Source organism: Actinomadura sp. K4S16, assembly GCF_008327685.1.
Taxonomy (GTDB): Bacteria; Actinomycetota; Actinomycetes; order Streptosporangiales; family Streptosporangiaceae; genus Spirillospora.
Window position 1 is genome coordinate 276,333 of sequence record NZ_BDDE01000014.1, and the last position, 227,183, is coordinate 503,515.

Below are 227,183 nucleotides of genomic sequence, written 5' to 3' on the forward strand. Positions count from 1 at the left end.
CCGCAGCGACCAGCCCGAATTCGACTGGTGCGCCGGCATCCGCGACCTCCTGGACCGGGAGCTCATGGCCCTGGACGCCCGCATCGAGGGCCTCCAGCGCAACCAGGAGGCCCTCACCGGCTTCCTCGCCCTGCGTCCCCCGGACGAGTGACCACCGCTCAGGAGCGCGGTGTCACGAGGCTGACGTGCGCACGAGCAGACGGCGTCCCCTCCGGCGGGCGCCTTCCTTGGCGACGTCGGTCTGGGCGCCCGGCGGCGGCACCCTGACCTCGATGCGGCCGTTCTGGATCCGCGCCTCGTAGGACGGTTGCGGCGTGCTGGCCGGGCCGCGCTCGATACCGCCGTCCTCCAGCCGGAACGTGCTGCCGTGCCACGGGCAGGTGACGCAGCCGTTCTCGATCGTCCCCTCGCCCAGCGGGCCGCCCATGTGGGTGCAGGTCGAGGCCACGGCGTGCACCTTCGCGGCCGTCCGGTAGAGCAGGACCCGCACGCCGTCCGCGTCGGCCGTCCGGTGCTCGCCCTCGCCCAGTTCGGACGCCGCCAGCACCGGCGTCCACTCCTCCGGGCCCTCCTGCCACGCGGTGCGGTTGACGTTGACGCCCTTGACGAAGCTCAGGTGACCGCCGAGGTAGGCGCCGGCCCCCATCACCGCGAACCCGGCGAACCGCAGGGCCTTGACCTTGCGGCGGTTCCCGCCGGCCCGCGCGACGAGAGACCCCGCGTACAGCGCCAGCGCCACGGTGTTGAGGCCCGCGTGGACGAGCCCCACCCGGCGCTCCGGCCCGATCGTGTCGGCCCAGTCGTTGAACCCGCTGAGGGCGGTGGGCACGGCGGCGGCCACTCCGGCCGCCGTCAGCAGGTCCGCGGCCGGTTCGGCGTCGGACCCTCCGGCGACGTCCAGCAGCCCCGCGCTGAGCCACGCGCCGATCGCGGCGTCGGTCAGCGACGGATGCAGCGGATGCCCCAGATTCGTCCCGCTGAGCAGATCGCGGACGAACTTCGGCTGGACCGCTCGTTGCACCACGGAACTGACAGGTTCCGCGACCTTGTCCAAGGCCTCGGCGTTCTCCACCCGGTGAACCGCCCTGTGCGGCATGCTCATAAAACCCTCCCCCAGACACGACTACACCTTCGCTCCCTATCCCCCGAACACCCCCTGAAACCGTCCACCCGGCCGCCGAGGCGCGGTTGCCGGGCACCGAGTCCCTATGGACAGCGACTCCGGCACTTCTCTCAGAAGCCGGCGAGTCGGGCGCGGAGCGCGGCGGCGCCGCTCTCATTGAGCCAGTCGGTGAAGGTCCGCAGCCCGGGATGGATGACGCGCAGGGCCTCGATGTCCGCGTGCCAGCGGTCACCGTCCTGCCAGCGCTTCCTGGTGGCGGCGATCTCGGGGTTGATCGCGGCCGCCTCGCCGTCGGTCAGCTGCCGGTACCGGACCGGGACTCCGGTCGCCTCGCTGATCGCGGCGGCGGCCTCGACCGGCGTCGGTTCGTCGCCTGCCAGTTCCAGCGTCCGTCCGGCGAACCGGGCCGGGTCGGCGAACGCGAGCGCGGCGAACTCGGCGACGTCCTCCAGCGCGATGACCTGCATGGGCCGGTGCGGAGCGAAGATGTGCCGGTGCACGCCGTCCGAGATGCCGTCGATGCCCCATCCGACGCCGAGGTAGTTGGTCATGAACCGGACAGGGCGCAGCACGGTGGGCTGGGCGATGTGGTCGCGCAGGTACTTCTCGATCAGCGCCTTCCCCCTCGAATGCGGTGATTCGCTGGATGCCGAGGCGACGGTGCTGAACACGACCTGCCCGACTCCCGCCGCCGCGGCGGCGTCGATCAGCGTCCGGCCGCGGGCCGCTTCGCGATCCGCCTCGGTTCCGGCCGGGCCGTAGGCCACGGGCGGTATGCCGAACACCGCGGCGGCGCCGTCGAGCGCGGGACGCAGGCTCGCCGGGTCATCGAAGTCGCCGCGCGCGAGTTCGGCGCCCGCCTCTGCCAGCGCGGCCGCGGCAGGCGCCTCCAGGTCGCGCACCAGGGCGCGGACCGGCCGTCCTTCGGCAAGCAGCCGGCGGACGGTGGCGCCGCCCTGCTTGCCGGTGGCACCGGTGACGAGGACGGGGGAGTCTGGGCCGGCCGTGGTGGCGGTGGTCATGGGTGCCCTTTCCAGAGAAGACGGGGAGGGAGATACTGAGCTGATCCGGAATGCTCCACCCGCTTCTGCGCCGCAGACAAGGATTTCGTGACATGACAGCAGCCCCGAACCCGGCGCCCGCCGGACGCGCTGACGCGCTTCGCAACCGGGAGATCGTGCTCCGCACGGCGACGCGCGTGCTCGCCGAAGAGGGCTTGGGAGTGTCACTCGGCCGGATCGCGCAGCGCGCGGGGGTCGGCGCCGGCACCGTCTACCGGCATTTCCCGAGCAAGGACGTCCTGGTGGAGGCGGTGCTCGCCCGCCACGTCGAGGGACTGGTGACCGCCGCCGACCGGTGGGCCGCCCGCGCGGCGCCCGGTGAGGCCCTGTTCGGCTTCCTGCTCGAAGTGATCGAGAAGTCGGCGGGACGTCGGCACTTCTGCGATGTGCTGACCGCCGATCGAAGCTGGCCGCGCGCCGTGCTGGCCACCGCGGCGCAGCGGTTCGGCAAGGCGCTGGAGCGCCTGTTGCGCGATGCGAAGCAGGCCGGTGCGGTACGTGCGGACGTCCGGGCCGACGATCTGTCGGCCTTGATCCTCGGCGGAGCCGCACTGCGTTCGGCGCACCGGGACCTGGCACGCGGTACGCGACTGGTGCGGCTCATGCTGGACGGCCTGCGTCCCGCGGCTGTCACGAAAGGCGACAATTTCCGTGACTCCGCTACCCCTCCCGGTCACGAAACGACCGGCCCGAGGTACTGCGCGGAGTGCGGCACGCAGTTGCATGTGCGTGCCACCGGGCGTCCGGCTCGCTACTGCGGCCCTACCTGCCGCCAGCGCGCACACCGGCGCCGCCTCGTCCACTAGCGAGGACGTGCGCCGGTGAACCGAGCCGAGCCGAGCCGCCGCCTCGCCGATCGGCTCGCTGTCGGTACCAGGTTGCACAATGAGAGCCATGTCCGCATTGCTCAGCGCCCTCGACGCGTTCGACGACCGCCCTAAGGCTCGTGAACTGCGGGAACGCACGTACGAAGGGCTGGGCGACAGCGTTGTCGACGTCGGCTGCGGGAGCGGGCGCGCCGTCGGCGAGCTGGCCGCTCGCGGGAAGAGGGCCATCGGCGTCGATCTGGACCCCGCCATGATCGAGGTCGCGGCGGAGCGCTGGCCCGCAGGCGAGTTCCATGTCGCCGAGGCCACCGCGCTGCCCGTCGATGACGGCTCGGTCACCGGCTACCGCGCCGACAAGATCCTGCACGCGCTCCCCGAGCCCGAGCAGGCGGTCGTCGAGGCCCGGCGCGTCCTGGCCGCCAACGGCCGCGCGGTGCTCATCGGCCAGGACTGGGACACGTTCGTGATCGACTCCGACGACCCCGGACTCACTCGCAGGCTCGTCCACGCCCGCGCGGACGGCGTGCCGAACCCGCGGGTCGCCCGCCGGTACCGGAACCTGCTGCTGGACAACGGGTTCGTCGACGTCACCGTCGAGGTCCACACGATCGTGTGGACGGACGCCGCGTGCCTGCCGACGCTCGCCGCCATGGGAGGAGAGGGCGCCTGGCTGGACGAGCAGACCGCCAGGGCGAGCAACGATCGCCTGTTCCTCGCCGTCCCGATCTTCGTCGCCTCCGGGACCCGGGCGGGTTGAGTACCGGGTGCGCCTTCGGCGGCCGTTCCGAGCCGCGCGTGCGGCGATCAGCCCACGTGAGTCCCGTCCCGGCCAGGTGCGGCCGCCGACCGAGCTGAATTGATTCTCATAGTGGAAGTAATGTCCACTATATTAGAGGTCAGTGAACGTGAGCCGCACCGTGCGGGGGACGCGGGAGACCTGAATGATGTTGCGCTTCCAGCTCGGTGACCTGGCCCGGCCGGAGATCCGTCGGCTGCTGGAGGAACACCTGGCCGACATGCACGCCACCTCTCCGCCCGAATCGATCCACGCGCTGGACCTCGAGGAGCTGCGCGACCCGGCGGTCGCGTTCTGGTCGGCCTGGGAAGGGCCGGAGCTGCGCGGCTGCGGCGCGCTCAAGGACCTGGGCGACGGCGATGTCGAACTCAAGTCCATGCGAACGGCGCGCACCGCGCGGGGACTGGGGATCGGATCGGCCATACTGCGCCACCTGCTGACCGTCGCCGCCGAGCGCGGTCACCGGCGGGTCCTGCTGGAGACCGGGAGCCAGGAGTTCTTCGCCCCGGCCCGGCGGCTCTACGAGCGCCACGGATTCAGCTTGTGCGAGCCGTTCGCCGACTACGTCCACGACCCCAACAGCGTCTTCATGGAACTGCGGCTCGACGGGGAGCCGGCTCCGAGGTGAGGGCATGTCCACTTTGATGGAGGGCGAGAACGTCCTGGGGCGGCGGGTCAAGGCGGAACGCAACCGGCGCGGCTGGTCTTTGGCACGGCTCGCCGATGCCTCGGGAGTGTCCCGGGCGATGATCAGCAAGATCGAGCGCGGTCAGAGCAGCCCGACCGCCGTCCTCCTCGGCAAGCTCTCGGCGGCCCTGGAGCTGAGCATGACCGAGCTGCTGTCACCGGCGGACGGCGCCGCCCCCGACCAGGTGCGGCGCGCGGCCGACACCCCCGACTGGACGGACCCCGACACCGGCTACCTGCGACGGCAGATATCGACGCCCGGTTTCCCCGTCGACGTCACCGAGATCGTGCTGCCCGCCGGCGCCCGGGTGCCGATGCCGGCGGCGTCCTACGCGTTCATCGCCCAGCTCATCTGGATGCTCGACGGCAGGCTGACCCTGGTCGAGGGGCCGACCACGCACGTCCTCACGGCTGGGGACACGTTCGAGCTCGGAAAGCCCCAGGCGCGCGAGTTCGTCAACGACGGCACCGAAGAATGCCGTTACGTCGTGGTCGTGACCCGGAAGCCCACGGCCTGACCCGGCCCCCTCGCCTGGTCGAGCGCGACGCACTCGGCGCAGGCCCAGATGGGCCGGCCGCCTCCCGCTCAGCCGGCTGGGGCGCCATTGCAGGACCAGGCGAAACAGGGGTGATGTCCCATCCGCGCGGACATAGGATCGGCGGCATGGCGACACGGCTCGTTCAGATTGCGATGAAGGCCCGGGACGATTCCATGGTCGGCCGGTTCTGGGCGGAGGCACTCGGCTGGGGTCTCTCCAGCGAGGAGCCCGGAGTGACCAATGTGGAACCCCGGGACTTGGTCTATCCCGACCCCGCGGCCATTTATATCGACGTCCTCCGTGTCCCAGAGCCCAAAACGGTGAAGAACCGGGTGCACGTCGACCTCGCCACCACTTCTCCGGCCCATCAGGCGGAGCTGGTCGCGCGCCTCCAGGATCTCGGCGCGACGCCCGCCGACGTGGGCCAGGGCGACGTCCCGTGGACGGTCCTCGCCGACCCGGAGGGCAACGAGTTCTGCGTGCTGGAGCCTCGGGACGTCTACCGGGACACCGGCCCGATCGCCACGGTCGTGGTCGACTGCGTGGACCCGCGGGCCATGGCCCGGTTCTGGAGCCAGGCGACGGACTGGACGCTGCACGAAGTGACCGACGACCACGCGAGACTGCGCTCCGCCAAGGGCGTCGGGCCGTATCTCGAGTTCCTCCGCACGCCCGACGTGAAGACCGTTCGGAACCGCGTCCATCTGGACCTCCGGCCGTACCCCGGTGACGATCGAGCGGAGGAGGCGGACCGGTTGCGAGCTCTCGGCGCCACCGACATGGACATCGGCCAGGGCGACGTCCCGTGGACGGTCCTCGCCGACCCGGAGGGCAACGAGTTCTGCGTCCTCGCACCGCGCTGACACGACCCGGCACCTTGAGAGGCGGGCCACCCGTGCAGAGCTCAGCCCTCCGCCGGCGCGTCCTCGAAGCCCTTCCACGACGCTCTCGCGCTCAGGGGAGCTGGGAGCGTTCGTCTATTCGGCGGGTCGGTGGGTGAATGAAGACTTCGGCCGAGTTCTTGCCGTAGGAGACGTTGAGGGTGTCGAGCCGGTAGTACCAGCCCTGCTCGGCTCTGAACCGGTGATTGATCTGCCAGCGCAGCGTCTGCCGGGGCCGCAAGGCCACCGCCGCCGGACGCCAGGCGAGGTCGAGTCCGCTACTCGCCCATTCGGGAACGCGCTGGACGACGAGAAGCACCTTCAGCATCCCGTCGACCTCGGTCAGCTCCACTTCGGTGCGAGGTGGAAGGCCATCGACCACGGTCGAGCGAGGAACGAACCCGTCGCGTTCGGACATCCGGACTTCGTGCACGAAAGGCGGGACGGCCTCCGGAAGGGGAAAGGCTTCGGGCAACCTGCTGCGCCGGACGGCACCTCTCGCTCCGCGCGACCGGCTCGTCCAGTAGGTGCGCACCCACTGCACGGCCACGTCCACCGGCTCATGGTCACACGTCGTCGCGGACACGGCGACTTGTTTCTCTGCGCTCCACAAACTCCACGCCCAGTTCAGAATCGCCTTCCGGCCTGGGAGGCGGCGACGTGGTCGGGACAGATACGTGCTGGTGGGCGAGGCTGGGGGCCTCGCCCACCTTGTTCTCGGCTAGGTGGGCCCCGGGTCAGGGCTTGAGGCCGTAGGCGTGGACGAGGGTCTGGTCGACGGTGCGTCCGGCGGTGTCCTCGGCGTAGGCGCGCAGGGAAACGTATTTCCCGTTTGAGCCGGAAGGGTTGCGCACGGTGGCCTCCCAGCCGTGCTGCGTGTAACTGACCGGGGCGCCTTCCCAGGTGGTGCCGTCGTCGTAGGAGATCTGGAGGGTGAGTCGGCGGATCGTGGGGGCCGGTTCGTCCTGGTTGGTCCGCGGGCTGAGTGCGATGTGCTGTGTCGTGGTGGGCGCGCGATTGTCGTCGTCGAGGCGGGTGCGGTACAGGACGGTGAGCAGGGGAAGCCCCGTCCAGTCGCCGCTGGGACGCGTCGCGGAGAACGTCCAGTCGATGTGCTGGCGGGTGGCCAGGTCCGACCAGGGGGCCTGTCGGTAGGCGTCGGTGGTGACCTTGTAGGCGGCTTCCCCGGATCCACGGCCGGGCTCGGGCAGGGTGAAATCGCCGTAGCCCGGCTGGTCGCTTGTGGCGATGACCTTGCCGTCTGCGGTCTGGAGCGTCGTCCGGCCGGTGACGCGGTCGTAGGGAGCGAGGCCGGAGGCGGCGCTCCAGGAACTGAACATCGGCACCCAGAACTGGACGGTGCCGTCGTTCAGCAAGGTGTTGAAGTCGGCGCCTGCGCCGAGCGGACCGGTCGTCCGCTCGCGGTCGTAAGTGCCCGCGCTCGGGAACAGTTCAGAGGTGCCGGTAACGCCGGCCTCCTCGAGGCGGCAGTCCGCGCCGAGAACGGTGTCGGTGTCCCAGTCGGCGCCGGGGCTGAAGTACTCGGTGCGGGTGGCGGGTAGTGACCCGATACCCACGTAGAACCCCGTGGTGTAACCGCCGCCTGGCCAGTGGGCCCCGGCGTGGGTGCCGGCGCAGGCGGGCCGGCCCTGGCGGCGGTAGCGGGTGTTCACGGTGGCCAGTTCGGCCGTGCGGACTCGGAGGGCGGGCTCGGCCGGGATGATGTCCTGGTCCGAAACGCTGCCGGCGACGTTGTAGATGTAGGGGCTGCCGGTCGCGGCGCCATCTTTGGTCAGTCGGCCTTGCAGCAGCAGCGAGAGCCCCGGGGCCGGCCCGCTGGGAGTGATGTAGGCGGGCTGACCGTCCAGGAAGATGCTCGCGGTGGTGGTGGTCTGGCCACCGATGGTCTGGACGACGCGCGCGTATCCCCCGCCCCCCTCTCCGCCGGTCAGCCGGGCATCGGGACGATCGACGCCGATGGACATGGGGCGGCCCTTGCGGGCGTCCAGCACCACGGTGCGGTCCTTGTCGAGCACGAACCGCGAGACGTAGACGAGGGTGAAGGACTTCCCGCCGCTGGGCTTCGGCGTGTGCACGCCGGTCTCGACCACGTACTCGCCGGGCGCCAACCGGCCGGTGACATGCCCGTTGTCCAGCTGCCCGTATTCGCTGGCCGCCCCGTCCAGCGACCGGAAGAGCACGTACTCGGCGTTCGCGGTCTGCGGGGCTTTTCCGTCGCGGTCCAGCACGTCGACCGTGACCGCGTGCGTTCCCGCCACAGCCGTTCGAGTGCTCGAAACCGGAAGACGCTTGGCGCCCTTGAGACCTCCCAGAACATCCCCGGGTCGGCTCTGGACGCCTGCTGAACCGCCATGGACGGCGATTCCGCGGAAACCCTGCGGAAAGGCGGTTCGGCTCGGTGCCGGGCGCGGCTTTTCGGCCGCGTGCGGGGCCGGCGTGGGGCCCGCGGTGACCAGCGCCGCAGCCACCAGCGTGGCAGCGAGCATGGTGGTCTGCTTCTTCACGAAAGTCCTTTCTCGGCCGCAGCGGAGCGGCGGCTGCGCGGCGCGAAATCGCGGGCGGCCGAGGTCCGACGGCACGTGCCTGACGGCGGTGGTGGGGCCGATTCGGAGGTCAGGACTTCGACGGGACCGGCTTGGGCAGCTGGTTCACCGCCTTGGTTTCGAGCACGGTCCACACCTTGTCGACGACCGCCCCCTCCGGAATCGTCCGCCAGTCCGTGATGTGGGGCTTGGGGCCGTAGTAGATCTGCCTCATACCGAGGTGCCGATAGGTCTTGGGGTCGAAGATGATTTCTTCTCGGACGTTGTCCTCCGTCTTGGACACCGCGACCCCGGAGCGGCCGAGGCCGTCGGTGACGTGCTCCGTCACCGTGGTACCGGGAATCTCGGCCACGAAGTCGAAAACCTCGGCACGCAGTTCGGGCGGAAGGTAGTTCTCGCCCAGCAGGTCGGTGACGCCGGCCCACGCCTCACTACCGGCAGGAGCCGACGGATCCTTCGGATGGGCGATACTGGCCCGCCATTCGCGAAGCTCCTTCGGCACCATCGCCAGCTCCTGCTTGTAGCCGGAATTCCTTCCGGAAGGCGGGGCGTCCTCGTTGACCAGCGGGATGTCACAGGTGCGGGCGGGATCGTCCGAGCACGGCTCACGGAGCAGCCCGGGCTTCCGTCCGTCGGCCGACTCCCACACCTCGCGCGTCTGCCTCCCCATCGGCTTCCCGGGATGGAGGACTCCCGGCCCCCAAGCCAGCGTCGACCTGACGTAGAGGTACTGGTCGTCGCGCAGTCGGAGATCCTGTTCGGACCGGGCCGCCGCGGCCGCCCGGTGCAGGATCTCAACGGTGCTGACGTTCTTCACCTGGTGCGGACCGGCTGGAGCGCCGTCACTCGTCTGCTGGACCGCGACGACACCGACGGCCAGGGCCCCGGCGAGCCCGGCCGGAGCCACGACCTGCCATCCCCGTCCCATCTGCGGGCGGCGCCGCTTTCGCGCGGCAGCCGGATCGGCGCGGTGCGCGACTGCGAGCAGGCGAAGGCGCCCCTCGGCCACGGCCTTCTCGTCCGGCGGCGCGACTTCCGCGCACATGCGCTCAAGCTCGTTCATGAAGGTACTCCTCACGTATCTCCCGCGGGTCGGCCCCGCCCAGCGCGTCGCCCGTCTTCTTCCGGGCCCGGCTCAGCCGCGAATGCACGGTCCCCTTGGCGATGCCGAGAGCCGACGCGATCTCCTCGGTGCTCAGTCCGCCGGCGGCGGTGAGCAGCAGCACGTCCCGCTGGCCGCGCGGCAGCCTGGCGATCACGGCCGCCAGCTCCCCGCGCAGGCCCTGCGCGCTCACCCGGTCGGCGACCTGGTCGCCGGGGAACTCCACGACGTGATCGACGCCGGTACGTGCGATGTGCCGCCAGAACCGGCTCTCCGTGCGGTGGTGCTGGCCGACCAGGTTCGTCGCTATGCCGTACAGCCACGGCCGGGCGTCCGGACGCGTCAGGTCGAAGCGCTCCCGCCGCTGGAAGGCCACCAGGAACGTCTCGGCCATCAGGTCATCGGCCAAATCCCGGCCCAGCCGCCGCGCGATGTACCGATGCACCACCTCGTGATGCCGGTCGTAGAGAACGGCGAACCGCTCCGGCTCGCGCAACGAGCGTCTTATGAGCTCTGCGTCGCTCTCACTGGGTGTCCCGTCCCTCACGGACGGCTCGTCTCTGTCATGCGACCCTCTCAAGTACGGGCGATGTCACCTGTTATCCGCATGCCGAGCCGACCCGCTTCCCCCGTTTTCCCGATTGTCCGCTGAAGTGCGCGGGCCCATGGCCGGGACCTGCACGTCCATGCCGTCCGGCCGCGCCCGCTGAACGGGCCGCCCGCTGCCTCGCCCCCGCTGGGTCAGTAACATCGGCACCACCGATTGCTGGGGAAGCATGAGTGCACGTCCTCGATGACCTCGCCGAATTCTCCGACCGGGCACAGGGTCTGCTGAGCCGCGCGGGACGGCGGGCGCCGAGCGATCCGGCCAGGACGCCGACCGACTTTCTGAACGTTCGTGACCGGGCTGGACGTGTGGTCCCCGCGCCAGCGGAGTTGGTGGTCAGGCGAGAGGGCTTCGAGGCCAGATACGGCGGCCTGCGCTATGAGGTGCGGCGCTCGGCGCTCATCGGGCGAGAACGTTTCGACGTGTCCCGCCGCTGGGACTTCTCATTGGACGAGGAGATATGGGCGGACGAGCGCGGCTGGTTCTTCTCGTGGACCGGTGAACGGGTGTCGAGCCCGGTCCGTTTCCTGATTCACACGGACGGAAGGGTCGGAGTCAGCGACGGCGGACCGTTCATCGAGGTCGCGGACTCCGTTCCCCACCTGATCGAAGGTCACGCCGTCATGGACATGGTGTCGTCATGGGACCCGTGGCCCGGCTCACTCGAAACGTGGGTGCCTGCGCAACTCGGAGCCGCAATGGCCGAACATGTCGATGGCCTCGCGCCGGTGGCCGAGGCCAGTGGACGTTACGACAGGTGGCATCTGTCCGAAGGCGTTGCCGTGCGCATCTTCTGGAGCTGGACCAGCCAAGGGCCGCGGACCCGGGGAGTTCAGATGTGGACATGCGGCGAGGAAGGGCGCAGACAACTGGAGTCAGCCGCCGGCAAGCGCTGAACCTTCGCCCTCTCCCGTGGGCCTCCTCGACCTCCTGTTACGAGCGGGATCGGCGGCGTTCGACGGCGTGTGGATCTAGCGTTCTGGGAGCGTGGGGTGGGGAGGTGTCGGGGCGATGTCGATCATGGTGTTGGTGATCGCCCATCGTTCGTGGTCTCGCCAGGCTCCATCGATGTACAGCAGTTCGGGCGAGTAGCCCTCCTGGCGGAAGCCCGCTCGTCGGACCAGCTTGAGGGAGGCGTGGTTCTCGGGCTGTATCTGGGCTTCGAGCCGGTGAAGCTGCAACTGCTCGAAGGCGTAGCGCACCACCGACGCGAGCCCTTCGGTCATGTAGCCCTGGCCGGCGGTAGGGGCGAAGGCGGCGTAGGCGACCGACCCGGACTGGAACCGTCCCCGAATGATGCTGTTGATATTGACCAGCCCGGCGATGGCTCCACTGCCGCGCACGCAGATCAGCACCGACTCTTCGTCGGGCTGCGAGTAGCGCGCGAGGTAAGCCTGGAACTGCTCCGGCGTGGACGGCAGCGACATCCATGGGTGGTGCAGTTCCCTACTGGCGTTCACCAGGTCGAGAAACTCGTCTTGGTCACGGCTGGCGAGATGACGCAGAACCACCCGCCGGGAGGCGTCCGCTTGGCCGGCCCGGAAGACATCGATCGCCGCATCGTCCACGGACCTGACCGTACCCGGCGCATTGGAGATGCCACCGGGCGGCGACCGCAAGGCCACCGGCTCACGTTCGTCGACCTCGCCATCATCAGGAGAGCTATGCCCCGTGGAGGTGACCGTAGGTCAGATCGGCCCCCAGGGCCCTCCGTCATCATGCGGGACCTGGAGGTACTGAACGTCGATCGAGATCGCCATGACGTGGGAGTGCTCGCGCAGAATCCATGTCGACAGGTCCGCGATGTCGACACCGCGCAATTCGAGCTCTGCACCGCCGGGCCGGTGCGGTCGGGTGAACCGCTCCTCTTGCCGGCCCGTGGGGGCGAGCGGGTGAAGGCTGAAACGAATGTCGAGTCCCGCATACTCCGACGTGCCTCGTACCGAGCGAGACGACCACGGGAACTTCTCCGCGGCCCAGGCCTGGCAACTTCGGGGAAGCGGGCTCCAGCCCCGGCTCTGGAGCATGCGCAGCATGTCCGCGCACGACTTGCCGTCCGCGCCGTAGTAATGGATGACGGTACGGACACACCTAGTCGAGTCGTAGGCGGGGAGGATGAAACCCTCGTCCCGCGTGTGGCAACCGTCGCTGAGGGACGTGGCGAGTGCTGGGCCGACTTCCCTTTCGATGCGTTCGAATTCCGCGTCGATGGCCGGGACGGCCCGTGCCCGCGCGGCACCGGCCTGCCGCGAGGTGACGATCGCGGCGAGATCGGGGGCGTCGGGGATGACGGCCTCGCACCCCGCCACGATCCCGACCACCCCCATCAGCACGCCAAAGCAGCCCAGTTCGCCCCGCGTGAGTCGGAACATGCCCGAATCATCGCAACGGGCGGACGGCCGACGCAGCGCGGCAGCGCGTCCGGTGTCGTCCAAGATCGGCCACCGCGTAGCCACCGGCATCCAGCGCCGCTGTCAGCACTGGCCCACCGGCCCGGGGACGTGCGGGCCGGTCGGTCGTCAACCGAGTGCCAGGGCGAGTGCGAGGGCGAGGAGGAGGGAGTCGAGTCTGTCGAGCAGGCCGCCGGCGCCCGCCAGCCATGAGGCGGAGTCCTTGGCCTCGACTCCCCGCTTGACCATCGACTCCACCAGGTCCCCCAGCGGTGCGCCGACCGCCACCGCGATGGCCCAGGCAGGGGTGAACGCGCCGAGCACGGCCAGTGTGCCCAGGCCCGTGACGGTCCCGGCCAGCAGGCCGCTCCAGTGCTTGTTCGGCGACAGCCGGGAGAGGGGCGGCCCGCCGAGCGACCGGCCGGCGAACGAGGCGGTGATGTCGGCGATCGACACCGCCGCGAACAGCGCCAGGACCTCCGGGCCGAGCAGGACCACGCCGGCCAACGGGGCGAACCAGATCACGCCCAGCACACCGGAACACAGCCTGGAGAGTCCGCCGTCCGCGTCGCCGGCCAGCACCGGCACCATGGCGACGGCTGCGAGGGTGAGAGCGAGAACCTGGGGCAGACGGTCGGGCGCCAGCCAGGCCGTCACAGGAGCCACGGGCACGGCGACGGCGAGCACCGCACGGTCCAGCCGAGGGACGCCGGTCAGGCCTGCGTACTCAAGGGCGCATGCCACTCCCGCCAAGGCGGCGAGGACGGCCGCCCCGCCGGGGCCCATTTTCAGGGCGACGACAACGACGGGCACGCCCACCGCCCAGGCGCACCAACGGAGTATGTACTCCCGTCGCCTGGACAACCCGACCGCGACGCCGCAGACGAGCAGGGCCCCGGCAAGGTAAGGGACCGGATCCGCGAACCCGGTCACGCCATGCCGTGCGGGACGCGCAGGGCCTCGGAGACGGCGGCCGCCACTCTGGCGTTCGCCGCGGCGTCCCGTACTGCGATTCGGACCGTCCGGCCTTCGAACGCCGGAGACATCGGCGACAGGTCTCGCAGGAACACGCCCCGCTGCCGGCACCGCTCGACAAGCCCGGACGCCGTGAGCCCACCCCTGGGCAGCGTGAGCAGGACGAAGTTCGCCACCGACTCGCTGACGCGCAGGTTCTCGCCGGCCCCGGCGAGCGCGGCCGCCAGCTCGGCGCGCAGCGCCGCCGTCTGCGCCCACCGGGAGGCGTAGTACTCCGGATCGCGCAGCGCGCTCACCGCGGCGATCTGGGCGGGCAGGCTCACCGACCACGGCGGGGTCCAGCGGCGCAGATCCGCCACGATCGCCGGAGGCCCGGTGAGGTAGGCCGCGCGCAGGCCCGACAGGGCGTACATCTTCGACAGCGATGTGCAGACGACGACATTGCCGGCCTCCGCCGCGTAGCGTTCCAGCGTCTGCCCGGCGCCGACGTAACCCGCGTACGTCTCATCGATCCAGAACCGGGTCTCGCCGGGCGCGCTCTCCAGCACCTTCCGCAGTCGGGACGTGTCGAGATGGACCCCCGTCGGGTTGTTGGGGTTGACGATGACCACCAGGTCGTAGCGCTTCCGCAGGGCGCGGGCGAGACGGTCAGGGTCTATCCGCCAGCCCTCCGCGCGGCGCAACGGGAACCGGTCGGCACGGCAGCCGATCACTCGCTCGACGACGTGCGCGTACTCGCCGTAAGTCGGGTCGATCAGGAGCACCCGGCTGGAGGCGTCCAGCCAGCTGCGGAACGCGCGGAAGATCAGGTCGGAGGATCCCGCGCCGACGGCGACGGCGTCCTCGGGCAGGCCCCGGCGGCGCGCGATCTCCTCGATGAGGCCGTCCGCCCGCGCCGGCGGAGACGTGCGCGCGATCCAGTCCTGCCCGCGGGCCAGGGCGGCGACCGCGGCGGGAGTCGGCGGAAACCAGGCGTCGAGCACGTCGGCGGGGACCACGTCGCCGTTCGCGTCCAGGGTCTCGAACCCCCGTCCCAGCGCCTCGACGGATGCGCCGCCGTGTGTGCAGGACTCGTCCTCGGGCAGGAAGGGGACCTCCAGCCTCCACCGCACCGTCCGTGCCAGATCGCGCAGCAGCGGCCCGTGCCGTCGCAGCGTCCCGCCGGTGAGTTCGGCGACATCGCCGGTGAGGAGCTCGAACTCGACGGCCCCCGAGCGCACCGCCGTGCCGGTGGACGCGAGCCCCAGCGACAGGTACATCGGCAGCAGCTCGACCCGGCCCAGGGCCACGATGCTCCGGCCCCCGTGCCCCGCCACCCAGCGAAGCGCCGCGTACATCAGCAGCTTGCCGATCATCTCGCCGCGCAGACTCGGATCGACGGTCAGGATCCGGATCTCGAACAGGCCGTCCTCGCTCAGCGCCGGATGCTCGTCCCTCCGCAGGTGCCTGTCGATCGAGTAGCGGCCCGCCCATGGGGGCGTCACACTGATGAACCCGGCCGGTTCGCCTTGACTGACCGCCACGACGTAGACGTTGCTCTCGTCGAGGTCATCGGTGAGCAGACCGGCGGCGTTGGGGACGTGCTGCCCGAGTTCCCGCGCGTAGACGTCGTGCCGGAGCCGCCGGATCCACTCATGGTCCGCCTCGGACGACATCCGAAGCTCCAGCTCGCCGACGGCCGAGGGGACGGGCGAACCGGCGGCGACCGGTCCCGGGGATTGCTGATCTGTTCTCATTCGGATCACCTCGGCCGCCACTCTGCCGAGGCGATCAAGCCACCACCTGAGTCCCCGTACTCAGCCCCCCGGGCACCCCGTACTCAACTCCGCCGCCGAACCTCCCAAGCCCACCCGCGGCCCCCCTTCCGATGGGGGGAAGGCTGGCGCCGATGCCATTCGCGGCAGTGACGGTGGGCCGATCGGGCCTGGCATCCACTGACCCGTCGCAGCCCCAGTCGCTCGAACCGCCGTCGCTTGACCGGCGGGGTCCTATACGGCCGGGGGAAGCGGTGGCAGGGGGAGGGGCAGTCCTGGTAGGCCGTCGATGCTGGTGGCGACGTGCTCCTTCTTCTGGAAGTAGGCGTCGAGGGTCTCGTCGGTCTCGCGCGCGAAGCGCGATGCGTGCAGAGGGCGGTCCTGCTCGTAGGTCATGAACGGGACGGCGTACCCGCAGGTGTCGCGGATCTTCTCGGCGGTCACGACGATGATCGCTCGCAGGCCGTGCGGGGTCGGGTCGATGTCGGGGAAGTGGGCCATCAGCTCGGCCCAGCGCTCGTCGTCGCGGAAGACCGGCTCTCCGCGGCCGTGCACGCGCACGATGTTCGGCGGACCGTCGAAGGCGCACCACATCAGGGTGATGCGGCCGTTCTCGCGCAGATGGGCGATGGTCTCGGCGTTGCTGCCGGCGAAATCGAGGTAGGCCACGGTGAGTTCGTCGATCACGGCGAACGAGCCGTTGAGCCCCTTGGGCGAAAGATTGACGGTGCCGTCGCCGTCCAGCGGCGCGGTCGCGGTGAAGAAGATGTGCTGCGCCTCGATGAACTGGCGCAGCCTGCCGTCTATCCGCTCATAGCTCTTTCCCATGGATCAAGTATGACGACGAAGCGGGCGCTCCCACTCGGCGGCCGTCCGCCGACCTGTATCCGTCGGCATCAGGTGCACGACCGTCGGCTCGTGCACACTGGATGCATGCGGTACGCCGACAGCCGGCCCTATGTCATTCCGGGGAGCCTGGCCGAACTCACCGGCCCGACCTCCGGAATGGTCGAGCTGCCAACGCACCTCGACTGGTCCGAGCAGCACGTCTACGACCTGAACGACCCGGCGCAGACCAGGCTCATGTATGAACGAGTCCTCCGGGAGGCGATTTCCCAGCGGGATCTCGCCCTCTACCTCAACGCAGAGGTACTCCGACGGCTCTGGGGCCGGCTGTTCCTTCCGGTGCGGGTGCGGCTTCTTTGGGAGAGTGCCTTTCCCGCGCTCGTCAGGGCGGTGTGATCCGGCGCATGGACCCCCTTCATGAGCACGCGGCACGCATCGGCCTAGCGGCGACCGCGAAGTACGGCTTCGCACTCGCGGGCAGCTATGCGATCCAAGCGCACGGTTTCCTCGACCGCATCTCCGAAGACGTCGACCTCTTCACTGTGAACGGAGAGCGGCACCAGTTCGGCGATGCCGTGACCGCGGCAATCGAGGCCTACCGTGACGCCGGCTTCGAGGTCGAAGTCCCACTGTCCAACGACGGGTTCGCGCGGCTCCTGCTCAGAGCGCCGGACGGTCGGCCTTTCAAAGTGGAATTGGGCATCAACTGGCGGGCACATCAACCCGTCCCGCTGGCCATAGGACCCGTGCTCCACCCTGACGACGCCGTCGGCGGCAAAGTCACTGCCCTCTATGGTCGAGCCGAAGTACGAGACTTCGTCGATTTGGACGCGGTCCTTCGCAGCGGCCGTTACAACACCGCCGATCTGATGCGACTGGCCTCGACCGCGGACCCGGGCTTCGCACCCGAGATGTTCGTGCATTCGTTGAACGCCCTCAATCGGTTCCCCGACCAGGCGTTCAGCGTCCATGGGCTCTCACCGTCGGCGATCACTATGCTCCGCGATCGATTCGCCAGGTGGGCGGCGGAGATCGACCGCTGATGTAATGGCGGCCTACTTTCGAGCCTTTCTGGCGGATTCGTTGGATGGTCGCGGTTGCCCCACGCCGCGTATCCTTCGCCCGTGGAACTGCGCTTCGAGACGCGCCGGTCCGACTCGCCGTGGGTCGACACCGTCTGGACCTGCACGAGCGAGCAGGTCACGGCGATGACGTCCGTCGCAGGGACGTGCTGGGGCCTGGTCTTCTGGGAGCAGGACGGCCGGGCGTACACCACGATCACCGGTCCCGAGACCCGGACCGGCACGGCGCCCGTGCCGGAAGGCGCGGCCTTCACGGGCATCGACTTCGCCGTGGGCACCTCGTTGCGGGCCATGCCGACGCCGGCTCTGGTCGACAACGGCATCGTGCTCCCCGACACCACGCGCCGGACGTTCCGGCTGGACGGCGAACGCTGGGAGACGCCCGGGCCCGACGACGCGGAGGCCCTCGTCGAGCACCTCGTCCGGACCGGGACCGTGGTCCGTGACCCGCTCGTCGCCGACGTCCTGCGAGGGCACCGTCCGACCGTCTCGGGACGTACGGTCGAACGCCGCTTCCGCGCCGCGACCGGGCTGACGCGGGGCGGCGTCCGGCAGATCGAGCGGGCCCGCAGGGCGGCGGAACTGCTGGCGCTCGGCGAACCGGCCGCCGACGTCGTCACCAAGCTCGACTACTTCGACGAGTCGCACCTGGCCCGGGCGCTGCGTTCCTACATCGGACGCACGGCCGGGCAGTTGCGCGAGGGCTCCGGCGGCGCTATCGGCCTTGCCCTCGATCAGCGCCGCACGTCGTAGACGAGCTTCAGGATCCCGTTCGAGTAGCTCTCCGACTCCCGGAGCGCCAGCATCTGCTTGTCGCGGTCGGCCCGGCCGAACAGGCTCTTCCCGGCGCCGAGGAGCACGGGGAAGACGAGCAGGTTGTACTGGTCGATCAGGCCCTCGTCGGCCAGCCGCCGGGCCAGCTCCGCGCTCCCGTGAATGAAGATCGCGCCGCCGTCGCCCTCCTTGAGCGCGGCGACGTCCTCGGTCGAGCGCAGGATCGTCGTCGGCCCCCACCCGTCGACGAGGGCGTCCTCCGACAGCGTCGTCGACACCACGTACTTGGGCAGCTCCTTGTAGTCGGCGTGGTCCTCCGAACTGGGCCAGAGCGGCGAGAACGCCTCGTAGCTGCGGCGGCCGAACATCAGCGCCGTCGTGTCGGCGAGCTCCTCGCCCTTCAGGGACCAGGCCTCCGGGACGAACTCAAGGTCCTTGAACACCCAGCCGCCGCTGCGGTGCTCCTCCCCCGGCCCGCCCCCGGGCGAGTCCACGACGCCGTCGAGCGACATGAAACCGGTGTAGACCAGCTCACGCATTGTGCTGTCTCCTCATAATCGGACGAACCGCTGGGGCCACGCTAGATCGCAACCGCCCCACTCGTCTTGGACGGAAACGACAGCGGGCAGAGAAAATCTGCCGGGACCCCGCTACGGTCGGCCTCGCTCTCAGCACAGCCACTCCGCGTAGGGCCAGCGGGACGAGACGTAGCCGGGCCGGGCCCGTACCGCTGGATGGCCTGAATAGCGAAGGTCAGAACGAAAAAGAGTTGAGACCGCGGTACACGGCCACGGCATAAGAGATCGCAGCGATCACTACCAGGCCGAGCGCTCCGGAAAGGAAGCCCGCCGCGGTAGACGAGACCGGACGCCTGGCGGGGGTCCGCAACGGCCCCCATACCCAACCGAGCACAGCGCCGAACGGGGGGATCCCGAACACTGCGACGGCCCCCGACAGGATGCGCGACTTGGTTCTGTGGTTGCCGCGCCAGTCGGTGCCGCTGAGATGATGCGCGGCCGATGAGGCGAACTCGTACCACCCGATGATGACCACGACCCAGATGACCAGGCCGAGGACCAGAATCCCGATCACGTCCTTGCGCGGAGTGTCCATGGTCGACCCCTGATGTAGCGCGAAGTCGGCCACACCGTGCTCTGGTGGCGCGGCACACTGACCCACCTCGCCGCGAACCTCTCGCGCAATCCACGTCAACAATAGGAGATTCCGGACAGCAGCGGCACTGGCCGCGTCCAGCGATCGGGGCGGCCGAGCGATATCGAGGCAGTAGAGCACCCGGCCGGAAATGGGCGGGGCATGAGGCCCCGTGTGTCAGCGGGCCTGGATCGCGCGCGGGGGTCGCGTCGGGTGTCACAGATGGTGGGGTCGCTCTGTCCTTCCTGCAGAGAGTCTCTGTTCGGAGGAGTACATGAGCGCTGAGAACGCACACCTGCCACCCGGCGTCGAGGTGATCACGACCCTGCCCGAGGCGGCGGCCCGGATCCCGGACGGCGCCGAGGCGAGGACCATCCGGGTCACCCTGCCGCCCGGCGACCCCGGCGCGCCTCCGCACCGGCACCCGGGCCCGCTCTTCGGCTACGTGACCCAAGGCGAGATCCTCTTCGAGCTTGAGGGGGAGCCGCCCCGGGTGGTCAAGGCCGGTGAAGCCCTGTTCGAGCCGGGCGGCGACGTGATCCACATTCAGGGGGCCAACAACCTCGCGGACGCGCAGTCGCAGCTGGTGGTGACCATGTTCGCCCCGCCTGGAACCCCGGTCCTGACCCTGGTCGGCGAGGAGGAGCTGGCCGCACGGCGCCACCTCCGGGTTCCCCGGCCATGACGATCATCCGCCCTGGCCGAGCCGCCTGGGCGGATGACGCACCCCTTGGGGGCCGACCGGTTCCTGCCCAGGGCCCCTGGCCGAGGTTTCTCTGACGCGACCGCGGCGCGTCCCGGCCAGAGCGTGCCGATGCGGCGGCGGGCCTCCGCAGGCAGGCCGAACGGAGGGGCGTCATGGCGGTCGGGGAGATGGCATCGAGGCGGTCCGGCGGCGCAAAGGCGCGCCGCCGGACCGCCGGCCGCCGCGGGGGCCGCCGAGCTCGGGGAGGACGACGGCCCCCGCGCGGGCACTGGCCGAATGCCTGGCCAGTCGGCACAGCGCCGCCGCACATGGCGGATCCCCGGCCCCCTTCGGGCCGCTGCCGGATGCGCTTAGAGGTCATAACAAAATGCGTATGTGATGCGACATCGCGTGATGTCCGGGTGTGGTGTGGGCGGGTGCGTAAGGGTGAGCAACCTCCATGGATCGTGGCCGACAGTTTGTGGGAGCGGGTCGAGCCGCTGCTGCCGAAGGTGGAGCGCCGCAAGCGCCATACCGGACGGAAGCGGTTGGACGACCGCAAGGTGTTGTGCGGGATCTTGTTCGTGCTGCACACCGGGATCCGGTGGGAGTTCCTGCCTCAGGAGCTGGGGTTCGGGTCGGGGATGACGTGCTGGCGGCGGCTGGCCGAGTGGCATCAGGCGGGCGTGTGGGAGCGGCTGCACCGGCTGCTGCTGGAGGAGCTGCACGCTGCCGGGCAGCTGGACTGGTCCAGGGCGGTGATCGACAGCTCGCACGTCCGCGCGCTCAAGGGCGGCCCAAAACCGGTCCGAGCCCGGTCGACCGCGGCCGGCCGGGCTCCAAACACCACGTGCTGACCGACGGGCACGGCACCCCGCTCGTGGTGTCGTTGACCGGCGGAAACCGCAACGACGTCACCCAGTTGATGCCGCTGCTGGACAAGGTGCCGCCCGTCCGAGGCCGGGTCGGACGGCCCCGCCGCCGACCCGAGCGGCTGCTGGCCGACCGCGGCTACGACCACGACAAGTACCGCCGCCTGGTCTGGAGCAAGGGCGTCAAACCGGTCATCGCCCGCCGCGGCAGCCCGCACGGCTCGGGACTGGGCGTCCACCGCTACGTCGTCGAGCGCACTATCGCCCTGCTGCACTGGTTCCGCCGCTTACGCATCCGCTGGAAGACCCGCGACGACATCCACGAGGCGTTCATGACCCTCGCCGCAGCCATCATCTGCTGGCGACGCCTCGTCCGCTGATTCTGTTACGACCTCTTAGGCACGCCCCGACACCGCTGCCGGACGCCACGGCCGTGCGCGCGGACGGCCTGCGGCCCTGGGCGCTGGAAAAGGTCAGGGATGGCCTGGCATGGCGCGCGGCGCAGGGGTCGCCGGCCATGCGCCTCAACGGCGTCCAGTGATGCGATCCGGTGACGCCGGCGATGCTGCTGGACGGCCTTGCGGGCTCCCCGCCCTTGTGGTGCCGGCGGTGGGGCCGGAGATCACCCGCGTTCCGCGGCCGCCCGACGGCGCGGAGGAGGTGCCCGGCACGCTCTCGCGGTTGCTGGAGGCTCACGAGGTGGTCCTGATCGAAGCGCGCGACGCGGCCGGCCTCGTCGTCATGCCCCAGGTGAGCGGCGGCGGAGCCCAGACGATGAACCTCCACCAGGCTGTCGAAGAAACCGCGTCCCTCTTCGCGGGCTTGTTCGATGGAGGCGAAGTCGTCACCGGCGAGAGGGCTGTTCGTCAAGCATTGCTCGGCTTGACGGTGAAGAGTCCGGCTTCGAGGGTGAGTGCCTCGACTGGATCTTGATCGGGTCCTGACTGAAATGGAATCCTGTTGGGGCTCCCGCTAGCCGCCGACTTGGTCGCGCCGACGGATGGGCACCGAACGGGAGAAACAAGAGGCATGGGGACGCTATCTGGGGGCGCGCCGCTGCTGGATCGGCAGCGAGAGCGAGCCGAGCTGAACGGCCTGCTGGGGGATGTGCGCTCCGGACGCGGGCGAGCCCTGGTGCTGCGCGGAGAGGCGGGCGTGGGCAAGTCGGCCCTGCTGCGGCATGCGACAGGGCAGGCGGCCGATATGCGCGTGGTGCGCGCCGTCGGGGCGGAATCGGAGATGGAGCTGGCGTTCGCCGGCCTGCATCTGCTGGTCGCGCCGCTGCTGGACAGGATCGAGAAGCTCCCCGGCCCGCAGCGCGACGCGCTCGCGGTCGCGTTCGGGCTGCGTGAGGGGAACGTGCCCGACCGGTTCATGGTCGGGCTGGCGGTGCTGACTCTGCTGGCGGAGGCGGCGGAGGAACGCGCTCTGCTGTGTGTGATCGATGACGCGCAGTGGCTGGACCAGGCGTCCGCCCAGGTGCTGGCGTTCGTCGCCAGGCGGCTGCTGGCCGAGCCGGTAGGGCTGATCTTCGCGGCGCGCGAGCCGGGCAGGCAGTTCCACGGGCTGGTGGACCTGGAGGTGCGCGGCCTGCCCAAGCAGGAGGCGCAGGCGCTGCTGCGCTCGGTGGTCCGCTTCCCGCTGGACGACCAGATCAGGGACCGGATCCTGGCGGAGACGAACGGCAACCCGCTGGCCCTGCTGGAGCTTCCGCGCGGGCTGAGCCCGGCACAGCTGGCGGGCGGGTTCGGAATGGTGGAGGCCCAGGCGGTCCCGGCGCGGGTGGAAGAGGGCTTTCGTCGGCGGCTGGCGGAGCTGCCGGCCGAGACCCGGTCGCTGATGCTGGTCGCGGCGGCCGAGCCGACCGGCGACCCGGCGCTGATCTGGCGCGCGGCGGGGCATCTGGGGGTTCCGGCTTCGGCGGTGGAGCCCGCGCAGGCCGACGGGTTGCTGGAGATCGGAGCGTGGGCGCGGTTCCGGCATCCGCTGGTGCGGTCGGCGGTGTACTCGGCCGCGTCCCCGTCGGAGCGGCGGGCGGCGCACGGGGCGCTGGCCACGGCGACCGATCCCGCGTCCGACCCCGACCGCCGGGCCTGGCATCGCGCGCACGCGGCACTGGAATCCGACGAGTCCGTGGCCGGCGAGCTGGAGCGGCTGGCCGACCGGGCTCAGGCGCGCGGCGGCATCGCGGCGGCGGCGGCGTTTCTGCGGCGCGCGACCGAGCTGACGCCGGATCCGGCCAGACGCGGAGCAAGGGCGGTGGCCGCGGCGCAGGCCTCCTTCGAGGCCGGCGCTCCGGACATGGCGCTGGAACTGCTCGGCTCCGCGGAGATGGGCCCGTTGACCGAGCTCCAGAGCGGACGGGTGGCCCGGCTGCGCGCCCAGATCCTCTTCGCGCGCAAGCGCGGCGGTGAGGCTCTGCGCCCGCTGCTGGACGCGGCCGGTCAGCTGTCCCGCGTCGACGCGGGGCAGGCACGCGAGGCCTACGTCGAAGCCATCGGATCAGCGGTCTTCGCCGGCAGGCTGGGCGAACCCGACCTCCTGCGGACGGTGGCCGAGACCGCCCGTACCGCGCCTGCGGGACCACTGCCGACACGGCCGATCGACGCACTCCTGGACGGGCTGGTGGCGCGGTTCGCCGAGGGCTACGCCGCGGCGGCACCGCGGTTGAAGCGCGTTCTGCAGGAGTTTCGGCAGGAAGCCCGACGCAACCCGGATGACAGCATGCGCCGGTTGGGGCTGGTCTACCTGGTCGCCGCGGACATGTGGGACGACCAGGCCTTGCAGGACCTGACCGAGTACGCGGTCCAGGCGGCCCGCGAGATCGGCGCGCTCCACTTCCTTCCCCAGGCCCTCACCTACCGCGCCACCGTGCACATCTACGCCGGCCAGTTCGACGCGGCCGCCACGCTGGTCGAGGAATCCGACGCGATCTTGAAGGTGACCGGCCACGCCCACTTCGGCTTCGCCTCCAACCTGCTCATGAGCTGGCGTGGCGGGGTCGAGGCACCGGCGAGGTTCGACGCCGCCGTCGAGCGGACGCTCGCCTGGGGTGAGGGGCGAGCGATCAGCGGGGGCCACTTCGGGAGCGCGTTGGTGTACAACGCCCTCGGCCGGTACCAGGACGCTCGGGCCCGTGCGGAACGGGCGTGCGAGCACGACGATCTGGGGCTCACCGGGTTCGCCCTCATGGAACTGGTCGAGGCGGCCGCCTACGGCAACGCCCCTGAAGCGGCCACAACCGCTTTGCGACAGCTGGAGGAGCGCACCACCGCCGCCGGCACCGACTGGGCCCTCGGCGTGCTCGCCCGCTCGAAGGCCCTGCTCTCCGACGGCGAGGCCGCCGACCTGCTGTACCGCGAGGCCATCGAGCACCTCGAGCGCAGCCGGGCCGCCGCGTACCTCGCCCGTACCCACCTGGTGTTCGGCGAGTGGCTGCGTCGCGAGAACCGGCGCCTCGACGCGCGCGAGCACCTGCGCACCGCCTACGAGATGCTGCAGGATTTCGGCGCCCAGGGCTTCGCCGACCGCGCCCGCCGCGAACTCCTGGCGACCGGCGAGACCGTCCGCAAGCGCACCGCGGGCACGCCCGACGGTCTCACGCCTCAGGAAAGTCAGATCGCCCGACTGGCGCGGAAGGGGCTGTCGAACCCGGAGATCGGCGCCCAGCTGTTCCTCAGCCCGCGCACCGTCGAATACCACCTGAGCAAGGTGTTCTCGAAGCTCGCCATCACCTCTCGCCGCCAGCTCGCACAGGCACTGCCCGACCACGGCCATGACGGTGCGTGAGCCGCCCGGCCCGCCCCGTCCGGTCCTCGCGAAACGGAGTCTCACATGGCCGAACAACAGCCCTGGCATTGGGACGAGCAGACCTGGCGCGGCCACGTGGCGCGGGTCCGCGCCGGCCGCTCCCTGCACCCCGCCTCCTGGCCCGGCGGCGCCCGCGTCGCCGTCGCGCTCTCCTTCGACTCCGACCACGAGACGATCCACCTGCGCGGCGGCGAGACCAGTCCGGGCAGACTCGCCCAGGGGGAGTACGGCTCCCGCGTCGGCGCCCCCCGGGTGCTTCGCCTGCTGGACCGCTTCGGCATCCCGGCCTCGTTCTTCATGCCGGCGGTCTCGGCACTTCTGCACCCAGGAGAGGTCCGTGACTACGTCGCCGCGGGCCACGAGGTCGCCATGCACGGCTGGATCCACGAGAGCAACGCGCTGCTGGACCCCGCCGACGAGCGCGAGCTGGCCCTGCGCGCCGCCGACACCCTGGAGAAGCTCGCGGGCACCCGCCCCGTCGGCATCCGCACTCCGGCGTGGGACTTCTCCGACCACACCCTGGCCATAACGCGTGAGCTGGGCCTGCTCTACGACTCCTCCCTCATGGCCGACGACGAGCCCTACGAACTGCTGGCCGACGGCGAGCCGACCGGAGTCGTGGAGATCCCGGTCGAGTGGATCAGGGACGACGTGCCGTACCTGCTGCTGGAGCACGGCGGCATGCTGCGGGCCTGCCCGCCGCCGCGGGACGTGGCGGGGATCTGGCGCGACGAGTTCGACGCCGCGCTCGAGGAGGGCGGACTGTTCCAGCTCACCATGCACCCGCACGTCATCGGCCACCGCTCCCGCATGGCCGTACTACGCGAACTGCTGGAGCACATCGACGCGCAGCAGGGCGTCTGGTACGCCACCCACGCCCAGGTCGCCCAATACGTCCTGGAGCAGGCTTCATAAGCCCGGCGTGCGTCCGGTCGTGCCGTGCCGTCAGCCCGCCGGGGCGCCATCGGGCAGCGCGTTCCGGAGCTGCTGGCGGGAGGTGATCTCAAGCTTGCTGAACACCTTGCCCAGGTGGTACTCGACGGTCCGCGGGCTGAGGAACAGCTGGGCGGCGATCTCCGGATTGGACAGGCCGCCCCGGGCCAGCTGCGCGATCTGGGCCTCCTGGGGAGTGAGCTGGTCGCGCGTGGCGGCGGCGCGCCTGCGGACGGTCTCGCCGGTGGCCAGCAGCTCGCGGCGGGTCCGCTCGGCGAACGCCTCCATGCCGATCGCGGTGAACATGTCGTGCGCGGTGCGCAACCGCGCCCGCGCGTCGGCCCGCCGCCCCTCGCGCCGCAGCCATTCGCCGTAGAGCAGGTGCGCCCGGGCGAGTTCGGTGCGGAAGCCGGTGCGGCTCAGCCGATCGACCGCCTCGAGATGGCAGCGCTCGGCGTCCTCGCCGTCGCTCACCAGCGCCCGGGACCGCGCGTAGATCCCCTGCGCCCAATCGCCCTGGCTGATGCCGGTCGCCTCGGCGAGCCGGCTGAGCGCCTCCAGCGCCGGCCGGGGCTCCCCGGCCCTGCCGGCCGCCTCGATCAGCTCGACGAGCGCCCACACGGAGACATGCAGATCAGGTTGTCGAGCGGCGGCCTGCGCGTAGGCCATCGCCTTGTCGTAGTGGCCGAGCCCGTTGTACAGGATGGCGGACACCCACTGCGCATGCTGGACGCCCGTCCCCTGCCGCGCGGCCCGGGCCTCCACGATCACGCCTTCGATCAGCGGAACGGCCTCGGCCTCCACACCCCGGTATCCGGCGAGCGACACCGCCCCGTAGGGCACCATCCGGGAGCCCGTCGCCGCCGCGATCGCCTCCCCCTCCGCGATCAGCGCAGCCGCCTCCGTGAGCTCGCCGCTCCAGACCATGACGGAGGTCTGCGCGTTCGCCCAGATCACCAGCTGGCCGAGCAGCCCCGCCTCGCGGGCGCCCCGGAAGCCGCGGCTTATGATCGTCCGCCAGTTCGCCTCGTCCCAGGCCAGTGCCGCGATGGCCGCGGCCATCGGGCTCCACCGCTGGTCCTCCGCGAAGCTGATCTTCTCGTCGCCGAAGGCCCGCAGGGCCCGGCTCAACCGGGGCGCCGCCTGAGCGCGCCCGTCGATGATCAGGGCGGTCACCCCGTCGAGCAGCAGATCGGACGGGCGGGGCTCGGCGGGCGGCGGCACCGACCGCGCGGCCAGGGAGATCCGTTCGAGATCGTCGGCGCCCGCGAACTCCCCGGCGAACATCGCCGCGTACCAAGCGTCCAGGTACGTCTCGCGCGCGAGCGCGGTGTCCAGCGGCTCGAGCCGCTGGGCCGCCTTCGCCAGGAGTGCCGGAGCTTCACCGCCCACATCGGAGGCGAACGCCATGTGCCCGCGCAGCAGGGCGGCCCGGGCCTGCTGGAGTTCGTCCAGCGGGCCCGCCGCCGCCATGGCGAGCAGCTCCGTCGCCGCCTCGAAAGCGCCTGCCTGGAGGTTCGCCTGCGCGGCCGCGAGCGCACGCTCGGACCTCGGCGCGGGCTCGCCCGTCAGCTCGGCCGCGCGCTGCAGGAACGCGGCCGAGGCCGCCATGCCGCCCCGGGCCTCCGCCCGGCCCGCGCAGCGTTCCAGCTCCGCGGCCACCTCGTCGTCGACTCCCGGCACCGCCGCCGCCAGGTGCCACGCGCGCCGGTCCAGGTCGCGGTCGCGATCGGTCACCTCGGCCAGCGCCCGGTGCGCGGCGCGTCGCTCCGACAGCGTCGCCGCCGAGTACACGGCGGACCGCACCAGCGGATGCCGGAACCGCACCCGCATCCCGATCTCGAGCAGGCCGTCGGTCTGCGCGGCCTCCGCGGCGGACGCGGGTAGCCCGAGCCGCTCGGCCGCACGCCACACCAGCGTCGGATCGCCCGCCGGCTCGGCCGCCGCCACCAGCATCAGCGACCGCGTGTCGGCGGGGAGCCGCTCCAGCCGGCGGCGGAAGCCGTCCTCGATCCGCGCCGGGACCGCCCGCACACCGACCAGCCCGAACCCGCCCGCCAGCTGGGCGGGGTCCAGCCCGCGCGGCAACTCGAGCAGCGCCAGCGGATTGCCGTTCGTCTCGGCCAGGATGCGTTCCTGAACCGGCTCGTCGAGACGGAACCGGACCACCGACCGCAGCAGCATGCGGGCCTCCCGGTCGGGCAGTCCCCCAACCTCCAGGTCCGCAAGCCCCCGGAACTGCTCGCCCGGGTCGCGCGCGGCGAAGACCAGACCCACCGGCTCGGCCAGCAGCCGGCGCGCCGCGAACAGCAGCGCCTGCGCCGACGCCCGGTCCAGCCATTGCGCGTCATCGATCACGCAGAGGAGCGGTTGTTCCTCCGCCGCCTCCGACAGGAGGGTCAGCACCGCCAGTGCGACCATGAACCGGTCCGGTACGCCCCCTTCACGCAGCCCGAACGCGACCCCCAGGGCGTCGCGCTGAGGGCCCGGCAGGCCTTCCAGCCGGTCAAGGAGCGGCATGCACAGCTGATGGAGGCCGGCGAAAGCCAGCTCCATCTCCGATTCCACGCCTCCCGCGCGGGCGACCCGCATGTCCGCCGCGGCCTCGACCAGGTATTGCAGCAGCGCCGACTTCCCCACGCCCGCCTCACCGCGCACCACCAGCGCCCGCCCGCGGCCGGACCGCAGATCCTTCACCAGGCCGTCGAGCGCGGCGCGCTCCCGCTGCCGGTTCAACAGCTTGGACGCCCCAAACCCAGTCCTCATGCCCATCTCCGCCGCAATTCAGCACGAGCCACCCGGCCGCGACCACCCCGGACACCGGGCGCCGGCGGCGAGTTCAGAAGCCTGACGCACTGTTTCCTCGGCCGCCGGAAGTGACTCTGAGTGAACGTCGAACATCCATCTGCGATCGTCAATAGAACGTTCCACGAAAGAACGTTACATCGCGATTTATACCACGCCGACCCCGGACTCATTTCGCTAGAACCGCGATCGGATCGAGCACCGCATGGCCCTGCGCAGCGGAGACGGCCCTGCCGCGACCTGCTCCCCCGCTCGCCCGTCCCGCCTCCACAGAAAGTCGAGAAAGGACGCGCCTGATCCAAATAGCGCAGGGACGCCGACCTGGTTGCCGCCCTCCTTCGGGGCAACCCGCGGAAGCCGTGCAGCGGCATCAAACCGCACATCTGCAAAGCGACACTCGCCTCGCAAACAATCACCCGTCCGTAAGCCAAATGGCTTCTGCGCTTTGTCACACGCCGGGTTACCGCGCGCGCACTGCCGAGCTGGTGGTCGGGTGGACGAAGTCGTCCCTTCAGAGCGTGCTCGGAAGTACGACCAGTCCGCCGGATCAGACGGTGGGCGGGCGGTGGGCCCCTTCTGCCAGCCGGTCGGCGAGGCCGAGGACGAGGGCGCGGAGCTCGTCCGGGCGCTCGATGGCGAAGGGGCGGTCGAGCGAAGCGAGGAGCGCGGGCAGCCAGTCGAGCCGTTCGGCCCGCATCTCGACGCGGTGCCAGCGCTCGGCCGCCGGGTCGTCCGCGTCGGCGGGTCCGTCCACGGTCGCGATGGATGCGGGGAAGCGCGCGCGGATCTGCTCGACCGTCCCGTGGATGCGCAAGGTCACCTCGTACCGGTAAGGCGCCGTGGCGAACCCGGACAGGACGCGTTCCGCCGGGTCCGGCCCGGCGGGCGCCTCGAACGAGCCGGGCAGGGTGCGGGCGTCCGTGATGCGGTCGAGGCGGAAGGTGCGGTTCTCGCCGACCCCGGTGTCCTCGCCGGTCACGTACCAGCGGCCCGAATGGCTGACGATTCCGTACGGGCGCAGGGTGCGGTCGGTGCGGCGGCCCTCCCGGTCGCCGTACCGGAACGAGACCGGACGGCGGTGGCGCACGGCGTCGGCGAGCGTGAGCAGGGTTCCGGTGTCCGGCGCGGCGGTCCCGTCGGACGGCCGGGTGAACGCGAGCGACTCCTGGACGGCGTCGAGCCGGCGGGCGAGGGCCGGGGGGAGCACCCGCCGGATCTTCGCCGCCGCCGTCTCGCTCGCGGTTCCGGCCGCGGCGCCGAGGCCCGCGCGCCGTCCGGCGACCAGGCCGAGCAGCACGGCGAGCGCCTCGTCGTCGTTGAGCATCAGCGGCGGCAGCCGGTGCCCGCGGGCGAGGCGGTACCCGCCGTAGCGGCCGCGCACCGCCTCGACGGGCACGCCGAGGTCGAGCAGCTGGTCGACGTACCGCCGGACGGTCCGGCCCTCGACGCCGAGCCGGTCGGCGAGCTCGGCGATAGTCCGGGTGCCGCCGGACTGGAGCAGTTCGAGGAGGGTGAGCACGCGGCCGGTCGGTCGGGACATGGTGCCGAGCCTATGGCGAATAGTGGACCGATTCTGTCCACTATCCCCTCTAACGTGCGAAGCACCACGGCACCGCGAACCCAGGAGGAACCGCCATGGACTTCGTTTCGATCCGCGTCATCACCGAGGACGTCGCCCGCCTCGTCGAGTTCTACGAGAAGGTCACCGGCGTGCGGGCGGACTGGACCACCGAGGACTTCGCCGAGATCCGCACCCGCCACGCGACCCTGGCGATCGCGAGCACCCGCACCGTCCCGCTGTTCGCGCCGGGCTCGTCCCGGCCCGCCGACAACCACAGCGTGATCATCGAGTTCCTCGTCGACGACGTGGACCGGGTGCACGCGAACCTGACCGGGTACGTCGGCGAGTTCGTCACCGAGCCGACCACGATGCCGTGGGGCAACCGGGCGCTGCTGTTCCGCGACCCCGACGGCAACCTCGTCAACTTCTTCACCCCCGTAACCCCGGAAGCGATCGCCAAGTTCGGCCGCTGATCCGGGCCCACCAGGCGCACGGCAGCAGAGCAAACCCGGCAGGGGCCGCAAGCGCTGGACCGTGCGCTGGAAGGCGCCTCTCAACGCCTTCCAGATCGAGTTCGAAGGCCGACTCACCCCGACCGCCAACCGAACACCTCAACAACCAAGATCAGCCGTTAACTTACCCCCCAGGATCGCGCTCGATCATCCCACCCGGGTCACGTCCAGCGGAGTGGTGTATGAGACAGCCTCTGCGTGATCTGTTTCTGCAAATTAAGCGATCAGTTCCCGAACAGGCTTCAAAGAGTTATAAAATGTGTGGTTGCGATGTCGATCAGTACCAGTCGTCCTAGGTTGATCGGCAGAGCCTGTGATTAGCGAAGGGGATGCTTTCGCATGGTGGATGTGGTGGCGATGTCAGAGGCCGTCGCGTTGATGGCGGCCACGGGTGCGGTATCGGGACTGAGCGAGAGCGCTGCGTTGGGGGTGGTCGGGCGAATCCGGGAGCGGGTGCGTGGGGTGTTCGGCTTGGATGAGCGTTCGGTGGAGGCGTTGGAGCGGGCAGTGGATGATCCGGCCGATGAGGGTCGGGTGGCTGAGTTGGCAGCGGCGTTGGTTTGGTACGCGAAGCGTGACGAGGAGTTCGCCGGTGAATTGGCCGGGTGGGCACAGGAGTACGGGGCGGCTGGATCGGTTGTGCAGAGTGTGCGCGCGGGGCGGGACGCGTACGCAGCGGGCCGGGATATGACGGTGAACCAGCGGATCGAGCCGGTGGAGCAGTCGTCGGACAGAGGTCCTTCAGCGGGGACCGGTGAAGCTGGAGGCTATCGGGAATGACAGGAGCAGCCGACGCCGGGAGCGGTGACCTCGGCGGGCAACGTCAAGACGTGTGGGCGCAGCGAGACGCCTTCACCGCAGCCGGTGACATCCACGTCCACTTGGGTCGGGATGACTCTGATCGGAAAGAGCGCCGGCATGAGTCTTTTGCTGCGCCAGCGCTGCTCTTCCCACCGGTCGGGCGGTTGCCGGAGCGAATACGTGGTCGGAACGCGCTGTTGAACCGCCTCGGCAGGCTCGTGGATGCGCCTGACGGTCGGATGCATGTCCTGGCCGGGCTCGGCGGCACAGGGAAATCGGCTGTGGCGCTACGAGTTTCGGAACTGGCCGCACGGCGGGGGCACGATGTTTGGTGGGTGCCCGCACTGGACGCTTCGTCATTGCGATGGTCTCTGCTCCAACTCGCGCAGGAGTTGGGGGCTGGTTCGGCGGAGGTGGATGCGGCATTGACCGGCCGCCGTGATCCGGCGGATCTGCTTTGGCGGCATCTGGGCACACGAACGGGTTGGCTGCTGGTGATCGACAACGCCGATGACATTTCGGTGCTGGAGTGCGGAGGCCGACCGGTGCGTGACGGCAATGGATGGCTGCGGCCGACGACGGCAGGTTTGATCATTACGACTAGCAGGGTCTCTGATCCAAGGAATTGGGGTCGAAATACGCAAATTCACCCAATCGGTTGGCTGAGTAATCAGGACGGCGCCAGAGTCCTGCTTGATCTGGCTCCGCACGCTGGTTCCCGTACGACGGCGCAGATCCTTTCAGAGCGGCTTGGTGGGCTGGCGTTGGCGCTGCACCAGGCAGGCTCGCATCTGGCCTCGCCGTTTGCGCGCGAGGCCACGTTTGAAGGCTACGCACGGGCGCTGGAGTCCCGCTTCGCCGAACTGCTGGGCGCTGGAGGACGCGACCGTGACGTCGTGACCGGCACCTGGGAACTCTCTCTGGATCAGTTGGCGCAGAACGATGTGCCCCAAGCGCGAGACCTCTTGCGGGTACTCGCGTGGTTCATGGGCGCGTTGCCCATCCCGGTCTGGTTGTTGGATCACGAAGTGCTGGCCGGGATATGCGGTGACGCCAGCGCCGAGAAAGCTGGCGTCGGGTTGGAAGCACTGCGGTCGGTAGGGCTGATCGAGACCAGATCGGCTCGTCGATCGGACACCATCGCAGTCGTGCATCCGTTGGTAGCGGAGGCAGTTCGGCTTCAACAGTCAACGGGTGAAAATCCATGGCGCGAGACTGCAGCAACGCTGCTGCGGAGAGCGTTGCCAGAAGACCCGGTACTCAGCCAGAACTGGGCAATTTACAGCACCCTTCTGCCACATGCGCGCATCGTCTTCGCTGAAGATCCCGACGAGCTGGGTAAGTTTGTCCGCTACCTTGAGGCCAGCGGAGGCTATGAGGCGGCACGAGCATTGCAGCGGCAGATATGTGAATGCCTTGAGAGCGAGCATGGCCGAAATGATGCGGCCAGCCTGCTCGCGCGTGCGGTGCTCGCAGACCTCACCGGTCAGGCTGGCGAGGTGACGGAGGCTCTGCACCAGCTTATCGAGTTGGTTCCCGCCAGTGAGGAGGCACTCGGTCCAGAACATCCGCATACCCTTGTAGCACGTGCCAGTTTAGCCCAATGGACAGGTGAAGCAGGTGATGCGGTTTCGGCACGTGACCAGTACGCGGAAATCGTGCCCATTCGAGAAATGGTCCTGGGAGCTGAGCACGATGAGACATTGATCTCACGTGCCAACCTGGCCTATTGCACCGGTCTGGCCGGTGATCCGGCGGAAGCGCGTGATCAATTCGCGAGGCTGGTCCGCATCCGCGAGCGCGTATCGGGTCCCGAGCACCTGCACACCCTCGTCGATGGCCTCAATCTTGCGCGCTGGACCGGGGAATCCGGAGACCCCACAGCCGCACGGGATCAATTCTCGGACCTGCTCCCGTTGCACGAGCGGCTTCTAGGCGCTGAGCACCCCCGTACTCTCATCACCAGGGCCAACTTGGCACGCTGGACGGGAGAGGCTGGAGACCCGGCAGCGGCGCGTGACCAGTACGCCGATCTCCTACCCGTACGACGACGTGTCCTAGGACCCGAGCATCCTCACGTGCTGTCTTCTACTGCCAACTTGGCACGCTGGACGGGAGAGGCCGGAGACCCAACGGCGGCATATGAGCAATATCTGCGGCTGCTGCCGTTGTATGAGCGAGTACTAGGTGCTGATCATCCCAGGACGATGGAGGTTCGAAGTAGTCTGACGCGGTGGTCGGACATCTCGGGATACGGGAGAGAAGACTGGGGCGCATCCGTTTCCCGCGAATTCATAGATCGTGAGCACCCTCTTTGATATGCGCCAAGAACCGCCGGAACTCGCTCCTGTTGACGCGGATCTGGTGACCTTGTCGGTCTTTGCTGTCACGCAGAAGAACCGCGTGCTCGACGCAAGCCAATTCCACGCAGTCGGAACCAGAACCAGACATCTGAGAAATTATGCTCTTGCGCCAGCGCAGGACGTCATCGCCGGTCAATGCATAACGCCGCTGTGGCGATGGTTCGGTCACAGGTACCTCCAAATTCGCGTGCTCGAGCCGGACAGTTCCTGTCAGGATCTGTTAATGTCAGCCAGCAGGTCAACCCTTGAGCTGATTCCATCCTGATCTCGCTGGTCACAGGCTGGTCGCGGGCCGCGCGGCGCGGCGGTAATCGGGAGAGCTCCTGGTAAGTCAAGGTTTGCGACCACCTTGGCCACCAGGAGCTCCTGTTGATGTTCTATCGTGCTGCGCTGGACCTGTCCCCCTCGGCCTGCGGGTTCGTGGCTGATCTGGTCCGCGGGCATCGAGCAACACCACCAACTCCAGGCCACCGTCTCCTCACAAACGTGACCGGAGAGCCAGGGGAAGATCAAGCTGTCCGTGGAACCGGGGGAAGCTGGCGCGGCGGATGCTTGTCCCTCCGGATGCACCGGCCGCGTTGCCTCGGCCGTGGCTGGCGCGGCGGCTGTTGAATCGGCTCGCGCGGGCGTTGCGGAGGCTTGGGTGGCGTGTGGAGCGACGGTACGCCAAGACCCTGCCCATGCTGCGGGTGCACTTCCCCGACGTTGCGGGCGTGGGCGAGAGCGTCACCGTGGTCCGCGGGGATGGCCGGTGGTGGTTCCGCTCCAGTACGGGGGTGCTGCTGGCGCCGTGCTCGGATGTCGGCCTGGCCGTGTCGCGGGTGGCGGTGTCGCTGGATGAGTGGGTGGCTGCGGCGCGCTCGTTGCGGAGGACGGGCGGGGCCTGATGCGATGGGGCGAGATCGGCGTTGCGCCGCTGCGATGTCGACCTCACCGCGCGCACCGTCCGGGTTCGTCACGCCTACGTGGAACGGGCGAACGGTCAGATGCTGCTCGGGCCTCCGAAGTCAAAGGCGGGAGTTCGGACGGTCACCATTCCGGCCGCGATCGTCCCCCACCTGACGGCGCACCTGGACAAGTACACAGGCAAGGAACCTCAAGCCCCGGTCTTCACGGGGCTCAGGGGCGGGTCGCTGCGCCGTAGCGGGTTCAACAAAGTCACCAACTGGCGCCACGTGGTGAACGCACCCGGCGTCCCGAACCTGCATTTCCATGACCTCTGGCACACCGGTAGCCAGCTCGCCGCGGACATGGGCGTCTCGACCAAGAGCCTGATGGCGCGCATGGGCCACGACAATGAGCGGGCGGCGCTGCGCTACCAGCACCGGTCTGCCAAGGGTGACCGCATCATCGCTGACGGCCTCGATGCCCTTGTTCGGGAAGAGCGCGGCGACGACGAGGGCCAGGACGGCGGAGCGGGCGGGCACCGGTGCCGGTTGCCTAATGGCCCGCCAATGGCCTGGCTGTGAAGACAGCCAGAAACGATCAAGGCCCAGGTGCGGGGATGATGTCCCTGGCCTGGGCCTTCGTGGTGGAGCGGGTGACGGGAATCGAACCCGCGCTGTCAGCTTGGGAAGCTGAAGTTCTACCATTGAACTACACCCGCGTCGGGCGGCCTTGACGGTGCCCGTGCCTTGGTTACTGTACCGGATCGCCGGTGGGGGCGTGGCGTGGGATAGCTTTCTGGGGTGCTGCTCTCCGATCGCGATATCAGGGCCGAGCTCGAGTCCGGGCGGGTCAAGATCGACCCGTACGAGCCGGTCATGGTCCAGCCGTCCAGTGTGGACGTTCGACTGGACCGGTACTTCCGGGTGTTCGAGAACCACCGGTATCCGCACATCGATCCCGCTGTGGAGCAGCCGGATCTGACGCGGCTGGTCGAGGTGGACGCCGAGGAGGCGTTCGTGCTGCATCCCGGGGAGTTCGTGCTGGCCTCGACGTACGAGGTGTTCGGGCTGCCCGAGGATCTCGCGGCGCGGCTGGAGGGGAAGAGCTCGCTCGGGCGGCTGGGGCTGCTCACGCACTCGACGGCGGGGTGGATCGATCCGGGGTTCAGCGGGCACGTGACGCTGGAGCTGTCGAACGTGGCGACGCTGCCGATCAAGTTGTGGCCGGGGATGAAGATCGGGCAGATGTGCCTGTTCCGGACGAGCTCGCCGGCGGAGTACCCCTACGGGTCGGCGAAGTACGGGTCGCGGTACCAGGACCAGCGGGGGCCGACGCCCTCGCGGTCGTACCAGAACTTTCACCGGACGAAAGTGTAGTCGCTTCGTTACCCGAACGTGACGCAAGTCACCAAAAGATGAAACATGTTCTCTGGACGGGTAGTTTCGGGCGACGCACAGGCATGGCGTTCGGTTGACACCCTCTTTACCTGAGGGCCGGGTGCCTGCACGGACGAGGCGACCCGTTTCCGCGCACCGGCGTGGGAACCCGGAAGGAGATCGTGTCAGTACTCCGCGCGGAAAGCGTCACCAAGCTCTTCGGCCGCAGGACGGCCGAGGCACAGCGGAAACTCAAGGCGGGCGCTGATCTGTCGGCGATCCGCGACCTCGGGGTCACACCGGCGGTGGTGGACGCCACGTTCGAGGTCCGGCAGGGCGAGATCTTCGTGGTCATGGGCCTGTCGGGGTCGGGGAAGTCGACCCTCATCCGGACGCTGAACGGACTGCTCGGGGTCACGTCCGGAAGTGTCGAGATCGACGGCCAGGACATCGCCGAGCTGCCGCCGAAGGCGCTGCGCGCGCTCCGGCAGCACAAGATCAGCATGGTCTTCCAGCACTTCGCGCTGTTCCCCCATCGGACGGTCCTGGCCAACGCGGCGTACGGGCTCGAGGTCCGCGGCGTTCCCAGGGAGGAACGAGAGAGGACCGCCCGGGAGTTCCTGGCGCTGGTGGGTCTCGAAGGCTGGGAGAACAAGCTCCCCGGTGAGCTGTCGGGCGGGATGAAGCAGCGGGTGGGGCTCGCCCGCGCGCTCGCCTCGGGTACCGACATCATCCTGATGGACGAGGCGTTCAGCGCCCTGGACCCGCTGATCCGCCGGGAGGTCCAGGACCTGCTGCTCGATCTGCAGAGCCGGTTCGGCAAGACGATCGTCTTCATCACCCACGACCTGAACGAGGCCATGCGCATCGGCGACCGCATCGCGGTGATGCGGGAGGGGCGGATCGTGCAGATCGGGACGGCCGAGGAGATCCTCACCGACCCGGCCAACGACTACGTCGCCCAGTTCGTCGCGGATGTGGACCGTACCAGAGTGCTGACGGCGGCCTCGGTGATGGAGAAGCCGCTGGTCACGGTGCCGGCATCGACCGGACCGCGGACGGCCCTCAGGACGATGCGCGAGCACCAGACCTCGGCGGCGTTCGTGGTCGGGCGGGACCGCAAGCTCGTCGGACGGGTGCGGGCGACGGTCATCGCGGACGCGGTGCAGGAGAACGTCCAGACGCTCGACGGCCTGATCGACCCGGAGGACCCGGCGCCGGTCGCGCCGGACACCCCGGTCGCCGACCTGTTCGTGCGGGTCGCCGAGAGCGACCTGCCGGTGCCGGTGGCGGACGAGAAGGGGACGCTTCTCGGCGTGATCCCCCGGGTGACGCTGCTGGCGGCGCTCGGCGCGATCAACTCCCACGTGGAGGAGATGGTCGAGGAGGACGAGCCGGAACTGGCGCTGACGAAGGAGGGTGGCAGCGGTGACGACGACTGACGCGGCGATGAAGCTGCCCCGGGTGCCGGTCGGCGAGTGGTTCGACGGCCTGGTGAGCTGGTGCACCGACAACCTGTCGTGGCTGTTCGACGGGATCGGCTCGGCGATCGAGGCGGCGGTGGACGGGCTGACGAGCGTCCTGACGGTCCTGCCGCCGCTGGGGCTGACGCTGGTGCTGGCACTGATCGCGCTGGTGGTGAGCGGCTGGAGGCTCGCCCTGTTCACGGTCCTCGGGTTCGCGCTGGTCGACAGCATGGAGCTGTGGGAGCCCGCGATGGACTCGCTGGCCCTGGTGCTCGTGTCGGCGCTGGTGTCGACGGTGGTGGCGATCCCGATCGGCATCGCGGCGGCGCGCAGCGACATGGTGAGCCGGATCGTCCGCCCGGTCCTCGACTTCATGCAGACGATGCCGGCGTTCGTGTACCTGATTCCGGCGATCTTCTTCTTCAGCATCGGCTCGGTGCCCGGCGTGGTGGCGACGGTGATCTTCGCGATGCCGCCGGGAGTGCGGCTGACCGAGCTCGGCATCCGCGGCGTGGACCCGGAGATGGTCGAGGCGGGCGAGGCGTTCGGCACGCCGCCGGGCCGGATCCTGACCCGGATCCAGATCCCGCTCGCGATGCCGTCGATCATGGCGGGCGTCAACCAGCTGATCATGCTGTCGCTGTCCATGGTCGTCATCGCGGGCATGGTCGGGGCGGGCGGCCTCGGCGGCGAGGTGCTGGAGGGCATCAACCGGGTGGACGTCGCCAAGGGCTTCGAGGGCGGGATCGCGGTCGTGGTCCTCGCCATCTACCTGGACCGCCTGACCGGGGCGCTGGGCGATGGCCCGAGCATGATGCGCGCGCTGTTCACCCGCCCCCGCGCCGGCGAGGCCGCGATGGCCGGCGTCGGCGGCAACTGACTTCCGCTCCCCCCACATAACCCCCTGTAAGCGAACGAAAGGATGGGCATGCGCTTCAAGTTGAAGGGCCTGACGGTCGCCGCGCTGACGCTGACGCTCGGTCTGAGCGCCACGGCGTGCGGTGATTCCGACTCCGGCGGGGGTGGGAAGGGCAAGGAGATCACCATCGGCATGGTCGCGGGCTGGGCCGAGGGTGAGGCCGCCACGGCCCTGTGGAAGCGGCTCCTCACCGACAAGGGCTACAAGGTGGACGTCAAGACCCTCGACACCGGCCCGCTCTACGCGGGCATGGCGAAGGGCGACGTCGACCTCTTCGTGGACGCCTGGCTCCCGGGCACGCACGAGGACTACTGGAAGCAGTACGGCGACAAGCTGGAGAAGGTCGGCGCCTGGTACGACTCGGCGCCGCTGACGATCGCGGTCCCGAACTACTCCCCGCTGAAGACGCTCGACGACCTGAAGGGCAAGGGCGGCGCGTACGGCGGCAAGATCGTCGGCATCGAGAAGAGCTCCGGCCTGTACCGGGTGTCGCAGGAGAAGATGCTCCCCGCGTACGGCCTGAAGGACGAGTACAAGGTGACGACGTCCTCGACGGCGGCGATGCTGACCGAGCTCAAGAAGGCGATCGACGCGAAGAAGGACATCGTCGTCACGCTGTGGCGCCCGCACTGGGCGTACTCGAAGTACCCCATCCGCGACCTGCAGGACCCGAAGGGCGCGATGGGCAAGCCGGACGGCATCTACACCGTCGCCCGTGGGGACTTCGGCAAGGACCAGCCCGAGGTCACCGGCTGGCTGAAGAAGTTCAAGATGGACGACAAGCAGCTCGGCGCCCTCGAGGACCTGATGGAGAACCAGTACAAGGGCAAGCCGGACCAGGCGGTCGACGAGTGGCTCAAGACGAACCAGAGCTACGCCACCTCGCTGACCGGCTGACGCCGGGAACGTTCCCAGAGAGGGCCGTCCGGGTTTCCGGGCGGCCCTTTCTCAGCTCGCGAGCCCGACGCTGAACAGGACGGCGGCCAGGCCGAGCCCGGTGGCGGCCAGGGTCATGATCCGCGGATGGACGCTGTGCGCCTCGGGCAGGATCTCGGCGGCGGCCAGGTAGAGCAGGACTCCTGCGAAGACGCCGAGGTAGGGGCCGAGGACGGCGTCCGGGACGGTCGCCAGCATGCCGATGGCCGCCCCGGCGACCGGGGCGGCGGCGTCGGCGAGCAGCAGCAGGACGGCGGGGCGCCGGTCGCCGCGGTACAGCGAGGCGGCGGTGAAGGTGTTGAAGCCGTCCGCGAAGTCATGGGTGACGACGGCGAGCGCCACGAAGACCCCCGTCTCGGTCCCGGTCTGGAAGCCGAAGCCGATGCTCAGGCCGTCCACCAGGCTGTGCACGACGAGCGCGAGCGCGGCGAGCAGCCCGCCGGAGCCGGAGCCGTGGACGTGCGCGTGCGGGGCGTACTCCTCCTCGTGGGCGCGGTGGATCGCCACCGCCTGCTCGACGACGTGCAGCAGCACGAACCCCGCCGCGAAGCCGATCATCGGGGCGGGGACGCCGAACGGGCGGTGCCGGGTCAGCTCCAGCGACTCGGGGATCAGGTCGAACGCGACGACGCCGAGCATCAGCCCGCCGGCCAGGCCGAGGACGAGGTGCCGGTGGTCGCGGACCCGCATCGCCGTGAGGCCGCCCGCGAGCGTCATCAGGAACGCGAGGACGGACACGAGCACGGCCATCCCTGGGTTTTACCAGCGCGCCGACCGCCCCAATCCCCCTCCGGGCGGCGGGGGCGGACCCACCGGCGGGATGCCGCCGTCCGCTCGCCGGTCGCGCCCCGCCGCGCGATGCTCCGAGCGGACGGCGGGTCAGTTCAGCGCGTCGGCGTCGACGACGGTCTTCGCCGGCGGCCGCCGGACGTCCACCGGCTGGTCGTAGGCGAGGAAGTCGACCTGGTTCCCCGCGCCGCCGTCGAGCCGCAGCACGTAGGGCTCACCGCGCGTGGCCACGTGGATCTTGTCCCCGGTCGAGGCGACCAGCGCCACGGTGGGGATGCCGCCGACCGTCCCGGTCGTGCCCTTCTTCCAGCCGTCCAGCTCCTTCACGGCCTCGGTGAGCAGGGCCGACCGGTCCGTGAAGAGCGCGATCTCCTTGAACTCGCGGTTCTTGACGGTCGTCCTGAGGTGCTTGCCGGACAGCAGCTGCACCGCGGGCTTCCCGCCGATCGACTTCCAGAACGCGTCGTCGCCCTTGAAGTAGAGGTCCTTGCCGATCCTGGTGATCTGGATGTTCTGGGCCCCCATCCCGAACGATCCGGTCGCCTTCGCCTTCCCCGCGTAGCGGAAGTCGAGCGCGTACTTCTCGCCCTCCTCCTCGACCTGCCCCCGCATCCGCAGTGACTTCGCCGACGCCGTCGCCTTGCGTGCGCGGCTCAGGATCTCGGCCGGGTTCAGCTTCTCCACCCCGTTGGGGATCGCGGAGGCGGGCGTGGGAGCGGCGGAGCGCGCGGCCGGCGTGGATGCCGCCTTCGCCGTCTCCTTGTTCTCGGCCGGGCCGCAGCCCACGGCGAACGCCACCGTGAGCAGGAGCGCGGCCGACAGGCCCGGCGCGCGGCCGGCCCGCAGTCGGTGATGAGACACCCCGTAGTCCTTTCGCTATTTCTTCACGGGGCAATCGCCCCCGTTGTCCGAAAAGAGACTGCTTGATGCCGTTGTCGAACCGCTGTCGTTATGCTGCCGTCACTGCGCCCGGGCTGCGGAACGACTGCGCAGGCGCCGATGACGAGGAGCGGGGGTGGTCGCGCTGCCGGGCGAGGGGTCCGCTATGCGCTTCGAGATCCTGGGCCGGCCGGCCGCGTGGCGGGACGGCCGGGAACTCGACCTGGGCCCGGGCAAGCAGCGTGCGGTGCTCGCCGTCCTGCTGCTGACGCCCAACCGGGCGGTGTCGACGGCTTCGATCGTGGCGGCGGTCTGGGGCGACGAGCCTCCCGACAACGGCGCGAACGTCGTCCAGAAGTACGTGGCCGGTCTGCGCCGCGTGCTGGAGCCCGAGCGCTCGCCCCGTACTCCGGGGCGTCTGCTGAGGCTGACCGGTGCCGGCTACGCGTTGAACGTCCCGCCCGACGGTCTGGACGCCGAGGTGTTCCAGGACCAAGTGAAGGAGGCCCAGGCCGCGCGGGCCGCGGGCGACGCGGGGCGGGCCGAGGCCCTGCTGCACGAGGCGCTGGCCATGTGGCGCGGCCCGGCGCTGGCCGGGCTGAACGGCCAGTTCTTCGACGCGGCGCGGGACCGCCTGGAGGAGGAGCGGGCGGCGGCGCTGGAGGCGAGCGCCGAAGTCGGGCTCGACCTGGGGCGGCACGCGCAGCTGGTGCCCGAGCTGATCCGGCTGGTCGCCGAGTTCCCCCTCCGGGAAGGGCTGCGCTACCTGCTGATGCTCGCCCTCTACCGGTGCGGCAGGCAGGCGGAGGCCCTGGCCGCCTACCGGGACGCCCGCGCCTACTTCGCCGAGGAGTTCGGCGTCGAGCCGGGCGAACGGCTCCAGAGCCTGCATCTGGGCATCCTGCGTTCCGATCCGGCGCTGGCCTCACCGCCCGCGCGCGAGCCGGAGGGGGCGGGCGATCCCCCGCCCGAACCGCCGACCGACGATCTTCCCGCGCGCCCCGGAGACGACGACGTGTCACCGCCGGCCGCGCACGCCGTGCCCTCGTTCGCTCCGCCCGACTCGCCGGCCGTACCCGCCCGGGCCGAGGGGAGCGCCGCGCCGCTCCCGCCCCCCTTCCTCCCGGCGTCCGCCCCGGCCCACCCGCCCGTGTACGGCCCCCCGCCCGTCGGCGTCATACCGGCGGACCACGGTCGCCCCGCGCACGCCGCATGGGCGGCGCCCCGGAGACGGCGCTTCCCGTGGGGGCGGATCATCCTGGTGACCGTCCCGATGCTCAGCTTCGGAGCCGCCACCTGGGCCCTGATCGGGTACTTCGCTGGACGGCGCAGGAGCCTCGCGCTCGGGCTGATGGCGTTCGCCTACCTGGTGATGACGGTGGTCTTCTTCACCGGCGTCGAGATCACCGACCCGGACCACCCCGGATGGTGGGACCTCCCGCTGACCCTCTCGCTGCTGGGCACGACGTTCGGGGGCTCTCTCCAGCTGGCCCTCCTCACGGCCGAACCGGCGTCGTCCGGGCCCCACGGCGCGGGCCCGACCGCGCTCGACGTCGAGCTGATCGAGCGCAGGGTCCGCCGGGAGCAGGCCCGCTCGCTGGCGGCGCACCACCCGGCGGTCGCCCGGATGCTCGGCATCGGACGCCCCGACCTGCCCCGCGCGTTCGACGACGGGGGCCTGGTCGACGTGAACTCGGCGCCGGAGCACCTGCTGGCCACGCTGCCCGGCCTGGACCCCTACCACGCGAAGCTGGTCGTGCTGGCCCGGACGGCGCACGGCCCCCTGAGCACCGTCGACGACCTCGCCACCCGGCACATCCTCCCGTACCAGGCGGTGTACGCCCTGCGCGACGTGCTCGTCGCGCTCCCGCCGGCCGCGGCGGGGGAACCGGACGCGCCGGCGGACGGCGCGGCGCCCCCAGGCCCGCCTCCCGGCACCTGGACCCGGTGACGGAAAGACCCCCGGACCGTGAGGCCCGGGGGTCTGATCCGTTCCGCGCTATTCGGCGGCGACCGCTTCCTTCTCGGGCGCGGTGCCCTCGCCCTTGATGGAGCGGATCAGGAGCTGGGAGACGTCGACGACCTCCAGCGACTCCTTGGCGTCGCCCGCGTTCTTCTTCTCGTTGATGGCGTCGCCCAGCATGACCAGGCAGAACGGGCACGCGGTGGAGACGGTGTCGGGGTTGGTCTCCAGCGCCTCGTCCACGCGCTCGGTGTTGATCCGCTTGCCGATGCGCTCCTCCATCCACATCCGGGCGCCGCCGGCGCCGCAGCAGAAGCCGCGGTCCTTGTGCCGGTGCATCTCCTGCGTCTTGACGCCGGGGACGGTCGCCATGATGTCGCGCGGCTGCTTGTAGACCTTGTTGTGGCGGCCGAGGAAGCAGGGGTCGTGGTAGGTGATGTTCTCCTCGATCGGCGTGACCGGGGTGAGCTTGCCTTCCTCGACGAGGTGCGCGAGCAGCTGGGTGTGGTGGACGACCTCGTAGTTCCCGCCGATCTGCGGGTACTCGTTGGCCAGGGTGTTGAAGCAGTGCGGGCAGGTCGCGACGATCTTCTTGACGCCCGCGTCGTTCAGCGTCTCGACGTTCTGCTGGCCGAGCATCTGGAAGACGAACTCCATGCCGAGGCGGCGGGCCGGGTCACCGGTGCACGCCTCCATGGGGCCGAGGACGGCGAACTTCACGCCCGCGATGTGCAGCAGCTCGGCGACGGCCTTGGTCGTCTTCTTGGCGCGGTCCTCCAGAGCGCCGGCGCAGCCGACCCAGAACAGGTACTCGGTGTCCTCGGAGACCTTGTCGTCGACGACGTCGACCTCGAAGTCGAGCTCCTCGATCCACTCGAGGCGCTTCATCTCGGACATGCCCCACGGGTTGCCCTTGTTCTCGAGGTTCTTCAGCATGACGCCGGCCTCGGACGGGAACGAGGACTCGATCATGACCTGGAAGCGGCGCATGTCCAGGATGTGGTCGATGTGCTCGATGTCGACCGGGCACTGCTCGACGCACGCACCGCAGTTGGTGCAGGACCACAGGACGTCGGGGTGGATGACGCCGTCGTCGCCGACGAGGGCCTTGTCCACCTCCATGGCGAGCTTCTGCTCGTCGGTGAACTTCTGCTGCTGGTCCTCGGACGCCGTGAAGTAGGGCGCCTTGGCCAGCGCGTGGTCGCGCAGCTCCAGGACGAGCATCTTCGGCGACAGCGGCTTGCCGGTGTTCCAGGCGGGGCACTGCGACTGGCAGCGACCGCACTCGGTGCAGGTCGCCATGTCGAGGAAGCCCTTCCAGGTGAAGTCCTCGATCTTGCCGCGGCCGAAGACGTCCTCGTCGGGGTCGGCCTCCTCGAAGTCGAGCGGCTTGCCGCCCGACATCATCGGCTGCGCGGCGCCGAGGCCGTCCGGGCGGCGCTTGAACATGACGTTCAGCGGGGCCAGGAAGATGTGCAGGTGCTTGGAGTGGACGACGAAGACCAGGAAGACCAGCGCGACGCCGATGTGCAGCAGCAGGCCGACCGACTCCAGGACCTCCAGCGTGTGGTCGCTCAGCCCATCGAACAGGTGCCCGACGGCGTAGGAGAAGTAGGCGCCCCTGCCGTAGTCGAGGTTGCCGCTGGCCCACTCCACGCCGCGGAAGAAGAACATCGTCCAGATCACGTTGAAGATCATGAAGAGCGTGATCCAGGCGCCGGACAGGTGCGAGCCCTTGAACCGGGACTTGCGGTCCAGCCGCTTCGGCGAGTTCTTGATCCGGATCGCGGTGAAGACGATCAGGCCGGCGGTGCAGGCGAGCGCGATCGTGTCCTGGACGAAGCCGATCGGCGGCCAGGTCTGCAGGCCCGGGACCTTGGCGTCCAGCCCGAACAGCAGCGCGACGGCCGCCTCCAGGTAGACCGTGATCAGCAGGATGAAGGCCCACATGACCGCGGCGTGCGAGACTCCGGCGAGCGTCCACTTCAGCAGCTTGCGCTGGCCGAGGACCTCGACGGCCTGGCCCTCCACCGCTTTGGCGGGCTCACGCTTGACCTGCAGCGTCCGCTGGGGGTCCGGCTGCCCGCTCTTGGCGATCGCGTACAGGAACAGCACTCGCCTCCCGGCGAGCGCCAGCGCGACCGCCGTTCCGGCGAGCCCGATGACCAACGTGATCCAGAACACTGTTCCGTCCTCCTGGGGTACGGGCGATGGCAGCCAGCGTAGGGCTCGCGTCAGACTGCTCTCCATCCGGGGCCGAATACTACTCGGCAGTAGCTTACGCGTCACATCCCCTGGTCAGCACCATCTGTGCCGATTTCCGGACCGCCAAGGCCTTCGATCTCCGCCGCATACCCTCGCCAATACCCGCGCACCGATGAGTATCCGCCGGATCACGAGTCCATACCACGTGGCGGGACGCGTCCACCCGCGTCCCGTCCAGCGGTATCCGATACGGAGGGACTCCCGATGACCCCGATGCCCGACCTCGGCCCCGCCGCCCGGCGGATGGCAGGGCTGCTCGCCGACGTGCCCGACTCCCGGCTCACCGGGCCGACGCCCTGCGAGGGCATGTCGCTCGGCGCCCTCGTCGACCACGTGAACGGCCTGGCCCTGGCCTTCACCTGGGCGGCGAAGAAGGACTTCCCGGAGGGCCCGTCGCAGCCGCCGTCCGCCGACGCCGCCCGGCTCGACCCCGACTGGCGGGCCCGCGTCCCCGAGCGGCTCGACGCGCTCGCGGCGGCCTGGCGCTCCCCGGACGCGTGGCAGGGCATGACCCAGGCCGGCGGCGTCGACCTCCCCGGCGACCAGGCCGGCAACGTGGCGATGAACGAGCTGATCGTGCACGGCTGGGACGTCTCCCGCGCCACCGGCCGCCCCTACGACGTCGGCAAGGAGGAGATCGAGGCGTGCCTGGCCTTCGTCGCCCCGGCCGTCGAGCAGAGCGGCGGCCAGGGCATCCCGGGCCTGTTCGGACCGGCCGTCGACGCGGGAGCGGACGCGTCCGCGCTGGACCGCCTCATCGCCATGACCGGCCGGGACCCGTCCTGGACGGCGGAGCGGAGCTAGTCCTCCGAGGGCTCCGAGACCTGCACGAGAAGGTCGTGGACGAAGTACGCCTCCATCGGCCGCCCGTCGAGCTGGAACGGCACGACGTGGTAGTAGGCGTAAGGACTCCGCGTGGGCTCCCAGCCGAAGAACGCCTCGGCCTCCGGCCTCAGGACCGACCAGGGGCGCATGCCGTCCGCCGACCGCATCGGCTCACCCGCCCGGCGCACGAACCGCCGGTCGAGGACGTAGTCGCCGGTCTCGGTGTCCAGGCTGGTGTGCTCCAGCCAGAAGTCGGGCCAGAGCGGGAGGGCGAACCGGTGCCGGGAGGGGCCGCCGCCGACCGGATCGCCCAGGACCGCCGCCAGGTCCTTGATCTTCGGCGCCTCCATGGCGGCCCACCGGCCGGCCTCCTCCACCAGGCCGGCCGGCGGGTCGTCATACGGGGCCGGCGGTTCCGGGAGCGCCTCGGGGGCGATGCCGCGCATGTCGCGGAGCACGGAGAGCTGGTAGCCCTCCACGGTCATCGAGCGCGGGGGACGCGGCTCGGGGTCGGCGAACCGCTCGCACGACCAGCACCACCAGGGCTCGGGGCGGCCCATGCAGTCGCCCGTGTAGTAGACCTCACGGCTCTCGTGCCGCCGGTACGGCCCGTCGCCGACGGGCATACCGGCCACCACGGGGACCAGCGGGCCGTCACACCGTTCGCACCTCGGATTCATGGCCCTTCAGACGCCGGCGGCCCCCGCGGTGTTCGGTCAGACCCGCTCGAAGATCGCGGCGAGGCCCTGGCCGCCGCCGATGCACATCGTCTCCAGGCCGTAGCGGGCCTCGCGGCGGTCCATCTCGCGGGCGAGGGTGGCGAGGACGCGGGCGCCGGTCGCGCCGACGGGGTGGCCGAGGGAGATGCCGGAGCCGTGCACGTTGACGCGGTCCCAGTCGGCGTCCTTCAGGCCCCATTCGCGGGTGACGGCGAGGACCTGCGCGGCGAACGCCTCGTTCAGCTCGATGAGGTCGATGTCGGCGAGGGCGAGGCCGGCGGCGTCCAGGGCCTTGGCGGTGGCCGGGACCGGACCGATCCCCATCGTCTCGGGCGGCACCCCGGCGCGGGCCCACGAGACGAGCCGGACGAGGGGCCGCAGGCCCAGCTCGGCGGCGCGTTCGGGGGTGGTGACGACGCAGGCGGCGGCCGCGTCGTTCTGGCCGCTGGCGTTGCCCGCCGTGACGGTGGCCTCGGGGTCCTTCCTGCCGAGGACGGGACGCAGCTTCGCCAGGCCCTCGACCGTCGTGTCGGGACGCGGGTGCTCGTCGGTGTCGACGACCGTGTCCCCCTTCCGCGACCGGACGGTCACCGGGACGATCTCCTCGGCGAACACCCCCGACCGCTGGGCGGCCACCGCGCGCTGGTGGGAGCGGACGGCCAGCTCGTCCTGCTCCTGGCGCCCGATGCCGTACTCGCGGCGCAGGTTCTCGGCGGTCTCCAGCATCCCGCCCGGAACGGGGTGGTTGACGCCCCCGGCGGTCACCCGGCCCTGCGCGAGCGCGTCGTGCAGTTCCAGGGACGGCCCGCGCACGCCCCAGCGCGCCGCCGTCGTGTAGAAGGGCGCGCCGCTCATGCTCTCCGCCCCGCCCGCGATGATCACGTCGCTGACCCCGGTCTGGATCTGCATGGCGGCGTTGACGACGGCCTGGAGCCCGGACCCGCACCGCCGGTCGAGCTGGCTGCCGCCGACCGTGACGGGCAGCCCGGCGTCCAGCGCGGCGACGCGTCCGATGGCGGGGGCGTCGGAGGTGGGGTAGCAGTGCCCGAGGATCACCTCGTCGACCGCGTCCCCCGGCAGGCCGGTGCGCTCGACCAGGGCGCGGACGACGGTGGCGGCGAGCTCGGCGGACGTGACGGTCTTGAGCGCCCCGCCGAACCGGCCGATGGGGGTACGCAGCGGTTCGCAGATCACCGCGTCGCGCATGGTGGGCTCCTCGGGACGGGGGTCGCGGGCACTTCGCAGGGTACGGCCCCCGCCCTGGAGGGCGGCGTCCGGGCTCGCGTCCCGCGGAGGGTTGAATGCTGGTACCCATGGCGGTGGCGAACCGGGACGTGGGCCGGAGGGCCGGACGAGTGCGGGAGGCGACGTGGAGCAGTGGGCGGGCCGGGCGACGACGATCCGGGTGATCGGGGCCGGGGCGATGGGGCGCGGGATCGCGCAACTCGCCGCGGCGGGCGGGCTGACCGTGGAGCTGGCCGACATCCGGACGGAGGCCGTGATGGAGGCGGCCGAGTACGTCTGCGGCATGTTCGACCGGCTCGCCGCGAAGGGGCGCATGACGGCGGACGAGGCGGAGGCGGCGAAGGGGCGGCTCCGGCCGGTCGGCGAGCCGCTCACCCCGTTCCAGGACTGCGACCTCGTCGTGGAGGCCGTCCGGGAGGACATGGAGACCAAGCGGGAGCTGTTCAGGTCGCTGGAGAAGGTCTGCCCGGCGCACACGGTCCTCGCCACCAACACCAGCTCGCTGCCGGTGACGGCGATCGCCGCCGCGCTGGAGGACCCGTCCCGGGTGGCGGGGCTGCACTTCTTCAACCCGGTGCCGCTGATGCGGGTCGTCGAGGTGATCCCGGGGGCGCGCACGGCCGAGTGGATCCCGGACGCGCTCGCCGACCTCGTGAGGCGTCTCGGCCACACGCCCGTCCTCGCACCGGACGCGCCCGGCTTCCTCGTCAACCACGCCGGGCGCGGCCTGGTGACGGAGGCACTGCAGATCCTGTCCGAGGGCGTCGCCGAACCGGTGGACATCGACCGGATCGCCCGCGACGTGCTCGGCCTGAAGATGGGGCCGTGCGAGCTGCTCGACCTGACCGGGATGGACGTGTCGCACCCGGTGATGGAGTCCATCTGGACGGGCTTCTACACCGAGCCGCGGTTCCGCCCGTCCAGGATCGGCCGGGCCCGCATGGAGGCCGGGCTCCTCGGACGCAAGACCGGCGAGGGCTTCTACAAGTACGTGGACGGTGTGAAGCAGGAGCCCGCCGAGGCCGGTGCCCCGGCCACCGACTTCCGGCCCGTCTGGTTCCAGGAACCGCAGCACCGCGAGACGCTGGGCATGCTGCTGTCCGAGGCCGGCGTGGAGGTCGAGGCGGACGAGGAGCCGTCCGAGGAGGCCGTCCTGCTGGTCGAGGCCACGGCGGACATGAGCGTCGCCGAGCAGGTCGCCAACGGCCTCCCCGGAGAGCGGACCCTCGGGATCGACGGGTTCTTCGGGTTCTTCGGCCGGATCACCCTCACCGTGCAGCCCGCGCTCGACCCGGAGGCGGGCCGCGCGGCGCTCGCCGCCCTGCTCGCCACGGGACGGCCGGTGACCGTCGTGCGGGACGCGCCCGTCGCCGTCGCGCCGCGGCTGCTGGCGTCGATCGTCAACGTGGGCTGCGGCATCGCCGAGCAGCGGCTGGCCAGTCCCGCCGACATCGACACCGCCGTCCGGCTCGGGCTCGGCTACCCGCGCGGACCGCTGGAGTGGGGCGACCACGTGGGCGCCGAGCGCGTGTTCGAGGTCCTGGTCCACATGCACGAGTCGACCGGCGACCCGCGCTACCGTCCGAGCGCCTGGCTGGACGAGCGGGTGTCGCTCGGCCTGCCCCTCACCGAGACCGGGACCGCACCGTCCGACCTGCTCGGCTAGCGCCTCAGCCGGTCGGCTCGACGGGGTAGGCGGGGACCTCGTCCGTCCAGCCGTAGGAGACGAGCGCGCTGTAGGAGAAGACCGTGCCGGGCCTGGTGCCGCGCGCCGCCCTGCCCGGCTTCACCATCACGGACTCCTGGGCGAGGAGCCGCCCGCTCGCCGGGTCGATCACCAGCCGCTCCTCCACGACGGTGTCGCCCGTGCGGACCTGCCGGGCGACGCCGTCGCCGCGCCGGCCGAGCGGGTCGGTGACGGGCCCGAGGGTGCGGATGCCCGGCGAATCGGCGAGCAGCCGGTAGACCGCGGCGCGCACCTCCGGCCGCACCGGCGCCGCGCCGATCTTCTGCGCGTTGCTCATCAGCCATTCGGCGGAGTCGACACGGCCCGGGACCTGTTCGAGGGCCCGGTCCAGGAACCGCCGGAGCCGCTGCGGGTCGGCGGGCAGTCTCCGCACGTCGGGTGCCGTGGCGCCCTCCCAGTCGGCGAGCCGGAACGCCTCTCCGCCCTTGACCTTCGACCTCGTCCAGGGGGTGGCGCCGCCCGCCGACGACCCGGTGCGGTGCGGCGACGGCTCGCCGGACGCACCGGGCCCAGGAGACATGACGGGGCCGCCGGAGGGCGCGGGGCCGAGGTCGCGGCTGCTGACCCGGCGCCCGCCGACCCATGCGTGCTTGCCGGGCCCGGCGTCCCAGAGGCCGATCTCCCGGACGGAGTAGTACTCGCGATCGCCGACGATCACGTGGCCGCCCTCCCTGGTGACGGCCGACCAGTACCGTCCGCGACCGGCCGGGGCGCCCTCCGCCTTGGTCGCCGCCGCCAGCAGCACGGTGCGGGCCGACCCCGGGGACGCGGTGCGCTGGTCGGGCGCCCGGGGCGTCGTGCCGGACGACAGCACGACGGCGCCCGCGGCCGCGGCGGCCGCCACGGCGAGCCCGAATCCGCCGAGGGCGAGCCGGGGCGTCCGGAACGTGCGCCGGGGCGCCCGCCGGGGCGAGCGGATCTCGCGCTCCAGCCGGGCCCGGCCGCGCGCCGCCGCGCCCTCCTCCGGCCGCTCGTCCAGCATCGTGGCGATCATCTGGAGTTCGTCCATGGTCAGGTTCCTTCCGTGTCGAGCGCGGCGCGCAGCTTCCCGCGCGCACGGTTGAGACGGGAGCCGACGGTCCCGTAGGGGACGCCGAGCGCCTCGGCGACCTCGGCGTGGGTGAGGCCGCTGAGCGCGACGAGCAGCACCACGTCGCGGTCCTTGCGGGACAGCCCGCCGAGGGCCCGGGCGAGCCGCGGCTGCATCCCCTCGGCGGTCACCCGCGCGGCCACGCGGTCCTCGTGGCCGCCGGGGTCGCGGTCCGCGCCGACCTTGGCGAGCGCCCGGTAGCGGCGGGTCTCGGCGCGGCGGTGCTGGGCGATCAGGTTGGTCGCGATCCCGAACAGCCAGGGCCGGACGGTGCCGCGCGCCGGATCGAAGGCGGCGCGGCGGCGGAACGCGGCGAGGAACGTCTCGGCGACCACGTCGTCGGCGGTCTGCGGGCCGAGCCGTCCGGCGACGTAGCGGTGGACGTCGGCGAAGTGGCGGTCGTAGACGGCGGTGAAGCGGTCGCCGTCGCGGACGGACGAGGCGAGCAGCGCCTCGTCGTCCACCCGTTCGGTCTCGGTCGGGGCGGTCACTCGTCCGCCCCTTGTGCGGGGTCCGGCATGGGCACCTCCGGGGGGATGGTCGTCATCCTTACTCCGCCGTTCCCCGGATCCGCTTTCACGCCGATTCGGGGACCTTCTCCGGCCGGGCGCCTCCGGCGGACGTCGCGGCGCCGCGCAGCACGAGGGCCGCGAAGAGGGCGGTGGCAAGCATGACGCCGGAGGCCGCCAGGGAGCCCACGGAGACGGCGTGGGCGAAGGCGTCCTTCGCGGCGTCCGCGAGGCCGGGGTCGCCGACCCCGAGGGCTTCGCCGAGGGAGCGGCGGGCGGCGGCGGGGGCGGAGTCCGGCAGGCCGCGGGCGTAGGCGGCGGAGACGACGCTGCCGAGGACGGCGACGCCGAGCGCGCTGCCGAGCTCCTGCCCGGCATCGTTCACCGCCGAGCCGACCCCGGCCTCCTCGACCGGGACGGCGGCCATGAGCGTGCTGTAGGCGGGCGGTGCGCCGAGTCCCGCGCCGAAGCCGATGACGACGAGCCCGGTCGCGAGCGCGGCGTAGCCGTCGTCCGGTCCGGTCAGCCCGAGGGCCAGGAACCCTGCCGCGAGGACGGAGAACCCGGCGACGAGCGCGGGGCGGGCGCCGAAACGCGACTCCAGCGACGCGCCGAGGCCGTTGCCCGCGGCGGCGGACACGGCGACGGGCAGCAGCGCGAGCCCGGCCTTGAGGGGCCCGTAGCCGTGCACGAACTGGAGCAGCTGGGTCAGGGCGAACAGCGTCCCGGACAGCGCGAACCCGAACAGCGAAATCATGGCGGCGGCCCCGGAGAAGGCGCGGTCGCGCAGCAGGCGCAGGTCGAGCATCGGTTCCGGGTTGCGGTGCTGCCAGGCGGCGAACAGGGCGAGCGCGGCGGCGCCGACGGCCAGCCCGCCGAGCACGCGGGCGCCGGTCCAGCCGTGCGCGGGGCCGGAGATGACCGCCCACACCAGCGCCGACATGCCGACCGTGGACAGCACGGCGCCGGGCACGTCCGCGCGGCGGCGCGGCCCGCGCGACTCGGGGACGACGGCCAGCAGCCCGGCGACGGCGGCCGCGGCGACGGGCACGTTCACCAGGAAGACCGAGCCCCACCAGAAGTGCTCCAGCAGGACCCCGCCGAGCGTCGGTCCGGCGGCGAGCCCGGCCATGGACGTCGCGCCCCAGATGGCGAACGCCTTGGCACGCTCGTCCGGGCCGAAGACCTGCGCCATGATCGACAACGTCCCCGGCATGAGGAACGCGCCTCCCACTCCCATCAGCGCCCGCATCGCCACGAGCTGGGCGGGGCCCTCCGCGAAGGCGGCCAGCAGGGACCCGGTGCCGAACAGCGCGAAGCCGATCAGCATCGCGCGGCGGCGCCCGTGCCGGTCGCCGAGGCCGCCCGCCGTGATCAGCAGCCCCGCGAAGACCAGCGAGTAGGCGTCGATCACCCATTGGACGTCGGACGTGGTGGCGTCCAGGTCCCGCAGCAGGGACGGGATCGCCACGTTGAGGACCGTGTTGTCGACCACGACGACGAACAGGCTGAGGCACAGCACGCCGAGGATCTGCCAGCGCCGCGGATGCGGGGACGGCGGCTCGCTCATGGTCACTCCCTGGTTTCTCGTACAGCGTTCGAGTTGACTCGCACACTGTATGACTTGCCTCGTACGGTGTTCAAATCCCGGTACTGTGTACGAGAGAGGGAGGATGTGCCGATGGCCGACAAGAGCAGGGCGCCGTCCGTCTGGATGCGGCCGGAGCGCGCGCGACGCGCCCAGCCCGCCCTCAGCCGGGATCAGATCGTCGACGCCGCGCTCGATCTGCTGGACGCCGAGGGGCTGGACGGCCTCAGCATGCGCCGCCTCGGCACCCGGCTGAACTCGGGCGCGACGTCGGTGTACTGGCACGTCGCGAACAAGGACGAGCTGCTGGAGCTCGCCCTCGACCGGGTCATGGCCGAGGTGGCCGTCCCGTCGGGCGGCGGCTGGCGGGCCGCCGCGACCGGCTACGCGCGCGGCCTCCGCGCGATGATCCACCGGCATCCGTGGACGGTGACGCTGTTCGGCAGCCGCCCGATGATCGGCCCGAACTCGACCCGCGTCCTGGACGAGGTCCTCGCCGCGTTCCGCGCCGCCGGGTTCACCGGGTTCGACCTCGAGTACGCCTGGTCCGCGGTGGTCGACTACGTCATCGGCGCGGCCGGCAGCGAGGCGAGCTGGCAGCGCAGCCAGCCCGGCACGTCCGCCGCCGAATGGGTCGAGAACCTCGGGCCCTACCTGAACCGGCTGGACGAGGAGCGCCCCGGCCTCGCGTCCCACATCCGGGAGATCTGGATGAAGGAGACCGGCGACGTCCTGGAGGGCCGCTTCGCCTTCGGGCTCGACTGCGTCCTCGACGGCCTGGAAGCGCGCAGGCCCCCCGCCCGGTAGCGGACGGGAGGCCCGCGGCGGCGGAGGGCGGGTCGGGAGCGGGTCAGAAGGGCAGCTCCGCGGGCGGCTTCGGCCTGGTGTCCGTCCAGCGCGGCGAGCGGTCGGCCTCGTAGGAGATGACGAAGCCCGGCTTCATCTCCGCGTACGGGCCGCCCGGTTCGGTCAGCTGGTCCTCCAGGGCCAGCAGCGCGCCCGTGCGCTCGTCGAAGACGATCACGTTGCGGGAGCGGTACGTCCCCTGCTGGGCCTTCGGCGTACCGAACTCACCGGTCTCCGTGATGGCCCAGTCGGGCGTGGCCAGCGCGACCCCCCGGCGCCCCAGCGGGTCGGTCACGCGGCCGATCGCGCGGATGCCCGGCTGCGCGGCCAGTGCCTTGATCAGACCTGACCGGACCTTCGACGACACCGGGGCGGACAGCAGCGTCGACGTCCGGCGCATCTGCAGGCGGGGGATGACACCCTCCTTGAGCTTCTTGCCCCCCGACCCATTCGGGTTCACCGCCCGCTCCATCTCCGCGGGGCTGAGGATCTCGGCGAGCTCGGCCGGGTCGGTCGGCAGGTTCCGCAGATCTCCCAGCGAGGCCCCGCCGCTGCCCAAGCCGTAGAACCTCCCGCCGCCCTTCGGGTCGACGCCCACGTTGGGACCGTTCACCCGCCACTTCGTCGCCTTGGTGGTGTAGGTGTGGTAGGCGTCGCCCGACCAGACGCGGATGGACGACGGCGAACCGGCCCTGCGCCACAGCGCCTCGTCCCGCGGGGTCTGCGGGCGGGCGGGGAGGTCGCGGTCGTAGTACGCCTCGCCCATCCCCTTCCTGGCACCGGCCCAGTGGAACATCTCGCTGTGCGCGCCGAAGATCGCGTACGTGCCCGTCTTCGCCCGCACGACGTAGGCCTGGCCGCTGATCCTTTCGGCGGACCAGTAGTTGCCGGTCGGCTGCTCGGCGGCCCTGTCCGCCGCCACGAGCACCGCCTGCTTGTTCAGGTCGACGGCCCCGGGAGGCGTGCCGGGCGACGAACCCGGCGAGCCCTGGCCGGTGGCCACGATGGCGACGGCCGCGGCGGCGCCGGCCGCGACCAGCCCCACCCCCAACCGGACCGGCCACCCGAAGCGCCGCAAGCCCGTCCGGGGCGACCGCAGGCGCCCGCCGCCCGATGCCATCGCGTCCTCCAGCATCGCCAGCGCCCGCGCCGAAGCGTCCGCCGACGGGGGCGGCGGCTCGCCCAGCAGCCGCCGGACCCGGGCTTTCTCGTTCATGTCGGTCTCGTTCACGCGGGCTTCTCCTCAACGATCAGCGCGGGATGGGTTCCGCCGAGCGACTCCCTCAGGCGGCGCCGGGCACGGTGCAGCCGGGACGCGACGGTGCCGGTCTTGAGGCCGAGCGCCTGCCCGACCTCCTCGTAGGTCAGGTCGGCCAGCGCCACCAGCAGCAGGACGTCCCGGTCCCCGCGCGGCAGCCGGGCCAGCGCGGCGGCGAGGTCCTCGCCCGCGCCGCCGGCCGTGACGCGCGCGGTGACCAGGTCCTCGTGCCCGTCCTGGACGTGCTCGGCGGGCGTGCGCGCCAGCGCCCGGTAGCGGCGGCCCTCCGCGCGCCGGTGCAGCCCGATCAGCCGGGTCGCGATCCCGTACAGCCACGGGCGGACCGACCCCCGGTCGGGGTCGAACCGGCCGCGCTTGTTGAACGCGGCGAGGAAGGTCTCCGCGGCGATGTCGTCCGCCGCGTCGACGCCGAGGCGCCGCGCCGCGTACCCGTGGATCGCGGCGAAGTGGCGGTGGAAGATCTCCGCGAACGCGGCGGGCTCGCGCCGCGACCGGACGATCGCCGCCGCGTCGGAGGCGTCGGCGCCGGACGCGGCCGGCGCCGCGCCGCGCCGCGCCCCGGGATCCGGCGGGGGGTGAGAGGCCATGAAGGTGATCCTCGTCGTCGGGGGGAGTTCTCGGTCATCCCGCTCTCAACCGATCCCCGGATCCCCCTTCACGCGGAAGCGCCCCCCGCCCGGACGTCGGGCGGGGGGCGCGGGAGGCCTGCGCGGTGCGGCCGCTCAGAAGGGCAGCTTCGCGGGCGGCTTCGGCACGGTGTCCGTCCACCCCGTGTCGCGGACGACCCAGTAGTTGATCACGAACCCGGGGGGCTGCTCCCGGTAGGCGCCGCCGGGCACGGTCAGCACGTCCTGCTCGGCGAGCAGCTCACCGGTCTCCTTGTCGAAGACGAGCTCCGACCGCGACCGGTACTCCCCCCGCTCCTGCGGAGGCGCGCCGAACTCCCCGTCCACCTTCGCCACCGGGTTGTCGACGGCCAGCGCGACGCCGGTCCGCCCGAGCGGGTCGGTCGCGGCGCCGAGCGACCGGACGCCGGGCTGCGCGGCCAGCGCCCGCATCAGCCCCGCGCGGACCCGGGGCGGCAGCGGGACGTCCTCCAGCAGCGACGCGGTCACCCCGAGCCAGCGCGACGCGGGCAACGCGGGCGAGGCCCGCTTGGCCCGCCTGGCGATCAGCCGGTCCCTCGGCGTGTCCAGCGTGAAGAACATCCTGGCCAGCGCGTCAGGATCGTCCGGCAGGTTCTGGATCTCCTCGACGGTCAGCTCCTTGCCGCCGGTCCCCTGGACGTAGAACCTCCCGCCGCCCTCGCCGTCGGGATCGTCCGTCTCCCACTTCGTCGCCTTCTGGGCGTAGGTCCAGTAGTGGTCGTTCGACCAGACCCTGAACTCCTTCGGCGAGCCGGCGCGCCGCCACGCCGCCGCGTCCCGCTCCGTGAACGGCCTGGCGGGCAGGTCCCGGCCGTAGCCCACGTTCCCGCCGCCCCGTTCGGCCGCCGACCAGAAGAACGTCTCGCTGTGCGCGCCGACGATCGCGTACGCGCCGGTCTTCGGCCGCATGATGTACGACTGGCCCTGGATCTGGTCGGAGAACCAGTACTTGCCGGTCGGCTGCGCGGCGGCCTTCTCCGCCGCCGCGAGCACGGCCTGCCGGCCGAGGTCGACGGCGGGCGCGGGCGGCGCGGGCGACCCGGACCCGGTCACCGTCACCGCGACGGCCACGGCCGCGCCGGAGGCGACCACGCCGAGCCCCGCCTTGAACCGCCATCCGAGCCGGACGCGGCGGCGGGACGCCGGCTCCTGGAACATCCGGGCGCGGGCCTCGGTCATCTCCCGCAGCGTCGGCGGGGCGGGCTCCCCGTACGCCTCGCTGATCGCGCGCAGCTCATCCATGGTCGTCCTCCAGATCACGCGTCGGGTCGGTGCCGCCGAGCGCCTCGCGCACCTTCTTCCTGGCCCTGCTGAGCCGCGACCCGACCGTCCCGTACGGGACGTCCAGGGCGGCGGCGACCTCCTCGTGGGTGAGGTCGGCGAGCGCGACGAGCAGCAGCACGTCCCGTTCGCCCGCGGAGAGCCCGGCGATCGCCCCGGCCAGCCGGCCGCGCAGGCCCTGCGCGCTGACCCGGGCGTCCACCCGGTCGGCGTGCCCGGCCTCGTCCTGGACGGGGCCGAGCCGCGCCCGCGCCCGCAGGCCGCGCACCTCGCCGCGCCGGTGCTTGCTGATCACGTTGGTCGCGATGCCGTAGAGCCAGGTCCGGACGGCGGCGCGGGACGCGTCGTAGCGCGCCCGCACGCGGAACGCCTCCAGGAAGGTCTGCGCGGCGACGTCGGACGCGGCGTCCGGCCCGAGCCGCTTGGCCGCGTACCCGTGGATCTCGGCGAAGTAGGCGTCGAAGATCTCGCCGAACCGTTCGGGGTCGCGCAGGGACATCCGCATGACGCCGGAGTGGTCGGCCCGCCCCGGACCCCCGTCCCGGGGCGGGTCTGCGGTGAGGGGTTCCCCTGTCATGTGCTGCCTTTCCGTGGCGCGGGCGGCGGTCACTGACGTATCACCCGGAGCCCCCCACCGCTTTCACGACACGGCTACCGGACGCGGTAGGCGCGGATGACCCGCTGGTCGACGCCGCTGCCGCCCGCGTCCTTCGCGCTGACGCGCAGCGAGACCGCCTGCCCCTCGACCGGCGCCGGGAGCGGGGCGCCGAACCGCCCGCCGCCGAGGGCCTTCACCCGGGCCTCCTGCCAGGTCGCGCCGTCGTCCACCGACGTCCAGAACCGCAGCCCGGTGATCGCGGCCTTGCCGGAGCCCGCCATCCGCGCGGCGGTGAGCACGGCGGGCTTCCCGGACGGCTGGTTGCGCAGGTCGAGGTTCAGGTCGTAGTCGACGAGGAGGAGCGGCAGGTTGGCGCTCTCGTGGCCGCCCGGCGCGCCGGAGCGGAACGTCCAGGACGTCGAGGTGCGGATCGACACCGGGACGACGGCCGACGCGTCGTTCTCGTACGTCAGCCGGTACCCCGCCTCTTCGGCCGGGACGGTGAACTCGCCGAACGGCCCGTTCCTCTCGCCGATCTTCTTGGCCCCCGCGAACAGCGCCATGCGCCCCTTCACCTCGTGCATGGCGCAGTCGAAGCCGTCCGGACGGGTCTGGAGGTCGACGAGCGCGACGCGCATGCTCTGCCCGGTGCGGGCCGCGGGGTAGCGGGCGCAGCCGCTGGGCGTGACGCCGGTCCCCGAGTACGGGCCGGGGCGCAGCGGCTGGCGGCCCCAGCGCTCGGAGACCCGCCCGCCCGGCTTCAGTTCGCCGAACGGCCCCTGGTCCACCCAGAAGTCCTCACCGAACTTGACGAACCCCTCGTCCCCCCACAGCAGGCCGGAGCCGGTCGAGACGTAGTCGGTCCGGGACGTTCCGGGCTTGACGTCCCCGTTCGCCTCGAACATCAGCAGGCCCTCCGGGCTGATGCCGTAGCGCTTCTCGCCCATGGGGATGCCCGCGTCCCCGTCGAACGCGGCGAACCGCTGGTCGACGCGGGCCATCCGCTTGACCTCGGCGGGGGTGACGACGTGCGTCAGGTCGGCGGGGACTCCGTTGCCCAGGGGGTGCAGGACGTCGTAGACCGTGCCGGGCGCGCTCAGCCGGTGGTTGGTGTACGCGCGGAACGTCCCGGTCTCCACGCCGTCCATCCGCTGGGCGTACACGGGCGCCTTCGCGGGATCGAAGGAGTAGGCGCTGAACCACCACAGCCCCTGCCCTGCGTCGCGGACCATGTCCGCCGACAGCATCGACTGCTGGGTCTCGACGCCTTCCACGCGCGCGCCGACCTTGACGGCGGCGGCGCCGTCGAGCGTGACGGTCGTGGGCCCGTCGACCGCCACCTCGGGGTCTCCGGCCAGCGCCGAACGCCAGTCGCCGGTGTCGTCCACGTTGCCGAGGACCGCGTAGCGGCCGTCGGGGACGCGGACCTTCGCCGTCCCGGTGGCGTCGACCCACTGGGAGAACAGCGCCATGTCGGCCAGGTTGACCACGGTGGCGGAGGCGGAGAAGTCCGCCGGGTCGGTGCCCGGCAAGGGGGTGGCCTTGATCGTGAGGTCGTGCGACGGAGGCTCGACGTAGAACGTGACGGGCGTTTCGAGGGTCGCACCGCCGCCCGTCGCCGTCACCACGGCCGTGTACAGGCCGGGACGGCCGGCGAGCTCGGCCGCGTCCACGGTCAGGGCCGCCTGGCCGGTGCCGCCCGCCGGGACGTCCACGCCGGAGGGGACGCTCGCCGCGCCGTTCGCCGCGTGCCCGCGACGGTCGACGACCTTCACGCTCAACCGCATGCGAACGGGGCGGGGGGCCCGGGACGTCCAGCCGAGCTTCGCGGACAGCGCCCTGTGCTCGGGGAACCGCGACGTGCCGAGGTCGACGATGCTCTGCGCGGCGAGGACGGGGCTCTTCGCGGCCTCGCCCGCGTCGAGGCGTCCGGCCCCGCCCTCGAAGGCGTCACCGCCGGTCGCCGGGTCGGCCGTCCCGACGAGGGCGGCCTTGAGGCGGGAGGGGCCCCAGTCCGGGTGCTTCGCGGCGAGCAGCGCGGCGGCGCCGGCGACATGCGGCGTGGCCATCGACGTCCCGGACGCCTTGGTGTAGCGCGCTCCGGTCGGTGTGCCCATGGCGGTGCCCTCGGCGCGGGCCGCGATGATGTCGACGCCCGGCGCGACGATCTCCGGCTTCGCGACGTGCCCGCGCGGTCCCCGGCTGGAGAACTCGGCGAGGCGGTCGCGGGCGTCGACGGCACCGACGGTGAGCGCGGCATCGGCCGTTCCGGGCGTGCCGACCGACCCGACCAGGCCTTCGTTGCCCGCCGCGACGACGAACAGCGTCCCGTGCCGCTTCGTGAGGTCGTTCAGGGCCAGCGAGAGGGGATCGGCGCCGTCGGTGGGGGCGCCGCCGAGGCTCATGTTGACGACGTCGGCGCGCGGCGCGGCCCACTCCATCCCGGCGATCACGCTGGAGTCGGTGCCGGAGCCCTCGTCGTCCAGGACCTTGCCGATCAGCAGGTCCGCCTGCGGCGCGACGCCCCGGCGCTCCCCGTGGGAGGCGGCGCCCGTTCCGGCGACGGTCGAGGCGACGTGCGTGCCGTGCCCGACCCGGTCGGCGGTGTCGGGCGACTCGGAGAAGTTCTTCGTCTGGGTGATGCGCCCCTTGAGGTCGGGGTGCCCGGCGTCCACACCCGTGTCGAGGACGGCGACCTTCGCGCCCTCGCCGGTGTACCCGGCGCTCCAGGCCGCGGGCGCGCCGATCTGCCGCAGGTTGGAGTCCAGCCGGTGGGCGGCGGGGGCCCGGGGCGCGGCGAGCGCACCGGGCGCGGTGGTGAAGCGCGCCTTGACCTTGCCGTCCAGCCAGATGTGCCGGATCCCGCCGGTGGCCTTGACCGACGGCATCCCGGCCAGCGCGCCGCCGAGCCGCGGCGCGTCGCCCTTGGGCTGCCGGACGGCGGTGGCGCCGATGCTCGGGAGCTCCCGCGTCGTGCTGAGCGTCCCACCGAGCGCCTTGCGGGGGCTCGTCCCCGCGGACCGCTGCACGATCAGCGGCAGGTCGCCGCTGCGGGCGTCGTCGTAGCCCTGCGCGATCAGCGCGGTGACGTCGAACAGCTCGGGGTCGATCACCCGGCCGACCAGCCCGGCGACGTCGACCGGGGTGACGACGACGTGCCCGTCCGGGCGGACCTCCTTGCGGAAGGAGTGCTCCTCCCGGCCGGGCGCCGGCGTCACCGACACCAGCGGGGGCCTGCCCTTGATCGTCCGGACGGCGACCACGTCCCCGGTGAGCAAGGTCACCTTCCATGAGCCGCCGGGGTCCAGGCCGCCCGCCGGCGGCGCGGCGTGGGCGGGCGGGGGGACCGCGGCCAGCGTCCCGGCCGCGAGCAGGATGCCGAGCAGGGCCCGGCTCCGGCGTCTGTGCGTCATCGAGTCTCCTCTGCCATGGCCGTCCCGGAACGGACGGTCTCCATTGATCAGCCGAAGCGACTGATCGACTTCACGGCGGAGCCCCGAGCGCCGGGCGGCGCGGCCACCCCTCGCTCCTTCTCGTGGAGGACGAGGGCGCCGCGGTCCCTCCTCCGGCCGGGCGAACTTCTCCTCGGCGAACCGGCGGCGGGAACCGGAATAGGCCGCTCACTCGTCCTGTTGTAGAGGTCGTCAGCAAAGTTGAGTCCGGCCGACTCAAGTCATTTGACAGGAACGAGGATGCCGGGCAACCTTGCGGACAGAAGACTCAACCGGCCGCGCCTCGGGGGCGACCGGGGCTGCGATATCACCGGATACGACGGAGGACGAGAAACATGGCACGTGCGGTCGGCATCGACCTCGGGACGACCAACTCGGTCGTCGCGATCCTGGAGGGCGGCGAGCCCACCGTCATCGCGAACGCGGAGGGGTCGCGGACCACGCCGTCCGTCGTCGCCTTCGCCAAGAACGGCGAGGTCCTGGTCGGCGAGGTCGCCAAGCGCCAGGCGGTGACCAACGTCGACCGAACGATCCGGTCGGTCAAGCGCGAGATGGGCACCGACTGGAAGACCAAGATCGACGACAAGGACTTCAACCCGCAGCAGGTCAGCGCGTTCGTGCTGCAGAAGCTGAAGCGGGACGCCGAGTCCTACCTGGGCGAGACGGTCACCGACGCGGTCATCACCGTCCCCGCCTACTTCTCCGACCACCAGCGGCAGGCCACCAAGGAGGCCGGCCAGATCGCGGGCCTGAACGTCCTGCGCATCATCAACGAGCCGACCTCGGCGGCCCTCGCCTACCACCTGGAGAAGGAGAACGAGGCCACCATCCTGGTCTTCGACCTCGGCGGCGGCACGTTCGACGTGTCCCTGCTGGAGGTCGGCGACGGCGTGGTCGAGGTGAAGGCCACCAGCGGTGACAACCACCTCGGCGGCGACGACTGGGACAACAAGGTCGTCGACTGGCTGGTCGAGCGGTTCAAGAACGCCAACGGCGTCGACCTGTCCAAGGACAAGATGGCGCTGCAGCGGCTCCGCGAGGCCGCGGAGAAGGCCAAGATCGAGCTGTCCAGCTCGTCCGAGACGCAGATCAACCTGCCCTACATCACGGCGTCCTCCGAGGGCCCGCTGCACCTCGACGAGAAGCTCACCCGGGGCGAGTTCCAGCGGATGACCGCCGACCTGCTCGAGCGCACCAAGGCGCCGTTCCAGTCGGTGCTGAAGGACGCGAACATCACCGTCGACAAGATCGACCAGGTCGTGCTGGTCGGCGGCTCCACCCGGATGCCCGCGGTCTCCGAGCTGGTCAAGGAGCTGACCGGCGGCAAGGAGCCGAACAAGGGCGTCAACCCGGACGAGGTCGTCGCGATCGGCGCCAGCCTCCAGGCCGGCGTGCTCAAGGGCGAGGTCAAGGACGTCCTGCTGCTGGACGTGACCCCGCTGAGCCTCGGCATCGAGACCAAGGGCGGCATCTTCACCAAGATCATCGAGCGGAACACCACGATCCCGACCAAGCGGTCGGAGACGTTCACCACCGCCGACGACAACCAGCCGTCCGTGGAGATCCAGGTCTACCAGGGCGAGCGCGAGATCGCCGCGTACAACAAGAAGCTCGGCACCTTCCAGCTCACCGGTCTGCCGCCGGCGCCGCGCGGCGTCCCGCAGATCGAGGTCACCTTCGACATCGACGCCAACGGCATCGTGAACGTCAGCGCGAAGGACCAGGGCACCGGCCGCGAGCAGTCGATGGTCATCACGGGCGGCAGCGCGCTGCCCAAGGACGACATCGAGAAGATGATGCGCGACGCCGAGCAGTACGCCGAGGAGGACCGCAAGCGCAAGGAGGAGGCCGAGGTCCGCAACCAGGCCGACACCCTCGCGTACTCGACCGAGAAGTTCCTGCGGGAGAACGACGAGAAGGTCCCCGCGGAGCTGAAGACCGAGGTGGGCGACGCGGTCGCCGAGGTCAAGAAGGCCCTGGAGGGCACCGACGTCGAGGCGATCAAGGGCAGCGCCGAGAAGCTCGCGCAGGTGAGCCAGAAGATGGGCGCCGCCATGTACGCGCAGAACCCCGAGGGCGCCCAGGCCGGCGCCGAGGACCACGGGCCGACGGCCGGCGCCCAGGGCGGCGAGCCGCAGGACGACGAGGTCGTCGACGCCGAGATTGTGGACGAGGACAAGCCGAAGGGTGATGCATCGTGACGTCCTCTCCCAACGAGGGCGAGGAGAAGGAGGGCCCGGTGATCCGCGACAAGCGGCGCATCGATCCCGAGACGGGGGAGGTCCGGGAGCGGGCGGGGGAGTCCTCGCCGGCCCCGGAGGCCCCGGCGGACGGGGGCGCCAAGGCCACCGATGAGGAGGTCTCCTCTCTGAAGACGCAACTGGCGGAACGGCTCGCCGACCTCCAGCGCCTGAAGGCGGAGTACGACAACTACCGCAAGCGCGTCGAGCGCGACCGGGTCGCGGTCCGCGAGCAGGCCCTCGGGCAGGTGCTGTCCGAGCTGCTCCCGGTGCTGGACGACATCGGCCGCGCCCGTGACCACGAGGAGCTCACCGGCGGGTTCAAGTCCGTCGCGGAGAGCCTGGAGGCGGTCACCGGCAAGCTCGGCCTGGAGCGGTTCGGGGAGAAGGGCGAGCCCTTCGACCCGGTCGTGCACGAGGCGCTGATGCACTCGCACTCGACCGAGGTGACCGAGACGAGCGTCACCGACGTCCTCCAGCCCGGGTACCGGATCGGCGAGCGGGTCCTGCGGCCCGCCCGCGTGGCGGTGGCCGACCCCGCTCCGGACTCCGGAGCCGACGAGCCCGGCGGCGAGCCGGGCGAATCGAACGACGAACCGGGCGAATGATCCTCAGGGGGCCCGCCCGGACGGGCGGGCCCCGCAGGGGCCTGAAGACATGTGGCAAGTGGCGATAGCAGAAGGCGGGGCGCCGTGAGCACCAAGGACTACCTGGAGAAGGACTACTACAAGGTCCTCGGTGTCGCGAAGACGGCCTCCCAGGAGGAGATCAAGAAGTCCTACCGGAAGCTGGCGCGCAAGTACCACCCGGACGCCAACAAGGGCGACACCGAGGCCGAGGACCGCTTCAAGGAGGTCTCGGAGGCCTACGACGTGCTGTCCGACGAGAAGCGCCGCAAGGAGTACGACGCGGTGCGCTCGATGCCGGGCGGCTTCCGCGGCCAGCAGGGCGGCGGCTTCCCGTTCGACCTCGGCGACATCTTCGGCCAGTCGGGCGGGACGCAGACGGGCGGCGCCGGGGAGCGCATCGGCGACCTGTTCGGCGGCCTGTTCGGCGGGCGCGCCGGCGGCGGCGCCCGCACGGCGGGGACGCGGCGCGCGCGGCGCGGCGCGGACGTCGAGACCGAGGTGACCCTGTCGTTCGGCCGCGCGATGAACGGCGTCACCGTCCCGATCAAACTGACCAGCGAGGCGGCCTGCAACAGCTGCCGCGGGACGGGGGCCAAGGCCGGCACCGTGCCGCGGGTGTGCCCGAACTGCGAGGGCACCGGGCACGAGACCCGCAACCTCGGCAACTTCGGCTTCCAGGAGCCGTGCAAGGAGTGCCGCGGCCGGGGACTCGTCGTCGACGACCCGTGCCCGACCTGCCACGGCAGCGGCCGCGCAACCGGCACCCGGACCATCCAGGCCCGCATCCCGGCGGGCGTGGCGGACGGGCAGAAGATCCGGCTGAAGGGCAAGGGCGCGCCCGGCGAGAACGGCGGCCCGGCCGGCGACCTGTACGTGAACATCAAGGTGCTGCCGCACAAGGTGTTCGGCCGCAGCGGCGACAACCTGACGCTGACCGTCCCGGTGACCTTCCCCGAGGCGGCGCTCGGCGGCGAGATCAGGGTGCCGACCTTCCAGGGGCAGCCCGTCACGCTGAAGCTGCCCGAGGGCACGCCGAACGGCCGCAAGTTCCGCGTGAAGGGGCGCGGCGCACCGCGGCGCGACGGCACGAAGGGCGACCTGCTCGTCACCGTCGACGTGCACGTCCCGCAGAAGCTCGACGAGCAGTCGCGCGAGGCGCTCGCCAAGCTCCGGACGGCGGGCGCGGGCGACGACCTGCGCGCCGACCTCCTCCAGCAGGCCAGACAGGAGTGATCTTCATGGATCCCTTCGGCGACGACACTCCGGTCTACGTGATCTCCGTGGCGGCGCAGCTGTCCGGGCTGCACCCGCAGACGCTGCGCACCTACGACCGGATGGGCCTGGTGTCCCCCGGCCGTACGGCGGGCCGGGGACGCCGCTACTCCATGCGGGACATCGTGATGCTCCGCGAGATCCAGCGGCTCTCCCAGGAGGAGGGCATCAACCTGTCCGGCATCAAGCACATCCTGGAGCTGCAGCGCGACAACGCCCGGCTCCGCGAGGAGCTCGCCAAGGCGCACGCCGCGCTGGAGGAGCTCGCGAACGAACTCGAATCGACCCGTGCGGTCGCGGCGCGGCTGGCGCAGCAGCGGCGGCACGGGGAACCGAGCGGCACTCCCGGCGCCGACCTCGTGCCCATCAGGCGGACGAGCGTCGTGGTCTGGCACGAGCGCAACTCGGACTGAATAAGGCAGTTGTCGGGGGTCTGGGGGTTGTCCCCCAGAAGGACAGAGCAGTTGTCGGGGGTCTGGGGGTTGCCCCCCAGAAGGACAGAGCAGTTGTCGGGGGTCTGGGGGTTGCCCCCCAGAAGGAACACGGCTTACGGGGTGGGGCGATGGACTACAAGCTGACGCAGAAGAGCCAGGAGGCGCTGTCGATCGCCGTCCGCAGGGCGGCGGCCGAGGGGCATCCCGAGGTCGAGCCGCAGCACCTGCTGGTGGCGCTGATCGGGCTGCCGGACGGGACGGCCGTGCCGCTGCTGGAGGCGGTCGGCGCCGACTGGCAGGTGATCCGCGGGCGGGCGGAGGAGCAGCTCGCGGCGATGCCGAAGGCGCAGGGGTCGACGGTGGCGACGCCGCGGCTGTCCGGCCAGCTCCAGCGGTCGGTCAACACGGCGGCCAACCGCGCGCAGCAGCTGGAGGACGAGTACGTCTCGACCGAGCACCTGCTCGTCGGGCTGGCGGCCGACGGCGGCCCGGCGGCGGGCCTGCTGAAGGAGTTCGGCGCGACGCCGCAGGCGCTGCTGGACGCGTTCGAGAAGGTGCGCGGGCACGCCCGCGTCACCAGCGAGAACCCCGAGGGCACCTACCAGTCGCTGGAGAAGTACGGCGTCGACCTGACGGCGGCGGCCCGCGACGGCCGGCTCGACCCGGTGATCGGCCGCGACTCGGAGATCCGCCGGGTGATCCAGGTGCTGTCGCGCCGGACGAAGAACAACCCGGTGCTGATCGGCGAGCCCGGCGTCGGCAAGACGGCCGTGGTCGAGGGGCTGGCGCAGCGGATCATCGCGGGCGACGTCCCCGAGTCGCTGCGCGGCAAGAGCCTCATCTCGCTCGACCTCGGCGCGATGGTCGCGGGCGCGAAGTACCGCGGCGAGTTCGAGGAGCGGCTCAAGGCCGTCCTGAACGAGATCAAGGAGAGCGAGGGGCAGGTCGTCACGTTCATCGACGAGCTGCACACCGTCGTCGGGGCGGGCGCGGCCGAGGGCGCGATGGACGCCGGCAACATGCTGAAGCCGATGCTGGCCCGCGGCGAGCTGCGGATGATCGGCGCGACGACGCTGGACGAGTACCGGGAGCGGATCGAGAAGGACGCGGCCCTGGAGCGCCGGTTCCAGCAGGTGTTCGTCGGCGAGCCGTCCGTCGAGGACACGATCGCGATCCTGCGCGGGCTGAAGGGCCGGTACGAGGCGCACCACAAGGTGCAGATCAACGACTCGGCGATGGTGGCGGCGGCGACGCTGTCCGACCGCTACATCACCTCCCGGTACCTGCCGGACAAGGCGATCGACCTGGTGGACGAGGCCGCGTCCCGGCTGCGCATGGAGATCGACTCCCGGCCGGTCGAGATCGACGAGCTGCAGCGCGCCGTCGACCGGCTGAAGATGGAGCAGATGAACCTGGAGAAGGAGACCGACGAGGCGTCCCGGCAGCGCCTCGAACGGCTCCGCGCCGACCTCGCCGACAGGCAGGAGCAGCTGAGCGGCCTGAACGCCCGCTGGGAGCGGGAGAAGGCCGAGCTGAACCGGGTCGGCGAGATCAAGGAGCGGATCGACCAGCTGCGCGGCGAGGCGGAGCGGGCCGAGCGCGACGGCGACCTGGAGACGTCCTCGCGGCTCGTCTACGGCGAGATCCCGGCGCTGGAGAAGCAGCTGGAGGAGGAGGCCGAGGCGACCGAGAACCGCGACACGATGGTCAAGGAGGAGGTCGGCCCGGACGACGTCGCCGACGTGGTCGCGTCCTGGACGGGCATCCCGGCGGGCCGGCTGCTGGAGGGCGAGACCGCCAAGCTGCTGCGCATGGAGGACGAGCTCGGCAGGCGGCTGATCGGCCAGGAGGCCGCGGTCCGCACGGTGTCGGACGCGGTGCGCCGCGCCCGCGCGGGCATCTCCGACCCGGACCGCCCGACCGGCTCGTTCCTGTTCCTCGGCCCGACGGGCGTCGGCAAGACCGAGCTGGCGAAGGCGCTCGCGGAGTTCCTGTTCGACGACGAGCGGGCGATGACCCGCATCGACATGAGCGAGTACTCCGAGAAGCACAGCGTCGCCCGCCTGGTCGGCGCGCCGCCCGGATACGTCGGCTACGAGGAGGGCGGCCAGCTCACCGAGGCCGTCCGGCGCCGCCCCTACTCGGCGGTCCTGCTGGACGAGGTGGAGAAGGCGCACCCCGAGGTCTTCGACATCCTCCTGCAGGTGCTGGACGACGGCCGCCTCACCGACGGCCAGGGCCGCACGGTCGACTTCCGCAACACGATCCTGATCCTGACCTCCAACATCGGGTCGCAGTTCCTGGTCGACCCGACGCTGGAGAACGGGGCCAAGCGGGAGGCGGTGTGGAACGCCGTCCGGAACTCGTTCAAGCCGGAGTTCCTCAACCGCCTGGACGATGTGATCCTGTTCGACGCGCTGTCGACCGACGAGCTGACCCGCATCGTCGACCTCCAGGTGGACCGGCTGGCCGGCCGCCTCGCCGACCGGCAGCTCTCGCTGCGGGTCACGCCCGCGGCCCGCGAGTGGCTGGCGCTGACCGGCTACGACCCGCTGTACGGGGCGCGCCCGCTGCGCCGCCTCGTGCAGACGGCGATCGGCGACCAGCTCGCCCGCGAGCTGCTGTCCGGGGAGGTCCGCGACGGCGACGAGGTGGTCGTCGACCTCGACGAGGCCGCCGACAGCCTGACCGTCAAGCCGTCCGGCGGGCTGACGCTGACGAATTAGCGGAGAGGGGGCGGCCCCGGGACGAGGCCCCGGGGCCGCCTTCGCGGGCCGTTCCGCCGGCGTGGGGTGTGGGCGGCGGAACGGCGGGTCAGATCTCCAGGTTCTCCTCGATGTCGCGGAGGCGGTGGCGGGCCAGGGCCAGGTTGCCGCGGTTCCGGTCGAGGGCCATGTAGAGGAAGAGGCCCTTGCCCTTGCGGCCCGTGACCGGCCGGATGACGTGGTACTGGCTGGAGATGCTGATCAGGATGTCCTCGATCTCCTCCTGGATGCCGAGCTGGTCCATCGTGCGGAGCTTGGCGCGCACCACCTCGGTGTTCCCGGCGGCCGCGACCTGGAGGTCGAGGGCCTTGGAACTGCCGAGGTGGCCGAGCGCCATCCCGCTGTTGTAGTCGACGACGGCGACGCCGATGGCCCCGTCGATCGACATCATGTCCTTGAGGGCGAGGTCGAGGTTGGACATGGTGCTCCCCTTTCGTTCGTTGTCATGAGCGGCGCGTGCCCGTGAGGTGGGCGGCGATGGCTCGGGCGGCGGGGCGCGACTCCAGGTGGAGGCGCCCCACGTTGACGTCCGGGTCCGCGAGGACGGTGAGGGACGCGGTGGGGCCGGCGGCGTAGCTGACCACGTAGCCGTCCACGCCGCGGATCACGACCTCGTGGAAGGCCCCGCCGTGGGCGGTCTCCGCGATCCGGTGCGCGAGGGACAGGCCCGTCGCCGTCACGGCCGCCATGCCGGAGGGTTCGACGGAGTCGGGCAGGTCGTGCGCGATGAGCAGCCCGTCCACCGAGGCGACCAGGCCCCCGTTGAGCTGCGGGACGCGGGCCCGCAGCGCCCTCAGTTCGGCCACCACCGCCTGTTCGGTCGCCCGCGCCGCCTGCTCGGCCGCGCGGGCCGCCGCGGCCGTCGTGCCCGCCGTGACCGCCCCCGCTCGTTTCGCCACCTTCGTCAGCCTTTCGATCAAGTGAGCCACTCGGTCCCCAGCACGGTCAGCGGAGCTCCACCAGCGCCGCGTGGAGCCGGACGAGCAGGTCGTGGTCCGCCGGCGCCCAGTCGGCGGGGATCTCCTCGCGGATCGGCGGGGCGGCCGCTCCGGCCGGCCGGGCGGGCGTTCCGTCCGGCGGGCCGGTCCGCACCAGCGACGCGGCGGCGAGGCCGCGCACGGCGAGCAGGCAGCCGAACACCGTCCGCCCGAGGTCGCGCGCCAGTTCCCCCGGGGTGCGCAGGCCGTCGGCGTTGATCAGGATCTCCGCCTGGACGCCGGTCAGGATGACGCGCTGCCGGCCGACGCGCCGGACCGGCACGACCGGCGCGGTGTCCACGCCCGCGTCGGGCCAGGCGGCGTCGAGGACGGCGCGGCGGCGGCGCCGCTCGTGGACCAGCGTCGCCACGGTGATCCGCCTGGAGCCGCCGCTCGGCGGCCCCTCGGTGAACACCGGCTCGGCCTCCGAGGCGAGCAGGAGGCAGGCGGCGTCGAACGTCGCGAGCAGCGCCGGCAGCTCCGGGTCGGGGCCGTCCGGCCGGGCGGCGGGTTCCGGCGCGTGCCGGCTCTCCGCGCGGGTGACGGCCCCGCGTTCGACGTGGAACGCTCCGTCACCGCCCACCCGCAGCACGCCGGTGGCCTTCTCCCGCTCCAGGGCCGCCAGTGCTCCGCCGACCCGTCCCGCGCTCACGTGCGCCCGGTCATTCGCGTGCGCCCGGTCATTCGTGTGCGCCACGCCGCCCACGTGCGCCATGTCATCCGCCCGTGATCTCGCCGAGGAGGTCGCGCATGCGCAGCCGGGCCAGCGCGATGTTTCCCCTTTCCCGATCGAGCAGCAAATGGACGAATAGATGCCCGTCGAGATTGGCGCCCGCGAGGGCCAATAAGTGATATCCACCCGTACCGCAAACGATGATCTCCTCGACGTCGTCTCCCGCCGCGGTGGCGCTGAGCGCCGGCGACGCCAGCACCGCCCGCACCACGTCGGTCGCCCCGGCCGCGTCCTCGTGCTGGTCGACGACGTCCTCCCGGCCGGCCGCCGCCACGGCGAGCCCGCTGGCGCAGTCGACGAGCGTGACCCGCCGCGCCCCCGGAATGGTCATCATCGACGCGAGGCAGCCGTCAATGCCCAAGCCCATTTCCCCACCGAATGAGAGTTGCAAGGACTCGACCATAGCCAGAACATTGCCGCCAGCAACACTAATCAGTAAATTTCCCGCGACGGCCAAGAATGGGGTATAAATACCGCCCGGTATGACCACCGGTCAGGCTCGTGTGAGGCGCCGCGCCCGGAATCGGCTCCCTCCCCGCCGCCGGTTCGGGGTCGTCCGCAACCGTCAGTCCGCGCGCCGGACCTCGGCGAGGCGGCGGGCCAGGTAGCGGCGGTCGGCCTCGGTGCGGGCCAGCGCGAGGGCCTCCCGGTAGGCCGCGGCGGCCTCGTCCGGACGGCCGAGGCGGCGCAGGAGGTCCGCCCGCGTGGCGTGGAGCAGGTGATAGCCGTCCAGGCCCTCGATGCGGTCGACCAGGGCCAGACCCGCCGAGGGGCCGTCCGCCATCGCCACCGCGACGGCGCGGTTGAGCCGGACGACCGGCCCCGGGCTCATCGCTTCGAGCCGTCCGTACAGGGCGGCGATCTGCGGCCAGTCGGTCTCGGCCGCCGTGCGTGCGGTGGCGTGGCACGCGGCGATGGCCGCCTGCACCTGGTACGGGCCCGGTTCACCGCGGCGCAGCGCCCCGTCGACGAGCGCGGCGCCCTCGGCGATCGCCGCGTGGTCCCAGCGACGCCGGTCCTGGTCCTCCAGCGCGACCAGGTCGCCCGACCCGTCCGTCCGGGTGGCGTGCCGGGAGTGCTGGAGCAGCAGGAGCGCGAGGAGCCCGGCGACCTCCGGGTCCCCGGGCGCGAGGCCGTGCAGGAGCCGGGCGAGGCGGATCGCCTCCGCGCAGAGGCCGGCGCGCACCGGGTCCGCGCCCCCGCTCGCCGCGTAGCCCTCGTTGAACAGCAGGTACACCACGCCGAGGACGGACGCGGTGCGCTCGGGCAGCAGGTGCGCGGGCGGCACCCGGTACGGGATGCCCGCCTGGCGGATCTTCCGCTTGGCCCGGACGAGCCGCTGCGCCATCGCGGGCTCGGCGACCAGGAACGCCCGCGCGATCTCCCCCGTGGTCAGGCCGAGGACGGTGCGCAGCGTGAGCGCCACCCGGGCCTCGACCGGCAGCGCCGGATGGCAGCAGGTGTAGATCAGCCGGAGCCGGTCGTCGGGCAGGCCGCCCGCCTCGGTCGGCTCCTCCGCGCCCGCCGTCGCCCCCAGCTCCCTGAGCTTCGCGTCCTCCGTGGCGCCGCGCCGGATCCGGTTCAGCGCGTGGTTGCGGGCCGTCGTGGTCAGCCACGCGCCCGGCCGGCGCGGCACCCCGTCCCGCGGCCAGCGTTCGAGGGCGCGCGCGAACGCCTCCTGGGCGCACTCCTCGGCGAGGTCCCAGTCGCCCGTCATGCGGATGAGGGTCGCGACGACCCGGCCCCACTCATCGCGGAAGGCCGCCGCGACCGCGTCTCCGGCCTCCGTCAGTCCTCCCCGAACGGCCACAGCGGCCGCACCTCGATCGACCCGTACCGCGCCGACGGGTGCTTGGAGGCGATCTCGACGGCCTCCTCCAGGTCGGCGCAGTCGATCAGGTCGAAGCCGAGGATCTGCTCCTTGGTCTCGGTGAACGGACCGTCCGACAGCAGCGTCTCGCCGTCGCGCACGCGGACGGTCGTCGCGGTGTCGGTGGGGCGCAGCCGGTCGCCGAGCTTCCGGACGCCGCGGCCCTCCATCTCCTTCACCCAGGCCTCCGTGTCGGCGATCATCGCCGTCAGCTCGTCCGGGGACAGCTCGTCCTTCTCGACTCCGCAGATCATCATCAGGTACCGCATGGTTCCTCCTCGTATCAGGTTGTGACCTTCACCGGCTCCGGAACTCGTCGCCGGGCCGGCGTCTTGAGCAGCGCGACCGCGACCACGGCCCCCGCGAGGGCGATCCCGGCCGAGGCGGCGAAGGCCGCGCGGAACCCGGCGGCGGGCTCGGCGACGTCCGCCCAGGACAGGACGGCGGTGGACGCGACCGCCACACCGAACGCGCCGCCGAACTGGAACGCGGCCGTGTTGATCCCGGACGCCAGGCCCGCGTCGCCCTCGGTGGCCCCGGCGAGGGCGGCGACCGACCCGGCGACCCCGGACGCTCCGAGCCCGAACCCGAGCAGCACCAGCCCGGGCAGCAGGACGCTCGCATAGCCGCCCGCCGGCACGCGTGCCAGTGCGAGGCAGCCCGCGGCCATGAACGCCAGCCCGGCCGGCGCGACCGCCCGAACGGTGACCCGCCGGAGTGCCGCCTGCGCGGTGAACGACCCGGCGACCGCCGCCACCGGCAGCACCGCCGTGGCGAAACCGAACACGAGCGGCGAGTAGCCGAGGACGCCCTGCGCGTACAGCGACAGCGCGAGCGACGTCCCGAACACCGTCATCGCGGCCGCCAGCGCGACCGCGTTCCCGCCGGTGAGGCGGCGCGACCGGAACGTGCGCAGCGGGATGAGGGGCGCCGCCGACCGCGATTCGGCGAGCACGAACGCCAGCCCGGCGGCGACCGCGACCGCGAACGACCCGGCCGTCCACGCGCTCGCCCAGCCCTTCTCGGGAATCCGGACGACCCCGTGCACCGCGGCCGACGCCGCCAGCGTCACGGTCAGCGCGCCCACCGGATCGTAGGCGCGGCGCGTCCCGCTGCGGCTCTCGTCGAGCAGCGACGGCCCGAGAGCGAGCAGCACCAGCGCGACCGGCACGTTCAGGAAGAAGATCGACCGCCAGCCCGGCCCGCCGGTGAGCGGGCCGCCGGCCAGCAGCGCCGCCGTCGCGCCGAACCCGCCCACGCCCGCCCACACGGCGATCGCCCGGTTCCGCTCCGGCCCCTCCGCGAACGCCGCCGTCACGATCGACAGCGCGCTCGGCGCCATCAGCGCCGCCGACACCCCCTGCGCCACGCGGGCGCCGATCAGCACCCCGCCGCTCCAGGCGGATCCGCACAGCAGCGACGCCGCGAGGAACAGGCCCGTCCCGGCGAGGAAGGTCCAGCGCCGTCCGGCCAGGTCGGCCATCCGGCCGCCGAGCAGCAGCAGGCCCCCGAACCCGAGCAGGTAGGCGCTCAGCACCCACTGCGCCCCGCCGCCGGTGAACCCGAGGTCGCGCTCGACCGACGGCAGCGCCAGCAGCACGATCTGCGAGTCGAGGATCACCATGAAGTTCGCCGCGCACAGCAGCCCGAGCGCCGCCCACCGGCGCGTGTTCCCATCCATGTCTCCCCCTCCGCCGGATTGCCTCTCCCCCTGTCGACACTCGGCACCGGCCGATTTCGACACCCTGGAGGAGATTTCGCGAGGAAGACCGAACGGCGGCTCTTTACGCTGTGAGCGTGCAGCCGTTCCGTACAGAACGTACAGAAGGCAGAGTGCTCCCCATGAGGCTTCTGATGCTGGGCGGGACGGAGTTCGTCGGACGGGCCGTCACCGAAGAGGCACTCGGCCGCGGCTGGGATGTCACGGTCTTCCACAGAGGGCGCCACGAGCCGCCCCAAGGGGTCGCGTCGCTGCACGGCGACCGCACGGCCGAGGGCGGCCTCAAGGCCTTGGAGGACGGGGAGTGGGACGCCGTCGTCGACACCTGGTCCGGGGCGCCGCTCGCCGTCCGCGACACCGCGCGCCTGCTCGCCGGCCGGGTCGCACGGTACGTCTACATCTCCAGCCGCTCGGTGTACCGGTTCCCTGAGCCGGCCGGGCTCGGCGAAGAAGCCGAGGTGGTGGACGGCTCCCCGGACGACGGCGATGTCGAGGACTACGCGGCGTTGAAGCGCGGCGGGGAACTCGCGGCGCTCGACGCGTTCGGGGACGACGCGCTCCTGGTGCGGGCGGGTCTCATCCTCGGCCCCTACGAGAACATCGGGCGGCTGCCCTGGTGGCTCACGCGCATGGCGCGCGGCGGCGACGTCCTGGCTCCCGGCCCCCGCGACGCCGGCTTGCAGTACATCGACGTCAGGGACCTCGCCATATGGACGCTCAATGCCGTCGAACAAGGGCTCGGCGGGCCCTACGACCTGGTCAGCCCGCCCGGCCACACGACGATGGACGAGTTGCTCCAAGCCTGCGTCGACGTGACGGGCTCGGACGCGAACCTCGTCTGGACGGCCCCCGAAACGATCCTGGAGGCGGGCATCCGGCCGTGGATGGACCTCCCCGTCTGGCTTCCGCCTGGGGAGGACTACGACACCCTCCACAAAGGCAACGTCACCAAGGCCCTTTCGGCAGGGTTGCGTTGCCGGCCCGTCCGGGAGACGGTCGCGGACACCTGGGAGTGGCTCCGGTCGATAGGCGGCACGGCCCCGCAGCGCCCCGACCGTCCAGTGCTCGGCCTGGATCCCGAGAAGGAGAACGAGGTCCTGGGATCGCGCTGACCCGTACCCCTGCGCGAGATCGTCCCTCGCGGCCCGGCGTCGTGCGCGGCTTGTCTCAGGGCCGGGCTGTGGACACATGGGCGCCCGTCCGCTAGAGAGGCGTTCTATGACCGCTTTGGTACTCGGCCCCCACCTCCGGCACGTGAGTCACCACACCGCGACGATCTGGGTGGAGACCGACCGTCCGTGCGAGGTCAGGGTCGTCAACCGGGAGCAGGGGGTGGACGCGTCCGCCCGCACGTTCACGGCGCACGGCCACCACTACGCCGTCGTCGAGATCGACGGGCTCGCGCCGGGGGCCCGGATCCCGTACGAGGTGGTGGCGGACGGCGAGACCGTCTGGCCCGAGGGAGGCGGCGGGCTTCCCCCGTCCCTCATCAGGACGCTGCGCGAGCACGGCGAGCTGCGCATCTCCTTCGGCTCCTGCCGCCGCTCCCCCGGCACCGTGGAGGAGTACGGGCACGACGCCCTCACCGCGTTCGCGGACAGGCTCCGCACGGGCGGGGACGACGTCGCCTGGCCGGACGTCCTGCTCATGGTCGGCGACCAGGTGTACGCCGACGAGCTGACCCCGCAGATGCGCGAGTTCATCAGCGGCCGCCGCGCCCCGGGCTCGCCCCCGGACGGCGAGGTCGCCGACTTCGAGGACTACACGCAGCTCTACAAGCTCGCCTGGCACGACGACCCGGCCGTGCGGTGGCTGCTGTCCACCGTCCCCACCTTCACGATCTTCGACGACCACGACATCCGGGACGACTGGAACACCTCGTACACCTGGCGCCAGGAGATGTGGTCGCAGCCCTGGTGGAAGGCCCGCATCACGGGCGGCATCGGGTCGTACTGGATCTACCAGCACCTCGGGAACATGGCGCCGCAGGACCGGGCGTCCGACCCCGTCCTCGCGGCCGTCCGGGCGGCCTCGGACGAGACCGGCGACGCGGGCGCCGTCCTGGACGAGTTCGCCGAGAAGGCCGACAAGCGCCCCGACAGCACGCGCTGGAGCTACGCCCACGACTGGGGCGGCACGCGCCTGATCGTCGTCGACAGCCGCTGCTCCCGACTGCTCACGGCCGACCGGCGCGGCATGCTCGACGACGACGAGTTCGACTGGCTGGACGGCCAGTGCCAGGGCGGCATGGACCACCTGCTCATCGCCAGCTCGCTCCCCTATCTGCTGCCCATGGCGATCCACCACGCCGAGTCGTGGAACGAGGCCGTCGCGGGCGGGGCGTGGGGGAAGCGGGTCGCGGCGCTCGGCGAGAAGGTCCGCCAGGCCGCCGACCTGGAGCACTGGGCCGCGTTCGAGCGGTCGTTCCGCGCCGTCGCCGCCGACGTGGTCGCCGTCGGGCGCGGGGAACGCGGCCCGGCGCCGGCGAGCATCTCGTTCCTGTCCGGCGACATCCACTACTCCTACCTGGCGCGGATCACCAAGCCCGCCACGCAGTCGAAGATCAGCCAGGTCGTCTGCTCTCCCCTGCGCAACCCGCTGGAGGGCAAGTTCCGGTGGGCGAACCGCCTCGCCTACTCCCGGACCGCCGGGGGACCGTTCCGCGCACTGGCGAAGATGGCGAAGGTCCCCGTCCCGCCGATCCGGTGGCGGATGACGAACGGCCCCTGGTTCGACAACGCCATCGCCACCGTCGAGCTGTCCGGACGCGACTGCCGCGTGCGCTGGGAGACGCCGGGGGACACCGGCACGCTGTCCGAGATGGGGCGCGCCGGCATCACGTGACGCACGGGGTGCGTTCGCTCCGCCCCCTCGACAGAGCGAACGCACCCGCCCGCGTGGAACGGCCCGCCCCTGACGCCTTCCACACACCTCCAACGGCGCGGCGCCTCGGCTATGACGCGACCCGCCGATACATGTGCGACCAAATTGAGCGACAACAAGTGGTCAATCAGTCACAATGAGCAAGCATGGAGCGAGGGGACGACGCGACGGGGCCCGGCGGCGCCGAGGCCGGCGACGCCGTGCTCATCTACCGGGTCCGCCAGGGCGAGGACGCCGCCTTCGGCATCCTGTACGAACGGCACCTGCCGGCCGCGCGCAGGCTCGCGGGGCAGCTGACCGAGCGCGACGCCGCCGAGGACGCCGTCCAGGAGGCCTTCACGAAGGTCCTCGCCGTCCTGAAGCGCGGGGGCGGGCCCGATTCCGGGTTTCGGCCCTACCTGCTCACGGTGGTGCGGAGGACGGTCTACGACCGGCAGCGCGCCGACCAGCGCCTCCACCGCACCGGCGACATCGAGGCGTACGACGTCGAGGAGCCCTTCGACGACCCGGCGGTCGAGGAGCTGGAGCGTTCGCTGATCGCGCGCGCGTTCCTCTCGCTGCCCGACCGCTGGCAGACCGTCCTCTGGTACACCGAGGTCGAGGACGGGAGGCCGGCCGACGTCGCCCCGATCCTCGGCCTGACCGCGAACGGCGCCGCCGCCCTCGCCTACCGGGCCCGCGAAGGGCTGCGGCAGGCCTACCTGCAGATGCATCTGGAAGACCTCGAAGCCGACGACGCGTGCCGTCCCGTCCTGGCCAAGCTCGGCGCCTACGTGCGGGACGCGCTCCCCTACCGCGACTCCCGCAGGGTCAAGCGGCATCTCGACCGCTGCAAGCGCTGCAAGGGCCTGCACGGGGAGCTGGCGCAGGTGAACACGGCCCTGCGCGACATCATCGGCCCGCTCATCCTCGGCTCGGCGAGCGCCGCCTACCTGGCGTCCAGAGGCGGCCTCCTCCTGTGGCTGCGCGACCTGCCCCGGCGCCGGCAGATGATCGCCGCGGCCGTGGCGGTCCTCGCCGGGGCGGTGGCGCTGGGCCTGACGCTCGCGTCGGACGAGCAGGCGGCGCCCGTCCCGGACGGACCGCCGCCCGCCGTCGCCGAGCCGGCCGTCCCACCCGCTCCCAGGCCGCCCGCCTCCAAACCGCACGCCTCCAAACCGCACGCCTCGAAGCCGCCGGTCACCAGACCGCACGCGAAGCGTCCCGCGTTCGTCCGTCCGATGGCGGACACTCCCCGCGGCCGGCCGTCCCGCCCCGCGCCGAAGCCACGACCGCATACCGGCCCGCCGCACGCCGCACCACCCGCGCAGAAGCCCTCCACGCCCCGCCCGACTTCGCCCGTTCCTCCGACCGCACCCCCGGGAGGCCTGCTGGTCGACATCGAACTGCGGGTGCCGCTGCTGTCCGCCGAGGTACGCGTCCGCCTCGGCGTCGACACGCCATGCGGCCAGGCCCGCTTCATATGGCACCGCACCGCGCCTACGGCACCGCGCCCGGCCGCGCCCGCCACGAGGAGATGAAGCGGGGGTCGCGGGCACGTCCGGACTGAACCCGCGACCTGATTCTTCCCGTAAAGATCCTCCGGAAGGGCCGGACGGAGCCTAAAGGGCTGGTAGCGTCCGCCGCGGCTCCCGATTCCTTGTTACCGGGGAGTCGCCAACCGGCGGCTTGCCATGAAAGAGTGGCGAATCGCCGTAACGGCCTACCGGGCAGACGGGCTTCACTACGCTATAAGCGCCCGGGGTCGCTTACGCCGAAGTGGGCACGCTGTGAACTCCCGTGTTGAGGAAGGACGGTGCCGCATGGATCGCTGCGCGCTGTTCGTGGACGCCGGCTACCTGCTGGCTGACGGTGCCATGGCGGTACACGGCACGCGCCATCGCGAGACCGTCTCATGGGATTTCGGCGGCCTCCTGCAGCTGCTCGGCAACCTCGCCAGGGAGCGCACCGGCATGCCGCTGCTGCGCTGCTACTGGTACGAGGCGACGGTCGAGGGGCGCCGCACCCCCGAGCACGACGCGCTGGCAGACCTGCCCGGCCTCAAGCTGCGGCTCGGCCGGATCCGCCCCGGCCGCCGCGAGGGCGTCGACGCCGAGATCCACCGCGACCTGATGGCCCTGGCCCGCAACTCCGCGCTGGCCGACGCCGTCGTGGTGAGCGGCGACGAGGACCTCGCGCAGGTCGTCGCCGACGCCCAGGACCTCGGCGTCCGCGTGACGATCGTGCACGTCGCCGTCGACGGCAACTGGACGATCTCCCGGGTGCTGCGCCAGGAGTGCGACGACCTCATCGAGATCGGCTCCGGCCACCTGCGCCCCTACGTGAACCTGCTCGCCGGCGCGGACAGCGGCTCCTCCTCGCTCGGGACGAGCCCGCTGTCCAACGGGCACGGCGCGACGAACGGGCACGCGAGCTCGCTCGGCCCGCTCCAGACCACCTCGAACAACGGGCCGCCCCCCGCGTCCCCGCTGAGCGTCCCGCCCCCGCCCCCGGCCTCCACCCCGGCCCCGCCCGTCCGCGACCTCGGCCCTGCCATGACCGGCGGGTTCGGCGGCGGATCCGCGGCGACCGGCGGCTCGGGCACCGGGACCGGCCCCATGCCGCTGCCGGGCGGCTCGGGCGGCGGGTACGGCGGATCGCCCTACAGCTCCGGCGGGCAGCCGCTCCCTTCGCAGCCCGCCCCGGCCCCGGCGGCCGGGCCGTCCTCGACGCAGGCCCCGGCTCCGGCCCCCTCCGCCCCGCCGCCGAGCCTCGGCCCGCAGTACACCTCCTCCCCTGTCCCGGCGCCGTCCCCTCCGCCGCCCCCGCAGACCCTCCAGCCGCAGACGATGCAGTCCGGCGGCCAGCAGCACGGCCCCTACACCGGCCCTCAGCAGATGCCCGTCCCGGCACAGCAGACGCCCACGCTCTCGGATGCCGTCAAGGCCGCCCACCAGGAGGGCCAGGACTTCGGCGAGTCCGTCGCCCGGGACGCCCCCGCCCTGTGGCTGGAGGCCGTCCTCGCCCGCAAGCCGCGCATGCCCTCCGACCTGGAGGCCAGGCTGCTGCAGGGCTCCTCCCTGCCCATCGACTTCCTCCTGCACGACGAGGTGCGCCACGCCCTGCGCCGGGGCTTCTGGGACGCGCTCGAACGTTCACGCAGGTGACCTGACGTCCCCTCATTAGCACCGGTATTCCACGATCATCATCGATTCGCCCGCTTCGGCCGGGCGGTGCCGGGTAGCGTTGAACCGTGACGCATGTGACGGAAGACGATCTCGACGATCTGGAGTTCGACACCCTGCGCACCGGCGATCACATCTCGGCGGCCCGCCGGCTGGCCGAGTTGGCCGAGTCGGTGTCCGGCGGAGTGTCCCGCGCCAACGTCCTCCTGCGCGCGGGCGAGCAGTGGCAGCACGCCGGCGACCACGCCAGGGCGGCCGAGCTGTACCGCCGGGCCATGGAGGACGGCGGCGAGACCTACGGCGACGCGCGCGCCTACCTCGCCGACGCGCTCTTCGAACTCGGCCAGGCCGACGAGGCCCGCGCCCTCGTCGAGCAGATCCGCGACGACAAGCCGCGCGACCCCGAGGTGTACCGCGCCGTGGCCGAGGTGCTCTACGCCCAGGGCGACGCGACCGGCGCCCACGAATGGGCCACCAGCGGCGCCGACGTCGTCCTAGCCCTCCGCGACCGCGCGGTAGGCACCGGCATAGGCGGCGGCCCCGACGAGGGCCCGTCCCCGGAAGCCGACACCCTCACCCCGGGCCTGGACGACGTAGCCCTGGCCGAGGACAGCCTGGAAGCCCTCCTCCGCCTCCGCTACCGCGCCCGCATAGACCTGGGCCGCAGCGAAGACGACTACGACGCACTGTTGGACGACCTCCTAAAGAACTCTTAGTTACCCAGGGGGAGCGACCCCCCTGGAACCCCCCGTTGCGACGCGGGCGATCCTCACGCCGCCGTTGCGGCTCTTGTGCCCGTGACGGCGTGTGCGGCGTCGCTGCGGTCGCCCGCGTCGGCGGGCATGCGCGTTGCGCTCGCTGCACTCGCTCCACGCACCTGCCCGCGCTGTGACTTCCCAGGGGGGCGACCCCCTGGGAAGACACAGTCACAACCTCGTTATTAGTTCGCTCAGGGATTGGGCTACTGCGGTGGGGGGGTCGTGTTCGGTTGTCGGCCAGCCTCGTAGGTGGGCCTCTCTGATGGCCTGGTCGTGCTCGGGGGAGGCGGAGCGGTCCGAATGGGTGCGGAGGTAGCCGCAGGGCGCCTCGGGCCAATCTGGGGCCGTGGGGAGGGTGTCCTGCGGGGCGCCGTGGTCGTGGCGAGCGGGGCGGGGTAGGTCGGCGTCGACGAAGACGTAGCCGCCTACCGGGCGGTGGGCGGCGCGCTGGGCCAGGGCGATGCCCGGCAGCAGGGGGCCCGCGGCACCGTGGGCCACGAGGACGAGCGGGGCCACCGGGTCGGTGGCGGTGATGGTCAGCGAGACGCGGGCGATGTAGCGGGGGCCGTCGTCGCCCGGGACGTCCGGGGCCACCACGTCCAGGCCGTAGGAGCGGAGCATCTCGGGGAGGTCGCCCCAGGAGGCCGCGGTGGCGCCGGGGGCGTGCAGCAGGACGACGGTTCCGGGTGTCACCCCGCGAACCGTACACGCCGGGGCCGGGGCGCGTACGCAGGGTGAATAGGGTTCTGCACGTGAGCGATCGAGATGAGCTGCTGCAGAAGATCAAGGACAAGGCCGTGGTGCACGGGGACTTCGTGCTGTCCTCCGGCAAGCGGGCGTCCTGGTACGTGGACCTGCGCCGGGTGACGCTGGACGGGGCCACGGCCCCGCTGGTGGGCCGGGTCATGCTGGACGAGACCGCCGACCTGGACTACGAGGCCGTCGGCGGGCTCACGCTCGGGGCCGACCCGGTGGCCACCGCGATGCTGCACGCGGCGGCGGCGCGCGGCCGGGCGCTGGACGCGTTCGTCGTCCGCAAGGCGGGCAAGGCCCACGGGCTCCAGCGCCGGATCGAGGGGCCGGACGTGGCGGGCCGACGCGTCCTCGCGGTGGAGGACACCTCGACCACGGGCGGCTCGGTCCTCACCGCGGTGGAGGCGCTACGCGAGGCGGGAGCGGAAGTCGTCGCGGTCGCGACGATCCTGGAGCGCGGTGCAGCCGGCCGGATCGCCGAGGAGGGGCTGGAGTACCGGCACCCGTACGACGTCGCCGACCTGGGGCTCGGCTAGCGGGCCTTGATGAACCACTGGGCGCGCTGCCCGTTCGGCTGGCGCGGCTGGACCTCCCCGTAGATCACGACCTGCAGGGAGCCGCCGTTGGAGGCGGCGACCGCCAGGGGCGCCTCCTTGAACTGGAGGGTGTCGCCGGTGCTGAGGGGGCCGTTGGCGAGGACCTTGCCGCCGGCGTCGGCGACGCGGACGACGACTTTCGTGGGCTGGCCGGTCACGTGGATCACCAGGGGCAGCGCGGCCGTGGGCGACGTCGTGGCCTCGCTGCCGCTCGGGGTCTTGCGCCCGCCGTCGCTCGAAGCCGAGACCCCGGTGGCGGGGCCCTTCTTGTCGGGTTCGCTCATGATCGCGTTGACCAGGGCCATGCCGCCGACGATGAGCAGGGCCAAGGCTGCCATCACGGCCAAGGCCGCGATCAGTATGCGCGCGAGACCCCTAGGGTCCGACCGGTGACGTCCCACATGGGGAGGTTAGCGATAACTGTCACCGCTGAGCGACGGACGGGACTCTTCGGGACCATTCTTATTCGGACCGTGGTCCGTTTTGCGCCCCTTCAGGACCTCCCGAATGATCGGAATGACCGAAAGAACCAAGATGACCGCTACGCCCGGGAGGATGTACTTCTCAACGTCGGGCACTTCGGACCCGAGGAAGTGGCCGAGGAGGAACAGCGCGTCCGTCCAGACGATGCCGCCGATCGCGTTCCAGACGAAGAACTTCTTCGCGTCCATGCCGAGCATCCCGGCGAGCGGGTTCAGGAACGTCCGAACGATCGGGATGAACCGGGCGAGCACCACGGCCTTCGCGGGACCGAACCGGTTGAAGTAGTACTCGGCCTTCTCCACCCACTCGTGCTTGAAGATCCGGGAGTCGGGCCGGTCGAAGAGCTTGCGGCCGTAGCGGGCGCCGAGGAAGTGGCCGAGCTGGGCGCCGGCGATCGCCGCCACCGGGCCGCCGATGAGCAGCCAGGGCAGCGACAGCGGCTGGAACTCCTGCCCGTTGACGGTCGAGACCGCCGTGAGGATCCCCGCGGTGAACAGCAGCGAGTCGCCCGGGAGGATGCAGCCGACCAGAAGGCCGGTCTCCGCGAAGATGATGGCGAGCACGCCGATCGTCGCGAACGTGCCGAAGAGCTGCAGCCACGCGGTGGGGTGCAGCCACTCCATGATGTCAAGGGGAAGGGCAGTGAGATCCACACCGCGAGCGTACCTTTCCCCACGCTCCGATTAGGCGAGATACTGAGCGCGGACGGCATGCCCGAACCGGAAACCGCGTGACCTGGGCACTCACTGGGTACGCGGACGTCCGGGAGCTACCGCCCGGCCGGATGCCCGGCGGCACCCTGCGTATGAAAGGACGCTGACAATGCCCATCGCAACGCCCGAGGTCTACGCGGAGATGCTCGACCGTGCGAAGCGCGACGGCTTCGCCTTCCCCGCGATCAACGTGACGTCCAGCCAGACGCTGAACGCCGCGCTGCGCGGGTTCGCGGAGGCCGAGAGCGACGGAATCGTGCAGGTGTCCACCGGCGGGGCCGAGTACCTGTCCGGCTCCACGGTGAAGGACATGGTCACGGGCGCGACCGCGCTGGCCGAGTACGCCCGGGTCGTGGCGGCCAAGTACCCGGTGAACATCGCCCTGCACACCGACCACTGCCCGAAGGACAAGCTGGACGGCTTCATGCGGCCGCTGGTGAAGATCTCGCAGGAGCGGGTGGCGCGCGGCGAGGAGCCGCTGTTCCAGTCGCACATGTGGGACGGGTCCGCCGTCGAGCTGCACGAGAACCTGCAGATCGCCGCCGAGCTGCTGGAGGAGTGCGCCAAGGCCCGGATCATCATGGAGATGGAGATCGGGGTCGTCGGCGGCGAGGAGGACGGCGTCGCCAACGAGATCAACGAGAAGCTGTACACGACGCCGGGCGACGCGATCGCGACCGCCGAGGCCGTGGGCGTCGGCGAGAAGGGCCGCTACATCCTGGCCGCGACGTTCGGGAACGTGCACGGCGTCTACAAGCCGGGCTCGGTCAAGCTGCGTCCCGAGGTGCTCAAGGAGATCCAGGACGCGGTCGGCGCCAAGTACGGCAAGGACAAGCCGTTCGACCTCGTGTTCCACGGCGGCTCCGGCTCCACGCTGGAGGAGATCCGCGAGGCGGTGTCGTACGGCGTCGTCAAGATGAACATCGACACCGACACCCAGTACGCGTTCACCCGTCCGGTCGCCGAGCACATGTTCCGCAACTACGACGGCGTGCTGAAGGTCGACGGCGAGGTCGGCAACAAGAAGCAGTACGACCCGCGCTCGTGGGGCAAGGCGGCGGAGGCCGCGATGGCCGCCCGCATCGTCGAGGCCGCCGAGAACCTCCAGTCCGCCGGCAAGAAGCTGAAGTAGTGGAGCGGGCCGGGGGCCGCGCGGCCGGCCCCCGGCCGAGCCCGTTGCCTGACGAAACGCGGGTAGGGTCGAAGGCGTGGCACTGCCCCGCACGTACGAGTCGCAGAACTGCTCGGTCGCCCGCTCGCTGGAGGTCGTGGGCGACCGCTGGACGATGCTGGTGATCCGCAGCGCCTTCCAGGGCGTGCGGCGCTTCGACGACTTCCAGGACGCCCTCGGCGTGGCCCGCAACGTCCTCACCGACCGGCTCAACCGGCTCTGCGACGAGGGCATCATGCGCCGCGTCAGGTACCAGGAGCGGCCGGACCGGTACGAGTACCGGCTGACCCGCAAGGGCGTGGAACTGTGGCCCGCGGTCATGACCCTGATGATGTGGGGCGACCGCCACTACGCGCCGGACGGCCCGCCCCTGGTCATCGGCCACCGGGGCTGCGACGGCACGCTGACCCCCCGTTTCACCTGCGATTCCTGCGGGGCGCAACTCGGCCCCGGCGACGTCGATCCCCGTCCCGGCCCGAGCGCCTGATTTGGCGGTACAGCGCACCTTCCCCGCGAAACGTGCGCCTTTCTCGATAAACGCCGACGTTTCATTTTTCTCGGCGGCCGCAGGATTGGCTCCGCCAGGGCCGCCGATGAATTCTCCGCGCGGCGGCGGTCTGCCCTGGTGACCGTCCTAGCGAGCGGAGGAGCCGAATGCGGGAATCGGCCGGCGCGTCAATGTCCCTCCCACCGAGTACGCCCCTCCCTTCGAGCCCGTCCCCGCCATCGAGCGCGGGCATCCTGGAGTGCTCGATCGGTTTCCTCCTGACCGCCGTCCAGCCCGTCACTCGGCGAATGCTCACGCGCCCGACGCCGTGCGCCGAATGGGACCTCCACATGCTGCTGCTGCACATCGGCGACTCCCTCGCCGCGGTGCACGAGGGTTTGGCGGCGGGCCGGATCGGCCTCCGCCCCGTCGCTGTCGAACCGGCCGGCGACCCGGTGTCGGCACTGCGCGTGCAGGCCGTTCGCGTGCTCCGCCACGCCAGGGCCTCCGCCGCCTGCCCGGGCCGCGGCACGAGGGCGGCGATCGGCGACCTGCGGATCCCCGGCGAACTGGTGGCCGGCGCGGGTGCTCTCGAAGCGGTCGTGCACGGTTGGGACGTCGCGCAGGCGACCGGCGCAAGGCAGCCCGTCCCTCCAGGTCTGGCCGTGCACCTCCTCACGGTGGCGAGAACCCTGGCGCCGCCGGACGGGCGCTGTCCCCTCTTCCGCGAACCGGTCGAAGCGGGTCCGCACGCGTCGCCCGGCGAACGCCTCGTCGCCTTCCTCGGCCGCCGCCCGCCGCCCTGACGGGCCGGCCGCCGCCCGGATCGCGGCGCGATGCACCGGGCTCGTGGGTTGCTTCACACAACTTCATGCGGTCCAATAAGTTGTGTGAAGCAACTCGATGTGCGCAGCGCCGCTCGCATTGACGCCGCGCTGGCCGACGTCCGGATCCGCCCGTACGGGATCACCGACGGCCCCCGCGTCCGGCGGATGTCGGAGCGGCTCTCGGCCGCCAGCCTCTACACGCGCTTCTTCTCGGGGACGCCCCGCATCCCCGACCACTACATGGGCCTGCTCGACCGCCTCGACCACTGGGACCGCGACGCCCTCGTCGGCCTGGACGGCGACGAGATCGCCGGCATCGCCGAGTACGTCCGCGACCCCGCGCGGCCCTGGCGGGCGGACGTCGCCGTCCTCGTCACCGACCCGTGGCAGCAGCGGGGCCTGGGCACCACCCTCGTCGGCCACCTAGCGCGACTGGCCGCACGGCGCGGAATCAACGAGTTCGACGCGGACATCATCCTCACGAACCGGCAGGGGCTCCACTTCGTCCGGCACGGCTGGCCGTCCGCCCGCTCCACCCTGGACGGCGGCGCGGCCCACTTCACCCTGCCTCTCGCCGGCGCCACCATTCGCTGAGGCCGGTCAAGAAGGTTCGGCACGTCCGCTCATGGTTTGCGGGCCACGCCGCCGTAGAGGCCGACCTGTTCGGGCGGGACGACCGGGCCCTCGGGGCGCCAGGACGTGATGTAGCCGAGGCCGGGGTCGACCGGTTCCAGGCCCGTGAAGAACCCGTTGATGGCGTCGCGGTTCCGGGGAGTGATCTGGGCGCTGGGAGCCTGCCTGGTGTACTCCTCGGCGGCGTCGGACGCCCCTTGCGGGTTCTCCTCGGGCGTGCCGTGTGAGATCACGAGGTAGGAGCCGGGCGCCAGCCGGTCCACCAGCCTTGCCACGATGCCGTGCACGCCGTCCTCGTCCGGGAGGAAGTGCAGGATCGCGACCAGGAGGAGGGCCACGGGCTCGTCGAAGTCCAGCGTGGCCGCCGCGTGCTCCAGGATCGCGTCCGGCTCGCGCAGATCGGCCTCGACGTAGTCGGTGGCGCCCTCGGGGGTGCTGGTGAGCAGGGCGCGCGCGTGGACGAGGACGACGGGGTCGTTGTCGGCGTAGACGACGCGGGCCGCGGGCTCGATCCGCTGCGCCACGTCATGGACGTTGTCCTGCGTCGGCAAGCCCGTCCCGATGTCCAGGAACTGCCTGATGCCGGCCTCACCGGCCAGGTACCGGACGGCCCGTCCGAGGAACGCGCGGTTCTCCCGGGCGACCAGGCGCATGCTGGGAATGATCTTCAGCAGCCCGTCGGCGACCTTGCGGTCGACCTCGTAGTTGTCCTTGCCGCCCAGCAGGTGGTCGTAGACGCGGGCGGGGCTCGGGACGGACGTGTCGACGCCCTGCGGCCTGCTCATCGGTTGATCGTAGGCGGACGCGGCGGCGAGCTCCAGATGCGTTCCGCGGCTCCGGACGCGGCATCGCTCCGCCGTGCCGCCGGCGAACCGCCGCCCCTGGTGGGAGCGCGGGCGGCACGGCGATTACTGACCGGTAGCGGCCACGGGGACGGCACGGAGACGCTGCACGGGATCTTGAGATCGGGAGAAGTGGATCTTTACAGTGTGGACTGGTTGGAACGTTCTCAAGCGCTGCGATCGCGTGCGCCCGCCAGGAAGGCACCCCACCCCCATGAAGTTCTCCACTTCCCGTGCCCGGATGCGCGCCCTGCTCCGGTCCGCCCGGCTGCTGTCCGCTCTCGCGCTGACCGTGCCGGCCGCCGTCGTCGCCCTCGGCGCCGCGCCCGCGGCCGCCGACTTCGGCGAGAACGCGCCCGTCGAGTTCGACTTCGGCGACTGCCCCGACCAGCTGCCCGTCGGCGCCGACCCCGCCAACTGGCAGTGCGCGGTCATCGTCCTCAGCGGCGGCACGATGAAGCTCGGCTCGATGACGCAGCAGATCACCGAGCCGGTCACGATCACCATGCAGTCCAGCTTCGACCCCGAGACGTCCGAGCCCGTCAACATCTTCGTGAGCATGCGGTCGAAGGCGATGACCGTGCCGGACGGCGCGCTCGGCATCCCCGGGACGGGGTCCCTCCCGCTGCTCGGCCTCAAGGTCAAGACCCAGTACGTCGGCAGCTTCAGGCTCTACACCACCGACCAGGGCCAGTACGCCTCCACGATCGACATGAGGATCAAGCTCAAGAACGATCTGCTCGGTGACGGCTGCTACATCGGCTCCAAGAAGGCACCGATCTCGCTGAACCTCGTCGGCGACGACGGCTCGGTCGAGTGGTTCGACAACGCCATCGCCATGAAGATGAACGACACGACGTTCTCCGTCCCCGCGAGCAGCTGCGGGGCGCTCGGCTGGCTCGTCGACTTCCGCGCCGGACTGCCGTCGGCGTCCGGGAACAACGCCGCGAACTTCCAGATGTACCTGACGAGCAAGAGCTACACCGAGTTGTTCCCGGCCATGCGGACCCAGGTCAAGGGGGCCGGCTCGACGGCACCGAAGCTGACGGACCTGGTCGCCTCCCTCTTCGGATCCGGCAAGTAGCACGCGGCGGGTGCGGGCAGCCCCTGTCCCCTGGGCGCGTCCGCGCCCAGGCGGCGGGGGCCCGCGCCCCGGGTTGTCGGGCGCCCGCCGGGGCTGCTTACGATGGCCCGCATGACCCAGAACCTGCTCGGCGGCCCCGCTCCGACCGAACTTCCGGACAACGAAGAGGCCCGGACGGCCCTGGAGAACGGCATCGACCCGTTCGAGGTCGCCGCGCGCCACCCGGACTACCCGGGCGCCTGGGCCGAGCTGGCCGACCGCTCCTTCGCCAAGGGCAGCGTCATCGACTCCTACGCGTTCGCCCGCACCGGCTACCACCGCGGGCTGGACCAGCTGCGCAGGGCAGGCTGGAAGGGCCACGGCCCCATCCCCTGGGAGCACGAGCCGAACCGCGGCTTCCTGCGCGCCCTGCACGCCCTCGCCCGTGCCGCCGCCGCCATCGGCGAGGACTCCGAGGCCGAGCGCTGCCGGACCTTCCTCCGCGACAGCAGCGCCGCCGCGGCCGACGCCCTCAACGGCTCCTGACGCAGGCGGTCCGGCGGCCGGACGGGCCGTCCGCCGGACCCGCCGCCCAAGGCCCCGGCCGGGGGCGGATCCGCCTCCGGTTTCCTTGCAGCCCAGCTGAGGGTACGCTTTGATCGCAAGAGGCCCCTTCGCTTGCGGCGACCGGGGCCTTCGTCGTGGGAAGGAAAAGTGGCATGCCTGCCATCGTTCTTGTCGGTGCCCAGTGGGGAGATGAGGGCAAGGGCAAGGCGACAGACCTGCTCGGCGGGGACGTCGACTACGTCGTCCGCTACCAGGGTGGCAACAACGCGGGCCACACGGTGGTCATCGGCGACAAGAGCTACGCGCTGCACCTGCTGCCGTCCGGAGTGCTGTCGCCCGACGTCGTCCCGGTCATCGGCAACGGCGTGGTGATCGACCCGGCGGTGCTGCTGCAGGAGATCGACGGGCTGCGGGACCGCGGCATCAGCTGCGAGCGGCTGCTGATCTCGGCGAACGCGCACCTGATCATGCCCCACCACCGCGCCCTCGACAAGGTCACCGAGCGCTACCTCGGCAAGGCCCGGATCGGCACCACCGGCCGCGGCATCGGCCCCACCTACGCCGACAAGATCAACCGGATGGGCATCCGGGTCCAGGACCTGTTCGACCCGAACATCCTCACCCAGAAGCTCGACCTGGCCCTGCGCGAGAAGAACCAGGTCCTCACGAAGGTCTACAACCGCCGCCGCATCGAGACCGGGCCGATCGTCCAGGAGTACCTGGCCTACGGCGAGCGCCTCAAGCCGTTCGTCGCCGACACCACGCTCGTCCTGAACAAGGCGCTGGACGACGGCAAGGTCGTCCTGCTGGAGGGCGCGCAGGGCACGCTGCTGGACATCGACCACGGCACCTACCCGTTCGTGACGTCCTCCAGCCCCACGGCGGGCGGCGCGTGCGCGGGCTCCGGCGTCGGCCCCACCAAGATCACCCGCGTGATCGGCATCCTCAAGGCGTACACGACCCGCGTCGGGTCCGGGCCGTTCCCCACCGAGCTGCTGGACGAGCAGGGCGAGTACCTGCGCACGACCGGCGGCGAGTACGGCGTGACCACGGGCCGCGACCGCCGCTGCGGCTGGTTCGACGCCGTCATCGCCCGCTACGCCACCCGCGTCAACGGCATCACCGACTACTTCCTGACGAAGCTGGACGTCCTGTCCGGCCTCGAACGGGTCCCGGTGTGCGTCGCCTACGAGGTCGACGGCGTCCGGGTGGACGAGCTGCCCACCACGCAGACCGAGTTCCACCACGCCAAGCCGATCCTGGAGTACCTCGACGGCTGGCAGGAGGACATCACCGGCGCCGAGAAGTTCGAGGACCTGCCCGCGAACGCGCAGGCCTACGTCCGGGCACTGGAGGAGATGTCCGGCGCCCAGATCTCCGCAATCGGCGTAGGCCCGGGCCGCGACCAAACACTTTCCTTGCGACCTCTCGTTTAATGCGCTTTTCTCCTCCTTCGGGCCTAGCGGCCCTCCATCGTCGAAAAACGCGGGCGATCGCTGGCATCGCTCCGTCTCGCCTTGGCGGCTCGCTGCGCGATCAGGTTCTCGCTTCGCTCGAACCTGCCTTCGGACGCGATCGCAACCATTGAGGTCGTCGCGTGGTTGCTGTGGTGGCCGGGGTCTGCGCCCGCGCGTTCGGTCACGGACGGTAGCGTGCGTTCGGTGATCTCCATCATCGAGGTGCACGGACATCGTGGGGCGCGGGGCCTCCGTCCGGAGAACACCCTGCCCGGCTTCGCCCATGCTCTCGACCTCGGCGTCGACACCATCGAGCTGGACGTGGGCATGTCCTCGGACGGCGTCGTCGTCCTCGGCCACGACCAGGTGGTGTCCCCCGCCGTCCTCGCCGACACGGGCCCCGCCTGGCCGGGCGACCCCGCCTACCCCTACGTCGGCAAGCCCGTCCGCGAGCTGTCCCTAGCCCAGCTGCGGACGCTCGACGCGGGCCTGAGCTGCGACGCCGCCCCGATGCCCGGCACCCGCATCCCCACGCTCGCCGAGGCGTGCGCCCTCCTGGCCCCCGCGGACGTGGGGCTCTCCGTCGAACTCAAGACGGACCCGACCTGGACCGACGAGGAGGTGGAACTCCTCACCGCCGCCGTCGCGGCCGTCCTGAAGACCTTCGGCTGCACCGAGCGCTCCCGGCTCCTGGCCTTCGACTGGCGCGTCCTGGCCGAGGCCCGCCGCCACTACCCGGACCTGGGCCGCGTCGCCCTCATGGAACGCAAGACCCTCGCCCCCGGCACCGGCTGGCTGGCGGGCCACTCCCCGGCCGACCCGGTCGCCGCCGCCTTCGCCCTGGGCGCCACGGCCGTCTCCCCCGAACACGCGATGACGACACCGACCCTGATCGACCAGGCCCACGCCCTGGCCCTCCCCGTCATCGTCTGGACGGTCAACACCCCCGCAGACATGACCCGCTTCATAACCCAAGGCGCAGACGCAATAGTCACCGACTACCCCGACCGCCTGCTGGCCCTCATGGCCGCAACCCCCGCCGTCTGATCCACAAGGCTCAGTTCTTCGCCCTGGATCGCAACGCTCAGCCACCGCCGCAACCCCGCAGCGACCTCAATGGCTGCGATCGCGTCCGAAGGCAGGTGCGAGCGAAGCGAGAACCTGATCGCGCAGCGAGCCGCCAAGGCGAGCCGGAGCGATGCCAGCGATCGCCCGCGTTTTTCGACGATGGAGGGCCGCCAGGCCCGAAGGAGGAGAGAAACGCAAAAAACTAGAGCCAGCCGTTGCGGCGGAAGCCGCGGTAGAGGGCGAAGCAGGCGAGGGTGATGACGCTGAGGATCATGGGGTAGCCGTACTGCCAGCGGGTCTCGGGCATGTGGTCGAAGTTCATGCCGTAGACGCCGGCGATGGCGGTGGGGACCATGAAGATGGCGCCCCAGGCGGAGATCTTGCGCATGTCCTTGTTGTCGGCGACGGTGACCTGGGTCATGTGCGCGTGGAGGATGGGGTTGAGGAGCTCGTCGTAGGACTCGACCTGCTCGCGGACGCGGGTGAGGTGGTCCTCGACGTCGCGGAGGTACTCCCTGATCTCGGCCGGGACGAAGCGGCGGCCGGACAGGCTGCGCAGCGGGCCGGCGAGCGGGCCGACGGCGCGCTTGAGCTGGATGACCTCGCGCTTGAGCCGGTAGATGCGCCGGGACTCGTCGGTGCGCTCGGGCGAGAAGACGGCCTCCTCGACCTCGTCGATGTCCTCCATGACGGCGTTGGCGACGCCGACGTAGCCGTCCACGACGCGGTCGGTGACGGCGTGCAGGACGGCGGCGGGGCCGAGGGCGAGGCGGCCGGGGTCCTTCTCCAGCTGGCGGCGGACGGGGCCGAGCGCGCCGTGGGCGCCGTGCCGGACGGTGACGACGAAGTCGGGGCCGCAGAACAGCATGATCTCGCCGGTCTCGACGACCTCGGCTCCACCGGGGCCGCTGGAGACGTAGCCGACGGTCTTCATGACGACGAAGTGGACGCCGTCGTAGCGTTCGAGCTTGGGGCGCTGGTGGGCGTGGATCGCGTCCTCGACGGCGAGCGGGTGCAGGCCGAAGACCTCGGCGAGGTCGCTCAGCTCGGCGGCGGACGGCTCGTGGAGGCCGACCCAGACGAAGCCGGCGCTGTCGCCGTCGGGGACGAGCCGGCCGTCGCGCACCAGGCGGACGGCGTCGGCGACGGTTTCGGTGCTGACGCGGTGGCCGTCGATGTAGGCGGCCCAGTCGATGACCGCCGAGTCGCGGTTCGGAGCCTGCACGCCGCTCGGGCGGCCGCGCGTCTTGAAGAGCACGCGGCTGGGGCGGACTCGTGTCATGGCCATGAGGTGCTCCTAACCCGCCGGCCACGCACGCAGCGCGCGCTCAACCCCCGCTGGTCAGCGAAGGGAGCGCGCGAGGGCGAAGGCCGGGCGCCAGATGGAGGCGGACGGAGGGACAGCCCTGTCCGGACTGTGAGGGTTCTCTGGCGAACTGCAAGTATCACCAGGACTCATCCCGACCACCTCCTTTCACGCGCCTCGACGGCGGGCGGTCAAGCCCGTCGCAGCCTACCAGCCGATATGTAGGACGCCGCCCGTATCGGTGAGGTTCACACGCCCCCCGTGTGACGGCGGCCTCACCCCGCTCCATCCCCGTCCGCACGGGGGTTATGCGCCCCCGGCGCGGCGGCGCGGACCAGTAAGCTCACGACGTGCGAGTACTCGTCCTTGGATCGGGTGGCCGCGAGCATGCGCTCGCCCGCGCCCTGCACCGCGACCCTGCCGTCACCGCCCTCCACTGCGCCCCGGGCAATCCGGGCACGGCAGAGATCGCGGACAACCACCAGCTCGATCCGACGAACCGCACGGCGGTGGTGGAGCTGGCCACGCGGCTCCGGATCAGCCTGGTCGTCGTCGGGCCGGAGGCCGTGCTCGTGGCGGGCGTGGGTGACGCCCTGCGCAAGGCCGGCATCCCCTGCTTCGGGCCGGACCGGGCCGCCGCCAAGATCGAGGCGTCCAAGGCGTTCGCCAAGGAGGTCATGGCGGCGGCGGGGGTGCCGACCGCCGACTCGCGGGTCTGCGAGTCGACCGGGCAGGCGGAGGAGGCGCTCGACGCCTTCGGCCCGCCGTACGTGGTGAAGGACGACGGGCTGGCGGCCGGCAAGGGCGTCGTGGTCACCGAGGACCGCGACGAGGCGCTGCGGCACGCGGACGCCTGCGAGCGCGTCGTGGTCGAGGAGTACCTGGACGGCCCCGAGGTCTCCCTGTTCGCGCTGTGCGACGGGCAGCACGCCGTCCCGCTGCTGCCGGCGCAGGACTTCAAGCGCGCCTACGACGGCGACGAGGGCCCGAACACGGGCGGCATGGGCGCCTACACGCCGCTGCCCTGGGTGCCGCCGGGTCTGGTGGACGAGGTCATGGCCGCGGTCGTCCAGCCGACCGTCGACGAACTGCGCCGCCGCGAGACCCCGTACGTGGGCGTGCTGTACGCCGGGCTCGCCCTGACGTCCAGGGGCGTGCGGGTGGTGGAGTTCAACGCCCGCTTCGGCGACCCCGAGACCCAGGTCGTCCTGGACCGGCTGGCCACCCCCGTCGCCACGCTCCTCCAGGCGTGCGCGATCGGCGGGCTCGACCCGGCCCTACGGCTTGAATGGCATCCGGGCGCGGCCGTCACGGTGGTCGTGGCGGCCGAGGGCTACCCTGCCGCTCCGGTGAAGGGCGACGAGATCACCGGCCTGGACGAGGCCGCCGCGGTGGAGGGCGCCTACGTGCTGCACGCGGGCACCGGGCTCGGCGGCGAGGGGCAGCCGGTCGCGAGCGGCGGGCGCGTCCTGAACGTGGTCGGCACCGGACCCGATCTCGGCGCCGCCCGCGCCGCCGCGTACGAGGCCGTCTCCAAGATCGGTCTGCGCGGCTCCCACCACCGCACCGACATAGCGCTGAAGGCGATCTCCATGCCATGATTACTTGATTACAACTAATCAAGTGAGGTCAGGCATGGCTTCCTCCTCCGTGCCCGTACGCGAAGAGGTCTACCGCGTCACGACGCTGGAGCTCTTCTTCGACCTGGTGTTCGTCTTCGCGGTGACCCAGCTCAGCCACGTCCTGGTCAAGGAACTGAACGTGCTGGGCCTGCTCCAGATCGTGCTGATGTTCGGCGTCCTGTGGTGGATGTACGGCGGCTACGCCTGGCTGACGAACACGCTCACGCCAACGACGACGGGACGGCGGCTGCTGCTCCTGGTCGGGATGGCCGGGTTCTTCATGGTCGCCCTGGCCACCCCGACGGCGTTCAAGGGCGGCGGCGTGCTGTGGGGCCTCGGGTACCTGGTGCTGGTGCTCGCCCACGTGACGCTGTACGCGCAGGGCAATCCGCACATCCTGCGCGTCCTGCCGGCCAACCTCCTCGCGGCGGTGCTCATCATCGTCGCCGGGATCCTCGACCACGGGCCGGGGGTGTACGTGCTGTGGACGCTCGCGCTCGTCGTCCCGATCGTCCAGCCGTACATCGTGCCGCCGGGCGGGCTGTTCACCATCCAGCCCGCGCACATCGTGGAGCGGCACGGGCTGCTCGTCATGATCACGATCGGCGAGTCGGTGATCGCGGTCGGGGCGGGCGCCGAGCACGCGCACCTGGACCCGGGCCTGGTCGTCGCCGTGCTGCTCGGGCTGGCGCTCGCGGCCGCCGTCTGGTGGAGCTACTTCGCCAGGGACGACGAGCGCGCCGAGGAGTCGCTGACCGCGGCGGACGACCTGCGCCGCACCCAGATGACGATGTTCGGCTACTTCTACGCCCACATCCCGCTGGTCGTCGGGATCATCGTCGCGGCGGCCGGGATGGGGCAGGCCGTCGGGCACGCCTGGGACGCCCTGCACCTCGGCCCCGCGCTCGCGCTGGCCGGCGGCGTCGCGCTCTACCTGGCGGGCGACGTCGCGTTCCGCCGGATCGTGCGCATCGGGCCGTCCCGGATCCGGCTCGGCGCCGCCGCGGTCGCGCTCGCGGCCACCCCGCTCGGCCTCTGGCTGGCCGCCGCGGAGATCGCCGCCCTCGTGCTGGTGATCGTCGCCGCGCTGGCACTCGAACACGCGGCGACCCGGCCGGACGCGGCGGTTCCCGGCCTGGGACAATCGTCGGGTGATTGAGCGCTACACCCTTCCGGAGATGGGACGCGTCTGGAGCGACGCGCACAAGTACGAGCTGTGGTGCCAGGTGGAGGTCCTCGTCGTCGAGGCCCACGCCGAGGCCGGCACGATCCCTCCGGAGGTGGTGGAGCCGGTGCGCAAGGCGCCGCCGCCGACGCCGGAGGCGGTGCACGCGATCGAGGCGGTGACGCAGCACGACGTGATCGCCTTCCTGTCGGCGTGGGCGGACAACACCGAGCCCCGGGAGGCGGCCCGGTACGTCCACTTCGGCATGACGTCGTCCGACCTGCTCGACACCGCGCTCGCGCTCCAGCTGGTCGAGGCCACCGACATCCTGCTGGAGAAGGCGGACGCGCTCGTCGCGACGCTGCGCGACCACGCGCTGGCCCACCAGGCGACGCTGCGGGTCGGGCGGACGCACGGCATCCACGGCGAGCCGGACGTGTGGGGCCACCGCGTCGCCGACTTCGCGTTCGCCATGGCCCGGTCGCGCGACCGGCTGCGGCGCGCCCGCGAGGCCGTGGGCGTGATGGCGATCTCCGGCGCGGTCGGGACGTACTCCAACATCGACCCGGCGATCGAGCTGCACGTCGCGCGCAAGCTCGGCCTGAAGGCCGCCGACGTGTCGACGCAGGTCGTCATCCGCGACGGGATCAGCGAGTGGGTGTCCGCCCTGGCGATCATGGCGACGGTGTGCGAGGCGATCGCGCTGGAGGTGCGGCACGGGCAGCGCACCGAGGTCCGGGAGCTGTGGGAGCCGTTCGGCAAGGGCCAGAAGGGCTCCTCGGCGATGCCGCACAAGAAGAACCCGATCATCTCCGAGCGGCTGGCGGGGATGGCGCGGATCGTGCGGGCGCAGATCGTCCCGGTGCTGGAGGGCATCCCGCTGTGGCACGAGCGCGACATCTCGCACTCCTCCACCGAGCGGATCGCGCTGCCGGACGCCTCCATCGCGCTCGACTACATGCTGAACCTGACCAACCGCCTCATGTCCGGACTTGTCGTTGACGAGGCCCGCATGCGGGAGAACCTGGACTCGACCGGCGGGCTCATCTACACCTCGACCGTCCTGCTGGAGCTGGTCGAGGCGGGCATGTCGCGTGACGACGAGGCGTACCCCCTCGTCCAGAAGGCCGCCATGGAGACGTGGGAGACCGGGACGCCGTTCCGGGAGACGCTGCGCGCCCACGCGGCGGAGGCGGGCCTCACGCTGGACGAGAAGCGCCTGGACGAGGTGTGCCGCCCCGAGCGCTTCGTGGAGCGCCTGGCCCCGATGTTCGACCGCCTGACCGCTCTCAGTTAGGAGGGGCCGTGAGGGGGATCCTGACCGAGCTGAACGCCTACCCGCTCAAGAGCGGCGGCGGGACCGCGCTGCGCACCGCCGAACTGACCGCGCGCGGCCTGCCGTTCGACCGCGAGTTCATGCTGGTCACCCCCGAGGGCCGCTTCCTGTCCCAGCGCGACCACGCCCGGATGGCGCTGATGAGCCCGTCCTACGACGGGACGGTCCTCACGGTGGACGCGCCGGGCGCCTCGCGGCTCGTCCACAAGGCCGTGGACGCGGGCGAGGTGCGGGAGGTCTCCGTCCAGCGGTCGGAGTGCCAGGGCGTCGACCAGGGCGACGAGGCGGCGGCCTGGTTCGGCGACCTGCTCGGCGCCGACTGCCGCCTGGTGCGCTTCACCGGGCGGCGGCCCACGCGCCGCGGCGGCGGCGAGGTCATGTTCGCCGACGGCTACCCGCTGCTGGTCATCTCCGCCGAGTCGCTGGCCGACCTCAACACGCGGCTCGACGAGCCGCTCCCGATGAACCGGTTCCGCCCGAGCCTCGTCGTCGAGGGCCTCGGCCCCTACGGCGAGGACGAGGTGCGGCTGCTGCGCGTAGGCGAGACCGTGATCGAGATGGTCAAGCCGTGCTCCCGGTGCGTCATCACCACCACCGACCAGCGGACCGCCGAACGCGGCCGCGAGCCGCTGCGGACGCTCGCCTCCTACCGCACCCGGGAGCGCGGCATCCAGTTCGGCCAGAACTGCGTTCCGCGCGTCCTCGGCACGCTCACGGTGGGCGACCCGGTCGAGGTCGTCGAGGTCCGCACCCCTTGATGATCTTCAAAACACCGGCGGCGGGGGTTCGCCGCCCCTAGGCTCCTTCTGGGAATTTTCCCAGGGAACGCGAACCTTTGGCGTGTTCCGGAAGTCTCAACGAGCAGACTGACGCCCGCGGGACCAAGGCCGGACACCACACCTCCGGCCCGATGGTTTACTGGGGTCGCGTCGGCAACGGGGGGACACCGTCAGGCACGCTCGGCCCTCGTGCTCCCAACTGGATCGCACACGCAACCGCACCCGAGAGGAAGTTAGGCGGCATGAGCATGGGCCACGAGGTTCGCTACCGCATGCGCGGCGGCCGGCAGCTGCACGGCACGGTCTTCATCCAGGGCGCGAAGAACGCCGTCCTGCCGATGATCGGCGCCTCGCTGATGGCCTCCAGGGGACGCACCGTGCTGCGCAACGTCCCGATCATCGAGGACGTGCGGCGGGCGGTGGAGCTCGCGCGGGCCGTGGGCGCCAAGGCCGAGCTCCACGAGACCGAGCGCACGCTGGTGATCGACGCGTCGTCGCTGAACAGCCCGGTGCTGCCCGCCGAGATCGCGTCCCGGTTCCGCGGCTCGTTCCTGTTCGTCCCGGCGCTGCTGCACCGCCTCGGCGAGGCGGTCATCGAGGGCGTCGGCGGCTGCAACCTCGGCAGCCGCAACCTGGACTTCCACTACAACGGCTTCAAGCGGATGGGCGCCACGGTCACCGAGCACGTGGCCGACAACGGCGACGGCATCATCCACATCAAGGCCGGCGACCTGCGCGGCGGCACGCTCTACTGCGACACCCCCTCGCACACCGGCACCGAGAACCTGATCATGGCGGCGGCGCTGGCGCACGGCACCACGCTGATCAAGAACGCGGCGCTGGAGCCCGAGGTGCTGGACAACATCGCCATCCTCCAGGCGATGGGCGCCCGGATCAGCGGCGGCGGCACCGGGTTCATCACGGTCGAGGGCGTGGACGAGCTGACCGCCGTCGAGCACACCGTGATGCCCGACCGGATCGACGCCGGCGTCTTCGTGATGGCCGCCGCGATCACCGGCGGCGACCTCAGCCTCGTCGGCGCCTCGCTGGAGCACCTCGGCGTCGCGGCCGACAAGCTGGAGCAGATGGGCGTCGAGTTCCACCAGCAGGGCGCCGTCCTCCAGGTGCGCCGCGACCGGACGCTCCGCCCGATCAACGTCATCACCGACGAGTACCCGGGCTTCGCCACCGACCTGCAGTCGCCGATCATGGCGGTGTCCTGCCTCGCCGAGGGCCCGTCCTACATCTACGAGCGGATCTTCGACGGCCGGTTCAAGCTGGCCGGCGAGCTGGCCAAGATGGGCGCCGACATCGAGGTGGACGGCAACCGCGCGAAGGTCAACGGCCCGCGCGGCCTGCGCGGCGCCGAGGTCGAGGCGCACGACCTGCGCTGCGGCAGCGCCCTCGTGCTGGCCGGCCTCGCCGCGGAGGGCGAGACCACCATCACCTCGGCCTACTACCTCGACCGCGGCCACGCGCACACGGCCGAGCGGCTCTCCCAGCTCGGCGCCGAGATCGTCCGCGAGGTCGGCTAGCCCCGCCCGCCACGCCGCGCCGGACCCCGGCGCGGCGTTTTGGCGCGCCGTCAGGACCCGGCGTTCCGGCTCGGCGCCCCGGGGCGGGGATCGGCCGAATGTGGCCTCGGCCTGACCAACTCCCGGTTGATCCCTGACGGGCCGTGTAACGAACCACTGCAATTCGCCTGAGCTATGCGTTACCATCCGACTACGCACGGCACGGGCGAGGCGTCCTTACTGTCCGAAGCCCGACTCTCTGACCTGCGCAGTCATGCCTGGAACGGTCCCGATCGACCTGACCGTAACGCGGTAAAAAATCACCTGCCGGCGCGGACGGCCCGCTCCGGACGGATCCCTCGTCTTTCCGGAGCGGCCGAGATCGGGTCGCCGGATTTCGGCCATCGGGTAAACCAAACGGACGCCGCAGGGGTCCCTCCAGTACGTAGGTGCGTCAGGAAGGGGCCTCCGCGGTGATTTCGGGTCTTGTTTTTCTACTTCGGACATCCGAAGATGCAGGATCAAGGCTGGCCGAATGGTGACAAATTACTGACCAGGGGGTCCCGTAGGTTACTTTTTCGCCGCACTCTTGATTCGATTTCGCGTCTGGGTGTCACATCACGTCGCCCTGACCCGATCTGCCAGCTGGAAGGAGCTCGTGTCCGCTTCACCGGAACGGACGAGAGCTCGGGTAAGAGGACCCGCCCCGCTTCGCGGAGGCGGGCCCGCGGGAAGGCGAATCGCACGGGAACTGCGGTGCTGGGTCAGAAGGCAGGGGCGACAAGCCATGAGTCAACCGTTGGGCGGAACGTGCGCGAGCAGGTGGCCGGGGCGGCGACCCCGCCGAGAGGCCGGATCGGAAGCGAGCGATCATCGATGACGGCGGCACGAACGGGGTCGGTCACCCCCGACCTCACGATCGGTGTCGTGGGCCCTCATGACCTCGTGGAACGGGTCATGCTGATGGGCCACGGCCCCACACCCGTACCGAGCAGGCTGGTGGCCGCCGCGTACCGCGACGAGCAGGAGGCGGCCGACAAGGTCGTCCGCCTGGGCTCGGGCGTGGACGTGTGCCTGTTCGCCAGTCCCGTCCCGTACGACTTCGCGCGCAAGGCCGGCGTCCTCACGATGCCCGCCACCTACGTGCCGCTGAACGGCGCCGCCCTGCAGGGCGCGCTGCTGCGGGCGTCCCTCGACGAGCGCTTCGACCCCGCCCGGGTCAGCATCGACGTGCTCGGCCGCGCCGAGGTCGAGGAGGCCTACTCCGAGATCAGCCTCGGCACCGAGCAGGTGCACCTGCGCGAGGAGGCCGCGGGCCCCGGCACGCTCGCCGCCTTCCACGAGCGGCTCTGGCGGCGCGGCGCCACGACCGTCGCGATGACCTGCGTGCACGCGACCGCCGAGCGCATGGAGATGGCGGGCGTCCCGACCATCCGCGTCCGGCCGACCGGGGCCGCGATCCGCAGCTCCCTGCAGACCGCCGCGCTCCTCGGCGCCCACCACCGCCTCGAGGAGTCGCAGCTCGTCGTCGTGCTCGTGGACGTCCCGACCCTCCGCGAGACCCCGCGCCGCGTCACCCCCCGCTACTGGCGCGACGAGCTGAAGCTGGCCCTGCACCGGGTGCTCCTCCAGGAGGCGCACCGGATGAACGCCTCCGTCTGGCCCGTCGACGACCACAGCTACCTCGTCATCGCGACGCGCGGCTCCGTCACCGCGTCCACCGAGGGGTTCCGCACCCCGCCGTTCGTCGAGCGCGTCCGCGAGGAACTCGGCCTCGCCATCGAGGTCGGCATCGGCATGGGCCGCACGGCCCACGAGGCGGAGAACCACGCCCGCGCCGCCCTGGCGCGCTCCCAGAGCTCCCAGCGGGCGCAGGGCTTCGCGCTGGACCGCGACGGCCGCGCGCTCGTCCCCGCGCCCCGCACGCCGCCGCGCGCCCAGCCGCAGGCCAAGCCGAAGGGCCTGGAGATCCTGGCCCGGCTCGCCGACAAGCTCGGCGACCAGGAGCAGCCCCTCATAGTGGACGCGGAGAACGCCGGCAAGATGCTCGGCGTCACGCCCCGCACGGCCCGCCGCCTCCTGCGCACCCTGGTCGAAGAGGGCCTCGCCTGGCCACTCCCCCCGAACCGCACCCCCCAGCCGGGCCGCCCCCGCCAGCTCTACCGCCTGATCGTCGAGAAGCTCGGCCCGGCCGCGAAGACCAGCTGAGGGATCGGTCGGCTACCGGGTTGCGGGACAGTGCTTGGGCTTTCAGGCCGGGGGTGAAGGCCCGAGCGGGAGGGCTTTCAGGCCCGAGCGTGCCTTGACCGGGCCGGCATTAGGGGGCGTCGTGGTCCGGGTCGGCGGCTTCGGCGATGGGGACGGGGACGATCGCGGCGATGCGGCGGCCCCGGTTCGTGATGTAGGTGATGCGTCCCCGGACGGCGGCGTCGTTGAGGACGTCGGCGAACTGGCGGCGTGCGTCGGCGACGCTCATCTCTTCCGACTTCATGAACGTCAGTGTACGACCAAGCTTCTTAAAGTGCATGGATGTACAATCCAAGCGTGCAGCTCAGGTACAACTTCCGGCTCTACCCGACCCCCGGCCAGCAGCAATCGCTGGCGCGGGCGTTCGGGTGCGCGCGGGTAGTGTTCAACGACGCCCTGCGTGCACGCCAGGAAGCGCATGCGGCGGGGCTGCCCTACCCCTTGGACGGGGAACTGTCCAAGCGGGTGATCACGGAGGCGAAGAAGACCGGCGAGCGGGCGTGGCTGGGCGAGGTGTCGGCCGTCGTCCTGCAGCAGGCCCTGGCCGACTTGAACACCGCCTACCGCAACTTCTTCGCCTCGGTGTCGGGCACGCGCAAGGGCCGCGGGGTCGCGCCGCCCCGGTTCCGGTCCCGCAAGGACCGGCGCCAAGCGATCCGGTTCACCCGCAACGCCCGCTGGAGGATCACGCCGGGCGGGAAACTGCGCCTGCCCAAGATCGGGGACGTGCGGGTCCGGTGGTCACGGAACCTGCCGTCCGAGCCGTCAAGCGTGACAGTGATCAAGGACGCGGCCGGACGGTACTTCGCCTCGTTCGTGGTGGAAGTGCCGGACGAGCCCCTACCGCAGGCGGCAGCCGATGTCGGCATCGATCTGGGGCTCACGCATTTCGCGGTGCTGTCGGACGGCCGGAAGGTGTCCTCGCCGAGGTTCCTGCGCCGCGCCGAACGCCGTCTCCGCAAGGCCCGGCAAGCCCTGTCGCGCAAACAGAAGGGATCGGCGAACCGCAAGAAGGCCGCCGCGAGGGTCGCGCGGCTGCACGCCCGCGTCGCCGACGCGCGCCGGGACCATCACCACAAGCTCTCCACCCAGTTGATCCGTGACAACCAAGCGGTCTACGTGGAGGACCTGGCGGTGAACGGCCTTGCGCGTACGCGGCTGGCCAAGAGCGTGCACGACGCGGGCTGGTCCCGCTTCGTGGCGATGCTGGAATACAAGGCCGCCCGGCACGGCCGCTCCTTCGCGCGGGTGGACCGCTGGTTCCCCTCCTCCAAGCTGTGCTCGACCTGCGGGACCTTGGCCGAGTCGATGCCGCTGAACGTCCGGTCGTGGACCTGCCCGTGCGGGGCGGTCCACGACCGGGACGTCAACGCCGCCATCAACATCCTGGCCGCCGGGCAGGCGGACAGGCTAAACGACCGTCGAGCGCAGGTAGGACCGGGACACGTCCCGGCACCGCGCAGTGAAGCGGTAACCCACCCGGACGCAGCACGGTCAACGCGCAGCGTGGAGGGAATCTCCGTCCTTTAGGGCGGAGAGGATGTCAACGGTTGAAGGTCTTGGCGACGGCCAGGAAGGCGTCGTTCTCCTCCGGGGAGCCGATGGAGACGCGGGCGCCCTCGCCGTCGAAGGGGCGGACGCTCACGCCCTGGGCGTCGCAGGCTGCCGAGAACTCCATCGTGCGGTCGCCGAGGCGCAGCCAGACGAAGTTGGCCTCGGTGGGCGGGACCGTCCAGCCGTCGGCGAGGAGGGAGTCGCGGACGCGGACGCGTTCCTGCACCGTGCCCTCGACGCGCTGCATCAGCTCGTCGGTGGCCTCGAGGGACGCGATGCCGGCGGCCTGCGCGACGGAGTTCACGCTGAACGGCAGGAACGTCTTGCGGATGGATCCGGCCACGAGCGGGTGCGCGACGAGGTAGCCGATGCGCAGGCCCGCGAGGCCGTAGGCCTTGGAGAACGTGCGCAGGATCGCGAGGTTCGGGCGGTCGCCGTAGAGGGTGAGCCCGTCGGGCACCTCTTCGTCGCGGATGTACTCGCGGTACGCCTCGTCCAGCACGACCAGGCAGTCGGCGGGAACGCGGTCGAGGAACGCCTCGATCTCCGCGCGGCGCACGACGGTCCCGGTCGGGTTGTTCGGGTTGCAGAGGAAGATCAGCCGCGTGTTCTCGGTGATCGCGTCCGCCATCGCGCTCAGGTCGTGGGTCTCGTCCCGCAGCGGCACCTGGACGCTCGTCGCGCCCGACAGCGACACCAGCAGCGGGTACGCCTCGAACGACCGCCACGCGTAGACGACCTCGGCCCCCGGCTCGGCGACGGCCTCCAGCAGCATCTGGGTCATCCCGACGGAGCCGCAGCCCACCGCGACGTGGTCGGCGGGGACGCCGCAGAAGGACGCGATCGCCTCGGTCAGCGCGGTCGCGTTGTTGTCCGGGTAGCGGTTGACGTTGCGCGCCGCCTCGCCGATCGCCTCCACGACCGAGGGGAGCGGCCCGTGCGGCGACTCGTTCGACGAGAGCTTGAACGAGCGCCCCTCGGGCGACACCACGACCTTGCCGGGCTTGTAGGCCACGAACCGGTCGAGGACGGAGCGGAAGCGGGGTGTGGTTGCCTCGGACACCGTTGTCCTCCAGATTGCACAGGGGTGATGATCCCCAGCCTACGCAGCGTCCCTCATCATCCAACAAACCGCCACGATTCGGACGAACTCCCAGTCCCGGGTGTCGGCGGGCCACCATCCCCGGTTGAAGGCGTCCTCCGCGAAACCGTGCAGGTACCCCATGAGCTCCTCCGCGCCGGGCGGTTCGCCCGGTGCGCCGAGCTCGTCGCGGAGGCTGGCCACGTGCTGGTCGACGGCCGCCGCGAGACCCGGGGAGCCGGCCATCTCCGCGACGCCCGCCTCACCGATGTCCCGGACGATCAGGCCGAGCGCTTCTGGCGAGTCACCGTTCATAGGGGGTGAAACTAGCAACGGTCCGGCGCTGCTCGGAACATCACCCCAGGTAAAAGCTCATCCGCGGGGCCGCAGCATGGGCGGCCGCAACTGCTCGGCGTCGCCCCTGCGGTACAGCCTGGCGGGGCGTCCGCCGTCGCGCGTCGTCGTCCGGTCGGTCGGGATGAGGAACCGGTCGGCGCCGGTCACCTTCCGGTGGAAGTTCCGCGGGTCGAGGGTCGTGCCCCACACGATCTCGTAGACGCGGCGGAGCTCGGCGACCGTGAACTCCGGCGGGCAGAACGCCGCCGCCAGCGAGGTGTACTCCAGCTTCGCCCGCGCCCGCTCCATCCCGTCGCACAGGATGCGCCGGTGGTCGAACGCGGCCCGGTCGTGGTGCAGGAGGTCGTCCACGGCCGTCCACAGCACCTGGGCCCGGCTGGACGCGGGCAGGTCGGGCGCGAGCCCCAGGTACGCGACGCTCACCACGCGCTGCCGGGGGTCGCGGTCCGGGTACCCGTAGGTCGCGAGCTGCTCCAGGTGGATCCGCACGTCCGCGAGCCCGGCCCGCTCCGCCATCAGCCGGGCCGCGGCGACCGGCAGGTCCTCGTCGAGCTGGATGAACCCGCCCGGCAGCGACCACGCCCCCTCGTAGGGCGCCCGGTCGCGCCGCCACCGCAGCGCGCACAGGCGCTGCTCCCGCACGGTGAGCACGACCAGGTCGACGGAAACGGCAAGCCGCGGCACGGACATGCAACGAACTTAGCGGGACCGGCCCACCTCCGAGGCCAGGAAGGCCCGGCGGGGCCGGGCCTTCCTCGCATCGGCGCCTAGTCCTCCTTGGGGATCTCCACCGGGACGGTCGCCGCCGGGGCGCCGCCGTGTCCGTTGGCTCCGACCGGGGCGCTCTGGGCGTTCAGGTTGCCCAGGAGCTGGCGGGCGACGCCGAGGCCGGTGCCGCCGAGGGTGAGGGCCTTGGCGAGCATGTCCTCCACGCCCTGCGCGCCGTTCAGCACGACCATGTTGTCGACGTTGCCGAACACGCCCGCGCCCGCCTCGACGATCTGCGGCCACTTCTCGGCGAGCTGCTGGGCGATGACGGCGTCGGTGTTCTCCGCCAGCGCCTCCGCGCGGGCCTTGATCGCCTCGGCCTCGGCGAGGCCCCTGCGCCGGGTCGCGTCCGCCTCGGCCTCACCGATCAGCCGGATGGCCTCGGACTCGCGCTGCGCCTTGAGCTGGACCTCGGTCGCGGCGGCCTGGGCGTAGGAGATGCGCTCCTCGCGCTCGGCCTCCGCCAGCTTGACCTGCTCGTAGGCGCGGGCGTCGGCGGGCTTGCGGACCTCGCTCTCCAGCCGCTTCTCGGTGCGCTCGGCCTCCAGCTCGGCGTTGCGGGTCTCCTTGAGGATGACCTCCTGCCGGGCCTGCTGCGCGGCCTGCTGCACCTGGCCCTCGTACTCGGCCTTCTTCATCTCGGTGTCCCGGATGACGGCCGCGTTCTGCCGCTCGGTCTCCTGCTCGCGCGCGGTGGCCTCCTGGTTGCGCTCGGCCTCGGCGATGCGGGCGGCGGCGGCGACCCTGGCGGCGTGCGGGCGGCCGAGGTTGGTGATGTAGCCGGTCTCGTCGTCGATCTCCTGGATCTGCAGGGAGTCCACGACCAGGCCGAGCTTGCTCATCTCGTCGGCGGCCGAACCGCGGGTCTCGGAGGTGAGCCGCTCGCGGTTGAGGATGAGGTCCTCGACGGTGAGGTTGCCGATGATGGAGCGCAGGTGGCCGGTGAACAGCTCGTGGATCGCGCCGTCCATCGAGTTCTGCTGCTCCAGGAAGCGGCGCGCGGCGTTGGCGATCGAGACGAAGTCGTCCCCGACCTTGTAGATGACCACACCGCGGACCTTGACCGGGATGCCCTGCTGCGTCACGCAGTTGACCTCCAGGTTCGCGGCGCGGCTGTCGAGCCGCAGCCGGCGCGCCGTCTGGAAGCCGGGCAGGACGGACGTCCCCTTGCCCGTCACGATCTTGAATCCGAGGCTGTCCACCCCGTCGATCGGCTTGGACTTGGCGCCGAGCCCGGAGATGATCAGGGCCTCGTTCGGCTCGGCGACCCGCCAGACCATCTTGAACAGGATGATCAGCACGATGATGGCGACGACGACGCCGCCCGCCACGGCGAGCACGGGCATGGGGCCTCCTCCTCCGGGGGTTGGGCGGCCGGCCCCGGAATGTCAGGCCCGTCCGCGTTTCCCATCAGACGCGGCAGAGGAGCGTTCGGTTCGATCTCCGGCCTGGAAGTTCATGGCCTCATCGGGCCACCTTCTCGGGGACGCTCAACGGGCCAGCGCGGGCGCCACGTACACCGTCCGGGGCGGGTGGTACTCGACCACGACGACGATCGAGCCGACGCCGATCTCGTCGCGCGGGTCGACGGGATGGGCGTAGAACGCCTCCGCCCCGCCGCGGACCGCGATCATCACCTCGCCGACCAGCCCGGGTCCGATCCGGCCGGTCACCCGGCCCTCCTTACCGATCAAGGACACCCCCTGGACTGGTCCGCCGGAGCCGCTCTCCGCGCCGCGTAAGGCGAACGCTATCCGGTCCGGGGGACCGGCGGTGAGCCCGCGGACTCAGGGCAGGACACGCTGGGCCTGGGCCAGTGCCTCGCGGGCCAGGCGCTCGGCCTCGGCGCGGGTGGCACCGGGCCCGAAGACGGTGATCGTGGCGAGGTAGTGGCGGCCCCGGAACACGACGTACCAGGTCCGGGTGCGGGCTCCGCCGCTCGCGGTACTGACCCCGACGGTGCGCGACCCCTCGCCGATGTCGCCCTTCGGGGCCTCGACCACCCTGTGCTCGGCCCAGGCGGAGCCGACCCTCGTGCGGAACTTCAGGCAGCCGGGGGTGACGCGGGCGTTGACCTGCTTCTCGGCGTCCCCGGCGGACATGCCCATGAGGGTCTCGGTCGCGGTCACGCCGCGGCTGCCGGTGAACGAGACGAGCGCGGCGGGCACGTCGCCGGCCACGCCGCCGCCCGGACGTCCCGTCCCGCAGCGGGGCTTGTCGAGGACGGCGTCCCGCTGGAGCCGGGAGGCGTTCTGGATGGCCTTCAGCGAGCCGTACTCGCCCCAGTCGGGCTCCCCGGCGCGCCGGTAGCCGGACGGCTGCTGGAGCAGCGCCTGCAGCAGCTGGGCGGAGGTGTAGCCGATGCCCGCCGCCTCGGCGCGGGCGGTGCCGCGGACCTGGCTCGCGCGCTCGGCGTCGCCGCCGCACGCGGTGGCCGCGACGGCCGTCGACAGCAGCAGCATGACCGGGAGGAGCCTGTGCGCCATGGCCGCGACCCTACGGCGCGGAAGGGGCCCGCCGCCCCCGGCGACACGCGGGTCAGCCCTTTTCGGCCCGCTCGTTGTACTCCCCGGCGTACTCCTGGCCGGACATCTTCTGGATCGTCTCGACGATCTCGTCGGTGATGGCGCGCCGGGCCTTGGCGGGCGGCAGGTCGCGGTAGCGGGAGAAGTCCATCGGCGGGCCGATCCGCACGGTGGGGCGCGGCCCGAACACGCGCGGGAACCCCGCGCCGATCGGCTGGATCTTCTCGGTGCCCTCCAGGGCGACCGGCAGGACGCGGGCACCGGACTCCAGGGCGAGCCAGCCGATGCCCGTCCGGCCGCGGTAGAGGCGCCCGTCCGGGGAGCGGGTGCCCTCCGGGTAGATCGCGAACGCGCCGGCGTTGTCGAGCACCTCCAGGGCCTGCTCGAGGGCGCCCATGGCGGCCCGCCGGGCGCCGCGCCGCACCGGGACGTGGCCGAGGTTGGTGAGGAACCAGCGGACGAAGCGGTTCTTGAGCCCGCCGCCCTCGAAGTAGGCCGCCTTGGCGATGTAGGTGACCGGACGCGGGACCGCCAGGGGGATGATGAAGCTGTCGATGAACGACAGGTGGTTGCTCGCCACGATGAGCGGCCCGTAGCTCGGCACGTTCTCCCCGCCCACGACCCGCGGACGGAAAAGCAGCCAGAGGATCGGACGCACCACGCGCGTCATGAACGTGTAGAACATCCAGCCTCCCGAATTTCGCCACCGCCACTGTAACCTCCGCGCCGATCCGGGCCGCGGTCAGCGTCCTCCTTTCCCGTCCAGCAGCGGGCCAGGAATGGTCCAAGCGCTGGTCAGCCTCGGTACGAGCGGGATTCGCGGCCATTCCTTACCGTCAAGTAAGTTTCTCTTCAGTAAGTTATTACCCCGTTTACCGGATCTCCTGGGAGGCACCCGGAGGCCCCGGGCGCATCGTCAGGTACAGTCGGGACCGGGGATCAGACGGGCGTCCGGCCCTCCGCGTTACGGTCCGCGGGCCCGGGCGGGCGACCTGGTCCTTTTCCCGGGAACTGCTTGGAATACGGGCACGGGTGCGCAATCCTGAGGAGTCACCTGAGATGGCCGGGTACCACCGGAGTGGGGCGTGAGGTGACGATGGACTTCGACATCAGCCTGATGCGCGACGACCGCTGCACGCTCGTCCGCGTGAAGGGCGACATCGACGTGGTCTCCCGTGCGCGCTTCGAGGAGGCGCTCTTCGAGGCCGTGGAGACCGGCGAGCCCATGGTCGTCGACATGCGCGAGGTCACGTTCTGCGACTCCACCGGGCTGAACGCGATCGTCGCCGCCAACCGCCGCGCCGGCGAGCGCGGCACGCACCTCGCGCTGGTGGCGCTGCCGCCGCGCGTCCAGCGGGTCTTCCGCATCACCGGGATCGACAAGTTCATCCCGATCCACGACACGCTGCGGGAGGCCATCGGCGCCTTCCCGTCCACGACGCCGTAGCGCAAGCTCAGGCGCGCTCCTTGTGGGGGGCGACCCCCACACCCCCGGTTCAGCCGCAGCCCTCGAACTGGGGGACGCTCGTCGTCAGCTTGAGCCCCGACTTGCCGAACCACTTGGCCAGCAGCCGCTGCGCGGTCCCGTCCTGGTACATGTCCGTGATCGCCCGGTTGACCTCCTCGCAGCCCTTCAGGTCCCCCTTCTTCAGACCGACGCCGTACTTCTCGTCGGTGAACGGGGCGTTGATCATCCGTCCGGGGCGGCCGGAGGCGAACCCGGCGAGGATCAGGTCGTCGGTCGACACCGCGTCGAGGCGGCCGCCGGCGAGCCCCTCCATGCAGGCGCCGTAGGTCCCCACCTCGACCGGCTTCGCGGCGACCTTGCGCTCCTCGATCACGCGGCGCCAGGAGTTCGAGCCCTTCACCGCGCAGATCCGCTTGCCCTTGAGGTCCCGCACGTTCCTGATCGCGGCGGCGTCGGCGCGGACGAAGGTGTCCTGGTGGGCGACGTAGTACGGGCCGGCGAAGGTGACCTTCGACTTCCGCTTCGCGGTGATCGAGTACGTCGCGACGATCATGTCGACCCGGCCCTTGGCGAGCGCCTCCTCGCGGACGGAGGAGTTCGTCGTCGTGAACTTCAGCCGGCTCTTCGGCACGCCCAGCTTGCCGGCGATGTAGGTCGCCACGTCGACGTCGAAGCCCTCGTACGTCCCGTCCGGGCGCTTCACCCCGAGGGCTGGCTGGTCCTCCTTCACGCCGACGACCAGGGAGCCCTTGTCCACGATGGACTGCTCCTTCTCGGCGCCGAGGCCGCAGGCCGACAGCAGCGCCGCCGCGGCGAGGACGGCCCCCGGGGCGGCGATGGCACGGGTCGCGCGCATGGCTTGATCTCCTTGATCAGGCGAACTCGGTCAGCGGAACTCGGCCAGCCGGGGACGGACCCCCGCGATGATCAGTGCGGCGATGACGGCGGCGGCCACCGGCGGCACCGCGTTCCAGCCGCGCAGCCCGCCGTCGGCGTCCCTGATCGCCTTGTCGAAGGCGTCCTGGTGGACGGCGGTCAGCGAGCTCAGCGCCGCGTCGTAGGCGTCGAAGTCGCGGATCGCGTTGGAGGTGCGGCCCATCCGCAGGTCGACCGCGCCGGTCCGGTTCCCCGCCGCCGCGAGCTGCCGCATCCGCGCGTCGTTGCGCTGGACGGCCCGGTACGCCGCGAGCGTCTTCGCCAGCGCGTCGCCCTCGCGTCCGCCGCCCGCCGTCCGCGCCTCGTCCCCGAAGAAGCCGAGGAACGGCGCGGTGCCCGAGCCCGGCCGGTACGCGCCGGCCTTCTGCTCCAGGCCCGCGTAGTAGTTCTCCAGGTTCACCGGCTTGTCGCCGAGGTCGGGGTAGATCACGGCCAGCGACTTGTCGAGGTAGGTCTGCTCGTAGGTGTCCGCGCGGCCGGGGTCGAGGAGGTAGCGGCTCTCGTCCGCGAACGCGCTGTGGCTGATCGCGCGGGCCCGCGACAGCTGCAGGATCGAGTCGAACCCGTCCTGCTTCGCCTTCTTGATGTGCCCGGCGTGCGCGGTCAGCAGGCCCGCCCCCACCGCGGTGAGGACGACGGTGGCGAGCGTCGCCAGCACCAGCGCCGGGTTGAGGACACGGCGGAACGTCCGCACCAGGTACAGCTGCGTCGCGATCAGGAGCAGCAGCACGATCACGCCGGTGACGGCCACCCAGGTGCGCCCGGTCAGCACCGCGGACCGCTTCGTCTCGTACGACTGCCGGACGGTCGCGCCGGTGTCGAGGGTGATGTTGTAGGCCTTCGGCAGCAGCTGCAGCTTCATGAGGTCGGTGGCCTGCCGGTAGGCGTCCAGGACCTGCGCCGGCGTCTCGCCGGGCGCGTGGTCGGACTGCGCGTCGAGCTGCATGGCCTGGCCGACGAGCCGCTCGTACTTGCCGAGCCCGTCCAGCACCTCCTGGACGGTCCGCCGCAGCGCCGGGTCGCGTCCCGCGAGCTGCGCGGCCTGCACCGCCGCCGCGTCGGCCTCCGCGCGGCGCCTCTCGTACACCCGCAGCGTCTCGTCGTAGCCGATGCCGAGGCCGTGCTCGCGGCCGATCAGCAGGATGTTGGAGACCTGCGCGTCCATGTCGCTGAGCGCGAAGTACAGCGTGCCGGTCGCGACGACCTGCGGACCGGCGTCGTGCCCGATCGTCTCGACGGAGTCGCGCGCGTTGCCGATCGCGACGGTGAGGACGGCCAGCAGCGCCACGAGCGCGGCCAGGCACAGCACGACGTGCGCGCGGATGCGGCCCGGGATCGTCTTCAGCCACCGGCCGCGTACGAACGTCCTGAGGCGGCCCGCTCGCTGCGGGACGGCGGGTGTCCCCTCCGCGGGCTGCTCGGGCAGGGGCGGCTGCCCGGACGGTCGCGGCGCGGGCGCCGCCGGCGGTGCGGGGCTCATCGTCATGGCGTGCCCTCCTGCAGGGACAGCGTGATGGTCGTCCAGGCGCCCACGTGGATGCGGTCGCCGTGACCGACCGGAACCGGCACGTTCACCGGGATCGGCTCCGTCGCGCCGTTCACCGTCGTGCCGTTCGTCGAACCGGGGTCGATCAGGTTCCAGGCGCCGTCCGGCCGCGACAGCAGGACGGCGTGCAGATGCGAGACGCCCGGGTCCTCGGGCGGCGCGCTGAGGTCGATCTCGGGCAGCAGCGCGCGGGACGTGCTGCGCCGCCCGATCCGGACCTGGCCGCCGAGCAGCGGGACGCGGCGCTCCGGGCAGTACGGCGGGAACGCGAGCCCCGCGGCGTCCGGGCCCATCTCCGCGAGGACCGAGTCGAAGTAGGCGCGGTCGGCCTTGATCAGCGCGTGCGGCCCGGTCGCCGCCGGGACCGGCGCCGGGACCGGCTGCGGGGCGACGGGCCCGCTGCCCTGGCGCTGCTGCGGCACCAGCGGCACCGCGCGGGCGGTGCCCGCCGGGGTGAACTCGACGGTGTAGACGGTGCCGGTCTCGAAGTCGTACCCGTCCTCCTCGCAGAAGCGGCCGGAGCGCGGCGTCCCGCAGCGCGGGCAGGCGGGCTCCTCCCGCGACGCGGGCTCGGAGGCCGGCGCGGCGGTAGGCGAGGACGCGGGCTCCGGCTCGGCGAACTCGGCGCGCTGCGCGCCGTCCATGAGGTCGCCGCACACGTCGCAGTAGTCGGCGGCCTGGGACGCGTGCCCGCTCGGGCAGACCGGCATGGGGCTCAGCCCCCTGCCTCGTCGCCGTGCCGGGTCCGCACGGTCCGGACGGAGCGGGTGTCGAGCGACATCTCGTCCGCCTTCGCGACATCCCGTTTCAGCCGCACGGTGCCGTGCACCGGGTCGACCACGTCCACGACCTTGTCGAGCAGGCCGGAGATCTGCTCGTTGCCGACCTCCCGCGCCAGCACCACGGCCCGTCCGAGCCGGGCGGTGGCGGTGTCCTCGTCGCCCTCCCGCCGCGCCTCCAGGCCCTGCTGGATCGCCTCGGCGAGCTCGGACTGCCCGGTGTGGTGCGCGACGCGGCCGTTGATGCGCGTCGACCTGGCCTCGTCGTCGGTCCACTCGGCGATGACGTTGCCGGACGCGAGGACCTGGTCGCCCGCGACGAGCTTCACCCACGCGGCCCGCATCTGCCGTCCGACGTCGCCCGGCTGCACCTCCACGCACAGGTGGTACTCGCGGTTCTCGTCGCCCCACGCGCCGAGCGGGTAGTCGCCGGTCTGCGTCCCCGACTCGACCCGGCGGGCGGTGAGGTCCTCCACGGCGGGGATCATCTGCTTGATGAACCGGAGCCGCGCCTGCTGCGGCGTCCACACGCGCAGCGTCACGTCGGCGACCTGCTTGCTCATCGCGGCCCGCGTCATCGCCAGGAAGTCGGCCTCCAGGTCGGCCGGGTCGGGGACGTCCAGGAACCCGCCCAGCAGCACCGAGGTGATCTTGCGGAGCTCGGCGACGTTCCAGTCGGTGCCGACGCCGCGCGCGTCGCACAGGAAGTTGCCGGTGCAGTGGCGCAGCGCCGCGTCGAGCTCCGCGTCGGACTCGTGCTGGTTCTTGCCGTCGGTGAGCAGGATCGCGTGCTTCACGGCGCCAGCCGCGGCGGCGTCGTGCCCGGCGAACAGCCGGTCGGCGAGCCGCAGCCACGACCCGATCGCCGTCCCGCCGGCCGCCTCCAGCCGCCCCACCGCGTTCACCGCGCTCCGCCGGGACGCCGCGTCGGCCCGGACGAGCCGCTCCCCCTGCGGGTAGACCATGCGCGGCCGGTTCGCGCCGGCGACCACCGCGAAGTGCACGCCGTCGCGCAGCACGTTCACCGCCGCCCGCGCCGCCCGCTTCGCCGCCGCCATCTTGCCCCGGTACGACATCGACCCGGAGGTGTCGATGATGATGATCTCCGCGGCCGGGGCGCGCCCGTCGTCCACGACCGGGCCCGCGCCGCCGGACGAGCGCGCCTCCACCGAGACGATCGCGTGCATCTCCCGTCCGCCTGCCGGGAGGTAGGGGTTCTGGTCAACACGGACGGTGAACTCCGGAAAATCGCTCATCTGCCCCGCTCCCTGGTCGGTTCTGGCGGCGGGTAGGGGAGCACCGCCACCGTCACGTTGTCGTGCCCGCCCGCGTCCAGCGCCGCCCGCAGCAGCCGCCGGGCGGTGTCCAGCGGTCCGTCCCGGCCCGCGAGGGCCACCTCCGCGAGGGCGGACGGCTCCGGCAGGTCGTTCCACAGCCCGTCGCTGCACAGCACCACCAGCCCGGGGCCCGTCGGCCGGAACGCCGCCACGTGCGGTTCGACCGGGCCCGCGTCCGCCCCCAGCCAGGCGGTCAGCGTGTGCGCCCGCCGGTCGGCCCACGCGTCCTCGGCGCTCATCGCCCCCTGGTCGACCATGGACGAGGCCCACGAGTCGTCCTTGGTCAGCCGGCACGAGCCCGCCGCCGACAGCCAGTAGGCGCGGCTGTCGCCGACCCACCCGACGGTGATGCCGCCCGCGTCGACGACGGCCGACACGAACGTGCACGCGGGCGAGGAGTCGGGATCGCCGGGCAGCCCCGCCACGACCTCCGCCGCCCTCGCCGCCGCGTCGCGCATCGCGCCCTGCGGGTCCATGCCGACCGAGACGCGGCCGGTCAGCACGGCCACTGCCGCCTCGGCCGCCAGCCGGGACGCCTCCTCCGACCCGGGCGCCGTCGCCACCCCGTCGCACACCACCGCGCACACGCCCGCGGGCAGCGCCGCGAGGGCGAACGCGTCCTCGTTGCGGCTGCGCCGCAGCCCCAGGTCGCTCACCGCCGCGCCGAACCGGCCCGCCTCGGCCTCGACGTGCTCGCGGCCGCTCGGCTGCCGCAGCCCGCACTGCTCGCAGTAGCCGTCCGCGCCGATGGTGCCGCCGCCGCAGTCCACGCAGGAGCCTCGTCCGCCGCCGGGCCGGGCGGCGCCGCCCCGCCCTTGCGCCGCCGGAGCCTGCCCGCCCGGCGCCGGGGCGGCGGGCGGGGGCGTGCGCGGACCGAAAGCCTGCTCCGGCGAACGGGCCGGGTGCGGGACGGGGTTGGCCCCGAACGGGACGTCGCGTGACGGCGGCGTCGGAGAGGCGTGCGGCAGCGCGGTGCCGAGCGGCGGGGTCCTCGGCGTGGTGGGGTCGGGCCGCCCGCACTCCTCGCAGAAGCGGTCGCGTTCGTTCACGGGCTCGCCGCAGCCGCGGCACAGCGCGACGGGGGTGTGCTGGTCGGCGTTCATGGTCAGAAGAGCGTCCTCGGGCGGACGGCGTTGGCCCGTCTGACCATCGCGTGGCGGTGCCCGGCGCTTTCGGCGAGCTTGGCGAGCACGCGGTAGGTGTACTCGAGCTTCTTGCGGAGGGCCTGCTCGTCCAGGTCGGTGTCGAGGATCTGCTGCCGGACGCCGGGCGGGGCCGTGCCGCGCCCGGCGCGCACCCAGGCGAGCGCCGCCTCCAGCACCTCGGCGGTGAAAGCGGCCGACCGCTCGGTGTCGAGGCGCAGCGACGACAGCCGCCGTCCCGCCTCGAGGAGCAGGGGCGCGTTCAGCTCCGCGGGGCTCCGCCCCCGGACGGCGGTGGCGACGGCGGCGAGCTGCGCGGCGAGGTAGTGGCTGGAGATGCGGGGGACCGAGTCGAGGACGCGCTCGGCGGACGCGCGGTCCCCCGCCGCGAGCCGGGTGCGGGCCAGCCCGAACGCGGCGCTGACGTGGGTGGGGTCGGTGCGCCAGACCGTCTCGTAGTAGTAGCCGGCGCCGTCGGTCTCACCCAGGGTCTCGTGGCAGAACGCCAGCGCCAGCTTCGGCGCCTGCTCGCCGGGCGCGAGGTCGTACAGGTCGTTGAACACCGCGACGGCCTCGGTGCCTCGCCCGCCGGCGAGGGCGCGCACGCCCCGGTACCAGTCGACGCGCCAGTCGTCCGGGGCCTCGGCGGCGATGTCCTCCAGGAGGCGGGCGGCGCCGTCGAGGTCGCCCAGCTCGATGCGGACCCGCACCAGCGCGAGCCGCACCTCGCGGGACGCGACCGGCGCGGACGCCAGGGCCGCGGCCAGGTCGGCGGGGTCGCGGGCGGTGAGGCCGGCGAGGAACGCCGCGGCCGGGTCGGAGGCGTACACCAGCGGGACGGGCAGCGCCGCCGCGGCGGCGGCCGGCTCCACCGGCGCCAGGATCGGCCGGGCCTCGCCACTGCCGTCGTCGCCGTCCAGGCCGCCGACGATCTCGGTGCCGGCCGTCTGCTGCTCGGGGCCGAACAGCGGGGACGGCGCGGGCCGCGGGCGCCCGTCCTCGGCCGACAGGACCTCGCGCAGGACGCCGGTGAGCTGCTCGGCCATCTCGGCGGCGCTCTGGAACCGGCGGGCGGGGTCGGGGTGCGTGGCGCGGCGCAGCAGCCGGTGGTAGGACTCGTGCCGCTGGAAGAGCGGCACCTCCTCTCGCGGCGGCAGGCTGCGCAGGTGCCGTCCGGTGTAGCCGCGGAACGGGAAGCTCAGCACGGCCAGCGTCCGGCCCACGGTGTAGAGGTCGGAGCTGACCGAGGGGCCCTGCGAGCCGATCTCGGGGGCCTGGTAGCCGGGCGTGCCGAAGATCGGGCTGTCCGGGTCGAACGCCCGCCGGACGCCGCCGAGGTCGATCAGCTTGAGCTGCTCCTCGGACTGGATCGCGTTGTCGGGCTTGAAGTCGCAGTACAGCAGCCCGACGCCGTGCAGGTACCCGAGGGCGCTCAGCACCTCCAGGCCGTAGGCGATGACCTGGCCGAGCGGCAGCGCCGCCTGGTCGCCGTGCTCCTGGCGGGTGCTGAGGAGGATGTCCTTCAGGGAGCGGCCGCCGACGTACTCCATGACGATGTAGCCGGAGTCGCCGTGCTTGACGAAGTTGTAGATCTTGACGATGTTGGGGTGCTCGACCTCGGCGAGGAACGCGCGCTCGGCGGTCGCGGCGGCCAGCGAATCGGCGTCGCCGGTGTCGAGCAGGCCCTTGAGGACGACCCACCGCTCGCTCACGTTGTGGTCGCGGGCCAGGTAGACCCAGCCGAGCCCGCCGTGCGCGAGGCAGCCGAGCACCTCGTACTGCCCGCCGATCAACTCGCCCGGCCGGAGCTTCGGCGTGAACGAGAACGGGTGCCCGCAGTTGCGGCAGAACCCCTCGGTGCGTCCCGGGCGCCCGCCCCGGCTGCGCCCCACCTTCTCGTCGCACTTGCTGCAGAAGCGCCGGTTCTCCGGCACCTCCGGCTTCTCCATGATCGCCGAGGCGGGGTCGCGGGCCGGGACCGGCGGCACCTCGACGAGCCCGGCGCCGAGCATGCCGCGCCTGGCCGAGCCGGTCGAGCCCGTACCGCGGGTGCCGCCGCGCGAGGCCGTCCGCCCGGACCCGAGGCTGCCCGAACCGCTCGTCGGCGTGCTGCCGGACGACAGGCCCTGCCCGCCGCGCCCGCTCGGGCCGGACGAGCCCGGCGGCGGACCCGCCGGCGGTGCGGGGACCGCCGGGGTCGTCACCGGCGCGTGGCCCCCCGGAGGAGCAGCGGGGGCCGGCCCTGGGGGGCGCCCGTACGCGCCCGGGTAGCCGGGCATCGCGGGGGCGGCCGGACGCACGGGCGCGGCCGTCCGCGCGGGCTGCGCCGCCGGACTCGCGGGCTGCGCCGGACCGGCGGGCGACGGGCTGATGGGCGCCGGGCCCGTGTGCGACGGGTTCGCGGGCACGGCGTGCCGGGGCTGCGCCTGTTGCGGTGCCGACTGCTGCGCCGACTGCTGTGCCGCTTCGGCGGCGGGTGGCGAGGACGCCGGGGCCATGCCGCAGACGTCGCAGAATCCGTCCGCCTCCACCTCGCCCGTGCAGCCGGGCTGGGTGCATCGGTTCATCGCCGGGTCCCCGTCTCGCTCTCGCACGCCCTGATGGCTCTCTGGTACTCCGCCAGCACCGCGGTGGCCCTGCGCAGGTCGCAGGGCGCCGTCCACAGCACCTCGCGGGCCTCCCCGTACAGCACGGTGAGCTGCTCGTCCTCGGCGAGGCCGAGCCGCGCGGCCTTCGCCCGGTAGGCCTCCAGCCGCCCCCGCAGCTCGCCGCGCCGGTCGAGCAGCCCCGCACTGAGACGCAGATCACTCCGCGCCCGTTCCAGCGCGTCCTCGACGGCGCGCTCGAGTTCGGCGAACCGCCCCGCCATCTCCACCCAGCGGCCGGCCTCGCGCAGCCGTTCGAGTGCGGCGAGCCGGTCGCGCAGCGCGGTGCCGAGGCCCTGCGACGGCACCGGGAGGCGAGGCGCGTGGATCTTGGCGAGGGCCGTCGCGTAGGCGTCGTGGGCCCGCCGCTCCGTCTCCTCGATCTCCTCGATGGAGGTCGTGACCCGCGCCACGAGTTCGGCGTAGTCCTCGCGCATCCGGGCGACGCCGGCGAGTTCGTCGCCGAGCGTGGTCAGTATGGCGCAGACGCGGTCGAGGCGAGCGGTGTCGGCGCGGCCGTCCTTGACCAGCGACAGCGGGTCGGTGCGGATCAGCCGGCCGAGCGCGGTCAGCTCGCGGCCGACCCGGTCGAGCTCGGGGTGCCGGGTGCCGTCCAGCGAGTGCGCCAGCCTGGCCGTCCGGCGCCAGCTCTCCTCGGCGTCCTCCAGCGGCTGCAGCAGCGCCGACCAGGCGGCGTCCGCGGCGGCGATCTCGCCCGCGACGAACTCGTAGGCGTCCGACATCATCGCGACGGCCTCGTCCAGCGTGATGCGGCGCTCCTGCGGGCCGAGCAGCGTCCGGTGCTCCAGCGGGATCTCCCCGTCGGGCAGCTCCACCGAGGTGCCCGACAGCAGCCCGGACAGCTCCGTCAGCGTGGCCGCGTCCAGGCGGGACGACCGTTCGCGCAGCTCGCGCGCCGTCTCCAATACGCGCTGGTAGGCGTCGAAGAGCCGCCACAGCGTCGCCAGCCGGGCCTGCGCCTCCTCCCAGCGCCGCCACGTCTCGCCGGTGAGCCGGGCGCCCTTGAGCAGGCGTCCGCCGTCGTGCTGCTCCAGCTCGATGAGGGACGCGGCGATGCGGTCGCGCTCGTCCCGCAGCGTCCGGAGGGCATGGTCGACGCCTTCACGGCTCATGGGCGCGGCGGCCCCTGCCCCGCTCTGGTCCAACGTCTGCCCCGCGATCGTCTTCTCGGTCCCCCTGAGCATGCCCGCAGAACCGGTCTGGGAGCACGGACCGGTCCACTATCGGACGTACGTTCTCATACAAGTGTGATCCGTGACACTGACCGAGACAAGGTGCTTTCCGTCTCGTCAGGTCCGCGTCGCGGGGCCGCCGCTCTCCAGCGATCCTCACGTGCCCGTACCCTGTGCGTTGGGAACCTCGTTGTCCCAGGTGACGTTACGACAGATACGTCATTTAACGAGAGGAGTGGTGAGTCCGCGGTGTCGGACCCCAGTCATAGACCCGGTGCCCCATGCTGACCGCGGCACTGGGCGTTCTCGCGGTGATCGTCCTCACCGCCGCCACCGGATACTTCGTCGCCCAGGAGTTCGCCTACGTCGCCGCCGACCGCGCGACCCTGGAACAGGCCGCCGCGCGCGGCGACACCTCCGCCCGCAGAGCCCTCAAGGTCATCGGCAGGGTCTCGTTCATGCTGTCGGGCGCGCAGCTCGGCATCACGATGACGACCCTGGTCGTCGGCTTCATCGCCAAACCGGCCCTCGCGGAGCTGATCCAGCCGCTGCTCGGCCTGGTGGGCATCCCCGAAGGGGCCACGGGGGCGATCGCCCTCGCCACCGGCTTCGTCCTGGCGACGCTCATCCAGATGCTGCTCGGCGAGCTGTTCCCCAAGAACCTCGCCCTGGCCCGCGCCGACCAGCTGGCGCGCGCGCTGGCCGCGTCCACCCTCGTCTACCTCGCTGTCGCGGGGCCGCTGATCCGGCTGTTCGACCGCGCGGCGGAGCGACTGCTGCGCGCCGTGGGCGTCGAGCCCGTCGAGGAGCTGCACAGCGGCGCCACGCTGGAGGAGCTCGGCGACATCATCGGCAAGTCGCACAGCGCCGGGCACCTGCCCGCCGACCTGTCCGGCCTGCTCGAACGCGCCCTGTCGTTCGGCGACCTCACGGCCGACGAGGTCATGGTGCCGCGCCCGCAGGTCCGCACGCTCCCGGCGACCGCGCCCGTCGCCGACCTGGTCGCGCTGATCCGCGAGACCGGGCACAGCGCCTACCCCGTCTACGGGCAGGAGGTCGACGACGTGGTCGGCGTCGCGGGCGTCCGCGAGGTCGCCGACGACGCCCTCGACCCGTCCACCCCGATCGGGGCCGTCGCCCGGCCCGCGCTGCTGGTGCCCGGCAGCCAGCCGCTGTACGGCGTCATCGAGCACATGCGCGAGTCCGGCGAGGAGTTCGCCTGCGTCGTCGACGAGTACGGCGGGCTCGCCGGCATCCTCACCTTCGAGGACGTCGCCGAGGAGCTCGTCGGGGAGATCGCCGACGAGACCGACGGCCCCGAGGACGCCCCGACGTCCGGGCCCGACGGGTCCTGGCTGGTCGACGCGGGCATGCGCATCGACGAGGCCCGCCGCCTCACCGGCCTCGACCTGCCCGAGGGCGACGCCTACGACACCCTCGGCGGCCTCGTCATGGCGGAGCTGCGGCGGCTGCCGAGCCCCGGCGACCGGCTCCGCGTCGAAGTGGACGGCGGCGCCGTCGAACTGGAGGTCGTGAGCGTGGCCCGCCGGGTCGCCGAGAAGATCCTGATCCGCGCGGCCGCGCCCGCGGACGTCACCGCAGGCGAGGAGGAGGTCGCGTGGACCCGCTGACCTCGCTGCTCATCACCGTCGCGCTGCTGCTCGGCAACGGCTTCTTCGTCGCCGCCGAGTTCGCGCTGGTCGCGGCCAACCGCCCGCAGCTCGAACGCGCCGCCGCGAAGGGCAGCCGTCCCGCCGTGGCCGCCGTCGCGGGCGTCCGCGAGCTGTCGCTGATGCTCGCCGGCGCCCAGTTCGGCATCACGATGTGCTCGCTCGGCCTCGCCATCGTCACCGAGCCCGCGTTCGAGCACTTCCTCGAACCGCCGCTGCACGCGCTCGGCGTCCCCGAGGCCGGCTCCAAGGCCATCGCGCTCGGGGCCGCGCTCGCCGTCATCACGTTCCTGCACATGGTCGTCGGCGAGATGGCCCCGAAGTCGTGGGCGATCGCGCACCCGGAGCGGTCGGCGCTGATCCTGGCCCTGCCGTTCCGCGCGTTCGCGAAGGTGTCCCGCCCGATCCTGTCGGCGCTGAACGCGGTGACCAACGCGCTGCTGCGGCTCATCCGCGTGACGCCGAAGGACGAGCTGGACAGCCACACCGACCCGGCGCGGCTCAGCCACCTGGTCGGCGAGTCCCGCCGCCTCGGCCTCATCGGGCGCCGCGACCACGAGCTGCTGGACCGCGCGATCTCGGCGCGGGAGGCCACGGTCGGGCACCTCGTCGTGCCCGCCACGTCCGTCACCACGATCGGCGCGGACGCGACCGCCGCGCAGATCCGCCGGACGGCGACGGCCCGCGGCCACAGCCGGCTGCTGGTGCGCGACCGGGACGGCGCGATGACGGGGATCGTCCACGTCCGGGCAGCCATCATCGAGCCCGACGGCGAGCGCCGCGCGGGCGAGCTGGCGCACCCGGCCCCCGTCCTCACGGCGGAGACGACCGTGCTGGACGCGGTCAGCCGCATGCGCCGCGGCCGCGCCCAGCTCGCGGTGGTGAACGACGCGGGCGGCGAGTTCGCCGGCATCGTCACCCTGGACGACCTCCTGGCGGAGCTTCTGGCCACCAACCCGCACTGACACAGGCCGCGTACCTGCGACAACGCCGCAGGTGTCGAGGTGCTGCAACGGGTTTTCCGGTCCATCATCGGAGGATGAGCGGACACGGGCACGGTCATGGTCACGGTCACCGGCACTCGTGGAAGGGGCGCCTCGCCCACCTGGTGCGCCCGCACTCGCACGAGGCCGCCGACAAGGTCGACTCGGCCATGGAGGCGAGCGCCCAGGGCATGCGCGCCCTGTGGATCTCCCTCGCGGGCCTGGGCGCGACCACGGTTCTGCAAGCCGCCGTGGTCGCGTTCACCGGTTCGGTGGCGCTGCTGGGCGACACGCTCCACAACGCCGCCGACGCGCTGACCGCCGTCCCGCTGGGCATCGCGTTCCTGCTCGGCCGCCGCCCGCCGTCCCGCCGGTACACCTACGGGTACGGGCGCGCGGAAGACCTGGCCGGTGTCGTCATCGTCCTGGCCATCGCCGCGTCATGCGTCGCCGCCGGGTACGCCGCCGTCCAGCGCCTGGCCCATCCACAGCCTGTGGACCACGTGGCCGCCGTGGCGGGCGCCGCCCTCGTCGGCTTCCTGGGCAACGAACTGGTGGCCCGCTACCGCATCCGCGTGGGCCGCCGCATCGGGTCGGCCGCGCTCGTCGCCGACGGCCTCCACGCCCGCACGGACGGCTTCGCGTCGCTGGCCGTCCTCGTGGGCGCCGCCGGGGTCGCCCTGGGCGCCCCTTGGGCCGACCCGGTCGTCGGCCTGCTGATCACTGTGGCGATCCTCACCGTCCTGTGGCAGACGGCCCGCGAGGTCTGGCGCCGCCTCATGGACGCCGTGGACCCCGCCCTGGTCGACCAGGCCGAGGCCGCCCTCTCCTCCACCCCTGGAGTGCTGGGCGTGGGCGACGTCCGCCTCCGCTGGATCGGCCACAGCCTGCGCGCCGAATGCGACGTGGTCGTCGACCCCTCCGCCACCGTCGTCCGCGCCCACCAGATCGCCGTGGACGCCGAGCACGGCCTCATGCACGCGCTCCCCCGCCTGGCCGGCGCCGTCGTCCACCCCGACCCCGAGCCCCGCCCCGGTGAAGATCACCACGCCGCCCTCGCGGGGCACCGCTGAGCCTGCGACCTGTGAGACGTTAGTCCGGACCAGAAGGGGAACATACTGGCCCCGGACGAGCGATCTGGGACGGGATGACGTCGTGAAGCAGCCTGCGGAAGCCAACGGACCCGACGAGGAGAACACCGGACCCGCTTACGTTCCGGACTCCGAACTCCCGACGGTCACCGTCCCCCTCCCCATCGCCCCGGACCCCGCCGGAGCGACCACCCCGGACGAGCAGGCGCCCCCTGCCCAACCCCCCGCCGAGGCCACCCAGGCCCTCCCGACCGTCGAGGACCCGGCGGCCGACGAAGGCGACATCACCCCACCAACCGAGACCGCCCCTCTCCCGGCGAGCACGGCACCCCCGGCCGAGGACTCCCCAGCAGGCAGCACGCTCGCCTTCGAACCGCTCCCGGGCGTCGACACGAGCGATGACGAACCCACGAACGAACCGGAGACGGCACAGTACGTCCCGCTAAATGACATGGCGTCCGCAGAGGCGGAACACGCCGACGCGACGGTGGCCCCCGCAGACACCAAGCCCTCACTCGGCAACCAGCCCACCGGCGCCACGACGGACGCGGCGATGCCAGTCGGCAGTCCACCCGACGCCGCCCTGCCGACGACCGATGCGCAGACGGAGATCGGCGGCCATTTCGTCCGCGACACGGCCGCCCCAGAGGCACCGCACGCCGACCAGTCCGCCAGCCCGACACCCGAAGCGACGCCACCAGACGGCCAGCCCGCCAATAGCGCGGACGAGACTGCGACGACGACCGGTGAACCACGCGGAGGCGTCGAGGCGCCGATATTTGGAGCGCCGGTCACCGAAGGCGTCGCGAGTGCGGAGGCGGCGCAGCACGTCCTTCCAGAGGACATGGCCCCTGCGGGTGGGAGGGCCGTTCCGAGGTCGGTCTCGCACGGCCAGTCCGCCGGTCACGCGCCCGAATCGGAGGTGGCCGGCAGCGACCAGCCCATGGGCGTGGCTGGCGGAGATGCGGCTCACGCCGAACTCACCGGTGAGAGTCCGGCCGATGCCGAGTCGCCGGGCGGTGACCGTTTCACCGGCGGCACAGAGGATGCGGCGGCCGAGCCGGTGCCTGGCGGCGCCGAGGGAGCGGGCGGCGTTGGTGGTGCGGCCGATGTGGAGAGCCCGGTTGATGAACGGCTGCACGATGACGCGGAGGCCGTTCACGATGAGGCCCCCGGGTACGTGGCGGCGGGCGTCGGGGACGAAGGGCTCGATCCTCGGGCGGGGCTGGGGACGGTGCCGATCGAGGTCGCCGATCCGACGCCGCCGCTGGGGACGGACGCAGGTGAAGGTGACTGGCGTGAGCTGGTCGAGAGCGTCTACGGGCCGCTGACCGAGTTCTACGAGGGGCTCGACGCGCGGCTGCGGGAGGTCCCCGAGGACGTCCCGCCGATGGGGTGGGCGCCGCACATCGCGGCCCTCCGGGCGCTGCGCGACGGGCAGGTCGCAGGAGAGTGGGACGTGCTCGCCCGGTTCCTCGTCGCGCCCGGGACGCTGGAGGGCGCGGAGGGGCTGCGGCTCGTCCAGGCCGGCGAAGGGGACCAGGGCCGGGTCGTCCGGGACGCGGTCAAGGAGCTCACGGCGGCGGACGGGCGGGCCCTGCTGATCGCCCCCACCCCCGAGAAGGCCGCCGAGCTGCTGCGCGGCATGGAGGGCGACCCCGATGTCTTCTCGCTGCTGATCGAGACGCAGCCGGAGACGGCGGAGGCGCGCTCGGTGCGGACGCAGGCGCTCCCGCCCGTCGAGGAACTTCCCGTCGAGGAGCCGCCCGCCGAGGAGGAGCCGCCGCCGCTGCGGGAGCCGGGGTCCAACGGGACGGTCGAGTTCAAGCCCCTGACCGGCCCGCCCCCGGAGCCGGCGGCCGCCGTTACCAGGGCCGAGCCGCTGCCCACGCTGCCGCCCGCGGAAGCCGTGGAGCCAGTGGAGCCCCTGCAATCCGCAGAGCCCTTGGAGCCCGAGGAGGGGCCGTCGGCGCCGGAGACGCGGGTCCGGTCGGCGGCGCTGCGGCCGGTCGGGGAGGCGTGGGGGCTGTCCTGGCAGACGGAGGCACGGCTGCTCCAGCGCGGGCTGATGTCGCTGGAGCAGTGGCCGCGGGACGCGGCGGCGCTCCAGTCCGTCCAGGCCGAGAATCTGCGGCGGGCCGAGCAGCTGGAAGCGGAGAAGGCGGGCCTCGCCCAGGCGATCGAGGAGGCGCGGAACGCGGCGGCGGCCGCGGAGGAGGCGGCGGCGGCCGCCCAGGCCGAGGCCGAGCGGCTCTCCGGCGTCCAGGAGGAGGCCGAGACGGAGCTGGCGGGACCGCTGGCCGAGGCGGAACGGCTGAAGCAGGCCGCCGACGAGGCGGGCGCCGAGGCGGCCGCGCGGACGCGGACGGCCGACGCGACCTACGCGCGGTGCGTCCAGATCGACGAGCGGGCCAGGACGGCCCAGGCGGAGTTGCAGGGGGCGCGGCAGGCGGAGGCGTCCCTCACCGACGAGCTGGCGCGGGCGCGCGAGGCGCTGCCCGGCGCGGCGGAGGAGGCGCACCGGTTGACGGCGGCGGACGCCGACGCCGCCGCGGAGGGCCATGCCGCCTACTACCGGCTGGTCTCGGCGGAGTCGGCGCTGTCGGCCCTGCGCCGGAAGATGACGCTCGGGCAGCGCCTGCACGTGGCGTCGCCGCCGGCGGAGCTGCGCGATCTGCGCGCCGAGGTCAAGGCCCGGACGCGGGAGGCGGACGAGGCGGCGACGCGGGCGCGGGAGGCCAAGGAGGCGGCGGAGCACGCCGAGCGGGTCCGGCGCGGGCTGGCGTCGTTCGTGTCCGAGGGCGGCGCGCGGCTGAAGGCGGCGCAGGAGGCGCAGGAGCGGCTCGGGACCGAGCTGACCTGGCTCGCCGCGGAGCGGGAGAAGGTCGGCGCCGAGCATCAGGAGCAGGCGCGGCTGGCGTCCGCGGCGGTCGAGCGGGCCACGGAGGCGGGCCTGCGGGCCCGGGCGGCGTACCAGGTGGCGCAGGCGATCGAGGAGCGGGTCACCGCCGCGCGGACGTCCCGCGAGGCGGCCCTCGCGGCGGCGGCGCGGGCCCGGTCCGACGCGGAGGCCGCCACGGCGCACGCGGCGGAGACCGCGGCCGCGCTGGAGCGCCGCACCGAGGAGGCCGCGCGGGAGATCGCCGAGCGGGAGGCCGAGCTGGAGACGGTGGCGGCGGCCGAGGCGCGGTCGCGGGAGAGCGTGATCGAGATCTGCGGCGCCGACCCCGCCGACGACCCGGAGGTCGTCCCCGCGCACCAGCGGCGCGCGATGGCCCGGATCGAGGAGCTCACCGGCTACCTGGAGGGCGGCCGGGCGGCGGGGAGCGAGGTCCTGCTCCGCACCGCCGACCTCGTCGTCGGGACGCCGGCCGGTGCCGGGCTCACCGTCCGCGACGAGGACTTCGACGCGCTGATCGTCGCGGACGCGGGGACGGTCACCGACGGCGAGTTCCTCATCGGCGCCGTCCGCGCGCGCCGCTGGATCCTGGTCGGGACGGCCGGGTCGCGCCCGCCGGGCTATCGGGAGTACGCGGACTCGCCGTCGGGGCGGCTGGAGCTGAGCCCGTTCGAGCGCGCCGCGACCGCCGCGCCCGCCCCGCTGGACTAGTCCGCGCCGGACGGGCTAGTCCTCATCGTCGTCGTCGTCGGGAAGGAACAGGTGGAGGAGCCAGCCGACGACGCCGACGACGATCGCGCCCCAGAAGGCGGGCCAGAAGCCGGACACGTGGAACGGCAGCTCGAGCCCCTCCGCCAGCTCGCTCGTCAGCCAGAGCAGCAGCGCGTTCACCACGAGCCCGATGAGCCCGAGCGTGATGACGTAGAAGGCGCAGCCGAGGGTCTTGATGATCGGTTTGAGGACGGCGTTGACGATCCCGAAGATGACCGCGACCGCGACCAGGGTGAGGATCCGCCGGGAGGTGGTCTGGTCGCCGAGCGTGATGCCGTCGATCAGGACCGTCGCGACCCACAGGGCGACCGCGGTGGCGCCGACCTTGAGAAGTATTCGCACGCCACGCATCATCCTGGCAGGGAACCGCCCATGTCATCCCACTGCGAGACGATACGGGCGGTGACTCCCGTCATAACGGCGGATGACCCGCCGGGGCCGCGCCCTACTCGGCGCGGTCGAAGAACGGCGAGGTGGCGGCTGCCTGGGAGCCGGAGCCGGAGCGCCCGCCCGCGACGCGGACCCCCTGCACCGCGGTCTCGCGAGGCGTGCCCTGCCGCGCGGCGTCCCGGCGCGGCGAGCTCTGCCGGACGCGGGCCAGCTCGCGCTCCAGGCGGCGCTTCTCCATCTCCAGGGTGGTCAGGGACTCCTCGTGCTCCTCGCGCAGTTCGCGCAGGTCGCGGCGGGTGCGGATGCGGCGGGCGGCGCCCTTGAGGGTGAGCGTCATGCCGACGAGGAAGACGAGGGACACGCCCGCGCCGGAGAGGAAGAGCTGCCACTCGCTCTCCAGGCCCGGGACGGTCTGGCCGAACACGACGAGGTTCGCCGGGCCGGTGTTGTCCATGACGACACCGGCCCCGACGGCGATGGCGGCCGCGACCAGGAGAAAACCGACGAACACCATGGGCAGATCTCCTCTGCAGTGACTCCGGAGGGGGTGCGGAGGCCCACCACCTTGCCAGACCGAAACTGGATCATGTCGCATTCGTCGGATAAAGCCTGGTCAGAAGCTATTCGTCCGAACCTGCCGCGCAGGGTTCCGTTCTGATCGCGGCGGGTAGTGTCGGGACGTCGCGACGAGACCGTGGAGGGGCCCATGTCCGTGCAGGCCATCGTGTTCGACCTGGACGGCGTCCTGATCGACTCCGAGCCGGTGTGGGAGGAGGTGCGGCGCGGCTACGTCGCCGAGCGCGGCGGGCGCTGGCTGCCCGACACCCAGGACCGGCTCATGGGCATGAGCACCCAGGAATGGGCGGACTACATCGCCTCCGACCTCGTCGACGGCGCCACCCCCGAGGAGGTCGCCTACGAGGTGGTCGACCGGATGTCGCAGCGCTACGAGGAGTCGCTGCCGCTGCTGCCGGGCGCCGAGGACGCCGTCCGCCGCATGGCCGCGTTCCGCCCGCTGGGGCTGGCCAGCTCGTCCCCGCGCGCCCTCATCGACATCGTGCTCGCGCACCTCGGGGTGGACGCCCTCTTCCACACGACCGTGTCGACCGAGGACGTCGAGCGCGGCAAGCCCGCTCCGGACGGCTACCTCGCCGTGGCTGCGCAGATGGAGGTCGCGGGGCGGGACTGCGTCGCGATCGAGGACTCCAGCAACGGGCTGCGGTCGGCGCACGCGGCGGGGATGACGGTGATCGCGATCCCGCGCCCGGCGCACCCGCCGGCGTCCGACGCGCTGGCGCTGGCCGCGCACGTCGCGGGCGGCCTCGACGAGCTGACCCCTGAGCTCGCGGAGGCGGTTTTCCACAGGTGAACGTTCGGGGGACGGGTGTCCGCGGCGGTTCGTAGTATGGCCCGGTGACTTCCCCTGAGACCCCGGAGACGCTCGAGACCCTGCGGCGCGTGTTCGGCTACGACGCGTTCCGGGACGGCCAGCGGGAGATCATCGAGCATGTGGTCGGCGGCGGGGACGCCCTCGTCCTGATGCCGACCGGCGGCGGCAAGTCACTGTGCTACCAGATCCCGGCGCTCGTCCGTAAGGGCACCGGCGTCGTCGTCTCCCCCCTCATCGCCCTCATGCAAGACCAGGTGGACGCGCTGCGCGCCCTCGGCGTCCGCGCGGGCTTCCTCAACTCCACCCAGGACTTCGACGAGCGCCGCATGGTCGAGGCGCAGTTCACGGCCGGCGAGCTCGACCTGCTGTACCTCGCGCCCGAGCGGCTGAAGCTCGCCGCGACCGTCGAGCTGCTCGACCGGGGCGACGTCTCCCTGTTCGCGATCGACGAGGCGCACTGCGTGTCCCAGTGGGGGCACGACTTCCGGCCCGACTACCTGACGCTGTCCGGCCTGCACGAGCGCTGGCCCGAGATCCCCCGCATCGCGCTGACCGCGACCGCCACCGAGGCCACCCGCGGCGAGATCGCGTCCCGGCTCCGGCTCGAACAGGCCCGCCACTTCGTGGCGAGCTTCGACCGCCCCAACATCCAGTACCGGATCGAGCCGAAGACCGACGCCAAGCGCCAGCTGCTGCGCCTGCTCCAGAGCGAGCACAAGGGCGACGCGGGCATCGTCTACTGCCTGTCCCGCAACTCGGTGGAGAAGCACGCCGCGTTCCTGACCGAGAACGGCATCGAGGCCCTCCCGTACCACGCGGGCCTCGACGCCGAGATCCGCGCGGCGAACCAGGCGCGCTTCCTCCGCGAAGACGGCCTCGTCATGGTCGCGACCATCGCGTTCGGCATGGGCATCGACAAGCCCGACGTCCGCTTCGTCGCCCACCTCGACCTGCCGAAGTCCGTGGAGGGCTACTACCAGGAGACGGGCCGCGCCGGACGCGACGGCCTCCCGTCCACCGCCTGGCTCGCCTACGGCCTGCAGGACGTCGTCAACCTGCGCAAGATGATCGACGGCGGCGAGGGCGACGCCGCGCACCGCCGCCGCCAGGGCATGCACCTCGACTCCATGCTCGCCCTCTGCGAGACGGTCGAATGCCGCCGCGTCCAGCTGCTGGACTACTTCGGCCAGTCCGGCGAGCCCTGCGGCAACTGCGACACCTGCCTCACCCCGCCCGAGACGTGGGACGCGACCGTCCCCGCCCAGAAGGTCCTGTCCACCGTGGTGCGGCTCGACCGCGAGCGGCGCCAGAAGTTCGGCGCCGGCCACATCGTCGACATCCTCCTCGGCAAGAAGAACGCGAAGGTCATCCAGTTCGACCACGACTCGCTGAAGGTCTTCGGCATCGGCACCGAGCTGCGCGACGTCGAGTGGCGCGGCGTCATCCGCCAGCTTCTCGCGCAGGGCCTGATCGCGGTGGAGAGCAACCACGGCACGCTCGTCCTGACCGACGAGAGCGCCGGCGTGCTGCGCGGCGAGCGCAAGGTCATGATGCGCCGCGAGGCCGAACGCCCCGTCGCGAAGGCGGCGAAGACCGCCAAGGCGGCCAAGGCCCAGGTCGAACTCCCCGCCGAGGCGATGCCGATCTTCGAGCGGCTGCGCGCCTGGCGCGCCGCGACCGCCAAGGAGCAGGGCGTCCCCGCCTACGTCATCTTCCACGACGCGACCCTGCGCGAGATCGCCACCGCCCTCCCCACCTCCTTGGCGGAGCTGGGCCGCGTCAACGGGGTAGGCGAGAACAAACTCGCCAAGTACGGCGACCAGGTCCTGGAAACCCTCGCCTCCGACTAACCCGGCCCCAGCCGCCAACGCGCACCGCCACACGGAAGCCGTCCGAGGACACCAAGGCAGGCCTGGAACGCTGGCGACGGCGGCGGACGCCGAGCCAACACGGAACGCCGGAGACAGCGCGAGACGCCGGAGGCGGTTTGGGTGCGGGGGGCGGTGTGGGGATCCGGGCGGCCGGGTGAAATGGCGGTACTCCCGTGTCGCCACGGAACAGATGCATCACCGACTCTTTACAAACTGTCATCAAGTAATTACCATCTGTGCATGACGACATGGAGTTGGACCGTTCCCGGTACCACCTGGACCCGCGCCGGCACGAGCTGGACCTATGCAAGTACCGGCCGGAGCAGCAAAGGAACGAGCTGGACCTGACCCGAGGGGCACGAACGATTCGCCGAAGCCCCGGGCAGGACGGGGCCAGGGCCTGAACGGTTCCTCGCCGACGCGTTTGCCGGCGGATGGGGTGCACGGGGTGGCTGGGGGTGGTTGGGGGACTCTCAGGGTTCTCTCAGGGTTGGGCGTGGACTTCTGCCAGATGCGGCCGGTTACATGATCCGCATGCGAACCAATCGGAAGACGATCACGGCTGGTGTCGGCGCTGCGGGGCTTCTTGGGCTCGGTCTCTACCTCGCGGTCCCCGCCTTCGCCGACGACCCCGCGCCGTCCCACTCCCCCACGGCGCACGCGGGTCAGGGGCACCCCGGTAAGGGGCACCCGTTCCGCCGGGCGCGCGCCCTGAACGGCGTCCACGGCGAGGCCACCGTCAAGCGCAAGGACGGCTTCCACCTCGCCACCTGGCAGCGCGGCAAGATCACGTCGATCTCGGGGAGCGGGGTGACCGTCCGCAGCGAGGACGGCGCCTCCTGGACATGGAAGACCGACGACAAGACCCGTGTCCGCAAGAACGGCGACAAGTCGTCCCTCAAGAGCCTGGCCGGCGGCGACCAGGTGCTCGTCGCCGGGGAGCGCTCCGGGGACACCCGGACCGCCCGGCTGATCCGCGTCCCGCAGCACCGCTGACCCGCCGGCACCGACCATGCCGGGTAGTTTCGGGCGGGAAACCCCGATGTGCGGGCACGATGCGGGCGAGGGAACGGGCTGCGGGAGCGGATGAGCGAGACCCAGCGGGTGCTCGTCGTGGACGACGAGGCCAACATCCGCGACCTGATCGAGGTCGCGCTGCGCTTCCACGGCTTCGCGACCGCCACCGCCGGCACGGGCGAGGAGGCGCTGCGGGCCGTCCGCGAGGCGCCTCCCGACCTCGTCCTGCTGGACGTCATGCTGCCCGACCTCGACGGCTTCGAGGTGTGCCGGCGACTGCGCGCGGACGGCGACCAGGTCCCGGTGATCTTCCTGACCGCGCGGGACACGCCGTCCGACACCGTCAGAGGCCTCACGCTCGGCGGTGACGACTATGTCACCAAGCCGTTCTCGATCGAGGCGCTGATCGCCCGGGTGCGGGCCGTCCTTCGCCGGGCGGCCCCGCCGGCGCCCTCCGCCGGGCCAGTGCTGCGCGTCGCCGACCTCGAACTCGACGAGGCGCACTGGACGGTGCGGCGCGGCGGCGTCCCCGTCGAGCTGTCCCCGACCGAGTTCCGGCTGCTCGCCTACCTGATGCGCAACGCGGGCATGGTGCTCTCGCGCGCCCAGCTCCTCGACGGCGTGTGGGGCTGGGACCACGGCAACCCGCAGGTCGTCGAGACCTACATCAGCTACCTGCGCCGCAAGCTGGATCCGCTCGGCACCCCGCTGATCCACACCCAGCGCGGGGTGGGCTACGCGCTGCGGCCATGACGCTCAACGCGAGGCTGCTTACCGGCCTGCTCGCCATCACCACCGCCGGGCTGGCGATCATGGGCCTGGTCAGCGCGCTCGTCCTGAACGGGTACCTGATGCACCGCGTGGACGGGCAACTCCAGGCCACCCGCGACCGCGCCGTCACGCGCCTCCTGCGCCCCGGCCTCCCGGAGCAGGGGGTCGCCCCCGCGCAGTTCGTGGTGCTGGCCGTCGGCCCGGCCGGACGGGTCCGCGTCCTCAGCGGCGACGCGCCGGCCCCCGAGCAGGCGGTGCGGGAGGTGCGGCGGCTGGGCCCCGACGAGCTGGCCGCCCGCGCACGCACCCTCGAACCGTTCTCCCTGCCCGGTCTGCGCGCGGTGGCGCGTCCGTCGCGGAACGGCGTCATCGTCGTGGCGGCCCCCCTCACCGAGATCCACGCGGCCGTCCGCAACCTCGTCCTGACCGAGATCGCCACGGCCGCCCTGCTCCTCGCCGTCCTGCTCGTGCTCGGCCGGTGGCTCATCCGCCGCGGCCTGCTGCCGCTGGGCCGGATGGCCGCCACCGCGCACGCCATCACCGCGGGCGGCGACCTGCGCGCCCGCATGCCCGGCCCCGGGCAGCGCACCGAAACGGCCCGCCTCGCCTCCGCGATCAACGTGATGCTGGAGCGGATCGAGCAGGCGTTCTGGGCGCGCAGCCGGTCGGAGGCCCGGGTCCGCGAGTTCGCGGCCGACGCGTCCCACGAGCTGCGGACGCCGCTCACCACCATCCAGGGCTACGCGGAGCTGTACCGGCACGGCGCCCTCGGGCCCGACGAGCTGCCCGACGCGATGCGCCGCATCGAGGAGGAGGCACGTCGGATGAACAGCCTCGTCACCGACCTCCTCGAACTCGCCCGTCTCGACCGCGAGGCGTCGCTGCACCCCGTCCGCACCGACCTCGTCGCCCTCGCCAGGGACGCGGTGGCCGACGCGACCGCCGCCGACCCCGACCGTCCCATCGTGCTGGACGCCCCTGACACTCTGGCCGCCACCGTCGACGAGGCCCGCATTCGCCAGGTCTTCGCGAACCTTCTGGCCAACGTGCGGGCCCACACACCCCCCGGAACGCCCACCACCGTCCGTCTGGCGCCGGGCCTGATCGAGGTGGCGGACGAGGGGCCGGGCATGTCCCCGGAGGACGCCGCGCGCGCCTTCGAACGCTTCCACCGGGGCGCGCAGGGCGGCACCGGCCTCGGCCTCCCCATCGTCGCCGCCATCGCCGCCGCCCATGGAGGACGGGCCGAACTGCTGTCCGCGCCGTCCAAAGGGACGATCGTCCGCATCACGCTCGGTTCCCACTGAGCGGGACACGCCGGTGCCGGTGGCGACGCCGTCCTGCACAGTCCGAAGGTCGGCTCCCCGAACCGAAGGAACCGCAGCATGTCCGGCTGGAGTCATCGGTACGCGCGCGTGAACGGCCTGGACGTCCACTACGTGGAGCAGGGGGAGGGGCCGCTCGTCGTCCTCCTGCACGGCTTCCCGCACATCTGGTTCAGCTGGCGCCACCAGATCGGGCCGATCGCCGACGCGGGCTTCCGGGTCGTCGCGCCCGACATGCGCGGAATGGGGCACACCAGCGGCCCGCGTGACCACCGTGAGTACGACGTCGACCGGATCGTGGGCGACCTCACCGGCCTCCTCGACCACCTCGGCGAGGAGCGGGCCGTCTTCAGCGGGCTCGACTTCGGCCTCTTCGCCGCCTACGACCTCGCGTACCACGCCCCGGACCGCGTCGCCGCGATCATCGGGCTGGAGAACCCCTTCTTCACGCCGAGCGAGGAGTCGCCGCTGACGCTCGCCGCCCGCCAGGCGAAGCGGCACTTCAACCACATCCACTACTTCGCCGAACCCGGCGTCGCCGACCGCGACCTCGCCGCCGCGCCCCGCGAGTTCCTGCGCAAGGTCTTCTACGCGCTTTCCAGCGACTACCACTACCTCGACGTCTGGCGGCAACCTCCCGGAACGTCCTATATCGACGCCCTTCCCGAGACGCCGCCGCTCCCCTGGTCGTGGCTGACCGAGACGGAGCTGGAGTTCTACGTCGACGCCTACAGCCGCAGCGGCTTCACGGGCGGGCTCAACTGGTACCGGGCGATGGACCTGTCCTGGGAGTACCGCAAGTCCTACGGCGACCGGAAGAACCCCGTCCCGTACTACTTCATCGGCAGCGAGCAGGACGCCGACCTCGAGAGCTGGCACGGCGACGACCCTCTGAACAGGCTTGGCGACCACCACGCCGACGTCCGCGGCGTCCAGATGATCAAGAACGCCGGCCACATGATGCAGATGGAGAAGCCCGCCGAGACCACGGCGGCCATGCTCGTATTCCTCGCTGGGAGCGCCAGGTGAGCCTTACCGAAGACCGGGTCGTCGTGGTCACCGGAGCCAGCCGCGGCGCCGGGAAGGGCATCGCGCTGGCCCTCGGCGCGACCGGGGCGACGGTGTACGTGACGGGACGGACGCGCGCCGAGGGCGACGCCGACCTCCCCGGCACGGTCTTCGCCACGGCCGAGGAGATCGACGCCCGCGGCGGCACCGGCGTGCCCGTGATCTGCGACCACTCCGACGACGAGCAGGTGGCGGAGCTGTTCAAGCGGGTGGAACGCGAGCACGGCGCGCTGGACATCCTCGTCAACAACGCGTTCACGATCCCGGACGGACTCACCCGCAAGGGGCCGTTCTGGGAGAAGCCGCTGGCGCTCCAGAGCATGTTCGACGTGGGGATGCGCTCGGCCTACGTGGCCGGCTACTACGCCGCTCCGCTGCTGGTGCGGAACAACGCGGGCCTCGTCGTCAACACCTCGTCCTTCGGCGGACGCTGCTACATGCACGGCCCGGCCTACGGCGCGGGCAAGGCCGCCGTCGACAAGATGGCGCATGACATGGCGGTCGACTTCGAGCCCTACAACGTCGCCGTCATCTCGCTATGGATGGGTCTGCTGAAGACCGAACGGAACAAGGCGCTCTTCGAGGGCGTCCCGGACCGGTACAGGTCGTTCGCCGCGGGCGCGGAGTCCGCCGAGTTCAGCGGCCGGGTGATCGACGCGCTCGCCCGGCACCCTGAGCTCATGCGGTGGAGCGGGCAGGTCCACATCGGGGCGGAGCTCGGCGCCGAACTGGGCGTGGTGGACGTCGACGGGAGCAGTCCCCGGTCCCACCGCGGGCATCTCGGCGACCCGCCCACCTTCAGCTCCGCCGTCGTCAAGTAGTCGGCAACGCCTTCACCAAGCCTTGCCCGGCCACACCACCCGGAATTCGCCTGGACTTCCTCATCCGGCTCGAAAACGCCCCGTGCGCGGAAAATAGTTCTGCATATCGCGAAGCGATATTCCGCACCCCCGCTCGCAGCTGATGCGCTTAATGGGGATATGCCTGGATTACCCCATGAAGGGGCCCCTGACCTGGAGCGCAAGCGGAGTTATGATCCGAAACTGGGGCCGACGCGATAACGGTCCCATCAGGGGCGCCCGGACGTCCGTTGTCCGCATTCCTTCGTCCATCCCTGTCCGGCCGAGACCGAGCGAGACAAGGCGATGGGACTCCAGTGAGGAGGCACCATGACCCACGTCGAGCAAGAGTCCACACCGCAGACCCCGCCCGCGGCCGCCGATCCGGCGCCGCTGGGCCTGGCGGCGTTCGCCCTGACCACGTTCCTCCTCTCGGTCAAGAACGCCGGATGGACCGACGGCACCGACGCCTGGCTGAGCTACGCCCTCGCCTACGGCGGCCTCATCCAGCTCCTGGCCGGAATGTGGGAGTTCCGCAACCGCAACGTGTTCGGCGCGACGGCCTTCTCGTCCTACGGCGGCTTCTGGCTCGGCCTCGGCCTGTACGTCGTCCTGGTCGCCGGCGGGGCGAGCCCCGCCGAGGAGGCCAACGACCTCGCCTGGATCCTGCTCGCCTGGGCGATCTTCAACACCTACATGATGTTCTGGGCGACGCAGGTCAACCAGGCCGTCCTGGCGGTGTTCGTCGCGTTGGAGGCCACGGAGATCATCCTGTTCATCGGGAACTTCGCCACCAGCGAGACCACGATCAAGATCGGCGGCTACCTCGGCGTCCTGACCGCCATCTGCGCCTGGTACGCCTCCGCCGCCGGCATCATCAACGGCATGACGGGCCGCACCTTCCTCGGCGTCGGGAAGCCGCTCACGGCCCTGACCTCCCGAACCGGCCCCTATCCACGCTGATCCGCCACGGCCCCCGGGCGCCGCGCAGCTGATCAGTTCGCGAGCCCGCCTGGGCCGGCCGGCTCGCGGTCTCCTCGCCCGACAAGTGCGGCGCTAGGGTGAGTTCGTGACCCCCCGTCCTGAAGATCCGGCGCGCCTCGTCGGCGACGACGACCGCGAAACCGCCGTGCAGCGTCTGCGAGAGGCGTACGCCAAGGGGCACATCTCGCACGAGGAGATGGACGAACGCCTCGACCAGGTTCTCAGCGCCCGGACCCGCGGCGACCTCGCGACCCCCTTGGCCGCACTCCCGGACGAGGAGGCGGGCGCCACCTCCACGATCGGCGCCGCCACCGGACGGATCAAGCGCCGCGGCGCCTGGCGCGTACCGCGCTCCCTCAAGGTCGAGTCCGCCTTCGGGAACGTGGACCTGGACCTGTCCAAGGCGATCATCGAGCACCCGGTCGTCGACATCGAACTGCGGGTCGGCACCGGCCGAGCCAAGATCACCGTCCCCCGCGACGCCATCGTCGAGACGGAAGGCCTGCACACCGGTCTGAAGGACGCGCGCTACACGCCCCGCCACCCCGCGCGCCCCGGCGGCCCCAAGATCAGGATCACGGGCTCCATGGGCTTCGGCCGCCTGAAGATCCGCCACTCCCGCCGCTGACGCTCTCCTCGCGCCCCGCCGACCGTCCGAGTCCGGCGGTCGGGCCGCGCCAGGCGTCATGCGGTCGCTGCCCCCGACCGGACTCCTCCGATCCGCGCATTCCGGAATGATCAGCCGGGCCCGTCCGATCGGTTCGTCGATCGCACCTCCTCGCCTATTTCCGGATTGAATGTGATCTAGACCAGTACCATGAGCGTCCGGCCGCATCCTCAATGGTTCGGGGGACGTCGATGAGTGCTGGTCAAGGCCCGTGGGGCCCGTACGGCGGCGGGCAGCAACCGGGGCGGCCGTACGGCGGGCCTCCCGGCCCGCAGTGGGGACCGCCGCCCGGCCCGCAGTGGGGCCGACCGCCCGGACCACCGCCCGGACCCCAATGGCGGCCGCCGCCCGGGCCACCGCCCGGACCGCCCCGGCCGCCGTCGCGCACGTGGCGGGTGCTCCGGCTGCTCAACCCGATCCTGGCCGCACGCCAGGTGGCCAGGGCGGCCCGCCCGGGCCGGGTGGACGATCCGGTGGTGCGGAAGGTCCAGGTCCTGCGCGCGGTGGTCGGTCTCATCGCAGTCGTGTGGGTCATGGTGACCTACCGCGTCGCCTCTGACGCCAAGTCCGTGGCCTACGACCGGGCCGACCAGATCGCGACGTCCGCGGCCCTGCTACCAGCCACGTTCCCGGTCGTCGTCGGCGCGTTCATCCTCGGAAGCCGTCCGCACATGCGCGGCCTGTACCTGCGGAGGTCGCTGAAGCCGCTGGGAGCATTGCTGGCTCTTGTCGGCACGGTCTTGCTCGTCTATGTTCTCGTCCACGTGATGCCGGAAGGCGGCCTCATCGGCGACGACGAGAAGCCGTCCCCGGGCGTCTACATGAAGCTCCTGGTCATGGTCATCGCCGCCCTCTGGACGCTGTGGGCGATCGCGTTCGTGATCTGGGGCGGCGCCATCGCGGTGGTGAACGTGCTCCGGACCGCCGACATCCACGAGGTCCTGCCCCCGGTCATCGCTACCGTCCTGGTCTGGGAACTCGCGATCGGGGACCTGATCTCGAACGACTACCACGGCCTCCCGGTACCGGCGCGGATCGCGGTGATCCTCGGCGGCCCCCTCTCGGTCACAGCGGTGAGCCTCTGGGAACTGCGGCGCCTCAAAACCCGCCACGCGCTGACCGTCCGCCAAGCGCTGGGCCGCTGACACACCCGCACGCGCAGTCCTGGAATGGTGAAGCCAATGGGACGCCCCGTGGGACAGCGTCACGGGTTCCTTGACATGCCCCTTGGCCTCGGGAGCCACATCGGCCCATATTCATCGGTGAAGTCCTCGGCTACTTCCCTGAAGTCGGGGTCGCCGTTGGCCCGAGCGCGGTGGACGAGCTGCTCCAGCAGTCGCCATGCTCCGATATGGGCGAGGAGCTCCGCGAGGCGGCGGAAGTCGTCGCAGTCGGCCGAGTCGAGCTCGTCCATGATGAGTGGCGCAAGCAGAGGTTCGAGCCGGTCGCGCGGAATGCGGCCGATGGCCCGCCGGGCGGCCAAGGCCAAGGCATCTGACATGGACAGAGCGACAAGCTGAGGGAGGAGTTCCTGCCCGTCTCCTGAGAACGTCCCGAGAAAGCTGAGGGCGGTGGCCTGCTCCCAGCCTCCTTCGGTCAAAGCGGCCCTGAGGATCTCAAGCCTGTCCTGGACGTCTTGGAAGAAGGCCGCCTGACGGCGGTGGAGTTCGCGTTCAGCCTGGACGAACGCCTCCCACAGTTCTCTGTCGGAAGGTGCGGTGCTCACGGCTCCTCCTCGCTCACGGCCGCCGGGCGCGGCCGGTCGGCGCGGTCGCGCGCTTGCTTCGACTCTCATCCCGCCCGTGCCGTGCGCTGTCTCCGGGACGCGCCAGTCAGCGCTCGACAGAACCGACAATGCTCTGAGCGGACTTTCTCCTGAGCCCCAGATTCAGCCGCGCAAGTGATTGGCCGTCGCTGCGGTCGGCGATAACGACCTGAGTGAACAGCCTGGACTTCATCGTGGCGGTGAGGGCTTGGCGGGGCGCCTCGAACACCAGATCGCCCGGCTTGGAGGCGCTGCTGGTCTTGGCGTACATCAGGACCCGCTGAGAGGTCACCACGACCCACACGGCCGGCATAGAGGCGAAGACGAACAGACCGGCACCGCCTGTGGCCGCCGTCGTCACCAGTCCCGTGGCCAGCCCGGCCGCCAGATTCTTGGTCAGGTGCTGCTTCATCCCTCGCTTGAGCTGGGCGACGACCGCAACGTCGACCGTCTCGCCGTCGTTCATATGAGCACTCAGATGCCCCCGGAGCTTGGCTTTCGCAGACATAGAATCCCCTCAAATTCGCACAAAGAGGGAGAATCATAGATCGCAGGCGCCGCCGAGTGAATCCACCGACCGGATGACTTCGCGCGGCATCGCCGCCTCGCTCTCCCCCAGAGCCGCACCACCCAGCGCCGCGGGCCGCATCCGGTAATGGCGGAGAGTCCAGAACCACCAGTACCAGGCCCTTTTCATGACCGGACGCCCCGCGCTCTGCTGATCACCTGGACATCGCACTCACTGCCGTCCAACGAATTCGCACCAACCGAGGGCAGAAGATGACCAGGTGCGGCCGGTCACGCGTGGTCGCCTCGACGCCGGGACGGTCGACGTCCCCAAGGCGCACCGAAAGCGTCGGCTCGCGCACTTCACGACTCCTGCCGGAGCGGCGTCCGCACCCGTGAGCGTCGCCTCCTCGGCCTCGGCAACGGCCCTTAGGCGGCACAGGCGCCCAGAGGGTCACCTCCTCGGGCTCTCCGGTACGGACCAGCAGCCCGGTTGCCAACGAGCCGGCGCCCTTGGCGGAGAGTGAGACCCATCCGGCGCACCGAGACTTGATGGACACGTTCGCCCCGGCCATGGCCGTGCGACGGCTGAGACCGTGAGCGGCGCCGTCTCTGGGGCCTGATCGACCCCCGGTGGCTCCCATGGCACACGCAAGAGGCCCCTCCCGGAACTGGAAGAGGCCTCTGACCCGTGCGCACCCGAAGGGATTCGAACCCCTAACCTTCTGATCCGTAGTCAGATGCTCTATCCGTTGAGCTACGGGTGCCTGCCGGAGTTACTGTACCGGCTCCAGGGACCTGACCGCGAATCGGTTGGTGGATGCCGGGGGCAGGGAGTGTGACTTGAGTCACGGAACCCTTGGGGGTGCTGGTACGCCAAAGGGGGGATTGAGGCGGGTCTGACCTGGGAGGGTGTAGCCCGTCCGAAAGCCCATCCCCCTGAAGGAGAATCCCCATGCGCATGTCCGCCACCAAGCTGGTCGGCGTCCTCGCCGTCGGTGGCCTGATGCTCGGTTCCACGGGTTGCAGCGCGGTCGACGCCATCGCCGGCGGGAAGAAGACGACCGCCTGCAAGAACATCGAGACGGAGCTGCGGAGCTTCTCCACCAGCGGCATGTCGATGACGACGCCCGGCGGCGCCTCGGCCACCGCGCAGAAGTTCTCGGACACGGCCGCCAAGGTGCGGTCCGAGGGGCAGAGCGCCGGCGGTGACGTCGAGACCGCCGCGACCGCCTTCGCGGGCGACCTCGACGAGACCGCGTCGATGCTGCGGCAGGTCCAGTCCGGCAGCACGACCCCGCGCCAGCCCGACCTCGCGGGAATGCGCCAGCACGGCAACGACCTGGCCGAGGCCTGCGGGTTCACCGGCTTCCGGCTCGGCGGCTGACGGCCGACGCGATCCGCTCCCGCGGCCCCGGGAGCGCGCCGCACGGACCTGTTTCCGACTATGCTGTCGAGGCCACGGGTCAGACTTTGCCGGTTGGCTCGCCGAACCGGTAGCCTGTCCTGAGCCCGATGGCTCCTGGAGGATTCGCCTAGTCCGGTCTATGGCGCCGCACTGCTAATGCGGTTTGGGTGCAAGCCCATCCGGGGTTCAAATCCCCGATCCTCCGCCACTCCGACCAGGGACTTCGTCCAAGATTGCGATCTTGAGCGAAGTCCCTGTCGCGTTCCGGGATGTCCGCTTTGTTGGCCCTGGATAGCACGTGGTGAGCACGAGATGTCGTGGAGGCGTCACCGAGCCCAGGTCATAGCCCCGAAATGGATCAGCAGGATGACTACCCTGCGTGTTCGGTTCGGTTTCTGCGCCGGTCCGCCAGCGAGATCACGTTCGGCGGGACCGATGGTTTCGCTTGCTCGTCTGTCGCGTCATCGGCGGACATGCGAGGCACGACGGCCGCGACGGCCTCTGCACCGGCCCTCGACACCTCCGGAAGAACCGAGGTGTAGGTGTCAGCGGTGAACGAGTGGCGCGAGTGCCACAGGCGTCTCACTGATCAGCTTCATGCGGACCTTGCCGAGCAGCGCCAGCGTGGCCGCTCCGTGCCGCAGGTCGTGGAAGCGGATCGGCGGCAGCGGGCCGCCGAGGTCGTCGAACCGCGTGGAGATCCACTGAGGACGGAGGGGCCTGCCGTCCGCTCGGGTGAACACACGGCCCGAGTCGACCCAGATGTCCGCTCCGGCGGCGAGCGTCTCCCTGATGGTGATCGTCCCAGCCTCCGTCAGGTCGGTGTCCTGCCGGGACTGCCCCGCGACCTCGGCTCGTCGCAGACCACGGAAGGCAACCAGGTACAAGAGGGCGTAGGGCTGACGACAGCACCGCATGGACCTTCCTCACTCTTGCGGGCGAGATGGGCTGCGTCTGCTTGCGAGTCGGCTTGCCTCCCGTGCGGAACTCCCGTGGCGACAGCGCGCGGGCGTCCAACAGCCGCTGAAGGAGTTCGCTCGGCTTCTCCGCGGCGGGACGCGGCTTATTGATCTGGAGAACGGCGTCGTAGGGTCCCGCGCGTGCTTGTCGCGCAACTCCACGAGCTTGAGGTGCCCGAGCACCGGCGCCCGATCGACCACCTCCTTCAGCAGCCGACTCTTCTCGAGGGCCGAACGCCCGCTCATGCCGATGACAGTGGGTCGCGGCCCCCGTACGTTGGTGTCATGGCGACTTTTTGGACCTTGGGATGCGATGCCTACGATCCGCAGCGGATCGCGGCTTTCTGGGCGCTGGCCCTCGGCTATGTCAAGGAATCTGGCTTCGACGAGCCCGATAACGCGTCCATCGTCGACCCGGATGGCCGGGGCCCCGCCATTAGTTTCCTGAAGGTGCCCGAGGGCAAGTCCAGCAAAAACCGCATGCATATCGATGTTCGGGTGGCTGGCCCAGGCCCCTGGGAGATGGTCGAGCGCGCCCGACTGATCCGGCAGAAAGTCCCCGAGTTGGTCGCCGCCGGCGCGACGATGATCCGCGAGGAGTGGTACGGCGACGTGCTTGGCCACGTCGTCATGCAGGACCCCGAGGGCAACGAGTTCTGCGTCGCTTGATGCCACGGCCACCGCCCGCGTTTCGGTATCCGGATCTGCCGCAGTTCGCGTGCTCCGTCGATGGTCGGCTCTGGCGGCGACTACGGGACGGCGGCGTGTGAGTCCCTACCTGGATATCCTCCGTAGCGTGCTTGGTGGTGATCTCCCGGTTCCTCCCGCGTTCGAAGCGGTTGCGTCCTGGGCCGGTGCCGAGCGGGTGGTGCGTGCCGCCGGATCCGACCTGGCGACCTGGCGGGTTCCCGAGCCGCAGAAGGAGGCTCTGGTCACTTGTGGCGTGCCGCTGATCGATGATCTGGTGGATGCGGTGTCGTTCTCCGCGGAGCCGGCGGTGTACCGGTTGGCGTCATGTAATAACGAGGTAGCGGACGTGGTCTGGGAATATGGCGCCACGCCGGGGAGCGGCGAGGTACTGCAACTGGGATTGCCGGACGGCAGTGCGTGCTTCGTCAACTCGACGATCAACCACTGGCTGTGTTCGCTGCACCTGGTCGGCAGCTGGCTCACCGGCTCAACCGTCATCGGCCACTGGGACGAAGACGGACAGGCCGAAGAGGAGGCACTGGCTGAACTCGCCGACCTGTTGGAACAGATCAGGGCCCTCGACCCGCCCGCCGTCGGGGACGGCGACCACCGGACTCACTTCTGGCCCGCGGTGCTCGACCGATGGCTTTACTAAGCAGCGTGGACGTCCTCTTCTGCCGCCGACCGGGGGCCGTCACGCTGCCCGGCGAAGCCGACTCTCTGTCAACGTCACACGGGCTTGCGTGCGCACAGCCACCGAGCGGTGATCGTTGAGGGTGGTGCCCGAACTCGAAACATCCAGGGCCACATCTTCGGCGCACGGATGGTCGTTCTGGCGCACCCGGCCTGGGCGTTTGCGCTGGTTAGCAGGAAATCTTTTGTGCAACCCGGTAACGGGCTTGTCTTGGCAGGATTGGGCTGCCTTGTGGGCCTTATTTTCGGTGGCACCTGGCTGCGGATCGCCCCGTCCTCGGTCTGGCCCGACCGCCTGCGGAGCCGGCTGTTCTCACCCTGACGATCAAGGCGGGATCGGGCGACATCAGCGGAGATCGGGCTGCATCCGCGGCCGGCTTGGATACCGGACGAATGATCAAGACGAGCGGTTGACGCGGTGGCCGTTTCCGGTATCGGGTGCTCCAACGGAACGCACCAAGTGTCCTATAGACGACCGTTTCAGCCCTTTCCCGATCGGGGGAACGATGCGGCATTCACGCATCACCTTCAAGCTCCGTCATCTCACGCCAGTGCCAATGTTCGCGCTGGGCTTGGCGGTTGTGGGAGCGGTACCACCGGCGCAAGCCGCACAGCCGCAGCCCTGGCGGCTGGTGAAGACCAACGACTTCAGCCAGTACGACTCCATGTCGGCGGTCACGGCCGCCGGCCCGCGCAACGCCTGGACGTTCGTCACCGGTGACCAGCACGACCGGATCGTCGCGCAGCACTGGAACGGCAGGGCCTGGCGCGACGTGCCAGTGCCCGCCGGACTGCCCGGGGAGATCCGAGAGGCCAGCGCCACATCCGCTTCCAACACCTGGGCGGTCGGCGACAGCGACAGTGCTTCCAGGGGCTCGTACGCACTGCGCTGGAACGGCCGCAAATGGGTGATCGCGCACCGATGGGCCACCGGCGTCGTCAGCGGCGTGACCGCGACGGGCCGCAACAAGGCATGGGTCTTCAGCGACAATCGCCGCGACGCCGGCGTGGGCACCTGGCACTTCAACGGCCGCCAGTGGACTCAGGTCCAGTTGCCGTACAGCATCGAACGGGCCAGCGCGGTGTCGGCCCGCGACATCTGGGCGATCGGCAACGACGCCTCGGACAGCTTCAAGGTGATCGCACATTACGACGGCACGGCCTGGACCCAGATACCGGCCGGCGCCGCGCTGCCCGACGACGTCCAGGGCGGCGAGGGAGAGCCCTCCCAGCATGTCTTCCTGTCGGACGTGGTCGCAGTGTCGGCCACGCAAGTCTGGGTGACCGGGACGGTCTCGCGTACCGACGACCATGGCACAACGGAACTCCCTGTGGCCGCGCGCTGGGACGGCAACCGGTGGCAGAAGGTGGACGTGCCGGGCAACTGGCGTCCGCGGGTCGCCGCAGCCGACGGTCGCGGCGGGCTGTGGATCTCCGGAGACGGCGAGCCGCGAGAGTCGGGCCGCGACACACCGGTGCTGATGCACCGCTCTTCCAACGGCACGTGGTCAAGTTCGGTCGTCCAGGCCGGGAGCCGTACCGCCTACGTCGACGGCCTCGCCCTGGTTCCGAGGACGACCACACTGTGGGGCGTGGGGCAGCTGCGGCCTGCGGACGAGTCCTCCTCAGACGGAGCCATCTTCCGCCAAGGACGATGAACCGCCGACCCATGAGAACGTGGCAGGGGCGATCTCCCCAGGGAGATCGCCCCTGCCATGTCCAAAGGCGGCCGTCGCCGCCAGCGCCGAACTTCAGGAGCCTGCCGTGGCCCGCTTGAGGAACCGTTTCAGGTGCTCGTCCAGGCTTCCAACCTTGGCGTCCACCGAGTACGCGCTGCCGATCAGTATCCAGCCGCGTCCCCGCAGAAGATCCGGCACCTCCTCCACCGCCCGCCACGGCGACGGTGTCCATGCTTCCTTCTGACCGAGGAGGAGGACCAGCCCGTCGGTGGTGTAGCGGGCTGCGGTGAGGCGGCCACGTCCCGACGGGGTCGCCGACCGCTCCCCGGGAGAGACGGCCACCCGGATCGCGTCCTCGACTCGTCCTGTCACACAGCCGATCATGACCCAGCCCTTGAGGACTGTGGACACCCTCATCTGCCGCCGCCCCGGCGTTCGGCGTTGAGCCTGGGGCATCAGCCGGAGGTGTCGGAGAGTGGCCTGCGCGGTGCCCGCATCGACGATCGCGTACCGCGCAGACCGGTCAGACGATCAACCATGCGCGTCACGCGATCAACTGCGGCGGCGCGGAGGAGGCGAGGCTGGACGGCATGTCCACGCCTCAGTCCTCGCCGCCGTCCGCAGACACTTCGCCGCCCGAGTCCCCGGCACGGTCCGGCGGCTCGACGAACTGGTCACCGATCGTCGCCCTCGCTGCCGGGATCGCGGTGCTCGTCGCCAGCGAGTTCCTGCCGGCGAGCGTGCTGCCCGCGATGGCCGGCGACCTCGGAGTCAGCGAGGGCACCGCCGGTCTGGCGGTCGCGGCGACCGCGGTCGCGGGCGCGGTCACCGCCCCCAGCATCGCGGTGCTGCTGCCGCGGACCGACCGGCGCACGGTCCTGACCGGGCTGCTGGTCGCGGCGGCCGTCTCGAACCTGGCGGTGGCGGTCGCCCCCGGTTTCGCCGTCCTGCTCCTCGGTCGGCTCGTCCTCGGCGTCGCCATCGCCGGGTACTGGTCGTTCGCGTTCGGCGCCGGGACCCGCGCCGTGCCGGGACGCGACAACGTGGTCTCAACGTCCATCGCGCTGGGCGTCACCCTCGCGACGATCGGCGGCGTCCCGTTGGCGTCCCTGCTCGGCGACGCTGTCGGCTGGCGGTTGGTGTTCGGCGTCGCGGCGGCCCTCGGCATCGTCGCTGCTTTGGCCGTGGCCCTGACGTTGCCGCCGGTGCCCCCGCACCCGGCCGCCGGAATGGCGATGCTGCGGGCGGCGCTCGCCAACCGGTGGCTGATGGCCGGGGTGCTGGGCGTGGTCCTGGTCGCGTTCGGCAACTTCGCCGCCTACCCCTTCGTCCGGGTCGCGATCGAGGACGTCGACGCGGGCGCCACGGTATGGCTGCTGCTGGCCTGGGGCGTGGGCGGGCTGGCGGGCAACCTCGCCGCCGGGCGGTTCGCGGGACGGCTGCGCGCTGTGGTCGCCGCGGCCCCGCTGCTGCTGGCCGGCGGCCTGCTGGTCACCGCGACCGCGCCATCCCTGCCGGTGCTGGCCGCGGGGGTCGTCGTGTGGGGCCTGGCCTTCAACATGGTCCCGGTCGCCACCCAGCTATGGGTGACCCGCGTCGAGCCCGAACGCGCCGAGTCGGCCCTTTCGTTGCAGGTCACCGCGTTCCAGGTGGCGATCACGCTGGGGTCGGCGTCAGGAGGCGCGCTCCTGGACGCCCGCGGCGTGCAGGCGGCCTTCCTGCTCGGCACGGGGTTCGCCGCGGCGGCCGGGCTGCTTTTCGCCGCGCTGCGCGTCCCGCGCGGGTGACGGCTCCCGCCAGGCCTGCGGCGCGACACCGTGGTGGGACGAGAACGCCCGGCTGAAGGCGGCGGTGGAGCCGTACCCGACGGCGGACGCGATGTACTCCACCGGACGCGAGGGGTCCGCGAGCAGCCGGCGCGCCTCCCGCATCCGGATCTCCCGGAGCACCTCCGCGGGTCCGCGGCCGAGTGCGCGGCGGAACCGCTCGCCCAGGGCGGAACGCGACAGATGGACCAGGCGGGCCATCCCCTCGACGGTCCACGGCTCGGCCGGGCGGGCGGTCACGGCGGCCACCACTGCGGTGACGGCCTCGTCGGAAGGTCCGGCGTCGCCGCCCTGGTCCTCCTGCCAGGAGGTGGTCATCGCCGCGCCGATCAGGTTGCCGTAGCTGGCGGCGAACAGGGTCGGCCGGCACGCGCGTTCGAGCGGGCACTGCGTGACGAGCGCCATGACGCCGCCGTGCCGGGTGCCGAAGCCGCGGACCACCAGCGGACTGGGCAGCCGACGGACCGGGACGGCCATGCGCAGGTCCGCCACGACCAGGGCGGACTCCTCGTGCCGCTCCGACGCGGTGAGCCGGTAAGCGGTGCGGGCGTCGATGAGGACGGCGTCCCCCTCGGCGAGCGACTGCGCCTCGAACGCCGCCTCGAGCGTGAGTTCGCCATCCAGCACCAACGCCCACAGCGGGACCGGCGGTTCGGTGAGCACCGCGCCCGCCGGCAGCTGGACATGGTCCATGCCCGACATCTCCCACGCCGGTTCCGGGGAGGAGGTGCCGACGTCGTCTGCCCGTGAGATATCCACGATGTTCGCCACGTGAGCTGAAGCAGATACAAGACGGCGGCCTATTCCCGCGCGTCCCGGATGGCGTCTCCAGGAGCGATGCAAACCGGATGCGCTCCGCGATACGCCGGGAGGATGTTGTGCGGCAACAGGCGGGACAGGGGGCTTGACGTGGGACGGGCGTATGCGTGTCAGCCTTCTTCCAGTCCGAGGAGGGCGTCTGGCCCGTGACGATGGGTCCCCCAAGTCCGGTCCGGGCGGATGAGCTTCCCGAGCCACGCCTGGCGTTGCCGGCCATGTACCAGCGGGTGCGCTGATATGCCGTACCGGTGTGGCTGGTCGGGGTTCAAATCCCCGACCACCGCCACCCTGACCAGGGACTTCGCCCAAGATTGCGATCTTGAGCGAGGTCCCTGGTGCGGGGGGCCGTCATGTCGGGTAAGGGCTGCGATGTTGAACGTCCTGGAGCCATGCGGGACGCATCCCCCAAGAGTCCGTCGGCGTGCTGCCCCAATCGCAGGCCGGTCCGAGGTGACCGATCTCCAGAGTCGAGTTATCAGGATCAGCGGCGTACATTTCCAGATCTTCGGCGTAGCGGACGAGCAACTGCGTCCAGGACGGAGCCAGCACGTCCCATGAGGCGCATTCGACGTCAACCCGAACCACTTGTCCGGGCGTTCCCCCAGGGGCCGGATCAAAGTCGAGCAGCCACTGTACGTCGCCATTCATGTCGCCGACGACCACTGCGCCGGGCGAACCGATGATCGGCCGTACCGGCCCGTTCAACCAGAGCATCTTCGTGTCGACCAGGTATGCCCAGACTTGAGGATCGTCCCAGTCCGGCTCCGGATGATAGTTGTCGCGCCACATCCGGGTCATCTCGATGATCTCGTTGGTGTCGCAGAGGCAAGTCAGCGGTACCGGGCTGGGCTCAGGGGGCAGCAGTGTCGCACCGGGGCCGGTTCCGTTGTGAATGCGGAGGCTGGCGCGGAAATCCTGGGGCAGTGGTATGGCCAAGTCGGCCTCCACCGCATCGATTGCCTGTACCGTGGCCTGCGCATTGAACTGCCGTAGCGAAGCCGGCAGGACGCGACTCAGGCCGGCCTCGATCCGCGCCCACGCCTCGGCAACGCGCTTGTCGGTGTCGACTCCAGTGTCAGTCACGACGCAGACTCTAGACATCGCCACCGCAGCCGCACTACCTCATCTGCCGCTGGTCGCTCGCTGGTGCTGACAGGCGGTGTGAGCCATGGACCGGAGACCGGGTTCCACCACGGTCCTATCGGGCGGAACGGTGACTGCCCGCCATTCTCTCGGCACCGGACGTGTTCGGCGGTCCATACGTACGGCGTGCCCCGCCTACCCTTGATCCCGGACAGTTCCACGTGCTCGATCGGTTTTGTGCGAGGCGTTTGGACTTGACCGCCGAGTTCAGGGCGCCCCGACCATCCGCTGACCGCTCAACGCGCCGGGACCAGCCAGGGAGTTCACACACCCTGCAGACGAGCATGAGATGCGGAGACTGTCTCCATTCTCGATGGTGCACGCAAATGCGCAAATGATGGTTCTAGTCTGCCGGAAATGGGCGGTACCGCTAGGAGCGTCCGACTGACTGAGGGCCGCATCGGCTCGGGGCCTGGATGCGTGGCGCGTCCCGTGATAGAGAGCGAGTATGGCGCTGCCTCGCCCGTTCAACACCGAGATCTATGTCCACCCGGACATTGCCGGCCTTGAAATCGCCCGGCTGGCCACTCGCCTACCTGATTGGGCGGGACGGCAATCCACTGAACCGGCCGACCGGTCTGCCGCCGAGGCGGCGATCCGCGGGTTGTATGAACTGGTCGGCGCGCCGCAGGCTCAGCTGGTGTGGATCGACTCACCCCGCGGGGACCCCGATTGGAACTGGAGTGAGCTCGGCGCGCCAGAGCCCCAGGCGATCGCGGCCGCCCACGGTGTGCCGGATCCGGGCGAGTTCCTCCTGACCCTGCTCAGCGGCCATCAAGGCAAGAAGGGCGGATGGTTTTTCCGAAAACGACGCCGGGAGGTGTGGAATCACAGGCTGGCGCTGTGGAAGGAACTCATCCAGTCCTGCGGTGGCTGGTGGCCCTTCGAGAAAGTATGCCTGGTGTGCGAGCGTCCCACCCAGATCCGTCTCGCCACCTCGCCAAGGCTCGGGGAAGACCCCTTGGTGCTGCACTGCCGCACAGGTCCGGCGCTACGCTACCGCGACGGTTTCCATCTGTATGCGCTGCACGGAAGGGTCGTCCCCGAGGACGCCATCACCGTCGAGCGGACAGGGAAAAGTCGACCGTCCGGCGCACCGGAGAACCTGGCAGAACTGATCGATGACAGCAGTGCCGAGGCCATCGCCCAACTCGTCGGCAAGGACTTGCGTGGGGCCGACCTGCGGGGCGTCCGGTTCCCCGAGGGCACCGACCTCAGAGGCGCCGACCTCAGCGGAGCCGATCTGCGCCATGCCGATCTCTCCTGGGCCGAACCGGCCCGGACCGCGAGCGCGGGAGCCCAGTTCACCGGCGCCAAACTCATCGGCGCGGATCTACGCGACGCCGACTTCGGCATCGTCGGCGATTTCATCGGTGCCGACCTCACCGATGCCGACCTGACCGGTGCCTATCTCGGCGGCGCCCCCGAGGTCGGCTCCTGGTGCTTCAACGGCGCCAGGCTCGTACGGGCCAAGTTCATCGGAGCCCACCTGGTGGGAGCCGTTTTCACCGGCGCCGACCTCACCGGGACGGATTTCACTGGCGCCCTCCTGCACTACAATTCCGGATCGATTTACCCACGCCGCGTGCTGGCGCAATTCGCTCAGTGCACCTGGGACTCCACGACGAGATGGCCGAACGCCGAGTTGGCCGAGGCCGTCCGCAGGGAATCCGACCCCGTCGACCAGGACACCTTTCGAGTACACGAAGAGCCGCCAATCCCATCCGCACACCAGGAACCCCTCCCGCAACCACGCCCCCTTCCGGATGGTGACCCTTTCTTCGACTTCGGTCGCTAATTGGCAGTCGCTCGACTATGAATGAGTTCCTGCGCGGCGTTCAGTCGACCTATTGCCCACGGAGGCGATATCATCTGAAGCGGATTCGCCAGCGGCTTGTCCACCGTCATGGCGTCGGTCGCCGACGTTCTCGTCGGTGTTTCTGGTGTGGGGCGGCCTGGTGGCCCGTCTGTCGCGGCGGGTAGGCGGGCACGGTCACTGACGGCCGCTGAACGCCTTGACGCGTGTAGGGGTTGGGTCAACGACGCTGACGCGCTGGCAGCGCCACCGCGCAGGGACGATCGGACGATCGTCGGGATGTTGGGTCTTGACGGATCTTCGGAGCCTGCTCAGACTCCTTCATGGGAGCGCTCCCACGTCAGCCTCACTCGTCCCGCATGGCCTGATACGTCAGCGGTTCTCATGGGTGCGCCTCCTCCACCACCCCGAGAGTCTGGAGTACCGGATGAGACGAGGCATCGGGATCCTCGCCGCCGCCACGACGAGCATCGTCGCGCTTCTCGCCCAGCCGGCGCAGGCGTTGGGGCACGACGATCCGCTGGCCGGGAAGGCCAGGTTCTATGTCGAGCCCACGACCAACGCCGGGCGACAGGCTGACGTCTGGGCGGCCGCGGGGCGCGAAGCCGACGCGGCGCACATGCGGGCCCTGTCCAAGGTCTCGCAGGCGATCTGGTTCACCGGCGGCACCCCCGCCGAGGTGCGGACGGCGGTGCGGCAGACGATGGTCAGGGCCGCCAAGCAGCACGCCGTTCCGGTGCTGGTCGCGTACTACGTACCGGGCCGGGACTGCTCGCAGTACTCGGCGGGTGGCGCGCCGAGCGAGGCGGCCTACCGCGCCTGGATCGACGCCTTCGCCAAGGGGATCGGCGGCGGCCGGGCCGTGGTGATCGTCGAGCCCGACGGGCTGGCGCTGCTGCCCAGCGAGCCGTGGTGCAACGAGGGCGGTGGAGGAACCACCGGAACGCCGGAGGACCCGGCCCGGGTCGACGAACGCTTCCGCGAGATCAACTACGCCATCGGCGCCCTGCAGCGGCTGCCGCGCACCGGCGTCTATGTGGACTCCGGCCACTCCGACTGGCAGCCGCTCAACGACTACGACGCCGGATACGGCGAACCGCGCGCCCAGCTCGGCATGGCCGGCCGCCTGCTCAAGGGCGGCATCGCCAAGGCCGACGGCTTCGCGCTGAACGTCTCCAACTACCGCAGCACCGACGAGTTGGTCTCGTACGGCATCAGACTGTCCAAGTGCCTGCGCTTCCGCCAGAAGACGGGCGCGACCACTTGCTCCGACACCGACCTGGCCACCGTCCCCGACGATCCGCGCGGGCTCACACACTTCGTCCTGGACACCAGCCGCAACGGCCAGGGACCCTGGACGCCGCCGGCGGACAAATACACCGACCCCCAGGTCTGGTGCAACCCGCCGGGCCGCGGCCTGGGCGCCCGGCCCTCGACCCGCACCGGCGATCCCCTGGTCGACGCCTTCCTCTGGATCAAGCGTCCCGGCGAATCCGACGGCCAGTGCACCCGCGGCACCGCCGGGCCGGAGGACCCCGAGTACGGCGTGGTCGATCCGGCGGCCGGTGCCTGGTGGCCCGAGTACGCCTTGGGCCTCGCCCAGCAGGCCGCACCTCCCCTCCGCTGACCCAGTACCAGTCCGCAGACGTGAGGATGCGCAGGCCGGGGCCGCATACCGTGACGCGCGCATCGCCGGGGAGTTCCTGCCCGGTCCGGACGCGCGACCCGGTATTCTCGTCGTCGGTCAGTTTCCGCGCCGCGCGGAAATGCCGCTGGGAACTAGGCGTCGATCTTGAAGTAGCGGGTGGCCTCGTCCAGGGTGAAGCGGGCCCGGAGTTTGCACGCAGAGTTCTGATTGGCGAACATACCAGTTTTCCAGAACGCTTGATCGCGAGGAACGGTCGCCTGCCAATCCACGGCGACGACCCATTCACGGCGATCCTGTCCGTCTTCTGGCAGGTCATGGCGGTAGCCGCCGGCCAGGTCAAGGTCGGCCATCTTTTGCGGGACACCACCAACAAACAGTTCGGCATCCTCATAGGGTTGGGCTTCCTGTGAGACCGTGCCGACACCGACGTATCCCACCTTGGGAATGTACACGAACACTCTCGCGCCCGGTTTGAGGGCCCGCAGAGTTCGAGAGAACCAATCCCCGCCGCCGGCGGATACGAAGCCGTAGCGACGGGCATCCGACCAGTCCCGGATACCTTCCTCTTCGCCGAAGGAGACGTACCAGTCCTGCCCGTTCCAAGGCTCCTTCTTGTTCTGGCTCTTGGGCCCCGTCGCCGGAGCGGCCATTCTCGCCTCGTCCATCAGCCAGGTCCGCGCCAGGTATTTGTGGCCCTGATCTTCGAAGTAGCGGAAGAACAGCACGTTGACCGGTACCTGGTACTCCGAAGCCAAGTACGTCACGATCCGTTCAGTCGCAGCGTCGATGTCACTGGCCATCACGGTCAGGGTATGGGCGGTGTTCAAGGCATCTGGAGGGCCGGAGTCGAAGCATTCGGCGAAAGCCTGGTCCAGTTCGGTGGCCTCGCCTCGGGCCTGCATGTACTGGGTGTAGATCGCGCGGACCTCCTCGTTGGTAAGGCCCTGTACCCAGGAGCCGTAGTCCAGCACCTGCGCGACGACCTCGCGGGGTGTGCGGTCTCGCTTGAGTTCCAGTACGTGCAGCGTGCCTTCCGCGTCGATTCCCAGCAGGTCGATGAAGGTGCCGTAGGCCGTGGGAACCTGGCGGCCGATGAGCAATAGCGGTAGGCCGAGTATGCTCGGGTCGGCTTCGATCAGCGCTCAAGGCACGACTCCAACGGCATCGACGCCATGGGGACCTTTACCGGCTCGTCGTCGACACGCCACAATCCGATTTCCAGCGGCACCGCAACCTCCTCGTCGTCTCGTGAGCCTGTGAATCCGGATCGCACGTGCCAGCACGGCGGGACGATATGGTCGATCTTGCCAGGGCCGCGAGCACCTTTCGGCGGCCGGCGGCCGGCGGCCGTTCTCACTATGTCACGGACACTCATGGCCGAAGTCGGTGCGGTCGAAGGACATGCCTCAAAGGCATCCGCGGTCATATCCCGAGGCTCAGCGCCTGGGCCTGGACCCGCTACGTAGCGGCAGAGGTCGCGGAACTCGATGAGGTTTCACAGCCTGAGCCGTACGTTCGATGTCCTCTGAGGTCACTTTGCCTCGGTGCACTCCCCTCCCGTCGATGACCTTATTCGGCCAGCGGGCGATCCGGTCAGATGCGGTCGACCACCATGGAGGCGAGTGGAGGGAGCCGCGTGAACCCTGGTGATGACGTCGATCGCCTCGTCCACTATCTGTGCGTCGATCCCGCGACCGCGAAATACGGGCCATTTCGGTTGAGCCCCGGTGGGCTGGAGGGCACTGACCTGATCGCCGGCCGGCTGCGCCGCTACCGGCTGGTGGACGGCCAGGGCCGCCCCGCCGACCTGCACGTCTACGCGGGCCTCGTCGGTGTCGGCGGGCTCCTATGGGAGCAGGAGGTGCGCGTCCTGCTCCGGCTCGGCGCGTCCGCCCTGCCCGCCCTGCCGCAGTTCCTGGACGGGGGCTACGAGGAGCCGGAGTCCACCGCCAAGGCCGGGGTCGGCACCAAGGGCATCGCGCTCGTGGCCACCCGCGGCTCTGACCACACCCTCGCGGACGCGGGCGCGGCCGACGCCATGCGCGCCGATCCGATGTTCGCGGTCATGCAGTTCATGCGGCTCGCCGAGGCCCTAATGGAACTGCACGACCTCGGGGTTCAGCACCGCTGCCTCGGGCCGTCCTCGATCCTGGCCGACCTGTCCGGGGACCGGCCAAGCTTGTGGATCGCCCGCTTCGAGATGAGCTCGCTGATCGGCAACCTGCTGCGCCGCACCCTGGACTCGGACGTCGACCTCCCTGAGCTGCGGGCCTTGTTCGTGGGGGACGGCACCGAGCCGGACCTGCGGATGCTGGCGTGCCAGCCACCCGAGCGACTGAGCTTCCTCTACCCGGACGGGGACCCCGCTCCGATGCTGGAGGAGTTCACCTCCGACGTGTTCAGCCTGGCCGCCACCGTGTGGGACTGGTTCTGCGATCCCGCGCTGCTGACCGCCGAGCCGCTGCCCGAGCCCGTCCGGGCCCGCCACGCCGAGCTGAACAGGCGGATGGTGGACGCGCTGGACTCCCGCCTCCCCGGCAGGCTGGCGAAGCTGCTCGCCGCGATGCTGGACCCGGACCCGCGTGCCCGCCCCACGGCGGCGGACGTCCACCTGCGGCTCTGGGAGGACCTCGACGCCCTCCGGCGCTCGCTGGCCGACGGCTACCAGGACAAGCCGTTCCTCATCGTGGACAACCCCAAGGAGGCCGCGACCAACCTCAAGCAGTGGCGCTGGATCACGCACGGCGCCGACACCGACCAGGGCCGCGAGGAGATCGCCGCCTTCATGGCGGACGAGCTCGCCAACGCCCAGCTCCTGCATTCGCCGCTGGGCGCCGCGCCGTTCGTACGCGGCGGTGACCCGCAGGACAAGCGCAACTCCCATACGGTGCTGCTCGGCCGGCAGGCCGCGTGGTTCTGCCAACCGTACCGGCGCAAGACCTGGGGCGGGTTCGGCGATCCGCTCGACGAGGCGCTGATCATCAAGTACGTCGCGCAGCGGGAGTCGGGCGCCGCCCGGCGGGCCCTGGACGACCTCGTCCAGTCGGCGGTGCTCATCGACGTCCCGGCCGTCGACATCGTCGCCATCAACGTCGCGGACGCGGTGATGGACGCCGCGCTGGCCGGGCGGCCGTCCTGGAGGCCGCTGCGCGACCAGCTCTCCCCCGCCTCGTCCGAGGCGGCCGAGGACCAGGAGTACGGCAACGCGCTCGACCTGCTGCTGCGCTACCAGGGTGTCGAGCTGCAGGCGCGGACGTACGCCTTCGCCAAGGGTGAGACGAACGGCGGCCAGGTCACCGTGGATTGGGAGCCGGAGCGAGAGAAGAAGCTCATCTACAACGACTCGCTGCTCACCAAGTTCGCCGACTCGCCGTGGCTGCGGCCCTCGCTGGGCGACTTCTTCCAGCACCTGGAGGACGACGAGGGCGAGGCGCTCGTGGAGATCGGTGAGGATATCGACGGCCGGGCCAGCTTTCCGCCCGAACGGTCCGTCTGGACGATCGTTCAGGAGCGCGCCGGCGACGACCGGGTCATCCTCCGCCGTTCCGCGCAGGGCACCGGGCACATGCCCGAACGAGGGTGGATCCGGCCGCTCAGCGACACGGGGACGCGCACGGCGCTGACCCGGCAGGCGCTCGCCCGGCTGGACCTCGTCCGGGCGCGCGGGCTGCTGGCCCAGCTGCGCGACCCGCGGTCCATCAAGACGCTGCCGCATCGCTGGCGTACGGCGGGCGCCCGGCTGGAGGGCGAGGACGGGCCCGCGATCGTCCGGGACATGCTCAGTTACCGGCCGTTCTACGCCGTCCAGGGCCCGCCGGGCACCGGGAAGACGACGGTCGTCGCCGAGGCCGTCGCGGCGTACCTGAAGGCGGAGCCCGCGTCCCGGGTGCTGGTCTCCGCGCAGTCCGGCTTCGCGCTGGACAACCTCGCGCAGCGCATCCTGACCCGGATGGGCGAGCTCGACCAGGACGGCCGGCCGACCGAGCGGATGGACGTCCCCGCGCTGCGGATCACCTCGCACAGCGGCACCCCGCCGAACACCCAGATCCGCCCGTGGACGCGGGAGATGCTGGCGGTGCGCCTCGCCCGCCGGGTCCGCGAGCGGGTGGACGAGGTCCTCGGCGGGCGGCTGCGCAACCGGGAGCTGCAAGACGTGCTCGTCCGGTGGCGGGGCCTGCTCGACGAGCGCAGCGGCGAGAACGTCCTGCCGGAGCTCGGCGACCGCCTGGAACGCGCGGCCAACCTGGTGTTCGCGACCTGCGCGACCGCCACCGAGGAGGCCGTGATGCCGGGCGGCACCCGCAGCCGGTTCGAATGGGTGATCGTGGAGGAGGCCGCCAAGGCGTGGCCCACCGAGCTGGCCATGCCGCTGGCCTGCGGCACCGCGTGGACGCTCATCGGGGACCACCGGCAGCTCGGCGCGCACCGCCGCAGCGACTTCGAGCGGTTCCTGGCGGACTGTGCGGGCGACCCCTCACCGGAGCTGGCCGCGCTGGGCGAGCAGCGCGGCCTCTACCTGGACGCCTTCGACACGTTCCGCCGCCTGTTCCGCGTGCTGGAGAACCCGGCCACGACGGTGAAGGAGCAGGAGCGCCTGCCGCTCCGGCGGCTCGTCACCCAGTTCCGGATGCGCAAGCCCATCGCCGAGGTGGTGAGCCGGGTGTTCTATCCGGCCTCGGACCGGATCATGCCCGACGGCCTGCCGCCGGGCCGGCTGCGCACCGGGCGCTCGGTGCCGCCGCTGCCGATCCGGGTCCCGTACACGCTGGCCGGGGAGTCGGTGGTCTGGCTCGACACCGACGGCGTCCCGGACTGCAGCGACATGCCGCGCTGGACGAACGCGGGCGAGGCGCGGCTGGCGGCCGCACTGGTGGAGCGGCTCGATCCGCCCCCGGTGCCGAACCAGCACGGCTACGGAACGCATCCGCTGGCGGTGCTCACCCCCTACCGGCAGCAAACCAAGCTGCTGAAGCAGTACGACGTGCTGCGCGACCACGTCTCGACGATCCACGCGTTCCAGGGCCGGGAGGCCGACATCGTGATCGTGTCGCTCGTCCGGGACCAGCGGCACGGCCCGCCGGGGGTGCCGTGGAGCAGCCTCGGGCATCTCACCCAGCAGAACCTGATCAACGTGATGATGTCCCGGGCACGCGGGCTGCTCGTCATCATCGGCAACCACCGGCACTTCGCCGAGGTCGACCGGAACGCCTACCGGACGGCCGGCGACGAGGAGCAGAACCCGTTCTGGGGGCGGCTGTGCACCGCCGTCCGGCTCTACGGGACGGTCCTGCCCGCGGCCGAGGCGGTGACCTCGTGAGCGGCGAGATCACCACTCTCTACCTGCCCTGCGAGGTCGGGCAGGTGCGGGTCAGGCTGGGGTACAGCGACACGCTGTCGCCGCTGGAGGAGACGGCGCTGCGGGTGATCGCCGCGGCGGCGCTGCCGGACGGGACCGGTGAGCGGCCGCGGCCGGTGGACGTCCCGTCCCTGACCAAGCTGCTCGGCCTCGGCCACCGGGTCGTCGTCGACCTGGTGCACGACCTGTGGCGGGCCGGCTACCTCACCGTGGACTTCACGAGCGGCGCGATCGCCCTCAGCGGGGAGACGCAGGACCGGCTGGACTCCGGGCGTCTCGCCGAGATGGCCAGCCTGGAGAGCGAGGAACGCCGCGTCGAGCTGATGATGGAGCGGCTCACCGGCTACGTCATGCCGAGACGCGGCGCCCGGGCACCCGGCGACCCCCGGTACGCGGTGCGGCACACCGCCGCCCGGCTGACGCTGGCGGACGCCGGCCAGACCGAGATCCACGCCGCCGTCCAGAACTGGCTGCGCAACCGCAACCGCGCCGACGCGGACGACGAACTCGCGGCCTCCGCGCCGGGTGCGCCGCGCGAGCGCGGCGGACCGGCGCGGCGGGACCGCGAGCGCCGGATCCTGTCGGTCCGCAGCTCGGCACGGGACCGCCGGACCGGCGGCGGCAAGCGGTGGTATCCGATCAACGTCCGCGCGGAGCTGAACACCGCCAGCGACCGGCTGATCATCACGGTCGTCGACCCGCGGTTCCCGGCCGACCGGCGGGAGCTGGCCTCCGAGCGGCTGACCCGGCTGGCCGAGGAGTTCCCCCGCGAGTCGTTCGTCGCCCGGCTGCGGGAGGCCGCCGAGGAGAAGCTGGTCGAGCCGCCGGGGCTGGAGGAGCTGATCGACCGGCTCGCCGAGCGGGCGGCCGGCTGCGGGGCGGTGCCCGCGGCGCGGCGCCGCGACGAGCACCTGGGCCTGGCGGACGAGGCCCGGCGCGTCGCCGCGGTGATCGCCGCGCGGGAGGCCCGGGAGGTGGACGTGGAGCCCGTCCACGGCGGTCGGGACCATCTGGCCGTGGTCGGCCAGCTGATCGACGAGGCGGAGACGCAGCTGGTCATCGTCTGCCCGTGGGTCACGCGCGCGGCCCTGCAGCAGGTGACGCCGCAGCTGCGCCGGGCCATGGACCGCGGCGTCCAGGTGGTGGTCGTCTGGGGCATCGCGCACCAGGCCGCCCTCCCGGAGGACGCGCAGAACGCGCTCGACAGCCTCACCAGGTACTCCAGGACGACGCCGATGCTGCGACCCCAGGTGTCCGCGCGCACCCACGCGAAGCTGGTGATCTGCGACGACCGGGCCGCGCTGGTGACGTCCCGCAACGTGCTGTCGGCCACCGGCGCGCAGCCCGAGACCGGGCTGCTCCTGCGGACGCCCGGGGGCGGTGGCGGCGAGGCCGTCCGGGACCTGCTCGGCTGGGTGCGCACGAACGTGCCGGGCCCGATCAGCCGCAGCATCTTCCACCGCGCGGACAGGTTCCCGGGCGGCGGCACGCCCGCCACGGTGACCGCCGCCGAGGACGAGCCGGTACCGGAGGAGCCGCCGGAGGGCGAGGAGAACCCGGCCGCCGTCCAGGCATGGCAGCTCGCGTGGGTCGCCAAGACCGAGCAGCTGCGGATCCGACCGTCCGGCCGTCCCCGGCCGTCGGCACGGACGGTACTGGACGGCGAGCACCGGGAACTGCTCTGGCTCGCCCTGAACTCCGCGCGCCGCCGGGTCGTCATCGCGTCCGCCCAGCTCAGCGACGAGGTCGTCAACGCCCGCCTGATCGACGCGGTACGCGGCCTGCTCGACCGGGGCGTCGCGGTGACCATCGGCTACGACGAGCGCGGCGGCGCCGAGCGCGGGCAGACGGCGCTCGACGCGCTCACCGAGCTGGCCACCGCCCACCCCGGCCTCTTCACGCTGCACTCGGGTACGGGCCACGCCAAGGTGCTGGTCTGGGACGACGACGTGGTCGTCGGCAGCTTCAACTACCTGTCGTACGGGGGGTTCGGCAGTCTCGGCGGCCGGCACCTGCAGCGCTCGGAACTGAGCGTCCGGGTGACCGGCGCGGCGCTCGCCGATCAGGTGGCGGAGCTGTGCGGCGAGCCGCCCGGAGTGGCCGCGGCGCCCGGCACGGATGGGGCGGCCGCGGCACCGGCGCTCTCGGCGGACGCCCCGGCGCGTGTCACGACCGAGGCGCGGGTGGGCCGGGACATCGCGGGGCACAGCGAGAGCGCGGTCCACGCGGCCCGCCGCGTCCTCGACCGGGTCGCCGGCGAGCAGCGGCCGGGCGAGATCGTGCGCGCCGAGCTGGAGCGGTCGGACGACCCCTGGTCCGTACTGCCCGTCCTCACCGAGCTGGGGGAAGGCCCGGAGATCAGGTCGGCGCTCGCCTTCTGCCTCACCGGGCACGCGGACGGCGTCGCCCCGGAGGAGGCCCACCGCCACCGCCGCCGCCTGGTGCGGAGCCTGTGGTGCGCCGGCGCGTTCGTCGAGGCCGCGGTGCTGAGCCGTCTCGTCTCCGACGCCGGTCGCGGCGAGGCCGCCGACGCGGCGGGTCCGCGGGCGGCGATCACCGAGGCGGTGGGCCGTCGCGGGCTGCCGGGTGGCCCCGGCGCGCTCTACACCGCCGCCGCGGCCGACGACCTGACCGCCGCCGAGCGGCGGGTGCTGCTCGCCGTCGCGGTCGGCGAGCTGCTGCTGTCCCGCGACTCCATGGCCGCGGACGTGGCCGAGTACCTGGCGTCCGACGACGGCGGGCCGTGGGCGGAGCTGGCCGGGGCCGCCGACGCCTACACGGCCAGGACGGTCGGCGCGTCCACCGCCGAGCTGATGGCCCGGGCGGCGGGGCAGCTGGAGCGCACCGCCGAGCTGGCGGACGGCTGGTCCCGGCTCGATCTCGCGCTGCTGGAGGCCCAGCCCGTGCCGGTCAACATCGACGGGGCGAAGAAGACCCATGCCGCCCTGTTCAATGACACCGGCCCGTTCGGCCGGATCGGTGACGCCGTCAACCGCCGGGACCTCACCGCGCTGGCAAGGCTCGCCGAGGAGCTGCTCCCCGCCCGGGAGCGCCCCGAAGACCTGGTCGGACGCGTCATCGACACGACCTGGCGAGAGGTCGCGCCCCGCAACGAGCTGCTGACCGGCAAGACCTACCGCGGCAAGTACGTCAAGCGGCTCGCGGAGGTGGTCTCCGCCGCCAGGGCGCTGCTCACCGCCGCAGGCCGGGCGGAGCGGCCGGACGGCGACGAGCCGCATCCCGAGCTGGTCGCCGCCGCGGCAGCCCTCGCCGAGACCTACCGGCGCCTGCGGCCCGGCCTCGCGGAGGCCCCGCCGGACGACGAGGCGGCGCTCCGCGCGGTCCTCGCCGACCTGGACTCGCTGATCGCCGGTCGGGAGGCCCCGTCGCGTGCCGCCGGAGCCGATGCGGACGGGGAGGCCGACACGGAGGCGGGCCTCGCCACGGCCTTGCGCGGCTGGCAGGGCCGGTGGCGCTACCCCGCGCTGGCCGCCGCCCTGCATGAGGCGGACGTCCCGGACGACCTGCCCGGCCTGCTGCTCGCGGGGCTCGTCGATCCGCTGGCACCGGAGGACACCGCCGTCCAGCTGATCGAGGACGGGCGGTACGCGGTGGCCGACGCCCTCCGCGAGCAGGCGGAGCTCTCACCCGAGGCCGCTGCGCGGATCGTCCGGCGGCTCCGGACGGAGCGGACGACGGCGAAGGCGCGGGTGCGGCACACCGCCGAGGCGCTGCTCCGCCGCGCCAGGCGGGCGGGTGCCGTTCTCCGGGCCGACCTGCACGCGCTCGCCGAGCTAGCGGACGAGCACCGGCCCGCCGCCGAGTCGGTCCTGGGCGACCTGGCGCGGCAGGTGCGGGACGCGGAGCGGGCCCGGGCAGACGAGATCACCCGTGCGGCCCGGGAGCGGGTCGCCGCACTCGGCGAGCCGGCGCGGGACCTGGCGGCCGACTGGCTGAAGTCCGTGGAGGCGTGCGCGGAGGCCCGCGAGTTCGACACCGCGGCGACACTGCTGGAGCAGGACCCGACGCAGCAGCCCCCGCCGGGCCCGCGGACGGTGCCGCAGCTCGCGGAGGTGTGGCCGTTCGACGAGTCCTCGGCCGCCGCCGTGCTGGGCTGGTACTTCGAAGGCAGATCGGACGCCCCGCGCGGCTTCCCCGAGTGGTGCCCGCCCGCGGGTGACGCCGACGCCTGGCAGCTGCTCGCCGCCCTGCGCGACCACATCGCGCGGCCGTCGGAGGACACCGCCGCACGGCTGTGCTGCGCCCTGCAGCAGCTCGTCGGCGCCGACCGGCTGCCGTTCCCCGTCGACCCCGCGGGGAACGGCTTCCTGAGCCGCGTCTGCCTGCCCGACGACCGCAGGTTCCCGCCGCTTCCGCTCCTCGGCCGGGGCGGGGTGCGGACCTGGATCGCCGGGCCCGCCGATCCGCCGCCCGAGCCGCCGGAGGACGGCCCGGTCGTCTGGCTGGTGACGGGCGTCCCCTCCCCGGCCGATCCGCCGGTCGGCTCCCTGGTCGTCGACCTCCCGTTCCTGCTCCGTCTGGCCGCCCCGGGCACGGCCGGCAGCGCGGACCGGCTCGTCAACGTGCTGCGCAGGCTGGGCGCCCAGCTCGATCCCGCCGACCTGCTCGCGGGAACCCCGGCGCAGGTCGACGAGCCGCGGCTGGGCTGGGTGCTGCACCTGCTCGGGGTGACCGGCGACGCCGTGGTCGCCGACGCCGTCCACCACGACAGCGGCGGCCGCTCCGAGGTGCTGGTCCCGCTGCTGGATGCCCTGGTGACGCCCGCCGTCCCGGGCCGCGGCCGCTACCAGGACCTCGACGTCGCGGCGCTGAACGGCGTGCGGGAGGACGACGGGTGGCGGGTCGCCGCCCGCGAACGGCTCCTGGCGCCGCACGCGGGCGACCTGCCGGCCCTCATGCTGCTGCGCGTCGCCGCCGCCTTCGACGATCCCGTCTTCACCCTCAAGGACCTGCGCGGCGGGATCGAGGTGGCAGGGCGTCCCGAGCACGCGGCGCTGATCCCGGACCTCACCGACCTCCCCGCCGCGGCGTCCCGGCTGTGCCGCAGCGGCCTGTTCCAGGAAACGCCCGGCGGCCTGCTCCGGCTGCCCTCCGGGCTGCGGGACCTCCTCGCCGAGGAGCGTCCCGGCTACGTGCCGCTGGCAGAGGCGCGGACCGCCATCGAGGCGGAGTACCGCGCTCTGCTCGACGCCAACGCCCTGTTCCGGGCGGAGTTGGGCGAGTCGGTGGTCCGGGTGATCGGGCACTGGGTGGCCAACTGGAAGGCCGCCGTGCGCAGCGCGCTGAGGCGCGACGACACGGCCCGCGCCCTCGAGATCCTGGACGGCTTGGAGCCGATCTCCGCGATGTACCAGCGGGCCGCCGAACCGCAGCGGCTGCTCCGCCTCGCCGAGCTGCTCGATGACCACCTCGGCCAGGTCCAGCTGCTGAACCCGGGCGTGGACTGCAAGCTGGCGGGCGGCGAGGATCTGTGCGTGGAGGCCAACCCCTGGCTGCTCGGCCACGCCTTCCTGAACCTCTTCGACAACGCCCGCCTCTCGATCGAGAGGACGGGGCGGGAGTTCGGTGTCCTGCGGGTCACCATGACCGTCGTGGAGCGGGCGGACGGGCCGCCGTCCTGCCGGATCGACATCGAGGACAGCGGCGTGGGCATCGCCGAGGACGCGCGCCGCCGGCTTGCGGAGGGACGGCAGTTCAGCGGTTGGGGCGGCCGCGGCACCGGCGTGCGGACGTCCAGGGAATGGCTGGCGCACTACGGAGGCGAGCTTGAGTTCCTGCCCGATGTGAGCGAGCTCGGTGGTGCGCACGCCAGGGTCGTGCTGCCGGTCCGGTGGCCGTCCTGATCAGCCTCCAGGGCGCGCCGGACCGCGCGTCATCGGATCTCGAAGGACGGCCAGGCCTTGCAGAAGCGAGCCACCTCGGCGGTCGCCCGCTCCAGCGGCCCCACCTTCACGAGCCCGATCACGGTGGCGTAGTCGTCCTTGCACCTCTCCAGCTGTCGGCCGGCATCGTTGTTCTGGTGCTCGCGGCGGAAGAAGCGGTACGCGGTCTCCAGCCTGGTCTCCAGCCGGTGCCGCCGCTCCGCGTCGCCCTCACCGACCAGCAGCTGGGCGGCGATCTCCAACGCGTTCCACCAGTCGGACTCCTTCTTGTTCACGATGGCGACGAGGCGGAACTCGGCCTTGCGCTCCTGGTTCCTGTAGTCGCTGCTCTCCATGGCGTTCGCGGTGACCAGCGCGGCGAGGATGTCGGTCTTCTGGCGCAGGTACTTCAGCACATGGAGGCCGCGCTGGTCGTCGAGGGTGCTGGTGAGATGCAGATCGACCAGCGCGCCCTGGACGCCGTCCAGGCTCTCCGGCCGCTCCGCCAGCAGCGTCCGCCACTCCCTCAGGCCGGTGACCGGCAGGAGCCTGTAGTAGGTGGACAACTGCTCGCAGATCTCGCGCATGATGTCGGGGTTGTCCTCGACGACGAGCAGCAGCGGCTTGCTGCCGCGCCCGGACGGCCGGACGGGGTGCACCTCGGGGTCGTCTGGGAACAGGGCCGCGAACCGGGCCAGCTCGGTGAGCGACGCCCGCTCCGCCTCTGGCAGCCGCTCGATCCGCTGGAGCAGCCGCGTGCGCGCTTTCCGTACCGGCGCCCAGGTCTTCGACCGGAACATCGCCTCGTCGACCGGGCCGCGCCAAAGCGCGAGCAGCGCGTCGACCGGCTCTTCGGCTTCGACGCCGGCGACGAATTCCAGGGCGTCCACTCTGCAGCGCGCGAAGTCCAGGCTGTAAGTGCCCTTCCCGCGCGGGCCGGCGACAATGGGCACTTCGGATCCGCGCAATGTCCCCACGTGCTGCCGCACCGCATTGTCGCTCGGGGGCCCGGAAGCGGTGGCGATCACCTTCAGGAGCTCGCGGACCGGCACCGCGTCACCCGCCGGCGCGAGGGCGAGCAGGATCGCGGCCGCCTTGCCCTGCGGGGCCTTCAGGGCGGTACCGTTCCGCCGCAGCGTCAATTCGCCGAGTATGAGGAGTTCTATTGGTTCCACTTCGACCCCGCTCACACTGAATACGTTAGATGAAACTTCTGGCGGTGCGCCGACTTCCGAGGAGTTTGTGAGCCCGGGGTGAGAGGCCACGGTGAGACGGGCCTCCTGGGCCCGTTCGAATCTCATCCCAATCTCACGGCCGGACTCTGTAGACCTGCGCTTCGCCGGTGCAGATTGACCGGTAACCCGATCCAACTCGGGATCGGGTGAGTCAAGGAGCAGGTCATGAGCAGCCCGTTCGAGCGCCTGGAGCGCGACCGCGGCCCCGTCGACGACAACGTCTTCGTGGTCATGCCGTACGGCCGCAAGGAGTTCGTTGACGACCAGGGCGAGACGGTTGTCTTCGACTTCGACGAGCAGTATGACGACCACTACGCCCCGCTCATCCGTTCGCTCGGCATGACGCCGGTCCGGGGCGACTCGCTCTACAGCGGCGAGACGGTGCTGGAGAGCGTCTGGCGCGGCCTCCAGGAGGGCGCGATCGTCCTGGCCGACCTCACCGGGTCCCACCGCAACGTCATGATCGAGTTCGCCTGGGCGTACATGCTCGGCAAGAAGATCGTCCCGGTCACGCAGTGCAAGGACGACATGCCGTCCGACCTCCCGGGCCTGCGGTACGTCTCGTACACGCCGCTCTGGAAGGACATGACGCGGATGGAGGACGAGCTGAAGAACCGCCTCGAGATCCTGCGCGGCGAGACGGCGGCCGAGCGCAAGCTCGTCCCGATGGAGACCGGCAGCGTCCGCCCGGCCACCGCCCGGGTCGTCAGCCGCACCCGCGAGCACGTCGTCGTCGAGGCCGACCAGGGCCGGCTCGGCGTGCTCGGCGCCGCCGACGTCGAGTGGGGCCGGATCGTCGGGGACATGACCCACCTGTTCAGCGTCGGCCAGGTGCTGCACGGCGCGTTCGAGACGGTCGACGGCTACACCAGGTACACGCTGCTGGCGGGCCAGGCCAACCCCTGGCACTCGCTTGCGAACGAGTTCCCCGAGGGGCACACGTTCACCGGCCGGGTCGTCAACATCGTCGAGGGGCTCGGCGCGTTCGTCCTCGTCGCCCACGGGGTGAAGGGGCTCGTCCCGGAGAAGTTGCTGCCGCCCGTCGACATCGGGACGGATCTGCGGGTGGGCGTCGTCCGGCTGGACGTCGCCGGCCGCAAGATCCAGCTCCGCCCGGTCGGCGCCGCCGACCGGCAGCCGGGGAGCGGCGCCCGCCGGCCCCGCCGCGACGCCGCGGCGGGTCGCCCGCGGGTCGGCGAGCGGCACGACGCCGAGGTGGTCAAGACCGTCCCCGAGGACGGCAGGTCGGGCGGCTACGCGCTGGTGCGCCTGGTCGGCGGGCCGACCGCGATGCTGCACTGCACGCAGATGTCCGCGGAGGTACGGGCGGATCTGAACCTGGGCGAGGTGGAGCTCGGTGAGCTCCTGCAGGTCGAGGTGGTCCGCGTCAATGACGAGGGCCGGCTCTGGGTCCGGGACATCCCCGACCTGATCGAGGACACGGCGGCGGAAGAGATTCCGGACGCGGCCTGACTCGCCCGTCCACCGCCTGGGGGCATGCCACAACGGCATGCCCCCAGGCCTGTCCTCGTGCCTGCTCGGTCGGCTTCCTGCAGCTCGCTTAGCATGACCGATGGGGTGCCCTGCATGAAGTTGCAGAAGGAGAGGCGCAACCCCGGGAGGGAACGATGCTGTTGCGGCGGGAGGTTCTTGAGGGAATCACGGGTGGGCGGATTGATCGGGTGTTCCGGGTGTGGGGCAAGCCTCCGGTCCGGGCGGGGAGCACCCAGCGGACCTGGGCGGGGATCATCGTCATCGACTCGGTCACGGCCGTCGCCCCCGAGGAGATCACGGAGGAGGACGCCCTCCGTTCGGGTTTTGACGGTCGTGCGGCGCTGCTCACTGCCCTGTCCAAGAGCCGCAAGGAGGGCGGCTACCACCGCGTCATGCTCCATCTGGGCGGACCCGACCCCCGAGCCGAGCTGGCCGCGAACGACGACCTGACCGACCAGGAATTGGCCGACCTCAAAGCTTCCCTGGACGGCATCGACGCGCGCAGCCGCCGCGGCCCCTGGACCCGCGAGGTCCTCCGCCTCATCGAGGAGAACCCCGGACTGCGCGCCATGGACCTGGCCGAACACCTGGGCCGCGACAGACTTCCTTTCAAGGCCGACGTCCGCCGCCTCAAAGCCCTCGGCCTCACCGAAAGCCTGGAGACCGGTTACCTCCTCTCCCCGCGCGGCAAGGCCCTCATGACCTACCTGCGGTCCCTGAGTGGATGATCTGGTCGGGCCGCTGCCCGGCGGTGTCATGGTTCGGCTGGGACGTCGCTGAGGTCGAGCCGGTACCAGTCCGCGGAAGTGAGGACGTGCAGGTCGGGGCCGCGGCCGATGACGCGCGCTTCCTTGGGAAGTTCGCGCCCGTTCGGGAGTACGACTCGGTACTCTCCGGTGCTCCGCTTTTGGTCGTCGGTCAAGCCCTTGCGATCAGGCGGTCGCGGTCAGGGCCGTGTGTCCGCCGTAGAGGGCGATGCGTGAGCCGTCGGTGATGAGCGCATGTGCGGCCTCGCCGTCGCCGTCCCAGCCGGTGAGGGTCCCGTCGTGGACGCGGACGATGGGGAAGTGCGTGTAGTAGCACGTCCAGGCGGTGTCCGCGTCGACGTTGAGCGCATAGCAGTCGCCGATCGCGCCCCACGGGTTGTCCGGAGGGTGGGGGAACCGCCAGTCGTTCTCCAGGTCCGGGGAGAAGCGTGCGAGCCCGCAGGAGCCGATCGGTGCCGGGCCGTCGGGCCCGCCCCAGCCGTAGTTGCCGTAGACGCCTTCGTCGAAGTAGCCCACCCAGACGTGGCCGGTGCCGGTGGTGAAGACGTGCTCGATGCCGTCCCCGAGGGTTTCGGCGGCCAGTGCGGTCCCGTCGGCGGAGTAGATGATCGCATTGCGGTCCGGACCGTCCTGGCGCCATCGGGCCCTGGCGCCCACGGCCAGGACCCGGCCGTCCGGCAGCGGCTGGACGGACGGGTGCGCGAGCGGGAAGTCGTCGATCGTGATCACGTTGGTCAGCGCCGGCGAGTGCAGCGTCACGCGAGCGGTCACCGGGCGAGGGGCCCGAGGGTCCGGGAAGACGGCCCAGCCCGGCTGCGTCGTCGTCGACTTCATGGCCTGGACGTCGGCGGCAGCCGACCACAGTGCAATGAGCTCACCACTGGGGCCGATCGAGGCCTTCACCAGTGCATCGCCGCTCTGGGCCCCGGCGATGCGAGCGTGGTGACGTACGGGAAGGGGCGTCGTGCGCCCCGCGGACCGCCGCTTGCGCTGCTGCTTCACCCGTCACTTCATCACTGCGGACGGGGTAGGACCACCGAATATTACGCATACGTCTCAAACCTCCTTTCATGCCGCTGACCACGCCGCTCCCGATGAATGCGTGTTTGTCGCGGTGCTGATCGAGGGTTAGCTTGTGCGAATGGTGTGGAGGAGGCCGACCTATCGGCTCGTGGATGGGGAGCGGGTCGACGGGGTGTGGTGCCACGTCTGGGTCAACGGCCATTCCGGCTACTACGTGGACGATCTGTTCGCCTACGCTGACGGCTTGCTCAGGTGCGGAGAGACGTTCGACCTGCGCGGACTGCGGCAGAGGCTCGAGTCCGGAAAGATCGTTCTGCATGATCCTGAGCGTCCGGCACCCGAGCGGCCCGCTCCGACGCCGCGGTGGTCAGCACGCTACCCGGAGCCGTTGACGAACCAGGGTTTTCTGGGCGAGGTCGCTGACGAGATCGAAGCGCTGAACGGCCGGCCGACCACCTCGGACAGGTGCTGGGAGGCGATCAGGCGGTACCAGTCCGATCCATCCGAGGACAACCGGGTGCAGATCCGCGAGGCGTACTAGGCGATCCCGGCGCACCGACGGGTGTTCGTGCTCGGCGACATGGACCGCCAGGACATTCCGCTGCGGCAGTTGGTCACCGATATCGGCGAACCGGTCTGCGGGGACGGGCCGATCGCCACCGCGGAGATGCACTCCAAGGTTCTGGAGTACTTCAACGCCGGCGATCAAGGCCTGCAGCGTGAGCGCGAGCTCCGGGACGTCCTGCATGCCGACGATCCCGTAGAGGTCGGAGCCGCCACGATCACTCTGCACGAGCGGGCCGACCCGCCCACCGAACCGCCGGAGCGACTGGACCTGTGGGCACTCCGCAACGAGTTTCCGGCTCCGTTCACCTACGCCGGCCAGACCTACCCCACGATCATCCACGGGTACTGGGCGCGCGCCGTGGCCGCCCGCTCAGATCACGACCGCATCCGGGACGCGGCCACCGTCCGCGAAGCCCGCGAGACCGGCGGCCGGTGCGCATTGCGACCGGACTGGGCAGCGGCCAGGACTGCCGCGATGGCCGATCTGCTGCGCGCCAAGTTCACCCAGCACCCCGGCATCGCCGAGATCCTGCTGTCCACCGCCGACGCACGGATCAGCTACACCGGCGTCTCCGAGTCGCCCTACTGGACCGATCGCGGTCCCCTCGAAGGGCGCAACTGGGTCGGTCGATTGCTCGAACTGATCCGGGCTGAACTCCTCCAGCCACGCGAATAGCCCTTTCTGACGAGGGGACGCGTTCAGCCGGGGCCGGGCTGCGAGCGGCCGAGCCGAGGGCGGGCTGTTGGTGGTGGGCTGGGCGGGCTCGGGTTTTGGCCGGCCCGCCCAGCCCGGGGCGTACGGGGGGTCGTTGTTAGTGCTGGAGGGTCAGGAGGCCTGGGCGGTAGGGGAGGAGGCCGTAGTCGCCGCCGGAGTTGGGGCTGCGTCCCTGGTAGAGCAGTTGCAGGTTGCAGGGGTCGACGGTGAAGGTCTGGTCGGCGCTGGTGCGGATCAGTTCGCCGTGGCTGATGTCGTTGGTCCAGGTGGCGCCGCTGTTGGCCTTGCCGGCGAAGGGATTGCTCTCGCTTGCGGCCTGCGGGGTCCACGAGCCGTTCAGGCTGGTGGCCGTGAAGGAGCGGAAGTAGCGGCCCTGCGAGCCGATCGCCTCGACGAGCATGAGGTAGCGGTTCTGGCCCTGGAGTTTGTAGACCTGGACGGCCTCGAACAGGTTGTTGGTCGAATCGCTCATGACCACTGTCGAGGACGCGCCGAAACTGCCCGGGAAGTTCCCGATCGGCATACTGGCTCGATAGATCTTGCCATTGTCACCGGCGAAGAAGAGGTACATGTTCGTGCCGTCGCCGATGAGCGTCTGGTCGATGGGGCCCGTTCCGGAGCCGGTGATGCTTCCGGAGAAGAGCACCTGCTGCGATGACCAGCCATTCGGGTTGGTCGGGTCGGTGGACGTGCGGTAGGAGAAGGCGGTCCCGCCCCACTGGTAGGCGAGCACCCAGATGTTCTTCGGGGCGAAGTAGAAGAGCGTGGGCGCGACGGTGGCATTCGACATCGTGTTCTGGCTGGCCGAGGCCATCTCCGACCAGTTGCCGAACAGGCCGAAGTTCATCGAACCCCACCTGGTCCCCGTGTCGTGCGTCGTCGCATAGACGAGGTGCTTGCCGTTGTAGGGGGCGACGGTGAAGTCCTTGAGCGAGACCCATCCTGACTTGGGCTGTGCGAGCGCTCCCGTTGATGTCCAGTGGTATGTCGACGGGAGATCGCATCCCGGAGTGGTGTCGCCGCCGACGGGGACGAGCTGCCATTGCTGGTTGTCGCCGCCCCAGTCGTCGTACTGGACGATGTTCGCGTTGTCGGCAGTGGAGCCGCCCTGCACTTCGAGGGCCTTGTTGCTGTGGCGCGAGACGAACCTCACGTAGCCGCCGGGGCTGTCGGCGAGCCGCCACTGCTGGTTGGTGCCGTTCAGGTCGGCCCACTGGACGATCGGGCCGCCGTTGGCGGTGGAGAAGTTGTAAACGTCCAGCACCTTCCCGGAGTGGCGGGACTTGATGCGGTAGTAGCCGCCTCCGGAGTCGACGAACTGCCACTGCTGCTGGTTCTGATCGTTCCTGGTCCACTGGGTGATGCGGGCGCCGTCGTCGGTCGCGAGGTTGTAGACGTCCAGGGCCTTGCCGCTGTTGCGGTTGACCAGGACGTACCACTTGTTCACATCCACCGTCGCGGCCTGGGCGGACTGGACGTACGTCACGGACAGGAGCACCGAGAGCAGGAGCGATGCCAGCACCGCACCGGTCCTTAACATGACCTTCTTCCTTTCGTTCGGCGTGGATGTTAGCGCTAACATTTCCGGCCGGGCGGAACCTTCTCTCCATAGGCGATCGGGGGGAGGTGGCGGTGGCCGGAGTAAATAACAGGCCAATGGCATCGTCAAGAGCCGCGAACCTTCGAAAAATTTCGATCGCAGAGCTGCTGCTACTGGGCGCGTGCACACCGGCCACTGGGCATGCGCCATGAAAGATTTTGAAACTATTGACGGGATCTTCGAAGGCTCACACACTGGGTCCGCGACGCCTGGTGGTGTGTGCGTTCCCGCGATGGAGCGCGGCGTCTTTCTCACGGCTGTGTTCCGTGCTCCCACCCTTCGTTCATTCATGGAGGAACAGACGTGCGTACGAAAGCCATGCCAAGGTCCGGGATCCGCAAGCGGGCCATTCTCGCCGGCGCCATCGGGGCGCTCACCACGGCCGCCGCTCTGGTGGCACCGTCCCCGGCCGTCGCCGCGGAGAGCACGCTGGGCGCCGCGGCGGCGCAGAGCGGCCGCTACTTCGGCACCGCCATCGCCTCGGGCAGGCTCAACGACTCGGCCTACACCACGATCGCGTCCCGCGAGTTCAACATGGTGACCGCCGAGAACGAGATGAAGATCGACGCCACCGAACCCCAGCAGGGCCAGTTCAACTTCAGCTCCGGCGACCGCGTCTACAACTGGGCGGTCCAGAACGGCAAGCGGGTGCGCGGCCACACCCTGGCCTGGCACTCCCAGCAGCCCGGCTGGATGCAGAACCTCAGCGGCAGCAGCCTGCGCCAGGCGGTGATCAACCACATCAACGGCGTCATGGCCCACTACAAGGGCAAGATCGCCCAGTGGGACGTCGTGAACGAGGCCTTCGCCGACGGCAACTCGGGAGGTCGCCGCGACTCCAACCTGCAGCGCACCGGGAACGACTGGATCGAGGTCGCCTTCCGCACCGCGCGCGCCGCCGACCCCTCCGCCAAGCTCTGCTACAACGACTACAACATCGAGAACTGGACCTGGGCCAAGACCCAGGGCGTGTACTCGATGGTCCGCGACTTCAAGCAGCGCGGCGTGCCCATCGACTGCGTCGGCTTCCAGTCCCACTTCAACAGCGGTAGCCCCTACAACAGCAACTTCCGCACCACCCTGCAGAACTTCGCCGCCCTCGGCGTCGACGTGGCCATCACCGAACTGGACATCCAGGGCGCCTCACCCACGACCTACGCCAACGTGACCAACGACTGCCTGGCCGTCTCGCGCTGCCTCGGCATCACCGTCTGGGGTGTGCGCGACACCGACTCCTGGCGCTCGCAGGACACTCCCCTGCTGTTCGACGGCAACGGCAGCAAGAAGGCCGCCTACACCTCGGTGCTCAACGCCCTCAACGGCGGTACCTCGGAGCCTCCCCCCACCGGCGGCTCGGGAACGATCAAGGGCGTCGGTTCGGGCCGCTGCCTGGACGTGCCGAACGCCAGCACCACCGACGGCACCCAGCTCCAGCTGTGGGACTGCCACGGCGGCACCAACCAGCAGTGGACCTCCACCGACGCGGGAGAGCTCAGGGTCTACGGCAACAAGTGCCTGGACGCCGCCGGGACGGGCAACGGCGCGAAAGTCCAGATCTACAGCTGCTGGGGCGGCGACAACCAGAAGTGGCGCGTCAACTCCGACGGATCCATCGTGGGCGTCCAGTCCGGCCTCTGCCTGGACGCCGCCGGCTCCGGCAACGGCGCCGCGATCCAGCTCTACAGCTGCTGGGGCGGCGACAACCAGCGCTGGACCCGCACCTGACCTGCCGCAACGGGAAGGGTGAATCGATGAAGACCTACGGTGCGGCTTCACGCAGGCATCGCAGGCGGTCCCTGTTCGCCGCCGCGGTGGCGGTGGCCCTCGCGATCGGCATGCTCGTCGCGGTGGACCCGGCGCCGGCCAAGGCGGCGACGGTGGACACCGATGCCTGGTACGTCTTGGTCAACCGCAACAGCGGCAAGGCGCTGGACGTGTACGGCGCGTCCACCGGCGACGGCGCGCGGGTCACCCAGTGGACGCGCAACGACGGCGCCAACCAGCAGTGGCAGTTCTTGGACTCCGGCGACGGCTTCTACAGGTTGAAGGCCCGGCATTCCGGCAAGGTGCTCGACGTGGCCGACGCCTCGACGGCCGACGGTGCGGCGATCCAGCAGTGGTCCGACCACGGCGGGACCAACCAGCAGTTCCGCCTGGCCGACTCCGACGCGGGCCACGTCCGGCTGATCAGCCGCAGCAGCGGCAAGGCCGTGGAGGTCCAAGGCGCCTCCACTGCCGACGGCGGCAACGTCGTCCAGTACGCCGACTGGGGCGGCGCCAACCAGCAGTGGCAGTTGGTCAAGCTGTCGTCCGGTGGCGGCAGCGGATGCGGCAGCGCCCCGGCGCTCACGAGCGGTACGTACACGATCCAGAGCGGCGGCAAGAGCCGCAGCTTCATCCTCAGGGTTCCCTCCAACTACGACAGCGCCCACCCCTACCGGCTGATCTTCGCGTTCCACTGGCGGGGCGGGACCGCGGGCGACGTCGCCTCGGGCGGCACGAGCGGGAGCGCCTGGTCCTACTACGGCCAGCAGGAGCAGTCGAACGACAGCGCGATCCTCGTCGCCCCCCAGGGCCTCGGCAACGGCTGGGCCAATTCGGGCGGTGAGGACGTCACCTTCGTCGACGACATGGTCCGGCAGATCGAGAGCGGCCTCTGCGTCAACACGGCACAGTTGTTCGCCACGGGCTTCAGCTGGGGCGGCGGTATGAGCTACGCACTGGCATGCGCCCGGGCGAACGTCTTCAGGGCCGTCGCGGTCCTCTCCGGCGCCCAGATCAGCGGGTGCAGCGGCGGCACCCAGCCCATCGCCTACTTCGGTATCCACGGCGTCAGCGACTCCGTCCTCAACATCGCGCAAGGACGGTCGCTGCGCGACAAGTTCGTCGCCAACAACGGCTGCACTCCCCAGAGCCCGCGCGAGCCCGCTCCCGGCAGCCGGACGCACATCACCACCGTCTACTCGGGCTGCCGCGCCGGGTACCCGGTCCAATGGGCCGCGTTCGACGGAGACCACATCCCCGGCCCGGTCGACGGCTCTCCCAACGAGAGCGGCGTCGCCACCTGGACCAAGGGAGAGATCTGGAGGTTCTTCGCACAGTTCCAGTGACACGTCCGCACCACGGAGTGGAGCCGGGAACGCCCTGGCTCCACTCCGCCGTCTGCGGCTCGGGCCATTCGGTCGTCGAGACAAAGCGCTGACCGGCTCGACCGTCTACCTGCTCTGGAACGGCTCCTCCGGCCGCAACTGCGTGGTGACGGTGAAGACCACGTCGGTCGGCACCAAGACGCGCACGGGCGCCTACCTGTACGTCCAGGGCAGCAGCCCGATCGACGACACCGACAGCTACGCCTACTACGCCGGTCCCGTCTCCGCTCCCGCCGTCGGCAAGTGCGTCCAGTGGGGCGGCGGCACCAACAACCAGTGGTGGTACAGCGGCTGGTCGCACTGCAGCTGATCTCCCAACACCACCGAGGCCCGGACCGAGCGATCGGTCCGGGCCTTCATGCCCGAGGCCGGCAGAGCTCGCGGTCTCCTGCGGCTACCCCGCTGCGGGGGTGCCTTCGCGGGCGCGTGCGATGGGCATGTACGTCGGGGCCGCGTCAGTGGTCAGGAACGCCAGGACCATGGCGCGCACCGCTTCGGCGTGCTCCATCAGCAGCAGGTGGCTGGCGTTGGGCAGCACGGCCAGTTCGGCGGTGGGCAGTGCCCGGTAGAGCGCCACCGTGTGGTCGAGCGTGACCAGGTCGTCGTCGCCGGCCAGGACGAGGGTCCGGGGTGTCACCGCGCGCAGTTCGGCCGGGTCCTGGCTCGGCTCGGTCGCGGCCGCGTGCGCGATCTTCCCGATGACGACCGGGAAGTGGTCGCGTCCGTCGGGCGACACCTCGGCGTAGGCGTCGACGAGTTCTGCGGGCATCTCGCCGTCCGCCGACGGCTTGAAGATCAGTCCGTCCAGGTCGTAGGCCGTGCTGATGAGGACGAGGCGCTCGACGAGGTCGGGGCGGCGCATCGCCGCCCGCAGCGCCACCGTCCCGCCGGCGCTGTAGCCCACCAGCCGGGCGGGGCCGCCGACCACCTGCTCCAGGAACGCGATCGTGTCCTGCGCCATGAGCTCGATGGTGATCGGGCCGGGTGCGTCGGGCGTGCGGCCGTGGCCGCGGCGGTCGGGCAGGTAGGTCGTGAACGTGCCGGCGAGTCCGTCGAGGTTGCCGGTGAAGCAGCGGCTGTCGGTGAGCCCGCCGTGCAGGAGCACCACGGGGTCGCCCTCGCCGCGCTGGTCATGCCACATGTGAACGATGTCGGTCATGCACTACATACGGGACGGCGGGTCCGGAGTCATCGGCAGTCCGAACAGCGCGAACAGGGACGGGTCGAGGTAGGTCGTCGTGTTCGCGATCAGTCCGTCGCGGAGGTCGAGGACGACCAGGCCGAACGCCTTCCCGTCCCGGTACTGCGCGAACGCGGGCGATCCGTTGGCCGCTGTGCGGACCAGCCGGTCGTCGGCACAGGCCCCGCCCGCCCCCAGCAGGGCGGCCCGGATCGCCTCCCGGCCGCCGAGCCACCAGGCGAACGGCGGCATCGACATGGCGGCGTCCTGGTGGAGCAGCGACACCAGGCCCTCGACGTCGTAGGACGTGAACGCCTTGACGTACCGCTCGACCAGCTCCTCGTCGACCTCGCCGCTCCCGCCCGGCGTGCGACGTGCGGACATGGTGGCACGTGCTCGTTGCAGGGCGCTGTTGACCGCGGCCGGGCTGCTGTCGAGCAGCCCGGCCACCTCGTCCGCCGACCAGCAGAGCACCTCACGCAGGATGAGGACGGCCCGCTGGCGCGGCGGCAGGGCTTGCAGGGCGGCGACGAACGCCAACCGGATCGTTTCGCGCGCGGCGGCCAGCTCGGCCGGATCGCCGTCAACGGGCAGCACGAGCCGGTCGGGGATGGGTTGCACGAAGGCGGCGGCATCCAACGGCGCGCCGAGGAAGGCCCCGGCGGGCGAGGACGGGCCGAGATCCATCGCGAGCGCGCGCCGCTGGACGCTGCGGGTCATGTCCAGGCAGACGTTGGTGGCGATCCTGTGCAGCCAGGTGCGCAGACCGGCTTTGCGCTCATCGAAGCGGTCGGCGTTCTTCCAGGCGCGAAAGAAGGTCTCCTGGACGGCGTCCTCGGCCTCGGCGGCGCAGGCGAGCATGCGGTAGCAATGGCCGGTCAGGTCGGCCCGATGCTCTTCCAACCGCTCCTCGAACGCCACGCGTCCACACTATTCGCGGTCTGGATCCCGTCTCCGCGGGCGGCGGCACCAGGGCGGGACATCACGCCGCGCCCGCTCCTCCGAGAGCAGCCGGCTCAGCCGTTCCTCGAGACTGAACCGCTCGCGCGCTCTTCAGAAGGCTGATGCGTCGAGCTGGACGAGTCGGCCGGTTTCCAGGTGGGAGATGTCACCGCCGGAGTCCAGGGCGGCATCGAGTATCAGTGCCAGCGAGGTGCCGTAGACCGGGACGTCGGCGGGCTCGTCGACCAGCCGGAACTTGCCGTCCCACGGAGCTTGGGTCGAATCGTCGGCCTCCTCGATGCGGCAGACGATCCAGTGGAAGCTCTCCGTATCGTCGTCGAAGGCCGCGCCGATGCACCGGCCGTCCGCCAGATCGATGACCGTCCTGATCTGGCAGCGGCCTTCTCCGCGCCATACCCAGCGGTGGTCGCCGGCCGGGCGCAGCCGCCAGGCGCCGTCGAACATCGTGGCCGAGCCGATGCGGCGGTAGAGCGCCGCAAGGTCGGCAGAGGCCCAGAACCAGCGGTAAGGCCGCGGCGGATCGGCCGCATGGTCGCGGACGATCCGGTCGATCACATCGTCGATCTCGACCGTCGCCGGTGCCAGGTACCAGCCGCCGAGGGGGCGTAGCGCGCCGTCCGGGTCCTGGGCGACGCCGATCAGACCGGCATGCAGGGCCACGGCCCGGTTGGCGCGCCCGACCCGGTCGTTGACGTCGATCCTCACCCGCGACAACGTGGCCGGCACCCCGGCGCTGCCGATGCCCGGACCGCCATAGAGATCACCAGGGCGGGTCGTCAGGTCGCGGGGCTCGTCGATCGGCAGCTCCAGCAGCGGATTGGGCTCGGTGAGCTCGCCGTCGCCGGTCAGGTACGGGTAGAACCGCGCGGCCCAGCCGGTGATCACCTCGCCGCCGTAAGCGTCGATGGGGCTGTAGATGCGCCGCCAGAAGGCGGTGTCCGCATCGCCTTCCGCGGCCTTGACGAACTGGTCGGCGATGGCTGCGAGTGACCGGCACCAGGTCTCCAGACCGAGCGCGGCGATCGCGTCCACCCGGGTGCGGATCGTCCGCCAGTCCTCGACCGTGCCGGTCAGCGTGATGGACGGGATGCCGCAGACGAAGATCATCCAGAGTGCGAAGTAGGGCGAGTACACGTCCAGCAGAACGACCCGTCCGGCCATACGGTCAACGTCGGTGCTGGTGGAGAAGTCGCAGTCGAACTCGCCGGCACCGATGGCCTCGGCGAGGAGCAGCTCGCTGAACGACTCGACGGCGTGCTGCCACGAGCCGGGATCCTGGGGCATCGGCCCGTCCACCGTCACCGTGAGCCGCTTGCGGCCGACGTGGCCCACCAGCAGGGGGCGCAACTCCTCGGCGTGCATGCGCACATGCTGGGCCAAGCCCTGCATGATGGTCAGCCACACCCCGTCCGGGGAGAGCACGAGCGGGCGATGCTCGGCGAACGCGCGCCCGACTGCGCTGAGCAGCGGGTGGACACCATTGCTTTTGATGACCGGCAGGGTCGGGTCGCCACCGACCACCAGCGCTTCGGCGAACTGGTCGCCAAGCGGCAGCGTGGGCAGGCGCTCGGCGGCGGGCTCGACGTCATCGACCTTGAAGGTCACCACTCACCGGACTTTAGCCCTGGTTTCGCCCGGCCGGCTCGCCGCCCGCTCACGGCCGACTGCCCGTTCGGTGAGGTGGTGGGCGGTGCCGCGGCGCGCCGGTGGCGTCCCTCCCCTGGTGACGGGCTCAGCCGGGCACATATGCGCCGATCGGGGCTAGTGTTGCCGAATGGCGGAAGTGCCTCATCCGGTTCATGTAGCGAGGTGACGCGACGTACGACCGACCGCCGACGCCCAGCCCGATGCGCTTTGCCGGAAACGGCCAACGGCGCACAATGGGCCCGGTATCGCAGAGAGGATCGGACAATGGCTCGACGGTGGCCGGACGACCCGATGGTGCGGGCGCGGCGGGTGCCGCCGACGCTCGGCGCGGTCGCCGCCGCCCCGGCGGTCCCGTTGATCGGGGACGTCACGACCAGGTTCGCCGCCGGAATGGCGGCCGGGTTCGGCGCGCTCATCCGGGGCGCGAGCGAACCCATTATCGTGAGCACCCGATCGCGGCCCGAGATCCGCTTGGCGGCCGCGCGGCAAGGCTCCATCGAGCGCTGAAGGCCGGTGCGGCCCCGGTTGCGCGGTGGGACCCCTGGCCGCGTGAGATGGTAACGAGCACAGGAGCCGGGCAGGGAGCAGAGACGACATGTTGCAAGGTGTGAAGGTGGCCGTGGTGCTGGCCGCGCCGAAGGACGATCCGAACACCCAGCAGTTGGCCGAGTGGCTGCGCAATATCTTCGGGCCGCTGTTCCTGGTGATCGTCGGGATCGTGGCCCTGTTCTTCCTGTTCACCCGGGAGATCACACGGTTCGTTCAGTTCATCGTGCTCAGCATCGTGATCGCGATCGTCTTCTACTACCCCGGGATCATCACGATGATCGCCGGCGGCATCGTGCGAGCGCTCGGCGTCGAGGACTCCGGCTAAGAGGTCATCTCATCAAGGGCTCGGCCCGAAACGGGGCCGAGCGCCTGCTGGCCGACCACGGCCACGACCCGACGAATACCGCCGACTCGTCTGGGCCAAGGGCATCAAACCCGTCAACGCTCGCCGCGTCAGGAGTCGATGTCCGGTACGGGCCGGACTATCGGTAGGAGCCGTTTCCCAGGTCGGTGACGGGGTCGGGGTGCTGGGGCCGCCAGCCCAGCCGGTTGCGCGCCTGCTCGCCACTGACGGCCTGGTCGAGTGCCAGGGCGTCGGCGAACAGCGTGCCGAACTCCTCTCGCGCCCGGTCCAGCGGCAAGATCTGTGGCTCTCCGGAGTGCCCGGCGGCCTGGCCGGCGGCGATGGCCAGTTCCCGGACCGGAACCGCCGGTTGGGTCACGCCATGCCACAGCGTTCCGGCGGGCGCGTGCTCCACCACTCCGGCGAAAAGGTCGGCCAGGTCGTCGACGTGGACCATCGGCCAGCGCACCGCCGGGTCCGCGACGATCACGGGCGCCCCGTGCTTGCGGGCCAGGTCGACCAGCAGGGCGGGGATGCCGCCGCCGCGGCCGTGCACGATGCCCGGGCGGATCACGGCGGCGCGGACGCCCTCCTCGGCGGTGGCGAGCACTTGGCGTTCGATGCCGGGACGGTAGCCCACGATCGGGATCGGGGCGGTGGGTGTGTCTTCGTCGGCGGTCGACGCCCCGGTGGCGCCCAGGACCCAGACGCCGCTCGTGTAGACGAACGCGCGTCCCGTGCCCTGCAGCGGGCCGGTCAGCGCCGCGACGGCCGCCGCGTCGACGGCGGCGTCCCCCGTGGGGGTGGCCAGATTGATCACCGCGCCGATGTCGGCGGTGACCGCCTCAGTGAGCGAGTCCGGGTCACGCAGGTCGCCGATGCGCCGCTCGTATCCGGCTTCGTTCCGGTCGCTGCCCGGGCGGGCGAGTTCCACCACCTGGTGCCCCGCGCCTGACAGCCTTTCGGCGACGGCCGACCCCAGGTACCCGCGAGCTCCAACGATCAGGATCCGCATGTCATCCCTCCATCGAAAATTTCGATGTCGAAACTTTAAGCTTCCTCTATCCTGGATGTCAAACTTTTCGATGTCGAAGAGTTAGATTGCAGGCGAAGCCACCCCTCCGGAAGGAACGCCCGTGACCGACACGCCCCGGCAGGACGGAGTCGACGTGATCATTCAGGAGTGGCGGGAGGTGCGGCCAGACCTCGACTGCTCCCCCATGGCGGTCATCGGCCGCCTCTCCAGGGCGTCGCGGCTGCTCGAACGTGCCATCAAGGACGAGTTCGGCCGGCACGGATTGGAGCCCTGGGAGTTCGACGTGCTGGCCACGCTGCTGCGCTCCGGCCCGCCCCACGTCCTCAGCGCCGGAGAGTTGAGCAGCGCGGCCATGGTGAGCTCGGCGGCACTGACCAACCGGATCGATCGGCTGGTGGACAAAGGGCTGGTCGAGCGCCAGGTGGATCCGTCGCACCGACGACGGGTCCTGATATCCCTCTCCGAAGAGGGACTGCGCCTGGTCAACCGAGGCGTCGAACACCACGTGGCCAACGAGCACCGGCTCCTTGAAGGCCTGTCCGCCCCCGAACGCGACCGGCTCGCCTCGCTGCTCCGCTGTCTGCTCATCTCCCTCGGAGACAGCACACGGCCACCGGCGGACGCTTGAGACCTGGCCGCCGCCGCCCGCAACTGGACCCTGCAAGATCGAGTTACACCGCGGCAGCCGGTTACTGGCTGGGACTTCCGGTCGGGCTTGGGGTGCGTGCGGTGTCCGGGGTGGCCTCGTCGGTGAGGAAGCCGCCGGACTGGTGGCGCCAGAGACGGGAGTAAGGGCCTTCGGACTGGAGGAGTTCCAGGTGGGAGCCCTCCTCAAGGACGCGGCCGCGGTCGAGGACGACCAGGCGGTCCATGCTGACGACCGTGCTCAGACGGTGCGCGACGACCAGTGCGGTGCGGTCGCGCATCAGGTGCCACAGCGCCTCCTGGACGAGAAGCTCGCTTTCGGAGTCGAGCGCGCTGGTCGCCTCGTCCAGGAGAAGGATCGGGGCGTCTCGCAGGATGGCGCGGGCCAGGGCGACGCGCTGCCGCTGACCGCCGGACAGCTTGACGCCCCGCTCGCCGACCAGCGTCTCGAACCCGTCCGGAAGGCTCTCGACGAACTCGGTGACGTGCGCCGCCTGCGCGGCTCGGAGGATCTCGGTCTCGGTGGCGCCCGGCCGGGCGAAGGCGATGTTGTCGCGCACCGACCGGTGGAACATCGCGGGTTCCTGCGGGACGTACGCGATGAGGTTGCGCAGGTCGCTCTGGCGGAGCCGCGCGATGTCCTGGCCGCCGATGAGGATCCGGCCGCCGTCGACGTCCATGAGCCGCAGGAGCAGCCGGGAGAGGGTGGTCTTGCCGCCACCGGACCGGCCCACCAAGCCGATCTTGGCGCCGCTGGGGATGTCCAGGTCGAGGCCCTCGAACAGGGGCGGACCGTCGCCGTGCGCGAAGAGGACCCGCTCGAAGCGGACCGAGGCGTCGACCGGACGGAGCGGCTGCGGGTCGGGCGGGTCCACGACGGTCGGCGGCTGCATGAGCAGCTCGGTGAACTGCGCGCTCTCGGTGAGCGTGCTCTCCATCCGCCGGTAGATCTGGTTGAACTCGAACATGATCCGCGTCGCGTTGGTGTAGTAGGAGAACGTCACGACGATGGCCTCGACGCCGAGGCCGCCGCGGAGTGCCACCGCGACGAGCAGGCCCAGGGCGCTCGTCAGGATCGACATCGGAGCGACGATCGTGTCGACCCGGAGGTTGCCGTAATCCCAGGAGGCCAGCGCCAGGCGGTGCTGCTCGACGACCCCGCCGCGGAACTCGGCGGCCTCCCGCTCCTCGGCGGCGAACGCGCGGACCGTCTCCATGTTGGTCAGCACGTCGGCGATGTGGCCCGAAACCCGCACCTTGGCGGCCTCGCGCTTGTCCACCAGCACCTGGCGGCGGCGGATGAACGGGATGACGATGAAGCCGGTGAAGACGATCAGCCCTACGAGGACGACGACCAGGAGCGGGTGGAACCGCCACAGGATCACCGATGCGAAGGACAGCGGGATCACGTTGGCCACGACCGAGAAAGTGAGGGTGTCGGCGAAGCTTTCGAAGCCGCCGCAGAAGCTCAGTATCCGTTTGGTCAGCGAACCGGCGAAGTTGTCGTGAAAAAACGCGGTGTCTTTGGCGAGCAGCTCGTCCATGCCGGTGATGGCGAGCCATTCGATTCCTCGGCCGTCCGTCCGGTTGAGGAAGTGCAAACCCACTCGCCACAGGACCTCGCCCGCCAACATGATGCCGGCGAATCCGAGGACGTAGGGCAGGAGAGCGGCGAGGTCGCTTTCCCCGCCTTCGGCCAGGTGCCCCACCAGGGCGGCGACCACCAGCGGGGTCAGGTAGTACAGGCAGGTGTTCCCGAGCGCCGGCAAGGTCATCGCCGGAAGCGAGATGCGCCACTGACGGCGCAGAAAGCCACAGTAATAGCGCAAAGCCAGCAGAACAGCCCGCTGCCTGACCGACTGCTCGCCCTTGGACCCACCCGGTAATTTCGGCACAGCCACCCGCCCCTCGACGCATCCGCCTCTCATGCTGCCTCAGACCGTCCAGGCGAAGCGACCGCATTTTGCAGGCGCCCAGACGATCAGCGGGCATCTCAGAAAAGCGTCCTCTGCGGGGAAAGCACGCTTAGCGCTCACTATGGCTGGAGCAGCAGGTCGTGCTGATACCAGATGCCCGGCTTACCGCCGAGGTCGGCCGGGTCGGCCGGTCCGACCGGGACGAACCCGGCCTTGATCAGCACTCGCTGGGACGCGGCATTGTTACGGGAGGTGGCGGCCCGCAGCGTGTGCAGCCCGTGCCGCGCCACCGCCAGCCGGCACACGTCCCGGACGGCCGCGGTCGCCACGCCGCGGCCGGCGGCGTGCTGCGCGACCCGGTAACCGAGGTCAGCAGTGCCGTCCCCAAGGCGGTACAGGTTGAACCGGCCCAGAACCGAGCCGTCCTCGGCAACGAGCAGGTAGAAGGCACTGATGCCTGCCTCTTGTTCAGCCAACAAGGCGCGGTACCGGTCGGCGAACTCATCGAAGAACTCGTCACCGCGGTCGGAGACCGAGGCAGCGAAGTAGGCGCGGTTCGCCAACTCGAAGGCCAGGACCGCCGGGGCGTGGCCGGCATGAAGCCGCTTCAGCTCGGGCACCGCCCGACTCTAACCGGATGACGCGCTGAGGCCACCTGAGTTTCCGGCGGCGCAGACGGCCTCCAAGACCAAGGCACCTCGCCCCCCGGGGCCGTAGGCCGCGCGCGACTGCCCGCCGTGGCCCCGTTCGGGGGCTCGCCGGGTTAGCGTCCGGCCAGCTCGGCCACGACTGGAGCGAGCGTGTCGGCGGAGACGGCGCCGAAGACGAAGTAGGAGAAGCCGAGCTCCTCCCGTCGCCGCTGGATCTCCTCGGCGGCCGCCGCGGGGTCGTCCGGAAGCACCGCCAGCGAGTCCGCCGCATGAAGCGCGGCAGGGTCGGTGTCGGGGGACGCCATGAACGGCGCGAGAGTGTCGCCGACCACCGCCACGTGCTGCGCAAGCTCGACATCTCGGGTGGCGCGGGAGCGGAAGTCGCGTACCACCCGGGTGATTTCGTCGCGCTCGTCCCCCGGCATCAGTGCGATGGCGACCGTGTCGGCGAGGTCGGCCGCCATCGTCCGGGCCTTCGGCCCGCGCACGGCCATCACCACCGGCGTGTGCAGGTCTGGGCCGTCGAGATCTCGCAGCGCCGTCACGGTCTCACGCACCTGGGCCAGCCGCTCGCCCGGTGGCACGACGGGCAGGCCCAGGTCGCGGAGTTCGTCCTCGATGCCGGGCCTGCCGGTGCCGACGCCCATCTCGAAGCGACCGTCGGTGAGCACCGACAGCGAGTGCGCCTCCCACGCGGTGCTCCAGGCCGGGCGCAGCGGGGAGGCGTACACCCAAGTCCCGACCCGCAGGTCGGTACGGGTGGCCGCGACGGCCAGCGTCGGCGCGGGCGCCGGCTGCCATTGCGGGACGTCGGGCATCAGCAGCGTGGAGTAGCCGCTGTCGGCGATGCGGCTCAACTGGTCTCGCCACGTCGGCAGGTCTGTTGTGAGCGGGGCGACGACCCCGAATCGGAAGGGCTTGTCTCCGCCAGTCGCCGTCAGATCGGTCATCGTTCCTCACCTGCCAGTAGAAGGGATGGGCTTCCGGCCCCGGCCATGGAGCGGCGCCTCACCCCAGCTACGAACGCCGCCGCCCCGATTCGACACCGCCCCCGGAAATCCCGCCGAGAATCTTCCAGCGGCGGGTTGCTCCCCCGGCTTGCCCCGGCCGGGCCCGCGTCGGTCTTCTCGGTCCGTCTGTGCTGGGAATCACCGACCACGGTCGGAACCTCGACCTGCCCGGCGCCCTGGTCCGGGTGGAGCCGCGAGGAGGATCGCGGGCGATCTCAGTCGGTGTGCGGAGGGCCTGTGAACGTGTCCGTTCGTGGACAACGATCTTCGTCGGGCCGCGGCGCGAATGGTGCGCTGCTTAGATCATCGGCATGCAGATGATCGAACGTCCGTGGGGCGTGACCGCATACGGGGCATCGAGCGTGAAGGCGATGCCGGACCTCGTGCGGGCCAGGTTCAAGGTCATCCGGGTAGAGCCGACGCCGTCCGAGGCGTTCGCCGCGGCCAGCGAGGCCGTGCAAGCAGTGCGGCAGACGCTGCGGCAGCATGGGATATCGGACGCGGCCGTCGAGCGGTCACGGCTCGGCCTGAAGAGTTCGTGGAGCTACGGCGGGTCGGAGCGCAAGTTCGTCGGGTACGAGTGCCAGGCCTCGTTCGCCGTTGAGTCCGGTGCTCTCGACGATGTCCAGCCGTTGCTCGTCGATCTGGTCGCGGCAGGCGCCAATGAGATAGACGCGGTCGACTTTGATGTGTCCGGCAAGGGCGAGTTGCGCGCGGAAGCCCGTCGGCAGGCGGTCGGTGCTGCCCGGCGCAAGGCCGAGTTGTTCGCCGAGGCCGCAGGAGTGCGGCTGGGGGCCGTCCTGCACATCGACGACGTCGATCCGGAGCAGATCGGGTCAGGGCGGTATCACGGGCACGGCTCGGGCGGCGAGGCGTCCCCCGAGGACCTCGCGCCCGGACATGTCGTGGTGTCCGCCGCGGTCATCCTGGGATTCTCCATCAACCACGACTGACCAGTCGCGGGTCCGGCACGCGGTGTCGCGGGTGATCGGAAAATGTGGGGACATGTTCCGGGTGGTTCTGCCAGCCTGGCTTGATGATCATGGAGTGGGTCCGGTGAGCGACGGGGAGAGGTCGCGGCTCGGGGAGTTCAGCGCCAGGCTGGAAAGTGATGACGTGGACGTCGTCCGGGAGGCTTTGGACGACTACCAGTCGGCGCAGGCTGACACTCGGTGGGGTGTGGACAATCCTTACTGGCCGCTGGCCGGCGAGGTGCGCTTCGCCGCCCGGGACCTCCTCGCACAGCCCCCGTCCGGTCGCAGCCACGCGAGCGCTCTGACCGCGTTGTGGCATCTCGCGGAGGCGGAGGACGCGGACTTGATCGCTGACGTCCTCGAAGGCGCCCCCGACGACGAGGGGCGGGAGATGGCGCTTCTCGCTGCTGGCACCGCCCTTGCGGCGGGCGAGGAGCCGAACCGGCGGCTGCTGGCGCTGGTCACCGCCAGGGTGCTGGACGAGGGCCTCGATGTGCGGGATCGCCGGGACGCCATGAGCGCCTTGGACGATCTCGATCTCCCAGAGATCGATGATCTCCTCGTCCGCCTCAGTGAGTCACCCGAACTCGACCTCCAGGTGTACGCGGCCGGGTGTCTTGCGACGCCTCTGCGGCTTCGTGCCCACCGGGACCGCGTCCGGCGGCTCGCGGAGTCCTGGCCGGAGGACGCGGGCGGGGAGGCCGCCCACGTTCGCGAAGCGATCAAGGGCTTCCACAGCACCTACTGGAAAGACTTTGAGCTGGGCGATCCGGTCCTGCGGAAGGCCCATGACGAGCTGATGTTCCCGCTCTCCGACGACGGGTGTCTGAAGGCATTCGCCACCCTGCTTCGGAGTGCGGACCCAGTCGCCGTTGGCATCGCACTGGACCATTACGAGTCCTGGGAAGGGCTGCGCCGCGTCCTGGAGGACGAGGAACGTGCCGAGGCCTGCCTGCCCGAGGTGCTGGCCCGGGCACGTGAGGTGCTCCGGGGGCCGATGACTCCCGCCGAGGTGAGCGCCCTGAACATGATCGGAGCGCAGCACGCCGAGCCCGGCGACGCCGACCTCCTGGTGGACATTCTCAGACGCACCGACTCGGACGCGGTGCGCCGGGAGGCCGTCTGGGTGGCCTACGGCGTGCTCGACGAGGCCGAGGTGAAGGACCATAGGCTCGTCGCCGCCCTGGGTGACCTGGTCTTCGACCCGTCCGTCGGCTTCTCCCTGACGCAGGAGACGGCCATCCGCGTCCTGGCCGAAAGCCTCGGCGCGGGTGCGGACGACATTCTTCTGCGGGCGCTCCGTGAGGGCGAGCCGAAGGTGCAGGCCCACGCCTCCTACTTCCTGGTCAGGACGGGAGGTCTCGACCGGCATCGCGCCATCCTGGAGGAGGTGGCCGAGAGCTGGGGCGACCGGCCTCCCCAGCGCCCCTGGGGCCAGGACCCCATCGAGCTGATCTTCGGCAGGCCGCACAGCGTCCACTGGGAAGGGCACCGGCTGGCGGACCCGGTCCTGTATCGCGCCCACAGGCGGCTGAGGGCTCCGACAGTGGACGAGTCCTATCACCAGGCGCTTCGGACGCTACTCGAAAGCGGCGACGAGGCGGCCGTGGGCATCGCTCTTGACCACTGGTGGAGCCCTGACGGCGCCGTGAAGCGGGGCGGTGAGGAAGCACGCGAGCCGGAACGGGCACTCGTCCTGGACCGCATCCGGGAGGTGACGTTGCAGCCTCCCTCCTCGGGCGAGCCCAGTGACGGATACGAGGCCAAGTACCTGAGCGCACTGTCAGCGCTGGACGTCGTGGCGGCGCAAGAGTTGACCCTGCTGGCCGAGGTCGTGGAGGTCGGCACGAACGACCACGTTCGCAGTCGGGCTCTCGATGCGGTGGAGGCGGTGTTCAGGGATGCGGAGGAGGCCGACCTACGGCTCGTCGAGGCGCTGGGGCATGTGGCCTGCGACGAGAAGGTGCCGTTGCACGACCGCGTCAGGGCGCTGGAACTGCTGGACGAGTCTCCGGGCACCAACTCCGTGGACGCCCTCGTCCGCGCGACGCGCTGCGCTGAAGTGGAGGTCCAAGCCGCGGCGGCCTGGGGATTGATGTGGGAAGAGGTCATCGAGGACCACCGCGCGATGCTTGAGGAACTGAGCGCGAATTGGCCCGTGAAGGACGCCCCATGGGAGGTCACGCGGGTCCGGGCCATGCTCAACGCCGCCAAAGAGTGAGGCGCCCTCCCCACACTGCGACTACGCCCGGCCCACACGCGCCCAGCAACACCGCGAATGCCTTCCGCGGCCCCCGCCAGGAATTTCGATGCGGTCGCGGTGAGGCCGATCTGCAGGGCCGCCAGCGCAGAGATCGCCGACGTAGGTGACGAACACGTTCGCCGCGCTGCCGGTCGGCCGAGACGTGACCGTGCGCCCGCCGTAGCAGCCCGCTTGGCGCCAGCGGTGACGCAGCGACACTTCCATGCCCCCTTCATTTCGCAAGCCACCGGTCAGCCCGTGAGGAGTTCGAGTAGTTCGACCTGGTGGGGGCTGACCCGGAGCAGGGGATTGCAGTTGCGGGGGTAGATCTCGGCTTCGTCCCACTGCCGCCGGAGCACGCTGGAGGCGGTGCCTGTCCTGACTCCGCGGGCGTCCTGCTCGTCGTGAAGGCGCCGAGCGTCGAACAGGTAGACCGCCCGAACGCACCAGGGGCGAGTACCGCCTCGTGAGGGTCCTGCCGCTGATCGCGGGCCGGTGAGCACCAGGTAGTAGTCGAGCGTTGCGGACGAGCTGGTGTCCAGAACGCCTTCCTGTTTGAGGTACCACTTGACGTTGACCGTCCGGCCCTGGAGCGGGCCGACGCGAAAGCGCCCGTCGAAGGCGGTGTTGGTGGCCGATTCCTCCAGTTCGATATCGAAAATCAGCGACGCGATCCATTCACCGAGATGCCCGGCCGTCATCGGCCGCTGGATGATCGCGGCAATCTCTCCATCGATGGCGTTGCGTCCGGCCAGAAGTTCGGCAATCCGTTCAAGATCGCCATCTCCCATAACACTGCTCTCCCATTGTTCGCCACCGCCACTGCCGCAGTGTCGTGCTGCGCGCTCCTTGGTCAAGTCCAGATCGCGGCGGAAATGCCGTCGCTGAAGACCTCTGGTGGGTCCGGTACGCAGCGGGCTGTGCCGTTGGCGACGCGTTGGGCCGTCCAGGCGGCTGCGGCCGCGTCCAGGACGTCGTCGACCCCCGCCTTGGCTCCGGCGCTTCCGAGCTGGTCGGCGAGGGTGATCCCTGCAGCGGCGAGCAGGTCCCGGCGTTCACCGACGCCGGTCCAGGTGGCCTTGGAGGCGGACGGTGGGCCGCCGGCCATCGCGGCGAACGACACCTCGGGGTGGACCTCCACGACCCGCAGCCCGGTCTGGCCGCGGATCCAACGGTCGACCTGGAGCAATTTCGTCCTGAGACCGTAGGCCTGCCGGGAGAGGCCCTTGCCGGTGCGGCGGCGATTCTCAGCGGCGGCGGTGGCGTAGTCGTCGCACTCGATCGCGGCCCGGACCGGAGTCGTGAAGACCGACGACGCCCGCCGCGGACCGACCATCGCCCGCGCCAGCTCATCTGCCCTACGACTGCCGGTGTCAGGCAGCCCGATCGGGATGTCGATGGCAACGACCTCCACCGGCCCGGCCTCGCCCACCAGGTCATCGATCTGGGGCGCGAAATGCAATCTCAGAGGCCCGGCCCCGACAGCGATGCCGACCCATCCGGCCTTGCACGCGTCCACGCCCAGTACCCGCCCGTTTCCCATGGCTCATGATGACGTCCAAGAGGCCGGGCAGTCACCGCACCGGCGGCCATGTCCGCACATGCCGCGGGCCATGCGTGACCTCGCGTCTGGAGGTCGTGAGCACCGGACAGATCGACGCCGGGCGCTGCTAATTCACGGCCGCCTGGGCCCGGGTCCAGGCACGGGTGACGATGCGCTTCTGTGCGTCCATACTTCCGTCCGTCCCTATGAACGCCATGGCCATCACCAACTGGCCGGAGCGGACGTTGACCCAGGTGGTGTATGCGGACCTGCCCGCGTCGGGGAATGTCATCGTCAGCCGGTTACCGGACAGTTCGGCACCGGATATGGCAGGCAATTGGGACTTGCTCAGTGGTTTTGTGCTGACGATCACCGTTCGGCCCTGCACCTTGCTGGTCACCTTGCGTCCACAGACGGCGGGGACGCTCAGACGCAGGCGGGCCATGTCCGTGTCCTCCGGGACCCAGACGAGCGTCTCGCCGACCGCGCTCGTCCCCGACCGGTAGATGACCTCCGCCGAGGGGGAGTCGTCGATCGCCGCAGGCCATTGTCCCGGGGCTCCCGCCCCCTGCTGCTGGCATCGCGCGTCAACTCCGGGCATATCGCCTCTGGATTGAGAGCCGTCGTCCTGGCGCAATTCGCCGTACTTCCCACTGGACGGGCCGGACAGGGGCCGCTGATCGGACTCTTTAGGGATAAGAGCGGACTGGAGTCGCGAGGCTTCAACAGTCTTTTCGGAGGAAGCCGGCAGGCGGCTCGGCCCGGTTGCCGGGGAACTGCCGCGCCCGTTCGAAGTCGACCCGTGGCCGTCCTCGCCTCCGCAGCCGACCGCGCTGACGTACAACAGGGTCACACAGGCGACAAATCGCAAGGAAGGCCACATAACGGAGAATCCTAATGCTCCAACCGGCGCGCCGAGAGATTGTCGGGTGCGTCGCGCGAGCCCGGCACATGGATGAAGGCGGGAGCACCACGATCACATGCGTGCCGAATCGATGGCGCCCGTGAGGACGACGGTGACTCTGGGCCGAGGCGGCCGTGGTCGCATCACTGCCTGTAGGTAGCGGAGGGGCGGTCGGGGGTGGCCGCCCCTCCGCTGGTCTTCATGAGGGGTCTAGGACTGCGAAGACGACTTTGCCGGCGTTGTTGGAGAGGGGGCGGATGCCCCAGCAGCGGGCGAACTGGTCGACGATGAACAGGCCTCGGCCTGCTTCGCTGATCATGTCGGTCTCCTGCATGCGCGGCAGGTCGTAGGTGGCGTCCTGAACTTCCAGCCACAGGGCGCCGTCGTCGGTGCGGCCGATGCGGAAGGTCACGTCGTCGTCGGACGCGGAGGCGTAGCGGAGAGCGTTGGTGACCAGTTCGCTTGCCACCAGGCACGGGACGAAGTCGTCCATGTCCCACTGGCCTGTGACCAGACGCACGAACCGCCGGACCTCGGCGACGACCTTGAGGTCGTTCTTCACCACCAATTCGTGCTCGTGACGCGCCGCCTCGCCCATGACCTTCTCCTCACTGTGTGTGGCATACAACACACATTGAGTCACTCTCCGGCCTACGATTGGCTTGCCCGATCAGCTTGGAGAACCTTGGCAAGCGTTCTACCTGGCTGGTAAGTGTCAAGGAGAGGTAAGAACCATGCCTCCACGTCGACAACGGCCCCGGGAGTCCCCTGCTCTCGTCGCATTTGGTCGCCAACTGCGCCGGATGCGGGAGGCCAAGGGCGCCAAGCAGGAGACCATCGCCCACCTGACGAACCTGAGCGGTGCACAGGTAAGCCGAATCGAGGCGGGGAAGAGGCGTGCGAATCGATCCTTCACCGACATAGTGGACGACTACCTGGAGGCAGGCGGCGCGCTCATCAGCCTTTGGGAGGACCTGAACAAGGACGGACATCCAGTACCGATCTGGTTCGACTGGCCCGCGATCGAAGGTGACGCCGTCGAGTTGACGTGTTATCAACTCTGCGTCATAGCAGGGCTCGCCCAAACACCGGCCTACGCGAAAGCGATCCTCAAGGGAAACGAAGAGGCCGTAGCGGCGCGGTTGGAACGGCAGAAGATCCTCGACCAGGAGAACGGTCCGATGGTGACACTCCTGGTCGACGAACAAGCGTTGTGCAGGCCGGTCGGAACCGCCGAGACGATGAGGGAACAGCTTGAGCACCTGATCGCGCTGAGCGAGCGCCCCAACGTGACAGTCCAGGTCGTCATCGGAAGCGGCGAACACCTGGGAAACGGCAGTAGCTTCATCGTGGCTACGATGGCCGATATGAGCCAGATAGCCTACATAGAGACGGCTATACGAGGGCTCACGACAGACGACCCCGCAGACCTTGCGGAACTCTCACGCGTCCTGGTTGATCTCCGGAACAGAGCACTTCCGGGAGACATGTCGCGAGACTTCATCAGGAAGGTGGCCGAGGAAAGATGGACCTGAAGAACGCCAAGTGGCGGAGAGCCAGCCGAAGTCTGAGCAACGGCGGTGAGTGCGTCGAGCTGGCTGAGGTGACCGGGGCGGTGGCTGTGCGGGACAGCAAGGATCCGGACGGGCCTGTCCTGCTGGTGAGCCGCGCGGCTCTGCGTACTGCCGTTCAGTCCGCCACGGGGACGCACTGACCGCCCCGCATCGACCACCAGTGGCCCGGTTGCCGGTGGCTGCTGGTCCGCCGCAACCACCGCGCCGGTGAACTGGCGTTCTACCGCTGCTACGCCTCCGCGCCCTGGCCATGCTCTAGACCAGCACCTGCGGAATTCCTACGCCACCGTCGTGGATGCGACCGTCAGAGGTGTCGAGGCCTGGCGTGCGATGAGTTTTGGCGGGACCGGCGGTCTGAGTGCGGGAGTGGTCAGCCACTGAGCACGAGCGGATCGGGCGGTGGACGCCTGGGCCGTCCCGGCGCGGGAAGAAGCACATGGAGGCACCGGATGCGGAAGTTGATTCTGGCTTTCTACGTCTCACTCGACGGTAAGAGCGCTGACGGGGACAACGGAATAAGGGACGTCATGATGAGCATCGACGATCCCGAGCAGGAGAAGTACTTCGTCAGCCGCCTGTGGGAGGCCGGGGCCTTCCTCATGGGCCGCAACACCTACGAGATCATGGCCGGATACTGGCCCGGCTCCGACCACCCCTCCGCCCGGGCCATGAACGAGATTCCCAAGGTCGTGTTCTCCCGCACCTTGAAGTCCGCCGACGACTGGCCCGCGACCCGGATCGCCAGCGGTGACACGGCGGAAGAGATCGCCAAGCTCAAGGCCGAGCCCGGCAATGACCTCGTCGCCGCCGGCGGCACCGCGTTCATGCACTCCTTGATCAAACTCGGTGTGGTCGACGAGTACCGGCTGTGGGTGCTGCCCGCCGCCACCGGCAAGGGCGCACCGCTGTTCCCCGAGTTGGATCGGCCCGCGAACCTGCGCTTGCTGAAGAGCACGGCCTTCCCGTCCGGCGTCCTCGAACTGGTGTATGCGGCAACCGACAAGTAGAGCTTGTGAGGACAACCGGCGATCGTGCGGTGCGGATCGTTCGGGCGCTCGATCTTCCTGGCCCGCCGTGTGATCCTGGAATCGCGGATGTGCCGTCCGGCTCGGGGCCCCGGCGGCGGTCTGGACGGGAGCGGGGATGAGCGGAGAACGCGAGGTCGATTGGGCCGCGAAAAGGTACAGCGTCGAAAACCTCGGGTGTCTCGCCCTCATCCGCCTGCTGATCGGCGTCTGCCTGCTGATGATCTCGACCTTCGCCCTCGTCGGCGCGGTCGAGGAAGGCGCGGCCACCTGGCGCGCGAAGAAGGGCGAGGGGGTTCCGGGCCTGTTCACCGCGCTATCGCAGAGGTGCGGACGAGGTGAATGTTCCTGGAGCGGCACGTTCATGAGCGGCAGCCTCCCTGGGTACGGCATCGAGGACGTTGAGCTGAGAGGGCTCGGCGACCGCCCCATTTACGCCGGGGCCACGTTTCCCGCCCGCGACGTCGGTTCAACGTGGTTCGTCCAACTGGAGGGCGGGCCGCCGGAGTGGGGGGTACCCGGCTGCCTCGGGATCCTCGCCGGTGCCACCGGAGTCTTCGGTGTGGGGTTCATCGCCGTGGTGCTGTGGGGCGTTCACGGGACACGGGCTTCTCCCGCGGCGCGCAGACGGCATGCGAGGGAACGCAGGGGTTCCGCGCTGCGCGACCTCGTCGACCGGGACCGGTGGGGCTGGTCGGCGCGGCCCGACTCCTCCAGGGTCAAGGTGAAGATGGCCAGGTCCAGGGGCCGGACCCTGGCCGGGGTGGGCGGCCTGCTTGCGCTGGTGGTGTCGCTGCTGCCGTTCGGCCTGGTCTGGGTGATGTTCAACAGGGAGATCACCTGGGCCGAGAGGGCCGCGGCCTCGTGGGCGCTGCTGTTCGCGGTCGCCCTCGTGGGCGTCGCGATCCAGACGCTCCGGCTGATGCTGGTCAGGCCCCGGATGTGGGTGACCGACGATGAGATCGTCATCTGGGACGCGGTGCTGCTGTGGAAGGTGCTGCGGATCCCGCGCACCGCGATCGCGGCGGTCCGCTACGGCGACGAGCCGCGGCGGCGGCAGGTCAAGGGGGGCGTGGCCCAACTGACGCCGTTCCGGGAAGAACTCAACCTCGTCCTGCGGATGCGGGACGACATCTCTCTTCCCGCGCGCCGGCTGCGGTGGGGGAACTGGTTCTGGATCGTGTTGATCCTGAAGGATCTGGACCCGCGGAGGGGCATGCCTCAGCGGGGGCGTCCGGTCCGCCGGTTGTGCCTCCGGGTGAAGCAGCCGCGCAGGGTGGCCACCGACCTCGACCGCTGGCTGGGGCATGGTGAGACGCTCCCGCCGTCGGAGTTCGCGTCGGTCGACCACGCCCATTACGGCACGGTCCGCACGCACCGCGGCACCGGCGATGCACGCGTCAAGGTCAGGGGCCCGCTTCCCGAGCCTGTGCTGGCCGAGTTCGTGAACGAGGGAGCGGGAACGCTGCGGGCCTGGCTTCGACGTACCGAGTTCGGCCGGGGGACCCCGGTCATGGCGTGCGGTCCCGGCTCCCCGCCCGCCATGACCGTCCTGGACGACCGGCTGGTATCCGACAAGGCGCTCACGAAGAGGGTCCTGTACGTGGAGTCCGAGGGGCGGTGGACCGTCACGATCAGCGGACCGGAACGCGCTCGCCGGTTCACCGGCTCGGCCACGGGCAGCGGGCCCGACGTGCTCAGCTACCAGGGGCCGGCTGGCATCGCCGTCGTGTCATGCCCAGACGGGCAGTTCCATCAGGTCCACCTGCACGGGCCGAACCTGGACGCGCTCCACGGCGGCGATCCCGTCGTGTCCGCCGCCGCGTTCAACCCGGTGCCGGAGGACGACCCCCCGCCCAGCTGGAGCACGTTCGCCGTCCCAGCGCAGGCAGTCCTACGGGTGAGGACCGCCGCGACGGACTGGCGGATCGACGTGACGCCCCTGGAGCAGGCAGACGTGGACGCCCCCGCCCAAGCCGCGGAACAGGACGCCACCACCGTGCCGCCCACCGGCCACGTCCGACCGTTCGAGCACTCGACAGCGGGTGACCGGACCGCAGTGGTGCGCTACCTGGGACCTCCGGGACCTGTGCTGTTCCGCAGCGGAGACGCCTTCGGCCTCCTGCAACTCGACGCCACGCTGACCCCGATCCGGACACTCGCCTCCCCGGACGGCGACACGGAGATCCAGCTCCGCTCCCGCACACTCCTCCAGGTCACCGGAGGTCACGGCACCTGGTCCATGCAAGAGGCGCACAACCTCCACCCGTCGCACTGACTCGCCGAGAACGGCGCCTCAGGCGGTCCGGGCGGTGCGACATCGCCCTAGGCGTGGCCGGTGGGGAGGGCTGCCAGGTGTTCCTCGCGGAGGGCTACTTTCTGGATTTTTCCGGAGGCGGTCTGCGGGAGTTCGCTTCGGAAGTGCCAGCTGCGCGGGACCTTGTAGGAGGCCAGCCGGGCGCGACAGAAGGCGTCCAGTTCGGTCTCGGTGAGGCGCGCCCCGTCCGCCGCCACCACGAAGGCGGCGACGGTTTCGCCCCATTCGGCGTCCGGCAGTCCGATCACCGTGACCAGGCTGATTCCGGGGTGGGTGTAGAGGACGTCTTCGATCTCGCGCGGGAAGATGTTCTCCCCGCCACGGATGATCATGTCCTTGAGGCGGCCCTGGATCGTGACGAGGCCCGACGCGTCCATGGTCCCCAGGTCACCGGTGTGCAGCCACCCGTCGGCGTCGATGGCCTCGGCGGTCGCGGCGGGGTTGTCGAAGTACTCGGTCATCACGCAGATGCCGCGGGTGCAGATCTCACCGATCTCCCCGACCCCTGCCACCTCGCCGGAGCCGGTCCTGACGATCTTGACCTCGGTTCCCGGCAGCGGCCGTCCCACGGTGGAGAGGGTCTCCGCGTCCTGGTCCTCGGCGGCGGTGTGGGTGATGTACGGCGAAGCCTCCGTCTGGCCGTACCCGATGCCGACCTCGACGCCGAGGTCACGCTGGGCGCGCAGGACCAGATCGATCGGGACGGGCGCGCCTCCGAGCGTGGTCAGCCGCCAGCTCGACAGGTCGCGGGGCCTGTCGGCCTGGCGTTCGAGCATGCGGATCAGCATGGTCGGCACGCTCAGCATGACGGTCCCCCGCTCGGCCTCGAACAGGTCCAGCATGAGGTCGGCGTCGAACCCGGCGGGGAGCACGTGGCGGCCACCGGTCTGGAGGGCGCCGAGCGTCACCAGCCCGCAGCCCGCGGTGTGGAAAAGGGGCATCGGGTTGACCCAGACATCGGTCGGACGCGCGCCGATGACGGTCGCGTACCGTCGGCCGTTGGCGACGAGCCCGCGGTGGCTGAGCAGCGCTCCCTTCGGACGTCCGGTGGTCCCCGAGGTGTACTGGATCTGGGCGGGGTCCTCCGGAGCGACGTGCGGCAGGCCGTCGCGTGCGCTGCTCTCGGCGGCCCGGAGCTCGTCCCAGTCCCCGAGGGAGATCACCTCGCGGACCGGTATGCCGTCCCGCACGGCCTCGGCCATCGGAAGCAGGTCGGCGGATCGGTACCGCGGCTGGACGACGATGCCCGCCGCGCGGGACTGCTCCAGCACGTACGCCAGTTCCGCCTCCCGGAAGGCGGGGTTCACCGTGACCAGGGTCAGTCCCGCGAGCGCGGCGCCGAATTCGAGCTGGATCCACTCCGGGCAGTTCCCGGCCCACACCGCCAGCCGTTCGCCGGGCTCGAACCGCCGGAGCAGGGCATGGGCGACGCGGACGGAATCGTCCAGCAGTTCTCCGAAGGTCCAGCGGCGTGCGTGCTCTCCCACGACGCCCTCGACGAGCGCCGTCCGATCCGTCCATCGTGAGGCGGCGCTGGTCAGGGCGTCGCCGATGGTGCCGTCCGCGTGGCCCTGGTCCGGGTCCGCGTGCCAGTGGGCGGCGGACAGTCCTTCCGCCGTGGTCATGCCTTCGTCCCCTCGAAGTACCGGCGCGGGTTGTCCACGAGGATGGTCTCGATGGTGCGGTCGTCGACTCCCGCCTCACGCAGTGCGGGAATGACTTCCGTGGAGATGAGGCGGTAGTTCCACTTCGCCCCCAGTTGAGGGCGTTCCTCGACCGTGACGAAGTCGATGAAGCAGGACGCGTCGTGCGAGACGACGATGCTCTCCGCGTAGCCGCGCCGCACGAGGCCCACGAGGGTGTCGATCCGCTGCTGGAGCGGCAGGAACGCGTCCAGCCCGAAACGGTCGAGGCCCAGCAGCGAACCGGCGTCCGCCAGCCGGGACAGGTAGTCCAGATCGGTGCTGTCGCCCGCATGGCCGATCACCACCCGGCTCAGGTCTGCGCCCTCTTCGGCGAGGACGCGCTGCGCGACCAGTCCGGATTCGGAACCGGCATGCGTGTGCACGGTGATCGGCGCACCGGTCTCGACGGCGGCCCGCGCGACCGCCCTCATCGTGCGCTCCACGCCGGGTGTGAGGCCCTGGGCGTCGATGGCGCACTTGAGGGTCGCGGCGCGCACGCCGGTGTCGCCGATGCCCTCCGTCAGGTCCTTGACGAACAGCTCGGTCAGCGGTTCCTCGGTGTCGATGAGCAGGCCCGGCCCGCGGCTGAGGAACTGGTGCGGAAGGTCGTTGAAGGTGTAGAGCCCGGTCGCGACGACGATGTTCAGGGCCGTCCGCTCGGCGATGCGCTGGATGCGCGGGATGTACCGGCCGAGCCCCAGGACCGTGGGGTCGATGATGGTGTCGATGCCGAGGGACTTGAGTTCGTTCAGGTCGCGTACCGCCTGCTCGACCTTCTCGTCCTCGTCCCAGTCGGCCTGGTAGTTCTGCCGGTACTCCTCACCGAGCACGAAGACGTGCTCGTGGACGAGCGTCCGGCCGAGCGCGCCGGAGTCGACGGGCCCCGCGACTGTCTGGATGTCGGTCATGTTCGTCAGCCCTCGGATCTCACAGCGCCACGACGACGGACTTGGTTTCGAGGTACTGCTCCAGGACGGCGTCGCCCTTCTCCCGGCCCCAGCCGCTCTGCTTGTAACCGCCGAAGGGAAGCTCGGAGCCGAAGACGTGGTACGTGTTGACGTGCACGGTTCCGGCCTTCAGCCGCTTGGCCAGCCGGTGCGCCTTCGACAGGTCGCGCGTCCACACCCCGGCCGCGAGGCCGTAGACGGTGTCGTTGGCCTGGGCCGCCAGATCGTCGATGTCGCTGAACGGCAGCGCCGTGACGACCGGGCCGAAGATCTCCTCCCGGACGATCGGATGGTCGCGGTCGGGCCGCGCGATCACACTCGGCTGGACGTAGTACCCGTCGCGGTCCAGCGCACTGCCGCCGGTCAGCGTCCGGCCTCCCGAGTCCTTGCTCAGGTCGAGGTACCGGCGGACCCGGTCGAAATGCTCCGCGGACACCAGGGGACCCATGTCGGTGTCCGGATCGAGGCCGTAGCCCACCCGGATGCCGCTCGCGTGTTCGGCGAGGCCTTCCACGACCCGGTCGAACTGGGACTCGTGTACGTAGAGGCGGCTGCCGGCCGAGCACACCTCGCCCTGGTTGTAGAAGATCGCCAGCGCGGCTCCCGCGATGGCGGCGTCGGCGTCCGCGTCGTCCAGGACGATGTTCGGCGACTTGCCGCCCAGCTCCAGCGACACCCGCTTGAGGTTGCCCGCCGCGGCGCGCACGATGCTCCGGCCGACCTCCGTCGAACCGGTGAAGGCGATCTTGTCGACGCCGTCGTGGGCGGCCAGGTGCGCCCCGGCCCGTTCGCCGAATCCCGGCACGATGTTGACCACGCCCGGCGGGACGCCCGCCTCGTTGAGGAGTTCACCGATCCGCAGGGCGGTCAGCGGCGTCTGCTCGGCGGGTTTCAGGACGACCGTGTTGCCGGTGGCCAGCGCCGGGGCGAGCTTCCACGCGGCCATGAGGATCGGAACGTTCCAGGGGATGATCTGCCCGGCGACGCCCAGCGGTTCGCGGGTCGTGTAGGCGTGGAACTCCTGGCCCGGCATGTAGGGGACGGACGGCGTGACCGTCGTCCCGGTGATCCGGCGGGCCGCGCCGGCCATGTACCAGAACATGTCGGCGGCGAGGGGGATCTCGACGCCGAGGGCCGCGGAGGCCGGCTTCCCGCTGTCGAGCGACTCCAGTTCCGCGAGTTCCTCGGCGTGCTCTGCGATCAGGTCGCCGACGCGGTGCACGATGCGGCCCCGCTCGCTCGGCGACATGGCCGCCCACGGGCCTTCCGCGGCGCGGCGGGCGGCGGCCACCGCGCGGTCGACGTCCCGCTCGGACGCCTCCGCCACCTTGCCGAGGACCTTTCCGGTGCCCGGATCGATCGTCTCGAAGGTCCGCCCGTCGACGGCGCCGACGAACTCGCCGTCGATGAACAGCCCGTGCCGCCGGGCGAGGAAGTCCGCCGTGAGCGTGGGGGGAGTGGTCATGTGTCCTTCTCCGTTCCGCACTAGGCGAGGAAGTCGAGGATGCGGGGGATGACGGCGTCCAGGTCCTCGATGCAAGGGCTGTGGCCGGCGGTCTTGATGCGCCAGAGTTCGGCGTCCGGGATCGCGTCGAACATCTCGTCGGACCAGGCCGGCGGGCGCGCCTGGTCCTGGGTGCCGGAGATGATGAGCGTCCGCGCGGTGATCCGAGGCAGCAGGTCGAGCGCGCTCTCGCGTTCGACGACGCCCCGCGCGGCGTGGGCGAGCCTGGGAGAGAGCTCGCCGAGGCGTTCGGTCCACGTCTGGTGGATGTCAGAGCGCGCCGGGTCGTTGAGGACGGTCTGCGCGAACAGGATGCCCTTGACGAACTCGACGAGTTCGGGGGTGAACCCCTCCTGCTCGAACCTGTCGACGAACGCGCCGAAGAGCTCGCGGTTCTCGTCGGTCTCGGCTCCTGCTGACGAGCCCATCAGCACCAGCCTGTCGACCAGTTCGGGGCGGCGGGCCGCCATGCGGACCGCGACGTCGCCGCCCATCGACTGCCCGACGATCGACAGCGAGTCCAGGCCGAGCCGGTCGACGAGGGCGAGCATGTCGTCGGTGCACTGATCCATGGTCACGGTCGCGTCGGCCTCGTCCACGCGGCCCGCCTGGCCGGGGAACTCGGGCGCGACGAACCGGAAGCGCCCGGCCCCGGCGGCGACGAGGCCGTCGAAGGCGCGCGGGTCGAGGAAGAGCGAGTGCAGGCAGAGCACGGGGCTCAACTGCGGTTCACCAGTGTCGATGGTCATGTGGACCTCCAGATCTTTCCTGCTCAGAGAGCCGAGGCGCGCTCACGGTCCCGAGAGTATGAGCCACCTCACAGGTGCGTCAATATCTGAAGAGGATTGCAAATAATGAAAGATTCAGTATTTGACGTCTGATTCAGAGTTTGCAACCGTACGGGCATGACCACAGTCGCTGACGTCATCGCAGGTGCACTGGCCCGTCACGGGGTCGAGACGATCCTGGGCCAGAGCAATCCGACCGAGCTGATGCTCGCGGCCGAACGCATCGGGATCCGCCAGATCCTGTACCGGACGGAGAACGCCGGCGGCGCGATGGCCGACGGGTTCGCCAGGATCTCCGGCCGCGTCGGGGTGGTGGCGGCCCAGAACGGCCCCGCCGCGACCTTGCTCGTCGCCCCGATGGGGGAAGCCCTCAAGGCCTCAGTGCCGATGCTCGTGCTGGTGCAGGAGGTGCCGTCAGGCAGTCGCGACCGCAACGCGTTCCAGGAGATGGACCACTTCGCGCTGTTCGCGAGCGTCTCGAAGTGGACGCGGCGCATCGACGACCCCGCACGCGTGGAGGACGCCGTCGACCAGGCGTTCACCATGGCCAACAGCGGACGGCCCGGGCCGGTCGTCCTGCTCGTCCCCAAGGACGTCCTCGGGAAGCCCGCCGTGCCCGGACGGTTCCCGCGCACCGCCGATCTCGGGGCGTTCCCGCTCGACCGTCCCCGGCCGGACGCCGCCGCGGTGGCGAGGGCGGCCCAGCTGATCGCCGAGGCGCGGTCTCCCCTGGTCGTCGCGGGCGGCGGCGTGCACGGCTCGGGCGCGGTGGCCGAACTGCGCGCGCTCCAGGAGACCGCCCACCTGCCCGTGGTCACGACGAACATGGGCAAGGGCGCCGTGGACGAGTCGGGTCCGCTGTCGCTCGGGGTCGCCGCCAACGTCACCGGCGAGCGCGGGCCCGCGCACTTCCACCTCGACCTGATCGGCGGGGCCGACGTCGTCCTGCTGGTCGGCACCCGGACGAACGAGAACGGCACCGAGGGCTGGACGCTGACCTCCCCCGACGCCACCTACGTCCACATCGATGTCGACCCGCTCGAAGTGGGGCGCAACTACGAGTCCGTACGCCTGCTCGGTGATGCCCGGGCCGCGCTCCAGGACCTCACGGCCGCCCTGGCGGAAACCGATCTCACCCTGCGCGCCTCGCGTTCGGAAGAGCTCAAGGCCACCATCGCCGCCGGGCGCCGGCAGCACTTCGAGGTCGTCACTCCGCTGCTGGAATCCGACGCGACCCCCATCGCACCGGAGCGCCTCTTCGCCGAGATCGACCGGCTCCTGGACCCCGACGACATCGTGGTCACCGACGCCAGCTACTCCTCGTTCTGGGTCGCCAGTTACCTCCCGGCCAAGCGGCCCGGGCAGCGCTTCCTCATGCCGCGCGGGCTGGCCGGGCTCGGCTGGGGGCTGCCCCTGGCCCTGGGAGCGAAGATCGCGGCGCCCGCTCAGCGTGTCATCGCCGTCGTCGGCGACGGCGGATTCGCACACGTCTGGTCCGAGCTGGAGACCGCGCTGCGGGAGCGCCTTCCGGTGGCCGTGGTGGTGCTCAACAACTCGGTGCTGGGAGCCCAGCGGCATGCCGAGAACGCCGTGTTCGGCGAGACGACCACCGGCGTGGAGTTCGAGCCCGTCGACCACGCCGCCGTCGCGACCGCCGCGGGGGCCGTGGGGATCACGGTCGACGGTCCGGACGGCATCGCTCCCGCGCTGCGGAAGGCGATGGAGTCCGACCGCGTCACGGTCCTGGACGTGATCGTCGACCCCGACGCCTACCCGCCCGTCCGGTCGTTCGACGCGTTCGCCGACCGTCTCAACGCCCCGCTGCACCGGGCCCGCACCCACCGGGCGAGCTGATAGTTTCAAATAGTGAACAGCGCTTCGGACAAGCCGGGCCAGACCCTGCAGACGGTCGAGCGGGCCCTGAGCTTCCTCGAGTACGTGGCCGCCGCCGACACCGCGCCGACGGTGCAGCAGGTCTCCGCCGGCCTCGGCTTGAACATCACGACCTGCTACCACCTGATGAGGACCCTGCTCGCACGCGGCTACCTGGAGCGGCGGGCCGACGCCACGCTCCGCCTCGGAGCGGGCGTGGGCGCGCTGTTCCGGTCTTACCAGCTCAACTTCAACACCAGTGACAAGCTCGCGGGCATCGTCGCCGAACTCGCCGCCGCCACCGCCGAGACCTCGTTCCTGTCGACGCTCGACGACCGGAACGTGATCTTGAAGGTGCTGGTCGAGGGGTCGCAGCCGCTGCGGGTCAGCGGCCTCTACGTCGGCCTGACGGGCAACGAGCCGCACCGCGCGTCGGGCAAGGCCGTCCTCGCCCATGCCGACGCCGACCTGCGGGACGAGATCATCGAGCGCAACCTGACCGGCATGTCCCCGACCGCCCAGCGGCGTTCCCGCACGGCCCTGCTCCAGGAGCTCAAGGAGGTCCAGGAGCGGGGTTGGGCCGTCGACATCGACTCCAGCCCCGGCATCACGGCGCTCGGCGCCCCGTTCTTCAAGCACGACGGCTCCATAGCCGGCGCCGTCGGGATCGTCGCGCCGACATCCCGGTTCGGCGAAGCCCGGGGAACGCTGGTCGGCACGGTGCTCGAGTCGGCGGGCAAGGCCACGGCGGTCCTCCGCCTCGCGCCATAGCCGACGAGGTCCGGACCGCGCCCGCCATCGGCAGTCGGGCGCGCGGCAGAGGGATTCAGGCGACCACCGCGAGCAGGGCTGTGATCGCGGTGGTGAGGTCCGCGTCGCCGGTCGCCGTCGATCGCCGGCGGGCCTGCTCCTCGGTGATGCCTCTGGTCGCCAGACGCCAGAAGGTGTCCTGGTCCATCGAGACGCGTGCCGTCGGCTCCCCTTGGGGCTGGGTCATCCGCCATCGCGCGTCCTGCCGGACCACGCCCCATCGTCCTCCGGCCGGGCCGAGTACGTCCAGGTGAGCCGTGGTGCCTTCGGGGCGTTCGTGCATCCGCAAGGCGTGCGGCAGGCCGCGCGCGAAGACGTCCAACACCGGAGCCATCAGATCGGGTTCATCCGCGCCCGGGACGGAGACGGCGTCGCGCACCTGCTGCTGGTGGACCCAGAACTCGGTGTAGTCGCGGCCGATGTCGAGCCATGCGGGGCTGTCGATGTCGGTGGCGGCCCAGGAGACGTTCAGGTCGGCGGCGGCGTGGAGGTCCTGGGCGGCCCATACGGCGTCGAGCCGGGGTCCCAGGTGCTCCAGCAGTTCGATCACCAGTTGCGGGCTGAGCTGGCGGGACGCCCGGACGAACTCGTCGTTGGTCCGGGCCAGGTAGGCGGGGAGCGTCTCGTCGTCGGCGAAGATCGCGCCGCCGTGCCCGTCGCGGCTGCCCGACAGGCGCCGCATGTAGTCGTTGAGCACATGAGCGACCACGTCGTGCACGTCCCAGCCGGGACACACCGTGGGCATGGCCCACTCGGCCGGGCTCAGGGCCCTCAGCAGGTCGAGCATGGCCTGCCGTTCGCGCGGGAACAGCGGACGGACGTCGGCGGCCGGGCCAAAGATCATCATCAGCTGACCGTACCGGCCGCCCCGGCCCGCGGCCGCATCGTCCGGCCTGCGATTCCACATACCCCCTGGGGTATCATTCGGACAGAGAAGCATCACCATGGAGTAAGGGCCACCGGCCCGGGACCCGAACAGAAGGAGAAGCCCATGTGCCAGCGCGCCGTTTGCCGGAAGTGCCAGCGCGCCACCTACCGGGGGTGCGGCCAGCACGTCGAGCAGGTGCTCGCCGGAGTCCCCCGGTCCCAGCGCTGCAACTGCGACGAGAAGGAGGCCCCCGCCGGAAACGCCTGGACGCGCCTGTTCCGCCGCAGCTGACATCCGGCGCGCGGAGGCTTGTCCCCCGTGCGAGCTACAGGCGGATGTCCACCGTGCGGTGAAGATCCGGGAGGGGGGGATCCATAGCGTTTCGGGCGAAGCCGCGGCACTCCGGCCGCGGAACCCCCCGAAGGAGTCAGCATGCGACTGCTGAAGCAGCTCGTGGTCGTGGTGGTGGTCGCCGCCGCCGGCGGCGCGGGCGTCAACGGCGCCGACTGGAACCCCGGCCTCACGCTCGTCCTCGGCGCGGCGGCGGCGCTGGTCAGCCTGTACACGTACCGCTGGGTGGTGCGCCGGACCGAGCACCGCGAGCCGACGGAGCTGGCGCTGAAGGGCGCCGCCGGCGCCCTCACCCGAGGGATGCTCATCGGCTTCGCGATGTTCGGCGCCGTCATCGTGAACATCGCCTTCCTCGGCCACTACCGGATCGACGGGTTCGGCTCCGCCGGCGGCGCGGTCGCGCTGCTCGGCTTCATGGCCGCCGCCGCGGTGACGGAGGAGGTGATGTTCCGCGGCGTCCTGTTCCGGGTCATCGAGGAGCGCACCGGCACCTGGGTGGCGCTGACGCTGACCGGCCTGGTGTTCGGCCTGATGCACCTGCCCAACCCGAACGCCACCCTGTGGAGCTCGCTCGCCATCGCCATCGAGGCCGGCGGCATGCTCGCCGCCGCCTACGTCGCCACCCGCAACCTCTGGGTGCCGATCGGCCTGCACTTCGCCTGGAACTTCGCCGGCGGCGGGATCTTCGGAACCGAGGTCTCCGGCAAGGACGCCCCGGACGGCCTGCTCGACGGCGTGACCTCGGGCCCGACCCTGCTCAGCGGCGGCGAGTTCGGCCCGGAGGCGAGCCTGTACTCGGTCGGCGCCGGTGCGGTCCTGACGATCGTGTTCGTGTGGCTGGCACGCCGTCGCGGCACCATCGTCCCCCTGCGCCGGACCACCCGGGCCGCCGCCACCGCTACGCTCGCCCAGTGATCGACGTCCGGCGGGGCCGGGAGCGGTGGCGACGGCTGGACGTCACGGTGCGGGACCTGCCGTTTCCGCTGCTGCTGGTGGCCGGGGCGTTCGTCCCGGCGCTCCAGGCCCACGGGACGCAGGTCGGCGATCTGCCCGCCCGCCCGTTCGACACGCTGGCCCTCCCGGTCATCCTCCTCACCTGCCTCCCGCTCGCCGTGCGCCGACGCTGGCCGGCCGTCTGCGTCGTCCTCGTGTCGCTCGGCTTCGCCGCCGAACAGCTCCGCGCCTACCACTCGTTCACGGGCAGCGCCCTGGCGTTCGCGCTGGTGAGCGCGGGCGCCCACCTGGAGCGCCGCCGGTACGCCGTCGCGGCCGGCATCTCCGCCGGCTACGTGGCGCTGGCGTTCGCGCTCGACCGGATCGGCTCCCCCGAGCGCCTGGACGGCTTCGCCACGTTCTACCTGGCGGCCGCCTTCGCGTGGGGCGTCGGGGCGTGGCTGCGCTCCACCCGGGCCGTCGAGGCGGAACGCCGCCGCCGCGTCGCCGAGGCCACCCGCGCGGCCGAGCGCACCCGCATCGCCCGCGAGCTCCACGACGTCGTCACCCACCACGTCACGGCGATGGTCGTCCAGGTGGAGGCGGCGCGGTACCTGACCGCCGCCCCCGACCGCCTCGACGCGACCCTGGGCGCCGTCGGCGACACCGGGCGCCGGGCCATCACCGACCTGCGGCACCTGCTCGAACTGCTCAACCCCGATCATGGAACCGATCCCCGGATGCCGTCCGTCGGCGAGCTCCCCGCGCTCGTGGAGCAGACGCGCCAGGCCGGGCAGCCGATCGAGTTCAGCACCGCGGGCGAGCCGGCGGAGTCCGCCGGAAGCGCCGAGTTCGTGGCCTACCGGGTCGTGCAGGAGTCTCTGACGAACGCCCTCAAGTACGCCCACGGCAGCCGTACCGTGGTGCGGGTGCACTACCGCGACAAAGAGATCAGCGTGGAGGTCGGCACCGACGCCTCCGGGTCGCCGGCCGCGTCCCCCGGCGGGAGCGGCCGGGGCCTCGCCGGGCTCCGCGACCGGGTAGGCGCCCTCGGCGGCGACTTCAGCGCGGACCCGCGGCCGGACGGCGGCTTCGTCGTGCGGGCCCGCATCCCGTCGGGGAGTCCTTCGTGAGCACGCCGGTCCGGGTCCTGGTCGCCGACGACCAGGCGCTGATCCGCACCGGATTTTCGACGATCATCGACGCGCAGCCCGACCTGGAGGTGGTGGGCGAGTGCGGTGACGGCCGCGCCGCCGTCGACCTCGCCCGCCGGCTCGTCCCGGACATGGTGGTGATGGACGTCCGGATGCCGGTCCTCGACGGCATCGCGGCGACCCGCCTGCTGGCCGGCGCCGGGGTCGCCGACCCCGTCAAGGTGCTCGTGGTGACCACGTTCAACCTGGACGAGTACGTGTACGAGGCGCTGCGCGCGGGAGCGAGCGGCTTCCTGCTCAAGGACGCCCCGCCGGCGCAGCTCCTGCACGGCATCCGGACCGTCGCGGCCGGCGCCGCGCTGCTGGCCCCCGAGGTGACGCGGCAGCTCGTCGGCAGGTACGCGGCGCGGATCCGTCCCGCCGAGGAGACACCGGCCGTCGACGTGCTGTCGCCGCGTGAGATGGAGGTGCTGCGCCTCATCGCCGACGGCCTGTCCAACAGTGAGATCGCCGCGACCCTGGTGCTCAGCCAGGAGACCGTCAAGACGTACGTCTCCCGCATCCTCACCAAACTCGACCTGCGCGACCGCGTCCAGGCGGTGGTCTACGCCTACCGCCGAGGCCTGGTGAACTGAACCGGGCACCGCACCCCCCGGTGCGCAGCGCCTCTATCCGCGCTCGTCTCCGGCGTCGGCTCCTGTGTCGATGCGGTAGCCGACGCCTGGGACGGTGGCGATGATCCAGGGTTCGCCGAGGCGTTTGCGCAGGGCCGAGACGGTGATGCGCACCGCGTTGGTGAACGGGTCGGCGTTCTCGTCCCACGCGCGTTCCAGGAGTTCCTCGGCACTGACGACACCGCCTTCGGCGCCGATGAGGACTTCGAGGACGGCGAACTGCTTCCTGGTCAGCGCGACGTAGCGGCCGTCCCGGTAGACCTCCCTGCGGAACGGGTCCACCCGCAGGCCCGCGATCTCCCGCACGGGGGGCCTGCTGTGGGCGCGGCGGCGGTCGAGTGCCCTGAGCCTGAGCGCGAGTTCCTGCAGCTCGAAGGGCTTCGTGAGGTAGTCGTCGGCGCCGAGTCCGAACCCGGAGGCCTTGTCGTCGAGACGGTCGGCCGCGGTCAGCATGAGGATCGGCATGCCGCTGCCGGAGGCGACGATGCGCCTGGCGATCTCGTCACCGGAGGGTCCGGGGACGTCGCGGTCGAGGACGGCGATGTCGTAGGCGTGGACGCCCAGCATCTCCAGAGCGGTGTCGCCGTCGCCCGCGATGTCGGCCGCGATCGCTTCGAGGCGCAGGCCGTCGCGGATGGCCTCCGCCAGGAAGGGCTCGTCCTCGACGATCAGCACGCGCATGCCTTCGATGCTAGAAGCCGGTGCATATCGTCGGCGTATCGAAAACCGCATACGCGCCTGCAACGCCACGCTGCCTTGACTGGCTGGTATGTCTGGAACACCACCATCAGCGCGAAGTACGACCCGCCAGGTCCGCTGGTTCCTCGTCGCCGGGCTGATAGTGGTCGCAGCGGCGATCGCTTCGACCTTCGGCTACCGGTCGCAGAACGACTCGTCTTCCCCCGCACCGCCGTTGACGTCCTCATCGGTCGTATCGCCCTTGGCACCCTCGACCGCACCGCCCCCGAAGGCTCCTCGCTGGGAGCAGCGCGGAGCGGTCGGCAAGGCCGACGGGGTCGTCCCCGACGGCGTGACGGTCTTCGACGACGCGTTTCCGGCCGTGGCCAACCTCGATCCAGGCCTGCTGAAGGCCCTCCGCCGGGCCGCGGCGGACGCCGCGGACGACGGGATCGAGTTCTACGTCAACAGCGGCTGGCGCTCCCCGGCCTACCAGAACCGGCTTCTTCGCGACGCGGTCTCCAAGTACGGGTCCGAGGCCGAAGCCGCCCGATGGGTGGCCACCCCGGCGACGTCGCTTCACGTGTCGGGCGACGCGGTCGACATCGGCCACTCCGATGCGGCGGCGTGGCTGTCCCGGCACGGCGCCGGGTTCGGGCTGTGCCAGGTCTACCGGAACGAACCGTGGCACTACGAGCTGCGCACCGACGCGGCCGATCGGGGTTGCCCGCACATGTACGCCGACCCCGCCCAAGACCCGAGGATGCACCAGTGAGCGGCAGTGAACGAGGACAGACGATGGCACGGGTGGACTCGGCGGAGACCGGACAGGACGACGCCGACGGCCGTGACACCGGCTCCGGCACCTGGCGCGCGGCCGTCCGGCGGGCGGTCCGCGCCGCCTCCCGGCCGGAGCCCTGGAAGCGCGGGCCGGTCCTCGCGGCACTGGCGCTGCTGCTGGGCCTGTTCATGCTGCTGCACGCGGAGATCCCGAACCGGATCGGGAACCTCGGCAGCCTGGCGGAGACCTTCCTGCCGTGGTTCGGCCTGTTCGTCCCGGTGCTGCTGGCCGGGGCGCTGTGGCGCCGCTCCGCCTCCGCGACGGTCGCGCTGCTGGTGCCGGTCCTGGTGTGGCTGAACCTCTTCGGCGGCCTGCTCGGCGACAAGTCCCGTCCGGGCGGCGGCTTCGTCGTGGCCAGCCACAACGTCGGCGCCGGCAACCCCGACCCCGTCCGCACCGCTCGCGACCTGGCCGCCTCCGGGGCGAACGTGCTGGCGCTGGAGGAACTGCCCCAGGAGGCCACGGCCACCTACGAGAAGGAGCTGGCGAGGGCGTACCCGCACCACACGGTGCAGGGCACGGTCGGGCTGTGGAGCAAGCTGCCGCTGTCGGACACCCGGCCGGTCGACATCCAGACGGACGCTGGACCGCTGGGGGCCGCCAAGTCGGCCGAGGCCAAGATGCCCGGCAACCGGGCGCTGCGCACCACGGTGGCCACCGACCACGGTCCGCTGGCGGTCTATGTGGCCCACCTGGGGTCCGCACGCGTGAATCCCAGGGCGGGCTTCTGGACGGCCCACCGCGACAGGAACGCGAAGGCGCTGGGCCAAGCCATCGCCACCGAGCGGAGTGAACGGGTCGTGCTGCTCGGCGACCTGAACGGCACCATGGGCGACCGCGCGTTCGACGGCATCACCTCCCGGATGCGCTCGGCCCAGGAGGAGGCCGGGGACGGCTTCGGCTTCACCTGGCCGGCGGCGTTCCCGATGGTGCGGATCGACCAGATCCTGGTCAGAGGCGTGCAGCCGCGGGCCGCATGGATCCTGCCGGCTACCGGCAGCGACCACCTCCCGGTGGCGGCCGAGATCACCTGGTGACGTCCGTCAGGTCGTCGGCCAGTGGCGGAGTTTTTCGGGGTTGCGTATCACCCAGATGTGCTTGATCCGGTCGTCCACGACGTCGAACGCGAAGACCGTCACGGTGGCGCCGTCCTGCTGGGCCACCAGTCCGGGCCTGCCGTTGACCGTGCGTTCCAGGAACGCCATGTCGTCGGGCCTGCGGCGGGCGATCTCGGCCCAGGCGTGTGCGATCCGCTCGCCGCCTTCGATGGGGTGCAGGAAGGTGAGGGCGAGGCCGCCGCCGTCGGCGGTCGCCGTGGCGTCGGGGTCGAGCAGGCCGATCAGGGCGCCGATGTCCTTGGCCTCCCACGCGCGCTTGAAGTCCTTGACGATGCCGGCCTGCCGGGCCGTCGGGCTCGCGGGGCCCCGCGACTCCCGGACGCGGCGGCGGGCCGAAGAGGCCAGCTGGCGGCAGGCCGCCGGCGAACGGCCGACGATCTCGGCCACCTCGGCGAAGGGGTGGCAGAAGACGTCGTGCAGCACGAACGCGACGCGCTCGGCCGGGGTCATCGAATCGAGGACGACCAGGAACGCCATGCTGACCGACTCGTCCAGGGTGACCCGGTCGGCGGGGTCGGGGGTCGCGCCGCCCGGCCGTCCGCTGATCCACTCCGTACGGTCCGGCAGCGGCTCGGGGATCCATTCGCCGACGTAGGTCTCCCGCCGGGCCCGCGCCGAGCCGAGCATGTTGAGGCAGATGCGGCCGGCGACCGTCGTCAGCCAGGCGCCGGGGCACTCGATGGCGTCCTGCTGCTCCCGCGACATGGCGTACCAGCGGGTGTACGTCTCCTGCACGGCGTCCTCGGCCTCGGCCAAGGAGCCCAGGAGCCGGTACGCGAGATTGGTCAGATGACGCCGCTCCCGCATCAGGGCGTCGAGGCCGGGATCGGGCTCGTCCTGGCCTGGCCCGTTTCGGGTGGTCATGGTGCTGACGGCTCCCTCGGTCGGCTCTGCCTTCACCGGTTCGACCGGACAGCGCACCGGAATGTGAGGCCGATGCGCCGCCTCACATTCGGAGGAGCCATGTTGTCGGACTGCTGAGACGAACACATTGTTCAGCGGACAGGAAGCTCAGAGACACCATGACTACCCCGATCCCGGCGGCGCCCTTCACCGACCCCGCCCCGGAGCAGCGCCTGGAGCGGGCGGCCGCCGCGCTGGCCGCCCACGGTTTCACCGTCGAAGTCCTCGAAGACGCCGCCGCCGCGCGTACCCGCATAAAAGCACTGATACCCGAGGGCGCCGGCGTCTTCACCGGGGCCAGCGAGACCCTTCGCCTGTCCGGCATCGACGAGGACATCAACGGCAGCGGACGGTACGACGCCATCAAGCCGCGCGCCCTGGCCATGGACCGCGCCACCCAGGCGGACGACATCCGGCGGCTGCTCGCCGACCCCGACGTCATCGTGGGCAGCGTAAACGCGGTCACCGAGACCGGCTCCCTCGTGATCGCGTCGGGCAGCGGCAGCCAGCTGCCCGGCTACGCCGGCGGCGCCGACCGGGCGATCTGGGTCGTCGGGGCGCAGAAGGTGGTACCCGACCTGGACACCGCGCTGCGGCGCGTCGAAGAGCACTGCCTCCCGTTGGAAAGCGCCCGCACCCAGGAGGCCTACGGGTGGCCCAGCGCCATCAACCGCCTTCTCATTCTCAACGCGGAACACCGTCCCGGGCGCGGCACCGTCCTTCTGCTCCGCGAGGCCATCGGATTCTGAACCGCTTTCCGGGCGGTGCTCCTCGGAATGGCGACGGCCGTCAATTGTCGTCCGGTGGACGCTCGCCGTTTCCTTGAGCGTCGCGGGCGCGGCGGTATTCCTCCCATGCGATGCGCTGCGATTCCTCGAGTTCCTCGACGCTCGGCAGTTCACCCGGCGGTGGAGGCGGTTTCGAGGAAGTGACGAGGTCGTAGAAGAAACGGCATGCCTCGTCCTCATCGGTGAAGCCGCGCATCTGCACGTACTCGCCGCGCTCGCAGAGCCCGACGGCCCAGCGGCCCTCCCGCCATCGCAGGTAGAGGTACTCGCTGGGCCGCCAGGCCGGCTCATGGACGCCCTCGATCTCGTACTCCCGAAAACCGGCGCCGGTCAGCGCCGCTTCGAGATCGTGGCGGTCCAACGGTCAGTAGACCCGCCGCAGGTACTTCTTGTGCACGAGCCACTTCACCGAGAGCATGCTCGGCGCGCCTCGGACGTAGTCCCCCATGAGGACGTACTGGAGCCCCCGTCCCGGCTGCTGGAACGCGGGTTCGGCCGGGCCCCCGTCCACCGAGAAGGACCGCGCGACGCGGTACACGTGGTAGTTGCACAGGTGCTTCGGGTCGTCGGCGCGCGTGTTGAGGCTGTCCGGCGGCAGCGCGCGCGACGCGAAGGACGCCCCGGCCGGCGACAGGAACCGGCCGGTCTCCGCGCCGAACCGGTCGATGAACTGGCCGGCGCGCAGCCTCACCCTGAACCGCGCCGGGCGGCTGTTGACGTCCCGGAGCTGGTGGGCGAAGCCGTCGTCCGGCGGGTAGCGCCAGCCGGGCGGGACCTTGGTCTCGTCCCAGTACTGGTACAGGAACTGCGAGGGCGACAGGGGGCCGTAGCGGTCGTAACCGCGCAGCAGAAACCCGAAGTATCCGTGGCGCGGGAGCCGCACGGGCCCCAGGCGCGGGTCCCGCTTCACATAGGGCGGCCCGCAGATCTTCCCCTTGCCGTGGCCGGCCTCCTCCGCGGCCTTCGCGAAGCCTTCCGCGGTCGTCGGCACCGCCTGCGGCTGCTCCGACTGCCGGGCGCAGTCGTCGGCCTGCCTGATGATCTCCCTTGCGCCGACCGCCAGCGGGGCGGTGCACGCGTCCGCCCGGGGTGAGGGCACGCTCTCGGAATGGGCGGCCTCCGCGGTTCCCGTCAGCGTGACGGTGAGGCCGAGGATCGCGGCCGAGATGGCGCCGCCTCTGAATACCCGCATTCGCTCTCCTGTTGCGTCGGTGGTTCCCGCTCCCCCGAAGGGGACCTCAGACGAGCGGGCCGCCGATGAGCGCGTACTGCCGGTTTCTGGAAAAACTGCGGTCGAGGTCCGTTCGCCGACTTGACGGTTCCCCGGCCCCGCCCACGTGATCAGCCGCCCCGGCAAACACCCGACAAAAAATCGCCGGACAAAAAAGGCAACCCACCGGAGTCACCAAAAACGCCCGCTGCCCTTAGCCATTTCCGCCGGGTTCACCGCAGTGGGCGGCAAGGAAGGGCTGCGGCGCCGCCCACCCGGCGGCACGGCCGGGTCCCGGGCGAGCGCAGGCGTGATCGGCGCCTTCTTCTTCAGACAGGTGGGCCGCACCGGCACCCGCCAAGCGCCGACCGCGGGGGCGGCAGGGCGCAGGGTGCCTCGTTGCGGCTGAGCGTCGTGCTGGCGGCGGTCGTCTTCCCCTTCCGCGCATGCCGGGGGGCGTGGAGGCAGTCGGTTCCGGGGCGGGATCTTTTGCGGTTCACGTGGGCTGACCAGGGAGAACTCGCTCGGTCGTCAGTCGTCGAAGAAATCTCTGAGAAAAATCCGGGTGGGCTGTCGAATCGGTGTCGTCTCGTTCGAAGAGTGCTCAGAGGGCCGAGAGGCAGCAGGAGCCGGGCCCGGGGCATGTGAGGAGAGCACCGTGATCGAGCAGCGGACGAGGAGCACGTCGAAGGCCACGCACCGGGCCGCCTGCGACCGGGAGACCAGCGTCACCAGGTCGCTCCTGGGGTACGGCGTCATCGCCGGGCCGCTGTTCGTCGCGGTGGTGCTCGCCCAGGCGCTGACCCGCGACGGCTTCGACCTCAGCCGGCACGCCTGGAGCCTGCTGGCCAACGGCGACCTCGGCTGGATCCAGGTCACCGACTTCGCGGTGGCCGCGGCGACGACCCTCGCCTGCGCGGTCGGCCTGCGCCGTGCCCTGGGCCGGGGGCGGGGCGCCGTCTGGGCTCCTCGCCTGATCGGCGGTTACAGCGCCGGGCTGCTCGCCTCGGGCGTCTTCCGCGCGGATCCGGCGATGGGCTTCCCCGCGGGGACGCCGGAGGGGCCGGGGACGGTCAGCTGGCATGGAATGCTCCACTTCGCCTGCAGCGGCGTCGGCTTCCTCTGCCTGGTCGCCGCCTGCTTGGTCATCGGCAGCCGGTTCGCCGCCGAAGGCCGCAGGGGGTGGGCCGCCTACTCCCGGCTCAGCGGTGCGCTGTTCCTGGTGTCGTTCGCCGCGATCGCCACTGGCGGAGGCGCCGCATGGGCCACAGTGACCTTCATCGGCGGCGTCCTGATCAGCTGGGGCTGGATCTCGGCCCTGTCGGTCCACCTGTACCGCCGCACCGCGCCCGGCCGCGCCTGAGAAAGAACCCTCCCCCGACCATTCGTTCGTCCTGAATCACCATCGAAGGAGAGCACCATGCGATACATGATCACCCTGCGGGTCATCGACCAGCCCGACACCCCGCCGCCGGCCGACCTGATGGAGGCCATCGCCAAGCTCGGGGAGGAGGCGACCCGGTCCGGCGCCCTGCTCGACACCGCCGGGCTGGCCCCCAGCTCGGAGGGCACGCGGATCACCCTGACCGGCGGTGATCTCAGCATGGTGGACGGGCCGTTCACCGAGGCCAAGGAGCTGATCAGCTACGCCATGTTCGAGGTCCGCTCGAAGGAGGAGGCCGTGGAGTGGGCCTCCCGCTTCCTGAAGGTCCACCGCGACCACTGGAAGGGCTGGGAGGGCGAGGCCGACCTGCTGCGCGTGATGGGCCCCGAGGACTTCGCCGCCCCCGCCTGACCGGCTCACCTAACCGACGCCCCCGGCCGGAATCCGGCCCGGGGCGTCGGCCCGCGTGCTTTGATCGGTCCATGACGGGCGGCGACTCACACCGGACGGTCGAGGCGGTCTGGCGGATCGAGTCCGCCCGGGTGGTCGCGAGCCTGGCCAGGCTCGTCAACGACGTCGGCCTGGCCGAGGAGCTGGCTCAGGACGCCCTGGTCATCGCACTGGAGCAGTGGCCGCGGGACGGCGTGCCCGACAACCCGGGCGGGTGGCTCATGCTCACCGCCAAGCACCGGGCGATCGACCTGATCCGCCGCAACGCCCGCTACGCCGACAAGCTCGCGGAGGTCGGCCGGGACGTGGAGCTCCGCCAGGAGTCGGCCGAGGCCGAACTCGTCGACGCCCTCGACGACCACATCGGCGACGACCTGCTGCGCCTGCTGTTCACCGCCTGCCATCCCGTGCTGCGGCCCGAGGGGCGGGTGGCGCTGACCCTGCGCCTGCTGGGCGGCCTGACGACGCAGGAGATCGCACGGGCCTTCCTCGTCCCGGAGCCGACCGTGGGGCAGCGCATCTTCCGGGCCAAGCGCACCCTCGCCGACAAGCAGGTGCGGATCGAGCTGCCCGCGCCGGACGAGCTGCCCGCCCGGCTCGCGTCCGTCCTGGAGGTCATCTATCTGATCTTCAACGAGGGCTACTCGGCGACCGCCGGGGACGGCTGGACGCGCCCGGCGCTGTGCGAGGAGGCGCTGCGCCTGGGCCGCGTCCTGGCCGGCCTCATGCCGGACGAGGCCGAGGTGCACGGCCTGGTCGCCCTGATGGAGATCCAGGCGTCCAGGCTCCGTGCCAGGACGGGCCCGGAAGGGGAGCCCGTCCTGCTCCTCGACCAGGACCGGAGCCTGTGGGACCGCCTGCTCGTCCGCCGGGGGCTGGCGGCCCTCGCCCGCGCCGAAGCGCTCGGCACGCTGGGCCCGTACGGGCTCCAGGCCGCGATCGCCGCCTGCCACGCCCGCGCGGCGGCGGCCGAGGACACCGACTGGGAGCGGATGGCCGCCCTGTACCGGGTGCTCGCCCACCTCGCGCCCTCCCCCGTGGTGGAGCTGAACCGCGCGGTCGCGGTGGGCATGGCGTACGGCCCGGCACGGGGTCTGGAGATCGTGGACGCCCTGCTGGAAGAGCGCTCGCTCAGGAACTATCCGCAGCTGCCCGCCGTACGCGGCGACCTGCTGGAGAAGCTGGGACGCCTGGACGAGGCCCGCGAGGAGTTCCGGCGGGCGGCCGAGCTCACCCGGAACGAGCGCGAGCAGGCCCTGTACCTCGCCCGCACGGAGCGGTGACTCCCGGCCGCCGCGGCTCGCGGCGGCCGTTCGCGGCCATCCGCGACGTCAGCGGTGGATGCCGAAGATGTGCGCGGTGTGCGGGGTGTCGACCAGGGTGTGGGGGGCCAGGGCGTGGTACGCCCAGACGTGCACCCATGCGTTGCCCGTGCGGACGGTGAGCCAGGCCTTCACCATGCCGGGGCCGAAGTAGGTGAGCAGCAGGAAGGCGATCGAGATCGCCGCCTCCCGGGGAGAGCCGTACTCCGCCCACGAGTCCCACACGTGCAGCGCCGCGTAGGTCAGGCCGCCGAGGATCACCGTCGTCGCGATGGAGCCGGTCAGCTTCACGAAGCGCGGTATCAGGATCGCGTAGATGAACACCATCGTCGGCAGGACCGTGCCCGCCATGTAGAGGAGGAAGGTGAGCGGTACGCCCAGCAGCAGCTGCCTGCCGGTGAGGTCGAAGATCTCCGGATGCAGCGCGGCGATCTGCACGGCACCCTCGACCACCAGCACGACGACGATCAGGCGGAGGTCGCCGCGCCGGTCGGCGGAGACGAGGTTGAGCGCCCTGGCCGGGTAGCGGCGCCAGAAGTACGCCAGCGGCGCGAGCGCGAACACCACCAGGTTGTAGCCGGCCCAGGCGATCGCTTCCGACCGCGCGACGTGGTCGTCCGTCTCGTTCACCGAGCCCGCCAGGTGCAGGCCGAACGGGTGCCAGCCGAACGCCCGCCCCACCGCGAAGCCGAGGGCGAGGCCGCCGGCTCCGTAGGCGAGGAGCAGCAGGGTCTCGCGGAGCGCCGTGGCGCGCTCGGGGGCGCGGGCCGCCAGGTCGGGTCCGGGCCGGCGGCGGGTGAGGAAGAAGACCAGGGCGATGATGAGGAAGACCTCGGCGAGGCGGACGTTGAAGTCCAGCAGGTAGGCGGACGTGGAGCGTTCCGCGGCGTCGTGCAGGTGAAGCGGGAGCCTCCGGCCGGCCAGGGCCAGGATCAGCGCGTTCGCCGACACCCACCCCAGCACGGCCAGCCGCACGGCGCGGTTGCGGAACAGCGATCGGGCCGTGCCGCCGTCCGCTGAGGGACCGGTTCGCGAGGGGGATTCGAGGCGCATCGGAGGACTCCGTTCGATCTAGCACAACTGTGCTACTTTCCCGGATGGTAGCACGACTGTGCTACTAATGGGCGATGCCTCGAATGGTGGACGGCGAGCAGCGGCGCCGGGACGTGGTGGCCGCGGTGTGGCGGGTGATCCTGCGGGACGGGCTGGACCGGGCCTCGGTGCGCAACGTGGCGAGCGAGGCCGGGCTGTCGATGGGGTCGCTGCGGCACTACTTCGCCACCCAGTCCGAGCTGCTGGCGTTCACCCTGCGCGCGATCATCGAACGGATCCAGCGGCGGATAGCGGCGCTTCCCCCCGAGCCCGACCCGCGCCGCCGCGCCGCGCTGGTGCTGGCCGAGCTGCTGCCGATGGACGAGGAGCGCGCCGTCGAGAACCGGGTCTGGCTGGCCTTCACCGCGCGGGCGATGGTCGATCCGGACCTGGGGGCCTTGCAGAGCGAGGGTTATGCCCTGCTTCGCGAGGGCTGCCGCACCGTCGCGCGCTCCCTGGACGTCCCCGAACCCGCCGTGGAGTACGAGACCGACCGGCTGCACGCCCTCGTCGACGGCCTGGCCGTCCATGCCGCGACCCATCCCGAGGTGACGACCCCGGCGCGGATGCGCGAGATCATCGCCGGCCACCTCGCCGAACTCGCCCGCCGCGCCGAGTCCGGCTGACCGGCCCGTTCCGCGCCGGGGGAGCGGCACGGCCTGCGGCGTCGGCCGATCGGTTACTTCGAACAGCCGCACGCCGGGTGCCGCTCGCCGGTCGAGCCGGGCGCCGTCCGGGGACGGCGCCCGGTTCCGGCTCAGGAGAGCATGTTGACCTTGTACTGCATGATCCGGTAGTTCGTCGGGTCGTACCACTGGCTGACGATGATGTGGAAGTTGCCGAACGTCGAGCCGGGGACGACGAAGCCGCCGTAGGGGTTGGCGACGAGGTTCGCCGCCTCCGCCCCGGGAGCGGACGGCAGGATCATCGTCTGCTCCAGCGTCCTGGTCAGGTCCGAGGTCGGGAGCGGGAAGACCATCGCCCGGATCGACAGCGGGTTCATGTTCAGCCAGGTGAGGACGTACTTGCCGTCCATGGCGCGGAAGCAGATCTCGCCCCACCTGCGGACGCCGAAGACCGTGGTCGGGGGCGCGCCCCAGCGCCAGCCGCCGTCCGCGTACCCCCAGGGCTCGTACGCGCCCGGGTCGCCGAGCCGCTCCTTGCGCACCCGGTGCAGCAGCATCCCCGAGTCCCGCTCGCGGTTGAAGACGGTCGACAGGACGTAGCAGTACCCGTCGTCCGCGACCGCGTAGGTCTTCTGCTGGAACTGGCCGCCGTGCAGGTCACCGGGCCACTGGCACAGGTACTCCCAGGTCTCGCCGTTGTCGGTGGAGCGCCAGAAGTCGGTGTGGTGGGTGTCGTAGATGACGCCGCGCATGAGGTGCATGTACATGACGCCGTCCACGACGAACGCGTCGGACGGGATCGCCGTGGTGGCCTTGTCGCCGACCGGGTTGTGCGGCTCGTCCACGAGGGCCCTGGCGTGGCCTCCGCCGACGCTCCCGTCGATGCGCAGGTTGTTCACGTCGCCGTTGCCGGAGCGCAGGCCCACCGGGGCGCGCCAGTCGACGGCGGGCTCGCCCGGGTTCGGCACGTGGTCGCCGCCGAAGGTGTCGCCGCAGACGAACAGCATGGTGCCGTCCGGGCACCGCACGGGGATGCCGAGGTCGGTCCACGGCGAGGCGAACGGACCGGTCTCGGCCGGGCCGCTCAGGTTCCGCACCTTGGTCGCGAGGGTCGGGCTGGACGGGTCGCCCGGCCCTCCGGCCGTCCGCACCGCCACCCGCCGCTCGTCCCGGCTGAACCCGGCCCACCCCGCACCGACCGCTCCCGCGCCGAGGGCGACCCCGGCGCCCGTCCTCAGCAGCCTGCGGCGGGAGAAACCGCTGGCGGCCGGGTCCTTGCCGTCCGTGGGACGTGTCATCTGCCGATGCCTTTCAGGTCGACTCTCGTGCACTGGAGATGCCCTTGGCGCCGCGGCCCTTGGCGAGGATCGAAGGATCCCGGTCGTCGGCGAGAGGCTCAGAAGAACATCAATGTCTGTTTTACCGCAGGACGGGGAGAGTCGCCAGGGAATCACGGTCAGTGATCCGGTCCGTCCGGCCGCGAGCCGGTCCTCCCGGCCGTCGGTCCCGGTGCGTACGATCGCCGGTCATGCTGGGAGTGCACTTCGCGATCACCGACGAGCAGGAGCGCGCCCTGCTCGCGGGCGACGAGGACGCGGTGGCCGAACTCCTCGAAGACCTCGAGGAGAACTGGGAGGACGACCACCTCAAGGTCGACACCGACAAGGCATGGGAGGCCGTCCACCGATGCCTCGGCGACGGGACGCTCGACTACGAGGGCTACCCGCTCTCCCATGCCGTGCTCGGCGGCCGTCACCTGCACCAGGAGTTCTACGTCGTCCATGTGTCCGCGGCCGAGGTGAGGGACGTCGCGGAGGCGCTCCGGCCTCTCGACAAGGGCCGGCTGCGGCAGCGGTACGACACGCTGCCCCCAGACGACCATGCCGGCCCGCGCGGCGACCAGGACTTCGAGTACACCTGGACGAACTTCGCCGACGTCCGGGCCTTCTACCAGCGAGCCGCCAAGGCCGGCCGCGCGGTCATCTTCACCGCCACCTGAAGCCGGAGGCGCCGCCGCGCGGCTTCAATCCCCGATAAGGGCTCGGACCGGCTGCCGGTCACTCCAGGTCGAGGTCGTGGGGGACGTCTTCGGGGGTCAGGTCGGGTCTAAGGCGGAGGAAGCGGACGGAGTGGCGCCACCGGCCGTGTTCTACGGCGGCGTCCACGCTGATCTCTGCGACGGCGGTCGGGGTCACGCGGGTGTAGTGGATCGGGTCCCTGGTGCTTGGGAGGCCGCCCGCCCAGCCTGCCGGGAGGGGCTCCGGCCAGGGGTGCTCGTCGCCGGCCGGAGTCAGGGTGCCGGTGAGGGCGGTGCGTGCTCTGGGGTTCAGGGGTGTGGTGCGGGCGACCACTCGGAGCGTCCCGGCGGTCGTGTGCCTGCCGAGGAGGAGGGTCTGCGGCCGGTCGAGGGGGCCGGTCACCCCGCCGATGATCGCCTCGGTCGTCGTGCGGTGCTTCACCTTCCACCAGCCGCGCCGACCCTCCTTGTAGGGGTCGGCCGCGGCCTTCACGACCAGGCCCTCGACGCCCTGCGCGACGAGGATCTCGAACCACAGGCGGGCCTCGCCGACGTCGCGGAGCTGCGGGCAGAGGACGACTCGGGACGTGCCGGGCAGGTCGCTCAGGAGGCGCTCCAGCTCGGTGCGGCGGGAGGAGAGCGGCGCGGGGCGATGGTCCACGCCGCCGGTCTCCAGGACGTCGAACACCACGTAGTGGCACGGCTCGGTGACGGCGCGGCCGGCGCGGCCGCGGCGCGTGACATGGCGGCGTTGCAGGGCGGAGAAGTCGAGGCGGCCGTCGGGCCCCCAGCGGACGATCTCCCCGTCCACGACGGTGCCGGGTGGCAGCGCGCCGGAGACGGCCGAGACCACCTCGGGGAAGGCCTCGTCCAGGCGTTTGAGGCGGCGTGACCAGAGTTGGACACCGCCGTCGTCGTCCACGCGGGCGACGCAGCGGAACCCGTCGAACTTGGGCTCGTAGCGGCACCCGCCCGAGCAGGCCCTTTCCTCCGGGATGCGGTCGACGGCCGTCGCGGCCATGGGGGCGACGGGTCCTCGGATGTGCACCTGCCCTCACCCCCGATCCGACTCCTGTGCTGGTACCCGCCGGCCGCGCCGCCAGCCGACCTTGGCGCGCGTTTGGGCAGGTGATTGCCCACGTCCGCGCTCCCTTACAGGGGGTGCCGGTACCGCCGACGGGACGGGCCTGGCAAGCTGTGACGTTCTGGACGGCCGTGACGCTGAATGATCACTGGCTCGGTCTTGGACGGGGAAGAATGCTCAAGCGCACAATGATCGTGACTTCGGCCGCCACCCTGGCGGTGGCGGGGACGGTGGTCTGGACGGTCTCGTCGTCGTCGTCGACGGCGACGACGGCGTCCGCGACCAAGGCGGGGCCCGGGAAGGTGCACGCCCGCGCCCTCGGCGACATCGCCACCGCGGCGGCCGCGGGCCAGAAGGTCAAGGGCCTGCCCGCCGCCGCGACCGACCCGTTCAGCCTCGTCGGCGTCACGTGGAACAAGCCGCGCGAGGAGCTCAAAGGGACGGTCCGGCTCCGCACGCGGGACGCGAAGACCGGCCGCTGGTCGGGGTGGCGCGCCCTGGAGCCGGAGCTGGCCGACGCGCCCGACCAGGGTGGACGCGGCGGGACGAACGGCCTGTGGGTCGGCCCGTCCAACGGCGTCGACGTGCGCGTGACCGGGCAGAAGGGCCGCACGCTGCCGGACGGCCTGCGCGTCGACCTGGTCGACCCGGGCGCGTCGGCGGCGGCGCCGACGCCGCGGGCCGCGGGCGAGGGCCGCACCGGGATGAAGCTGGTGGCGGCGACCACGCCCCTCGCCGGGACCGTCACCGCGCCGAAGCCCGCCATCGTGCCGCGGTCCGGGTGGGGCGCGGACGAGTCCCTCGTCAAGGCGCCGCCGGACTACGACACCTCGGTCAAGGCCGCGTTCGTCCACCACACCGACACGGGCAACGGGTACTCCTGCACCGAGTCGCCGTCGGTGATCCGGTCGGTGTTCCTGTACCACGTGCAGAGCCAGGGCTGGAACGACATCGGCTACAACTTCCTCGTCGACAAGTGCGGCACGATCTTCGAGGGGCGGGCCGGGGGCACCGACCGCCCCGTCCACGGCGCCCACACCTACGGGTTCAACACCGACACCACCGGCATCGCCGTCCTCGGCACCTACACCGCCGCGGACGACCCCAGCACTCCGGGCGTCGCGCCCACCAAGGCCGCCCTGGACGGCACCGCGAAGATCGCGGCGTGGAAGCTGGGGCTGACCGGCGTCGACCCCACGGCGAAGACGACCCTGACCTCGGCCGCGCCCAACGGGACGGGCGGCAAGTACCCCTACGGGCAGCAGGTCGAGTTCAACACGATCTCCGGGCACCGCGACGGGTTCGCGACCGCGTGCCCCGGTGCGCAGCTCTACTCCGCTCTCCCCACCGTCCGGACGGCCGCCAAGCAGCTCACCGTCCCGGCGCTGGAAGCCACCGTGACCGGCGCGACGGCCGCCGGGGGCCGCTACTACACCAAGAGCACGGCGACCCTGAACTGGACGCCTGCCGAAGGCGCGACCTACACGGTCAGCGTGGACGGCGCCACGGCGGCGACGCCGGCGGCCGGGGCCACCTCGGCCACGGTGACCCTCGCGCCGGGCACGCACTCGGTCCAGCTCCACGCGGCCTTCAGCGACGGGACGACCTCGGCGTCCCCCGTCTTCACGGTCGTCGCGGACACGACGCGCCCGGTCATCTCCTCGCAGGCGCTCTCGCTGCGCAAGGGGACGGTCAACAGCGGCGCGTGGCCCGTCACGCTCAGCTGGAAGGCCAGTGACAACGGGCTTCTCAGCTCGCTGAAGGCCACCTCCCCCGCCGCGAAGACGTTCTCCACCACCACGACGTCGTGGGCCGCGGTCTCCAAGCCGGGCACGACCCAGACCTGGACGCTGGCCGCCGCGGATGCCGCGGGCAACACCGGCACCTCCAGCCTGAGCCGCTACACCGGCGGCCAGACCGAGGGCGCCGCGCGCCGCACCGGCACCTGGGGCCTCAGCACCACCAAGTACTACCTGGGCGGACGCGGCCTCTACAGCAAGTACCGGGGTGCGAGCGCGAGCTGGACGTTCACCGGGCGCACCGCGGGCCTGATCTTCAAGCGGGCCTCGTACCTCGGCGCGGTGTACGTCTACGTGGACGGCGTCAAGATCGGCACGCTGGACACCCGGGCGTCGACCACGGCCTACCGCCAGCTGCTGTGGACGCGCACCTGGAGCAGCAGCGGCACGCACACCATCAAGATCGTCGTCGCGGGCACCTCGGGCCGTCCCATGGTCGGCATCGACGGCCTCGTCTACCTCCGCTGAGATCCGGAGGCACCGGGCCCGGGCTCAGCCCGGGCCTAGAGTGGCTCGGGTGGACGACGGTTCGTGGCGCGATCGGGTGATCGCGGAGTGCCTGGGGAAACCGGGCGCGGTGGAGGAGTATCCGTTCGGCGACGAGGTGGCCGTGTTCAAGGTCGCCGGACGGATGTTCGCCCTGGTGCCGCTGGGCGCGTCGCCGCCGAGCGTCAGCCTCAAGTGCGATCCCGACCTGGCCGAGGAGCTCCGCGTCCGGCACGCCGCGGTCACGCCCGGCTACCACCTCAACAAGCGGCACTGGAACACGGTCGTCCTCGACGGCTCGGTGCCGGACGAGGAGGTGTGGGAGCTGGTCGACCACTCCTACGACCTCGTGGTCGCCAAGCTCACCCGCGCCCAGCGCGACGCCCTCAAACCCTGACCGCCGGATTTCTCGCGCCGGAGCGATGAATCGGCGAGGTCCCCGCGGTACACACCTCGACCGATCCGGTTCGAGAAGGGACTGAGGCGATGAACAGCAGCGAGACGGCCGTCCGCGAGGTGCTCGGGCGGCTGTACGAGGCGTGGGGCGACGGCGACGCGGACGCCTTCGCCGACCTCTACGTCGACGACGCGACCGTGGTGATGCCCGGCGTGTTCCACCAGGGCCGCGCGGCGGTGCGCGACTACATGGCCGCCGCGTTCGACGGGCCGCTCAAGGGCTCCCGGGCCGTGGACGAGCCGCAGGACGTCCGCGTGCACGGCGACACCGCCATCATCGTCAGCAGGGCGGGCATCGTCATGGCGGGGGAGCAGGAGTACCCGCCCGAGCGCGAGCGGCTCGCCACCTGGGTGCTGTCGCGGCGGGACGGGCGGTGGCTCGTCTCCGCCTACGCCAACGCGCCCGCCCGCTGACCGGAGGTCCGTCATGGACGAGGAACTCGACTCCTACCGGCGCGAGCTTCTGGTGCACTGCTACCGGATGGTGGGCTCGGTCCATGAGGCGGAGGACCTCGTCCAGGAGACGATGCTGCGCGCGTGGCGGGCCCGGGACCGCTACGAGCCGCGCCTGGCGTCCGTCCGCACCTGGCTCTACAGCATCGCGACGAACGTGTGCCTGACGGCGCTGCGGGGGCGGGCCCGGCGCCCGCTCCCGTCCGGGCTCGGCGGGCCGAGCGACGACCCGGACGCGCCGCTGGCCCCGGCGCTGGAAGTGCCCTGGCTGCAGCCGTTCCCGGACGCGCTGCTGGACGACCCGGCGGCACGCGTCGTGCGGCGCGGCAGCCTGCGGCTCGCGCTGGTGGCGGCGATGCAGGCGCTGCCGCCCCGCCAGCGGGCCGTGCTCATCCTGCGGGACGTCCTGGAGTTCAGCGCGGCCGAGGCGGCGGAGCTGCTGGAGACGTCCCCGGCGGCGGTGAACAGCGCCTTGCAGCGGGCCCGGGCGGGGCTGTCGGGCGTCGCGGTGGAGGAGGAGATCGCCGAGCCGGACGACGCGGCGGTCGGCGCCGTCCTGGACCGGTACGTGAGGTCGTTCGAGGCGGCCGACGTCGACGGCCTGGTGGCGCTGCTGACCGACGACGCCGTCATGGAGATGCCGCCCGTGCCGCTCTGGTACCGGGGACGGCGCGACTACGGACGGTTCATGGCGCGGGTGTTCGCGATGGCCGGCACCGACTGGCGGATGGCGCGGACGTCCGCCAACGGTCAGCCGGCCCTTGTCGCGTACCGGCGGTCCGAGGGCGCGTACCGGCTGCACACGCTGCAGGTCTTCACCGTGACCCGGGAGGGCGTCGCGCGCAACGTCGTCTTCCAGGACGCCCGGGTGTTCGCCGCCTTCGGTCTGCCGGAGATTTTCGGCGGCTGATGTCGATCCCGGCGGCGCCGGTTCGACCTCCTTTCAGAAGCCCTGAAAGGAGCACACCATGGACATCACCCAGACGATCACCAGCGGCCACCGCCCGATCTGGCTGACCGGGGCCGCCGCGGCGCTGGCGGGATCCGCCGCCACCGAGCTGTTCGGCCTGGTCGCCCGCGCGGCGGGGATCCCGATGGAGGCCGGGAGCATCGGCGCGGCCACCCCCGATCCGGTCACGGTGGGCATGTTCGCGATGGGGACGGTCATCTGCACCTTCTGGGGGACGATCCTCGCGATGCTCCTCGCGCGGTTCGCCAAGAACCCGTCCCGGACGTTCGTGCGGGCGGCCGTCGCGCTGACGGTCCTGTCGTTCACGACGCCCGTCGCCGCGGGCGCCACGGCCGCCTCGACGAAGGTGATGCTGTGCGCCGCGCACGTCCTGGCCGCGGCGATCATCATCCCGGTGCTCGCCCGCCGCCTCTCCGCCGCGGACCGCTGACCGTCACGGTCCGGGCGCGGTGTTAGGCGGCGCCGATCGTGATGGACGAGACGCCGTGGGAGAGGATCCGCGCGGCGTCGGCGCCGCGCAGATCCTCCACCATGGCGAAGAGGGACGAGTCCATTCAGCTCTTCTTGTAGGCGACGAAGTCGATCTCGACGAGGATGTTCATCAGGTCGGAGCCCACAGTGGTGCGCACCGGGTAGGGCTTGGTGAAGTGCTCCCGGTAGACCTCGTCGTAGGCGGCGAAGTCGCGGTGGAGGTCCTGGAGGTGGACGGTCGACTTCACCACGTCGTCCAGGCCGAGCCCGTGCTCGCGCAGGATCGCGGCCAGGTTGGCGAGGACCTGCCGGGTCTGCGCGGCGACGTCCGAGCCGACGATCTCGCCGGTCTTCGGGTCGAGTGGCCCCATCCCTGACGTGTACACGAAGTCGCCGACCACGAGGCCCTGGGAGTAGGTGCCGACGGGCGGGGCGGAGTCCGCACTGCGAAGTTCGCGCTTGCTCATTCCTGTCTCCTTATCGGGTGACGCCGCTTCAGCGGGTGACGTCGTCTTCTGCGGCCTTCAACAGTTCCAGGTCGGCGCGGCTGGGCAGGCCCTCCCAGTCGCCGCGGACGGTGACCGCGTACGCGCCCGCGGCCGTGGCGGTGGCCAGGCGGGCGGCGGCGGGCAGGCCGCGGACGAACTCGGCCAGGTAGCCGGCGGCGAACGCGTCCCCGGCCCCCACCGGGTCCACGACCGGCACCCGGTGGGCGGGCTGGACGTGCAGCCGCCCCTCGCAGAACGCGACCACGCCCGCGGCGCCCCGCTTGACGAGGACGTCGCGGGGGCCCAGCGCGGCCAGGGCGGTGGCGAGCGCGGCCGGGTCGTCGCCGGGCACGACGAGGCGGGCCTCCCGCTCGGTCGCGAACACCAGGTCGGCGCGCTTGACCAGCGTGTGCAGGCATTCGCCGGCCTCGGCGGGCGTCCACAGCGCCGCCCGGTAGTTGAGGTCGAGGGACACGGGGACGCCGGCGTCCCGCGCGGTCTCGACGGCCCCGTCCAGCGCCTGGCGCGCGGTGTCGCTGATCGCGGCGGTGATGCCGGTGACGTGCAGGACGCGCGCGCTCCGGATCAGGTCGTGCGGGACGTCGGACGGGCGCAGCCGGGAGCCCGCGCTGCCCGTCCGGTAGTACTGGACGCGGGTGAGCGTGCCCGAGCGGCGCTCCTTGAACAGCAGCGCGGTCGGCGCGGTGCCGTCCACCACCGTGTGGCCGAGCCGGACGCCCTCACCGGCGAGCGCGGTGGTGATGAGCCGGCCGAACTCGTCGTCGCCGACGCGGCCGAACCAGGCCGCGCTGCCGCCGAGCCGGGACAGCCCGATCGCCGTGTTCGACTCGGCGCCGCCGATGCCGAGGTCGAGCGAGCGGGCGTGCCGCATCGGCCCGACCACGGGGTTCTCCAGCCGCGCCATGGTCTCGCCGAACGTGACGAGGTCGACGCTCATCGGGCCGCCCCGTCCGGGGCGTGCTCGGGCCGGGCCGCCGCGGCGAGCAGGGCCCGCGCCCGGTCGGCCAGGGCGGGGAGGGAGCCGCCGTCGAGGGCGTCGCCGATGAGGGACCCGCCGGCGCCGACCGCGACGGCCCCGGCCGCGATGTAGCCGGCGGCGGTGTCCGGGACGTCGGCGACGCGGCGGCCGCGCACGACGGCGACCACGCCGGTCGCGGTCAGCGCGGCTCCCGGCGCCAGGCGGGGGATCATGGGGTTCCCTTCTCAGAAGTACGTGCGGATCAGGTCGACCACCGTGTGGTCGTCGTCCACGACGGGGATGACCTGCCATTTGTCGAAGGCCGTGCACGGGTGGGAGATGCCGAAGCAGATCAGGTCCCCGGGACGCGGGGAGGCGTCCCCGGCCGCGACGTAGGCGTGGTGGTCGTTGGTGTCGGTGACGCGCATGCCGTGCGCGGGGGCCGTCGTCCCGGCCGCCTTGCGGATCCGGAGCGGAACGGGCAGGCCCGCGTCGTAGGGGGCCTCCCGCTTGCCCATCCCGACGATCGCGAGGCCCGGCTCCGGGACGGACGTGACCTGCGCCCAGATCTCCAGCGCGGCGTCCAGCGAGCCGGGGACGCGGTTGAACGGCGTCCGCTCGGTGTAGATGCCGTCGTCGTGGGAGACGTAGGCGCCGCTGCGCAGGACCACGGTGAGGTCGTGGCCGGGCAGCCAGTCGCCCGCGAGCTTCTCGGCGACCTGGTCGAAGTAGGCGCTGCCTCCGGCGGTGACGACGACGTCGCGGGGGAGCAGCGGCGACAGCTCGACGGTCGCCTCGCGCAGCGCCCCGAGGTAGGCGCCGGCGGACGCGACGTCCGGCAGCCCGCCCTCGTACCCGGCGACACCGGCGAGCTCGGTGCCGGGCGCGTCGGCGACGGCGCGGGCGACGGCGGCCAGCTCCTCAACGGTGCGGCAGCCGGTGCGGCCGTTGCCGTGGCCGAGTTCGACGAGCACCCGGAACGGGCGCTCCCCCGCCGCCGCTGAGATCGCGGCGACGCCCTCGGCGGAGTCGGCGTACAGCAGGAACTCCATGCCGCGGTCGACCTCGCCGCCGAGCCAGCGCAGCGCGGTCGGGTCGAGCAGCTCGTTGGCCAGCAGGATGCGGGGGACCCCGAACGTCCGGTAGGCGAGCACCTGGTTGGCGGTCGCTGCGGTGATGCCCCAGGCGCCCGCGTCGAGCTGGGCCTGGAAGAGCGACGGAGCCATGGACGTCTTGCCGTGCGGCGCGAACGCGAGCCCGTGCTCCCGGCAGAACGCGGCGAGCGCGTCGATGTTGTGCTCCAGCGCCGACTGCCGCGCCACCATGACCGGCCAGGTGAACGGTCCGCCGAACAGCGGGTGCCGGGCGGCGGCGAACTCCTCCAGGGGGACGGGCGGACCGGGCACCCAGAGGCCCTTGGTCCGCCAGTCGAGGTGCTCGCCGGGAATGGTGAGGCTCACGGCTGGTTCCCTTCCTGCCTGTCGTGCGGGGACGTGTCGGGGCGAGGTCGGTCGGGACGGCGGCGGGACGGCCGGGACGAGCCGAGCACCCGGGAGATCTCCAGCCCCGTCCGCTCGACCATCGGTCCGACCTCCCTCACCCGCGCCGGCGTCATCCGGGAGGTCAGCCCGGACACGCTGAGCGCCCCCACCGCCCGGTCGGTGTGATCGAAGATCGGCGCGGCGACGCAGCGGACCTCGGGCTCGTTCTCCCGGTCGTCGACGGCGTACCCGGACAGGCGTACCCGCTCCAGCTCGGCGGCCAGCCGCGCCGGGTCGGTGATCGTCCGCTCGGTGCGCGCCGGCATCCCGGCCGCGACGACCGCCTGGAAGTCGTCGTCGCCGAGCCAGGCGAGGATGGCCTTCCCGACGGCCGTCCGGTAGGCGGGCATCCGCATCCCGACGCGGGACGCCATCCGGACGTTGTGCTCGTTCTCCACCTTGTCGATGTAGACGACGTCGGGCGCCTCGTAGACGACGAGGTGGCACGTCTCCCCCACGACGTGCTGGAGGCGGCGCAGCGGATCGGCGGCGACCGACCGCATGTCCAGCGTCGACAGGTACGCCTGGCCGAGCCGCAGCGCGCCGTGCCCGAGCCGGAACCAGCCGGTCTCGCGGTCGCGGGTGAGCAGGTCGCCGTCGATGAGCGGCTGCGCGAGCCGCAGCACGGTGCTCTTGCTGATGCCGAGGTCGTCGGCGATGCGGGTCAGCGACACCCCGCGCGCGTCGGCGTGGTCGCGGACGTGGTCGAGAACGGCCAGCGCGCGCCGCAGCGACGACGACTGGTTCCGCGGTTTCGCCTGGTCGGTCGTCATGTGGTGCTCCCCGGCAGATGAGGTCAGGCGGGCGTGAGGGCCCGTCCCGGCGGTGTCCCGGTGTCGGCGAGGACGCCTCCGGACAGGACGGGCACGCCGTTGACGACGACGTGCTCGACGCCTTCGGCGGGCACCCGGGGTCTTTCGTAGGTGGCGCGGTCGGTGACGGCGGCCGGGTCGACGACGGCGAGGTCCGCGGCGCGCCCGGTCTGGACGCGGCCCCGGTCGGCGAGCCGGAACCGGTCGGCGGCACGCCCGGCCAGGTGGACGGCGGCCTGCTCCCACGTCCAGTCGCCGAGTTCGCGGACGTGCCGCCCGAGCATCCGGGCGAACGCGCCCCAGCCGCGCGGATGCGGGTGCCCGCCCTGGTAGATGGCATCGGAGCCGGTCGTCTGGGCGGGGTGCCGCAGCAGCGCCCGCACCGACTCCTCGCTGTTGGTCGGCGGCTGCCCGAACACG

General features: G+C 71.3%; 209 protein-coding genes, 3 tRNA genes and 3 pseudogenes (2 of these 215 cut by a window edge). 114 read left to right on the top strand and 101 right to left on the bottom strand.

Going from position 1 to position 227,183, the window contains the following annotated elements; all coding sequences use genetic code 11:
- A protein-coding gene (locus K4S16_RS19695) for a MerR family transcriptional regulator (protein ID WP_149260442.1) crosses the window boundary here: on the top strand, positions 1-151 show its end. The gene continues 206 nt to the left of window position 1, outside the view; the window shows 151 of its 357 coding nt (coding positions 207-357); its start codon lies off the left edge, out of view; it ends in the stop codon at positions 149-151.
- Positions 152-172: 21 nt separating this feature from the next.
- On the opposite strand, the gene K4S16_RS19700 is transcribed toward K4S16_RS19695, so the two are convergent.
- Positions 173-1,024 (bottom strand): Rieske (2Fe-2S) protein, encoded by an 852-nt coding sequence (locus tag K4S16_RS19700; protein WP_200841978.1) that lies wholly within the window; start codon positions 1,022-1,024, stop codon positions 173-175.
- A 209-nt stretch (positions 1,025-1,233) separates the two neighbouring features.
- Complete coding sequence (locus K4S16_RS19705) at positions 1,234-2,145, bottom strand: NmrA family NAD(P)-binding protein (RefSeq protein WP_149260444.1); 912 nt, start codon at positions 2,143-2,145, stop codon at positions 1,234-1,236.
- Positions 2,146-2,237: 92 nt separating this feature from the next.
- Between K4S16_RS19705 and K4S16_RS19710 the strand changes: the two genes are divergently transcribed.
- The 5 genes from K4S16_RS19710 to K4S16_RS19730 all read left to right on the top strand — a co-directional run bounded on the left by K4S16_RS19710 (position 2,238) and on the right by K4S16_RS19730 (position 5,896).
- On the top strand, positions 2,238-2,990 hold the full coding sequence (locus K4S16_RS19710; protein ID WP_149260445.1) for a TetR/AcrR family transcriptional regulator: 753 nt from the start codon (positions 2,238-2,240) through the stop codon (positions 2,988-2,990).
- 88 nt (positions 2,991-3,078) lie between these two features.
- Positions 3,079-3,768 carry a methyltransferase domain-containing protein gene (locus tag K4S16_RS19715; protein ID WP_149260446.1) on the top strand — a complete coding sequence of 230 codons (690 nt, stop codon included), beginning with the start codon at positions 3,079-3,081 and terminating at the stop codon, positions 3,766-3,768.
- 184 nt (positions 3,769-3,952) lie between these two features.
- A complete protein-coding gene (locus K4S16_RS19720) occupies positions 3,953-4,435 on the top strand; it encodes a GNAT family N-acetyltransferase (RefSeq protein ID WP_235036925.1) in 483 nt (160 codons plus the stop codon).
- 4 nt (positions 4,436-4,439) lie between these two features.
- Entirely contained in the window at positions 4,440-5,012 is a 573-nt protein-coding gene (locus K4S16_RS19725) for a helix-turn-helix transcriptional regulator (protein WP_149260447.1), read from the top strand.
- Positions 5,013-5,158: 146 nt separating this feature from the next.
- On the top strand, positions 5,159-5,896 hold the full coding sequence (locus tag K4S16_RS19730; RefSeq protein ID WP_149260448.1) for a VOC family protein: 738 nt from the start codon (positions 5,159-5,161) through the stop codon (positions 5,894-5,896).
- A gap of 91 nt (positions 5,897-5,987) precedes the next feature.
- Here K4S16_RS19730 and K4S16_RS19735 read toward each other — a convergent pair whose 3' ends face one another.
- The 4 genes from K4S16_RS19735 to K4S16_RS19750 all read right to left on the bottom strand — a co-directional run bounded on the left by K4S16_RS19735 (position 5,988) and on the right by K4S16_RS19750 (position 10,076).
- Positions 5,988-6,332: a hypothetical protein gene (locus tag K4S16_RS19735; protein WP_200841979.1), complete on the bottom strand. Its 345-nt coding sequence runs from the start codon at positions 6,330-6,332 to the stop codon at positions 5,988-5,990.
- A 319-nt stretch (positions 6,333-6,651) separates the two neighbouring features.
- Positions 6,652-8,193: a hypothetical protein gene (locus K4S16_RS19740; protein WP_149260450.1), complete on the bottom strand. Its 1,542-nt coding sequence runs from the start codon at positions 8,191-8,193 to the stop codon at positions 6,652-6,654.
- Between the two features lie 355 nt (positions 8,194-8,548).
- Positions 8,549-9,541, bottom strand: coding sequence for a CU044_5270 family protein (locus K4S16_RS19745; protein ID WP_149260451.1), 993 nt, complete (start codon positions 9,539-9,541; stop codon positions 8,549-8,551).
- Positions 9,528-10,076, bottom strand: coding sequence for an RNA polymerase sigma factor (locus tag K4S16_RS19750; protein ID WP_235036926.1), 549 nt, complete (start codon positions 10,074-10,076; stop codon positions 9,528-9,530). The genes K4S16_RS19745 and K4S16_RS19750 overlap by 14 nt, the downstream gene beginning before the upstream one ends.
- Before the next feature lie 284 nt (positions 10,077-10,360).
- Here K4S16_RS19750 and K4S16_RS19755 point away from each other — a divergent pair, with 284 nt between their 5' ends.
- Complete coding sequence (locus tag K4S16_RS19755) at positions 10,361-11,083, top strand: hypothetical protein (protein ID WP_149260453.1); 723 nt, start codon at positions 10,361-10,363, stop codon at positions 11,081-11,083.
- Between the two features lie 75 nt (positions 11,084-11,158).
- On the opposite strand, the gene K4S16_RS19760 is transcribed toward K4S16_RS19755, so the two are convergent.
- The 5 genes from K4S16_RS19760 to K4S16_RS19780 form a co-directional block, all read right to left on the bottom strand.
- Complete coding sequence (locus K4S16_RS19760; protein ID WP_235036927.1) at positions 11,159-11,755, bottom strand: GNAT family N-acetyltransferase; 597 nt, start codon at positions 11,753-11,755, stop codon at positions 11,159-11,161.
- A gap of 120 nt (positions 11,756-11,875) precedes the next feature.
- A complete protein-coding gene (locus K4S16_RS19765) occupies positions 11,876-12,622 on the bottom strand; it encodes a hypothetical protein (RefSeq protein WP_149260454.1) in 747 nt (248 codons plus the stop codon).
- 84 nt (positions 12,623-12,706) lie between these two features.
- Positions 12,707-13,510 carry a phosphatidate cytidylyltransferase gene (locus K4S16_RS19770; protein WP_149260455.1) on the bottom strand — a complete coding sequence of 268 codons (804 nt, stop codon included), beginning with the start codon at positions 13,508-13,510 and terminating at the stop codon, positions 12,707-12,709.
- A complete protein-coding gene (locus K4S16_RS19775) occupies positions 13,507-15,288 on the bottom strand; it encodes an aminotransferase class I/II-fold pyridoxal phosphate-dependent enzyme (RefSeq protein WP_149260456.1) in 1,782 nt (593 codons plus the stop codon). Before K4S16_RS19775 ends, K4S16_RS19770 begins: the two co-directional genes overlap by 4 nt.
- A gap of 252 nt (positions 15,289-15,540) precedes the next feature.
- On the bottom strand, positions 15,541-16,134 hold the full coding sequence (locus tag K4S16_RS19780) for a pyridoxamine 5'-phosphate oxidase family protein (RefSeq protein ID WP_149260457.1): 594 nt from the start codon (positions 16,132-16,134) through the stop codon (positions 15,541-15,543).
- 105 nt (positions 16,135-16,239) lie between these two features.
- Here K4S16_RS19780 and K4S16_RS19785 point away from each other — a divergent pair, with 105 nt between their 5' ends.
- The 3 genes from K4S16_RS19785 (at position 16,240) to K4S16_RS19795 (ending at position 17,987) form a co-directional block, all read left to right on the top strand.
- A complete protein-coding gene (locus K4S16_RS19785; protein WP_149260458.1) occupies positions 16,240-16,548 on the top strand; it encodes a hypothetical protein in 309 nt (102 codons plus the stop codon).
- Positions 16,549-16,556: 8 nt separating this feature from the next.
- Complete coding sequence (locus tag K4S16_RS19790; protein WP_149260459.1) at positions 16,557-17,195, top strand: nucleotidyl transferase AbiEii/AbiGii toxin family protein; 639 nt, start codon at positions 16,557-16,559, stop codon at positions 17,193-17,195.
- 81 nt (positions 17,196-17,276) lie between these two features.
- Positions 17,277-17,987 carry a helix-turn-helix domain-containing protein gene (locus tag K4S16_RS19795; protein ID WP_149260460.1) on the top strand — a complete coding sequence of 237 codons (711 nt, stop codon included), beginning with the start codon at positions 17,277-17,279 and terminating at the stop codon, positions 17,985-17,987.
- Here the strand turns inward: K4S16_RS19795 and K4S16_RS19800 are convergent.
- Positions 17,969-18,547: a dihydrofolate reductase family protein gene (locus K4S16_RS19800; RefSeq protein ID WP_149260461.1), complete on the bottom strand. Its 579-nt coding sequence runs from the start codon at positions 18,545-18,547 to the stop codon at positions 17,969-17,971. The two genes, K4S16_RS19795 and K4S16_RS19800, sit on opposite strands and share 19 nt — an antisense overlap.
- A 214-nt stretch (positions 18,548-18,761) precedes the next feature.
- Positions 18,762-19,121: a hypothetical protein gene (locus K4S16_RS19805; protein WP_149260462.1), complete on the bottom strand. Its 360-nt coding sequence runs from the start codon at positions 19,119-19,121 to the stop codon at positions 18,762-18,764.
- A 313-nt stretch (positions 19,122-19,434) separates the two neighbouring features.
- Between K4S16_RS19805 and K4S16_RS19810 the strand changes: the two genes are divergently transcribed.
- The 5 genes and pseudogenes from K4S16_RS19810 to K4S16_RS19830 all read left to right on the top strand — a co-directional run bounded on the left by K4S16_RS19810 (position 19,435) and on the right by K4S16_RS19830 (position 25,442).
- Positions 19,435-19,845 carry a cupin domain-containing protein gene (locus tag K4S16_RS19810; protein WP_149260463.1) on the top strand — a complete coding sequence of 137 codons (411 nt, stop codon included), beginning with the start codon at positions 19,435-19,437 and terminating at the stop codon, positions 19,843-19,845.
- Positions 19,846-20,309: 464 nt separating this feature from the next.
- Positions 20,310-21,097 (top strand): IS5 family transposase gene (locus tag K4S16_RS19815; RefSeq protein ID WP_200842010.1). Its coding sequence is split into 2 segments (ribosomal slippage): positions 20,310-20,643 and positions 20,643-21,097, totalling 789 coding nucleotides; the frame shifts between segments, so codons are not numbered across the junction.
- Between the two features lie 238 nt (positions 21,098-21,335).
- A pseudogene (locus K4S16_RS19820) lies at positions 21,336-21,446 on the top strand (DNA starvation/stationary phase protection protein); the annotation flags it as partial.
- Between the two features lie 300 nt (positions 21,447-21,746).
- Positions 21,747-24,506, top strand: a complete 2,760-nt coding sequence (locus K4S16_RS19825; protein WP_149260465.1) for a helix-turn-helix transcriptional regulator — start codon at positions 21,747-21,749, stop codon at positions 24,504-24,506.
- 45 nt (positions 24,507-24,551) lie between these two features.
- The gene (locus K4S16_RS19830; protein ID WP_149260466.1) at positions 24,552-25,442 is read left to right on the top strand and encodes a polysaccharide deacetylase; all 891 of its coding nucleotides are present in this window, start codon (positions 24,552-24,554) and stop codon (positions 25,440-25,442) included.
- Positions 25,443-25,472: 30 nt separating this feature from the next.
- On the opposite strand, the gene K4S16_RS19835 is transcribed toward K4S16_RS19830, so the two are convergent.
- Positions 25,473-28,226: a LuxR family transcriptional regulator gene (locus K4S16_RS19835; RefSeq protein WP_149260467.1), complete on the bottom strand. Its 2,754-nt coding sequence runs from the start codon at positions 28,224-28,226 to the stop codon at positions 25,473-25,475.
- A 586-nt stretch (positions 28,227-28,812) separates the two neighbouring features.
- Positions 28,813-29,805: a YafY family protein gene (locus K4S16_RS19840; RefSeq protein ID WP_149260468.1), complete on the bottom strand. Its 993-nt coding sequence runs from the start codon at positions 29,803-29,805 to the stop codon at positions 28,813-28,815.
- A gap of 95 nt (positions 29,806-29,900) precedes the next feature.
- Here K4S16_RS19840 and K4S16_RS19845 point away from each other — a divergent pair, with 95 nt between their 5' ends.
- From K4S16_RS19845 to K4S16_RS19855, 3 genes are all read left to right on the top strand, one after another.
- Positions 29,901-30,299, top strand: a complete 399-nt coding sequence (locus tag K4S16_RS19845; protein WP_149260469.1) for a glyoxalase/bleomycin resistance/extradiol dioxygenase family protein — start codon at positions 29,901-29,903, stop codon at positions 30,297-30,299.
- A gap of 378 nt (positions 30,300-30,677) precedes the next feature.
- Positions 30,678-31,118 (top strand): hypothetical protein, encoded by a 441-nt coding sequence (locus tag K4S16_RS19850; RefSeq protein WP_149260470.1) that lies wholly within the window; start codon positions 30,678-30,680, stop codon positions 31,116-31,118.
- Between the two features lie 356 nt (positions 31,119-31,474).
- Positions 31,475-33,457, top strand: a complete 1,983-nt coding sequence (locus tag K4S16_RS19855; protein WP_160160964.1) for a tetratricopeptide repeat protein — start codon at positions 31,475-31,477, stop codon at positions 33,455-33,457.
- Here K4S16_RS19855 and K4S16_RS19860 read toward each other — a convergent pair.
- Positions 33,432-33,590: a DUF397 domain-containing protein gene (locus tag K4S16_RS19860; protein WP_149260747.1), complete on the bottom strand. Its 159-nt coding sequence runs from the start codon at positions 33,588-33,590 to the stop codon at positions 33,432-33,434. The two genes, K4S16_RS19855 and K4S16_RS19860, sit on opposite strands and share 26 nt — an antisense overlap.
- Positions 33,591-34,152: 562 nt before the next feature.
- Here K4S16_RS19860 and K4S16_RS19865 point away from each other — a divergent pair.
- Both K4S16_RS19865 and K4S16_RS19870 read left to right on the top strand, forming a co-directional pair.
- On the top strand, positions 34,153-34,389 hold the full coding sequence (locus K4S16_RS19865; RefSeq protein WP_149260472.1) for a hypothetical protein: 237 nt from the start codon (positions 34,153-34,155) through the stop codon (positions 34,387-34,389).
- 21 nt (positions 34,390-34,410) lie between these two features.
- Positions 34,411-34,971 (top strand): tyrosine-type recombinase/integrase, encoded by a 561-nt coding sequence (locus K4S16_RS19870; RefSeq protein WP_149260473.1) that lies wholly within the window; start codon positions 34,411-34,413, stop codon positions 34,969-34,971.
- 63 nt (positions 34,972-35,034) lie between these two features.
- On the opposite strand, the gene K4S16_RS19875 is transcribed toward K4S16_RS19870, so the two are convergent.
- Positions 35,035-35,108: transfer RNA gene (locus K4S16_RS19875), tRNA-Gly, on the bottom strand.
- Positions 35,109-35,190: 82 nt separating this feature from the next.
- Here K4S16_RS19875 and dcd point away from each other — a divergent pair.
- The 4 genes and pseudogenes from dcd (at position 35,191) to K4S16_RS19895 (ending at position 39,048) form a co-directional block, all read left to right on the top strand.
- Positions 35,191-35,766, top strand: a complete 576-nt coding sequence (gene dcd / locus K4S16_RS19880; protein WP_141579376.1) for a dCTP deaminase — start codon at positions 35,191-35,193, stop codon at positions 35,764-35,766.
- 182 nt (positions 35,767-35,948) lie between these two features.
- Positions 35,949-37,208, top strand: coding sequence for a glycine betaine/L-proline ABC transporter ATP-binding protein (locus K4S16_RS19885; protein WP_149260474.1), 1,260 nt, complete (start codon positions 35,949-35,951; stop codon positions 37,206-37,208).
- Positions 37,209-37,335: 127 nt separating this feature from the next.
- Positions 37,336-38,112 (top strand): annotated as a pseudogene (locus K4S16_RS19890) (ABC transporter permease); the annotation flags it as partial.
- Positions 38,113-38,160: 48 nt separating this feature from the next.
- Entirely contained in the window at positions 38,161-39,048 is an 888-nt protein-coding gene (locus tag K4S16_RS19895; protein ID WP_149260475.1) for a glycine betaine ABC transporter substrate-binding protein, read from the top strand.
- A 51-nt stretch (positions 39,049-39,099) separates the two neighbouring features.
- On the opposite strand, the gene K4S16_RS19900 is transcribed toward K4S16_RS19895, so the two are convergent.
- On the bottom strand, positions 39,100-39,837 hold the full coding sequence (locus K4S16_RS19900) for a ZIP family metal transporter (RefSeq protein WP_149260476.1): 738 nt from the start codon (positions 39,835-39,837) through the stop codon (positions 39,100-39,102).
- Between the two features lie 129 nt (positions 39,838-39,966).
- Complete coding sequence (locus K4S16_RS19905) at positions 39,967-40,737, bottom strand: hypothetical protein (protein ID WP_149260477.1); 771 nt, start codon at positions 40,735-40,737, stop codon at positions 39,967-39,969.
- Positions 40,738-40,891: 154 nt separating this feature from the next.
- Here K4S16_RS19905 and K4S16_RS19910 point away from each other — a divergent pair, with 154 nt between their 5' ends.
- A complete protein-coding gene (locus tag K4S16_RS19910) occupies positions 40,892-42,706 on the top strand; it encodes a BTAD domain-containing putative transcriptional regulator (RefSeq protein WP_149260478.1) in 1,815 nt (604 codons plus the stop codon).
- Positions 42,707-42,754: 48 nt separating this feature from the next.
- Here K4S16_RS19910 and K4S16_RS19915 read toward each other — a convergent pair whose 3' ends face one another.
- Positions 42,755-44,902 (bottom strand): (Fe-S)-binding protein, encoded by a 2,148-nt coding sequence (locus K4S16_RS19915; RefSeq protein ID WP_149260479.1) that lies wholly within the window; start codon positions 44,900-44,902, stop codon positions 42,755-42,757.
- A 285-nt stretch (positions 44,903-45,187) separates the two neighbouring features.
- On the opposite strand from K4S16_RS19915, the gene K4S16_RS19920 reads away from it, so the two are divergent.
- Positions 45,188-45,787 carry a TIGR03086 family metal-binding protein gene (locus K4S16_RS19920; RefSeq protein ID WP_149260480.1) on the top strand — a complete coding sequence of 200 codons (600 nt, stop codon included), beginning with the start codon at positions 45,188-45,190 and terminating at the stop codon, positions 45,785-45,787.
- Here K4S16_RS19920 and K4S16_RS19925 read toward each other — a convergent pair.
- Both K4S16_RS19925 and K4S16_RS19930 read right to left on the bottom strand, forming a co-directional pair.
- Positions 45,784-46,434: a hypothetical protein gene (locus tag K4S16_RS19925; RefSeq protein WP_149260481.1), complete on the bottom strand. Its 651-nt coding sequence runs from the start codon at positions 46,432-46,434 to the stop codon at positions 45,784-45,786. The genes K4S16_RS19920 and K4S16_RS19925 overlap by 4 nt on opposite strands.
- A gap of 90 nt (positions 46,435-46,524) precedes the next feature.
- Positions 46,525-47,733, bottom strand: coding sequence for an acetyl-CoA C-acetyltransferase (locus K4S16_RS19930; protein WP_149260482.1), 1,209 nt, complete (start codon positions 47,731-47,733; stop codon positions 46,525-46,527).
- Between the two features lie 163 nt (positions 47,734-47,896).
- Here K4S16_RS19930 and K4S16_RS19935 point away from each other — a divergent pair, with 163 nt between their 5' ends.
- Positions 47,897-49,438, top strand: coding sequence for a 3-hydroxyacyl-CoA dehydrogenase (locus K4S16_RS19935; RefSeq protein WP_149260483.1), 1,542 nt, complete (start codon positions 47,897-47,899; stop codon positions 49,436-49,438).
- Positions 49,439-49,442: 4 nt separating this feature from the next.
- Here K4S16_RS19935 and K4S16_RS19940 read toward each other — a convergent pair whose 3' ends face one another.
- The 3 genes from K4S16_RS19940 to K4S16_RS19950 form a co-directional block, all read right to left on the bottom strand.
- Positions 49,443-50,528 carry a CU044_5270 family protein gene (locus K4S16_RS19940; protein ID WP_149260484.1) on the bottom strand — a complete coding sequence of 362 codons (1,086 nt, stop codon included), beginning with the start codon at positions 50,526-50,528 and terminating at the stop codon, positions 49,443-49,445.
- 2 nt (positions 50,529-50,530) lie between these two features.
- Positions 50,531-51,100 (bottom strand): RNA polymerase sigma factor, encoded by a 570-nt coding sequence (locus K4S16_RS45095; protein WP_235036930.1) that lies wholly within the window; start codon positions 51,098-51,100, stop codon positions 50,531-50,533.
- A gap of 85 nt (positions 51,101-51,185) precedes the next feature.
- Positions 51,186-52,688 (bottom strand): MFS transporter, encoded by a 1,503-nt coding sequence (locus tag K4S16_RS19950; RefSeq protein ID WP_149260486.1) that lies wholly within the window; start codon positions 52,686-52,688, stop codon positions 51,186-51,188.
- A 111-nt stretch (positions 52,689-52,799) separates the two neighbouring features.
- Between K4S16_RS19950 and K4S16_RS19955 the strand changes: the two genes are divergently transcribed.
- On the top strand, positions 52,800-53,513 hold the full coding sequence (locus K4S16_RS19955; protein ID WP_149260487.1) for a TetR/AcrR family transcriptional regulator C-terminal domain-containing protein: 714 nt from the start codon (positions 52,800-52,802) through the stop codon (positions 53,511-53,513).
- A 43-nt stretch (positions 53,514-53,556) separates the two neighbouring features.
- On the opposite strand, the gene K4S16_RS19960 is transcribed toward K4S16_RS19955, so the two are convergent.
- The 5 genes from K4S16_RS19960 to K4S16_RS19980 form a co-directional block, all read right to left on the bottom strand.
- Positions 53,557-54,783 (bottom strand): hypothetical protein, encoded by a 1,227-nt coding sequence (locus tag K4S16_RS19960; RefSeq protein WP_149260488.1) that lies wholly within the window; start codon positions 54,781-54,783, stop codon positions 53,557-53,559.
- Complete coding sequence (locus K4S16_RS19965; protein WP_149260489.1) at positions 54,780-55,418, bottom strand: RNA polymerase sigma factor; 639 nt, start codon at positions 55,416-55,418, stop codon at positions 54,780-54,782. The genes K4S16_RS19960 and K4S16_RS19965 overlap by 4 nt, the downstream gene beginning before the upstream one ends.
- Before the next feature lie 135 nt (positions 55,419-55,553).
- Positions 55,554-56,720 (bottom strand): CU044_5270 family protein, encoded by a 1,167-nt coding sequence (locus K4S16_RS19970; RefSeq protein WP_149260490.1) that lies wholly within the window; start codon positions 56,718-56,720, stop codon positions 55,554-55,556.
- Positions 56,713-57,336, bottom strand: coding sequence for an RNA polymerase sigma factor (locus tag K4S16_RS19975; RefSeq protein WP_149260491.1), 624 nt, complete (start codon positions 57,334-57,336; stop codon positions 56,713-56,715). Before K4S16_RS19975 ends, K4S16_RS19970 begins: the two co-directional genes overlap by 8 nt.
- 74 nt (positions 57,337-57,410) lie before the next feature.
- Positions 57,411-60,770, bottom strand: a complete 3,360-nt coding sequence (locus K4S16_RS19980; protein ID WP_149260492.1) for a S8 family serine peptidase — start codon at positions 60,768-60,770, stop codon at positions 57,411-57,413.
- Between the two features lie 374 nt (positions 60,771-61,144).
- Here K4S16_RS19980 and dnaK point away from each other — a divergent pair, with 374 nt between their 5' ends.
- From dnaK to clpB, 5 genes are all read left to right on the top strand, one after another.
- Complete coding sequence (dnaK, locus tag K4S16_RS19985; RefSeq protein ID WP_149260493.1) at positions 61,145-63,010, top strand: molecular chaperone DnaK; 1,866 nt, start codon at positions 61,145-61,147, stop codon at positions 63,008-63,010.
- Positions 63,004-63,657 carry a nucleotide exchange factor GrpE gene (gene grpE / locus K4S16_RS19990; protein ID WP_149260494.1) on the top strand — a complete coding sequence of 218 codons (654 nt, stop codon included), beginning with the start codon at positions 63,004-63,006 and terminating at the stop codon, positions 63,655-63,657. Before dnaK ends, grpE begins: the two co-directional genes overlap by 7 nt.
- Before the next feature lie 84 nt (positions 63,658-63,741).
- Positions 63,742-64,911 (top strand): molecular chaperone DnaJ, encoded by a 1,170-nt coding sequence (dnaJ, locus tag K4S16_RS19995; RefSeq protein WP_149260495.1) that lies wholly within the window; start codon positions 63,742-63,744, stop codon positions 64,909-64,911.
- Between the two features lie 5 nt (positions 64,912-64,916).
- On the top strand, positions 64,917-65,363 hold the full coding sequence (locus K4S16_RS20000) for a heat shock protein transcriptional repressor HspR (protein ID WP_149260496.1): 447 nt from the start codon (positions 64,917-64,919) through the stop codon (positions 65,361-65,363).
- Positions 65,364-65,512: 149 nt separating this feature from the next.
- Positions 65,513-68,110 (top strand): ATP-dependent chaperone ClpB, encoded by a 2,598-nt coding sequence (clpB, locus tag K4S16_RS20005; protein ID WP_149260497.1) that lies wholly within the window; start codon positions 65,513-65,515, stop codon positions 68,108-68,110.
- Positions 68,111-68,198: 88 nt separating this feature from the next.
- On the opposite strand, the gene K4S16_RS20010 is transcribed toward clpB, so the two are convergent.
- The 7 genes from K4S16_RS20010 to K4S16_RS20040 all read right to left on the bottom strand — a co-directional run bounded on the left by K4S16_RS20010 (position 68,199) and on the right by K4S16_RS20040 (position 73,410).
- Entirely contained in the window at positions 68,199-68,570 is a 372-nt protein-coding gene (locus K4S16_RS20010; RefSeq protein WP_149260498.1) for a hypothetical protein, read from the bottom strand.
- Between the two features lie 22 nt (positions 68,571-68,592).
- Positions 68,593-69,048, bottom strand: coding sequence for a roadblock/LC7 domain-containing protein (locus K4S16_RS20015; protein WP_149260499.1), 456 nt, complete (start codon positions 69,046-69,048; stop codon positions 68,593-68,595).
- Between the two features lie 46 nt (positions 69,049-69,094).
- A complete protein-coding gene (locus K4S16_RS20020; protein ID WP_149260500.1) occupies positions 69,095-69,778 on the bottom strand; it encodes a hypothetical protein in 684 nt (227 codons plus the stop codon).
- 64 nt (positions 69,779-69,842) lie between these two features.
- The gene (locus K4S16_RS20025) at positions 69,843-70,262 is read right to left on the bottom strand and encodes a hypothetical protein (RefSeq protein WP_235036931.1); all 420 of its coding nucleotides are present in this window, start codon (positions 70,260-70,262) and stop codon (positions 69,843-69,845) included.
- Positions 70,263-70,424: 162 nt separating this feature from the next.
- Positions 70,425-71,669, bottom strand: coding sequence for an RNA polymerase sigma factor (locus K4S16_RS20030; protein WP_235036932.1), 1,245 nt, complete (start codon positions 71,667-71,669; stop codon positions 70,425-70,427).
- Entirely contained in the window at positions 71,648-71,998 is a 351-nt protein-coding gene (locus K4S16_RS20035) for a YciI family protein (protein WP_149260501.1), read from the bottom strand. Before K4S16_RS20035 ends, K4S16_RS20030 begins: the two co-directional genes overlap by 22 nt.
- Before the next feature lie 14 nt (positions 71,999-72,012).
- A complete protein-coding gene (locus tag K4S16_RS20040) occupies positions 72,013-73,410 on the bottom strand; it encodes an MFS transporter (RefSeq protein WP_149260502.1) in 1,398 nt (465 codons plus the stop codon).
- A gap of 161 nt (positions 73,411-73,571) precedes the next feature.
- Here K4S16_RS20040 and K4S16_RS20045 point away from each other — a divergent pair, with 161 nt between their 5' ends.
- The 5 genes from K4S16_RS20045 (at position 73,572) to K4S16_RS20065 (ending at position 80,212) form a co-directional block, all read left to right on the top strand.
- A complete protein-coding gene (locus tag K4S16_RS20045) occupies positions 73,572-74,561 on the top strand; it encodes an NAD-dependent epimerase/dehydratase family protein (protein ID WP_149260503.1) in 990 nt (329 codons plus the stop codon).
- Between the two features lie 106 nt (positions 74,562-74,667).
- Positions 74,668-76,293 (top strand): alkaline phosphatase D family protein, encoded by a 1,626-nt coding sequence (locus tag K4S16_RS20050; RefSeq protein WP_149260504.1) that lies wholly within the window; start codon positions 74,668-74,670, stop codon positions 76,291-76,293.
- A gap of 185 nt (positions 76,294-76,478) precedes the next feature.
- Entirely contained in the window at positions 76,479-77,852 is a 1,374-nt protein-coding gene (locus K4S16_RS20055; protein WP_149260505.1) for a sigma-70 family RNA polymerase sigma factor, read from the top strand.
- A gap of 282 nt (positions 77,853-78,134) precedes the next feature.
- A complete protein-coding gene (locus K4S16_RS20060) occupies positions 78,135-79,478 on the top strand; it encodes an NYN domain-containing protein (protein ID WP_149260506.1) in 1,344 nt (447 codons plus the stop codon).
- A gap of 86 nt (positions 79,479-79,564) precedes the next feature.
- A complete protein-coding gene (locus K4S16_RS20065) occupies positions 79,565-80,212 on the top strand; it encodes a tol-pal system YbgF family protein (RefSeq protein WP_235036933.1) in 648 nt (215 codons plus the stop codon).
- A gap of 210 nt (positions 80,213-80,422) precedes the next feature.
- Here K4S16_RS20065 and K4S16_RS20070 read toward each other — a convergent pair whose 3' ends face one another.
- Positions 80,423-80,947: a hypothetical protein gene (locus K4S16_RS20070; protein ID WP_149260507.1), complete on the bottom strand. Its 525-nt coding sequence runs from the start codon at positions 80,945-80,947 to the stop codon at positions 80,423-80,425.
- A 59-nt stretch (positions 80,948-81,006) separates the two neighbouring features.
- On the opposite strand from K4S16_RS20070, the gene pyrE reads away from it, so the two are divergent.
- A complete protein-coding gene (gene pyrE / locus K4S16_RS20075) occupies positions 81,007-81,543 on the top strand; it encodes an orotate phosphoribosyltransferase (RefSeq protein WP_149260508.1) in 537 nt (178 codons plus the stop codon).
- Here the strand turns inward: pyrE and K4S16_RS20080 are convergent.
- A complete protein-coding gene (locus K4S16_RS20080) occupies positions 81,540-81,941 on the bottom strand; it encodes a hypothetical protein (protein WP_149260509.1) in 402 nt (133 codons plus the stop codon). The two genes, pyrE and K4S16_RS20080, sit on opposite strands and share 4 nt — an antisense overlap.
- Before the next feature lie 72 nt (positions 81,942-82,013).
- Entirely contained in the window at positions 82,014-82,739 is a 726-nt protein-coding gene (locus K4S16_RS20085; protein ID WP_308800803.1) for a DedA family protein, read from the bottom strand.
- 169 nt (positions 82,740-82,908) lie between these two features.
- Here K4S16_RS20085 and fbaA point away from each other — a divergent pair, with 169 nt between their 5' ends.
- The 4 genes from fbaA (at position 82,909) to K4S16_RS20105 (ending at position 85,878) form a co-directional block, all read left to right on the top strand.
- Positions 82,909-83,931 carry a class II fructose-bisphosphate aldolase gene (gene fbaA / locus K4S16_RS20090; RefSeq protein WP_149260510.1) on the top strand — a complete coding sequence of 341 codons (1,023 nt, stop codon included), beginning with the start codon at positions 82,909-82,911 and terminating at the stop codon, positions 83,929-83,931.
- 76 nt (positions 83,932-84,007) lie between these two features.
- Positions 84,008-84,457, top strand: a complete 450-nt coding sequence (locus K4S16_RS20095; protein WP_149260511.1) for a helix-turn-helix domain-containing protein — start codon at positions 84,008-84,010, stop codon at positions 84,455-84,457.
- Positions 84,458-84,648: 191 nt separating this feature from the next.
- On the top strand, positions 84,649-85,263 hold the full coding sequence (locus tag K4S16_RS20100; RefSeq protein WP_268843259.1) for a TIGR03086 family metal-binding protein: 615 nt from the start codon (positions 84,649-84,651) through the stop codon (positions 85,261-85,263).
- Positions 85,264-85,347: 84 nt separating this feature from the next.
- The gene (locus tag K4S16_RS20105) at positions 85,348-85,878 is read left to right on the top strand and encodes a GNAT family N-acetyltransferase (protein WP_235036934.1); all 531 of its coding nucleotides are present in this window, start codon (positions 85,348-85,350) and stop codon (positions 85,876-85,878) included.
- A 29-nt stretch (positions 85,879-85,907) separates the two neighbouring features.
- Here the strand turns inward: K4S16_RS20105 and K4S16_RS20110 are convergent, their stop codons facing one another.
- Complete coding sequence (locus tag K4S16_RS20110; RefSeq protein ID WP_149260514.1) at positions 85,908-86,702, bottom strand: SAM-dependent methyltransferase; 795 nt, start codon at positions 86,700-86,702, stop codon at positions 85,908-85,910.
- A 271-nt stretch (positions 86,703-86,973) separates the two neighbouring features.
- On the opposite strand from K4S16_RS20110, the gene K4S16_RS20115 reads away from it, so the two are divergent.
- From K4S16_RS20115 to K4S16_RS20125, 3 genes are all read left to right on the top strand, one after another.
- Positions 86,974-87,843, top strand: a complete 870-nt coding sequence (locus K4S16_RS20115) for a hypothetical protein (protein ID WP_149260515.1) — start codon at positions 86,974-86,976, stop codon at positions 87,841-87,843.
- 102 nt (positions 87,844-87,945) lie between these two features.
- The gene (locus K4S16_RS20120; protein WP_149260516.1) at positions 87,946-88,368 is read left to right on the top strand and encodes a DUF3151 domain-containing protein; all 423 of its coding nucleotides are present in this window, start codon (positions 87,946-87,948) and stop codon (positions 88,366-88,368) included.
- Positions 88,369-88,541: 173 nt separating this feature from the next.
- Complete coding sequence (locus tag K4S16_RS20125; protein WP_149260517.1) at positions 88,542-89,825, top strand: adenylosuccinate synthase; 1,284 nt, start codon at positions 88,542-88,544, stop codon at positions 89,823-89,825.
- A 23-nt stretch (positions 89,826-89,848) separates the two neighbouring features.
- Here K4S16_RS20125 and K4S16_RS20130 read toward each other — a convergent pair whose 3' ends face one another.
- Positions 89,849-90,064: a hypothetical protein gene (locus K4S16_RS20130; protein WP_149260518.1), complete on the bottom strand. Its 216-nt coding sequence runs from the start codon at positions 90,062-90,064 to the stop codon at positions 89,849-89,851.
- On the opposite strand from K4S16_RS20130, the gene K4S16_RS20135 reads away from it, so the two are divergent.
- The gene (locus K4S16_RS20135; protein WP_149260519.1) at positions 90,051-90,893 is read left to right on the top strand and encodes a glycerophosphodiester phosphodiesterase family protein; all 843 of its coding nucleotides are present in this window, start codon (positions 90,051-90,053) and stop codon (positions 90,891-90,893) included. The genes K4S16_RS20130 and K4S16_RS20135 overlap by 14 nt on opposite strands.
- Before the next feature lie 223 nt (positions 90,894-91,116).
- Here K4S16_RS20135 and K4S16_RS20140 read toward each other — a convergent pair whose 3' ends face one another.
- Complete coding sequence (locus K4S16_RS20140) at positions 91,117-92,202, bottom strand: magnesium and cobalt transport protein CorA (protein WP_149260520.1); 1,086 nt, start codon at positions 92,200-92,202, stop codon at positions 91,117-91,119.
- 368 nt (positions 92,203-92,570) lie between these two features.
- Between K4S16_RS20140 and purD the strand changes: the two genes are divergently transcribed.
- The 6 genes from purD (at position 92,571) to K4S16_RS20170 (ending at position 100,844) form a co-directional block, all read left to right on the top strand.
- Positions 92,571-93,821, top strand: coding sequence for a phosphoribosylamine--glycine ligase (purD, locus tag K4S16_RS20145; protein WP_149260521.1), 1,251 nt, complete (start codon positions 92,571-92,573; stop codon positions 93,819-93,821).
- A gap of 34 nt (positions 93,822-93,855) precedes the next feature.
- Positions 93,856-95,001, top strand: a complete 1,146-nt coding sequence (locus K4S16_RS20150) for a low temperature requirement protein A (protein ID WP_149260522.1) — start codon at positions 93,856-93,858, stop codon at positions 94,999-95,001.
- Complete coding sequence (purB, locus tag K4S16_RS20155) at positions 94,994-96,304, top strand: adenylosuccinate lyase (RefSeq protein ID WP_149260523.1); 1,311 nt, start codon at positions 94,994-94,996, stop codon at positions 96,302-96,304. The genes K4S16_RS20150 and purB overlap by 8 nt, the downstream gene beginning before the upstream one ends.
- A gap of 8 nt (positions 96,305-96,312) precedes the next feature.
- Positions 96,313-97,101, top strand: a complete 789-nt coding sequence (locus K4S16_RS20160) for an MOSC domain-containing protein (RefSeq protein WP_149260524.1) — start codon at positions 96,313-96,315, stop codon at positions 97,099-97,101.
- A 269-nt stretch (positions 97,102-97,370) separates the two neighbouring features.
- On the top strand, positions 97,371-98,657 hold the full coding sequence (gene murA / locus K4S16_RS20165; RefSeq protein ID WP_149260753.1) for a UDP-N-acetylglucosamine 1-carboxyvinyltransferase: 1,287 nt from the start codon (positions 97,371-97,373) through the stop codon (positions 98,655-98,657).
- Between the two features lie 855 nt (positions 98,658-99,512).
- Complete coding sequence (locus K4S16_RS20170) at positions 99,513-100,844, top strand: transcriptional regulator (protein ID WP_141579421.1); 1,332 nt, start codon at positions 99,513-99,515, stop codon at positions 100,842-100,844.
- Between the two features lie 109 nt (positions 100,845-100,953).
- Here K4S16_RS20170 and K4S16_RS20175 read toward each other — a convergent pair whose 3' ends face one another.
- Entirely contained in the window at positions 100,954-101,127 is a 174-nt protein-coding gene (locus tag K4S16_RS20175) for a type II toxin-antitoxin system prevent-host-death family antitoxin (protein WP_149260525.1), read from the bottom strand.
- A 53-nt stretch (positions 101,128-101,180) separates the two neighbouring features.
- Here K4S16_RS20175 and K4S16_RS20180 point away from each other — a divergent pair, with 53 nt between their 5' ends.
- Complete coding sequence (locus K4S16_RS20180) at positions 101,181-102,413, top strand: RNA-guided endonuclease TnpB family protein (protein ID WP_149260526.1); 1,233 nt, start codon at positions 101,181-101,183, stop codon at positions 102,411-102,413.
- Positions 102,414-102,426: 13 nt separating this feature from the next.
- On the opposite strand, the gene hisC is transcribed toward K4S16_RS20180, so the two are convergent.
- From hisC to K4S16_RS20215, 7 genes are all read right to left on the bottom strand, one after another.
- Positions 102,427-103,500, bottom strand: coding sequence for a histidinol-phosphate transaminase (hisC, locus tag K4S16_RS20185; protein ID WP_149260527.1), 1,074 nt, complete (start codon positions 103,498-103,500; stop codon positions 102,427-102,429).
- Positions 103,501-103,539: 39 nt separating this feature from the next.
- A complete protein-coding gene (locus tag K4S16_RS20190) occupies positions 103,540-103,833 on the bottom strand; it encodes a DUF6401 family natural product biosynthesis protein (RefSeq protein WP_149260528.1) in 294 nt (97 codons plus the stop codon).
- Positions 103,834-103,890: 57 nt separating this feature from the next.
- A complete protein-coding gene (locus tag K4S16_RS20195; protein WP_149260529.1) occupies positions 103,891-104,565 on the bottom strand; it encodes an NUDIX domain-containing protein in 675 nt (224 codons plus the stop codon).
- A gap of 77 nt (positions 104,566-104,642) precedes the next feature.
- A complete protein-coding gene (locus K4S16_RS20200; protein WP_149260530.1) occupies positions 104,643-105,989 on the bottom strand; it encodes a flotillin family protein in 1,347 nt (448 codons plus the stop codon).
- A 144-nt stretch (positions 105,990-106,133) separates the two neighbouring features.
- Positions 106,134-106,316 carry a hypothetical protein gene (locus K4S16_RS20205; protein ID WP_149260531.1) on the bottom strand — a complete coding sequence of 61 codons (183 nt, stop codon included), beginning with the start codon at positions 106,314-106,316 and terminating at the stop codon, positions 106,134-106,136.
- Between the two features lie 114 nt (positions 106,317-106,430).
- Positions 106,431-107,129 carry a hypothetical protein gene (locus K4S16_RS20210; RefSeq protein WP_149260532.1) on the bottom strand — a complete coding sequence of 233 codons (699 nt, stop codon included), beginning with the start codon at positions 107,127-107,129 and terminating at the stop codon, positions 106,431-106,433.
- Positions 107,130-107,181: 52 nt separating this feature from the next.
- Positions 107,182-107,853, bottom strand: coding sequence for a 1-acyl-sn-glycerol-3-phosphate acyltransferase (locus tag K4S16_RS20215; RefSeq protein WP_149260533.1), 672 nt, complete (start codon positions 107,851-107,853; stop codon positions 107,182-107,184).
- Positions 107,854-108,264: 411 nt separating this feature from the next.
- On the opposite strand from K4S16_RS20215, the gene K4S16_RS20220 reads away from it, so the two are divergent.
- Positions 108,265-108,615: an STAS domain-containing protein gene (locus tag K4S16_RS20220; RefSeq protein ID WP_149260534.1), complete on the top strand. Its 351-nt coding sequence runs from the start codon at positions 108,265-108,267 to the stop codon at positions 108,613-108,615.
- Between the two features lie 49 nt (positions 108,616-108,664).
- On the opposite strand, the gene K4S16_RS20225 is transcribed toward K4S16_RS20220, so the two are convergent.
- From K4S16_RS20225 to K4S16_RS20255, 7 genes are read right to left on the bottom strand one after another with little or no spacing between them, the layout of a single operon-like run.
- Positions 108,665-109,492 (bottom strand): glutamate ABC transporter substrate-binding protein, encoded by an 828-nt coding sequence (locus tag K4S16_RS20225; protein WP_149260535.1) that lies wholly within the window; start codon positions 109,490-109,492, stop codon positions 108,665-108,667.
- A gap of 30 nt (positions 109,493-109,522) precedes the next feature.
- Positions 109,523-111,058 (bottom strand): hypothetical protein, encoded by a 1,536-nt coding sequence (locus K4S16_RS20230; RefSeq protein WP_235036935.1) that lies wholly within the window; start codon positions 111,056-111,058, stop codon positions 109,523-109,525.
- The gene (locus tag K4S16_RS20235; RefSeq protein ID WP_149260536.1) at positions 111,055-111,828 is read right to left on the bottom strand and encodes an FHA domain-containing protein; all 774 of its coding nucleotides are present in this window, start codon (positions 111,826-111,828) and stop codon (positions 111,055-111,057) included. The genes K4S16_RS20230 and K4S16_RS20235 overlap by 4 nt, the downstream gene beginning before the upstream one ends.
- 5 nt (positions 111,829-111,833) lie before the next feature.
- Positions 111,834-113,153, bottom strand: a complete 1,320-nt coding sequence (locus K4S16_RS20240; RefSeq protein ID WP_149260537.1) for a VWA domain-containing protein — start codon at positions 113,151-113,153, stop codon at positions 111,834-111,836.
- Complete coding sequence (locus tag K4S16_RS20245) at positions 113,150-114,337, bottom strand: PP2C family serine/threonine-protein phosphatase (protein WP_149260538.1); 1,188 nt, start codon at positions 114,335-114,337, stop codon at positions 113,150-113,152. Before K4S16_RS20245 ends, K4S16_RS20240 begins: the two co-directional genes overlap by 4 nt.
- A gap of 2 nt (positions 114,338-114,339) precedes the next feature.
- Positions 114,340-116,943: a serine/threonine-protein kinase gene (locus tag K4S16_RS20250; RefSeq protein WP_149260539.1), complete on the bottom strand. Its 2,604-nt coding sequence runs from the start codon at positions 116,941-116,943 to the stop codon at positions 114,340-114,342.
- Entirely contained in the window at positions 116,940-118,226 is a 1,287-nt protein-coding gene (locus tag K4S16_RS20255) for a hypothetical protein (RefSeq protein WP_235036936.1), read from the bottom strand. The genes K4S16_RS20250 and K4S16_RS20255 overlap by 4 nt, the downstream gene beginning before the upstream one ends.
- 269 nt (positions 118,227-118,495) lie before the next feature.
- Between K4S16_RS20255 and K4S16_RS20260 the strand changes: the two genes are divergently transcribed.
- From K4S16_RS20260 to K4S16_RS20270, 3 genes are all read left to right on the top strand, one after another.
- The gene (locus tag K4S16_RS20260) at positions 118,496-119,845 is read left to right on the top strand and encodes a hemolysin family protein (RefSeq protein ID WP_200841982.1); all 1,350 of its coding nucleotides are present in this window, start codon (positions 118,496-118,498) and stop codon (positions 119,843-119,845) included.
- Positions 119,833-120,849: a hemolysin family protein gene (locus tag K4S16_RS20265; RefSeq protein ID WP_149260540.1), complete on the top strand. Its 1,017-nt coding sequence runs from the start codon at positions 119,833-119,835 to the stop codon at positions 120,847-120,849. The genes K4S16_RS20260 and K4S16_RS20265 overlap by 13 nt, the downstream gene beginning before the upstream one ends.
- 74 nt (positions 120,850-120,923) lie before the next feature.
- The gene (locus tag K4S16_RS20270; RefSeq protein WP_149260541.1) at positions 120,924-121,940 is read left to right on the top strand and encodes a cation diffusion facilitator family transporter; all 1,017 of its coding nucleotides are present in this window, start codon (positions 120,924-120,926) and stop codon (positions 121,938-121,940) included.
- A 529-nt stretch (positions 121,941-122,469) separates the two neighbouring features.
- Here K4S16_RS20270 and K4S16_RS20275 read toward each other — a convergent pair.
- Entirely contained in the window at positions 122,470-123,120 is a 651-nt protein-coding gene (locus K4S16_RS20275) for a hypothetical protein (protein ID WP_149260542.1), read from the bottom strand.
- Positions 123,121-123,138: 18 nt separating this feature from the next.
- Here K4S16_RS20275 and K4S16_RS20280 point away from each other — a divergent pair, with 18 nt between their 5' ends.
- Positions 123,139-125,568, top strand: coding sequence for a hypothetical protein (locus tag K4S16_RS20280; protein WP_149260543.1), 2,430 nt, complete (start codon positions 123,139-123,141; stop codon positions 125,566-125,568).
- 15 nt (positions 125,569-125,583) lie between these two features.
- Here K4S16_RS20280 and K4S16_RS20285 read toward each other — a convergent pair whose 3' ends face one another.
- Both K4S16_RS20285 and K4S16_RS20290 read right to left on the bottom strand, forming a co-directional pair.
- Complete coding sequence (locus K4S16_RS20285) at positions 125,584-125,970, bottom strand: phage holin family protein (protein WP_235036937.1); 387 nt, start codon at positions 125,968-125,970, stop codon at positions 125,584-125,586.
- Between the two features lie 103 nt (positions 125,971-126,073).
- On the bottom strand, positions 126,074-126,532 hold the full coding sequence (locus K4S16_RS20290; protein WP_200841983.1) for a hypothetical protein: 459 nt from the start codon (positions 126,530-126,532) through the stop codon (positions 126,074-126,076).
- 192 nt (positions 126,533-126,724) lie between these two features.
- Between K4S16_RS20290 and K4S16_RS20295 the strand changes: the two genes are divergently transcribed.
- The 10 genes from K4S16_RS20295 to K4S16_RS20345 all read left to right on the top strand — a co-directional run bounded on the left by K4S16_RS20295 (position 126,725) and on the right by K4S16_RS20345 (position 137,095).
- Positions 126,725-127,387 carry an HAD family phosphatase gene (locus K4S16_RS20295; protein ID WP_149260544.1) on the top strand — a complete coding sequence of 221 codons (663 nt, stop codon included), beginning with the start codon at positions 126,725-126,727 and terminating at the stop codon, positions 127,385-127,387.
- Between the two features lie 44 nt (positions 127,388-127,431).
- Positions 127,432-129,258, top strand: coding sequence for a DNA helicase RecQ (recQ, locus tag K4S16_RS20300; protein WP_149260545.1), 1,827 nt, complete (start codon positions 127,432-127,434; stop codon positions 129,256-129,258).
- Between the two features lie 555 nt (positions 129,259-129,813).
- The gene (locus K4S16_RS20305; protein WP_149260546.1) at positions 129,814-130,275 is read left to right on the top strand and encodes a DUF5666 domain-containing protein; all 462 of its coding nucleotides are present in this window, start codon (positions 129,814-129,816) and stop codon (positions 130,273-130,275) included.
- Between the two features lie 90 nt (positions 130,276-130,365).
- Complete coding sequence (locus K4S16_RS20310) at positions 130,366-131,049, top strand: response regulator transcription factor (protein WP_149260547.1); 684 nt, start codon at positions 130,366-130,368, stop codon at positions 131,047-131,049.
- Positions 131,046-132,374 (top strand): HAMP domain-containing sensor histidine kinase, encoded by a 1,329-nt coding sequence (locus K4S16_RS20315; RefSeq protein WP_149260548.1) that lies wholly within the window; start codon positions 131,046-131,048, stop codon positions 132,372-132,374. Before K4S16_RS20310 ends, K4S16_RS20315 begins: the two co-directional genes overlap by 4 nt.
- A 78-nt stretch (positions 132,375-132,452) precedes the next feature.
- The gene (locus K4S16_RS20320) at positions 132,453-133,421 is read left to right on the top strand and encodes an alpha/beta hydrolase (RefSeq protein WP_149260549.1); all 969 of its coding nucleotides are present in this window, start codon (positions 132,453-132,455) and stop codon (positions 133,419-133,421) included.
- Entirely contained in the window at positions 133,418-134,281 is an 864-nt protein-coding gene (locus tag K4S16_RS20325; RefSeq protein WP_149260550.1) for an SDR family NAD(P)-dependent oxidoreductase, read from the top strand. The genes K4S16_RS20320 and K4S16_RS20325 overlap by 4 nt, the downstream gene beginning before the upstream one ends.
- A gap of 348 nt (positions 134,282-134,629) precedes the next feature.
- The gene (locus K4S16_RS20330; RefSeq protein ID WP_149260551.1) at positions 134,630-135,262 is read left to right on the top strand and encodes an acetate uptake transporter family protein; all 633 of its coding nucleotides are present in this window, start codon (positions 134,630-134,632) and stop codon (positions 135,260-135,262) included.
- Between the two features lie 106 nt (positions 135,263-135,368).
- Complete coding sequence (locus tag K4S16_RS20335; protein ID WP_149260552.1) at positions 135,369-135,911, top strand: DUF1707 domain-containing protein; 543 nt, start codon at positions 135,369-135,371, stop codon at positions 135,909-135,911.
- 434 nt (positions 135,912-136,345) lie between these two features.
- Complete coding sequence (locus K4S16_RS20345; protein WP_149260554.1) at positions 136,346-137,095, top strand: hypothetical protein; 750 nt, start codon at positions 136,346-136,348, stop codon at positions 137,093-137,095.
- 59 nt (positions 137,096-137,154) lie between these two features.
- Here the strand turns inward: K4S16_RS20345 and K4S16_RS20350 are convergent, their stop codons facing one another.
- The 3 genes from K4S16_RS20350 to K4S16_RS20360 all read right to left on the bottom strand — a co-directional run bounded on the left by K4S16_RS20350 (position 137,155) and on the right by K4S16_RS20360 (position 138,989).
- A complete protein-coding gene (locus K4S16_RS20350) occupies positions 137,155-137,676 on the bottom strand; it encodes a hypothetical protein (protein WP_149260555.1) in 522 nt (173 codons plus the stop codon).
- 106 nt (positions 137,677-137,782) lie between these two features.
- Positions 137,783-138,181: a hypothetical protein gene (locus tag K4S16_RS20355; RefSeq protein WP_149260556.1), complete on the bottom strand. Its 399-nt coding sequence runs from the start codon at positions 138,179-138,181 to the stop codon at positions 137,783-137,785.
- Positions 138,182-138,916: 735 nt separating this feature from the next.
- Positions 138,917-138,989, bottom strand: a tRNA-Arg gene (locus K4S16_RS20360).
- Positions 138,990-139,177: 188 nt separating this feature from the next.
- Here K4S16_RS20360 and K4S16_RS20365 point away from each other — a divergent pair.
- A complete protein-coding gene (locus tag K4S16_RS20365; RefSeq protein WP_149260557.1) occupies positions 139,178-139,609 on the top strand; it encodes a hypothetical protein in 432 nt (143 codons plus the stop codon).
- 137 nt (positions 139,610-139,746) lie between these two features.
- Positions 139,747-139,838, top strand: a tRNA-Ser gene (locus tag K4S16_RS20370).
- 337 nt (positions 139,839-140,175) lie between these two features.
- Here the strand turns inward: K4S16_RS20370 and K4S16_RS20375 are convergent.
- A complete protein-coding gene (locus K4S16_RS20375) occupies positions 140,176-140,547 on the bottom strand; it encodes a hypothetical protein (RefSeq protein WP_149260558.1) in 372 nt (123 codons plus the stop codon).
- Between the two features lie 183 nt (positions 140,548-140,730).
- Here K4S16_RS20375 and K4S16_RS20380 point away from each other — a divergent pair, with 183 nt between their 5' ends.
- From K4S16_RS20380 to K4S16_RS20390, 3 genes are all read left to right on the top strand, one after another.
- Positions 140,731-141,258: a VOC family protein gene (locus K4S16_RS20380; protein WP_235036938.1), complete on the top strand. Its 528-nt coding sequence runs from the start codon at positions 140,731-140,733 to the stop codon at positions 141,256-141,258.
- A gap of 127 nt (positions 141,259-141,385) precedes the next feature.
- Positions 141,386-141,934, top strand: a complete 549-nt coding sequence (locus K4S16_RS20385) for an SUKH-4 family immunity protein (RefSeq protein ID WP_160160966.1) — start codon at positions 141,386-141,388, stop codon at positions 141,932-141,934.
- A 670-nt stretch (positions 141,935-142,604) separates the two neighbouring features.
- A complete protein-coding gene (locus K4S16_RS20390; protein WP_149260561.1) occupies positions 142,605-143,630 on the top strand; it encodes a hypothetical protein in 1,026 nt (341 codons plus the stop codon).
- A gap of 93 nt (positions 143,631-143,723) precedes the next feature.
- Here K4S16_RS20390 and K4S16_RS20395 read toward each other — a convergent pair whose 3' ends face one another.
- Complete coding sequence (locus tag K4S16_RS20395; protein WP_149260562.1) at positions 143,724-144,023, bottom strand: hypothetical protein; 300 nt, start codon at positions 144,021-144,023, stop codon at positions 143,724-143,726.
- Positions 144,024-144,241: 218 nt separating this feature from the next.
- On the opposite strand from K4S16_RS20395, the gene K4S16_RS20400 reads away from it, so the two are divergent.
- Positions 144,242-145,438, top strand: coding sequence for an MFS transporter (locus K4S16_RS20400; RefSeq protein ID WP_149260563.1), 1,197 nt, complete (start codon positions 144,242-144,244; stop codon positions 145,436-145,438).
- Here K4S16_RS20400 and K4S16_RS20405 read toward each other — a convergent pair.
- Both K4S16_RS20405 and K4S16_RS20410 read right to left on the bottom strand, forming a co-directional pair.
- The gene (locus K4S16_RS20405) at positions 145,325-146,170 is read right to left on the bottom strand and encodes a helix-turn-helix domain-containing protein (protein ID WP_160160967.1); all 846 of its coding nucleotides are present in this window, start codon (positions 146,168-146,170) and stop codon (positions 145,325-145,327) included. The two genes, K4S16_RS20400 and K4S16_RS20405, sit on opposite strands and share 114 nt — an antisense overlap.
- A 474-nt stretch (positions 146,171-146,644) precedes the next feature.
- Positions 146,645-147,379: an SMI1/KNR4 family protein gene (locus K4S16_RS20410; RefSeq protein WP_160160968.1), complete on the bottom strand. Its 735-nt coding sequence runs from the start codon at positions 147,377-147,379 to the stop codon at positions 146,645-146,647.
- A 508-nt stretch (positions 147,380-147,887) separates the two neighbouring features.
- On the opposite strand from K4S16_RS20410, the gene K4S16_RS20415 reads away from it, so the two are divergent.
- Both K4S16_RS20415 and K4S16_RS20420 read left to right on the top strand, forming a co-directional pair.
- A complete protein-coding gene (locus tag K4S16_RS20415) occupies positions 147,888-149,237 on the top strand; it encodes a pentapeptide repeat-containing protein (RefSeq protein WP_160160969.1) in 1,350 nt (449 codons plus the stop codon).
- Positions 149,238-149,682: 445 nt separating this feature from the next.
- Positions 149,683-150,882 (top strand): glycoside hydrolase family 6 protein, encoded by a 1,200-nt coding sequence (locus tag K4S16_RS20420; protein WP_149260566.1) that lies wholly within the window; start codon positions 149,683-149,685, stop codon positions 150,880-150,882.
- 152 nt (positions 150,883-151,034) lie between these two features.
- Here K4S16_RS20420 and K4S16_RS20425 read toward each other — a convergent pair whose 3' ends face one another.
- Positions 151,035-152,003 carry a hypothetical protein gene (locus K4S16_RS20425; protein WP_200841984.1) on the bottom strand — a complete coding sequence of 323 codons (969 nt, stop codon included), beginning with the start codon at positions 152,001-152,003 and terminating at the stop codon, positions 151,035-151,037.
- A 536-nt stretch (positions 152,004-152,539) separates the two neighbouring features.
- Between K4S16_RS20425 and K4S16_RS20430 the strand changes: the two genes are divergently transcribed.
- A complete protein-coding gene (locus K4S16_RS20430; protein WP_149260567.1) occupies positions 152,540-156,220 on the top strand; it encodes an AAA domain-containing protein in 3,681 nt (1,226 codons plus the stop codon).
- The gene (locus K4S16_RS20435) at positions 156,217-162,123 is read left to right on the top strand and encodes an ATP-binding protein (protein WP_149260568.1); all 5,907 of its coding nucleotides are present in this window, start codon (positions 156,217-156,219) and stop codon (positions 162,121-162,123) included. Before K4S16_RS20430 ends, K4S16_RS20435 begins: the two co-directional genes overlap by 4 nt.
- Before the next feature lie 29 nt (positions 162,124-162,152).
- Here K4S16_RS20435 and K4S16_RS20440 read toward each other — a convergent pair whose 3' ends face one another.
- Positions 162,153-163,283 carry a hypothetical protein gene (locus tag K4S16_RS20440; protein ID WP_149260569.1) on the bottom strand — a complete coding sequence of 377 codons (1,131 nt, stop codon included), beginning with the start codon at positions 163,281-163,283 and terminating at the stop codon, positions 162,153-162,155.
- Between the two features lie 258 nt (positions 163,284-163,541).
- On the opposite strand from K4S16_RS20440, the gene K4S16_RS20445 reads away from it, so the two are divergent.
- Both K4S16_RS20445 and K4S16_RS20450 read left to right on the top strand, forming a co-directional pair.
- Entirely contained in the window at positions 163,542-164,849 is a 1,308-nt protein-coding gene (locus tag K4S16_RS20445; protein ID WP_149260570.1) for a hypothetical protein, read from the top strand.
- Between the two features lie 218 nt (positions 164,850-165,067).
- On the top strand, positions 165,068-165,598 hold the full coding sequence (locus K4S16_RS20450) for a hypothetical protein (RefSeq protein ID WP_200841985.1): 531 nt from the start codon (positions 165,068-165,070) through the stop codon (positions 165,596-165,598).
- A 204-nt stretch (positions 165,599-165,802) separates the two neighbouring features.
- Here the strand turns inward: K4S16_RS20450 and K4S16_RS20455 are convergent, their stop codons facing one another.
- Positions 165,803-166,408, bottom strand: a complete 606-nt coding sequence (locus K4S16_RS20455; protein WP_149260572.1) for a hypothetical protein — start codon at positions 166,406-166,408, stop codon at positions 165,803-165,805.
- Positions 166,409-166,778: 370 nt separating this feature from the next.
- Here K4S16_RS20455 and K4S16_RS45100 point away from each other — a divergent pair, with 370 nt between their 5' ends.
- Together K4S16_RS45100 and K4S16_RS45105 are read left to right on the top strand one after the other, a co-directional pair.
- A complete protein-coding gene (locus K4S16_RS45100) occupies positions 166,779-167,201 on the top strand; it encodes a hypothetical protein (protein ID WP_200841986.1) in 423 nt (140 codons plus the stop codon).
- A 21-nt stretch (positions 167,202-167,222) separates the two neighbouring features.
- Positions 167,223-167,903 (top strand): NADAR family protein, encoded by a 681-nt coding sequence (locus K4S16_RS45105; protein ID WP_200841987.1) that lies wholly within the window; start codon positions 167,223-167,225, stop codon positions 167,901-167,903.
- A gap of 136 nt (positions 167,904-168,039) precedes the next feature.
- Here K4S16_RS45105 and K4S16_RS20465 read toward each other — a convergent pair whose 3' ends face one another.
- Positions 168,040-169,464, bottom strand: coding sequence for a non-reducing end alpha-L-arabinofuranosidase family hydrolase (locus K4S16_RS20465; protein ID WP_235036939.1), 1,425 nt, complete (start codon positions 169,462-169,464; stop codon positions 168,040-168,042).
- A 381-nt stretch (positions 169,465-169,845) separates the two neighbouring features.
- Between K4S16_RS20465 and K4S16_RS20470 the strand changes: the two genes are divergently transcribed.
- The 3 genes from K4S16_RS20470 to K4S16_RS20480 all read left to right on the top strand — a co-directional run bounded on the left by K4S16_RS20470 (position 169,846) and on the right by K4S16_RS20480 (position 173,001).
- Entirely contained in the window at positions 169,846-171,267 is a 1,422-nt protein-coding gene (locus K4S16_RS20470; RefSeq protein ID WP_149260574.1) for an endo-1,4-beta-xylanase, read from the top strand.
- Positions 171,268-171,293: 26 nt separating this feature from the next.
- A complete protein-coding gene (locus K4S16_RS45800) occupies positions 171,294-172,652 on the top strand; it encodes an RICIN domain-containing protein (RefSeq protein WP_149260575.1) in 1,359 nt (452 codons plus the stop codon).
- Positions 172,653-172,803: 151 nt separating this feature from the next.
- Complete coding sequence (locus tag K4S16_RS20480; RefSeq protein WP_149260576.1) at positions 172,804-173,001, top strand: hypothetical protein; 198 nt, start codon at positions 172,804-172,806, stop codon at positions 172,999-173,001.
- Positions 173,002-173,085: 84 nt separating this feature from the next.
- Here K4S16_RS20480 and K4S16_RS20485 read toward each other — a convergent pair whose 3' ends face one another.
- From K4S16_RS20485 to K4S16_RS20495, 3 genes are all read right to left on the bottom strand, one after another.
- On the bottom strand, positions 173,086-173,850 hold the full coding sequence (locus K4S16_RS20485; protein ID WP_149260577.1) for an alpha/beta fold hydrolase: 765 nt from the start codon (positions 173,848-173,850) through the stop codon (positions 173,086-173,088).
- A gap of 3 nt (positions 173,851-173,853) precedes the next feature.
- Positions 173,854-174,792, bottom strand: a complete 939-nt coding sequence (locus tag K4S16_RS20490) for a sigma-70 family RNA polymerase sigma factor (RefSeq protein ID WP_149260578.1) — start codon at positions 174,790-174,792, stop codon at positions 173,854-173,856.
- A 132-nt stretch (positions 174,793-174,924) separates the two neighbouring features.
- Positions 174,925-176,442, bottom strand: coding sequence for a DUF4419 domain-containing protein (locus K4S16_RS20495; RefSeq protein ID WP_149260579.1), 1,518 nt, complete (start codon positions 176,440-176,442; stop codon positions 174,925-174,927).
- Positions 176,443-176,745: 303 nt separating this feature from the next.
- Between K4S16_RS20495 and K4S16_RS20500 the strand changes: the two genes are divergently transcribed.
- Both K4S16_RS20500 and K4S16_RS20505 read left to right on the top strand, forming a co-directional pair.
- On the top strand, positions 176,746-176,988 hold the full coding sequence (locus tag K4S16_RS20500) for a hypothetical protein (RefSeq protein ID WP_149260580.1): 243 nt from the start codon (positions 176,746-176,748) through the stop codon (positions 176,986-176,988).
- Between the two features lie 88 nt (positions 176,989-177,076).
- The gene (locus K4S16_RS20505; protein WP_149260581.1) at positions 177,077-177,355 is read left to right on the top strand and encodes a hypothetical protein; all 279 of its coding nucleotides are present in this window, start codon (positions 177,077-177,079) and stop codon (positions 177,353-177,355) included.
- Positions 177,356-177,512: 157 nt separating this feature from the next.
- Here the strand turns inward: K4S16_RS20505 and K4S16_RS20510 are convergent, their stop codons facing one another.
- On the bottom strand, positions 177,513-178,388 hold the full coding sequence (locus K4S16_RS20510) for an NAD-dependent epimerase/dehydratase family protein (protein WP_149260582.1): 876 nt from the start codon (positions 178,386-178,388) through the stop codon (positions 177,513-177,515).
- A 121-nt stretch (positions 178,389-178,509) separates the two neighbouring features.
- On the opposite strand from K4S16_RS20510, the gene K4S16_RS20515 reads away from it, so the two are divergent.
- The gene (locus tag K4S16_RS20515; RefSeq protein ID WP_235036940.1) at positions 178,510-179,037 is read left to right on the top strand and encodes a MarR family winged helix-turn-helix transcriptional regulator; all 528 of its coding nucleotides are present in this window, start codon (positions 178,510-178,512) and stop codon (positions 179,035-179,037) included.
- Positions 179,038-179,098: 61 nt separating this feature from the next.
- Here K4S16_RS20515 and K4S16_RS20520 read toward each other — a convergent pair whose 3' ends face one another.
- The 3 genes from K4S16_RS20520 to K4S16_RS20530 form a co-directional block, all read right to left on the bottom strand.
- Entirely contained in the window at positions 179,099-180,829 is a 1,731-nt protein-coding gene (locus K4S16_RS20520; RefSeq protein ID WP_235036941.1) for an ABC transporter ATP-binding protein, read from the bottom strand.
- A gap of 260 nt (positions 180,830-181,089) precedes the next feature.
- Entirely contained in the window at positions 181,090-181,590 is a 501-nt protein-coding gene (locus tag K4S16_RS20525) for a GNAT family N-acetyltransferase (RefSeq protein ID WP_149260584.1), read from the bottom strand.
- Positions 181,591-181,733: 143 nt separating this feature from the next.
- Complete coding sequence (locus tag K4S16_RS20530; RefSeq protein ID WP_149260585.1) at positions 181,734-182,570, bottom strand: LLM class flavin-dependent oxidoreductase; 837 nt, start codon at positions 182,568-182,570, stop codon at positions 181,734-181,736.
- 371 nt (positions 182,571-182,941) lie between these two features.
- Between K4S16_RS20530 and K4S16_RS20535 the strand changes: the two genes are divergently transcribed.
- Together K4S16_RS20535 and K4S16_RS20540 are read left to right on the top strand one after the other, a co-directional pair.
- Positions 182,942-183,583, top strand: a complete 642-nt coding sequence (locus K4S16_RS20535; RefSeq protein ID WP_149260586.1) for an SIMPL domain-containing protein — start codon at positions 182,942-182,944, stop codon at positions 183,581-183,583.
- A gap of 163 nt (positions 183,584-183,746) precedes the next feature.
- Entirely contained in the window at positions 183,747-185,825 is a 2,079-nt protein-coding gene (locus tag K4S16_RS20540) for a hypothetical protein (RefSeq protein ID WP_149260587.1), read from the top strand.
- A gap of 272 nt (positions 185,826-186,097) precedes the next feature.
- Here K4S16_RS20540 and K4S16_RS20545 read toward each other — a convergent pair whose 3' ends face one another.
- The 4 genes from K4S16_RS20545 to K4S16_RS20560 form a co-directional block, all read right to left on the bottom strand.
- Positions 186,098-186,703 carry a hypothetical protein gene (locus tag K4S16_RS20545; protein ID WP_235036942.1) on the bottom strand — a complete coding sequence of 202 codons (606 nt, stop codon included), beginning with the start codon at positions 186,701-186,703 and terminating at the stop codon, positions 186,098-186,100.
- Complete coding sequence (locus K4S16_RS20550; protein ID WP_149260588.1) at positions 186,700-187,389, bottom strand: DUF429 domain-containing protein; 690 nt, start codon at positions 187,387-187,389, stop codon at positions 186,700-186,702. Before K4S16_RS20550 ends, K4S16_RS20545 begins: the two co-directional genes overlap by 4 nt.
- 127 nt (positions 187,390-187,516) lie before the next feature.
- A complete protein-coding gene (locus K4S16_RS20555) occupies positions 187,517-188,242 on the bottom strand; it encodes a hypothetical protein (protein ID WP_149260589.1) in 726 nt (241 codons plus the stop codon).
- Positions 188,243-188,492: 250 nt separating this feature from the next.
- Positions 188,493-188,891 carry an ATP-binding protein gene (locus tag K4S16_RS20560; protein WP_149260590.1) on the bottom strand — a complete coding sequence of 133 codons (399 nt, stop codon included), beginning with the start codon at positions 188,889-188,891 and terminating at the stop codon, positions 188,493-188,495.
- A 136-nt stretch (positions 188,892-189,027) separates the two neighbouring features.
- Here K4S16_RS20560 and K4S16_RS20565 point away from each other — a divergent pair, with 136 nt between their 5' ends.
- The 4 genes from K4S16_RS20565 to K4S16_RS20580 all read left to right on the top strand — a co-directional run bounded on the left by K4S16_RS20565 (position 189,028) and on the right by K4S16_RS20580 (position 193,170).
- Complete coding sequence (locus K4S16_RS20565; protein WP_149260591.1) at positions 189,028-189,828, top strand: helix-turn-helix transcriptional regulator; 801 nt, start codon at positions 189,028-189,030, stop codon at positions 189,826-189,828.
- On the top strand, positions 189,819-190,007 hold the full coding sequence (locus K4S16_RS20570) for a DUF397 domain-containing protein (protein WP_149260592.1): 189 nt from the start codon (positions 189,819-189,821) through the stop codon (positions 190,005-190,007). The genes K4S16_RS20565 and K4S16_RS20570 overlap by 10 nt, the downstream gene beginning before the upstream one ends.
- Positions 190,008-190,316: 309 nt before the next feature.
- Complete coding sequence (locus K4S16_RS20575; protein ID WP_149260593.1) at positions 190,317-190,874, top strand: dihydrofolate reductase family protein; 558 nt, start codon at positions 190,317-190,319, stop codon at positions 190,872-190,874.
- Positions 190,875-191,010: 136 nt separating this feature from the next.
- The gene (locus K4S16_RS20580) at positions 191,011-193,170 is read left to right on the top strand and encodes a hypothetical protein (protein ID WP_149260594.1); all 2,160 of its coding nucleotides are present in this window, start codon (positions 191,011-191,013) and stop codon (positions 193,168-193,170) included.
- A gap of 47 nt (positions 193,171-193,217) precedes the next feature.
- On the opposite strand, the gene K4S16_RS20585 is transcribed toward K4S16_RS20580, so the two are convergent.
- The 4 genes from K4S16_RS20585 to K4S16_RS20600 are packed head-to-tail and all read right to left on the bottom strand — an operon-like array spanning position 193,218 to position 198,094.
- Positions 193,218-194,834: an AMP-binding protein gene (locus tag K4S16_RS20585; RefSeq protein WP_149260595.1), complete on the bottom strand. Its 1,617-nt coding sequence runs from the start codon at positions 194,832-194,834 to the stop codon at positions 193,218-193,220.
- Positions 194,831-195,802: a phosphotriesterase gene (locus tag K4S16_RS20590; RefSeq protein WP_149260596.1), complete on the bottom strand. Its 972-nt coding sequence runs from the start codon at positions 195,800-195,802 to the stop codon at positions 194,831-194,833. The genes K4S16_RS20585 and K4S16_RS20590 overlap by 4 nt, the downstream gene beginning before the upstream one ends.
- A 19-nt stretch (positions 195,803-195,821) precedes the next feature.
- Positions 195,822-197,306, bottom strand: coding sequence for an aldehyde dehydrogenase family protein (locus tag K4S16_RS20595; protein ID WP_149260597.1), 1,485 nt, complete (start codon positions 197,304-197,306; stop codon positions 195,822-195,824).
- A gap of 20 nt (positions 197,307-197,326) precedes the next feature.
- Complete coding sequence (locus tag K4S16_RS20600) at positions 197,327-198,094, bottom strand: alpha/beta fold hydrolase (RefSeq protein WP_149260598.1); 768 nt, start codon at positions 198,092-198,094, stop codon at positions 197,327-197,329.
- 156 nt (positions 198,095-198,250) lie between these two features.
- On the opposite strand from K4S16_RS20600, the gene K4S16_RS20605 reads away from it, so the two are divergent.
- Together K4S16_RS20605 and K4S16_RS20610 are read left to right on the top strand one after the other, a co-directional pair.
- A complete protein-coding gene (locus K4S16_RS20605) occupies positions 198,251-199,987 on the top strand; it encodes an acetolactate synthase catalytic subunit (protein WP_149260599.1) in 1,737 nt (578 codons plus the stop codon).
- Between the two features lie 12 nt (positions 199,988-199,999).
- Positions 200,000-200,776, top strand: a complete 777-nt coding sequence (locus tag K4S16_RS20610) for an IclR family transcriptional regulator (protein WP_149260600.1) — start codon at positions 200,000-200,002, stop codon at positions 200,774-200,776.
- Between the two features lie 55 nt (positions 200,777-200,831).
- Here the strand turns inward: K4S16_RS20610 and K4S16_RS20615 are convergent, their stop codons facing one another.
- Positions 200,832-201,662, bottom strand: coding sequence for a maleylpyruvate isomerase family mycothiol-dependent enzyme (locus K4S16_RS20615; protein ID WP_149260601.1), 831 nt, complete (start codon positions 201,660-201,662; stop codon positions 200,832-200,834).
- Between the two features lie 144 nt (positions 201,663-201,806).
- Here K4S16_RS20615 and K4S16_RS45115 point away from each other — a divergent pair, with 144 nt between their 5' ends.
- The 4 genes from K4S16_RS45115 (at position 201,807) to K4S16_RS20630 (ending at position 204,756) form a co-directional block, all read left to right on the top strand.
- The gene (locus tag K4S16_RS45115; protein ID WP_200841989.1) at positions 201,807-201,974 is read left to right on the top strand and encodes a hypothetical protein; all 168 of its coding nucleotides are present in this window, start codon (positions 201,807-201,809) and stop codon (positions 201,972-201,974) included.
- A 141-nt stretch (positions 201,975-202,115) separates the two neighbouring features.
- The gene (locus K4S16_RS20620; RefSeq protein ID WP_149260602.1) at positions 202,116-202,949 is read left to right on the top strand and encodes a CPBP family intramembrane glutamic endopeptidase; all 834 of its coding nucleotides are present in this window, start codon (positions 202,116-202,118) and stop codon (positions 202,947-202,949) included.
- A complete protein-coding gene (locus K4S16_RS20625) occupies positions 202,946-204,100 on the top strand; it encodes a sensor histidine kinase (RefSeq protein WP_149260603.1) in 1,155 nt (384 codons plus the stop codon). The genes K4S16_RS20620 and K4S16_RS20625 overlap by 4 nt, the downstream gene beginning before the upstream one ends.
- Positions 204,097-204,756 (top strand): response regulator transcription factor, encoded by a 660-nt coding sequence (locus K4S16_RS20630; protein ID WP_149260604.1) that lies wholly within the window; start codon positions 204,097-204,099, stop codon positions 204,754-204,756. The genes K4S16_RS20625 and K4S16_RS20630 overlap by 4 nt, the downstream gene beginning before the upstream one ends.
- A 33-nt stretch (positions 204,757-204,789) precedes the next feature.
- Here K4S16_RS20630 and vanR-Sc read toward each other — a convergent pair whose 3' ends face one another.
- A complete protein-coding gene (gene vanR-Sc, locus K4S16_RS20635) occupies positions 204,790-205,476 on the bottom strand; it encodes a VanSc-type vancomycin resistance response regulator transcription factor VanR (protein WP_149260605.1) in 687 nt (228 codons plus the stop codon).
- A gap of 259 nt (positions 205,477-205,735) precedes the next feature.
- On the opposite strand from vanR-Sc, the gene K4S16_RS20640 reads away from it, so the two are divergent.
- Positions 205,736-206,248 carry a M15 family metallopeptidase gene (locus tag K4S16_RS20640; protein WP_235036944.1) on the top strand — a complete coding sequence of 171 codons (513 nt, stop codon included), beginning with the start codon at positions 205,736-205,738 and terminating at the stop codon, positions 206,246-206,248.
- A 23-nt stretch (positions 206,249-206,271) separates the two neighbouring features.
- Positions 206,272-207,351, top strand: a complete 1,080-nt coding sequence (locus K4S16_RS20645) for an endonuclease/exonuclease/phosphatase family protein (RefSeq protein ID WP_149260607.1) — start codon at positions 206,272-206,274, stop codon at positions 207,349-207,351.
- A 6-nt stretch (positions 207,352-207,357) separates the two neighbouring features.
- On the opposite strand, the gene sigJ is transcribed toward K4S16_RS20645, so the two are convergent.
- On the bottom strand, positions 207,358-208,296 hold the full coding sequence (sigJ, locus tag K4S16_RS20650; RefSeq protein ID WP_149260608.1) for an RNA polymerase sigma factor SigJ: 939 nt from the start codon (positions 208,294-208,296) through the stop codon (positions 207,358-207,360).
- 158 nt (positions 208,297-208,454) lie between these two features.
- On the opposite strand from sigJ, the gene K4S16_RS20655 reads away from it, so the two are divergent.
- On the top strand, positions 208,455-209,084 hold the full coding sequence (locus K4S16_RS20655; RefSeq protein ID WP_149260609.1) for an LUD domain-containing protein: 630 nt from the start codon (positions 208,455-208,457) through the stop codon (positions 209,082-209,084).
- 40 nt (positions 209,085-209,124) lie between these two features.
- Here the strand turns inward: K4S16_RS20655 and K4S16_RS20660 are convergent, their stop codons facing one another.
- Together K4S16_RS20660 and K4S16_RS20665 are read right to left on the bottom strand one after the other, a co-directional pair.
- Positions 209,125-209,484 carry a hypothetical protein gene (locus K4S16_RS20660; RefSeq protein ID WP_149260610.1) on the bottom strand — a complete coding sequence of 120 codons (360 nt, stop codon included), beginning with the start codon at positions 209,482-209,484 and terminating at the stop codon, positions 209,125-209,127.
- A gap of 3 nt (positions 209,485-209,487) precedes the next feature.
- Positions 209,488-210,315, bottom strand: coding sequence for a TNT domain-containing protein (locus K4S16_RS20665; RefSeq protein ID WP_149260611.1), 828 nt, complete (start codon positions 210,313-210,315; stop codon positions 209,488-209,490).
- Between the two features lie 676 nt (positions 210,316-210,991).
- Between K4S16_RS20665 and K4S16_RS20670 the strand changes: the two genes are divergently transcribed.
- The 3 genes from K4S16_RS20670 (at position 210,992) to K4S16_RS20680 (ending at position 213,450) form a co-directional block, all read left to right on the top strand.
- A complete protein-coding gene (locus K4S16_RS20670) occupies positions 210,992-211,696 on the top strand; it encodes a DUF998 domain-containing protein (protein ID WP_235036945.1) in 705 nt (234 codons plus the stop codon).
- Between the two features lie 57 nt (positions 211,697-211,753).
- Positions 211,754-212,128 (top strand): YciI family protein, encoded by a 375-nt coding sequence (locus K4S16_RS20675; protein WP_149260612.1) that lies wholly within the window; start codon positions 211,754-211,756, stop codon positions 212,126-212,128.
- A gap of 71 nt (positions 212,129-212,199) precedes the next feature.
- A complete protein-coding gene (locus K4S16_RS20680) occupies positions 212,200-213,450 on the top strand; it encodes an RNA polymerase sigma factor (protein WP_200841990.1) in 1,251 nt (416 codons plus the stop codon).
- Positions 213,451-213,498: 48 nt separating this feature from the next.
- Here K4S16_RS20680 and K4S16_RS20685 read toward each other — a convergent pair whose 3' ends face one another.
- Positions 213,499-214,542, bottom strand: coding sequence for a hypothetical protein (locus K4S16_RS20685; protein WP_149260613.1), 1,044 nt, complete (start codon positions 214,540-214,542; stop codon positions 213,499-213,501).
- A gap of 74 nt (positions 214,543-214,616) precedes the next feature.
- Between K4S16_RS20685 and K4S16_RS20690 the strand changes: the two genes are divergently transcribed.
- The gene (locus tag K4S16_RS20690; RefSeq protein ID WP_149260614.1) at positions 214,617-215,207 is read left to right on the top strand and encodes a TetR/AcrR family transcriptional regulator; all 591 of its coding nucleotides are present in this window, start codon (positions 214,617-214,619) and stop codon (positions 215,205-215,207) included.
- Positions 215,208-215,338: 131 nt separating this feature from the next.
- Here the strand turns inward: K4S16_RS20690 and K4S16_RS20695 are convergent, their stop codons facing one another.
- Positions 215,339-216,505: a DUF4185 domain-containing protein gene (locus tag K4S16_RS20695; protein ID WP_149260615.1), complete on the bottom strand. Its 1,167-nt coding sequence runs from the start codon at positions 216,503-216,505 to the stop codon at positions 215,339-215,341.
- Between the two features lie 230 nt (positions 216,506-216,735).
- Here K4S16_RS20695 and K4S16_RS20700 point away from each other — a divergent pair, with 230 nt between their 5' ends.
- The gene (locus tag K4S16_RS20700; RefSeq protein WP_160160971.1) at positions 216,736-217,206 is read left to right on the top strand and encodes a YfbM family protein; all 471 of its coding nucleotides are present in this window, start codon (positions 216,736-216,738) and stop codon (positions 217,204-217,206) included.
- Between the two features lie 58 nt (positions 217,207-217,264).
- On the opposite strand, the gene K4S16_RS20705 is transcribed toward K4S16_RS20700, so the two are convergent.
- On the bottom strand, positions 217,265-218,272 hold the full coding sequence (locus K4S16_RS20705) for an ATP-dependent DNA ligase (RefSeq protein WP_235036946.1): 1,008 nt from the start codon (positions 218,270-218,272) through the stop codon (positions 217,265-217,267).
- Positions 218,273-218,496: 224 nt separating this feature from the next.
- On the opposite strand from K4S16_RS20705, the gene K4S16_RS20710 reads away from it, so the two are divergent.
- From K4S16_RS20710 to K4S16_RS20730, 5 genes and pseudogenes are all read left to right on the top strand, one after another.
- Positions 218,497-220,575: a peptidoglycan recognition protein gene (locus K4S16_RS20710; RefSeq protein ID WP_149260618.1), complete on the top strand. Its 2,079-nt coding sequence runs from the start codon at positions 218,497-218,499 to the stop codon at positions 220,573-220,575.
- A gap of 49 nt (positions 220,576-220,624) precedes the next feature.
- Entirely contained in the window at positions 220,625-220,990 is a 366-nt protein-coding gene (locus K4S16_RS20715; RefSeq protein WP_308800804.1) for an MmcQ/YjbR family DNA-binding protein, read from the top strand.
- Positions 220,991-221,079: 89 nt separating this feature from the next.
- The gene (locus K4S16_RS20720; protein WP_149260619.1) at positions 221,080-221,463 is read left to right on the top strand and encodes an SgcJ/EcaC family oxidoreductase; all 384 of its coding nucleotides are present in this window, start codon (positions 221,080-221,082) and stop codon (positions 221,461-221,463) included.
- Positions 221,464-221,473: 10 nt separating this feature from the next.
- Positions 221,474-222,412: pseudogene (locus K4S16_RS20725) on the top strand (sigma-70 family RNA polymerase sigma factor); the annotation flags it as partial.
- A gap of 58 nt (positions 222,413-222,470) precedes the next feature.
- Positions 222,471-222,902 (top strand): DUF6069 family protein, encoded by a 432-nt coding sequence (locus K4S16_RS20730; RefSeq protein ID WP_149260621.1) that lies wholly within the window; start codon positions 222,471-222,473, stop codon positions 222,900-222,902.
- Between the two features lie 124 nt (positions 222,903-223,026).
- Here the strand turns inward: K4S16_RS20730 and K4S16_RS20735 are convergent, their stop codons facing one another.
- The 6 genes in view from K4S16_RS20735 to K4S16_RS20760 are tightly spaced (at most 28 nt apart) and all read right to left on the bottom strand, a layout consistent with a single transcriptional unit that may run on beyond the window.
- On the bottom strand, positions 223,027-223,410 hold the full coding sequence (locus K4S16_RS20735; protein WP_149260622.1) for a RidA family protein: 384 nt from the start codon (positions 223,408-223,410) through the stop codon (positions 223,027-223,029).
- A 28-nt stretch (positions 223,411-223,438) separates the two neighbouring features.
- The gene (locus K4S16_RS20740; protein ID WP_149260623.1) at positions 223,439-224,389 is read right to left on the bottom strand and encodes a sugar kinase; all 951 of its coding nucleotides are present in this window, start codon (positions 224,387-224,389) and stop codon (positions 223,439-223,441) included.
- Positions 224,386-224,643 carry a hypothetical protein gene (locus K4S16_RS20745; protein WP_149260624.1) on the bottom strand — a complete coding sequence of 86 codons (258 nt, stop codon included), beginning with the start codon at positions 224,641-224,643 and terminating at the stop codon, positions 224,386-224,388. The genes K4S16_RS20740 and K4S16_RS20745 overlap by 4 nt, the downstream gene beginning before the upstream one ends.
- 12 nt (positions 224,644-224,655) lie before the next feature.
- Positions 224,656-225,870: an alanine racemase gene (locus K4S16_RS20750; protein WP_149260625.1), complete on the bottom strand. Its 1,215-nt coding sequence runs from the start codon at positions 225,868-225,870 to the stop codon at positions 224,656-224,658.
- Positions 225,867-226,724 carry an IclR family transcriptional regulator gene (locus K4S16_RS20755; protein ID WP_149260626.1) on the bottom strand — a complete coding sequence of 286 codons (858 nt, stop codon included), beginning with the start codon at positions 226,722-226,724 and terminating at the stop codon, positions 225,867-225,869. Before K4S16_RS20755 ends, K4S16_RS20750 begins: the two co-directional genes overlap by 4 nt.
- Positions 226,725-226,747: 23 nt before the next feature.
- A protein-coding gene (locus tag K4S16_RS20760) for an amidohydrolase family protein (RefSeq protein WP_149260627.1) crosses the window boundary here: on the bottom strand, positions 226,748-227,183 show its final stretch. It continues 1,127 nt past the right edge of the window; 436 of the gene's 1,563 nt are visible here — the last part of the coding sequence; its start codon lies off the right edge, out of view; it ends in the stop codon at positions 226,748-226,750.

What these genes read in the sequence shown, in the direction of transcription:
- K4S16_RS19705 (WP_149260444.1), bottom strand. Translation starts at nt 2,145, where the DNA reads ATGACCACCGCCACCACGGCCGGCCCAGACTCCCCCGTCCTCGTCACC.
- K4S16_RS19710 (WP_149260445.1), top strand. Translation starts at nt 2,238, where the DNA reads ATGACAGCAGCCCCGAACCCGGCGCCCGCCGGACGCGCTGACGCGCTT.
- K4S16_RS19715 (WP_149260446.1), top strand. Translation starts at nt 3,079, where the DNA reads ATGTCCGCATTGCTCAGCGCCCTCGACGCGTTCGACGACCGCCCTAAG.
- K4S16_RS19720 (WP_235036925.1), top strand. Translation starts at nt 3,953, where the DNA reads ATGATGTTGCGCTTCCAGCTCGGTGACCTGGCCCGGCCGGAGATCCGT.
- K4S16_RS19725 (WP_149260447.1), top strand. Translation starts at nt 4,440, where the DNA reads ATGTCCACTTTGATGGAGGGCGAGAACGTCCTGGGGCGGCGGGTCAAG.
- K4S16_RS19730 (WP_149260448.1), top strand. Translation starts at nt 5,159, where the DNA reads ATGGCGACACGGCTCGTTCAGATTGCGATGAAGGCCCGGGACGATTCC.
- K4S16_RS19735 (WP_200841979.1), bottom strand. Translation starts at nt 6,332, where the DNA reads ATGTCCGAACGCGACGGGTTCGTTCCTCGCTCGACCGTGGTCGATGGC.
- K4S16_RS19745 (WP_149260451.1), bottom strand. Translation starts at nt 9,541, where the DNA reads ATGAACGAGCTTGAGCGCATGTGCGCGGAAGTCGCGCCGCCGGACGAG.
- K4S16_RS19775 (WP_149260456.1), bottom strand. Translation starts at nt 15,288, where the DNA reads ATGAGAACAGATCAGCAATCCCCGGGACCGGTCGCCGCCGGTTCGCCC.
- K4S16_RS19780 (WP_149260457.1), bottom strand. Translation starts at nt 16,134, where the DNA reads ATGGGAAAGAGCTATGAGCGGATAGACGGCAGGCTGCGCCAGTTCATC.
- K4S16_RS19785 (WP_149260458.1), top strand. Translation starts at nt 16,240, where the DNA reads ATGCGGTACGCCGACAGCCGGCCCTATGTCATTCCGGGGAGCCTGGCC.
- K4S16_RS19790 (WP_149260459.1), top strand. Translation starts at nt 16,557, where the DNA reads ATGGACCCCCTTCATGAGCACGCGGCACGCATCGGCCTAGCGGCGACC.
- K4S16_RS19800 (WP_149260461.1), bottom strand. Translation starts at nt 18,547, where the DNA reads ATGCGTGAGCTGGTCTACACCGGTTTCATGTCGCTCGACGGCGTCGTG.
- K4S16_RS19805 (WP_149260462.1), bottom strand. Translation starts at nt 19,121, where the DNA reads ATGGACACTCCGCGCAAGGACGTGATCGGGATTCTGGTCCTCGGCCTG.
- K4S16_RS19810 (WP_149260463.1), top strand. Translation starts at nt 19,435, where the DNA reads ATGAGCGCTGAGAACGCACACCTGCCACCCGGCGTCGAGGTGATCACG.
- K4S16_RS19825 (WP_149260465.1), top strand. Translation starts at nt 21,747, where the DNA reads ATGGGGACGCTATCTGGGGGCGCGCCGCTGCTGGATCGGCAGCGAGAG.
- K4S16_RS19830 (WP_149260466.1), top strand. Translation starts at nt 24,552, where the DNA reads ATGGCCGAACAACAGCCCTGGCATTGGGACGAGCAGACCTGGCGCGGC.
- K4S16_RS19835 (WP_149260467.1), bottom strand. Translation starts at nt 28,226, where the DNA reads ATGAGGACTGGGTTTGGGGCGTCCAAGCTGTTGAACCGGCAGCGGGAG.
- K4S16_RS19840 (WP_149260468.1), bottom strand. Translation starts at nt 29,805, where the DNA reads ATGTCCCGACCGACCGGCCGCGTGCTCACCCTCCTCGAACTGCTCCAG.
- K4S16_RS19845 (WP_149260469.1), top strand. Translation starts at nt 29,901, where the DNA reads ATGGACTTCGTTTCGATCCGCGTCATCACCGAGGACGTCGCCCGCCTC.
- K4S16_RS19850 (WP_149260470.1), top strand. Translation starts at nt 30,678, where the DNA reads ATGGTGGATGTGGTGGCGATGTCAGAGGCCGTCGCGTTGATGGCGGCC.
- K4S16_RS19860 (WP_149260747.1), bottom strand. Translation starts at nt 33,590, where the DNA reads ATGTCTGGTTCTGGTTCCGACTGCGTGGAATTGGCTTGCGTCGAGCAC.
- K4S16_RS19895 (WP_149260475.1), top strand. Translation starts at nt 38,161, where the DNA reads ATGCGCTTCAAGTTGAAGGGCCTGACGGTCGCCGCGCTGACGCTGACG.
- K4S16_RS19900 (WP_149260476.1), bottom strand. Translation starts at nt 39,837, where the DNA reads ATGGCCGTGCTCGTGTCCGTCCTCGCGTTCCTGATGACGCTCGCGGGC.
- K4S16_RS19920 (WP_149260480.1), top strand. Translation starts at nt 45,188, where the DNA reads ATGACCCCGATGCCCGACCTCGGCCCCGCCGCCCGGCGGATGGCAGGG.
- K4S16_RS19925 (WP_149260481.1), bottom strand. Translation starts at nt 46,434, where the DNA reads ATGCCCGTCGGCGACGGGCCGTACCGGCGGCACGAGAGCCGTGAGGTC.
- K4S16_RS19930 (WP_149260482.1), bottom strand. Translation starts at nt 47,733, where the DNA reads ATGCGCGACGCGGTGATCTGCGAACCGCTGCGTACCCCCATCGGCCGG.
- K4S16_RS19940 (WP_149260484.1), bottom strand. Translation starts at nt 50,528, where the DNA reads ATGGACGAACTCCAGATGATCGCCACGATGCTGGACGAGCGGCCGGAG.
- K4S16_RS19950 (WP_149260486.1), bottom strand. Translation starts at nt 52,688, where the DNA reads ATGAGCGAGCCGCCGTCCCCGCATCCGCGGCGCTGGCAGATCCTCGGC.
- K4S16_RS19955 (WP_149260487.1), top strand. Translation starts at nt 52,800, where the DNA reads ATGGCCGACAAGAGCAGGGCGCCGTCCGTCTGGATGCGGCCGGAGCGC.
- K4S16_RS19965 (WP_149260489.1), bottom strand. Translation starts at nt 55,418, where the DNA reads ATGGCCTCTCACCCCCCGCCGGATCCCGGGGCGCGGCGCGGCGCGGCG.
- K4S16_RS19970 (WP_149260490.1), bottom strand. Translation starts at nt 56,720, where the DNA reads ATGGATGAGCTGCGCGCGATCAGCGAGGCGTACGGGGAGCCCGCCCCG.
- K4S16_RS19975 (WP_149260491.1), bottom strand. Translation starts at nt 57,336, where the DNA reads ATGACAGGGGAACCCCTCACCGCAGACCCGCCCCGGGACGGGGGTCCG.
- K4S16_RS19980 (WP_149260492.1), bottom strand. Translation starts at nt 60,770, where the DNA reads ATGACGCACAGACGCCGGAGCCGGGCCCTGCTCGGCATCCTGCTCGCG.
- dnaK (WP_149260493.1), top strand. Translation starts at nt 61,145, where the DNA reads ATGGCACGTGCGGTCGGCATCGACCTCGGGACGACCAACTCGGTCGTC.
- K4S16_RS20000 (WP_149260496.1), top strand. Translation starts at nt 64,917, where the DNA reads ATGGATCCCTTCGGCGACGACACTCCGGTCTACGTGATCTCCGTGGCG.
- clpB (WP_149260497.1), top strand. Translation starts at nt 65,513, where the DNA reads ATGGACTACAAGCTGACGCAGAAGAGCCAGGAGGCGCTGTCGATCGCC.
- K4S16_RS20010 (WP_149260498.1), bottom strand. Translation starts at nt 68,570, where the DNA reads ATGTCCAACCTCGACCTCGCCCTCAAGGACATGATGTCGATCGACGGG.
- K4S16_RS20025 (WP_235036931.1), bottom strand. Translation starts at nt 70,262, where the DNA reads ATGGTCGAGTCCTTGCAACTCTCATTCGGTGGGGAAATGGGCTTGGGC.
- K4S16_RS20035 (WP_149260501.1), bottom strand. Translation starts at nt 71,998, where the DNA reads ATGCGGTACCTGATGATGATCTGCGGAGTCGAGAAGGACGAGCTGTCC.
- K4S16_RS20040 (WP_149260502.1), bottom strand. Translation starts at nt 73,410, where the DNA reads ATGGATGGGAACACGCGCCGGTGGGCGGCGCTCGGGCTGCTGTGCGCG.
- K4S16_RS20045 (WP_149260503.1), top strand. Translation starts at nt 73,572, where the DNA reads ATGAGGCTTCTGATGCTGGGCGGGACGGAGTTCGTCGGACGGGCCGTC.
- K4S16_RS20050 (WP_149260504.1), top strand. Translation starts at nt 74,668, where the DNA reads ATGACCGCTTTGGTACTCGGCCCCCACCTCCGGCACGTGAGTCACCAC.
- K4S16_RS20055 (WP_149260505.1), top strand. Translation starts at nt 76,479, where the DNA reads ATGGAGCGAGGGGACGACGCGACGGGGCCCGGCGGCGCCGAGGCCGGC.
- K4S16_RS20060 (WP_149260506.1), top strand. Translation starts at nt 78,135, where the DNA reads ATGGATCGCTGCGCGCTGTTCGTGGACGCCGGCTACCTGCTGGCTGAC.
- K4S16_RS20080 (WP_149260509.1), bottom strand. Translation starts at nt 81,941, where the DNA reads ATGGCAGCCTTGGCCCTGCTCATCGTCGGCGGCATGGCCCTGGTCAAC.
- fbaA (WP_149260510.1), top strand. Translation starts at nt 82,909, where the DNA reads ATGCCCATCGCAACGCCCGAGGTCTACGCGGAGATGCTCGACCGTGCG.
- K4S16_RS20100 (WP_268843259.1), top strand. Translation starts at nt 84,649, where the DNA reads ATGTCCCTCCCACCGAGTACGCCCCTCCCTTCGAGCCCGTCCCCGCCA.
- K4S16_RS20110 (WP_149260514.1), bottom strand. Translation starts at nt 86,702, where the DNA reads ATGAGCAGGCCGCAGGGCGTCGACACGTCCGTCCCGAGCCCCGCCCGC.
- K4S16_RS20115 (WP_149260515.1), top strand. Translation starts at nt 86,974, where the DNA reads ATGAAGTTCTCCACTTCCCGTGCCCGGATGCGCGCCCTGCTCCGGTCC.
- K4S16_RS20120 (WP_149260516.1), top strand. Translation starts at nt 87,946, where the DNA reads ATGGCCCGCATGACCCAGAACCTGCTCGGCGGCCCCGCTCCGACCGAA.
- K4S16_RS20125 (WP_149260517.1), top strand. Translation starts at nt 88,542, where the DNA reads ATGCCTGCCATCGTTCTTGTCGGTGCCCAGTGGGGAGATGAGGGCAAG.
- K4S16_RS20130 (WP_149260518.1), bottom strand. Translation starts at nt 90,064, where the DNA reads ATGATGGAGATCACCGAACGCACGCTACCGTCCGTGACCGAACGCGCG.
- K4S16_RS20140 (WP_149260520.1), bottom strand. Translation starts at nt 92,202, where the DNA reads ATGGCCATGACACGAGTCCGCCCCAGCCGCGTGCTCTTCAAGACGCGC.
- K4S16_RS20150 (WP_149260522.1), top strand. Translation starts at nt 93,856, where the DNA reads ATGGCTTCCTCCTCCGTGCCCGTACGCGAAGAGGTCTACCGCGTCACG.
- murA (WP_149260753.1), top strand. Translation starts at nt 97,371, where the DNA reads ATGGGCCACGAGGTTCGCTACCGCATGCGCGGCGGCCGGCAGCTGCAC.
- K4S16_RS20170 (WP_141579421.1), top strand. Translation starts at nt 99,513, where the DNA reads ATGACGGCGGCACGAACGGGGTCGGTCACCCCCGACCTCACGATCGGT.
- K4S16_RS20175 (WP_149260525.1), bottom strand. Translation starts at nt 101,127, where the DNA reads ATGAAGTCGGAAGAGATGAGCGTCGCCGACGCACGCCGCCAGTTCGCC.
- K4S16_RS20190 (WP_149260528.1), bottom strand. Translation starts at nt 103,833, where the DNA reads ATGAACGGTGACTCGCCAGAAGCGCTCGGCCTGATCGTCCGGGACATC.
- K4S16_RS20195 (WP_149260529.1), bottom strand. Translation starts at nt 104,565, where the DNA reads ATGTCCGTGCCGCGGCTTGCCGTTTCCGTCGACCTGGTCGTGCTCACC.
- K4S16_RS20200 (WP_149260530.1), bottom strand. Translation starts at nt 105,989, where the DNA reads ATGCCCGTGCTCGCCGTGGCGGGCGGCGTCGTCGTCGCCATCATCGTG.
- K4S16_RS20210 (WP_149260532.1), bottom strand. Translation starts at nt 107,129, where the DNA reads ATGGCGCACAGGCTCCTCCCGGTCATGCTGCTGCTGTCGACGGCCGTC.
- K4S16_RS20215 (WP_149260533.1), bottom strand. Translation starts at nt 107,853, where the DNA reads ATGTTCTACACGTTCATGACGCGCGTGGTGCGTCCGATCCTCTGGCTG.
- K4S16_RS20220 (WP_149260534.1), top strand. Translation starts at nt 108,265, where the DNA reads ATGGACTTCGACATCAGCCTGATGCGCGACGACCGCTGCACGCTCGTC.
- K4S16_RS20225 (WP_149260535.1), bottom strand. Translation starts at nt 109,492, where the DNA reads ATGCGCGCGACCCGTGCCATCGCCGCCCCGGGGGCCGTCCTCGCCGCG.
- K4S16_RS20230 (WP_235036935.1), bottom strand. Translation starts at nt 111,058, where the DNA reads ATGACGATGAGCCCCGCACCGCCGGCGGCGCCCGCGCCGCGACCGTCC.
- K4S16_RS20235 (WP_149260536.1), bottom strand. Translation starts at nt 111,828, where the DNA reads ATGCCGGTCTGCCCGAGCGGGCACGCGTCCCAGGCCGCCGACTACTGC.
- K4S16_RS20240 (WP_149260537.1), bottom strand. Translation starts at nt 113,153, where the DNA reads ATGAGCGATTTTCCGGAGTTCACCGTCCGTGTTGACCAGAACCCCTAC.
- K4S16_RS20245 (WP_149260538.1), bottom strand. Translation starts at nt 114,337, where the DNA reads ATGAACGCCGACCAGCACACCCCCGTCGCGCTGTGCCGCGGCTGCGGC.
- K4S16_RS20250 (WP_149260539.1), bottom strand. Translation starts at nt 116,943, where the DNA reads ATGAACCGATGCACCCAGCCCGGCTGCACGGGCGAGGTGGAGGCGGAC.
- K4S16_RS20255 (WP_235036936.1), bottom strand. Translation starts at nt 118,226, where the DNA reads ATGCTCAGGGGGACCGAGAAGACGATCGCGGGGCAGACGTTGGACCAG.
- K4S16_RS20260 (WP_200841982.1), top strand. Translation starts at nt 118,496, where the DNA reads ATGCTGACCGCGGCACTGGGCGTTCTCGCGGTGATCGTCCTCACCGCC.
- K4S16_RS20270 (WP_149260541.1), top strand. Translation starts at nt 120,924, where the DNA reads ATGAGCGGACACGGGCACGGTCATGGTCACGGTCACCGGCACTCGTGG.
- K4S16_RS20290 (WP_200841983.1), bottom strand. Translation starts at nt 126,532, where the DNA reads ATGGTGTTCGTCGGTTTTCTCCTGGTCGCGGCCGCCATCGCCGTCGGG.
- K4S16_RS20295 (WP_149260544.1), top strand. Translation starts at nt 126,725, where the DNA reads ATGTCCGTGCAGGCCATCGTGTTCGACCTGGACGGCGTCCTGATCGAC.
- K4S16_RS20305 (WP_149260546.1), top strand. Translation starts at nt 129,814, where the DNA reads ATGCGAACCAATCGGAAGACGATCACGGCTGGTGTCGGCGCTGCGGGG.
- K4S16_RS20310 (WP_149260547.1), top strand. Translation starts at nt 130,366, where the DNA reads ATGAGCGAGACCCAGCGGGTGCTCGTCGTGGACGACGAGGCCAACATC.
- K4S16_RS20315 (WP_149260548.1), top strand. Translation starts at nt 131,046, where the DNA reads ATGACGCTCAACGCGAGGCTGCTTACCGGCCTGCTCGCCATCACCACC.
- K4S16_RS20320 (WP_149260549.1), top strand. Translation starts at nt 132,453, where the DNA reads ATGTCCGGCTGGAGTCATCGGTACGCGCGCGTGAACGGCCTGGACGTC.
- K4S16_RS20330 (WP_149260551.1), top strand. Translation starts at nt 134,630, where the DNA reads ATGACCCACGTCGAGCAAGAGTCCACACCGCAGACCCCGCCCGCGGCC.
- K4S16_RS20355 (WP_149260556.1), bottom strand. Translation starts at nt 138,181, where the DNA reads ATGAACGACGGCGAGACGGTCGACGTTGCGGTCGTCGCCCAGCTCAAG.
- K4S16_RS20365 (WP_149260557.1), top strand. Translation starts at nt 139,178, where the DNA reads ATGCGCATGTCCGCCACCAAGCTGGTCGGCGTCCTCGCCGTCGGTGGC.
- K4S16_RS20375 (WP_149260558.1), bottom strand. Translation starts at nt 140,547, where the DNA reads ATGCGGTGCTGTCGTCAGCCCTACGCCCTCTTGTACCTGGTTGCCTTC.
- K4S16_RS20400 (WP_149260563.1), top strand. Translation starts at nt 144,242, where the DNA reads ATGTCCACGCCTCAGTCCTCGCCGCCGTCCGCAGACACTTCGCCGCCC.
- K4S16_RS20405 (WP_160160967.1), bottom strand. Translation starts at nt 146,170, where the DNA reads ATGGACCATGTCCAGCTGCCGGCGGGCGCGGTGCTCACCGAACCGCCG.
- K4S16_RS20415 (WP_160160969.1), top strand. Translation starts at nt 147,888, where the DNA reads ATGGCGCTGCCTCGCCCGTTCAACACCGAGATCTATGTCCACCCGGAC.
- K4S16_RS20420 (WP_149260566.1), top strand. Translation starts at nt 149,683, where the DNA reads ATGAGACGAGGCATCGGGATCCTCGCCGCCGCCACGACGAGCATCGTC.
- K4S16_RS20445 (WP_149260570.1), top strand. Translation starts at nt 163,542, where the DNA reads ATGAGCAGCCCGTTCGAGCGCCTGGAGCGCGACCGCGGCCCCGTCGAC.
- K4S16_RS45100 (WP_200841986.1), top strand. Translation starts at nt 166,779, where the DNA reads ATGGTGTGGAGGAGGCCGACCTATCGGCTCGTGGATGGGGAGCGGGTC.
- K4S16_RS45800 (WP_149260575.1), top strand. Translation starts at nt 171,294, where the DNA reads ATGAAGACCTACGGTGCGGCTTCACGCAGGCATCGCAGGCGGTCCCTG.
- K4S16_RS20485 (WP_149260577.1), bottom strand. Translation starts at nt 173,850, where the DNA reads ATGACCGACATCGTTCACATGTGGCATGACCAGCGCGGCGAGGGCGAC.
- K4S16_RS20500 (WP_149260580.1), top strand. Translation starts at nt 176,746, where the DNA reads ATGGCTCGACGGTGGCCGGACGACCCGATGGTGCGGGCGCGGCGGGTG.
- K4S16_RS20505 (WP_149260581.1), top strand. Translation starts at nt 177,077, where the DNA reads ATGTTGCAAGGTGTGAAGGTGGCCGTGGTGCTGGCCGCGCCGAAGGAC.
- K4S16_RS20510 (WP_149260582.1), bottom strand. Translation starts at nt 178,388, where the DNA reads ATGCGGATCCTGATCGTTGGAGCTCGCGGGTACCTGGGGTCGGCCGTC.
- K4S16_RS20520 (WP_235036941.1), bottom strand. Translation starts at nt 180,829, where the DNA reads ATGACCTTGCCGGCGCTCGGGAACACCTGCCTGTACTACCTGACCCCG.
- K4S16_RS20530 (WP_149260585.1), bottom strand. Translation starts at nt 182,570, where the DNA reads ATGACCGATCTGACGGCGACTGGCGGAGACAAGCCCTTCCGATTCGGG.
- K4S16_RS20535 (WP_149260586.1), top strand. Translation starts at nt 182,942, where the DNA reads ATGCAGATGATCGAACGTCCGTGGGGCGTGACCGCATACGGGGCATCG.
- K4S16_RS20550 (WP_149260588.1), bottom strand. Translation starts at nt 187,389, where the DNA reads ATGGGAAACGGGCGGGTACTGGGCGTGGACGCGTGCAAGGCCGGATGG.
- K4S16_RS20560 (WP_149260590.1), bottom strand. Translation starts at nt 188,891, where the DNA reads ATGGGCGAGGCGGCGCGTCACGAGCACGAATTGGTGGTGAAGAACGAC.
- K4S16_RS20565 (WP_149260591.1), top strand. Translation starts at nt 189,028, where the DNA reads ATGCCTCCACGTCGACAACGGCCCCGGGAGTCCCCTGCTCTCGTCGCA.
- K4S16_RS20570 (WP_149260592.1), top strand. Translation starts at nt 189,819, where the DNA reads ATGGACCTGAAGAACGCCAAGTGGCGGAGAGCCAGCCGAAGTCTGAGC.
- K4S16_RS20575 (WP_149260593.1), top strand. Translation starts at nt 190,317, where the DNA reads ATGCGGAAGTTGATTCTGGCTTTCTACGTCTCACTCGACGGTAAGAGC.
- K4S16_RS20580 (WP_149260594.1), top strand. Translation starts at nt 191,011, where the DNA reads ATGAGCGGAGAACGCGAGGTCGATTGGGCCGCGAAAAGGTACAGCGTC.
- K4S16_RS20585 (WP_149260595.1), bottom strand. Translation starts at nt 194,834, where the DNA reads ATGACCACGGCGGAAGGACTGTCCGCCGCCCACTGGCACGCGGACCCG.
- K4S16_RS20590 (WP_149260596.1), bottom strand. Translation starts at nt 195,802, where the DNA reads ATGACCGACATCCAGACAGTCGCGGGGCCCGTCGACTCCGGCGCGCTC.
- K4S16_RS20595 (WP_149260597.1), bottom strand. Translation starts at nt 197,306, where the DNA reads ATGACCACTCCCCCCACGCTCACGGCGGACTTCCTCGCCCGGCGGCAC.
- K4S16_RS20600 (WP_149260598.1), bottom strand. Translation starts at nt 198,094, where the DNA reads ATGACCATCGACACTGGTGAACCGCAGTTGAGCCCCGTGCTCTGCCTG.
- K4S16_RS20605 (WP_149260599.1), top strand. Translation starts at nt 198,251, where the DNA reads ATGACCACAGTCGCTGACGTCATCGCAGGTGCACTGGCCCGTCACGGG.
- K4S16_RS20615 (WP_149260601.1), bottom strand. Translation starts at nt 201,662, where the DNA reads ATGATGATCTTTGGCCCGGCCGCCGACGTCCGTCCGCTGTTCCCGCGC.
- K4S16_RS45115 (WP_200841989.1), top strand. Translation starts at nt 201,807, where the DNA reads ATGTGCCAGCGCGCCGTTTGCCGGAAGTGCCAGCGCGCCACCTACCGG.
- K4S16_RS20620 (WP_149260602.1), top strand. Translation starts at nt 202,116, where the DNA reads ATGCGACTGCTGAAGCAGCTCGTGGTCGTGGTGGTGGTCGCCGCCGCC.
- vanR-Sc (WP_149260605.1), bottom strand. Translation starts at nt 205,476, where the DNA reads ATGCGCGTGCTGATCGTCGAGGACGAGCCCTTCCTGGCGGAGGCCATC.
- K4S16_RS20645 (WP_149260607.1), top strand. Translation starts at nt 206,272, where the DNA reads ATGGCACGGGTGGACTCGGCGGAGACCGGACAGGACGACGCCGACGGC.
- sigJ (WP_149260608.1), bottom strand. Translation starts at nt 208,296, where the DNA reads ATGACCACCCGAAACGGGCCAGGCCAGGACGAGCCCGATCCCGGCCTC.
- K4S16_RS20655 (WP_149260609.1), top strand. Translation starts at nt 208,455, where the DNA reads ATGACTACCCCGATCCCGGCGGCGCCCTTCACCGACCCCGCCCCGGAG.
- K4S16_RS20665 (WP_149260611.1), bottom strand. Translation starts at nt 210,315, where the DNA reads ATGCGGGTATTCAGAGGCGGCGCCATCTCGGCCGCGATCCTCGGCCTC.
- K4S16_RS20675 (WP_149260612.1), top strand. Translation starts at nt 211,754, where the DNA reads ATGCGATACATGATCACCCTGCGGGTCATCGACCAGCCCGACACCCCG.
- K4S16_RS20680 (WP_200841990.1), top strand. Translation starts at nt 212,200, where the DNA reads ATGACGGGCGGCGACTCACACCGGACGGTCGAGGCGGTCTGGCGGATC.
- K4S16_RS20685 (WP_149260613.1), bottom strand. Translation starts at nt 214,542, where the DNA reads ATGCGCCTCGAATCCCCCTCGCGAACCGGTCCCTCAGCGGACGGCGGC.
- K4S16_RS20690 (WP_149260614.1), top strand. Translation starts at nt 214,617, where the DNA reads ATGCCTCGAATGGTGGACGGCGAGCAGCGGCGCCGGGACGTGGTGGCC.
- K4S16_RS20695 (WP_149260615.1), bottom strand. Translation starts at nt 216,505, where the DNA reads ATGACACGTCCCACGGACGGCAAGGACCCGGCCGCCAGCGGTTTCTCC.
- K4S16_RS20700 (WP_160160971.1), top strand. Translation starts at nt 216,736, where the DNA reads ATGCTGGGAGTGCACTTCGCGATCACCGACGAGCAGGAGCGCGCCCTG.
- K4S16_RS20710 (WP_149260618.1), top strand. Translation starts at nt 218,497, where the DNA reads ATGATCGTGACTTCGGCCGCCACCCTGGCGGTGGCGGGGACGGTGGTC.
- K4S16_RS20720 (WP_149260619.1), top strand. Translation starts at nt 221,080, where the DNA reads ATGAACAGCAGCGAGACGGCCGTCCGCGAGGTGCTCGGGCGGCTGTAC.
- K4S16_RS20730 (WP_149260621.1), top strand. Translation starts at nt 222,471, where the DNA reads ATGGACATCACCCAGACGATCACCAGCGGCCACCGCCCGATCTGGCTG.
- K4S16_RS20735 (WP_149260622.1), bottom strand. Translation starts at nt 223,410, where the DNA reads ATGAGCAAGCGCGAACTTCGCAGTGCGGACTCCGCCCCGCCCGTCGGC.
- K4S16_RS20740 (WP_149260623.1), bottom strand. Translation starts at nt 224,389, where the DNA reads ATGAGCGTCGACCTCGTCACGTTCGGCGAGACCATGGCGCGGCTGGAG.
- K4S16_RS20745 (WP_149260624.1), bottom strand. Translation starts at nt 224,643, where the DNA reads ATGATCCCCCGCCTGGCGCCGGGAGCCGCGCTGACCGCGACCGGCGTG.
- K4S16_RS20755 (WP_149260626.1), bottom strand. Translation starts at nt 226,724, where the DNA reads ATGACGACCGACCAGGCGAAACCGCGGAACCAGTCGTCGTCGCTGCGG.